This window comes from Streptomyces sp. NPDC015346 (genome assembly GCF_043078785.1).
Classification (GTDB): Bacteria; Actinomycetota; Actinomycetes; order Streptomycetales; family Streptomycetaceae; genus Streptomyces.
The window spans coordinates 54,516-222,039 of the sequence record NZ_JBIBTW010000003.1; the positions used below are offsets into that span (position 1 = coordinate 54,516).

Below are 167,524 nucleotides of genomic sequence, written 5' to 3' on the forward strand. Positions count from 1 at the left end.
GGCACTCTCACCCGGCAGCGCTTCCGCCTCGCCACCGTCACCGTCGACCACCAGCGCGCGGGCCGGCTGGAGAACGAGCTGCGGGCGACCGGCCGGGCCGTGCGTGACGTGCGGTACGGCGAAGCCGTCACCCTCGAGATCGGCCTGCCGGACGCCGACGTGGCGGAGTTCCGCGCCTGGCTCGCCGACGCGACGGCGGGCACCGCTGCCCTGGAGCTCGGCGGCGAGGCATACGGCGATGCCTGAGCCGTCTCCCGCACGGCCGGTTCCCGTAATCCACGAACCCCCGGCCGATGTCCGACCCCACCGATACGCTCCTCGATCATGAGATTCCTGCACACGTCGGACTGGCACCTGGGACGGTCGTTCCACCGGGTGAGCCTGCTCGACGCCCAGGCCGCGTTCCTCGACCACCTGGTGGCGACGGTGCGCGAGCGCGAGGTGGACGCGGTGCTGGTCGCCGGGGATGTCTACGACCGGGCCGTACCGCCGCTGGGCGCCGTCGAGCTCTTCGACACCGCCCTGCACCGGCTCGCCGAGGTGGGCGTGGAGACGGTGATGATCTCCGGGAACCATGACTCGGCACGGCGCCTCGGCGTCGGCGCCGGACTCATCGAACGCGCCGGAATCCACCTCCGTACCGACCCGGCGGGAGTCGGCAGCCCCGTCCTGCTCGCGGACGCCCACGGAGACGTGGCCCTGTACGGCCTGCCCTATCTGGAACCCGCCCTCGTCCGCGAGCGGTTCGGCGCCGAGAAGGCGGGGCACGAGGCCGTGCTCCGCGCCGCCATGGACCGCGTCCGCGCCGACCTCGCCGCACGGCCCGCCTCCACCCGGTCCGTCGTCCTCGCCCACGCCTTCGTCGCCGGCGGCGAGCCCAGCGACAGCGAGCGGGACATCACCGTCGGCGGCGTCGCCGCCGTCCCGGCCGGCGTCTTCGACGGCGTCGACTACGTCGCCCTCGGCCACCTCCACGGCTGCCAGGCCGTCACCCCGCGCGTGCGCTACTCCGGCTCCCCCCTCGCGTACTCCTTCTCCGAGGCCGACCACCGCAAGACGATGTGGCTGATCGACCTCGGCCCCGAGGGCGCGATCGAGGCCGCCGAGCGGATCGACTGCCCCGTGCCGAGACCGCTGGCCCGGATCAGGGGCCGGCTCGACGACCTGCTGGCCGACCCCGCCCTCGTACGGCACGAGCGGTCCTGGGTGGAGGCGACGCTCACCGACCCCGCACGGCCCGCCGAACCCATGGCCCGGCTCACCGAACGCTTCCCGCACACCCTCAGCCTGGTCTTCGAACCCGAGCGCGCCGAGAGCGACCCACTCGCCTCGTACGCGCAGCGGCTGCGGGACCGCAGCGACCAGCAGATCGCGGAGGACTTCGTGGCCCACGTACGCGGCGGCGCGGGACCCGACGGCGCCGAACGGACGGTGCTGTACGGCGCCTTCGACGACGTACGGGTGGACGCGGCGGAGCGCGAGGTGAGCGGCCGGTGAGACTGCACCGCCTCGCCGTCACCGCCTTCGGGCCGTTCGGCACCACGCAGGAGGTCGACTTCGACGCCCTCTCCTCCGCCGGGCTCTTCCTCCTCCACGGACCGACCGGCGCCGGCAAGACCTCCGTCCTGGACGCCGTCTGCTACGCCCTGTACGGCGCCGTGCCGGGCGCCCGGCAGAGCCCCGGCGCCTCACTGCGCAGCGACCACGCCGCGGCCGGCACGTACACCGAGGTCACGCTCGAACTGACCGTGGGGGAGCGGCGGTTGGAGATCACCCGGCGCCCCGCCCAGCCGCGCCCCAAGAAGCGCGGCGGCGGCTTCACCACCGAGAAGGCCCAGAGCTGGCTGCGTGAGTACGACCCGGGGACGGGCGAGTGGGCCGGGCTCAGCCGCTCCCACCAGGAGATCGGCGAGGAGATCACCCAGCTCCTCGGCATGAGCCGGGAGCAGTTCTGCCAGGTCGTGCTCCTGCCCCAGGGCGACTTCGCGCGCTTCCTGCGGGCCGACGCCGAGGCGCGCGGCAAGCTGCTCGGCCGGCTCTTCGACACCCGCCGGTTCGCGGCCGTCGAGGAGCGCCTCGCCGATCTGCGGCGCGCCGCCGAGCAGCAGGTCAGGGAAGGGGACGAGCGACTCCTCGCCCTGGCCCACCGGATGGCGCAGGTCGCGGGCGGCGCCGTCGTGGTCGAGCGACCCGGTGAGCCGGGACTCGCCGAAGCCGTCCAGACCTGGGCGGCCCTCGCCCGCTCCGAGGCGCGCGAGGCGCTCGACATCGCCGGGTCGGCCGTCACCGCCGCCGAGAGCCGACAGGCCGCCGCACGACGGGCGCTCGACGCCCAGCGCGACCTCGCGGCGCGGCAGGCACGGTACGCCGAGGCCCTGCGGCGGCAGGAGGAGCTGGAGGCCCGCAGTGCCGAGCGGGACGCCTGGGAGGCCACCCTGGACCGCGCGCTCAAGGCCGACCGGGTGGCGCCCGCGCTGGCGCTGCGCGCCGAAGCCGAGCGCGAGTACGCGGCGGCGAGCGGCGCCCGCGAGCGCACGCGCGGCCTGCTCCCGCCCGACCTGGCCGACGCGGGAGCGGAGCAGCTGTCCGCGCTGGAGCGGCGGCTGCGCGAGGAGCTGGGCGGGCTCGAGTCCGCCCGGCGGGCCGAGCGGCGCAGCGCCGAGATCGCCAGGGAACGTTCCACGCTGGAGCGGCAGGCGTGCGCCGACGAGGAGATCCTCCAGGAGGCGGGCGGCTGGCTCGACGGGTGGGAGCCCCGCCGGGCGGAGCTCATGGCGCGCATCGAATCCGCCCAGGAGGCCGCGGCCCGCGCCGAGCACCTCGCGGGCCGGCTCGAACCCGCCCGCCGCAGGCTCGCGGCGGCCCGCCGTCGCGACGGGCTGGCCGAGGACGCGAAGGCCGCCGAGGCCCGGCTGACGGCCGCCCGTGAGCACCGCAATGAGACGCACGAGGCCTGGCTCGACATCAAGTCCCGCCGCCTGCGGGGCATCGCCGCCGAACTGGCCGCCGCCCTCACCCCCGGCGACCCGTGCCAGGTCTGCGGCTCGGCCGACCACCCGGCGCCGGCCCGCACCGGCGCCGACCATGTGGACCGGGCCACGGAGGACACCGCCTACGCCGCCTTCACCCACGCGGAGGAGGCCAGGACCACGGCCGAACGCGAGCTCGCGGTCCTCAGGGAAGCCTGGTCCGCGGCCCGAGCGGAGGTCCTGGCGGGACCGGTGGACGGCGCGGACCGGCAGGCGCACGGCACTGTGGCTGGTGCGGCTCACGCGGCGCGTGCTTCCCGGGCGGGAGGCGGCGGCTTCCCGGCGGGAGGCGAGGGCGTCGTTGCCGTGCGAGGGCAGGACGCCGCGGGCGGAACGCCCCGTACCGGCCCCGCCTCGGGCGGACCGGCCGACGGAAGGCACGCGCCGGAGTCGGCGCCGGACCGGGGCGGGGCCGATACCCCGCGCCCCGACGCGGCGGACGGTCACAATCACAAGACCAGGCTCGACACCGTGCCCGCCCAGGCCACCGGGGCACGAACCGCGGAACCGACCGCCCGGGAGGAGCCCGGTGCGGGCGAGGGGTCCGGCCTGCACGCGGAGTTCGGTGCGGGCGAGGGGCCCGGCAAGGGCGAAGGGTCCGGCGCGGGCGACGGGTCCGGCGGACACGCGGGCTCCGGCCTGCCCGGTGAAACCGGCGGGCCCGAGCCGAGTGTTGAGGAGCTGGCCCGCGAGGTCGAGGAGTTGGCGCGGCAGCATGCCGAGGCGCAGGCGCTCGCCGGGCAGACGCACGGTGCGCGGGAGGCGCTCGCCCGTGCGGAGCGGGAGTACGAGCGGCGGGTCGCCGACCAGCGGGACGCCGAGCGGCGGGTCGCCGCGCGCACCTCTCAGCGGGAGGCGCTCGACCGGGAGCAGACCGCCCTGGACGCGGAACTGGCCCGGGGCCGCGGCGAGTCGGGCAGCGTCGCCGAGCACGCCTCGCGCCTGGAGCGGCGGATCGCCATCCTGGTCGACGCCGCCGAGACCGTACGGACCGTCGACACCGCCGCCCAGCGGCTGAAGGAGGCCGACGACCGGCTCGCCGACGCCGCCTTCCGCGCCGGGTTCGACACGCCCGCCGAGGCCGCCGCCGCGCTCCTGGAGGACGGCGAACGCCGCACCCTCCAGAGCCGCCTGGACGCCTGGCGGGCGGAAGCGGCCGCCGTCGCCGACCGGCTCGCGGAGCCGGAGACCCGGGCCGCCGCCGAGCGTCCCCCCGCCCACCCGGCCCACGCCGAGGCCGCCCACACCGCCGCCGAACGGGCCCTGCGGGACGCCGTGTCGGCCCTCGCCGCCGTACGCGACCGGTGCGGCGAACTGGTACGGCTCTCCCAGCAGGCCGACACCGAGGTACGCCGGCTCGGACCGCTCCGTGAGACGTACGAACGGGTCGCCCGGCTCGCCGGACTCACCGCCGGCACCTCGGCCGAGAACGAACGCAAGATGCGCCTGGAGTCGTACGTCCTGGCCGCCCGCCTCGAACAGGTGGCGGCCGCGGCCACGGCCCGGCTCCAGCGCATGTCCTCCGGGCGCTACACCCTCGTCCACTCCGACGCCCGCTCCGGCGGCCGACGCGCCGGCCTCGGTCTCCATGTCGTCGACGCCTGGACCGGCAACGAGCGCGACACCGCCACCCTCTCGGGCGGAGAGACGTTCTTCGCCTCCCTGGCGCTCGCGCTCGGGCTCGCCGACGTCGTCACCGACGAGGCCGGCGGTGTCCGGCTCGACACCCTCTTCATCGACGAGGGCTTCGGAAGCCTCGACGACCAGACCCTCGACGAGGTGCTCGACGTCCTCGACTCCCTGCGCGAGCGGGACCGCAGCGTCGGCATCGTCAGCCACGTCGGCGACCTGCGGCGCCGCATCCCGGCCCAGCTGGAGGTGGTCAAGGAGCGGCACGGCTCGGCCGTGCGGCTCCGTACGGCGGGCGGACTCGGCGACTGAGTCAGCGGCTGATGGAGCGCCGTGGGAGGGGGGAGGAGTAGACGACGCTCGTCGTCACGGAGCCCAGTGCGCCGATCTTGCCGGTGATCTCCTCCAGGTGCTTCATGGAGCGCGTGGCGACCTTGATGACGAAGCAGTCGTCGCCCGTCACATGGTGCGCCTCCAGGATCTCCGGAGTGGTGTCGATCAGGTCGTGGAACGGCTTGTAGTTGCCGTTCGGGTAGCGCAGTCGGACGAAGGCGAGGACCGGAAGCCCGAGCCTTTCCTGGTCCACCACGGCCGTGTACCCGGCGATCACGCCGGCCTCCTCCAGCCGGCGCACCCGCTCGGTGACGGCGGAGGCGGACATGGAGACGGCCCGGGCCAGCTCGGCGAAGCTGGCCCTTCCCTGGGACTGCAGGGCTTCGAGGATGCGCCAGTCGGTGGCGTCTGGTGTATATCCGGTCATCACCGAGAAATAGCAGGGGAATCCCCGGGCGATCAAGGGATGCCCGGGGAGTTCTCACCGTCCGGAACCAGGAAGGCGCCGGATTCCTCGGCGGGAGCCATGGAACCGGGAAGGGCCGGGTTCCTCGGCGGGAGCCATGGAACCGGGAAGGGCCGGGTTCCTCGGCGGGAGCCATGGAACCACGAAGGCGCTGGGTTCCTCGGCGGGAGCCGTGCCCTCAGAGGCGCGAGATCTCGTCCACCAGGTCGTCCAGGCCCAGCGGCCCCTGTGACAGCGCCGCCATGTGCCACGCCTTCGCGTCGAACGCGTCGCCGTGCGCCGCGCGCGCGTTGGCGCGCCCGAGCAGCCACGCCCGCTCGCCCAGCTTGTAGCCGATCGCCTGCCCCGGCATCGACAGATAGCGGGTCATCTCGCTCTCGACGAAGGACGGCGGCCGGCTGCTGTGCTGCTGGAAGAACTCCTGTGCCAGCTCCGGCGTCCACCGCTCGCCCGGGTGGAACGGCGAGTCCGCCGGGATCTCGAGGTGCAGGTGCATGCCGATGTCGACGATCACCCGGCAGGCGCGCATCATCTGCCCGTCCAGGTACCCGAGCCGGCGCTCGGCGTCCGGCAGGAAGCCCAGCTCGTCCATCAGCCGCTCCGCGTAGAGCGCCCAGCCCTCCGCGTTGGCGCTGACCCCGCCGATCGTCGCCTGGTAGCGGGAGAGCCGGTCGGCGACGTGCACCCACTGCGCGAGCTGGAGGTGGTGGCCCGGGACTCCCTCGTGGTACCAGGTCGACACCAGGTCGTACACCGGGAAGCGGGTCTCGCCGTCGACCGGCAGCCAGGTGCGGCCGGGACGCGAGAAGTCCTCGGAGGGGCCGGTGTAGTACGGGGCCGCGGCGCCGCCGGGCGGGGCGATGTGGGACTCCACCCGCCGTACCCGCTCGGCGAGTTCGAAGTGGGTGCCGTCCAGGGCCTCGATGGCCTCGTCCATCAACTCCTGCAGCCAGACCCTGACCTCCTCGACACCCTCGATGTGGGTGCCGTGGACGTCGAGGTGCGCGAGCGCCTCCCACGGGCCGGCCCCGGGGAGGATGCGCTCCGCCTCCGTCCGCATCTCACCGAGGATGCGGTGGTACTCGGACCAGCCGTACGCGTAGGCCTGGTCGAGGTCCAGGTCGGTGCCGTTGAAGTAGCGCGACCATCGCTGGTACCGCTCGCGGCCCACCGTGTCGGGCGCGTCGGCGACGGCCGGGGCGTAGACGTCGCGCATCCAGTCCCGCAGCTCCGCGACCGCCTCGGTCGCGCCCCGGGACGCCTCGGCGAGCTCCGTCCGCAGCTCCGGACGGAGGGAATCGGGCCCCGAGGCGGCGAAGTCCTCGAACCAGCCCCGGCCGCCGTTTCTCCCGCCCGACCACTCGGTCAGCTGGTCGACGAAGGTGGCGGTCGGTCGGGGCCCGCCCAGGAGCTTGCGCTCCAGGCCGAGCGCGAGGGAGGCGCGGTAGCCCTCGAGCGCCGCCGGGACCGCGCGCAGCCGCCGGCCCACGGCCTCCCAGTCCTCCTCGGTCTCCGTCGGCATCACCGTGAACACCATCCGCACGCTGTGCGCGGGGGAGCGCATGTTGCTGACCGCGCAGAGGCCTTCCTCGGCGTCGTGGACGGCGAGTTCGGCCGTCAGACGCTCGCGCAGCAGACGGCCGCAGCGCCGTTCGGCGTCGGTGTCCGCGCCGGGCCGCCGCTCGGCCTCGTCGAGGCGGGACAGGGTGTCGCGGGCGAGTTCGGCCACCGCCTCCTGTCCGGCCGGCGAGAAATCGGGGAGGAGCCCGGCGCTCTCCTTGACTCCCAGGTAGGTACCGGTGATCGGATCGAGGGCGATGAGTGCGTCGACGTAGGCGTCGGCGACCTGGCGGGGCAGCGGGCTGCTGGAAGTCTCTGGCATGAGGCTCATCCTGATGCCTCCATCGTGCCCGCGTCACCCTCGTTCGATCTCACTCGGCCGACAAATGAGCGCCCGGAACGGGGGGCAGAAGCGGTCCGCACTCCCACTGCTGGAAGATCAGCCGGGTCTCGACGCGGGCCACCTCGCGGCGCGAGGTGAACTCGTCCAGGACGAGTCGCTGCAGGTCGGCGGGGTCGGCCACGGCCACGTGGACGAGATAGTCGTCGGGGCCCGTGAGGTGGAACAGCGCGCGTGACTCCGGAAGCGCACGAATCCTGTCGACGAACGGACCGATCAGTTCACGCCGGTGCGGGCGGACCTGGACGAGGAGGAGCGCTTCAAGTCCACGGCCGAGTTTGGCCGGATCCAGTCGTAGCCGGTGCCCCAGGATCACTCCCGTGCGGCGCAGCCGCGCCACCCGGTCCAGGCAGGTGGAGGGCGCCACGCCCACCTCGGCGGCGAGCTCGCGGTAAGTGGTCCGGGCGTCGTTCTGCAAGAGGCGAAGAATGTGCAGATCGACCGCGTCCAGTACGACAGAATCGGCCATATGCCGAACGTAGCACGGTCATATCGCGCTACTTTCCGGTATTCGTTCACAGTGCGGTCATGTACATGGACTACGACGCCTCCACCCCCAGGGCTCTGGCCACCGAAGCCGTGCACGCGGGCCGCGAAGATCTCGCGGAGCTCGGTCTGCACGCCCCGCCGATCGATCTGTCGACGACCTATCCGTCGTACGACACCCGTGCCGAGGCCGCGCGGATCGACGAGTTCGCCACCACGGGAGCCCGGCTGGACGGCCCGCCCGTCTACGCGCGCCTGGACAACCCCACCACCGCCCGCTTCGAGGCGGCGCTCGCCCGCCTGGAGGGCGCCGACGACGCGGTGGCATTCGCCAGCGGCATGGCGGCGCTCACCGCCGTCCTGCTGACCCGGGCGAGCCTGGGCCTGCGCCATGTGGTCGCCGTCCGGCCGTTGTACGGCTGCAGCGACCATCTGCTGAACGCGGGCCTGCTCGGCACCGAGGTCACCTGGACCGACCCGGCGGGCGTCGCGGAGGCGATCCGGCCGGACACCGGCCTGGTGATGGTCGAGTCTCCGGCGAACCCGACCCTCGCCGAGGTCGACATCCGGGCGCTGGCGCACGCCTGCGGGTCGGTGCCGCTGCTGGTGGACAACACCTTCGCCACCCCGGTGCTCCAGCGGCCGGTCGAGCAGGGCGCCCGGATCGTGCTGCACAGCGCGACCAAGTACCTGGGCGGGCACGGCGACGTCATGGGCGGCGTCGTGGCCTGCGACGACGAGTTCGCCCGCGCGCTGCGCCAGGTGCGGTTCGCGACCGGCGGCGTACTCCACCCGCTGGCGGGCTATCTGCTGCTGCGCGGCCTCTCCACCCTGCCGGTACGGGTGCGGGCCGCGTCGGCGACGGCCGCCGAACTGGTCCGGCGGCTCGCCACCGACCCGCGTATCGCCCGGGTCCACTACCCCAGGGTGGGTGGCGCGATGGTCGCCTTCGAGGTGTACGGAGACCCGCACGACGTGATCGCCGGCGTACGGCTGATCACGCCGGCGGTCAGTCTCGGCAGCGTCGACACCCTGATCCAGCACCCGGCCTCCATCAGCCACCGGATCGTGGCCGAGGGAGACCGGCGCTCGGCGGGCGTCAGCGACCGGCTGCTGCGGATGTCGGTCGGTCTGGAGGACGTCGAGGACCTGTGGCGGGATCTCACCCAGGCACTCAGCGCCTCACCCGCTGAAACGGCGCGTGCTCTTCGTGCGGCGGACGGCTCGGCCGAGCCTTCTCCGGCAGCCGGGCGGTGATGACCAGCGTCCCCTCCTCGATCTGGTAGTCGAGGGGGAGGTTCAGCGCCCGCATCGCGGCGACCATCGCGGTGTTGGACGACTGGGTCACGGCGTAGACGCTCTCGCACCCCGCCTCCTCGGCCATCGCGACGAGCCGGCCGAGGAGCTCGGAGCCGATGCCCCGGCGCTGCCAGTCGTCCTCGACCATCAGGGCGACCTCCGTCTCGTCGCCGTCCCAGAGCAGATGGCCGAGGGCGACGAGACGGCCGGAGGCCGTCTGCACGGCGAGGGTCCGGCCGAAGCGCGGGCTGAGCAGATGGTTGAGATAGCGGTCCGCGTCGCTCACCGGTCCGTGGTAGCGCATGCCGAGGGTGCGAGCGGAGCAGCGGTCGTGCATGGCGCGCGCCGCGGCCACGTCGCGCTGGTCCGCGCGGCGGACGGTGATCTCGTTGCCCTCGGGGAGGGTGAGGACGTCCTGGCTGCGCGGGACGCGCGGGCCGAGCCGGGCGTCGAGCTCGACGAGGGCCCGGGCGCGGGCGAACTCGGTCGGAGTGAAGGGCAGATAGGGCCGCTCGATGGTGATGGCACCGCCGCTCGGGTCCCGCAGCCGCATCACCGTCTCCTCCAGGACGCCCTCGACCGGGGCGGTCTCGCCGGTGGGCCGGCCGCTCAGGGAGACGGCGGGCAGCGAGTGGATGGTGCAGCGGCCGAGAAGCTGGCGCAGGGCGAGGGGGAGTTCGGCCGCGTCGAGGGCGGTCCGGGTAGCGAGACCGAGCAGCCGGGTCGGGGTGTCCACCAGGTCGTGAGCGTCGGCCCGCTCGATCCAGGTGCTGCTGCCACCGGCCGCCGCGATCTCCCGGGTGAGCTGGTTGGCCTGGAGGGGGGCGGGGGCGCGCAACAGGAACTCGTCGACGGTTCCCTCGGCGAGCGGGTGCGTCTGCAGGGTCAGGATGTCGACGCCGTGCCGGGCCAGCGCCGTGCACAGCGCGGCCAGGCTGCCCGGCGCGTCACGGACGGTGGTCCGCATCCGCCAGAGCACCGTCTCGACGGGCTCCTGGGGGCCCGGTGTCGTGCCGGCGGGATCGGAGGGAGGCGGGGGCGCATGGCTGTGGCGCCGTGCCCACCAGGTGTGGAAGGTCGCCGTGGCGATCAGCGCGATCGCCGAGAACACCAGCATGTACGGACCCTCGGCGCCGCGGACGACGGTCTTGGCGATCGTGTCGGCCACCACCACCGCCGTGAACAGGGCGGCCAGTTCGATGAGGTCCCGCCGCCAGTGGTGGGGGCGGCGGGCACTCTTCGCGGAAGTCACATCAGTCATGACCTCACTGTGACCCAGCGGTGTTGCGTGATCACGAACGCCTTGTGACTGACGGGTTAAGCGCCGATCTGGGGCCTTAGTGGCTGATTTTTTCCGGTTGGGTCAGACACTGATCGGCCCCTTGCCGGAGTGCTGTCCGCAGGCGTCGGGCTCCGACCGCTCCCCCCGACCGCCCCCCGCCGCTCACTGGCCGACGCGCCCCGGCTGAAGCACCTTGCTGAACAGGACCGTTCCGCCCTCCGCGCGCAGCCGGACGGTCAGCTCGCCGCTGCCACCGTCGATGTCGACCTCGCCGAAGTACTGCGGACTCTCCATCGGCGAGAGGTTCGCCCGCTCCGGCGCGCGGACGAAGACCCGCTCGGGGCCGAAGGTGGCGTCCAGCCCGCTCGCCGGGAAGCCGCCCGCGGCCAGCGGCCCGGAGACGAACTCCCAGAACGGCGCGAAGTCCTGGAAGGCCGCCCGCTCCGGCGCGTAGTGCTGCGCCGAGGTGTGGTGCACATCGGCGGTCAGCCACACCGTGCCCGTGATCCGGCGGTGCTTGACGAACCGCAGCAGCTCGGCGATCTGGAGCTCCCGGCCGAGCGGGGCGCCCGGGTCGCCCTGCGCGATCGCCTCGAAGTCCGCCGCCCCGTCCGGGACGACCAGGCCGAGCGGCATGTCGGCGGCGAGCACCTTCCACACCGCCCGCGAGCGGCTCAGCTCCCGCTTGAGCCAGGCGAGCTGCTCCGCGCCCAGGATGCCGGTGGTGTCGTCGGCCTGCCGGCCGGGGGAGTTGGCGTTCCGGTACGAGCGCATGTCCAGGACGAAGACGTCCAGCAGGGGGCCGTAGCGCACCACCCGGTGCATCCGGCCCTCGACCGACCCACCGCGCGCGTGGAGCGTGGACACCGGCACGTACTCGGCGAACGCCCGCTTGGCGCGGGCCGCGAGCACGTCCACGTCCTTCTCGGTGTAGCGCGGGTCGTCCAGGATCTGCCCGGGGTACCAGTTGTTGCGGACCTCGTGGTCGTCCCACTGCACGATCGACGGCACCTGGGCGTTGAAGGCGCGCACATGGTGGTCCAGGAGGTTGTAGCGGAAGTTGCCGCGGTACTCGTCGAGCGTCTCGGCGACCTTCGACTTCTCCGGCGTCGTGACGTTCCGCCAGATCCGGCCGTCCGGCAGCGTCACGCTCGGCTGGATGACACCGTCCGCGTAGATCGCGTCACCACTGCACAGGAAGAAGTCCGGGTTCAGCCGGCGCATCTCCTCGTACGCCCGGAAGCCGCCGATGTCCGGGTTGATGCCCCAGCCCTGCCCGGCGATGTCCCCCGACCAGAGGAAGCGCACCCCGTCGCGGCGCCGCGCCGGAGCGGTACGGAAGGTGCCGACGACCGGTTCGCCGGTACGCCGGGGGTCGTCCGGGTCGGCGAGCGTGACCCGGTAGTGGATCTGCTCGCCCGGCGGGAGCCCGCGCAGCGCGGTCGTCCCGGTGAAGTCGCCGTCGGCGCCCAGCAGCGGGCCCTGGTGGCGGTGGACGCGGCGGAACGACTCGCTCGCCGAGGTCTCCACGATCATCCGCGCCGGCCGGTCCGAGCGGACCCACACCAGACCCGACGAGCCGGTGACGTCCCCCGTCTGCACGCCCCAGGCGGCCCTCGGCCGCCCCGACAGAGCCAGCGCCGGGGCCGCGGCCGCGCCGCCGCCCAGGGCGAGCGCCGCGGACGCGGCCATCGAGCCGCGCAGCACACTGCGGCGGGCGGGGGACGGGCCGGGGATGCGGTCGGACATCGAGGTGCCTCCTGGTGCCGGGGTCGGACGGGTCCTTCGTACCGCCCCATGCCTAACGGCAGAGGACGGCGCTCACACGAACCCCGCGTGAACACACCGGGGGCACCACACCCTCGGACCGTTCGGCTCCCGCCCCCTGCCGCTCTACCGCCCCACCGCCTCCGCGACCAGCCGCACGCCCCGCGCGATCTCGGACGGGGTCAGATGGGCGTACCCGATGACCAGCCGGACGACTCCGTCCGCAGGCCGCGCCGTCCCGTACTCCTCCAGCGGACGCAGGGCCACCCCGGCGGACGCGGCCCGCTCCACGAAGCGCGAGGTCGGGCCGTGACGCCGGGGCACGCGCGCGATGATGTGCAGCCCGGCCGCGATCCCGCTCACCCCGGTGCCCGGGAAGTGCTCCTCCAGGGCCGCCACCAGGGCGTCCCGCCGCTCCCGGTACGCGCGCTGACAGCGCCGCAGCTGCCGGTCGTAGCCGCCGCGTGTCACGAACTCCGCGAGTAGTGCCTGGTCCAGGGCCGGATTGCCCAGATCCATCGTCCGCTTGCGCTCCACGACCTCCGCCACCAAGGCCTCCGGCACCAGCATCCAGCCGAGCCGCAGCCCGGGGGCGAGCGACTTGCTCACCGAGCCGGTGTACGCGACCCGTTCCGGATCGAGTCCCTGCAGCGCGCCGACCGGCGCCCGGTCGTAGCGGAAGTCGCCGTCGTAGTCGTCCTCCAGGATGTAGCCGTCCACCGCCCGGGCCCAGTCCAGCAGCGCGGCCCGGCGGGCGGCGGAGTACGCGATCCCGGACGGGAACTGGTGCGAGGGGGTCGTCACCACCGCCCGTACGCCCGACGCGGTGAGCGGGCCCGGGAGCAGCCCCTCCTCGTCCATCGGCAGCCACCGGGTGTCCATGCCGGTGGACGCGAACAGGCGGCCGTGCTCCGGGCTGCCCGGATCCTCGATGCCGACCGTCCTCAGCCCCCGCGCCCGCAGGACGAAGCCGAGGAGCGTCGACGCCTGCGCCACCCCCGAGCACACCACGAGCCGTTCGGGATCGGCCACCACCCCGCGCCGCCGCGCCAGCATCCCCGCCAGCGCCGTCCGCAGCTCCGGCAGCCCGCGCGGATCGGGGTAGCCGAGCGCCCGGTGGGGCAGCCGGGCCAGGACCGACCGCTGGACGGCCGCCCAGGCCGCCCGGGGGAACAGCGCCAGGTCCGGCGTGCCGGGGTGGAAGTCGACCCGCACGCCGGGCGCGCGTGGCGCCAGATCCCGGGCGGGCTGCGAGGCGGCCGCCCGGACGGCGTCGCCCACCCACGTGCCCGAGCCCCGGTCGCTGCGCAGATAGCCCTCGGCGGTGAGCTGTTCGTACGCCTCCGTCACCAGGCCCCGTGAGACACCGAGGTCGGCGGCCAGCTCGCGGCTCGACGGCAGCCGGGTCCCGGCCGTCAGACGGCCCGTGCGCACCGCTTCGCGCAGCGCCTCCTGAAGCGCCCTCCCACGCCGCCGCGCCGGGGCCGCCGCGGCCGGGAGCAGCAGCTCCCAGGCCGGCTGCCCGCCCCACGGAACGCCGGAAGCCACGCCCGGGCCGTTCCCCGGAGCGCTCCCGCGCGCCTCCGGAGCCGTCGCCGAAGTCCCCTCGGCGGGCTGGGCGTTCCCCGGAGCGCTCCCGCGCATCCCCGGGGCCGTCGCCGAAGTCGCCTCCGCCGGCCCCGCGTTCCCCGAAGTGGTCCCCGAAGTCGTCATGGAAGTGGACCTTAAACCGGACCGCCCGCGTTCCTAGCGTCAGGAGCATGAACGCGAACTCCCTGCGCGGGGCGCTCCTCGTGACCCTCGCCTACGCCCTCGTCGGCGCCTCCTTCACCGCCAACAGCCTCCTCGGCGACTACCCGTACGCCGGTGGCCAGGCCCTGCGCTACGGCGCCGCCTGTCTGCTCCTGCTGCCTCTCCTCGGCCCGGCCGGGCTCGCTCCGCTCCGCGCGCTGACCGCCCGCCACTGGGTCCGCCTGACCCTGCTCGCCGCCGTCGGCATGGTCGGCTTCAACCTCGCGGTCCTCGCCGCCGAACAGACCGCCGAGCCCGCCGTCCCCGGTGTCCTGGTCGGCTGCGCCCCGGTCGTGGTCGCCGTCCTCGTCCCGCTCCTGGAGGGGCGCAGGCCCAGCCGCCCGGTGCTCTACGGCGCCCTCCTGGTCGCCGCCGGCGCGTTCACGGTGCAGGGATGGGGCCGTACCGACCAGGCCGGCCTCCTCTACTCCGTAGGAGCACTGGCGGGCGAAGTCGGCTTCACCGTCCTCGCCGTACCCGTGCTGCGCCCGCTCGGGCCGAAGCTGCTCACGGCCGTGGTCTGCGGCGTCGCCGCCGTCGAGTCGGCCCTGCTCGGTCTCGTCGTCGACGGCGGCGCGTTCCTGCGGCTGCCGACGGCCGTGGAGACGGGCGCGCTGGTCTGGCAGGCCGCCCTCGCGACGGTCGTCGGTTTCGTCCTCTTCTACATGGGGGTCCAGCGGATCGGCATGGAACGGGCGACTCTCTTCACCGGTGCGATCCCGGTCGCCGCCGCCCTGACCGCGGTGCTCGTCTCGACCGGGGGCTTCGGCCTGCCGCAGGCCGCGGGCAGTGTGCTGGTGGGGGCCGGGGCCGCCCTGGGCACCGGCCTGTTCACCCGCGCGGGCCGGTCAGCGGCTGCCGTCCAGGATGACCCGCGCGACAAGAGCCGGATCGTCGTTCATGGGGACATGGCCGCAGCCCGGCAGTCGCACCAGCCGGGCACCGGGGATGGTCCGCTTGGCCCGGATGCCCTGACGGCGCAGCAGCAGCCGGTCGCGGGTGCCCCAGGCGATGGTGACGGGCACGGCGGGCACGTCGTCGGCGAACAGCACGTTCCGGCCGGCCTCCAGGGTCTGACGGAAGCCGGTGGCGCCCCGCAGGGCGAGCGTCTCGGCGACCGCCGCCTCGGGTGAGCGGCGCGCGGGGCGGGCGTAGATCGTGCTGGTCAGCGCGGTCCGCCCGGCGGCGCTGCGGGACAGTCGCTCGATCAGCGGCACGGGCATCGACCGCGCGGCGGCCCGCATCGCGAGCAGGGTTCCGAAGGCGTACCGCCGCTCGCTCTCCGACCAGAACCCGGCGGGGGAGAGCGCGGTCACCGAGCGTACGAGCTTTTCCTTGCCGAGTTGGAGGGAGAGCAGCCCGCCCAGCGAGTTGCCGGCCACATGCGGCCGCTCGACGCCGAGGGCCGCGCAGAAGGCGCCGAGCACCGGCACGACGGTCGACAGGTCGTAGGCGCAGCCCTCCGGGAGGGCGGCCGAGGCGCCGAACCCCGGCAGGTCGACGGCTATGACATCGCGTTCGGCGGCGAGGATGTCGAGGACCGGCTCCCAGGCCTGCCAGTGGTGCCCGATGCCGTGGAGCAGCAGCAACGGTTCGCCCGCGCCCCGGCGTTCGTAGGCGACGGACACCGTGCGCGGCCCGCGTGGGGACGCGGTCGTGAACGAGATCTGTGCGGACATGCGCCGGCTCCCTGTTGTCGACCCCTGGCACCTCTTAGACGCCCTGTCAGCAAGAATTACCGTTCAGTAGCGACGAGTTCAAGGGCCGGGACAGAACTGGACAGCTCCCTCCCCGGTCGGCTGGGATGGGAGCGTGGCGACCGAAACAGCGACAGACCTCTTCGAAGAACACCGCCCGCTGCTCACCGGCGTGGCCTACCGCATGCTCGGCCGCGCCGCCGACGCCGAGGACGTGGTCCAGGACGCCTGGCTGCGCTGGTCGGCGGCCGACCGCGCGGACGTCCGCGAACCCCGCGCCTACCTCGTCCGCGTCACCACCCGGCTCGCCCTGGACCGGCTCCGCCAGGCCCAGGCGCGCCGCGAGTCCTACGTGGGCCCCTGGCTGCCCGAACCCGTCGTCACCGACTTCGGTCCCGCCGTCCCCGACACGGCCGAACGCGCCATGCTCGCCGACTCCGTCTCGCTCGCCGTCCTCGTCGTCCTCGAATCCCTCTCGCCGCTGGAACGTGCCGTCTTCGTCCTCCGCGAGGCCTTCGGCTTCCCCTACGGGGAGATCGCCACCGCCCTCGACCGCTCCGAGGCCGCCGTCCGCCAGCTCGCCGCCCGCGCCCGCCGCCATGTCGACGAGGGCAGGCCGCGCTACGACGTCGACCCGGCCGAGCGCCGCGCCCTCACCGAACGCTTCCTCGCCGCGGCGGCCGGCGGGGACCTGGAGCAGCTCCTGACCCTCCTCGCCCCGGACGTACGCCTCGTCGGCGACAGCGGCGGCAAGGCCAAGGCGCCGCTGCGGGTCATGCACTCCGCGGACAAGGTCGGCCGCTTCCTCGCCGCCGTCGCCCAGGGCACCGAGAGCGCGTACGAGCTCCGCTTCGTGGAGGTCAACGGAGCCCCCGCCGTGCTCACGCTCGCCGACGGCAGGCCGGACTCGCTCTTCCAGATCGAGGTACGGGACGGGCGCGTCCAGTGTGTCTACATCGTGCGCAACCCCGACAAGCTGCACGCGCTGAACCTCGGCTGACCCGCTCCGGCCACGCGGTGCCCCATCTCCGGCAGCGGAGGCGGGGCGCTCTGGCGCGCACGGCGTGCGTGCAGCCGCGCACGGCGCACGTACGGCTCACGGCGGCGCGAACGTCCTGTGAACGATCTCCGCCGGAGCCCCATGTCCACGGGCATCCGGCGGATGATTGGTCTTGACCAAGGGGGTGTGCCGACTTATGGTCGCAGAGTTAGTGCAGGAACCTTTAATAAACAAGGGCGCGGAACACCGCCGGGGACACGGCGATTGCGGAGGATCAGGGTGGGGACCACGCAGCTGGAATCGGTGCCGGAGCCGAAGTACTGGCACCTCAAGACCGTGATCGGCGAGGCGCTCGACTCCGACTTCGCGGTCGGCGAGATCCTCCCCAACGAGCGGGAGCTCGCCGCGCGCTTCGGCGTCGCCCGGGCGACGCTCCGTCAGGCCCTGGAGCAGCTGGAGCTGGAGGGCCGCCTGCAGCGCCGTCGCGGCGTCGGCACGACCGTCGCCCCGCCACGCGTGGGCGTCGACGTCTCCACCACCCAGCACACCTGGCCCGGCGTCGCCGAGGAGACCTGGCAGTCCATGGACGCCTCCCGCGCCGTGGCACCCCCCGCCGTGGCACGGCTCCTGGACATCGAGCCCGACGAGCAGGTCCACGTGGTGCGCCGGCTGCGCGTCACGCACGGGCAGCCGGTCGCGGCCGAGCTGCTCTACGTGCCGTCCGGCTCGGTTCCCGAGCTGACCCCCACCGACACCCCGACCGGCCCGGCCCGCGCCCGCGTCGTGCTGCGCGAACTCCAGCGCCTCGCCCTGGACGGCCAGGACCGCGCCGTCGAACTCGGCTCCGCCCGCGCCGACGACGCCAGGGAACTGGACCGCCTGCCCGGCGCCCCGGTCCTCGTCGTGACCACCCGCTACCTCTCGGAGGGCCGCACGGCGGCGGTCTCCGTGGCCACCTACCGCGCCGACACCTGCCGCCTGACCTTCGGCGACTCGGGCGACCTGGTGATGGCCTCCTGACGCCCTGACCGTCCGACCCCTCGGACGGCCGAGGTCTCAGCCTGTCGGACTCCGGGAGACCCCGGGCGACACGTAGGCCCGCAGACCGGTCCGATGGCCCAGGTCCGGGAGTGGATGGACGCGCCACTCGCGGGCGTACGCGGGGGGCCGTCCGTTGCCCGAGACGAGGACCGCGACGGGCTGCTCGAGGGCCGTGGCGGCGAGGGCCTGCGGCGTGATGCTTCCGTCGTGACCGCCCGGCTGACGGGAGGCGCAGCCGGTACGGAACGCGACCCGGATCGCCTCCTCGCCGCTGATCACGCACGGCGGGCGGACGCCCTGGGCGCGTAGTTCCGCCGCGATCCGGGTGAGGTCCACGGTGTCCCGCCGTACCCGGTTCGCCACCCCGACGACGAGGGCGTACTGGATCGCCAGGTGGGCGACGACGGCCACGACGACGAGGCCCACCGTGGTGCGCCGCCACCGGAGCGGGGAGAGACACAGCCAGAGCAGGCACTGGGCCACGGGCAGGGCCAGCAACGCGTAGGCCGGGAGCAGGAAACGGGGCGCCGCGTATCCGACGGTGAACAGGTACGGCGCCGCCAGCGCCGCCCCCACCGCCGTGGCCAGGAGGATCGGCGTGCGGCTCCGGGCGCGGACGGCGGACAGCACGCCGCCCGCCACGAACAGTGGCAGCGCGAGGAACCACAGGGCGGAGGCGGGGTACCGCCAGGGCACGTCGCAGGGCCGGCACAGCGCCCGGCCGCCCAGGGCCCGCACGTGGTCGTCGACGGAGAAGTACCAGCCGAGGTGGCCCTGGATCTCGCTGGCCCGCCGCAGCCGGGCGGCGAGGCCGCCGTAGTGGACGTATGCCTCGATCACCCACTCGGCGCATCCGACCGTCACGCCGGCGGCCGCCACCAGGACCAGCAGACCCCTGCGGCGCGTACGCGGCATCGCCAGGGCCGCCACGACGAGGGCCAGGGTCAGCCACACCGCGTCGGTCGGACGCATCAGCGCGGCGAACGCCACCCCCGCGCCCATGCCGATCAGCGCGCGGCCGTCGCCGGGGTCCCGGGCGGCCCGCAGGAAACAGCCGACCGCGGCGAGGGCCCCGTAGGCGACCCAGAGGTTGGGCATCGCCTGCGAGGCGTAGAACATCGTCACCCACAGGCTCGCGAACAGCGCCCCGGCGAGCGCGAGCACGGGAGCGGGCAGCAGCCGTCGCCACACCCACAGCGCCAGGAACAGGCCACAGCCGGCCAGCACGGCCATGTACACGCGCAGCGCCGCCACGGAGGTGGTCAGCGCCGCGACCGGTGCGACGAGGTAGGTGATGCCCCGGGCCCGGGGGGCGCTGAAGAACGCCGCCGGCGCCTGGGGGCTCACCTGACTGACGTACACGGTCTCGTCCCAGCCGAGCCCGAGACCGGGCGCGACCAGGACGAGGTGGACGAGAGCGAAGGCTGCGGCGACGCCCGCGAGGAGGGGCAGCGGACGCGCGGCCGCACCGTGCGGAGAGCCGCGCTCGGGCACCGCGCGCGGCGACCGCTCCGGTGGGCCGGAGACGAATTGCGTTTCCTGCATGGCCTGGCCTCGGTCGAAGGGACGGCGGGTGACGATTCCCCGGACTGACCTCTCCACGCTGCGGCGACCACCCCGGGTCCACCACGCGGGCGGGGCACTCGGCTGAACGGTTCTCCCGAACGAGCGAGCGGGCGCGTCCCGACGCCCGTGGTTAGCATCCGACCAGGGGGCGGCCCACAGACGGCACGGAGGCCTTCATGCAGCACGGACCCGCGTCACGCCCGTCACGCCTTTCGGTGAACCGTTCACGGCTCGGCCACAAGATGGGCTACGCGCTGCGGCATCCGGAGCGAGTCGTGCCCTACCTTCGCCGGGCGGGGCGGGACAGCTGGCTGCGGCTGCGGCACCGGGGCAGCCATGTCGCCTACTACCGGGCCGTGATGGCCTCCGACACGGCCCGCAGCCCCGAGGCGGCGGTCGGTGGCGGACCTTCGTACGACCGCTGGCTGGCCATCGGACAGATGCAGTACGACTACCTGGTGGGGCACGGGCTGACGCCGCAGGACCGGATGCTGGAGATCGGCTGCGGCAACCTGCGCGCCGGCTGGCGGTTCATCGAGTACCTGGAGCCGGGCCACTACTACGGGATCGACATCTCGCCCGACATCCTCATCGAGGCCAAGAAGACGCTGGTCCGCTACGGCCTGCAGGCCAGGGTCCCCTACCTGACCCCCGTCGACGACCTGAAGCTGGACTTCCTTCCCGACGCCTGGTTCACGGTGGTGCACGCCCACAGCGTCTTCTCGCACTCGCCGGCCGATGTCATCGACGAATGCCTGGCGCACGTCGGACGCGTGCTGGCGCCCGGCGGCTTCTTCGACTTCACCTTCGACCGCACGGAGGGAGCTGAACACGACGTGCTGGGGGAGGACTTCTACTACCGTACGGAGACGCTGACGCGGCTGGCCGCGAAGCACGGCCTCGTCGCCCGCTTCATGGCCGACTGGGAACAGCTGCCCCACGGCCAGTCGAAACTCCGCGTCTCCCACCCGGCCGCCGACCCGGACGGCGAAGGCGAGCGGCCGTCCGGTCCGGCCGTGGCCGCCGACGTGCCGACGGTGGAGTCCTGAGCGCAGTGCCCTCACGGCAGTGCCCTGACCGCAGTGCCTTCACCGCAGTCCGCAGTGCTTCTGAGCCGGGCTCCGGGGCCCGTGCCGCAACCGCCCGCTCAGCGGCGGGCCGTCACCGTGGCGTCCACGGCGAAGAGCTGCTCCTCCACATGGTCCAGCGCCAGACGCAGCGCGCCCGTGCCCACGGCCGCCTCGCCCAGCATCGACAGGACCACCCGCGGGGGCCGCAGACAGAAGCGGGCCAGTTCGTCGCGCAGCGGCGGCAGGACGCCGTCCAGGCCGGCGGCCCAGCCCCCGACCACCACCAGCTCCGGGTCGAGCGCGAGCACCAGGGCCGCCACGTCGTGCACCAGACGCTGGGTGAACCGCTCCACGGCCGCCCCGGCCCTGGCGTCACCCTCACGGGCCAGCGCGAACACCTTGGCCACCGCCTGCTCGTCCAGCGGATGAAGGGGCTCGTCCGTGGTCGACAGCAGATGCTCGGGGGTGACCCCCCGGCCGAGCAGGTGCAGCGCCCCGATCTCGCCGGCCGCCCCGCCGTACCCGCGGTGCAGACGCCCGCCGATCAGCGAACCCGCGCCCGGGCTCAGCCCCGCGAGTACGAAGACGATGTCGTCGGAGTCGGTCGCCGCACCCTTCCAGTGCTCGGCGACGGCCGCCGCGTTCGCGTCGTTCTCCACCAGCACCGGGCAGCGGAACGACCGCCTCAGCCGCTCCCCGAGCGCCAGACCGGTCCAGCCGGGCAACGCGGTGCCGAGCCGTACGGTGCCGTCCGCCTCCACGATCCCCGGCGTCCCGACCCCGACCGCCCGCAGACTGGCGCGCGGGACCCCGGCCCTGCGCAGCACGTCGGCGACCACCGTACGGACCCGGTCCAGGCGCTCGTCCGCCGGAGCCGTCTCGGAGACCTCGCGGGCCCCGGCGCCGATGATCCGCCCGTCGAGGCCGGAGAGCAGCGCGGCGACCCGGTGCGGGCCGATCTCGATCCCCAGCAGGTGCCCGGCCTCCGCCCGGAAGCGGAACCTCCGGGCCGGCCGCCCCTGCCGCCGGGCCTCGCCCTCCTCGGGCGCCGCCTCGACGACGAGCCCACCGACGATCAGCCCCTCGACCACGCCCTCGACCGTGGGGCGCGACAGACCCGTGATCCGGGTCAGGTCCGTGAGCGTGAGCGCGTCGGCGCCCCGCAGAGCATGGAGTACCACGGCGGAATTGATCCGCCGCAGCAGAGACGGATCCCCGCCGGTCAGCCGCCCCACCGTCTGTCCCTCCAGCTCGCGCACATGTGTGCCGGATGGTACTCAATGACCAGGGGCGCGGCGAGCGCCGCCCTCGGTGGGCGCGGCCGCCGGAGGACACGGGCGAAGCGGCCGGTCGTGCCGGGGCGGGCGCCGTGGATTCCTGACGGAACGCCAATTGTCAGTGGGCGGCGCTTTACTGGAGCCATGACCACGGCACGCCACCTGGCAGCGATCGACTTACTCCGCTCCCGCGCCTTCCCCGAGGCGCCGGGCCGGACGGAGCTGGGCGACAGCGGCCCGGGCTTCCACATCGCGGAGCTCGCCACCAGCGAGGACTTCTGGGAGGACGACGGCACCCGCCGTTCCGAGGTCGCCGACCAGTACGAAGCGGAACGGGACGCGCTGTCGGTGTTGCTGGCGGCCCGCTGGGGGCCGCCGCGGACCATGGAGCTCTGGTCCCTTCTGGAGCGCGGCATGGCGGGCGAGGACATACCGGAGCCCTGGTCCTCGCTGAGCGGCCACACGCCCGACCTGCATATGTGGCGGGTGGAGGGGCGGTGGACCGCCCTGGGCGTCTCGAACTGCGACAAGGAGCTGCCCTTCCAGCTCCTCGCCGTCGTCACGACGGTCGACCCACCCTGACCGGCCCGCCCGGCCCCCGTCGATCCTGCACCCCCGCCGCCTCCCGCAGCCGGGCGAACTCCTCCGCCATCGCGCCCACCGTCCAGTGCGCGTTGAGCCCGCTCGGATTGGGCAGGACCCAGATCCGGGTCTCCCCGATGGTCCGCTCCTGCGGGCCGACGACGGCACGGCGCTCCCCGAACGCCGTGCGGTACGCGGTGATGCCGACGACCGCCAGCCACCGCGGCCGAAGCCGCTCCACCCGCTCGGTCAGCAGCCTGCCGCCCTCGCGGAACTCCTCGTCGCTCACCTCGTCGGCCCGCGCGCTCGCCCGTGCCACCACGTTCGTGATGCCGAGACCGTACGAGAGCAACTCCTCCTGCTCCGACGGCTTCAGCCGGCGCGGCGTGAAGCCGGACAGCTCCAGCACCGGCCAGAACCGATTGCCCGGGCGCGCGAAGTGGTGGCCGGTGGCCGCCGACATCAGCCCCGGATTGATCCCGCAGAAGAGCACGGAAAGGCCGCCCGCGACCACGTCGGGGACGACACGGTCGCGAGCGGCCTCGAGCTCCCGGGGCGAGAACCCGGTCAGAGGATCGCCCCCGGGGTGTACGCGGCGGCCTCGGGGTGCCGCTTGACGATCTCCTCGATACGGGAGACCACCGCCGCGACCTGGTCGGCGGCGGCGCCGGTGAACGACAGCTTGTCCGCCATCAGCGCGTCGAGCTGCGCCCGGTCCAGCGGGATCCGCTCGTCGGCGGCCAGCTTGTCGAGGAGCTCGTTGCGCTCGGCGCCCTGCTCGCGCATGGCGAGGGCGGAGGCGACGGCGTTCTCCTTGATGGCCTCGTGGGCGAGCTCGCGGCCCACCCCGGCGCGGACCGCACCCATCAGGACCTTGGTGGTGGCCAGGAAGGGGAGGTAGCGGTCGAGCTCACGGGCCACGACGGCCGGGAAGGCGCCGAACTCGTCGAGCACGGTCAGGAAGGTCTCCAGGAGACCGTCGAGGGCGAAGAACGCGTCCGGCAGCGCCACCCGGCGGACCACCGAGCAGGAGACGTCACCCTCGTTCCACTGGTCGCCGGCCAGCTCGCCGGTCATCGACGCGTAGCCGCGCAGGATCACCATGAGGCCGTTCACGCGCTCGCAGGAGCGGGTGTTCATCTTGTGCGGCATCGCGGAGGAGCCGACCTGGCCGGGCTTGAAGCCCTCGGTGACCAGTTCGTGGCCGGCCATCAGACGGATCGTCTTGGCGACCGAGGAGGGAGCGGCGGCCAGCTGGACGAGCGCGGTGACGACGTCGTAGTCGAGCGAGCGGGGGTAGACCTGGCCCACCGAGGTGAAGGCGTGCGCGAAGCCGAGGTGACCGGCGATGCGCTGCTCGAGCTCCGCCAGCTTGGCCGCGTCGCCGCCGAGCAGGTCGAGCATGTCCTGCGCGGTGCCGACCGGGCCCTTGATGCCGCGCAGCGGGTAGCGCGCGAGCAGCTCCTCAAGGCGGCCGTAAGCGACGAGCAGCTCGTCGGCGGCCGTGGCGAAACGCTTGCCGAGCGTCGTGGCCTGGGCGGCGACGTTGTGGGAGCGGCCGGCCATGACCAGCTCGGCGTACTCCCCGGACAGCTTGCCGAGGCGGGCCAGGACCGCGACGGCGCGGTCGCGCATCAGCTCGAGGGAGAGCCGGATCTGCAGCTGCTCGACGTTCTCGGTGAGGTCGCGGGAGGTCATGCCCTTGTGGACGTGCTCGTGACCGGCGAGAGCGTTGAACTCCTCGATGCGGGCCTTCACGTCGTGCCGGGTGACCTTCTCGCGCTCGGCGATGGAGGCGAGGTCGACCTGGTCGAGCACGCGCTCGTAGTCGGCGAGGGCCGCGTCCGGAACCTCGATCCCGAGGTCCTTCTGGGCACGCAGGACGGCGAGCCACAGCCGGCGCTCCAGCTTCACCTTCTGCTCGGGGGACCAGAGGACGGCGAGCTCCGCGGAGGCGTAGCGGCCGGCCAGGACATTGGGGATACGGGGCTTCGCAGCAGCAGTCACGTGACCAGATTCTACTGGCGGTTTCTGCAGGCCAGCGCCACGGCCGGGTTCGTCTCTTGCTACGAGACGCCGGTCACGCCCGTCACGCCCCTCACCCGTCACGCCCCTCACACCGTCACGCCCCTCACCCCGTCACGCCTGCCCCTCCGGCTGCGCAGGCACGTACGGGAGCAGGTCCGGGCGTTTGGCCGGGCGGCCGTCGCCGGAGGAGCGGCCGGTGAGGCGGCGTCCGATCCACGGGCCGAGGTGCTCCCTGGCGAAGCGCGCGTCACCGACCCGCCGGGTCATCCAGCCCGGGGCCACGGCCGGCGGCAGCGGCGCCCGCCAGTCGTCCTCGGGGTCCATCCCCAGGGCCTGCCACACGGCCTCGGCCACCCGCCGGTGCCCCTCGCCGGTCAGGTGGAGCCGGTCGACGTCCCACATCCGCTGGTCGCCGAGGGCCGGGGCTCCGTACAGGTCGACCACCAGGGCGCCGTGCCGGGCGGCGAGCTCGTCGACGTACCCGAAGAGCTCCTCCATGCGGGGCCGGAAGCGCTCCATCACCGGGCCGTCGCGGCCGGGGCTGCGCATCAGCACGAGCCGCCCGCAGGACGGTGCCAGCTTCTCGACCGCCTCGGTGAGCAGCGCCCGGACCCGTCCCATGTCGCACTTCGGGCGCAGGGTGTCGTTCAGGCCGCCGACCAGGGTCACCACGTCCGCCTTCATGGCGGCGGCCACGTCCACCTGCTCCTCGACGATCTGTCCGATGAGTTTTCCCCGTACCGCGAGGTTGGCGTACCGGAAATCGGGCGTACGGGCGGCGAGCCGGGCCGCGAGGAGGTCAGCCCAGCCCCGGTAGGTCCCGTCGGGCAGTCGGTCCGACATGCCCTCGGTGAAGCTGTCGCCCACGGCGACAAGACTGGTGTAGGTGGCATTCATCTCCATGGCGGGAGAGATCATACCGCGCGGTATGCGAAGGGGGAGAACGCGGCGAAGGAGCACGCGCCGGAGCCCGGGGCGACAGTGCGCCCCGGGCTCCAGCACGTGCGGTGATGCGCGGTGATGTGCGGTGATGTGGTGACAGCCGGTGTCCTACGACGCCGCCGGGCGCCCCACCAGCTTGCGCAGCACGTCCTCCATCGTGACGAGCCCGGCCAGCTTGCCGTCCTCGTCCAGGACCGCCGCCAGGTGCGTACGGCTGCGGCGCATCGCCGTCAGCACGTCGTCCATCGGCGTGGCCGCCCGCACCCGGGCGATCGGCCGGAGCGCCGACACCGGGAAGGGCAGATCGCGCGCTGTCGCGTCCAGGGCGTCCTTCACATGGAGGTAGCCGAGGATCCGGCGCCCCGAGTCGACCACCGGGAAGCGGGAGAAACCCGACTCCGCGGCCAGCGCCTCCAGCTCCTCCGCCGTCGTGCCGACCGCCGCGTACACGACCCGCTCCACCGGCATGACCACGTCCCGCACCGGACGACGGCCCAGCTCCAGTGCGTCGCGCAGCCGCTCCGCCGCACGGTCGTCGAGCAGCCCGGCGACGCCGGCGTCGGTGACCATCCTGGCCAGCTCGTCGTCCGAGAACGTCGCCGAGACCTCGTCCCTCGTCTCCACCCGCAACAGCTTGAGCAGCGCGTTGGCGAAGGCGTTGATTGCGAAGATCACGGGCCGCAGCGCCCGCGCGACGGCCACCAGCGGCGGGCCGAGAAGCAGCGCGGTCCGCGTCGGCTCGGCCAGGGCGATGTTCTTCGGCACCATCTCGCCGAGCAGCATGTGCAGATACGTCGCCACCGCCAGCGCGATCACGAACGAGATCGGGTGCACCAGGCCGTGCGGCACGCCGACCGCGTCGAAGGCCGGCTCCAGCAGGTGCGCGATGGCCGGCTCGGCGACGATGCCGAGCACCAGGGTGCACAGCGTGATGCCGAGCTGCGCCGCGGCGAGCAGCGCGGAGACGTGCTCCAGACCCCAGATGACGCTGCGCGCCCGCCGGTTCCCGGCCTGCGCCTCGGGTTCGATCTGACTGCGGCGCACGGAGATCAGGGCGAACTCGGCGCCGACGAAGAAGGCGTTCACGACCAGGGTCAGGAAGCCGATCAGCAACTGGATCGCGGTCATCGGCCCTCCTCCCCGGCCTCGGAGTCCTGCGCGGGCGGCACGTGCATCAGCACGCGCGCGGCCCGGCGGCCCGAGGCGTCCACCACTTCGAGCCGCCAGCCGGCCAGCTCCACGCGGTCGCCGACGGCGGGGATCCGCCCCAGCTCCGTGGCGAGGACACCCGCCAGCGTCTCGTACGGGCCGTCCGGCACCCGCAGACCGATCGCCTCCAGCTGATCGGTGCGCGCCGCGCCGTCCGCGGACCAGACCTCACGGCCGTCCGCGTCGACGCCCGCCCGGGCCAGATCCGGCGTCTCGTGCGGGTCGTGCTCGTCGCGCACCTCGCCGACGACCTCCTCCACGATGTCCTCCAGCGTCACGACGCCGGCGGTGCCGCCGTACTCGTCGATCACGACGGCCATCGTCTGCTTGCCCGAAAGACGGTCGAGCAGCCGGTCCACTGTCAGCGTCTCCGGGACCAGCAGCGGCTCGCGCAGCATGTCCCCGATGCGCCGGAGCCGGCGCTGGTCGGCCGGTATGGCCAGGACGTCCTTGATGTGGGCGATGCCGACCACCGAGTCGAGGTTCCCGTGGTAGACGGGGAAGCGGGAGAGGCCGGTCGCGCGGGTCGCGTTCGCGACATCCTCGGCGGTGGCCTGCACCTCCAGCGCGGTGACCTGGACCCGCGGCGTCATCACGTTCTCCGCCGTCAGCTCGGACAGATTGAGCGTCCGCACGAAGAGCTCGGCGGTGTCCGCCTCCAGCGCGCCCTGCTTGGCGGAGTGGAGCGCCAGGGCGACCAGCTCCTGCGGGGAACGGGCCGAGGCCAGCTCCTCGGCCGGCTCCATGCCGATCCGGCGCAGGATCCGGTTCGCCGTGTTGTTGAGATGGCTGATCAGCGGCTTGAAAGCGGCCGTGAAGATCCGCTGCGGCGTGGCGACCCGCTTGGCGATCGCCAGCGGCGAGGAGATCGCCCAGTTCTTCGGGACCAGCTCGCCGACGACCATCAGGACGACGGTCGACAGGGCGGTGCCGAGGACGAGGCCCACCGAGGAGGCGACCGAGGGGGACAGGCCGAGGTCCTGGACCGGGCCGCGGATCAGCTTGGCGATCGAGGGTTCGGAGAGCATGCCGACGATCAGGTTGGTGACCGTGATGCCGAGCTGGGCGCCGGAGAGCTGGAAGGTCAGCGACCTGACGGCCTTCAGCGCACTCTCCGCGCCGCGCTCACCGCGCTCCACGGCGCGTTCGAGCTCGGACCGCTCGACCGTGGTGAGCGAGAACTCGGCCGCGACGAACGCGCCGCACGCGAGCGAGAGCGCCAGCGCCACCATGAGCAGAAGCACTTCAATCATCGGTTCACCTCCGTCCCATGATCAGTCAGGGGCACGGGGATCGCTCGATGTCGACTGGTACTGGGAGGCTCGCCCATGGGCGGACGCTCACACCTTTCGGTCGCAGGGAAATGAAACACCCATGGTAAAGGGTGGGCAAAGCAGGTCGGTGATCAGCCCTGATCAGCTCTGTGTGGCGGCCGGCAGCGGCTTGACCCAGCGGGTCCACTGCTCCTGGGGGCCGTACTCCGCCGCGCGCCAGGCGTGCTGCCCGAGGGTGTTGCGATCGAGCACCATGGCGTCCGCCCGACGTCCGCCGAGCCGTACGAAGCGCTCCTCGGCCGCCGCGAGCAGCGCCCCGCCGACGCCCCGCCGGCGATGGTCCGGATGGACGGCGAGCCGATACAGGTGACAGCGCCAGCCGTCGAACCCGGCGATCACCGTGCCGGCCAGCTCGCCGCCGCGCTCCGCGAGGATCAGGGCCTCGGGATCGCGGGCGACGAGCCGCTCGATCCCGGCACGGTCGTCGCTGATGCTGGCGCCCTCGGCGGCGACCTTCCAGAAGGCCAGCACGGCGTCGAGGTCGGCCGCCGCCGCGGCCCGGATGCGTACGTCGTTCATGGGCCGATCCCACCACCGCCCCCGGCGGCCCGTCGACCGCGTTTCGCCATGTGGGAGCGTACGTCCGTCGCCCGCCGCCCGCCGCCCGCCGCCCGCCGCCCGCCGCCTCCGGCGCCAGCCCCCTCCGCCGCTACCTTCGCCGTGCGGCTCCCAACACGCAGAAGGACGTGGGGAGTCGGGGCCCCTTCTCGGGGACGAGGAAGTCGCGGTGGGCGATCCGCTCGAACCCCGCCGCCTCGATCGCCGCGAGCGGGTCGCGGCCCGTGTGGCAGCCGCCGAACAGCAGTGGCCACACGGTCCGGTCGAGGGCCCGCTGGGTCCGGGCCATCCCGCGACCCGGCGCCACCCCGTGCTCGAAGAACCGCAGTTCGCCGCCCGGCCGCAGCACCCGGTGCAGCTCGGCGAGGGCACGCGGCACGTCCCGTACCGAGCACAGGACCAGAGAGACCACCGCCGCGTCGAAGGCCTCGCTCTTCACCGGCAGCGCCTCCGCGGCGCCCGGCACCACGTCCACCGGGACGTCCGCGCGCAGCGCGGCGTCGACCGCCAACCGCCGCAGATGCCGCTCCGGTTCGATGGCCACGACCTCGGAGACGGTACGGGGGTAGTGGGCGAAGTTCAGGCCGTTCCCCGCGCCGATCTCGATGACCCGGCCGGAGAGGCCGGACAGCAGCTCCGTACGGAGGGGGCCGATACCGCCCTTCTCGTCGGCGGAGACGCTGAACCGCGCGTAGAAGCGGGCGAAGAGGGGATGGTGGACGGCGTCCCGGGGGACCCGGGTGGAACGCGAGGGCATCGCGGACCTCCTCCGACGCTCGACGGCGCAGACGTGGACGGGGTGATTCTTCCCCGTCCCACGCCACTCACCACTCAGCCCGTCACGAAGCAGAACTCGTTGCCCTCCGGGTCGCGCATCACCTGGAAGTCACCGTGGTCGTCGGTGACGATCTCGGCGACCCGCTCCGCCCCCAGGCCGGTCGCCTCGTCGGCCGCCGCGTCAAGGCCGGGCACCTGCAGGTCCAGATGGAGCCGGTTCTTCACGGCCTTGCCCTCCGGCACCCGTTGGAACGCGATCCGGACGAACCCCGGTGGTTCGACGTACGACCAGTCGGGGCTCCGGTCGACCGGAGTCCCACCGAGGAGTCCGGCCCAGAACCGGACGAGACCCGCCGGATCGGCGCAGTCGAAGACGATCTCCTGAACCTGTGCACGCATCCGTCCACCCTACGGTTGGGGGCGCCGTTCCGCCGTTTCAGGCCCGCTCGCCGGGGGCGAACCGGGCGGTGAACCGGGTGGCGAACCCCGCCGCGTCCCACGCCCCGCCGAGCGCGGGAGCCAGCCACTCGCCCGCACGCGTCCGGAACTCCACCGGGTCCAGCGCGCCCGCACCCTCAGGGACGGCCCCGAGCAGCGGCGCCCCGGCCGCTTCCGGCAGATCCGCGAGGTTGCAGCGCGCGGCCAGATCGGGGGAGGCCGGCCAGCTGCCCACCACGACGCCCAATTGCGTGAGGCCGCGCGCCCGCAGCGCCTCGGCGGTGAGCGCGGTCGCGTTGAGCGTGCCGAGGCCGGCCGGGGCCACGACCAGGACGGGGGCGTCGAGCAGGCGGGCGGCGTCGGCGAGGGTGCCGCCGTCGTCGTCGAACCGGACCAGGAGGCCGCCCGCGCCCTCCACCAGGACCAGGTCGTGCTCGGCGGCCAGCTTCGCTGCCGCCTCGGCGACCTCCCGCGGCCCGACCGGCGCCGAACGCGCCCGCCGGGCGGCCGTGGCGGGCGCCAACGGCTCGGGGAACCGGCCCAGTTCGGCCGAGGCCGCGGCCCCGGAGAGGCGGACGACCTCGTCCGCGTCCCCTCGCTCGCCGGGCCCGAGCCCGGTCTGCGCGGGCTTGAGCACGGCGACGGACCGCCCCTGCGCGGTGGCCACGGCGGCCACGGCGGCCGTCACGATCGTCTTGCCGATCTCCGTGCCCGTACCGCTGACGACGATGACGGCCATGGTGTGTAGCGTCCTCTCTCCATGCCCACGCCTCGACGCGAGCGATCCCACCGTTCCGGTGGCCGAGCCCCGAAGGGCCCGGCCCCGGGACCGGCCTTACGTTCCCCGGCCGGATGACCCGGGGTGACCACCGGTCGCGTCGCAGTGGCCGACGGCCACCGGCGGCCGTGGCGACGCCGACCGGGTCGGTGCCCCGCTGCCGCGGCGACGCGGGCGCGGGTCGGTCACCGGCCTGCCCCGGCCGGCGGCCCGCTGCGCCGGCAGCGCGGAGCTGCCGGTGACCGGTTGCCGTGGCGGCACGGCCTGGTCGTTCACCGCTGCCGCGGCAGCGCCGACCTGTCGGTCACCCGCCGCTGCCAGCAGCGTGGTCGGGTCGGTCACCGCTGCCGCAGCGACCGCAGCAGCGTGGCCCGGTCGTTCACCGCTGTCGGAGCAGCGGCGATGGCCGTTCACCGTCACCGCTGTCGCAGTATCGGCGACGGCCGTTCACCGTCGCCGGAGCAGCGGCGACCGCAGCGACGTCTCCCGGTCCGTCAGCCCGCTGCCGCGGCCGCGCGGACCGCGGTGCAGATGCGGGACAGGTCCTCGTCTCCCGTCACGAACGGCGGCATCACGTAGATCAGGTCGCGGAACGGCCGCATCCAGACGCCCGCCCGTACCGCCGCCTCGGTCGCCGCCGTCATGTCGACCGGGTGGTCGAGCTGGACGACGCCGATCGCGCCGAGCACCCGGACGTCCCGCACACCCGGGAGTGAGGCCGCCTCCACGAGGCCCTCGCGGAGGCCCGCCTCGATGCGCTTGACCTCCACCGCCCAGTCCTGGGACAGCAGCAGGTCGATCGAGGCGCAGGCCACCGCCGAGGCCAGCGGGTTGCCCATGAACGTCGGCCCGTGCGCGAGGACCGGGACCTCGCCGCGCGAGATTCCCTCGGCCACCCGGGTCGTACACAGCGTCGCCGCCATCGACAGATAACCGCCGGTCAGCGCCTTGCCCACGCACATCACATCGGGCGAGACCCCGGCGTGGTCGGCGGCGAACAGCGCGCCGGTACGGCCGAACCCGGTCGCGATCTCGTCGAAGATCAGCAGGACGTCGTTCGCGTCGCACGCCTCCCGCAGCACCCGCAGGTACGCCGCCGAGTGGAACCGCATCCCGCCCGCGCCCTGGACCACCGGCTCCACGATCACCGCGGCCAGTTCGTCCGCGTGCGCCGCGATCCGCTCCCGCAGCAGTTCGGCGTACGACTCCTCGTACTCGACGGGCGGCGCGTCCACGAAGACCTGGCGCTGCAGGACGCCCGACCACAGCTCGTGCATCCCGCCCTCCGGGTCGCACACCGACATCGGCTGCCAGGTGTCCCCGTGGTAGCCGCCCCGCCAGGTGAGCAGCCGCTGCTTACCGGGGCGGCCCACCGAGCGCCAGTACTGCAGGCACATCTTGGCCGCGACCTCGACGGAGACCGAGCCCGAGTCGCTGAGGAAGACGTGCCGCAGCGGCTCGGGGGTGATCTCCACCAGGCGGGTGGCGAGCCGGACGGCCGGCTCATGGGTGAGCCCGCCGAACATCACGTGGCTCATCCGGTCCAGCTGGCCGCGCACCGCCTCGTTGAGCACGGGGTGGTTGTAGCCGTGGATGGCCGACCACCACGAGGACATGCCGTCGATCAACTCGTCCTGTCCGTGGACGGGTTCGGCGAGCCGGAGACGTACCCCGGACGCGGACGCGACGACCAGCGGATCCGTGCGGCCCGGCATGGGGCCGTACGGATGCCAGACGTGCGCCCGGTCCAGGGCGAGGAGCTCGCTGTTACGCATTGGGCGCGAGGTCCGTTCCGGCGCCCCGGCGGCGGACGGCCACCAGATCGGTACGGGCGTTCGGCACCTCGGCGACGGGCTCGGTCGTCGGGTCCCCGGCCTCCGGCGCGGGACCGCCGCACGGCCCACAGCCGCCGCCCGCGCCGCCCGCACCGGCCTCCGCGTGCGAGCCACAGCCACCGCCCGCACCGGCCTCCGCGTGCGAGCCACAGCCACCGCCCGCGCCCGCCTCCGTCTTCGCGTGCGAGCCACAGCCACCGCCCGCGCCCGCCTCCGTCTTCGCGTGCGAGCCGCAGCCACCGCCCGTCGCCGCGAGCGCGTCGGCCCGGTGCTCGGGCAGGGTCGTCGTGCCCGCGCCCTCCACCTCGAAGCCCGCGTCCGCGATCATGTCCAGGTCCGCCTTGCCCGCCTGGCCCTCACTCGTCAGGTAGTCGCCGAGGAAGATCGAGTTCGCCAGGTGCAGCGCCAGCGGCTGCATCGACCGCAGGTGCACCTCGCGCCCGCCCGCGATCCGCACCTCCACGTCCGGGCAGACGAACCGCACCATCGCCAGGATCCGCAGACACCGCTGCGGGGTCAGGTTCCACTCCTTGGCGAGCGGGGTGCCCTCGAACGGGATCAGGAAGTTGACCGGCACCGAGTCCGGGTCCAGCTCGCGCAGGGCGTAGACGACGTCGACCAGGTCCTCGTCGCTCTCGCCCATGCCCGCGATCAGACCCGAGCAGGCGGACAGACCGGCGGCGTGCGCCTTCTGCACCGTGTCGACCCGGTCCGCGTAGGTGTGGGTGGTGGTGATCTCCCCGTACGTCCCCTCGGACGTGTTGAGGTTGTGGTTGTACGCGTCGGCTCCGGCCTCCCGCAGCCGCTCCGCCTGGCCGTCCGAGAGCAGACCGAGGCAGGCGCAGACCTCCACGCCCTCGTTCTGTTCCTTGATCGCCTCGATGGTCTTGCCGACCCGGTCCACGTCACGGTCGGTCGGACCGCGGCCGCTCGCCACCAGGCAGACCCGCTTCGCGCCGCCCGCCACACCGGCGGCGGCCGCCTGGGACGCCTCATCCGGCTTCAGCCAGGTGTACTTGAGGATCCCGGCCGTGGAGCCGAGCCGCTGCGAACAGTAGGAGCAGTCCTCGGGGCACAGCCCCGACTTCAGATTGACCAGGTAGTTGAGCTTCACCCGCCGTCCGAACCACTGGCGGCGCACCTTGCCGGCCGCGGCCACCACATCGAGCAGTTCGTCGTCGGAGGTCGCCAGTACGGCGAGCGCTTCTTCACGGCTCGGCAGCTCGCGCCGCAGCCCCTTGTCCACCAGCGTGTTCAGCAGGTCCATAAGGGCTGATCCTGGCCTACGGCACGCCTCGGGGCCAAGGAGGATCCGAACAAACGACGCCGATTGAGGTGTGTGCATGGCCACACCCTGACCTCGGCCGCGGGCGGTTAGGGTCTGTGCGCTGCCTACAAAAGGATCTGCCGCATGTACCGGGACGAGCACCCGCGCGACGAGGCCGCCCAGGGCGGGGCCCCGCGCGACGAGGCTGTGCGCGACGAGGCCGTGCGCCAGGAGGTCACGCGCCGCACCGCGTTCGACTGGACCGACGCCGAGGCACGCCGCCGCGAGCGGGCCGGTCTCGTCCGCACCCTCAGGCCCCGCGCCGCCGAGTCCGAGCTGCTGGACCTCGCGGGCAACGACTACCTGGGCCTGACCCGCCGCCCCGAGGTCACCGAGGCGGCCGCCGAGGCGGCCCGGCGCTGGGGCGCCGGCTCCACCGGATCGCGGCTCGTCACCGGCACCACCCGGCTGCACACCCGCCTGGAGCGCGAACTCGCCGACTTCTGCGGATTCGAGGCGGCCCTCGTCTTCTCCTCCGGCTACACCGCCAACCTCGCCGCGCTGACCGCGCTGAGCAGCCGCGACGGGCTGATCGTGTCGGACGCCGGCAACCACGCCTCGATCGTGGACGGCTGCCGCCTCTCCCGCGCCGAGACGGCCGTGGTCCCGCACGCCGACCCGGAGGCGGTACGCAAGACCCTGCGGGCCCACGAGGGCCGCCGGGCCCTCGCCGTCTCCGACTCGGTCTTCTCCGTGGACGGCGACAGGGCCCCGCTGGCCGAGCTCGCCGAGGCCTGCCGCGCGCACGGCGCCGCGCTCGTCGTGGACGACGCCCACGGTCTGGGCGTGCTCGGCGACGGCGGCCGGGGAGCCCTGCACGAGGCCGGCCTCGCGGGCGACGAGGACGTCGTCGCCACCGTGACCCTCTCCAAGTCGCTGGGCAGCCAGGGCGGCGCGGTCCTCGGCCCGGCCCGGGTCATCGAGCACCTGGTCAACGCGGCCCGTACGTTCATCTTCGACACCGGGCTCGCCCCGGCCGCCGCCGGAGCCGCCCTCGCGAGCCTGCGGACGATCCACGGCGAACCCGGGCTCGCCCGCCGCGCCCGGACCGTCGCGACGACCCTGCACACGCTGCTCACCGAGGCCGGACTGACGGCCGTGCGTCCGGACGCGGCCGTCGTCTCGGTCCGCGCCCCGTCACCCGAGGCGGCGCTGCGGTGGGCGGCCGACTGCCGCGAGCAGGGGCTGGCCGTGGGCTGCTTCCGGCCCCCATCGGTGCCGGACGGCATCTCGCGGCTGCGCCTCACGGCCCGCGCGGATCTGACGGACGCGGAGATCGAGCGCGCGGTCGCCACGATCGTACGGACCGCACCGGCCGCCTGACGCTTTCACGCTCTGGCGCTCTGACGCTCTCGCGCGACCACCCGGCCCGGTCCCCAAATCCACTTTTCCGCAGCAGAGTTCACCGCTTCGAGCGACAGATATATGCATATCTGGGGGGATCGCCCCCCGGGGCGGCACGATCGGTGGCACTCTGACGCGAAGCGCAATCCGGAGCAGGGCTCCGGTGGGAAAGGGACAGCGTCGCCATGGCAGACCACCAGGAAGCATCCGTCACTCTGCCGAGCGATCCCGCCTCGGTGCCCGCCGCCCGGAGATACGTCGCCGACGTCCTGAGCGGGTGGGGCCTCGCCGGGGGCGGCGACACCGCCGAGACGGTCCGGCTGATCGTCTCGGAGCTGGCGACCAACGCCGTCCAGCACACCTTCGGACAGTCGCCCACCTTCACCGTTGACGTCCGTCTGGAGCGTGAGGAACAGCTCCACATCGGCGTCACCGACAGCCACCCACGCTGGCCCCAGCGGCTTCCCGCCGCGGTGCAGCAGGACAACGGCCGGGGCATGGTCATCATCCGCTTCCTGGCCGCCGAGGCGGGAGGCCGCCTCTCCGTCACCCCCACCGAGGAGGGCGGCAAGACCGTCTGGATCAAACTGCCGTGGCCGGCGACCCCGCCGGCAACCGCGGAGGGCCCGGCGCGAGAGGGTGCGGTGGCGCCCCCGCACCCCTCGGCACATCAGTCGTCAGTGCGTCAGCGGACCCGCCCGTAATAGACCTTGGACGACCAGATCTTGTCCAGCTTCACCCAGGAACCCCTCTTCGGCGAGTGCCAGATCTTGCCGCTGCCGGCGTAGATGCCCACGTGGTACACCCTCCCGCCGGAGTGGAAGAAGACGAGGTCCCCCTTCTGCCGGCTGGACGCGGAGATGTGCCGGGTCTTGTTGTACTGCTGTTGCGCGGTACGGGGCAGTGACTTGCCCGCCTTCTTGTACGAGTAGAGCGTGAGCCCCGAGCAGTCGAACCGGGACGGGCCGGCCGCTCCGTACTTGTAGGGCGATCCCTTCTTCGAGGCCGCCACGTCGAGGGCCTTGCCCGCGTACGAGGTGGCGGCCTGGGCCTCCGGTGCGGCGCCGGGCGCCAGCATCGTCCCGCCGACGGCGGCGAGGGTGAGAGCCGAGACGGCTCCGGCCCGGGACAACAGGGACGGGACATGAATCTGCGCAGTCATGCGCAACCCTTCGTCAGCCGCCTGTGAAGGATGACCTGTCGGGTTCGGACTGGCGAAGTTGCCCGGCCGCGACCGCGGCTTCACCCCGAGGAACGGCCCCACTGCTCGGTCGTCCCGTACTGCCTGGGTCCTCCACTCCTGCCGATCCACTCCTGTCGACCAGACATCCGGGACAGCGGCAGGACTCGGCGTCCGCCCGGACCGCCCCGCCGCGGTGGCGGGGGCTTGTCGTCGTCACGGATCTTGACCCACAACCTGGTCGAAAACCGAGTTGAAACGGCGATATGTGAGGCTCCTCACGACTGATCCATTCGGGTGGACAGACGGATTTCGTGACCTTCTGAAGGTGCGTCTACGAGCCCCGTACCAGGGCGGGAACAGCCGTTTCGGCCAGATGTGTACACCCGTTGCGCAACTCACCCCGTACATAAGTCGATTCGTCTACTACGCCGAACGAGGGAGGGTTTCTGCGGGTTCGCTGGTCCGACTGGACCTCGACACGACACGCGGGAATGTCAACTCGTCGACGTCCTCGGGAGAGTGACCCGGCCCGCCCGGCGCTCCCCGTCCAGAACGCGCAGCGCGCGGGCCAAGGTCTCCGCGTGTACCTCGCTCTCGCCGCGCGCGTGCATCACCGTCAGCGCGTCGCGCAGCGCCGTCGCCCGGCTCACCAGGGCCTGTGCCGCGCGCAGGGCCCCATAAGTATGTGACGTTCTGGATGGATTGATCCTCCCGAGGAGGTCGACCACTTCGAGATAGGCGTCGATGAACTCGCCCTCGGCGCGCGTCAGGGCCGGCAGTGGGGGCAGGTCGGGGACCATCTCCGGGTCACCGGGCCCCGCCGCCGACCGCCCCGCGGTTCTGGATCACGTGGTCCACCAGGCCGTAGGCGAGGGCGGCCGGGGCGTCGAGGACGGTGGTCCGGTCGAGGTCGGCGTCGACCCGCTCGGGGCTCCGGCCGGTGTGGGCGGCGAGCATGCCGGTCACCATCGCGCGCAGCCGCAGCAATTCCCGCGCCTGGATGTCGAGATCGCTCGGCTGCCCCCGCAACGGCTCGTCCATCGAGGGCTGCTGGAGCACCACGCGGGCGCCGGGCAGCGCGAGCCGTTTGCCGGGCGCGCCGGCCGCGAGCAGGACCGCGGCGGTGGAGGCCGCCTGGCCCAGGCAGGTGGTCTCCACGTCGCAGGTGACGACCTGCATCGTGTCGTAGATCGCGGACATGGCGCTGAGCGAACCGCCGGGGGAGTTGATGTAGAGCGAGATGTCCCGGTCCGGGTCGGCGTACTCCAGGTGGAGGAACTGCGCGATGACGTCGTTGGCCGAGGTCTCGTCGATGGGCGTCCCGAGGAAGACGATCCGCTCCTCCAGCAGCTTCGAGTAGGGGTCGAGGGTCCGGCTGCCGTAACCGGTGCGCTCCGTGAACTCGGGAAGGACATAGCGGGCGTGCATGGCGCATCACTCCTTGAGGCTCCGTAAAAAATGTACAGGACGTACAGGCCGTAAGATGAGGAGCATGGCCTACGAGATTCCGGTGACGCAAGCACGGGCAGAGCTCGCCGACCTGATCAACCGCGTGGTGTACGGCGACGAGCGGGTGGTGGTGACCCGGCACGGAAAGCCGCTCGTGGCGCTCGTCTCCGCCGCTGACCTGCAGCGACTCGAGGAGGCGGAGGCTCGGGAGCAGGAGGCGGCCGAGGAGCGGGTGATCAGTTCGGTCTCCCGTATCGGGGGTGCCGCGTCAGCTCCGGGCGAACAGAGCCGCTTCGGCATCGCCGCCCACCACCGCGAGCCCGGCGCCTAGCCGTATACGACTCCTCACAGGTCCCCGTACGGACCGCGGCCTCGCGGCCCGCGCCGGCCCGATGTCCATGGATACGCAAAGCCACAGTTAACGCGCCGGAAAAACTTGCGCCCTAACGTGCAATGTCTGGCCCAGCAGCCCGTCGCCACAGCTCAACAGGGTGTTGAAGATCGGTAACGTCCGCTGCTGTCCGGGAGACCCGCCCGGTGGACGACTGTGAGGTGGAAGCGTGCAACTGAGCCCGCACGAGCAGGAACGCCTGCTCATTCATGTGGCGGCGGACGTCGCCGAGAAGCGCAGAGCGCGCGGAGTGAGGCTCAACCACCCCGAGGCCGTCGCCCTGATCACCTCCCACATCCTGGAGGGCGCCCGGGACGGCCGTACGGTCGCCGAGCTCATGGCGTCCGGCCGCAAGGTGCTCTCCCGCGAGGACGTCATGGACGGCATCCCCGAGATGATCCACGACGTGCAGGTCGAGGCCACCTTCCCCGACGGCACCAAGCTCGTCACCGTCCACGACCCGATCGTGTGACGGGGGAGAAGCGCCGATGACTCCCGGAGAGATCCTGTACGGAGACGGCCCCGTCGCCCTCAACGAGGGCCGCCCCGTCACCCGCCTCACCGTCCTCAACGCCGCCGACCGGCCCGTCCAGGTCGGCTCCCACTACCACTTCGCCGAGGCCAACCCCGGCCTCGACTTCGACCGCGCCGCCGCGCGCGGACAGCGGCTGCACATCGCCGCCGGGACCGCCGTGCGCTTCGAACCCGGCATCCCCGTCGAGGTCGAACTCGTCCCCCTCAGAGGCCGGCGAGTCGTCCCCGGCCTGCGCGGCGAGACCGCGGGCCCTCTCGACGGAGCCTCCGCCACCCCTGACGCGAACGGAGGCGACCGTGCCTGACCTGCACCGCGCCGTCTACGGCGATCTGTTCGGCCCCACCACCGGCGACCGCATCCGGCTCGCCGACACCGACCTGCTCGTCGAGATCGAGGAGGACCGCTGCGGCGGTCCCGGCCGCGCCGGCGACGAAGCGGTCTTCGGCGGCGGCAAGGTCATCCGCGAGTCGATGGGCCAGGCCCGGACGACCCGCGCCGAGGGTGCGCCCGACACCGTCATCACGGGCGCCGTCGTCATCGACCACTGGGGTGTCGTCAAGGCCGACATCGGCATCCGGGACGGCCGGATCACCGCCCTCGGCAAGGCCGGCAACCCCGACACCATGGACGGCGTCCACCCCGACCTCGTGATCGGCCCCGAGACCGAGGTGATCGCCGGCAACGGGAAGATCGTCACGGCCGGCGCCGTCGACGCCCACGTTCACTTCATCTCGCCCACCCTCGTCGACCAGGCGCTCGCCACCGGCGTCACCACCCTCGTCGGCGGCGGCACGGGCCCGGCCGAGGGGACGAAGGCCACCACCATCACCCCCGGCCCCTGGCACATGGCCCGGATGTTCGAGGCGCTGGACACCTTCCCCGTCAACATCGGACTGCTCGGCAAGGGCAACACCATGTCCCGGGAGGCCATGCACTCCCAACTGCGCGGCGGCGCCCTCGGATTCAAGATCCACGAGGACTGGGGCGCGACGCCCGCCGTCATCGACGCCTGCCTGAGCGTCTGCGACGAGACCGGCGCCCAACTCGCCATCCACACCGACACCTTGAACGAAGCGGGCTTCGTCGGCGACACCCTCGCCGCCATCGCGGGACGTACCATCCACGCGTACCACACGGAGGGGGCGGGCGGCGGGCACGCGCCCGACATCATCACCGTCGTCTCCGAGCCGTACGTCCTGCCCAGCTCCACCAACCCGACCCGGCCGCACACCCTCAACACCGTCGAGGAACACCTCGACATGCTGATGGTCTGCCACCACCTCAATCCGGCCGTCCCCGAGGACCTCGCCTTCGCCGAGTCCCGCATCCGGCCCTCGACCATCGCCGCCGAGGACGTCCTCCACGACCTCGGCGCCATCTCGATCATCTCCTCCGACTCCCAGGCCATGGGCCGCATCGGCGAGGTGATCATGCGCACCTGGCAGACCGCGCACGTGATGAAGAAGCGGCGCGGCGCCCTGCCCGGCGACGGCCGGGCGGACAATCACCGGGCCCGCCGCTATGTCGCCAAGTACACGATCAACCCGGCCGTCGCCCAGGGCATGGACCACCTCATCGGCTCGGTCGAGCCGGGCAAGCTCGCCGACCTGGTGCTGTGGGATCCGGCGTTCTTCGGGGTGAAGCCGCAGACCGTCCTCAAGGGCGGCCAGATCGCGTACGCCCAGATGGGCGACGCGAACGCCTCCATCCCCACCCCGCAGCCCGTCATGCCCCGCCCGATGTTCGGCGCGCTCGGCAAGGCGGCGGCCGCCGGCTCCGTCAACTTCACGGCCCGGGCGGCGATCGAGGACGACCTGCCCGGACGGCTCGGGGTCGGCAAGGCGTTCGTGGCGATCGGCAGCACCCGCCGGGTCACCAAGGCGGACATGCGGGAGAACGACGCGCTGCCCCGGGTCGAGGTCGACGCCGACACCTTCACGGTGAGGATCGACGGCGAGCCGGTCGAGCCCGCACCGGCCGCCGAACTGCCCATGACCCAGCGCTACTTCCTCTTCTGATGATCACCGCAGAGACGATCCCGACGGCCACCGCCGGACCGGTTCGGACGGAGACCGCGCCGACGCCGGGGCCTGAGTCGGCGCCCGGCACCGCTCCGGCGCCCGGACCCGCGTCGGCGCCCGGCACCGCTCCGGCGCCCGGCACCGCTCCGGCGCCCGGACCCGCGCCGCGGGCCGGGGCCGGGGCCGGGGGTCGCGCCGCCCTGCTCGTGCTCGCCGACGGGCGCTTCCCCGCCGGCGGCCACGCCCACTCCGGCGGCGCCGAGGCCGCCGTCAAGGCGGGCCGGATCACGGACGCGGCGAGCCTCGCCGCGTTCTGCCGGGGCCGGCTGCACACCAGCGGTCTCACCGCGGCGGGCCTCGCCGCGGCGGCCGCGCTCGGCCTCGACCCGTACGCCCTCGACGAGGCCGCCGACGCCAGGACCCCGTCACCCGCCCTGCGCACCGCCGCCCGCAAGCTCGGTCGGCAGATGATGCGGGCGGCCCGGGCGGCCTGGCCCTGCCCCGAACTCGACGCGCTCGCCGCCGCGTTCCCGCGCGGCGCCCACCAGCCCGTCGTCCTCGGCGCCGCCGCCCGCGCCGCCGGCCTCGGGCCCGAGGACGCCGCCCACTGCGTCGCGTACGAGACGGTCGGCGGCCCCGCCACCGCGGTGGTACGCCTCCTCGGCCTGGACCCCTTCCAGGCCACCGCCGTCCTCGCCCGCCTCGCCCCCGACATGGACCGGGTCGCCGAGGAGGCCGCCGCAGCCGCCCGCCGGGGCATCGACGCCCTGCCCGCCGCCTCCGCGCCCCTCCTCGACATCACCGCCGAACAGCACGCGGCCTGGCCCGTCCGCCTCTTCGCGTCCTGAGCGCCAAGAACAGCCAGAACACCACCAGAACATCCCAGAACGTCCCAGAACATTCAGGAACATCCCAGGAGAGCCATGCACCTCGACCACGGACACCACCACACCGGCGCCGTCTCCGCCGACGCCCACCGCCCCGACGGAACCCGGCGCGCCCTGCGCATCGGACTCGGCGGCCCCGTCGGCTCCGGCAAGACCGCGACCGTCGCCGCGCTCTGCCGCGCCCTGCGCGACCAGCTGTCCATCGCCGTCGTCACCAACGACATCTACACGCGTGAGGACGCCGAGTTCCTGCTCCGCAACGCCGTCCTGCCCCCCGAGCGCATCCAGGCCGTCGAGACCGGCGCCTGCCCGCACACCGCGATCCGCGACGACATCTCCGCCAACCTCGAAGCCGTCGAGGAACTGGAGGACAGCGTGGGCCCGCTCGACCTGATCCTCGTCGAGTCCGGCGGCGACAACCTCACCGCCACCTTCTCCAAGGGCCTCGTCGACGCGCAGATCTTCGTCATCGACGTGGCCGGCGGCGACGACATCCCGCGCAAGGGCGGCCCCGGCGTCACCACCGCCGACCTGCTCGTCGTCAACAAGACCGACCTCGCGCCGTATGTGGGATCCGACCTGGAGCGGATGGCCCGCGACGCCGAGCGGCAGCGCGGCGACCTGCCCGTCGCCTTCACCTCCCTCACCGGACCCGACGGCGTCCGCCCCGTGGCCGACTGGGTGCGCGCCCAGCTCGCCTCCTGGGCCGCGACGCCCGCCCCCGCCGCATGAGCCTGCGCGCCACCGCCCGGATCGTCGCCGAGGCCGACGGCGGCCTGCCGCTCCTGGAGAGCGACGGCCCCCTCGCCGTCCGGCGCACCCGGACCACCGGGCCGTACACCCGGGTCACCGTCGTCGGCGCGATGAGCGCGCCGCTCGGCGGCGACCGGCTCGCCATCGAGACCGAGGTACGGGACGGGGCACGGCTCCTCGTCGACTCGGCCGCGGCGACGCTCGCCCTGCCCGGCCGCGACCGCGAACCCGCCGCGTACGATATCCGGCTCACCGTCGGCGACGGCGCCGCGCTGCGCTGGCTGCCCGAACAGCTCGTCTCCGCCCGTGGCTCCGACCTGCGGATGCGCACGACCGTCGAACTCGCCGCCACCGCACGGCTCGTGCTCCGCGAGGAACAGATCCTCGGCCGGCACGGCGAGGAGACCGGCACGCTCACCACCCGTCTCACCGTGCGCCGCGCCGGACGGCCCCTGCTCGACCAGGAACTGGCGTACGGACCTGGCGCACCCGGCGGCTGGGACGGCGGCGCGGTCCTCGGCGGCCATCGTGCCGTCGGTCAACTCCTCGTCGTGTACCCGGAGTTCGCGGCCAGGCCGGTGGAGCCGCGGCTACTCGCCGAGAACGCCGTCCTCACCCCGCTCGCCGGCCCGGCCGGCCTGGTCACGGCCGTCGCCCCCGACGCCCTCCAGCTGCGACGCGTCCTCGACGAGGCGCTCGAAGCGCTCGAAGCCCTCGAAACCGTCGAAGCCCTCGCTCCGGCCTGAGTTCGCCGTCCTCCCGGCGCACCGCTCAGCGGTACACCGCTCTCCGGTTATGGGTTCGGCAAAGAAACACCAGTACGACCTTTCGCCGCGCGCCCCACTGACGAAAGGATCCTCCGGACAGACCGACATCCATAGGGGGAGGAACCACGTGGGACGCACCGCGGTGCTCGGCTCGGCCGGCACGCTCATAGCGGGCACACTCATGGCCGGCGCGCTGGCGGCTCCGGTCGCCACCGCCGACAGCCGCCACCGGCCGGACGCGGAGGCGCGCGGCGCCGCCGTCGCCGCCGAGCGGGCGGCGAAGCAGGGCATCGACTGGCAGGACTGCCCGGCCGACTGGGGCCTGGAGAAGCCCATCCAGTGCGGCTGGGTCACCGTCCCGGTCGACTACAGCAGGCCGAACGGCAAGCAGATCAAGATCGCCGTCGACCGCGTCGGCGCCACCGGCACCCCCGCCGAGCGCCAGGGCGCGCTCCTCTACAACCCCGGCGGACCCGGCGGCTCCGGCCTGCGCTTCCCGCGCCGTGTCACGACCAAGAACGCCATCTGGGCGAACACCGCCAAGGCGTACGACTTCGTGGGCTTCGACCCGCGCGGCGTCGGCCGCTCGGCCCCCATCTCCTGCGTCGACCCGGCCGAGTTCGTCAAGGGACCCAAGCTCGACCCGGTGCCCGACAGCGAGGCCGACAAGCTCGCGCAGCGCAAGCTCGCCGCCGAGTACGCCGAAGGCTGCGCGGAGAAGAGCGGCGACATCCTGCCGTACATCAACACCCTCAACACCGCCCGCGACCTCGACGTCCTGCGGGCCGCGCTCGGCGAGAAGAAGCTCAACTTCGTCGGCGTCTCCTACGGCACCTACCTCGGCGCCGTCTACGGCACCCTCTTCCCCACCCACGTGCGGCGCATGGTGCTCGACAGCGTCGTCAACCCCTCGACGCGGAAGATCTGGTACGAGGTCAACCTCGACCAGGACATCGCCTTCGAGGGCCGGTTGAAGGACTGGATGACCTGGGTCGCCCAGCACGACGCCACCTTCCACCTCGGCGACACCTACGAGGAGGTCCGGCAGCAGTGGGAGACGCTGCGCGCCGCGGCCAAGAAGAACCCGCTGGGCGGGAAGGTCGGACCGGCCGAGCTGGTCGGCTTCTTCCAGAACGCGCCCTACTACGACTCGATGTGGGTCCCGGTCGCCAAGGCCTGGAGCGCCTACGCCGCCGGTGACCCGCAGCCGCTGATCGACTCGGCCGCCGCCGACCCGACCGACACGGCGGGCAACATCGCCTCGGAGAACGGCAACGCGGTCTACACCGCCGTCGAGTGCGCCGACGCCCCCTGGCCGACCAGCTGGAAGAAGTGGGACCGGGACAACAGCCGGCTCCACGAGAAGTATCCCTTCATGACCTGGTCCAACGCCTGGATGAACCTGCCCTGCGCCACCTGGTCCACCCCGCGCCAGCGGCCGACCGAGGTGCGGACCGGCAAGGGCCTGCCGCCCGTGCTCATCACCCAGGCCGAGCGCGACGCGGCCACGCCGTACGCCGGCGCGATCGAGCTGCACAAGCGGTTCAAGGGCTCGCGTCTGATCACCGAGAGGGACGCCGGCTCGCACGGCATCACCAACCTCGCCAACCCGTGCCTCAACACGCGGGTGGAGGCCTATCTGCTCTCCGGCGAGCTGGACGCCGCGGACGTGACCTGCGCCCCGCACGCCACGCCCAAGCCGTAGTCACGGGCGCTGACAGGCAGGGGAGGGGCGGCGGTCCCACGGCGGCCGCCCCTCCCTCCTGTCCCGCCTCTCAGCTACGGGCGGCGAGCCAGGCGTCCTCGGCCGCGTAATCGAAGAAGTCCACCTGGTACTTCGCCAGGTTGGGGAAGGCCTGCCGCCACTCCCGCCCGGCCAGCCGTTCCGCCAGCCACTCGACCGTCGCCGGCAGGGACTCCTCGTACGACACCACCGGCCGGTATCCCAGCTCCTTCTCCGCCGCCGTCATGCCGTAGACGATCGGGTGGCGGCCCCCCGTCCACGGCGTGAGCCCCACCGTGCCCACCGGGGGTCCGTCGATCAGGACGGTCTCGCTCCGCGCACCCATCACGGCGTCGATCGCTCGGCCGATCTCCGCGACCGTCGGCGCCGTCGGATCGGCGCCGTTGAGCACCCGGCTGCCGGGGTTCGCCGCGGCGAGCCGGATCAGCTCCGCCAGATTGTCCACATGGACGGGGTGGAACCGCGAGGTGCCGTCGTACGAGAGGACGCGCACCGGCCGCCCGTCGAGCGCCCGCTTGACGAACCACAGCTCGCGCGGGCCCGGGCAGTACGGCCCGTGGATCGCACCGGCCCGGAGTATCGTCGTCGCCAACCTCTCGCCCGCCGCGAGCAGTTCACTCTCCAGCGCCACCTTCCGTGTGCTGTACGAGCTGTCGCCCGGCGCGACCGTCCGCCAAGTCTCCGGAATCGGCGCCGGGTAGGCGGGGAAGCCGTCCGGCTGGTCCTGGGTGTCGAAGCTGCGGCCCCGGTCGTCCTCGTAGACGGCGCCGCTGGAGATCACCACGGCCGAGCCGATCCGGTCGGCGAGCGCGGTCAACTGCCGTCCGTGACCGGCGTGGTAGGCGACGATGTCCACCAGCACGTCGCAGCCGTCACCGAGCCCCGCCGCGAGCGCGCTCTCCTCGTCGCGGTCGAACGCCACCGACCGGACGTCCGCCGGCCACCTCTCGTCGCGGCCGCCGCCGCGCGAGGCCGCCGTCACCTCCCAGCCGTCCGCGACGAGTGCCCGCACGGCCGCCCGTCCCACCTGCCCTGTCGCTCCGAGTACGAGTGCGCTTCCCTTGGTCATGGGCGCGACGCTACGGCGGGGGTGATCCCCGCCCCAGTGGCTTTCGCCGTGCGCGGATCCGCTCTCAGCGTCCGAGGCGCGGGAACTTTCGCGCCGCCGCGGCCTTCTCGGCCTCCGCCGCCTTCACGTCGGCCGCGTAGGCGTCGACGTACTCCTGTCCGGACAGCGCCAGGATCTCGTACATGATCTCGTCCGTCACCGCACGGATCACCGCCTTCTCGCCCTCCAGGCCGGCGAAGCGCGAGAAGTCCAGGGGCGCCCCGAACCGGACGGTGACCCGCCTGACCTTCGGCACGACCTTTCCGGGCGGCTGGATCTCGAAGGTCCCCACCATCGCGCACGGGATCACCGGCACACCGGCCTTGATCGCCATGACCGCCACCCCGACCTTGCCCTTGTAGAGCCGCCCGTCGTGCGAGCGGGTGCCCTCCGGATAGATTCCGAGCAGTTCGCCCCTGCTCAGGACACCGAGCCCTTCCCGGATCGCCGCACGGCCGGCCTCCTTGCCGGAGCGGTCGACCGGGATCTGCCCGGCGCTGCGGAAGAAGGCGGCCGTGAGCCGGCCCTTGAGCCCCGGCCCGGTGAAGTACTCCTGCTTGGCGAGGAAGGTGATTCTCCGCTTGAGCACGACCGGCATCAGGAAGTGGTCGGAGAACGACAGATGGTTGCCGGCGACGATCGCCGGGCCGTCCTCCGGAATGTGCTCCAGACCCTCGGTCCGGGGGCGGAAGAGCAGCCTCAGAAGCGGCCCGAGCAGGACGTACTTCAGCAGGTGGTAGAACACCGGCGGCCCCCGTTCGTATCAGTGTGCTTCTGTCCGTGCTTCTGTCCCCGCGATGCACTTTCTCACCATCACCCTGCGCGCGACTCTGGTCCACACTGGAGACGGAGAGTGTGACCGATGGCCGCAGCACGCCGACCGACGCGGCCCGGCGCAGCCGTCACCGCCGTCCTGTGCGCGGTGATGACCGCCGGGCTCTACGGATGCTCCGACCCGGCCACGCCCAAACCGGCCCCGACGCCCGCACCGTCCAGCCCCGAGCCCGGCCAGGAGCGGCGCTCGCCCCTCACAGGCCTGCCGGCCCGCCCCGCCCCCGTGCTCGCCGTGAAGATCGACAACGTGCCCCCGGCGCGCCCCCACACCGGCCTGAACGCGGCCGACCTGGTGTACGTCGAGCAGGTGGAGGCCGGCCAGACCCGGCTGCTCGCCGTCTACTCCTCCGATCTGCCCGACCGGATCGGCCCGGTGCGCAGCGCCCGCGAGTCCGACATCGAGCTGCTCCGCCAGTTCGGCCGGCCGGCGCTCGCCTACTCCGGCTCCCACTCCGGCCTGAAATCGCCGCTCAAGCAGGCCCCGCTGTACGCGCTGCCACCGGAGGACGCCCCGCGCGCCTACGCGCGCGACCGCGGCCGGTCCGCTCCGCACAACCTGTACGTACTGCCCGAGCGCGCGCTCGCCGCCGCGCCGGAGGCCACCGACGCCAAGGACATCGGCTTCCGCTTCGGCCCGGCCCCGGCGGGCGGCGAGCCGGTCAACGAGCGCACCGTACGCTTCCCGGCCTCCCGCTACACCTTCACCTGGAACGCCGCCGAGAAGAGCTGGCGGGTGGCGATGGACGGCCGGGCGGCGGTCACCACCGACGGCGGCCCCGTGCGGGCGACGACCGTCGTCGTGCAGTACGTGAACATCCGGCCGTCGAAGTTCAGCGACTTCCTCGGCGCCGTCTCCCCGTACACCGAGACGGTCGGCAAGGGCACCGCCATCGTCCTGCGCGACGGCCGGGCCCACGACGCACGCTGGAGCCGCCCCGCGGCCGACCGGGGCACCGCCTTCACGACCCCGGCCGGCGCGCCGATGAACTTCGCACCCGGCCACACCTGGGTGGTTCTCGCCCCGCGCGGATAGCGGCGGGAGCGCCCGCGGAGGGCGGATGAACGCGCGGGACGCCGTTCAGGGGCCGGTCGGGCGCCTGCGCCGGCGTGCCCCGGCGGGAGCGGAGCTGTCCGCCGCCGCCATGCCGATCGTGACCATGCCGAGCACCACCCAGCTGAACCAGAGCCAGCCGCTGCTGCCGAGCGCCACGGTGTACGCCGTCGTCAGCACCAGGGCCGCGACGGTGATCACGCTCATCGCCTTCGTGGGACCGGACATCTGTCCGCCCTCCTCATGACGGGGGCCGTCAGAATCATCGTGACCCCTGCACCGGCGGGAGCGCTACTCCCTTGCGTGTCCCCGTCGCCCCGTCTTCCTCGCCTCAGCGCCCGCGGGCCTGCAGCGAGGCCAGGTACGCGTTGTACTCCTCCAGCTCCTTGTCCCCGTCGCGGTCCGCGGCGCGGTCCTTGCGGACGGCCTGCCGCTGCTCGGAGCGGTACCACTGGTAGACGAGCGCGATCAGCACGAGCACCGACGGGATCTCGCTGAACGCCCAGGCGATGCCGCCCGCCGCGTTCTGGTCGGCGAGCGCGTCGATGCCGAGCGAGGCCGGCGGATTCGCGTACGCCTTGATCATCGGCTCGCTGGCCATCATCAGCGCGATACCGAAGAACGCGTGGAACGGCATGCCCGCGAAGAGCTCCAGCATCCGCATCACATAGCCGGGGCGGTGCGGCCCCGGGTCGACGCCCATGATCGGCCAGAAGAAGACCAGACCGACCGCGAGGAAGTGCACCATCATCGCGATGTGCCCGACCTTCGACCCCATCAGGGTGTCGAAGAGCGGGGTGAAGTAGAAGCCGTACAGGCTGGCGATGAAGAGCGGGATCGTGAACGCCGGGTGGGTGATGATCCGCATGTACCGGCTGTGCAGCAGCATCAGCAGCCACTCGCGCGGACCCTTGCCGCCCCGGGCCGCCACCGGCAGCGCCCGCAGCGCCAGCGTCACCGGCGCGCCGAGCAGCAGCAGGATGGGCGAGAGCATCGAGACGACCATGTGCTGCACCATGTGCACGCTGAACATGACCATGCCGTAGTCGTTGAGCTTGGTGCACATCACCAGGGCCACCGACAGCACGCCGAGGGTGAAGAAGACCGTCCGGCTGACCGGCCAGCCGTCCCCCCGCGCGCGCAGGCGCGCCACGCCCCACCCGTACAGCGCGAGCCCCACGAGACAGCCGACGAGGAAGAACGGGTCCGCCGAGAATTCAAGGCCCCGCCCCAGCGTGAACGGCGGCAGATCCATGGTCATGCCGTGCCCGCTGTGATCCATCTGTGTACTCCTGGAGCCCGTTTCGCGCTTGTTGTCCGCACCAGACTAGAACCGCCCCCGTTCGCGGATGCGACCGGGGGCGGTTCGTGGGGCGGTGCCCGGGTTACGGAAGCGGCGTCAGAGCACGCACTCGGCCTCGGCGTACCGCTCGGCCGGGACGGTCTTGAGGGTCTCCACGGCCTGGGCCAGCGGCACCATCTGGATCTCCGTGCCGCGCAGCGCGGTCAGCATGCCGAACTCGCCGCGGTGCGCCGCCTCCACCGCGTGCCAGCCGAAGCGGGTGGCCAGGACTCGGTCGTACGCGGTCGGCGTGCCGCCCCGCTGGACGTGGCCGAGGATCACCGGGCGGGCCTCCTTGCCGAGCCGGCGCTCCAGCTCGACCGAGAGCTGGTTGGCGATGCCGGTGAAGCGCTCGTGGCCGTACTGGTCCTTGGCGCCGACCTCGAAGCTCATGGAGCCCTCGCGCGGCTTGGCGCCCTCGGCGACCACCACGATCGCGAAGCGCTTGCCGGCCTCGAAGCGCTCACCGACGCGGGCGGTCAGCTCGTCGATGTCGAAGGGGCGCTCGGGCACGACGATGGCGTGCGCGCCCGCCGCCATGCCGGAGTGCAGGGCGATCCAGCCGGTGTGCCGGCCCATGACCTCGACGATCAGGACCCGCTGGTGGGACTCGGCGGTGGTCTTCAGCCGGTCGAGGGCCTCGGTGGCCACGCCCACGGCGGTGTCGAAGCCGAAGGTGACGTCGGTCGAGGCGATGTCGTTGTCGATGGTCTTCGGCACGCCCACGATCGGCAGCCCGGCCTCGGAGAGGAGGTTGGCCGCCTTCAGCGTGCCCTCGCCGCCGATCGGGATGATCGCGTCGAGACCCAGCTCGGCCACATGGCCCCGGGCGCGCTCGACGCCGTCGACCAGGTGCGCGGGCTGGACCCTGGAGGAGCCGAGGATGGTGCCGCCCCGGGCCAGGATGCCGCCCACCGCGTCGAGGTCGAGCTTGCGGTAGTCGGCCTCCAGGAGGCCCTTCCACCCGTCGTGGAAGCCGATGACCTCGTCTCCGTGGTCGACGACGGCGCGGTGCACGACGGAACGGATGACGGCGTTCAGACCGGGGCAGTCGCCGCCGGAGGTGAGCACACCAATGCGCATAGCCCAAATACCTTTGCAACGTGGGCCGACTCCCGGACCACGTCGTCCGGTTGGATCCCCGCCACCCTATCGGTGCCGGGTGGCGGGGCCGAACCGGATGTCCGCGTATTGGACACGGTCTTGACTTACGGATCCGATGCGCGCATGCCTGCTCAGACGTGCACTCCGCCGGGCGGGCCGGGGCGCGGTCAGGCGGGCTGCGTCGCGGCGGCGATGCGCTCGGCGCGCAGCGCCTCGTACCACCGGTCGTCGGTCGGCGGCAGCGCGTTCACGTCGAGGGCCAGCTTCAGGAGCAGGTCCGCGATCTGCGGGTTGCGGGCCATGACCGGGCCGTGCATGTACGTACCGAAGACCGTCTCGTTGTACGCGCCCTCGGTGCCGTCGCCCGTGCCGTTGCCCTTGCCCAGGATGGTCCGGGCGAAGGGGCGGGCGGTCGGGCCGAGGTGGGTGATGCCCTGGTGGTTCTCGAACCCGGTGAGCTGGGGGAGACCGAGCCGGGGGTCGATGTCCGCGAGGACGTCGCCGACGCACCGCTCGCCCTCGCCGCGGGTGGAGATCACGTCGATCAGCCCGAGGCCCGGCTCGCGCTCGCCGAGGTCGTTGATGAACTCGTGGCCCAGGATCTGGTAGCCGGCGCAGACGGAGAAGATGATCGCGCCGTTGGACGCGGCACGCTCCAGGCCGCCGTCGCGGCGCAGCCGCTCGGCCGCGAGGCGCTGCGGGCGGTCCTCGCCGCCGCCGATCAGATAGATGTCGCCGGAGGTCGGCACCGGCTGGTCGCTGCGGACGTCGACGCGCTGGACGTCCAGGCCGCGCTGGCGGGCGCGGCGCTCGACGACGAGGGCGTTGCCCTGGTCGCCGTAGGTGCTGAGCAGGTCCGGGTAGACCCAGACCAGGCGCAGGCTGCTGTCACTCATGCTGCATGTCCTCTACGGGTCAGTTGCCGACGCGGCGGCGGACGTCCTGGAAGGCGGTGTAGTTGGCGATCAGCTCGATCTGCCCGGGCGGGGCCAGCTGGACCGCCTCGTCGATCGTCTCGCACACGCGGAAGTCCACGCCCGCGACCTCCAGGCGGACCGCCAGGTCCAGCTTCCGGTCACCGATCACCATGATCGGGTGGCCGGCGAGCCGTCCGTAGTCGACGTCCCACAGCCAGGAGGTGTCCGTGCCGTCGGCGCCGCGCGCGTTGACGGAGAGGATCACCGGGGTCGGCGGCTGGTCGATGAGGGAAAACGTTTCGAGCCACCCCGCCGGGTTCTTGGCGAGCAGCAGCCGCAGCTCACGGCCCTGGAAGGTGACCACGTCGTAGCGGCCGGCTACGGCCTGCACCTGGTACATGCGCTCCAGGGCGACCTGCGGCGGCACCCCGAAGACGGCGGCGACGGCGGCGGAGGTGGCGGCGTTGGCCTTGTTGGCGCGGCCGGGCAGCTGCAAGTGGATCGGCCAGGCCGAACCGTGCGGGTCGAGGACGTGGTCGCCGTTGAGCGCCCAACTCGGCGCGGGTCGGCGGAAACCGCACTCGCCGCAGAACCAGTCGTCGCCCGGACGCTGCATCACACCGCCGCAGGAGGGGCACGACCAGGCGTCGTCCTTCCACTCCTGGCCGGCGGCGACCCACACCACGTTGGGGGAGGAGGAGGCGGCCCACACGATCAGCGGGTCGTCGGCGTTCGCGATGACCACGGCCTTCGTACCGCTCAGGCCCTCGCGCCACTTCTCGGCGAGCATCCGGGTCTCGGCGGCGCGGTCGAGCTGGTCGCGGGAGAGGTTGAGCAGCGCGATCGCCTTGGGCGTGGTGTCCCGGGCGACGCCGGCGAGGTACTTCTCGTCGACCTCGATGACGCCGTACTTGGCGTCGGAGCCGCCGGCCAGCGCGGACGTGATGCCCGCGGGCATGTTGGCGCCCAGCGCGTTGGAGACGACCGGGCCGCTGGCCCGCAGCGCCTCGGCGATCAGCCGGGTGGTGGTGGTCTTGCCGTTGGTCGCCGACACCAGGACGACGTCCAGATGCTGCGCGAGCCGACCCAGCAGATCGGGGTCGAGCTTGAGCGCCACCCGGCCGCCGATCACCGATCCGCTGCCACGTCCCGCTGCGCGCGACACCGCGGCGGCGGCCTTGCCCGCCGTCACGGCCAGCTTGGCACGCGGCGACAGCGGCTCTGGATTACCGGGGTGTCCTGACATCGTTCTTGTTCCTCCTTGCGTCGGTCCGGGCTCAGCCTATCGAGATCCGGCCAGCGACCCGAACCGCGGCACCACCGGGACTCCTGCCGAAAGAGCGAGGTCACAGCGGACCGTACCCTTACGCCCATGCGAAACCGGCCGATCCCCGGCAGTTCCGGCCACGTCCGAGCCATGACCCTGCTCGGCGATCCGGTGCTGCACGCCCCCTGCGAACCCGTCACCGACTTCGGCCCCGGTCTGGGCCGGCTCGTCGAGGACATGTTCGCCACGATGTACGCGGCGAACGGCGTCGGCCTCGCGGCGAACCAGGTGGGTGTGGGGCTGCGGCTCTTCGTGTACGACTGCCCCGACGACGAGGAGGTCCGCCACCTCGGACACCTGGTCAACCCCCGTCTGGTGGAGGCGGACGGAGACGTCGTCCGCGGCCCGGAGGGCTGCCTCTCCCTGCCCGGGCTCGAGGCGCCGACCCCCCGCTTCGACCGCGCGGTGGTCGAGGGCCTCCGCCTGGACGGCACCCCGGTCCGCGTCGAGGGCACGGGCTTCTTCGCCCGCTGCCTCCAGCACGAGTGCGACCACCTGGACGGCGTCGTCTACGCGGACCGCGTGACGGGGTGGCGCAAGTCACGCCTCCTGCGGGCGATCAGGAAGGAGCCGTGGGGCGGCTAGGGGCGTCTTGCCCTGACCCGCCGGACAGCCCCTGGGCGGTGTTCCGTCAGAACCCCGGTGCGCCCTCGCGGTCGCCCGCCTCCGCGAGGCGGCCCCAGAGCAGGTCCGCCAGGCTCTTGACCAACTCGGCGCGCGAGCAGGGGCGTTCGCCGAGCCACCAGTCGCCCGCCGCGTGCATCATGCCGACGATGCCGTGGCCCCAGATCCGGGCCTGGGCGTCGCCGGCCGGGCCGAGGTCGATGCGCTCGGCGATGACCTGGCCCAGCTCCTCGCCCATCCGCCGCAGCAGGGGCGCCGAGTGGCGGCCCACGTCGAATCCGGCCTCCGCCTGCTGCGTCTCCTCCGCCGGGTGCATCAGGAAGCGGTAGACCTGCGGCATCGCCTCGATCGAGGCGAGGTAGGTGTCGAGCGTCGCCTCGACCCGCTCGCGCCGGTCGGCCGGCGCGTCGAGCGCCGCCCGGAGCGCGGCGAGCAGCGCGTCGGTGTGGCGCGTGGCGAGCGCCCGGTAGAGCCCGCCCTTGTCGCCGAAGTGCCGGTAGAGGATCGGCTTGGTGATCCCGGCCTCGGCCGCGATCGCGTTCATCGAGGCCTTGGGGCCGTCCCGGAGCACCACCCGGTCCGCCGCCTCCAGCAGTTCACGGCGCCGCTGATCGGCCGGCTTCTGCTGGTCGGTGGTCCGGTGTGTGGTCTCCATAGCGTGTCTCCCCGCCCGTGCGAATTCCGTGAGGCTGTCGCAACGTAACACCCGACGGGCCCTCGACGCCGGTCGGGTGCGAGCCGCTCCGCCGCAGGTTGACAGGGCCTACTTGCGAGTAACACACTGCTGTTACCGCAAGTAACGCAGTGCTGGGAGGGAACATGTCCGAGTTCACGCTCGAACTCAACGACGACCAGAAGCAGGTCCGTGACTGGCTGCACGGCTTCGCCGAGGACGTGATGCGCCCCGCCGCCGCCGAGTGGGACGAGCGTGAGGAGACTCCCTGGCCGATCATCCAGGAAGCCGCCAAGATCGGCATCTATTCGCTCGATTTCTACGCCCAGCAGTTCTTCGACCCCACCGGCCTCGGCATCCCGATGGCGATGGAGGAGCTGTTCTGGGGGGACGCGGGGCTGGCCCTCTCCATCGTCGGCACCGGACTCGCCGCCGTCGGCGTCCTCGCCAACGGCACCGAGGAGCAGATCGGCACCTGGATCCCGCAGATGTACGGCGACGTGAACGACGTGAAGGTCGCCGCCTTCTGCTCCTCCGAGCCCGACGCCGGCTCCGACGTCGCCTCCATGCGTACCCGCGCCGTCTACGACGAGGCCAAGGACGAGTGGGTGCTCAACGGCACCAAGACCTGGGCGACCAACGGCGGCATCGCCAACGTCCACGTCGTCGTGGCCGTCGTCGACACCGAGCTCGGCTCCAAGGGCCACGCCTCCTTCATCGTGCCGCCGAACACCCCCGGACTTTCCCAGGGCCAGAAGTTCCAGAAGCACGGCATCCGCGCCTCGCACACCGCCGAGGTCGTCCTGGAGAACGTCCGCGTCCCCGGCCACTGCCTCCTCGGCGGCAAGGAGAAGCTGGACGAGCGCCTCGCCCGGGCCCGCGAGAAGGCGAAGGCGGGTGGCGGCGAGCGCGTGAAGAACGCGGCCATGGCCACCTTCGAGGCATCCCGGCCCGCCGTCGGCGCCATGGCCGTCGGCACCGCCCGGGCCGCCTACGACTACGCCCTCGAATACGCCAAGACCCGCGAGCAGTTCGGCCGCCCGATCATCGACAACCAGGGCATCGCCTTCCAGCTCGCCGACATGCGGACCCAGATCGACGCCGCCCGCCTCCTGGTCTGGCGCGCCTCCTGGATGGCGACCGCCGGCAAGCCGTTCACCTCCGCCGAGGGCTCCATGTCCAAGCTGTTCGCCAGCGAGACGGCCAAGAAGGTCACCGCCCAGGCCATCCAGATCCTCGGCGGCAACGGCTACACCCGCGAGTACCCGGTGGAGCGCATGCACCGCGACGCCGCGATCTACACCATCTTCGAGGGCACCAGCGAGATCCAGCGCCTGGTGATCGCCCGCACCCTCTCCGGGATGCCGATCCGCTGACACCCGCACCACCTCCCCACCGCTCCAGGACCCGGCTCACACCACGCAGAACTCGTTGCCCTCCGGGTCCTGGAGCACCACCGCGTAATACTCCATCCCGTCCGGCCGGTCCATCACGTACAGGATCGACGCCCCGAGGGCGGTCAGCCGCGCCACCTCCCCGTCCACCCGCTCCCGCCGCACCGGCAGCGGTACGTCACTCCCGCCCCCGACCTTCAGGTCGAGATGGACCCGGTTCTTGACGGTCTTCGGCTCCGGGACCCGCTGGAACCAGACGCGCGGCCCGACGCCCTTCGGGTCCACGATCGACTCCGGCAGATCCCCGGCGCCCTCGCCGAGCTCCTCCTCGGGCACGCCGATCGAGGCCCAGTACGCCCGCCAGGTGGCGTGTCCCTCCGGCGGCGGCTGCGGCACATACCGCAGAGCCTCCGACCAGAACCTCACCATCCTCTCCGGTTCGGCGCAGTCGACGGTCAGTTGCAGAGTCATGTCGATCGGTTCCATGACGCGAGCGTCGCAGGTCCCACTGACAATCGAGCCAACGGCATGAAACCGGCCGCGAGTTCACCCCCACCTACCGGTGGGTCACCTCGTGCGGCAGAATCGCCCGGGCCGGTGACGATCGAGGGGGAAACGCACACATGGCAACGACCACCACCGAAGTACCGGGCCCCGCCGGCCTCCCTCTGCTGGGCTCGATGCTCGACCTCAAGAACGACTCGCTCGGCACCTTCCTGCGCTCCCAGCGCGAGCACGGCGACGTCGTCCGCATCACGGCCGGACCGCCCGGGATCCGCGCCACCGTCTACGGAGTCTTCTCCGCCGAGGGCGCCCAGCAGGTCCTGGCCACCGAGTCCGCCAACTTCCGCAAGGACAACTCCTTCTACCAGGAGGTCCGCGAGTCCTTCGGTAACGGCCTGCTGACCAGCCAGGACGAGGACTACCTGCGCCAGCGCCGGCTCGTCCAGCCGCTCTTCACCCGCCGCCGCGTCGACAGCTACGCCGAGGCGATCGCCGCCGAGGTCGCCACGGTCCTCCGTCCCTGGCGGACGGCGGAGAGCGCCACCGTCGACGTGCTCGACGAGATGACCACACTCGCCCTGCGCGCCGTCGCGCGCATCCTCTTCGGCACGGACGTCGACGCCGCCGTCGAGATCGTCGAGCGCGCCTTCCCCGTCATGGGCGACTACGTCCTGCGGCGCGGCTACTCGCCCCTCACCATCCCCCGCGACTGGCCCACCCCCGGCAACCGCCGCGCGGCAGCCGCCCACGAGGAGCTGTACGCCGTCTGCGACCGGATCATCGCCGAGCGGCGGGCGGCCGGCCTCACCGGTGGTGACGCCGAGGGCGGTCAGGACCTGCTGACCCTCCTCGCCGAGGCCGAGAGCGCCGAGGACGGCAGCTTCGACGCCTCCGAACTCCGCGAACAGGTCCTCGTCTTCCTCCTCGCGGGACACGAGACGACGGCCACCTCCCTCGGCTTCGCCCTCCACCTGCTCGCCCTCCACCCCGAGCAGCAGAAGCGGGCGCACGAGGAGGTCGACCGCGTCCTGTCCGGCCGCACCCCGGGCGCCGCCGACCTCGATGCGCTGCCCTACCTCACCCAGGTGCTGAAGGAGGCGATGCGGCTCTTCCCGGCCGCCCCCGTCGTCGGCCGCCGGGCCGTCGCCGCCACCGAGATCGGCGGCCACACCATCCCGGCGGGCGCCGACGTCATCGTCGCCCCCTGGGTCACCCACCGGCACCCCGCCTACTGGGAGGACCCGGACCGCTTCGACCCCGAGCGCTTCACGCCGGAGGCCGAGGCGGCCCGGCCCCGCTACGCCTGGTTCCCCTTCGGCGGCGGCCCGCGAGCCTGCATCGGCCAGCACTTCTCGATGCTGGAGTCGGTCATCGCGCTCGCGATGATCCTCCAGGCCCACGAGCTGGACGCGATCGACACCGAGGTCCCGGTCGGCGCCGCGATCACCCTCCAGCCCGCCGGCCCCGCCCGCGTCCGCCTGCGCCCCCACACCCTCTAAGAGGCGCCTCGTGGATCCTTCCGGGCTCGCGTCGAGACGAGGACCGTCGCGTACAGCTCCTCCGACGTGATGACGTGGGGCGTCAGTCCGCCCGCCGCGATCGCCTCCACCGCGGCGGCGGCCTGGCGCTCGCTCGTCTCGACCAGGAGACTTCCGCCCGGCGCCAGCCAGTCGGCGGCCTCCGCCGCCACCCGGCGCAGCACGTCGAGACCGTCCGCGCCGCCGTCGAGCGCGACCAGCGGCTCGTGGTCGCGGGCCTCGGGCGGCAGCAGCCCGACCTCCCCCGTCGGCACGTACGGCACGTTGGCGACGAGCACGTCGACGCGGCCCCGCAGCGAGCGCGGCAGCGGTGCGAAGAGGTCGCCCTCGTAGACCCGCCCGCCGAGCGGTTCGACGTTGCGCCGCGCACAGCGCACGGCGGCAGGCTCGATGTCGCAGGCGTACATCTCGATGCCCGCCACCGCGGAGAGCAGGACGGCCCCGGCCGCGCCCGAGCCGCAGCACAGGTCGACGCAGACGGCCCCCGGCCGGGCCAGGCGCACGGCCTGCCCGATGAGGAACTCCGTACGCCGCCGGGGCACGAACACCCCCGGATCGACGGCGATCCGCAGACCGGCGAAGTCGGCCCACCCCACGACATGCTCGATGGGAAGGCCGGCGGCGCGCCGCCCCACCATCGAGTCGAGTTCGTCGGGGGTGCGCGCCGCGGAGAAGAGAAGTTCCGCTTCGTCCTCGGCGAACACGCAGCCCGCGGCGCGCAGTCGGGAGACGGTGGCGGAACGAAGAGAGCAAGACAGGTCGAGCGACATGAAACCTTCCGGGAAGCCGAGGGGCGCTCCCGTGGTCATCCGAGTCGGCCGGACCACACGGTCGTCGAGGGGGAGCACCCGATTCGTCCTGCGTGAATGGGTCCCACCTCCTCGGTCGTGCCTGCTGGAGCCGCTCACATTACATGATCGACACCGTGGGGTCCGGCCTGCCGGCCGCCCGGGTCAGGCGGACAGATGCGCCTCGATCGCCTTGAGCACCTCGGGGGCGTCCGGCTCCGTGCGGGGACGGAAGCGGGTCACCGTGCCGTCCTTGCCGATCAGGAACTTCTCGAAGTTCCACTGGACGTCCCCGGCCTCACCGTCGGCGTCCGCGACCTTGGTCAGCTCGTTGTAGAGCGGGTGGCGGCCAGCCCCGTTCACGTCCGTCTTCTCGAGCAGCGGGAACGTCACGCCGTACGTCGCCGAGCAGAAGGTGTGGATCTCGTCCGGGCTGCCCGGCTCCTGGCCCGCGAACTGGTTGCAGGGCACGCCGAGCACCGTGAAGCCGCGCTCCCCGTACTCCTTCTGCAGCTTCTCGAGGCCCGCGTACTGGGGGGTCAGGCCGCACTTGGACGCCACGTTGACCACCAGGACGGTGTGGTCGCGGTAGTCGGCCAGCGAGATCGGCTCGCCGGTCAGGGTGCGCAGCGGAATGTCGTACAGACTCATGAAGACGTTCTCCTCGTCGATTGAAGACGCGTACATCGGCCGGCGTCGGCCGTGCGTCTCAGGACAGCTTCAGGACAGCTTGCGGAACAGGCCCTCCTGCACCACCGACACCAGCATCCGCCCCTCGCGGTCGTAGATCCTGCCCCGCGCCAGGCCGCGTCCGCCGGTCGCGATGGGGGACTCCTGGTCGTAGAGGAACCACTCGTCCGCCCGGAACGGCCGGTGGAACCACATCGCGTGGTCCAGCGACGCCATGTCGAAACCGCGCGGACCCCACAGCGGCTCCACCGGGATCCGGACCGCGTCCAGGAGCGTCATGTCGGAGGCGTAGGTCAGCGCGCAGGTGTGCACCAGCGGGTCGTCGCCGAGCGGACCGACCGCCCGCATCCACACCGCGCTGCGCGGGTCGGCGTCCTTGACCTCCTCCGGCGTCCACCGCAGCCGGTCCACGTAGCGGATGTCGAACGGCTGGCGCCGCGCCATCCGCTCCAGCGACTCCGGCAGCGTGCCCAGGTGGTCGCGGATCTCGTCCGCGAGCTTCGGCAGGGTCTCCGGGTCCATGATGTGCCGCGGCGGCAGCTGATGCTCGAACCCGCCCTCCTCCGGCAGATGGAAGGAGGCCGTGAGGTTGAAGATCGTCCGGCCCTGCTGGATCGCCGTGACCCGGCGGGTGGTGAACGACCGCCCGTCCCGCACCCGCTCCACCTGGTAGACGATCGGCACCCCCGGCCGTCCCGGCCGCAGGAAGTAGGAGTGCAGCGAGTGCACCGGGCGGTCGCCCTCCGTGGTGCGCCCGGCCGCCACCAGGGCCTGCCCGGCGACCTGCCCGCCGAAGACCCGTTGCAGCGACTCCTGCGGGCTCTGCCCGCGGAAGATGTTGACCTCGATCTGCTCCAGATCGAGCAGGTCGACGAGGCTCTCGGCGGGGTTGGTCACGACTGCGCTCCTTCTACAGCTGTCCGACGGACGTCACGCGGACGATCGCCCGGCCCTCCTCGTCGGAGGCCGCGAGATCCACCTCCGCGCTGATGCCCCAGTCATGGTCGCCGTTCGGGTCGGCGAACGTCTGCCGGACGCGCCACAGACCGTGGGCCGGGTCCTCCTCGATCGCGAGCAGCTTCGGACCGCGCGCGTCCGGCCCCGTACCGAGATCGTCGTACTCGTCCCAGTACGCGTCCATCGCCTCGCCCCACGCGTCCGCGTCCCAGCCGGACTCCGCGTCCAGCTCGCCCAGCGCGTCCACGTTGTCCAGGGCCGCCAGCTCCACCCGGCGGAACATCGCGTTGCGGACCAGGACCCGGAAGGCCCTTGTGTTCGCCGTGACCGGCTTGACCTGGTCGGCCTTCTCCTGGGCCTCCTCGGCCGTCTCCACCTCGGGGTTCGCCAGCTGCTCCCACTCGTCCAGCAGCGAGGAGTCGACCTGGCGGACCATCTCGCCCAGCCACTCGATCAGGTCGGTCAGGTCCTCGGTCTTCAGATCGTCCGGGATCGTGTGGTCCAGCGCCTTGTACGCGCTCGCGAGATAGCGCAGCACGATGCCCTCGGTCCGCGCCAGCTCGTACCAGGACGTGAACTCCGTGAACGACAGCGCCCGTTCGTACATGTCACGGATGACGGACTTCGGCGAGACCGGATGGTCGCCGACCCACGGGTGCGACTTCCGGTAGACGTCGTACGCGTGCCAGAGCAGCTCCTCCAGCGGCTTCGGGTACGAGATGTCCTGGAGCCGCTCCATGCGCTCCTCGTACTCGATGCCGTCCGCCTTCATCTGCCCGACCGCCTCGCCGCGTGCCTTGTTCTGCATGGCGGCGAGGATCTGGCGCGGGTCGTCGAGGGTCGACTCGACGACCGAGACCATGTCCAGCGCGTAGGACGGCGACTCCGGGTCCAGGAGGTCGAACGCGGCGAGCGCGAACGTCGACAGCGGCTGGTTGAGCGCGAAGTCCTGCTGGAGGTCGACGGTGAGCCGGATCGTGCGGCCCTCGGCGTCCGGCTTGTCCAGCCGCTCCACCACACCGCCGTCGAGCAGCGAGCGGTAGATCGCGATGGCCCGGCGGATGTGCCGCAGCTGCGCCTTGCGCGGCTCGTGGTTGTCCTCCAGGAGCTTGCGCATCGCCTGGAACGCGTCGCCCGGCCGGGCGATCACCGAGAGCAGCATGATGTTGGTGACCTTGAACCGGGAGGTCAGCGGCTCCGGCTCGGCGCCGATCAGCTTCTCGAAGGTGGTGTCGCTCCAGGCGACGAAGCCCTCCGGGGCCTTCTTGCGGACCACCTTGCGGCGCTTCTTCGGGTCGTCGCCCGCCTTGGCGAGCGCCTTCTCGTTCTCGATGACATGCTCGGGCGCCTGCGCGACCACGAGCCCCGCCGTGTCGAAGCCGGCCCGGCCGGCCCGCCCGGCGATCTGGTGGAACTCCCGCGCGCGCAGCGTGCGCACCCGGGTGCCGTCGTACTTCGTCAGGGCCGTGAAGAGCACCGTACGGATCGGCACGTTCACGCCGACACCGAGCGTGTCCGTACCGCAGATCACCTTCAGCAGACCCGCCTGGGCCAGCTTCTCGACGAGACGGCGGTACTTGGGCAGCATGCCCGCGTGGTGGACGCCGATGCCGTGGCGTACGTACCGCGAGAGGTTCTGGCCGAACTTGGTGGTGAAGCGGAAGTTGCCGATCAGCTCGGCGATCTTGTCCTTCTCCTCGCGCGAGCACATGTTGATGCTCATCAGCGACTGCGCCCGCTCGACGGCCTGCGCCTGGGTGAAGTGGACGATGTAGACCGGCGCCTGCTTCGTCTCCAGGAGCTCGGTCAGGGTGTCCGTGATGGGCGTCAGGCGGTATTCGTACGAGAGCGGCACCGGCCGGGTCGCCGAGCGGACCACCGAGGTCGGCCGGCCCGTGCGCCGGGTCAGGTCCTTCTCGAACATCGAGACGTCGCCGAGCGTCGCCGACATGAGGACGAACTGCGCCTGGGGGAGTTCCAGGAGCGGGATCTGCCACGCCCAGCCGCGGTCCGGCTCGGCGTAGAAGTGGAACTCGTCCATCACGACCTGGCCGATGTCGGCGTACTTCCCGTCCCGCAGCGCGATGGACGCCAGCACCTCGGCCGTGCAGCAGATGACGGGCGCGTCGGCGTTCACGGAGGCGTCGCCGGTCAGCATGCCGACGTTCTCGGTGCCGAAGAGCTTGCACAGATCGAAGAACTTCTCCGACACCAGCGCCTTGATCGGCGCCGTGTAGAAGGTCACCTGGTCGTTCGCCAGCGCCGTGAAGTGCGCCGCCGCCGCCACCAGCGACTTTCCCGAGCCGGTGGGGGTGGACAAGATCACGTTGGCACCGGAGACCACCTCGATCAGCGCCTCCTCCTGGGCCGGGTAGAGCGTGATGCCCCGGCCCTCCGCCCATGAGGAGAAAGCCTCGAAGAGAGCGTCGGGGTCGGCGTTCGGCGGGAGCTGATCGATAAGGGTCACGCCCCCCATCTTGCCTGGATTCCGCCCGGATGAGGGAACCGGCCGCCGGGTGCAAGATCACGGAGGATACGCTGCCTTGTCGACCGGTCGTCAACTGAGCGCCGGCGCCGGAGGAATGGGGCGGGAACGAGCATGATGGGACCGGCGCACTCGCTGTCCGGAGCGGCTGCCTGGCTGGGCGTCGGGGCGGCGACGGCCGCCGCGGGCCATCCGATGCCCTGGCCGGTCGTGGTCGTCGGTGCGCTCATCTGCGCGGGCGCGGCCCTCGCCCCGGACCTCGACCACAAGTCCGCGACCATCTCGCGCGCCTTCGGACCGATCTCCAAGGGGCTGTGCGAGATCGTCGACAAGCTCTCGTACGCCGTCTACAAGGCGACCCGCTCGCCCGCCGACCCCCGCCGGTCGGGCGGGCACCGCACGCTCACCCACACCTGGCTGTGGGCGGTCCTCACCGGCGCCGGAGCCTCGGCCGCCGCCGTCACCGGCGGCCGCTGGGCGGTCCTCGCGCTCCTCTTCGTCCACCTGGTCCTCGCCGTCGAGGGTCTGCTGTGGCGGGCGGCGCGGATGTCCAGCGACGTCCTGGTCTGGCTGCTCGGCGCCACCAGCGCCTGGATCCTCGCCGGCGTCCTGGACCAGCCCGGCAACGGCTCGGACTGGCTCTTCACCGGCGCGGGCCAGGAGTACCTCTGGCTGGGCCTGCCGATCGTCCTCGGCGCGCTCGTCCACGACATCGGCGACGCGCTGACCGTCTCCGGCTGCCCGATCCTCTGGCCGATCCCGGTCGGCCGCAAGCGGTGGTACCCGGTCGGCCCGCCGAAGGGCATGCGCTTCCGCGCGGGCAGCTGGGTCGAGCTGAAGGTCCTGATGCCCGCCTTCATGCTGCTCGGCGGCGTCGGCGGGGCGTCGGCCCTGGGCTTCCTCTAGGGAACCCCTCCGGCCGCGCGGCGGGAGGCGTGCGCCAATCCGGCGGAGACGGCGAGGGCCCGCCACTCCCGAAGGAGCGGCGGGCCACGTGTCCAGCAGGAGGGCCGGGCGGCCTCACCGGTCCGTCAGCCGTGCCAGGACCGCCACAGGGCCGCGTACGCCCCGTCCGCCGCCACCAGCTCGTCATGGCTGCCCAGCTCGCTGATCCGGCCCTCCTCGACCACCGCGATCACATCGGCGTCGTGCGCCGTGTGCAGCCGGTGGGCGATGGCCACGACCGTACGGCCGTCCAGGACCCGGGCCAGCGAGCGCTCCAGATGGCGGGCCGCCCGCGGGTCGAGGAGCGAGGTCGCCTCGTCCAGGACCAGCGTGTGCGGGTCGGCGAGGACGAGCCGGGCCAGGGCGATCTGCTGTGCCTGGGCCGGGGTGAGCGCCAGCCCGCCCGAGCCGACCTCAGTGTCCAGGCCCTCCGCCAGCGCGCGGGCCCAGCCGTCCGCGTCCACCGCGGCGAGCGCCGCCCACAGCTCGGAGTCCGCGGCGCCCGACCGCGCGAGGAGCAGGTTGTCCCGCAGCGAGCCGACGAAGACGTGGTGCTCCTGGTTGACCAGGGCCACATGCTCGCGGACCCGCTCGGCCGGCATCTTCGACAGCTCCGCGTCGCCGAGCGTGACCGATCCCGTGCGCGGGGCGTAGATGCCCGCCAGGAGCCGGCCGAGCGTCGACTTGCCCGCGCCCGAAGGCCCGACGAGAGCGAGCCGCGTCCCCGGGGCCACGTCCATGGACACCCGGTGCAGGACGTCGGCGCCCTCGCGGTACCCGAAGCGCACCTCGTCCGCCCGGACCGCCCGCCCCTCGGGCCGTACCTCGCGGTCACCCGCGTCCGGCTCGATGTCCCGGACGCCGACGAGCCGGGCCAGCGACACCTGGGCCACCTGCAGCTCGTCGTACCAGCGCAGGACGATGCCGATCGGATCCACCAGCATCTGCGCGAGCAGCGCGCCCGTGGTCAGCTGTCCGACGGTGATCCAGCCCCGCAGGACGAAGACCCCGCCGAGCATCAGCACACCCGCCAGGACCAGGGTGTGCGTGAGGTTGACGACAGGGAAGAGGACCGAGCGCAGGAAGAGGGTGTACCGCTCCCACGCCGTCCACTCGCTGATCCGCCGGTCCGAGAGGGCGATCCGGCGGGCACCGAGGCGGTGCGCCTCGACCGTGCGGCCGGCGTCGACCGTCTCGGCGAGGACGACGGCGACCGCCGCGTAGCCCGCCGCCTCCGAGCGGTACGCCGAAGGAGCCCGCCGGAAGTACCAGCGGCAGCCCACGAGCAGGAGCAGCGCGGCCGGTACGAGCGCGAGGGCGAGCGGCGGCGCGGTCGCGGCCAGACCGCCGATCAGCAGCCCGGCCCAGACCACTCCGATGGCGAGCTGCGGCACGGCCTCGCGCATCGCGTTGGCCAGCCGGTCGACGTCGGTGGTGATCCGGGACAGCAGGTCCCCGGTCCCGGCTCGCTCCAGGACGCCGGGCGGCAGGCCCACCGACCGGACGAGGAAGTCCTCGCGCAGATCGGCCAGCATCTCCTCGCCGAGCATCGCGCCGCGCAGCCGCACCAGACGTACGAAGTACGTCTGGACGGCCAGCGCGACCGCGAAGAGGGCGATGGTCCGGCCCATGTGCAGCTCACGCTCCCCGGTGGCGAGCCGCTCCACGAGCGAGCCGAGGAGGTAGGGACCGGCCATGGAGGCGATCACGGCGACCGCGTTCACGAGGACGAGCAGCACGAACGCCCTGCGGTGGCGGCTCAGCAGCTCACGTACGTAGGCGCGGACGGTCGCGGGCGTGCCGACGGGCAGGGTGGTCGCCGTCCGCGGGGCCGCCGGGTCGTACGCCGGTGGCGCCAGGCCGATCATGCCGACTCTCCTTCCAGCTCTTCGATTTCTTCGATTTCTTCGATCTCTTCGTGTTCTCCGGGCTTCTCGCGCGGGTGCGGGGCGCGTGCGGAGGCGTCGCCCGCGAGTTCGTCGTCCGTCTCGCGGGTGACGACGGCCCGGTAGCGCGGCTCGTCGCGGAGCAGGTCGCGGTGCGTGCCCACGGCCACCACCTCGTCGTCGTGGATCAGCACCACCCGGTCCGCGACGTCCAGCAGCAGCGGCGAGGAGGCCAGGACCACCGTCGTACCGCCCGCGCGCAGCCGTTTGACGCCGGCCGCGACCCGGGCCTCGGTGTGCGAGTCGACCGCCGAGGTCGGCTCGTCGAGGACGAGCACCTCCGGATCGGTGACCAGCGAGCGGGCCAGGGCCAGGCGCTGCCGCTGGCCGCCGGAGAGCGACCGGCCGCGTTCGGTGATCGGAGTCTCCATCGGGTCGCCGTCGCTGTGCACGGACGCCTGCGCGAGCGCGTCGAGGACGTCCCCGCACTGGGCGGCGGCCAGGGCGTCCTCCATCGGGACCGCGCCGGAGGACGGGACGCCGAGGAGTTCGCGGAGCGTGCCGGAGAGCAGCACCGGGTCCTTGTCCTGGACCAGGACGGCCGTACGGGCGGCGGCAAGCTCCAGCTCGTCGAGCGGCACGCCGTCCAGGAGCACCGAGGTGTGGCCCTCGCCCGGTTCGGTGGGGTGGCCGCCGAGCCGGTCCGCGAGCCGTCCGGCCGCGTCCGGGTCGCCGCAGACGACCGCGGTGAGGAGGCCGGCCGGGGCGAGCAGCCCGGTGGCCGGGTCGTACAGGTCGCCCGAGCCCCGGGACCGCTCGTCCGCCGCCGTGGCCGTCACCGTGGCCGTCGTCGTCGTTTTCGCGGTCGTCGTCGTTGTCGTCGTGGTGCGGCTGAGGGCGAGGACGCGGGCGGCGCGCTTGGCGGACGGCCGGGAGAAGGAGAAGGCCATGGCGATCTCCTCGAAGTTCCGCAGGGGATGGTGGGTGAGGGCCACCGCTCCGTAGACGGTTACCAGTTCACCGACCGCGATACGTCCGTCCAGGGCGAGCCGCGCTCCGTACGCCACCACGGCGATCAGCAGGATGCCCGGCAGGAGGACCTGGATCGCCGCGATCAGCGCCCACATGCGGGCGCTGCGGACGGCGGCCCTGCGGACCTCCTGCGAGGCGGTGCGGTAGCGGCCGAGGAAGAGCTCCTCGCCGCCGATGCCGCGCAGCACCCGCAGCCCCGCCACGGTGTCCGAGGCCAGTTCCGTGGCCTTGCCCGCCTTCTCGCGCTGGACGTCCGCCCGGCGCGTGGCGCGGGGCAGCAGCGGCAGCACGGCGAGCGCGAGCACCGGGATGCCGACCGCGACCACGGCGCCGAGCGCGGGCTGGTAGACCACCAGGCCCACGCAGACGAGGACCAGGGTGACGGCCGCGGCGGCGAACCGGGAGAGCGCCTCCACGAACCAGCCGATCTTCTCGACGTCGCCGGTGGAGACCGCCACCACCTCGCCGGCGGCGACCCGCCGGGTCAGGACGGAGCCCAGTTCGGCGGTCTTGCGGGAGAGCAGCTGCTGGACCCGCGCGGCGGCGGTGATCCAGTTGGTGACGGCGGTGCGGTGGACCATCACGTCGCCGACCGCGATGCCCGCGCCGAGCAGCGCGAGCAGACCGCCCGCGAGCGCGAGCCGTCCGCCGTCGCGGTCCACGACCGCCTGCACGGCGAGCCCGACGGCGAGGGGGAGTCCGGCGATGGACAGCTGGAGCAGGAGTCCCCAGAGCAGGGACCTGACCTGTCCGCCGAGTTGGTTGCGGCCGAGCCAGAGGAGGAACCGGGTGCCCGAGCGGACGTCGGGGACCCCTGGATCGGCGTACGGTAGATCGCGAATCTGCATGTCGTCCCAGGGTCTTCCGGTGGTTCGTCGCTGAGTGCCGGTCGGTTGGAGCCGTGCAAGGTTCGCGCTCCGGGACGGTGAACGGCAATCGATTTATTCGCAATCGGGCACAGAACGCGCCAAGATCTCACAATGCCCTCTGGACGCCCCGCGGTCCCCGCGCTTCACTCGCGACCCATGGGACATCAGAAGATCATGAGCATGATCGGCGGCCTCGCGCTGGTCGCCGGAGCGCTGCTCGGCGCGGGGCAGCCGGCGGTGGCCGCCGGGACCCCGGCCGATCCGCCCCCGGCCGAGTTCACCAGCGACTGGCACGACCCGGTGACCGCGGCGCCGCCTGTCTCCCGGCCCGCCACCCCCTCCTGCGACGTCACCCTCGCCGCCGCCCAGTTCCGCGACTTCACGCCGTACAAAGGCAGTTACGCGCCACCCGAGGAGTGCGGCACCCGCTGGAGCAAGGTCGTGCTCCGTCTCGACGGGTCGGTGAAGGGCCGTCAGTACGACCGGCTCGGCTACCTCACGGTCGGCGGTGTGGAGATCTTCCGCACCTCGACACCGCAGCCCTCGCCCGACGGCATCACCTGGTCGGTGGAGAAGGACGTCACCCGCTACCGCGACACCCTCAGCCGCCCTCAGCCCGTCGAGATGCTCATCGGCAATGTCGTGAACGAGACGTACACCGGTGTCCTCGACGTCCGCGTCACGCTCACCTTCTACACGGCCCAGGGGCGGGTGAAGCCCGCGGCGGACACGCCCGACCGGGTGATGCCGCTGGACTCGGCGAGCCTGACGACACCGCGCAACACCGAACGGATCCTCGCCGAGGTGTACGCCACCGGCTCCGGCGGCGGCTGCGAGGAGTACTGGTACCTGACCGTCCCCGACGCGGCCCCGTACTCCTGCAAGGCGGCCGACGGGCCGTACCGCGAGGTGCGGGTCTCCGTCGACGGACGGCTCGCGGGCATCGCGGCTCCCTTCCCCACGGTCTGGACGGGCGGCTGGTCCAACCCCTTCCTCTGGTACGTCACCCCCGCCCCGCGCGCCTTCGACGTCCAGCCGATCGTCTACGACCTCACCCCCTTCGCCGCCCTCCTCAACGACGGCCGCGCCCACCGGATCGACGTCTCGGTGCTCGGCGTCCCGGCCGGGCAGACCGGCTGGAGCACCCCGACCAACGTGCTCCTCTGGCAGGACGAGGGGAGCGAAGTCGTCACCGGCGCCCTCGACCGGCACGAGGAGGGCACGCCGCGCAACTCCTCGGTCCACACGGCCGGTACGGCCGGTTCCGCGCACCGCCTGGAGACCGACGCCGGTCACCGGCTCAGCGTCGCCGGCCACCTGAACACCTCGCACGGCCGGGTCGACACCACGGTCACCCGGACGCTCGCCCACTCCTCCGTCCACCGCTGGGGCGAGGGTGAGAACCCCGACGCGCTGACCGCGCGCTGGAGCGACGACGAGACCGTGACCAGCGGGCGCACCACCACCCGCACGCACCGTACGTACACCATGGACGGTGAGACCACGGTCGGCGCCGGCGACCGGCTGCGGACCGTGCTCGCGCTCGGCGACCGCGCCGACACCGTCGTCGTCCGCGGCGGCACGCGGGTGTCGTTCTCGCGCCTCGACGACAGCTACGCCGGAGACGCCACCTACACCACCGGCGTGCCCCGCGATCAGCGCCACGCGGTCGGGACCACGACCGAGCGCTACCGCCTGTACGGCTCCGAGGGCTGCTACGACCGGACCCTGAGGACGGTGCAGGGCACACTCACGGAGGACCGGCTGCGCTGCTGAGCGCACGCGGGGCCCGGCAGGTGCGAGCCGGGCCCCGCGCGCCCTCAGGTCTGGGCGGGCTTGACCGAGTCCACGCCGGAGCGGGCTTTGCGCCACTCGCCGCGCGTGAAGTCCGGGATCTGCTGCGGCGCGCCCTGCGCCTTGATCGAGGCGTGGCTGAGCGGCACCGGGGCCGTCCAGGTCGCCGCGTCGTACACGTCGAAGTCGGGAACGAGCCCGAGCCGCATGCACTGCATCAGCCGGAAGAGCATGATGTAGTCCATGCCGCCGTGCCCGCCGGGCGGATTGGCGTGCTCCTTCCAGAGCCAGTGGTCGAACTCCGCGGCGTACGCCGCGAAGTCGCCCCACTGGTGCCCCTTGTGGTCCGGCTCCACATAGATGCGGGCGGGGTAGTCCTCGAACACACCCCGGGTGCCGCCGAGGCTGTTGATCCGGCTGTAGGGGTGGGGGGTGGAGACATCGTGTTCGAGCCGGATCACGCGGCCCTTCGCCGTCTGGACCAGACTGATCGTCCGGTCGCTGCCGATGTACGTCTCCTTCCAGCTCGGGTCGCCCGGCGGCATCGTCTCGGACCGGTACTGGGCGAGCCCGAGCGCCGGCGTGCCGAAGCTGCTGATGCTCACCACCCGGTCGCCGCGGTTGACGTCCATGTAGTTGGCCACCGGGCCGAAGCCGTGGTTGGGGTAGAGGTCGCCCCGCAGCCGGGTGTGCCAGAGCCGGCGCCAGGGGCCCTCGTAGTACGTGGGCGAGAACATCAGCTCCCGCAGGTCGTGGTTGTACGCCCCCGCGCCGTGCAGCAGCTCGCCGAACTTGCCCGCGTGCGCCATCCGCAGGACCCGCATCTCATTGCGGCCGTAACAGCAGTTCTCCAGCTGCATGCAGTGGCGCCGGGTCTGCTCGGAGAGGTCGACGAGCTGCCACAGCTCGTCGAGACCCATCGCTATGGGGCATTCGACTCCGACGTGCTTGCCGTTCAGCATCGCCGCGCGCGCCATCGCGAAGTGGAGCTCCCAGGGGGTCGCCACGTAGACGAAGTCGAGGTCGGAGCGGGTGCAGAGGTTCTCGTAGTCGTTCTCGCCGTGGGTGTAGACGGCGGGGGAGGGCTGTCCGGCGGCGACGACCTTGGCGGCGGCCCGCTCCGTCTTCAGCTTCACCGGGTCGCAGAGCGCGACCACCCGCACGCCGGGGAGGGTGAGGAAGAGGTCGATCATGCTGCCGCCGCGGTTGCCGAGGCCGATGATCCCCACCCGGACGGTGGAGCGGCGCTCGAAGGGGACGCCGGCCATCGTCGCCCCTCTGCGCGGGGGTGTCCCGGCGGTCTCTCCGGGCGCGCCGACCGCGGCGACGTCGGTGACTTTCGCGGCCTCGGCGGCCTCGGCGGGTCCTGCGCCCAGGGCGCCGAGCCCGATGCCCGCTCCCGCGACTCCGGCCGTGGTCCGCAGCACGGAGCGGCGGCTCGGGGTCTGCGGTGCGTTGTCGTCCATGGAACCTCCAGTAGCGGTGTGCATGGCTGGTTCATGAATCCCGCACAGGACCCTGGCCGTTGGGGCCGACGGCGCGCAAGGGCGCGGATTGGACTCTTGTGACGGGTGGTTGGACTCTTCGATTCCGGTTCGTCGGCCGGGCCCACGCCACGGCCTCTCGAGAGCCGGGGGGACGGGCCGGCCGTCACGGACGCGTCGCGCGCTCCAGAGCTATGAGCACGGACTCGTAACTCCGTCCCGTCGCCCGGTCCATGCCGATCTCGCACATCCGGTTCGCCGACAGATGCGCGTCGAAGGAGCGCGCCGTCACCTCGGCCGCCTCCCGCGCGGTGGCGGACGCCGTGAGCTCCGGATGCAGCATGCCCCGGTCGCCGGCGAAGGCGCAGCACCCCGCGTCGTCCGGCACGACGACCTCCTCGGCGCACGCCCGGGCCAGGGCCGTCAGCTGCTCCTCGTCGCCCAGATGCCGCATCGAACAGGTCGGGTGCACCACCGCGGAGCCGACCCTGCGGCGCACCTCCAGACGCGGCAGCAGCTCGTCCGCCGCCCACACCAGGGAGTCCACCACGGTCAGCTCCGTGTGCAACTCCCGGTTGTCGGCGGTGAGATACGGCACCACCTCGTGCGCGATCCCGAGCGTGCAGGAGGACGCGTCCACGACGAGCGGCAGCCGCCCGCCCGCCGTCCAGCCCCAGGCCGCCTCGACGATCCGGTTGGCCATCAGCGCGTTCCCGCGCTCGTACCCCTTGGAGTGCCAGATCGTCGCGCAGCACGTACCGGCCACGTCGTCCGGGATCCACACCGGCTTTCCCGCGCGGGCGGCGAGGGCCACCACCGCCTCGGGCAGCGACGGCCCCGGACGCCCCCTCGGGCCGCCGAAGATCCGGTTCACGCAGGCCGGGTAGTAGACGGCGGTGGCCGCCGGACGGTCGGTGGCGGGCAGGCGACGGGCCGCCGCGCCCGGGATCTCGGGCAGCCACTCCGGTACGAGATCGGGCCGCACGGCCCTGCGCGCGAGACCGGTCACCGACTCCAGGACACGGCTCCCGATCCGGTCGGCGGCCCCCACGGCGAGCCGCGCCGAGGCCTCCACGGCTCGGAAATTGCGGGCCGCGAGCGCCGCGGCCCGCTCCTCGGACGGCGAGTGGCGCTCATGGCGGAACGCCTTCATCAGCGCCCCGGTGTCGATCCCGACCGGACAGGCCAGCGCGCAGGTGGAGTCTCCCGCGCAGGTGTCCACGGCGTCGTAGCCGTACGCCTCCAGGAGGCTCGTCTCCACCGGGGAACCGTCGCTCTGGCGCATCATCTCCCGGCGCAGCACGATGCGTTGGCGTGGGGTGGTCGTCAGATCGCCGCTCGGACAGGTCGGTTCGCAGAAGCCGCACTCGATGCAGGGATCGGCCATCGCCTCCACCCTCGGAATCGTCTTCAGACCCCGCAGATGGGCCTGCGGGTCGCGGTCGAGGACGATCCGCGGCGCGAGGACCCCGTCCGGGTCGATCAGCCGCTTGACCCGCCACATCAGCTCGGTCGCCCGCGGCCCCCACTCCAGCTCCAGGAAGGGGGCGATGTTGCGGCCGGTGGCGTGCTCGGCCTTCAGCGAGCCGTCGAACCGTTCCACGGTCAGCTTGCAGAACTCGTCCATGAAGGCCGCGTACCGCTCCACGTCGGCGGGGTCGGCGGCGTCGAAGGCCAGGAGGAAGTGGAGATTGCCGTGAGCGGCGTGACCGGCCACGGCGGTCTCGAAGCCGTGCCGGGTCTGCAGTTCGAGAAGCTCGGCGCACGCCTCGCCGAGCCGGGCGGGCGGCACCGCGAAGTCCTCGGTGATGAGAGTGGTGCCCGAGGGGCGTGAGCCGCCCACGGCGGCGACGAAGGCCCTGCGCGCCGTCCAGTAGCCGGCGATCACACCCGGGTCGCGGGTGAAGGCATTGCCCGTCGAGGCGACGGAGGCGACCGGGGCGACCAGATCCAGGTCCGCGAGCACCTCGCCGGCCGCCCGTTCGTACGCCTCCAGCGCGGCCGTGTCCGCCGCGCGGAACTCCACGAGCAGCGCCGCCGTCTCCCTCGGCAGCTCCGCCCAGTCGGCGGGCACCCCGCGCACGCTGACCGACGCGCGCAGCGTGTTGCCGTCCATCAGCTCCACCGCGAGCGCCCCGGCCTCGGTGAAGCGCGGCACGGCGGCCGCCGCGGCCGGCAGCGAGGGGAAGAAGAGCAGCGCCGTCGAGACCCGCCGGTCCAGGGGCAGGGTGTCGAAGACGACCTCCGAGATGAAGCCGAGCGTGCCCTGGGAGCCGACCATCAGGCCGCGCAGGATCCGCACGGGCGTGTCGCCGTCCAGGAAGGCGTCCAGGCGGTAGCCGTTGGTGTTCTTGATGGCGTACTTGGCGCGGATCCGGGCGGTGAGCTCCGGGTCGGCCTCGATCTCGGCCTTGAGCGCCAGCAGCCCCTCGCACAGGCGCGGCTCGGCCCGGGCGAGTGCCTCGTCGGCGGCCGGGTCGCCGGTGTCGACGACGGTGCCGCTCGGCAGGACGAAGGTCAGGGAGGCGACGGTCCGGTACGAGTTCCGTTCGGTGCCCGCGGTCATGCCGGAGGCGTTGTTCGCGACGACTCCGCCGATCGTGCAGGCGACGGCGCTCGCCGGGTCGGGGCCGAGGACCCGGCCGTACCGGGCGAGGGCGGCGTTGGCCCGTACGACGGTGGTGCCGGGGCGGACCCGGGCGCGGGCGCCGCCGTCCAGGACCTCGACGCCGGCCCAGTGCCTGCGCACGTCGACGAGGATGTCCTCGCCCTGCGCCTGGCCGTTGAGACTGGTCCCGGCCGCCCGGAACACCACCTCGCGGCCCTTGCCGTGCGCGTACGACAGGACGGCGGAGATGTCGTCGATGTCCTCCGCGACCACCACGATCCGCGGGACGAACCGGTAGGGGCTGGCGTCGGATGCGTACCGCACCAGGTCGGAGATCTTCCCGAGCACCTTCTCCGGGCCGAGGAGCGCGGAGAGCTCCTCCCGAAGGAGCCGGGGCGCGCCCTTGTGCTGGAGCTCGGGGACCCGGTCGGGGGCCGGTCTGCGCTCCGTACCGGGACGAAGGGCCCTCGGCTTCGGCTCCAGCAGTGGCATGGCACGGCTCCCCTCGGCGCGTCGCCGCGCCCGCGCGGTCAGCAGCGGCGCTCCGGCACGTGGTCGACCAGAGCGGACAGCAGACCTCCGAGCACCTCGCGCTGTTCGACGGTCAGTGGAGCAAGGATGTCCTCTGCGGCCGCCCGGCGCGCGCTTCGCAACTCGCGCAGCGTGTTGCGCCCCGGGTCGGTGAGCTCGATCCGGACCACTCTGCGGTTGGTCGGATCGGGGACGCGGCGCACCCGTCCGGCCGCCTCCAGACCGTCGACGAGGCTGGTCACGGCGCGCGGGACGACCTCAAGGCGCTCGGCGAGATCGGCCATCCGGGGCGGGTGGTCGTAGTGCGCGACGGTGCGCAGCAGCCGGGACTGCGCAGGGGTGATGCCGACCGGCTCCAGATGCTGCTTCTGGATGCGGTGCAGACGGCGGGTGAGGCGGAGGAGCTGCTCGGCGAGGAGACCGTCCGCGTCCCGCGTGCTCGTGCCGCCCGGGCTCGTTCGGGTGCTCGCACGGTCCGCCGAACTCGTACCGTCGGAAGTGTTCATGCCGGGAACAATATCAGGACCATGTTCATTGTGAGTATAGGTAACAATGAGCTAGGCTCAGTCCGTTCTTCGCTTTCCCACCTCTCGTAGGAGCCCATGCACCCCCACGAACAGTCCACCTGGACACCCCCCGCGCGCGATCCCGCGCAGCCGGAAGAACCGGCCCAGATGCGGCGCATGCTGCGGCTCTTCCGTCCCTACCGCGCCCGGCTCGCCGTCGTCGGCCTGCTCGTCGCCGCCTCGTCGCTCGTCGCGGTCGCCTCGCCCTTCCTCCTGAAGGAGATCCTGGACACCGCGATCCCGCAGGGGCGCACCGGGCTGCTCAGCCTGCTCGCCCTCGGCATGATCGCCACCGCCGTGATCACCGGCGTCTTCGGCGTCCTCCAGACCCTGATCTCCACGACCGTCGGCCAGCGCGTCATGCACGACCTGCGCACCGCGGTCTACGCCCAGCTCCAGCGGATGCCGCTCGCCTTCTTCACCCGCACGCGCACCGGCGAGGTCCAGTCCCGGATCGCCAACGACATCGGCGGCATGCAGGCGACGGTCACCTCGACCGCCACCTCCCTCGTCTCCAACCTCACCGCCGTCGTCGCGACCGTCGTCGCGATGCTCGCGCTGGACTGGCGGCTCACCCTCGTCTCCCTGCTCCTGCTGCCGGTCTTCGTCTGGATCAGCCGCCGCGTCGGACGCGAGCGCAAGAAGATCACCACCCAGCGCCAGAAGCAGATGGCCGTCATGGCCGCGACCGTCACCGAGTCCCTCTCGGTCAGCGGCATCCTGCTCGGCCGGACCATGGGCCGCGCCTCCTCGCTCACCACGTCCTTCGCCGAGGAGTCCGAGCGCCTCGTCGACCTCGAAGTGCGCTCCTCCATGGCCGGACGGTGGCGGATGTCGACCATAGGCATCGTCATGGCGGCCATGCCCGCGCTCCTCTACTGGGCCGCGGGTCTCACCCTCCAGGCGGGCGGACCGGCCATCTCGCTGGGCACCCTCGTCGCCTTCGTCTCGCTCCAGCAGGGCCTCTTCCGGCCGGCCGTGAGCCTGCTCTCCACCGGCGTGCAGATACAGACCTCCCTCGCCCTCTTCCAGCGGATCTTCGAGTACCTCGACCTTCCGGTCGACATCACCGAGTCCGAGGACCCCGTCCGGCTGGAGAAGATCAGCGGCGAGGTGGCGTTCGAGAACGTGGACTTCGCCTACGACCCCGAGGCGCCCGGCCGCGCCACGCTCGCCTCCATCGACGTGACCGTCCCGGCCGGCGGCAGCCTCGCCGTGGTCGGACCCACCGGTTCCGGCAAGTCGACGCTCAGCTATCTGGTGCCGCGGCTCTACGACGTCACCGGCGGCCGCGTGCTGCTCGACGGCGTCGACGTCCGCGACCTGGACTTCGACACCCTCGCCAGGGCCGTCGGCGTCGTCTCCCAGGAGACGTACCTCTTCCACGCCTCCGTCGCCGACAATCTGCGCTTCGCCAAGCCGGACGCCACCGACGAGGAGATCGAGGCCGCCGCCCGCGCCGCGCAGATCCACGACCACATCGCCTCCCTGCCCGACGGGTACGACACCCTCGTCGGCGAGCGCGGCTACCGCTTCTCCGGCGGCGAGAAGCAGCGTCTGGCGATCGCCCGCACCATCCTGCGGGACCCGCCCGTCCTCATCCTCGACGAGGCGACGAGCGCCCTCGACACCCGTACGGAACACGCCGTCCAGCAGGCCATCGACGCGCTCTCCGCCGGACGCACCACCATCACCATCGCCCACCGCCTCTCCACCGTCCGGGACGCGGACCAGATCGTGGTCCTCGAAGCCGGCCGGATCGCCGAGCGGGGCACCCACGACGAACTCCTCGCGCGAAACGGCCGGTACGCGGCCCTGGTGCGCCGGGACGCGCGCAGCGCGCGGCAGACCGCGAACGGTGAAGACGACCAAGGTGACGAACACACGAACGTGGGAGCGGTTGTTCCCCAGAACGTGTGATCGTGCCGTCTTTCGTTGCTCAACTCCCGTGTGACGGATGATGATTACGGTGCGCAAGCGACGGGCTGCAGACCGCGACCGCGTAGTCCCACACATTCATCCGTACGAGGAGAAGCACCACCATGAACGTCATCACCAACCTGCTCGCCGGCGTCGTCCACTTCCTGGGCTGGCTCGTCTGACGATCGCAGTGCCACGGCGCCGCCGGACCCCCGTCCCAGGGGACCGGCGGCGCCGCCGCGTGCGGGCTCCGCGGTTTCGCGCGTGGACCGGGTTAGCGTGCGCCCATGACGTACCGGATCTGGCAGCCCGAACACCGTCGCCGCCCCCGGATCACCCGCCGCCCCCGGATCACCCGCCGCGGCCGGACCACCCGCCGCCCCCGGATCACCCGCCGCGGCCGGATCGCCCTGCTCGTGGGCGCGGTCCTCGCGGTGGCCGCCGCCGCCGTCACGATCCCGCTGCTGCTGCGGAACGAGCCGGAGCCGGCCGTCGAGAAGCCACGGAGCCTCGTCATCCCGGAGGGCTGGCGGGCCGGTCAGGTGTACGCGGCCGTCGACCGCTCCCTCGGCCTCCCCGAAGGCACCACCCGCGCCGCGGCCGCCCAGGCCACCGCGCCGGCCCTGCCCGCCGAAGCGGCCGGCAACCCCGAGGGCTACCTCTTCCCCGCGACCTACCCGGTGCTCTCCTCGACGACCCCCGAGAGCCTGCTTCGCTACATGGTCGACACGGCGAGCAAACGATTCGGCGCCGGCCGCGTCGGCGCGGGCGCCCAGGGCAAGGGCCTGACCCCGCACCAGACGGTCGTCGTCGCCAGCATCGTCCAGGCCGAGGCCGACACCCCCGAGGACATGGGCAAGGTCGCCCGCGTCGTCCACAACCGGCTCGCGCGGGGCATGGCCCTCCAGATGGACTCGACCCTGAACTACGCCCTGGCGCGCTGGACCGTGGACACCACCCACGAGGACACCAGGCTCGACAGCCCGTACAACACCTACGAGCGCACCGGTCTGCCGCCCACGCCGATCGGCAACCCGGGGGAGGAGGCGATGAGGGCGGCCGTCGAGCCACCGGAGGGGGAGTGGCTGTACTTCGTGACCGTGCGGCCCGGTGACACCCGCTTCACCGCCGACTACGCCGAACATCTGGTGAACGTGTCCGAGTTCAACGCCGAGCGGCGCGCGGCGAAGGCGGGATGAGCGCGGGGCTCTTGTTCCGGAGGCTCAGGCGGTGACCGCCGGCTCGCGGGCGAGGAGGCGGCGGATCTCGGTGACCGCCGCCCGGCCGGCCCGGTTGGCGCCGATGGTCGAGGCCGAGGGGCCGTAACCGACCAGATGGACGCGCTCGTCCCGTACCGCGCGCGTCCCTTCCACCCGGATGCCGCCGCCCCGCTCGCGCAGCTTCAGCGGGGCCAGGTGGTCGATCGCGGCCCGGAAGCCCGTCGCCCACAGGATCACGTCCGCGTCCACGCTCCGGCCGTCGGCCCAGACCACACCCGTCGGGGTGATGCGCTCGAACATGGGCTCGCGATCCAGGACGCCGCGCGCCCGCGCGTCGCGGATCGCGTCGGTGAGCGGGAGGCCGGTGACCGAGACGACGCTCTGCGGCGGCAGCCCCCGCCGTACCCGCTCCTCGACCATCGCGACCGCGGCCCGGCCCTCCATCTCGCCGAAGGGACCCTCGCGGTAGACAGGCTCCCGCCGGGTCACCCACGTCGTCTCGGCGGCGACCTCGGCGATCTCCATCAGATGCTGCGTCCCGGACGCGCCGCCGCCCACCACGATCACGCGCCGACCGGCGAACTCCTGGGGGCCGGGGTAGTTCGCGGTGTGCAGCTGGCGGCCGCGGAACGTCTCCTGACCCGGGTAGCGGGGCCAGAAGGGCCGGTCCCAGGTGCCGGTCGCGTTGATCAGGGCACGGGTGGCGTAGCGTCCCTCCGACGTCTCGACGAGCAGCCGCCCGCCGTCGCCCTCGCGGACCGCGGAGACCTCGACGGGCCGGTGGACACGCAGGTCGAAGCGCTCTTCGTACGCCGTGAAGTACGCGCCGATCACCTCGGAGGACGGTCGGCGCCCGTCGGCGCCGGTCAGCTCCATCCCGGGCAGCGCGTGCATGCCGTGGACCTTGCCGTACGTCAGGGAGGGCCACCGGAACTGCCAGGCGCCGCCCGGGCGCGGGGCATGATCGAGGACGACGAAGTCCCGGTCCGGTACGAGACCGGTGCGGCGCAGATGGTGGGCGGCCGAGAGCCCCGCCTGCCCGGCGCCGATCACGACCACGTCGATGGTGCGTACCGTCTCCGTCTCAACCCCGAAATCGTTCACATTTCTACTAACGAGGACGGGGTGGCGGATCTTCCCGTACCGGATCTTCCCCGGGAGGCCGGTGTCATGGTGTGAGAGGACCGCTCGGTCGGCCACCATGGAGGCATGAGCCATGGATTCGAGACCCGCACGCTGGACGTCACCACGGGGGCATCAGAGACGGTCTACGACCTGACCCGGGAGTGCGCCTCCTTCCTGGAAGAGGTCGCGCAGGGCCGGGACGGACTCCTGAACGTCTTCGCGCCACACGCGACCATGGGAGTGGCGCTGATCGAAACCGGAGCGGGGAGCGACGACGACCTGCTGACGGCCCTTCACCACCTGCTCCCCGCCGACGAGCGCTGGCAGCACCGCCACGGAAGCCGCGGCCACGGCCGCGACCACGTGATGCCGGCCATCGTCCCGCCCCACGCGACGCTCCCCGTGATCGGCGGTGAACTGGCGCTCGGCACCTGGCAGTCGGTGTGCCTGGTGGACACCAACAAGGACAACCCGGAGCGTCAGGTGCGGCTGTCGTTCCTCGGATAGCGGTGCGTACCGCGGCATCCCAGGTCGTGTCCGGAAGGTCCCGCCGTCCGCCCGGAGGGCGCGGGGTGCGCGGCAGCGGCTCGGCTGTGCGGCGACTGGTCGTTCTGCGGCACGCCAAGAGCACATGGCCCGGGGGTGTGCCCGACCATGACCGCCCCTTTGGTCCACGAGGTCTTCGCGACGATGCCGGCGTTGCCGCGCCGTACCGCGTCATGGGTCAGTCGGGCGGCGGGACGAGGTCTCCGCGCAGCCGCCGGGTACGGAGCACCAGCTCCAGCTCGAAGCGGCGATCCGGGTCGTCCAGGTCGTCGCCCCACAACTCACGGAGCTGCCTCAGCCGGTAGCGCACGGTCTGCGGGTGGACCCCCAGCCGGGCGGCCACCTCCGGGGCACCCCCGCGCGTTTCCAGCCAGGCCAGCAGCGTCTCGGCGAGGCGGTGTGCGTGCGCCGGGCCACCGGACTCGTCCAGCTGCGCCAGCCTCCGCCGGGCGAGATCGTCGATCAACTCACTCGCGGGCAGCAGCACCAGGGCTTCGACGTGCTCACCGCAGTGCAGCAGCCGCCCTCGCGGCAGCAGGCCCTGCTCGATCATCCCGACGGCGGCCTCGGCCCACCGCAGCGACGTGACGGCCTCCGCCACGGGAACCGACGGGCCGATCGCGCCGGACCAGCCGGCGACCGCCCGGTCCAGCAATTCCGCGCGTCCGGGGGCGTCCGGCTCCGGTACGACGAGGCGCGGCCGCTCGCCCTCCATGTCGACCAGCACCTCCTCTCCCACGGCAGGGGCGACAGCCTCCGCGGCGGGGCGAAGCAGCACGGCCACCGCCACCTTCTCGGGCAGCTGCCAGCCCACGTCGGCCGCACGGTCGGCGAGGAAGGCGGACGGATCCGAGCGGTGCTCGGCGAGCAGGAGATCGACGAGAAGACGTTGCAGACGCAGCCGCTCCCCGGCCTGGCGGGCGATGGCTTCGGCGTAGCCGCGTACCGACTGGGCCACCATCACGTCGAGGTACTCGAAGGCGGACTCGGCGAGCTCGTACATGGCCGAGGACGGAATTTCGGCCTGCTGGCCGATCTCCGCCATGCGCCGCCAGGAAAGGCGTACGCCCAGCCGGTAGATCCCCTGCAGGGAGTCCAGACTGCGCCCGTGAGCGACCTCACCGCGCCCGAAGTCCCGGAACACCTCGGGAATTTCGCTCGGCCGGTCCGAGCCCCTGGTCATCTGCTCCACGAAGAGCTCCAGCGCGTGCCGGATCGCCACCAGGGCCTTCGGCTCTCCGGACTCGTCGACGGTGAACACGAGGCCCGGGTACTCCCGCCGGATCGCGGCGAGGATGTCCTGTGCCAGCTCCGGGACCTGCTCCAGGGCCCGGTCGGCGAACTGCTGAATCCGTTCTTGTGGCACGTCGCGCCACGCTGACGAGGCTTCCAAACCACCGCTCCTGGATGTCCGTCTTCATGAGCTCGGTCAGCCGGGCCTGCACAGGCACAAACTAGCCCGCGCCGGGGCCAGGTGTGCTGGAGGGCCCTTGGGTGGGCGGGTCGGGGAATGTGACGAGCGGCACATTCTGCTGCTCGGGTGTGGCGTCGAGAGCGGCGACGATGCCGAAGGCGGCGCCGGTGGCCAGAGCGGCGGCGGCGACGCAGGTCAGGAGGGCGGCGAGCAGTCTGGACATGAGGATGATCGGCCTCTCAGTCGATGAGGTCTGTCACCCAGCGCGCCGGCCCGGTCCGGCGCGGTCAGTATGCGAGGCGCATTGACAGGTGGTCAAGCTCCACCTAGCTTCGCCGTTCACAGCAGAGTTACTACCGGGTAAGTCGCTCATCGCTCCGGACAGGCTGTGATCCGTGCGCGCGCCCGTCCCGCACCGCCCCGAACTCCCGCATCTCGCGTCCGTATCGGAGTACCAGAATGCGTCGTTCAATATCACCTTTGTCCCTGATTCTGCTGGGTGCCGGTGTCTTTCTGCTGGTGTTCACCCAACTGCTCGCCTGGTACGTGGAGCCGCGCGCCAAACGCACGCCGACCGATACGGTCTCCACGACGGTCTTCGCAGGTCGGGGCAGCTACTTCGACACCGGGTCCGTTTCCACGGTGGACGACCAGACGATCACGATCACCCGCCGGGTGCTGGGGGACGTCGCCGCCGGTGAGCGCAGCGGAAACGCGATCTGGGACGTGTCCACCCAGATCGACACGCCGAAGACGCTGCCGCTGGCCGACCCGCGGAAATCCCTGCAGTGGACCACCGAACGCTGGGTGACCGACCGCCGGACGAACCTCCCGGTGCACTGCTGCGAGGAGAAGCCCGGATTCGAGGGTGAGGCGTACCTGAAGTTCCCGTTCGACGTCGAGAAGCGTACGTACACCTGGTGGGACAGCACTCTCGGTGCCACGGTGCCGCTGGCGTTCGACAAGGTCACCAGGGTCGACGGGCACGAGGGCTACCGCTTCGTCGGCGCCGTCGAGGCCACCGCGACGGGCGCCCGGCTGGTGCCCGGCAGGCTGGTGGGCAGTAAGGAGCCGGGGCAGGTGCTGGCCGAGGAGTGGTACTCCAACGCGGGGATCGAACTGACCGTGGACCCCCGAACGGGGCGGATCATGAACGCGGTGATCGCCCCGACGAAGACGCTGCGGGCCCCGGGTTCGAAGAAGGACGCGGTCACTCTGCTGTCCAGCGAGCGGCTGGAGTTCACCGAGGCGACCCGGCGTGAGCAGGTGAAGCTGGCTTCCGCGGACAGCGGCCGGCTGGAGCTGCTCGGCGAGACCGCGCCCCTGGCGGGCGGGATCGCGGGAGGTCTGCTGGTCGCCGCGGGCGCTGTGCTGCTGATGCGGGGCCGCCGACAGCCGCAACACTCAGATGAGTGATGAAACAGGGTCTGTCGAACGGCTCGAACTTGTCACCGGCGTGAGTAGCGGGACGAATCGCTTGAACGAACACTGACGTTACCCCTCAGTAAGACCAGTGTTTCCCGGTGGAACCGGCTCTGACCCCAGGGTCTCCCGCCGTACTGGTGCCGGACAGGACACCCTCACGTCCAGGTCCGGCACCGCAGCACCCGCAAACCGCTGTACCCGCAAACCGCTGTACCCGCGAAACCGCTGTACGCGCACACCGAGCTCGGCCCAGCGCTTCATCCCCGGAAGCCCGGCAGTCCCCCCACCCGCCTGCGTCACGCAGCCCCCGAGTTGGAGCACCTCTATGCCCCAGCGCGCGTCCGCCCTGGCCTCCGGCCAGAAGGACTCCCTTTCCCGTCCCGCTCAAGCCCTCACCGGTTCTCTCCCCTCCCCCCAGGCGCCTCTGCCGCGCCGGATCACCTTCCTCGCCCGCCGCGACGTGGCCAACCGTGCCGCCGGTGGCTCGGAACTGCTCATCGACCGGATCGCCGACGGTCTGACCGCCGGCGGCCACGAGGTCACGCTCGTGTGCGGCGGCCCTGCCGCGGCACGCGACTACCGGGTGGTCTCCGCGGGAGGTGACGCAGGTCACTTCCTGCGCGCCAGGGGGACCTTCGCCCGCGAGGTCGGCGACTGCGACCTGCTCATCGAGGTGTGCAACGGCATGCCGTACCTGGCGCCGCTGTGGCACCGCGGACCGACGTTGTGCCTGGTCAACCACGTGCACACGGATCTTTGGCAGATGCGCTACCCGGGCCCGGCGGCACGGCTCGGACGGAGGCTGGAGCACTGGGCACTGGCAGGCACGCACCGCGACAACCTGATGGTGGCCGTCTCCGAGTCCACCGCCTCCGGGCTGCGCGGCATCGGCGTGGCCGCGGACCGCATCCGGATCGTCCACAACGGTGTCGAGGACCCCGGCCCCCCGCTGCCCGAGGCGAAGGAGCCGCTGTTCCTGGCAGTCGGCCGACTGGTCGAGTACAAGCGCATCGACCTGCTCCTCAGGCTGTGGGAGCGGGTCCGCCCCGTCACCGGCGGCCGACTCGTCATCGTGGGCGACGGCCCCGAACGGGAGCGGCTCGAAGCCATGGCCGGCCCTGCCGTGACGTTCGCCGGACGGGTGTCGGAGGCCGAGAAGCACCGGCTGATGTGCGAGGCGTGGCTCCTGCTGCACCCCTCCCTCGTCGAGGGCTGGGGTCTGGTCGTCACCGAGGCGGCCGCCCGGGGCACCCCCGCGATCGGTTTCGACATACCCGGCCTGTGCGACTCCGTCGAGGACGGGGAGACGGGGGTGCTCGCCCGGGGCGAGAGCTCCTTCGCCGCCGCGTGGTGCGCCCTGTCCCTGAGTACCGAACGGCGCGCGGCCATGGGACGTGCCGCCGCGCAGCGCGCCAAACGCTTCCGCTGGAGCGCGACGGTCCGTCAGTTCCAGGAGGTCGCCGCCGAGGCCGTGGCCCGCGCCGCCCTCCGGGAACGTGGCAGGAGCGGCCGTGGCTGAGATCGCCGAACGTGGATTCAAGGACCCGTCGCTGAGACGGTCGGCCGCCCTCTTCCGGGCGTTCATGCGCGAACCCAGCGACCCCGAGCGGTGCTACACCCTGCTGGCCCGCGACTCGGTCGCACAGGTGGCACGCCATGTCGACCTGGCCGGCAAGATCGTCGTCGACGTCGGCGGCGGCAGCGGCCACTTCACCGAGGAGTTCCGCCGCCGTGGCGCGCAGAGTTACCTCTTCGAGCCCGACCTGCGGGAGCTGAGCGCCCGCGGCCCGGTCACCGAGGACGCGGTGCTCGCCGACGGGTATCTGCTGCCGCTCGCCGACGGGGTGGCGGACGTCTGTTTCTCGTCCAACGTCCTTGAGCACGTGTCGGACCCGCAGACCTTCATCAGCGAGATGGCACGGGTCACCCGCCCCGGCGGGCTGATCTACCTGTCGTTCACCAACTGGCTCTCCCCCTGGGGAGGTCACGAGACCGCGCCGTGGCACTACTTCGGGGCCGACCGGGCCCGCGAACGCTACGAACGGCGCACCGGCCGCCGGGCCAAGCACACGCTCGGCGAGAACCTTTTCCCCGTCCACATCGGCCCCACCCTTAAGCACGTCCGTGGCCGCGACGACGTGCAGATCGTCACGGCGCGCTCCCGTTACTGGCCGTTCCTCGCGAGCACGATCACCCGCGTGCCGGGACTCCGCGAGATCGCCACCTGGAATCTGCTGCTGATTCTCAGGCGAAGCCCATGAGCATGCGAAGCGAGGAACGGTCATGACCACCACGGTCCAGGCGCCCACCTGGGTGCCGCAGCCCGGCCCGACGCCGTCGCAGGCGTCCGGCGAACCGCGCGGACGACGCCTGCTGTTCGGCTTCTGGGCCGTCGTGCTGATGTCGTTCCTCGCGGTGTCACCGGGGAAGATGACGTTCGAGACCAAACTCGGCGTCGCCCTCGACCCCTGGCGCTTCATCGGCGACCTCGGTTCGCTGTGGAACGGCAACGTTGGCCTCGGCGGCATAGCCAACCAGTACGTCGGCTACGCCTTCCCGGCACTGCCCTACTACGCGCTCATGGACCTGCTCCAGGTGCCGGTGTGGCTCGCCGAACGGCTCTGGCTGTCGATCATCGTGACCGCCGCCTTCTGGGGCGCGCTCAGGCTCGCCGAACGGCTGAGCGTGGGGACGCCCGTGTCCCGTGTGCTCGGCGCCGTCGTCTACGCGCTGTGGCCCACCTTCACGATCGTCATCGGATCGACCTCCGCCGCCGCGCTGCCCGGTGCCCTGCTGCCCTGGGTGCTGCTGCCGCTGACATCCGCGAAGGCGAGCCCCCGGACGGCCGCCGCACGCTCGGCGCTGCTGATCCCCTTCATGGGCGGCGTGAACGCCGCGTCGACACTGGCGGCGCTGCTGCCCGTGGGTCTGTACCTGCTCAGCCGCCCGCCCGGCCGGCGCCGGCGGGCGCTGCTCGGCTGGTGGATACCGGGCGTCGTCCTGGCCACCGTGTGGTGGGTGGTGCCGCTGCTCCTGCTCGGCATGTACGGCGAGAACTTCATGCCGTACGTGGAGCAGGCCGACACCACCACCGCCACCATGTCCGCGACCGAGCTGCTGCGCGGCGCCGGCAACTGGGTGGCGTACCTGAACTTCGGTGAGGCTTGGCTGCCGGCCGGCTGGACCGTGGCGACCTCCGTCGTCACCGTTCTCGGTTCTGCGTTCGCCGCGGCGCTCGGGCTCGCGGGCCTGGCCCGGCGGGACCTGCCGGAGCGCCGCTGGCTGATGCTGACCGTCCTGGCCGTCGTCCTGGTCGCGCTCGCCGGGTACGGCGGTGCCTTCGGCGGTCCGATACACGGTGTCGTCCAGGACTGGCTGGACGGGCCGCTGAAGCCGTTCCGCAACATCTACAAGTTCCAGCCGGGCCTTGCCCTCGCGCTCGCCCTCGGACTGGCCCATCTGACAGCCGTGCTGTCCGAGAGCCGGGGATCTCGCGCGCGGCGCGGTCGCCGCTGGGTGCCCGCGACCGTGGCGGTGCTCGTCCTGCCGGGTCTGGCGCTGCCGTACGTCAACGGCTCGATCCTGCAGCCCGGGGCGTTCACCAAGCTTCCCACCCACTGGGACAAGGCAGCCGACTGGCTGAAGGACAACGCCCCGAACAGCCGGGCACTGGTCGTACCGGCGACGGCGCACGGCATCTACACCTGGGGATCCCCCATCGACCAGCCCTTCGACGTGCTGGCCGAGACCCCCTGGGCGCAGCGTGACTTCGTCCCCTTCGGTACTCCCGGCGCACGCCGTATGGCGGACGCCGTCGAGCGGGCGCTGCTGTCGGGCTCCGAGGTTCCGGGCCTTCAGGCGTACCTGGCACGGGCCGGCATGCACGAGGTGGTCGTCCGCAACGACCTCGACCCCGATCAGATCGGCTACGTCCCGCCGCAGACGGTGAAGCGCACCCTGGAGTCGTCCGGCTACCGCAAGGTCACCGGGTTCGGCCCGCTGGTGACCGGCGGACGCATCGCCGCCGACACCCCGCTCCAGGTGCAGGGGCTCTACCCGCGGCTCCAGGCCGTGGAGATCTACGAGCCGCGGGACCGCCACGCGCGGCCCGACAGGGTCGGTCTCTCCGCCGTGGCCGACACGGCCGTGGTCAGTGGCGGACCCGAGGCGCTGCTCCAGCTGTCCGCCGATCCCTCGATGACCGAGCGACCGGCCGTACTGGCCGGGGACGGTCTTCCCGAGGGCCTCGTCGCGCCGGTGAAGGCGGTCGCGGACGGGCTGCGTCGAGCCGACACCCGGTTCGGTCTGGTCAACAACAACACCTCGTACACGTACACCGCCAACGAGCGCAATCACTCCGGCAGCCTGCAGAACCCGGGCGAGAAGCCCAAGCAGATCCTGCCGGCGGAGGGCACCGATCATCAGACGACGGCGGTGCTGCGCGGCGCCGAGGCCGTGACGGCCTCCAGCAGCGGCAACTGGCTGTTCCACCTGCCGCAGTACGACCCGGTCAACGCCTTCGACGGCAACCCGGACACCGCGTGGGCCGAGGGCAGCCCGGGCGAGCCGGCCGGACAGTGGCTCAAGGTGGAGTTCTCCCGGCCGACCGCCGTCCCGGCCTCCCTCCAACTCACCCCACTGCCGGGCGACTCGATGCGCGCGGCGCCCACCCGGGTGCGGATCGAGACCGACCGTGGTTCGGCCGACAGTCCCCTCCAGACGAACGGCCTGCCGCAGACCGTCAAGGCTCCCGCCGGCGAGGCCTCCTGGATGAAGATCACCATCGTCGGCGCGCAACAGGCGCGCCCGGGCCTCTCCGGTGCCGGGTTCTCCGAGGTGTCGATCCCGGACGTGCAGGTGACGCGCATGCTGGCGCTGCCTGCCGACGCCGAGCGCACCGACGCGGCGGCGAGCGTGTACTCCCTGCACCGCGGCACCGACGCCGGCGGCCTGTCGCCCGTCTCCGCCGAGGTGGGACTGCACCGGCGGTTCAGCACCGGGGAACCGGGCGAGTACGAGGTGTCGGCGCGGGCCGTCGCCGTGCCCGGAGCGGCGCTGGACGAACTGCTCGACCGTTCCGCCCCCGGATCGAAGAACCGGGTGACGGCCAGGGTGGACTCCATCAGCCCCAACGGCGCACACCTCAGCGCCCGCAACCTGGTCGACGGTGATCTGACGACCGCGTGGATCGCGGGCGACCGGCCCGTCGTCCACTTGAGCTGGCCCAAGAAGAGGAAGATCGACGAGATCGTCCTCGCGCCGGCCGGTGGGGTGTCCACCCGGCCCGAGCAGGTGATGATCAGCTCCCCGCACGGCGCCGCGGTGGCCGACGTCGACGAGAACGGACGGGTCCGCTTCGCGGCGATCGAGACGAATCGGCTGGACATCACCATCAGCAGGGTCGCCCCGCTCACCGTCCACAACCCGGTGGCGAACGCGCAGTTGCAGTTGCCGGTCGGGCTGAGCGAGGTGCACGTTCCCGCACTCGCCGACCTGCGGGTGCCGCGGGCGAAGCCGTCCGCGCGCTTCTCGCTGCCGTGCGGTCAGGGCCCGGACCTCGCTGTGGGCGGTGTCCTGCACAAGACGAAGGCCTCCGGACTCGTCCGGGACCTCACCGAACGGCGCCCCGTCACCGTCGCCCTCTGCGCGGGGAAGGAGAAGGACGGCACCCTGGAACTTCCGTCCGGCGACCACGAGGTGGAGGCGGGTGACGCGGGCCCGCTGGCGATCACCGACGTCACGCTGACCCGGGGCACCCCAAGGGAACTGGCCGGAGCGGCGGGTCGCGAGGCCACCGTCACCCGGTGGACCGACGACAGCCGGACCGTCTCGGTGTCGGCCGGCTCCGGCGAGGCCACCTACCTGCGGACGTACGAGAACGCCAACGACGGCTGGAAGGCCACCCTGAACGGCACGGAGCTGAAGCCGGTACGCCTCGACGGCTGGCAGCAGGCCTGGGTGATCCCGGCCGGCGCGTCCGGCACGGTGACCATGGAGTTCGAGCCCTCAGGGCCGTACCGGACAGCCCTGATCGGCGGTGCGTTCGCGCTCCTCGCCCTGGTCGCCCTGGCCTTCGTGGGCCGTCGACGTCACGACGGTGGGACCGACGAGGCGCTGCCCGAGCCGTCGCCACCGGGGATGCTGCTCGGAGTGTTGGCGCTGACCGCGGTCGTCGCGGTGGCGGCGGGGCCCCTGGCCCTGGTCGTGCCCGTACTCGCCATGGCGGCACGGCTCCGGCCGGCCCTGTTGGTCCCGACCGCGGCGGCGGCGATGGCCGGAGCGGGCCTTGTCGCGGCCTTCGGTGCCGGAGAGCCGGTCGCCACCGGGGCGGGCTCGTTCAGCGGCTTGGCGCAGGTGCTCGCGTTGGTGGCCCTGTCCGCGGCGCTGGTGACGGCGGTCGGGCCGGCGTCCGTGGCCGCCGGGCGGGGGCATGGCGACCCATACGAAGACGACGATTCCGACGCGCCGGAAGCCGGACCAGTGGTCACGGCCAGGGCGAGTGGCACCGGCGACGGGCACCGGCCCCCGCCGCCCCTTCGGCCGGAAGGCGGTGGCCCCTCGTGATCGCGCTGTGGAATATCGTCGGGAGGGGGACCGCGACCCCTCCCGGCAGGGTCCGGATTCCCTTTCCGACCGTCGACGAGGTGTCGCGGCACTGCCTCAGCGACGACGAACCGGAGAGCGTGCACATCGAGGTCCACCTGCCCGGACGGGTGGACCAGGCACGGCTGCGGGCCGCGTTCCGGCGGGCGCTGCTGGCGCACCCCAGGGTGCTGATGCGGGAGGTACCCGGCCGTCGTCACCGGCGGTCCTTCGCGTGGGAGCTGACCGTCGAACCGGACCGCGACCCGGTGAGCTTCGCGGGGCGGGGCCCCGACGCGTTGGCCAGGGCCAGGGACCGCGCCCTGAGCGCATGTCCGCCGCTCACCCTGTCGCCGCCGATGCGCCTGGAAGTGGTGGACGCCGACAGCGGGACCGTGCTGCTGCTGACGATGCATCACACGGCCCTCGACGCCCCGTCGGGGCTGCGGGTGCTCGCCACGACCGCCGAACAGTACGGCGGCGTGGACGCACTTCCGGTCACCGGGCGGGTCCGGCCGACGCGCTCGGGTTCGGCCCCGAGCGGTACCGGCCGCGCCGTACGTGCGCGCCCCGTGCGCGTCGCGCCGGACTCCCGCCCCGAGCCCGTACGTGCCCGCGCCGTGGGCAACGGCATGCTGCAGGCGGAGCTGCCCGTTCCGCGGCGTGCGGCGCGGACCGGGGGCCTCCCGCCCTGGACCGTCAACGACCAACTCCTGGTCGCCGCAGCCCTGATGGTGGGCCGCTGGAACGTCTCGCAGGGTCGGCCGGCCGGTCCGGTACGGATCACGATGCCGGTCGACGACCGGCCGCGCGGCACGGAGATGCCGATGGGCAACGGAACCCGGCTCGTCGAGGTGGCCATGACCTCCGAGGACCCGCGCGACACGGACCTGCTGCTCGGTGAGCGGCCGGACCCGGCAGCCGTTGCCCGGTTGCTGCGCACCACTGCTCAGCGCACCCGCGCGCTGAAGTCGGCCCAGGGCGCCCCCATGGGCGCCGGGGCGAGTCTGCTGACCACACCGCTGCTCCCCGTCGGCATCCGGGGCGTGCTCACCCGTGGCGCACGGCGGGCGGCGGCGTCCTGGACGTCGACGGCACTGGTCACCAACATCGGACGCGTGCCGTACGCGCTGGACTTCGGCGACGCCGGCCGTGCGACGGCCGTGTGGTTCTCCGCACCGGCGCGGATGCCGCGCGGGCTGAGCGTGGCGGCGGCCTCCACCGGCGGGCGACTGCATGTGACGCTGCGCTGGTCGCGGGCGCTGCTCGGTGACGCGGCCGGTGCGGACCTGGTGGGCTTGTTCGAGGAGTCGCTCTCGACGACGTCTCTCACCCCGTCCGGAGCGCCTGTCCCTTCCACCCAGGACAACCCCACGAGGCCGTCATGACCCTTTCCACCAGCGGCTCCACAGAAACCGGCAAGTCGTCCGAGGCGGCGGTGACTTCCCCCGACCTGGCGCCGAGCCGGCCGGTCCCCGGGCTGCGGGACTTCTACGAGAACCCCACCGTTCCCGTCGCCTCCGGGGAAGCCCGTACGCTGCGCCAGGCCCGGATGCTGGCCGACGCGCTCGGCCCCGTCGGGCCCGGGCGCCCGGCCGCGACCGTGCTCGACGTCGGCTGCGGGGACGGCTCGGCCGGCGCGACCGCCGCCCGCGTCCTGGACGGGCACCGCATCGTGGGGATCGACTGGTCGCAGGACGCGCTGCGCCGGGCGGCGCCGCGCCTGAGTCAGGTCGTCCGTGGCGAACTGACCGGCAACGGGCTGCCGTTCGCCTCCGGCAGCGCCGACGCCGTGCTGTTCAGCGAGGTCGTCGAGCACCTCGTCGACCCCGACAGCGCGCTCGACGAACTGCGCAGGGTGCTGCGCCCCGGTGGGCATCTGATGCTCTCGACGCCGAACCTCGCCGCCTGGTACAACCGCGCCCTGCTGCTCGCCGGAGTCCAGCCCGTGTTCTCCGAGGTGAGTCTGCGCCGCATCCACGGCAGACCGGGCAGGGAGGTGGTGGGCCATCTGAGGCTGTACACGGCACGCGCGCTGCGCGAGTTCGTGGCGGCGTCCGGGTTCGAGGTGGTGGCGGTCGCCGGTGCGCCGTTCCACGGAGTGCCGCGCCCGCTCCGCCCGCTGGACCGCCTGGCCTGCGGGGTGCCCTCCCTCGCCTCCATCCTGCTCGTGCACGCGCGAAAGGTGTAGCCCGTGGTGTGGGGTGTGGCCGCCGCGCTGGTGGCGAACGTCCTGTACAGCACCGGCTTCGTGCTGGAGAAGCGTGCGCTGGCCGGCATGCCGCCGCTCAGTGCCGCCCAGCCGGGCCGGGCCCTGATCCTTCTGGCCGGCAGGCCCCTGTGGATCTGCGGGGCTCTGGCGCTGGCCCTGGGGTTCGCCGCGCAGCTCGCCGTCTACCGCACACTGCCGATCGCCGCCGCCCAAGGCCTCTTCCTGTCCGGCCTCGTCCTTCTGCTGGTGCTCTCGTCGGTGGTGCTCGGCGAGCGCCCCTCCGGCCGTGAGAGGCGCGCGGTGGCCGTCATCGGCCTGGCGCTGGTGATGGTGGTGGCCTCCCTCTACGGGACCAGCGAGGAGATCAGCCGCAGCGCGCCCACGGGGATCCTGCTGGCGCTGTGCGTGCCGACCCTCGCGGCCGGGCTGCTGCTCTACTCGGCCGCGGAGCGGCGCGCCCGCCGACGCCATCGGCAGCCGACCACAGGAGTGGCCTACGCGGTCGCGGTCGGCCTGATCTATGGCGTCAGCTCGCTCGCCATCAAGGGCGTCTCCGGCCGTCTGGACACCTCGGACCTGCTGGGCTCCGTGCCCGCCCTGCTCGCCTCCCCGTACCCGTACCTCCTCCTGCTGACAGGGGTCAGCGGACTGGTGCTCTCGCAGACCGCGCTCCAGCGGTGCCGGGCCTCACTGATCGTCCCGGTGTGCTCGACGGTGACCTGCGTCTTCACCATCGTGAGCGGCACGATCGCATTCGACGAGCCGCTGCCCGACGACTCGTTGCGGCTGTTACTGCGTCTCGGCGGCACCGTGCTCGCACTGATGGTCCTGCTCACCCTGCCGCGCCACGACGCGGACACCCCCACCTCCGAAGGAACCCGGCCATGAAGCCTGACAACCCGCTGCTGAAGATCCTCGCCTGCCCGCTCGACAAGGGTCCGCTGATCCTCGACGAGATCGGGGGCGCTCTCTACAACCCGCGCCTGCGCCGCCGCTATCCGATCGTCGACGGCATTCCGCAGCTGCTCCCTTCCTCCGGAGTGCCGGACGCCGAGGAGGAACCTGCCGCCGAGGAGGAACGGAACGCGTCCGCCGGCCGGGACCGCGCTTAGGCCCCAGCCGGCCGGTACGTGGGTGGCGGGGCAACAAGCCATGGCAGTAACGGAGTTGCTCAGCCGCTGCGCTACGTTGAAGCGGTGACCGACATCGAATCGCGCATCGACACGTCCCGGCCCCACACCGCCCGGATATGGAACTACTGGACCGGCGGGAAGGACAACTACCCAGTCGACCGGGAGGCCGGCGACCGGATCCGGGAGCTGCATCCCGGGATCGGGGAGTACGCGAAGGCGGACCGGCTGTTCCTGGGGCGGGCGGTCCGGTACCTGGCCGAGCAGGAGGGCATCCGGCAGTTCCTGGACATCGGGACGGGGCTGCCGAGCGCCGACAACACCCACGAGGTCGCCCAGCGCGTCGCCCCCGACGCCCGTGTCGTCTACGTCGACAACGACCCGCTCGTCCTGGCACACGCCCGGGCGCTGCTGGTCGGCACGCCCGAGGGCCGCACAGACTACCTGGACGCCGATCTGCGGGACGTCGACACGATCCTCGCCGCCGCGGCGAAGACGCTCGACCTTTCGCAGCCGGTCGCGCTCATCCTGCTCGGGGTCGTCATCTTCATCGAGGACGACGAGGAGTCGTACGGGATCGTGCGTCGGCTCATGGACGCGCTCGCGCCCGGCAGCCACCTCGTCCTGTCCCATACCGTGACTCACCCGGACATGCCGGATGTCGACGCTGCCGTGGCGTTCTGGAACGAGCACGGCACCCCGAAACTCACACAGCGGACCCCTGCCGCCGTCGCACGCTACTTCGACGGCCTGGAGCTGCTCGAGCCCGGCGTGGTCTCGTGCTCCGCGTGGCGACCGGAGACGCCCGCCGCCGATGTCGCGATGTACGCGGGCGTCGGCCGCAAGTGAGGGTGGGCACTGGCGGGACGGAGCCCGCCAGGGCGAGGCCGGCCCCGGACCCGCACGCGGCGGACCGGGCCGGGAACCGGCCGGCGGCAGGAGTACGGACCCATCGGCGCGGCCGCCCGTACTCACCGGCCGGACCGGGTGACGTGGCCGCCGCCCGGGTCGGCGAAGATGGGGGTGTCACCTGTTCCGAGTGCGTGAGGAGCGACGGAGATGGCCACTCCCGGGGCCGGCTCGAGACCACCGACGATCGCCGATGTCGCCACGGCCGCCGGCGTGTCGCGCACCACGGTCTCGCACGCGCTCAACGGGCTCGGCAAGGTCGACCCCCGGACCCGGGAGCGCATCAAGGTGATCGCCGCCGAGCTGGGGTACCGGCCCAACCTGCGGGCCCAGCGGCTGCGGCGAGGGGAGGCCAAGGCCATCGCGCTCGCCTCCTCCATGCCGTTCGCGGTGGCCGCGGGGCCTTCCCGGCTCGGGTTCTACATGGAGATCGCGGCCGCCGCCGCCGAGAGCGCGCTGCTGCACGGCTACGCGCTCGTGCTCGTACCCCCCGTGCAGTCCGGTTCGGGTCTGCACTCCGTCGACATCGACGGGGCCCTCGTCGTGGAGCCCGATGTGAACGACGTGGCGGTGGCCCATCTGAAGGAGCGCGGGCTGCCCTACGTGGCGCTCGGCAGGCCCGTCTCGCCCGACGAGGCGGCTCCGTACATCGATCTGCGCGGTGAGCTCGTCGCCGAGCTGCTCCTCGCCCACCTGCACGAGCAGGGCGCCCGACGGCCGGCCCTCATCATCGGATCCGGGGAGCGCCACGCGGCCGTCGACGCGCGCGCCGCGTACGAGCGGCTCGCCGCGGAGCACGGCTGGACGCCGATCGTCGCGACCGCCCCCGAGGCGGGCGGCGAAGAGGCGGGGTACGAGAGCTGCGCGGAACTGCTCGCCCGGCACCCCGGGATCGACGCCGTGTGCGCGTTGGTGGACGCCTTCGCCGTCGGAGCGGTCCGGGCGATCAAGGACAGCGGACGCGCCGTACCGGACGACATCATGGTCGTCACCCGGTACGACGGACTGCGCGCCCGTACGTGCGAGCCGCCGCTCACGGCCGTCGACCTCCATCTCGACCGGGCGGCGGCCGACGCGGTGGAGCTGCTCCTCGGACAGCTGCGCGGCGACGTGACCACCGGCGCGGTGGTCACGTCGCCCGCGCCCCGGGTGATCCCGCGCGCCTCGTCGCTGCGGGTCACACCCCGAGCATGAGGACGATCCCGGAGACCAGCGCGAACCCGAGCACGAACAGACGCATCCTGGACGCGTTCAGCCGGTGGCGCACCAGACGGCTCGACCACGCGCCGACCGCGATCGCCGGAAGCAGTGCCAACGCCCAGCCCAGGTCCGCCGGTTGCCCCTCGCCCGTGGCGAACAGCAGTGCCAGGGAGGCGATTTCGCCGACGAGGAAGCAGACGGCGACGGTGGAGCGCAGCTCGGCCGGTGGCCGGTGCTGGTAGACCAGCGCGAGCGGCGGACCGCCGACGCCGGTGGCCGTCTCCGTGAGACCGGTCACCAGGCCCGCGCCGAGGTAGGCGGCCCGGCCGGGGCTGAACGCCGGCGCGGCCAGACTCACGACCGCCGCCAGGACGGTGGCGATGCCCACGAAGAGGCCGAGGCTGCGGTCCGGGATCAGCCAGAGCAGCGCGAGACCGCCGGGGGTCGCGGCGAGCCGGGCGGCGGTGATCCATCCGGCCCCCCGCAGATCGAGCGAGGCCCGTTCGCGCCAGGCGACGTACATGTTGAGCGGGATCATCGCCGCCAGTACGAAGACGGGGAGCAGACCGGGGTCCAGGATCCCGGCCACGGGCGCGACGATCAGCGCGAAGCCGAGACCGCTGCTGCCCTGGACGAACGCGGCGACGGCCACGGTGAGGGCGAGGACGGCCAGCGTCTCGGTGCTCACGGCGCGGTGCTCCTCAGCCGTGCCGCCGTGGACGTCGGGTGGGTGCGCGTGATGGGGGCGCGGGCCACGGCGGCGCGGGCCAGTTCGGCCGCCCGGCGGACGAGCGCGGGGCCGTCCCAGTCGGTGGGCAGGCCGCGCCACAGGCGCATCCGGCCGCCGACGAACACGGCGGTGATCTGGTCCCGGTTGCCGCGTCGTACCAGCTCCCAGGGCACGTCCCAGGAGAGCGCCAGTTCGGGGGTGGTGACGTCGACGAGGAGGAAGTCGGCCGCCAGGCCCTCGGCGACGGCGCCGGTCCGGCCACGGAGGCCGACGGCGTCGGCGCCGCCGCGGGTGGCGTGCTCCAGCCAGGTCCAGCCGGCGCCGCACGACGAGTCGCCGGTGGCGAGGCCGTACGCGATCCGCTGGGCGAATTCGGCCGCCTCGGCGAGGCGGAATCCGTCGCCCCGGGTGCCGTCGGTGCCGAGGCCGAAGCGGATGCCGCGCTCGGCCATGGCCAGGGCGGGAGCGACGGCGTTGCCCTTCCACGCGCTGGCCACCGGGTTGTAGCTGACGGCGGTCCCGGTGTCGGCGAGCAGGGTCAGCTCGCGCGGTGTGAGGAGGGTGGCGTGAGCGGCGAGCAGCTGGAGGCCCAACGCCCCTATGTGGTGGAGGTGTTCGAGCGGGCGCAGGCCGTGCCGGAGCAGGGAGCGTTCGACACCGGCCAGGTGCTCGTTGACATGGATCTGCACGGTGGCTCCCGCCTCGGCGGCGAGCCGGGCGACGCGCCCCAGGGTCGAGGGCCTCGCCGCCTCGGGGATGGAGACGGCGAGGGAGGCGTGGACGAGCGGGTCGCCCTCGTAGCGTGCGAGGTGCTTCTCCGCGCGGTCGAGGACGGCGGGATCGCCGCCCTCGGCGTCGGCGCCGGTGGTCTCGGCGCCGTCGTCGGCGTCGTTGCAGACGAGTCCGAGAACGCAGCGGATTCCGGCGTCGCGGGCGGCGGAGGCGACGACCTCGACGTCCACGTCGGCGCGGGTGCCCGCGTCGGCGACCGTCGTGAAGCCGCCCCGCAGGGCTTCGAGGGACGCCAACTTGGCCGCCGTGTAAGCCGATTCCTCGTCCAGCGCGCCCTCGAGCGGTACCCACACCCGCCGGAAGATCTCCGACGGCTCCCCGAAGGCGAGGGCGGAGCCGAAGCTCTGTGTGAGGTGGTGGTGGGCGTCGACGAAGCCGGGCATCAGGAGGTGTCCCGCCAGCCGTACGCCTTCCAGGTGCGGGTGGGCGCGGCGGAGCTCCGCCGCGGGGCCCACGGCGCGGAACGAGCCGTCGGCGACGACGACCGCCCATCCGTCGGCGGGCCCTTCCGGCAGCAGGACGGCGTCCGGTTCGAGGAGGAACGGGCCTGGCCCGTCCAGGAGTTCGCGGGTGCGCTGGTTCATCGGTCGCTTTCCGTACGGCTGGTGGCCAGCCGGGCGGCGATGCCCGGCCTCATGTGGTTGAAGAGGATGTTCAGGACGGCGGCGACGAACGCGCCGACGGCGACGCCGCTTTCGAGGAGGATGCGGAGGTTCGGCGGGAAGCCCGCGTACACGCCCGGGATCAGGATGGGCAAAAGCCCGAGGGCGAGGGCGACGGCGCAGATGAACGTGTTGGTGTGGGTGTCGAGGTCGGAGCGGCCGAGCAGCTGCACTCCGAGCACGGTGATGACCGCGAAGACGACCATGGCGGTCCCTCCGATGACCGCCGACGGGATGACGCTGATCGCGCGGGTCACCGGGGCGAGGAAGCCGATGGCGATGAGGACCACGCCGGCCGCGGCGGTGACGTAACGGCTGCGTACACCGGTGACCCGGACGATGCCGATGTTCTCGCCGCTCGTCACCATCAGCGGCAGTCCGAAGAATCCGCCGAAGAGGGAGGTGAGCGCATCGCCGCGGATGGTCTTGGGGACGGTGGTGCGCCGGTCGATGTCCTTGCCCACGGCCTCGGCGTTGATGACCGTCTGACCGGTGGCCTCCGCCATGGAGGCGAGGCAGTAGAGCATCAGCGGCAGCGCGGCGAGGAGGTTGAACTGGGGCGAGCCGAACGGCAGCACCTCCGGCAGGCTGACCAGGCCGCCTTCGGCGGCGCGGCCGAAGTCCATGTGGCCGAGGAGAGCGGCGAGCGCGGTGCCTCCCAGGAGGCCGAGCATGACGGCGAGTTGGCGCAGGACGCCGGTGAACAGCAGGTAGAAGACGATGGTGAACCCGATCGTCGCCATGCCGAGCATGAGATTCGTGGGGTCGGCGAAGCCGGGCGAGCCGGGACGGCCGGTGACGAGGACGGCGCCGACCTTCACCAGGTTGACGCCGACGATGACGATCATCGTGCCGATGACGAGGGCGGGGAAGAAGGCGAGCAGCCGCGAGAAGACGGGCAGGACGAGGAAGTAGAAGAGGGCGGTGAGGATGACGGCGCCGGTGGCCGTGCGCAGGCCGTGCTGGTCGGCGATGGCGAGGAAGAGAATGAGCGGCGCGCCGCCCGGCAGCATCACGAACGGCAGCCGGGGCCCGAACTTCCAGGGGCCCAGCGACTGGATCAGGGAGCCGACGCCGGAGAGTACGAAGGCGGCGGAGAGCAGATTGACCGTCAGGCCGGCGTCGAGGCGCAGGGTGGCGCTCATCAGGAAGATCGCCGAGATCGGCGTGGCGGCCATGACGAGGACGTGCTGGATCCCGAAGAGGAGGATGCGGCCCCAGGGGCGGGACTCGTCCACGGGATGGACGGCTGCGGGTTCGGTGGGCTCCGGCGTTGGGGGCTGTTCCGTACCGGGAAGGGTCTGGCGGGGACTGGACACGTTCGAGCTCCGATCGGCGTTCGACACGTTCGGGTTCAGCCGCGATCCGGCCCTGGACGGGGAGCCAAATCGATTTGGCCATCGATTTGGCCGTCAGTATGTGAGGCGGCGCGACGGCCGTCAAGGGGTTGGGTCGGCGTCTTCCGTCGGCGCCGCCGCGTGCGGAGTCACGTGCGGAGGCATCTGACGCAGCCTCAGAAACGGCAACGAAATCCGCACCATGGGTGGCCCCACGCCATCGATTCGTAAGTTACTAAGGGGTTTTGCTTCAAGAAACATGGACCTACGCCTTGCGTGATGCCATGCGCGTCCGCAAGGATCTGTCTCCGGCCCGGGCCGTTCGCCCCGGCCCCCTTCGCGCCTCCATGTCTGGACGCCTGGCCGCGCACCGGTAACCCCGGTGCCGCCAGCCGGTGCGCCGCCTGATCCACGCGGCCGCCCGGATGCCCCCTTCGAGGCTCTCCGCGCGACCCGACGTACGGGCTTCGCCGACGTCCCGATGTCTCGATGTCCCGGCGTTCCGGCGTCGCGCGAATCCTCGCGTATCCCCCTCGTACCGCCTGTCCCTCTCGTACCCCCTCGTACCTCCTCGTTCCCCTTCGTTTCCTCTCATTCACCTACCCTCAAGGCAAGGCAGAGATGGCTCCACTGGCCTCGCGCAGACGACCCCCCACCGCCGTGCACCCGGTGGACGAGGTCCTGCCGCTCCCCACCCTCGCGCTGTACGGATTCCAGCACGTCCTGGCGTTCTACGCCGGTGCGGTGCTCGTCCCCGTGATCCTGGGCAGCAGCCTCGGCCTCTCGCAGCAGGAGCTCGTCTACCTGATCAACGCCGACCTGGTCACCGCGGGGATCGCCACCATCATCCAGGCGTGGGGCTTCTGGCGGATCGGCGCCCGGCTGCCGCTCGTCCAGGGCGCGACCTTCACGGCCGTCTCACCGATGATCGCCATCGGCCAGGGCGCGGGCGGCGGCACCGCCGGCCTGCTGGTGGTGTACGGCGCCGTCATCACCGGCGGTGTCGCGGTCTTCCTCCTCGCCCCGTTCGCCGGGCGCCTGGCCGCGTACTTCCCCCCGATCGTGACCGGCACCCTCCTCACGGTCATCGGCATCGTCCTCATCCCGGTGGCGCTCCAGGACGTCGGCGGCGGCGCGGCGCTCTTCGGCGGCTCCGGCTACGGCGACCCCGACCACCTCGCGTACGCGGGCGGGACCCTCCTCTTCATCCTGCTGGTGGTGCGGTTCGGCGGACCGTTCCTGCGCAGCATCGCGGTCCTGCTCGGCCTTGTCGGCGGAACCTTCGTCGCCTGGCTGCTCGGGGACGTCGACCTCGGTGCCGTCGACCAGGCCGACTGGGTCGGCGTCAGCACCCCGTTCCACTACGGTCTGCCGCAGTTCTCGATCTTCCCGATGATGGCGATGATCGTCGTCATGCTCATCACGATGGTGGAGACCACGGGCGACGTGTACGCCATGGGCGAGATCACCGGCCGGGAGGTCGACGGCGAGACGGTCGGCCGCGCGCTGCGGGCCGACGGCCTCGCCACCGTGCTCGGCGGCATCTTCAACTCCTTCCCGTACGTGGCGTTCGCCGAGAACATCGGTCTGGTCCGCATCTCCCGCGTCACCAGCCGGTTCGTCGTGGTCGCGGCCGGGATCCTGATGATCCTCCTCGGACTGGTGCCGAAGGCCGGCGCCGTGGTGGCCTCCGTCCCCCACCCGGTGCTCGGCGCCGCGGCCGTCGCGATGTTCGGCATGGTCGCCACCGTGGGCATCCAGATCCTGGCCAAGGTCGACCTGCGGGAGGAGCGCAACGCCATCATCCTGGCCGTCAGTCTGGGAGCCGCGATGCTCCCGACGGCCGTCGCGCCCTTCTTCGAGCGCCTGCCCACCGAGGTGCGGGCCGTCCTGGGTAGCGGAATCACCCTCGGCACGCTGACGGCCGTCCTGCTGAACCTGTTCTTCCACGTGCTGGAGGGCCGCCGCAAACGGGAGGACATCGACTGGGACGGCCTCGCCGCGTACGACGACGGGACGGGGCCGCAGACCACCACGGCCCGCTGACCCGTCCCCGCTCCGCGGAGCCCGTCGCTCCGCGGAGCCGCCCACCGAGGTGATCCGCACGTGTCCCACCCCCCGTTCTCTCCCGCCCAGGCGCGGGCCGCGCGTCTCCGTATCGGCCTGCCTCCCGAACAAGTCGTCGCCGCCATGGCCCAGTTGGGGCTGCACCGCCCGGTGGAGGCCCTCATGTCCTGGGAGTCGGGGGCGGTGGCGCCGTCGGAGCTCGAACTCTTCGCCCTGGCCAGCGCGCTGTGGTGTCCCGTACCGGTCCTCATGGATCTGCGGCCCCGATCCCTGCGCGAGCACCGCCTGGCCCGGCAGTTCACCGCCGAGCGGCTCGCCCAGCGCATCGGCATGGACGTGCGGGACTATGTCCGCGCCGAGAAGGAGCACCGCTGGAGCGGCACCGACCGCCAGACGCTGCTGCTGGCGGACGCCCTGGGCCTCGAACCGGAGGACCTGCGGGCCGTCATCGGCCGGGCCGGCGAGCTCGACGAGCTGCTCCGCCGGGCCGTCGAAGGCCGGTGGAAGCAGTACGTCGCCCCGCTCGCCCAGATGGTCGGCGCCCGCGAACGGACGGTGGGCCAGGCGCTGCGCACCCTGCACCAGGAGTACGCCCGTTTCAACGAGCGCTACATGGGCCACCTCGTCGCCCGCAGCGACCACGCCCGCCTGAAGGAGATCGCCACCGAACGCGCCGAGTGGCTGCACGGCCTGTCCGACCGCTTCCTCGACCTCACCGGTCACGACACCCCGCCCTCGCCATGAGGGTCACCGCTCCCGCAGGCCCGGTGGACGCTCGGGGTGCTGCCGCCCACCTGCTGGAAGGCGGTGCTCAGGGCGAACGTGTCAGAAGCCGACCAAGCCGGGGCCCGGCGGACCGGCCCGCGCCCGGATCGCCGGGGATCCCTGCCGGCACGGGACCGGCGCCGCGCCCGGATGCGGCAGTCTCGGATCACCCAACTCGTCTCGCGCTGAAGCGTGTTCCGTCGTCGTTCCGCCGACGGTGATCGTCCGCGTGCTCCCCCCACTGCCACCTCGTCCCACGGAAGCCCTGACCCGGTGAACTATCTTGGGCAGCAGTGGGACGAGAAGGAGGCACCCCGTGCCATCTGGCCAGCAGGCGCGCGCACAGGCGGCGGCGATCACACCGGGCAGGCGCTCGGCCGAGACGGAGGCGGCCTCCCCCGCCGAGCGGGTGCGTTCGCTGTTCGGCGGACACCGGCTGTCGCCCGCGCAGCGGCGCATCGCCCAGTTCCTGATCGACCACCTCACCGAGGCCGCGTTCCTGTCGATCACCGAGCTCGCGGAGCGGGTGGGCGTCAGCCAGCCGTCCGTGACGCGGTTCGCCTCGTCGCTGGGGTTCAGCGGCTACCCCGCCCTCCGGGAGGCCCTTCAGCCCATCGCGCTCAGCGCGGTCGCCGGCGCGCCGGCCGGGGGCGAGGAGAGGCTCCGTAACGAACTCCAGTCGGCGGTCGACGCCGAGATCGAGAACCTGACGTCCCTGCGGCGCGTGCTCGCCGACCCCGACCGGATCCTCGACATCGGCCGCGAACTGGCCCGCTCCGTTCCCCTGACGGTCCTCGGCCTGCGGATCTCGGTCTCCCTCGCCGAGTACTTCGCGTATGCCGCACGGCGCATCCACCCCGATGTACGGGTGGTGACGCGCGGCGGCAGCGTCGCCTACGACGCGCTGCTCCAGGCGCGCGAGGCGGGCGGGACATGGGTGCTGGCCTTCGCGATGCCCCGGCATGCCAACGAGACCCTCGCCGTCGTCCGCGCCGCTCGCGACGCCGGCCTGAGCGTCGCGCTGATCACCGACCTGGCGCTCGGGCCGCTCGTCGACGAGGCCGACGTGGTGTTCACCGCGGGCACGGGGTCACGGCTCGTCTTCGACTCGTACGCGGCCCCGGGCGTGCTGTCGGCGGCCATCCTCCAGGCCATGGCCGACGCGGATCCGGAGCGTACGCAGATCCGGCTGGAGAAGTACGAGCAGGCGGCGGAGCAGCACCACTTCTTCCTGGACGAGTGAGCCGTTTCACGGAGTCGAGGTGCATGAAAATTTTCATTCCCTTGCCTACTCGACGGTATGGATATTTACTGAGGGTGCCCTCCCCGGGCCCGGACAGAACACCGCAGGGTCGCCCCCTCCTCCTCAGACGGCCCTCGTGTTTGAACGGCGCAGCCGCGCGCTTCGCGCGGGTGCATTGTGGGCGGCTCCGGTCAACCCCTGGGCCGGAGCCGCCACACAGAACCAACGACCCCGCCTGCGGGGGCCACCGGCGCGTGGCACCTCCGGGGACGTGATCGCGCGCTCTACGGTGGGCCGATGCGATCCGTACCCAGATGGGCCTTGATCTCCTCAGGGAGTGCCCCTGTCCTGCTGGTCGCGGGCTGGACGGTCGCGGCGCGGCTCGAAGGCCCCGCCTACGACCCCGTCACACAGACGATCAGCGTTCTGGCGGCCTACGGCGCCGCCGGGTTCTGGGTGATGACCGGAGCGTTCTTCGCCCTTGGCGTCTGTCATCTGCTGACCGCCTGGGGGCTGCGCCCGGCCGCGCCCGCCGGGCGGGTGGCGCTGGCCGGCGGCGGAGTCGCGGCCTTCGTGGTGGCTCTGCTCCCGGCACCGAGCAGCGGGGGATCCCTGCGTCACGGGTCGGTCGCCGTGATCGGCTTCGCCCTCCTGGCGCTGTGGCCGGTACTGGCCGCCGCCGATCACGGCGCATCCGCACCTTGGGCACTCCGGCCCGTGCCCGCCCTCGGGGCGACCACGGCGATGAGCCTCGGTGCGGGCTGGTTCCTGATCGAGATGAACCGCCACGGTGCCGCGGGCGTCGCCGAGCGCCTCGTCACGTGCATGCAGTCCCTCTGGCCGCTGGTGGTCGTCGTCTCCTGCCTCTGGCATCCCGACCACGACGAACCCTCGACGTGACCCGTCGGCGGCCCGGGCCGAGGACGGCCGACGTCAGGGGTCACGTCAGGCGTGCGGCGTCCGCGGCTCGATCCGGAAGTCGAAGGCGAGCGTGCCCGGATCGAGCGCGGTCGCCCCGCCGTCGACGGTGAGTACCGCTCCGTTGACGAACGAGGAAGCGGGCGAGAGCAGCCAGGCCACGGCCTCGGCGACCTCGCGCGGCTCGCCCGGCCGCCCGGCGGGCAGCACACGCGTGACCTCCTCGTACGCCGCCTCCACACCGCCCTCCCCGAGCCCCGCCTCCTCGGCGAACCGGTCCATCCGGCGGTCCGCCATGTCGGTGCGCACCCAGCTGGGGCACACCGTATTGGCGCGCAGACCCCTCGGCCCGTAGTCGACCGCGAGCGAGCGGCAGAGCTGGAGCAGCGCCGCCTTGGAGGTGGCGTAGGCGGCGTTGCCCACGCCGTTGCGCAGCGCGGACACCGAGGCGACCGCGACCACCGCGCCACGGGCGTCGAGCAGATGCGGGAGCGCGGCACGCAGCAGATGGAACGGGCCGGTGAGATTGGTCCGCATGACGGTCTCCCAGTCCTCGGGCGTCACCTCGCCCACACCTCCGCCGCGCCCGATACCGGCGTTGAGGACGACCCCGTCGAGGCGGCCGTGCGCGGTGACGGCCGCGTCGACGAGCGCGCGTACCGCGTCGGGGTCGCCGATGTCGGACGGGAAGGCCAGGGCCCCGGTCTCCTCCGCGACGAGCCGCAGGGGTTCGGGCCGGCGCCCGGAGATCACCACATGGTGCCCCGCCTCGTGCAGCAGCCGGGCGGTCGCGGCGCCGATGCCCGTCCCGCCGCCGGTCACGAGGTACACGCGCTGGTCCGCCATGGTCGTCGAGCCTCCGCCGTCGTCGTTCGCCATCGTCGTCCGCCTCCTTGGTGATCATATGCAGGGGACGTACGGGGCGGGGCCCGGCGCCGGGGACGTACGCCGCCTCCCGAGCCGAGCCGAGCCGGGCCGGGCCGGGGGCCGGGGGTGCCCCGGCCGTCAGGCGAGCCGGACCACCGCCTTGTGCGTGGCGGCGAGCGTTCCCGGAGTGATCCGCAGCTGGAGCGCGGAGCCCGTGGCCGTCACCTGGACCGTGGGGTCCTTGGACAGCACCGCCGACACCGGCCGGTGCCAGGTGAGGTCGATCGTCGCCCCGTCCCGCAGGGGACGGGAGACACAGACCGTCGCGGTGGTCCCGGACTCGCGGATCAGCACGGAGGCGGGGGTGGTCGTCGTGACCTGCCCGACCGTGCCGGCGAGCCAGAAGTTGATCCCGGTGAGGCCCAGCGAGGCGACACGTACGCCCTGCTGCTCGTTGGTGTTGGCGAGGACGGTCAGCCAGCCCGTGTCGGCGGCGCGCGCGGCCGTCTGCGCCTGACCGGCACCCGGCATCACGACGTACGCGTACGTGGCCCAGGTCGGATCGGTGCCGTGGTCGAACCAGAGGGTGAGGTACCGGCGGGTGACCGGGTCCGTCACGGCACTCTTGTTGATGTCGGACCAGGCGCCCGTGCGCGCCTGGCGCAGTGCCTTCAGAGCGGTCGCGCCGCCGGGGAAGACGTACCCGGCGTGTCCGGCGAGGTGGGCCCAGCGCGCCCCGGTGAGGGTGGCGCTCCAGCCGAGTGTGGTGGGCTGGGCGGTGCCGTCGACGGTGAAGGCGTGGCCGCCGGTCGCACCGAGGTTGCGGTTCTCGACGACCGATTCGACGCCCGTGCCGTCGCGGCCGTGGATGCCGGCGCCGAGGCAGACGACGGCGTCGTCGAGGAAGAACCAGGACTTCTTGGCGAGGAGCGTGGAGGACAGGCCCTTGAGGTACTGGCCGACGGCCGCGTACGTGCCGTCGGTCGTTCCGCCGACCCAGCGTACGTCGGGCCGGGCCGCGCCCCAGGTGCCGCCCTCGCCGTCGGCGAGCAGCTTGCGGGAGGCGGTGGTGCCGGGCAGCCGATAGGGGTCGACCGTGGGCCAGAAGTCGTCGCTGTACTGCCCGTTGGCGAAGGTGTCGCCCCACCAGTAGAGCATTCCCGAGCCGCTGTGCCAGGCGCGCAGGTTCTCGCCGTTGCCGTTCTCGTAGTACGTGATCCGGTTCGACGCCATGGAGAGCGAGGCCGCCCAGCCGGCGCGGCGGTGCACGGCCCGGTCCATGCCGGAGAAGAGGCGGTGGCCGGACGGCTCGGGGCTCGCCGCCGTCGCACCGTCGTCGACGGCCTTGAGGCGGGCGAGCGCGGCGACGCCGAGCGCGGGACTGGCGAGCAGCGGGCTGTAGTAGTCGCGGGCGATCCAGCCCTTGACCAGGCCGTCCCAGCGGGTCTTCTCCGCGGCCGAGGCGCTCTGCGCGAGAAGCGCGACGCAGGCGATGATCAAGTGGCCGCGCAGGTGGTCGTCCTGGCGGACGCCCCTGGTGTCCGTCTTCTGTACGCCGCGGCTGATCGCCCGTCCGGAGACGGCGTCCATGGCGAGACCGTTGAAGAGGAAGGGCGCGTACGCCTTCTCCACGGAGTCGAACACGACCTGCCGGCCGCTGTCCGTGACCTCCCACGTCGAGCCCTTGAGCAGGGCGAAGAGGAGGGAGAGACCGCCGAGCATGACGGCGCCGTACGAGCCGGCGTAAGGGACGTAGGTGTGCTGGATGAAGCTGCCGTCGGCGTAGAGCCCGTCGCCGGCCGTGACGTACGGGAAGACCGGCGAGAGCGCGTCACGGGCGAGGGCCAGTTTCGCGGCGGACCTGCCGACGACACCGCGCAGCGCGAGGACCCGGCACAGGTCGACCCGGTTGGCTCCGGTGGAGGTGCCGGAGTAGTTCGCGACGGCGCTGTCGGGGACGAAGTGGTCGACGGCGGCGCAGTGTTCGGCGATCCGGGTCGCGCCGAGAAAGTCGTACAGGAGGACGTCGATGTCGAGCAGCGCCTGCGGGATGCCGATCTGCCAGCTGTACCAGTTGCCGTAGCGGGCCTGGCTCGCGTTGTACGCCTGGTCGTGGAGGTGGTCGAGGCCGGTGAGGATCTCGGCCCGCAGGGCCGTGTCGCCGGTGAGGCCCGTGCCGGGCTGGGCGTACGCCTCGGCGAGGGTGCGCAGCCGGTTGTAACTGATGTTGAGATTGCCGGAGTACGTGTACGACTCGGCGTCCGTGTCCGGTTCGGGGTCCGCGTAGGGCAGGTCCGGCCAGAGGGAGCCGTTCGCCGGGGCCATCGAGGAGCGCAGATCGCGGGCGCTTTCGCCGAGCGCGGCGAGCTTCGAGGCGAAGGGCTCCGCGGTCGGCGAGAAGTTCGCGCCGAGGAGGAGGTTCCGCCACTTCAGGCGCAGCGCGTCGAAGGCGTCGGCGCCGTACGCCGGTGTCGCGACGAGCGGCACCCCGAGCGGGGCGAGAGCGGCGGCGGCGAGGGCGGCGCGCAGCACGGCGCGGCGGGACAACAGGGAGGCGGGGACGGGGAAACGCGCGGCGACGGGGTGATCCGCGGGATCGGGGGAGTGGCTGGTAGCGCGCAGGGAGGGGTGCATTCGGGGGACCTCCTGGGGGCCGGCGCCTGGCGGTCGGCGCGTGGCCGACAGCATGCCGGGGGCAGAAAGCGATTGCTACCCCTGTGAACCGGCCTTTCGCCGGATCCGGTGGAGTCGCCTCCACTTCCGCTCGTCGACCGGAACTCGCCACAGCGGCACCCTGGCCCACCGCACCGGGCGGGCCCGGTTCATCCGCCAGCCGCCGCCCCGCGGGCCTCGTGCCGGGCCTCGCGCCGGGCCTCTCGCAGGGCCCGGTGGACCGCCCAGATCACCGAGACCAGGGGCACGGCCACCACGGCCCCCACGATGCCGGCCCCGATCGAGCCCGCGATCACCGAGATCGCCACCACCAGAGGGTGCAGCCGCACGGCCCAGCTCATCACGAGCGGATGCAGCACATGACCCTCGATCTGTCCGATGACCACGATCAGGCCGACCACGATCGCCGCCACCAGGGGGCCCTGCGAGGCGAGCGCCACGACGGCGGCGACCGCGAGGGCGATGGGGGAGCCGATCAGCGGGACGAAGGCGGCCATGAACTCCAGAAGCGCGAGGGGGACCGCCAGCGGCACCCCGAGGAGCCAGAGCGCGAGACCGACGAGGATCGCGTTGGTCGCCGCCACCAGCACGATGCCGTGCGTATAACCGGTGAAGGTGTGCCAGGCCGCGCGCCCGCCGATCTTCACGCGGCCGCGCACGGAGCGCGGCAACTGCTCCTGGAGCCAGGACCACTGACGGTCCCCCGAGTGGATGAAGAACACCGAGCAGAACAGCGCGAGGGCGAGCGTGGTCAGCACCGACACCAGCTCGCTCGCGCCGCTCAGCGCCCGGCTGACCAGGGTGGCGCGGTGGCTCGACAGCCACTGCCCGATCCTGGCCTGGACGTCGGAGAGCGCCTCCGGATTCAGCCGGAACGGCGGTCGCTCGAGCCGGCGCTCGATCCGGTCGACGCCGACCCCGAACTCGCGCACCAGCGTCGCCCGCTCACCCGCCACCGCCTCGCCGACCAGCGTGAGGACACCGAGGACGAGCGCGATGCAGCCGAGGAGGGTGAGGGCGACCGCCAGGGTGCGGGGCAGGCCGCGGGCGACCACATCGGCGACCGGGCGCAGCAGCGCCGTGATCACCAGACCGAGGAACACCGCCACGCCGATCTCGTGGAACCGCCCGAGGAGGGCGAACAGGCTGTAGACGAGCGCCCCGACGGCGAGCAGCCGCCACGCGTAGGCGGCGGCTGTACGAAGGAACGGGGCCACCGGCGGTGGTGTGCCAGGCTGCATGACCGACGACGTACCACCGTGAGGACGGCGGGCCACGGCTGAGCCTCGACATTCGCCCTTCCGGGAGACCGGACGGGCGAATGCGGCACAAAGCCCCGTCCGGGGGCGGTGTCGTCACGAGGCCCTTCGCCGACGACCGTGAGTATCAGGGGATGGGTGTCGTCCTGCCGGTCCTGTTCGCGCTGTTCGCCGCGTCGAGCAACGCGCTCGCCACGGTGCTGCAGCGCCGCGCCACACTGACCGTCCGTCAGTCCGACTCGTTCCGCCCGAGCCTGATCCTCGACCTGATGCGGCGCCCGATCTGGCTGGTCGGCATCCTCGCGCTGATCGCGGCCGGAATCGGGCAGGCGGCGGCCCTGGCGACCGGGCCGCTGGCGCTCGTACAACCCCTCTTCGTGCTCGAACTGCCGCTCGCCCTGCTGATCGCGTCGCTGTTCGCGCGCCGGCGGCTGCCCGCCCGGCTGTGGTACGCCGTGGCCGCGGTGGTCGCGGGGCTCGGGGTGGCCCTCATGGCCGCCTCGCCCGCCGGGAACCGTACGCAGGTGCCGCTGGACCACTGGATTCCGGCGCTCGTGGCGTGCGGCGTCGCGGTCGTGGCGCTGTCCACGGTCGGCCTGAGAAAATCGACGGGACGCGCCCGCGCCGGTTGCCTCGGAGCCGCGACGGCGATCTGTTACGCGCTCACCGCTGCCCTGATGAAGGTGTCGATGCACATCCTGGAGGAGCGCGGGGTCGGCGCCTTCCTGACGACCTGGCAGACGTACGCCTTCGGCGCGACCGGCATCGCGGCGATCCTCCTCCTCGAACACGCCATGCAGGGCGGGCCGCTGGTCGCCTCGCAGCCCGCGCTGACCCTGGGGGACGCGTCGGTGAGTCTGGTGCTCGGCGTCCTGCTGTACGACGAGCACGTACGGACGGAGTGGTGGCTGCTGCCGCAGCTGGCCGGAGTCGTCCTGATCGTCTTCGGGGTGTTCGCGCTGGCGCGCAGCGGGGTCAGCGCCACCTAGGGGGCCGCCGGCTGTGGGGTGTCTCGCCGAAAGGCCCGCCGGGCCCGCGGCGGCCACAATCGAAGACAGGGGCACCTGAAGCGTGAGGTACGGAGGTACGCCGTGGAAATCCTGGAACCCCAGCCGACCACGAAGGCGCCCGACGAGTGGTTCACCGGCGATGTCTGGTTCGACGTGCTCCACGCGGGCCGCGAACCCTCCCGGCTGCGCGCCAACCTGGTCCGTTTCGCACCCGCCGCCCGCAGCCACTGGCACTCCCACGCCCTCGGCCAGACCCTGCACATCGTCTCCGGCGTCGCCCTCATCGGCACCCGCGACGGCCGGATCATCGAGGCCCACCCCGGCGACACCATCCACACCCCGCCGGGGGAGGAGCACTGGCACGGCGCCGCTCCCGACCGCTTCATGGCGCACCTCGCCCTGTGGGAAGGCATCGGCGAGGGCGTGCCGGAGACCACGTGGCTGGAGGAGGTCGGCCACGACGTATACACCGGCCCGCGCATCAGCGCGAGCTGAACCGGCCGGGAATACGTCCTCGGTACGCGTCGTTGTCGCCGCTGAAGCGGCCACTGTCGACGCCCCCTGGGCCGACATTCCCCCAGGCGGTGGCCGAGAGCTCCGAGACCCTTCGGGAACGCCATGCACCGTGCCCGAGTTGTTCGCAGCGCCGTAGCCGCCGTGGCGGTCGGCCTGCTCGTCGGCTGTTCCGTGGTGAGCGGCAGCCGGAGTGCGGCCGACGTCTCGACCTCCGTGTCCGTGTCGATGTCCGTCTCCGAGGCGCCGAAGCAGACGCAGACGCAGACGCCGACGCCTACACCGCCGGGGACGGCGGTGCCCGCCGCCGCGCCGGCCGCCGAACCGGAACCCGACGAGAAGCCCCGGACCGCTGAGCTGGCCATACCCTCGATCGGCCTCAGCGACCTGCGCGTGGTGCCGTACGAGGGAACGACCGACGACCGGGCGGGCACCCGAATACAGGACCGGGGCGTGGCCGCGAGCCCCTACGGGAAGCGGGGCGGAGTCGGCCCGGGCGAGGTCGGCAACTACCTGGTGACCGCCCACCGGCTCTCCGCCGGCGGTCCCCTGCGCGACCTGCCCTCCGTCGACGTGGGCGACTCCGTCTTCGTCACGGCCGGGGACACCGTGTACGTGTACAAGATCGTCGAGACGCGGACGACGTCCTTCCGCTCCGCCCGTTCCCTCGCGGAGCAGCGGGCCGCGGTCCCGGGCGAGCCGGGCGAGAAGCCCACCCGGGCCATGATCACCCTCTCTACCTGCGCGACCCCCGAGGACGACGCCGCGGGAAACTTCTGGCGCGACGCCCTGGGCAACCCCGAGCACCGCATCGACAAGATCGGCGTCCTCGCCTCGACCCGGCCGGCGTAAGCGTTCAGCTCGCGAGGTGGAAGCCCGCGCCGACCCCGCCGTGGGCGTTCATCTCGTCGAGGATGCTCTGGATCGGCGAACTGTGCTGGGCGCCCCAGGCGTTGCCGACCAGGGTCCGGTCGAGGACCACGGGAGCGCCGGAGTCCCCGCCGTCGGTCCAGATCAGGTGGGTGAACCAGATGCCGTTGGTGCCCAGCTTCATGCCGCAGGTCAGGCCGGTGCGGTGGCCCTGCTTGCACATGCGGGTGCCGTTGGCCGGAGGGGCGCCGATCGAGGTGATGGTCACGCCGCCGACGGTGTCGGTCGGCACGACCCTCGTCGCGTCCAGCTTGATCACCGCGTAGTCCAGGCCCTTGGGACCGGTGTTGAGGAGGTTGTTCGGCGTGCCGACGTAGGTGACGGTGCCGATCGCGCCGGTCGCCAGGTCGGGGCGGCTGTCGGCGATCGGTGCGGGCGCGAAGGCGGTGCCCGCCGGGGAGACGTCCCGGTAGACCTGCGCCCCGACCAGCTTGTTGCCCTGCTCGTCGATGAAGCAGTGCGCGTTGGTCAGTGCCACCAGATTGCCAGCGGTGTCGCGGCCGACCGCGGTGAGGGTGCAGATGAAGTAGCCGGTGGGCGCTTCCGGGCTCGGGGTCATCCGGAAGATGATCCCGGTGCCGCCGCCGACGGCCGTGCGGGAGTCCGCCTGCGCGGAGGGGACCGCCACGACGGAGGTGGCAGCCAGGAGCACGGCGAGGCCGAGGGCGCGCAGAAGACGAAGCATGCGGTCACTTCCCGTGGGAGCCGGCGGGGCGAGAGCGAAGTCTCCTCGCGCCTGTCGCCAGCAAACTAGAATTGATCTCTAGTTTCTAGCAGTCCCACGGGGTGAGCGGCAGCCTGGAACCGGCCAATGCCGGGCCCGGCGTCGCGTGGCCCCCGTCACCCGCTTGCCGCTCCTCCGGTTGCGGCTAATGTCGATATATAGGCGACATGCGCATCCTCGCTCCCGCGCCCTCCCGCCGCAGGGAAGGGGCGGCACGAAAGGAGCCTCCCATGACCCGTATGTTGCGGGGCGCGATAGCCCTGGCCGGAGCCGTAGCGCTCTCCCTGGGAGCGGTCGCGACCGGCGGCGCGGCGCAGCCCGGCGCGGACAGCGCGGCGCAGGGCGAGGTGAAGATCGGTCTGCTGCTGCCGGAGAGCAAGACCACGCGGTACGAGAAATTCGACCGGCCCTACATCGAGGCCAAGATCAAGGAACTGGCACCGGACGCCCAGATCGACTACTACAACGCCGCCGAGAGCGCGACCACCCAGCAACAGCAGGTGAACACCGCCCTCGCCAAGGGCGACAAGGTGCTCATCCTGGACGCCGTCGACGCCAAGTCGATCCAGTCCTCCGTACAGAAGGCCCATGACGCCGGCGTGAAGGTCGTCGCGTACGACCGCCTCGCCCAGGGCCCCGTCGACGCCTACGTGAGTTACGACAACCGCAAGGTCGGCGAGTTGCAGGGCCAGGCGCTCCTCGCCGCGATCGGCGACAAGGCCAGGACCGGCCAGATCGTGATGCACAACGGCTCGCCGACCGACCCGAACGCCGCCGAGTTCAAGGCCGGCGCGCACTCCGTCCTCGACGGCAAGGTGAAGATCGGCAAGGAGTACGACACCCCGAACTGGGACCCCAACAACGCCAACCAGCAGATGTCCGGCGCCATCAGCGCGCTCGGCAAGGAGAACATCGTCGGCGTCTACTCGGCCAACGACGGCCTTGCCGCCGGTATCGCCACCGCCCTCAAGGCGGCCGGCATGAACGTGCCGCTCACCGGCCAGGACGCCCAGCTCGACGCGATCCAGCGACTGCTCCTCGGCACCCAGACGATCACGATCGAGAAGCCGTACAAGCCGGAGGCCGACGCGGCGGCGACGATGGCGGTCAACCTGGCCGAGGGCAAGGAGCTGCCCAAGTCGCTGACGCCCACCACCGTCACCAGCGGCAGCGGCCAGAAGGTCCCCGCCACCCTGCTGACACCGGTCGTGGTCACCAAGGACAACATCAAGGACACGGTCGTCAAGGACGGGCTGTACACCGTCGAGGAGATCTGCACCCCGACCTACGAGGCGGCCTGCAGGGAGGCCGGTCTCCAGTAGCCGCGAGGCGTGGCATTCCGACGGGGGCGAGGCGGCCCGTACGAGCGGACAAGCGGACAAGCGGACGAGCGGACAAGCGGGCCAGCGGAGGAGGCGGTTCCGTTGCCGGAGGCACCTGTGCTCACACTGCGGGGGATCTCCAAACGGTTCGGTGCGGTCCAGGCCCTGTCGGGGTTCGACCTGGAGGTCCACGCCGGCGAGGTCGTCGCGCTCGTCGGCGACAACGGCGCCGGCAAGTCCACCGCCGTCAAGGCGATCGCCGGAGTGAACCCGCCCGACGAGGGCGTCATCGAGTGGGAGGGCCGCCGGGTCGCCATCAACCGGCCGCACGACGCCCAGAACCTCGGCATCGCCACCGTCTACCAGGACCTGGCGCTGTGCGACAACCTGGACGTCGTCGGCAACCTCTTCCTCGGCCGCGAACTGCGCCGCTTCGGCATCCTCGACGAGGTCCGTATGGACCAGCGCTCCCGCGAACTGCTGGACACGCTGTCCATCCGCATCCCCAGCGTCCGCATCCCCGTCGCCTCCCTCTCCGGCGGCCAGCGCCAGACCGTGGCGATCGCCCGCTCGCTCATCGGCGAACCGAAGGTCGTCATCCTGGACGAGCCCACCGCCGCGCTCGGCGTGGAGCAGACCGCCCAGGTCCTCGACCTCGTCGAGCGGCTCCGCGACCGCGGCCTCGGCACCATTCTGATCAGCCACAACATGGTCGACGTGATGGCGGTCGCCGACCGGATCGCGGTCATGCGCCTAGGCCGGAACAACGGGTTCTTCGACAAGCGCTCCACCACCACCGAGGAGATCATCTCCGCCATCACCGGGGCCACCGACAGCGCCGTCACCCGCCGCCAGGCCCGCAAGCGGGAGGAGGAGGGAGAGCGATGAGCCGCGACCAAGGCCCCGGCAACGACCCCCGCGAAGACCCCGCCGGAGGCCTCGGCAGAGGCCCCGACGACGCTGCTGCCCAGGAGCCGGCGCGCGACGCCCTGCCCGCCGTCGACACCCGCCTGCTCGTCCGCGAGGAGGGCGTGCGGGGCTACCTCGGGGAGTTCCGGCGCAAGCTGCGCAGCGGTGAGCTGGGCTCTCTCCCCGTCGTCGTCGCCGTGATCATCATCTGGACCGTGTTCGGCAGCCTCAACAGCGCGTTCCTCTCGGCCCAGAACCTCTCCGACCTCAGTCAGCAGATCGTCGGCACCGGCATGATCGCCGTCGGGATCGTCTTCGTGCTGCTGCTCGGCGAGATCGACCTCTCCGTCGGCTCCGTCAGCGGCCTGTGCGCCGCGCTCTTCGCCGTGCTCAACGTCCTCAACGGCATGAACGAGTGGCTGGCGCTCCTGGTCGCCGTGGCCGGCGGCGCGGCCGTCGGCCTCATCCACGGCTTCTTCTTCGCCAAAGTGGGAGTACCGGCGTTCGTGGTCACCCTGGCCGGCAACCTCGCCTGGAACGGACTGATGCTGCAGGTGCTCGGCACCAGCGGCACCGTCAACATCCCCAGCGAGTCCATCGTCGCCAGGCTCTACTCCACGATCTTCCACAGCCCGGCCGCCGCCTATGTGACGGCGGCCGTGGGTGTCGGTCTCTTCCTGACGGCCTCGCTGCTGGACGCCGGACGCCGGAGGAAGGCCGGGGTGCCGTTCCGCCCGGTGGCGGAGATCGTGCTGCGTACGGTCGTCATCGCCGCGATCGCCTTCGCCGCCGCGTACATCCTCAACCAGTACCAAGGCCTTCCGCTGGCCCTCCTGATCTTCCTGATCCTGCTGGTGCTGTTGGACTTCGTGCTGCGCCGCACCACCTACGGCCGCCGGATCTTCGCCGTCGGCGGCAACATCGAGGGCGCCCGCCGGGCCGGCATCAGCGTGCCGTTCGTCCGGATGTCCGTCTTCACGATCGCCGGCACGATGGCCGCGATCGGAGGCATCTTCCTGGCCGGCCAGATCCAGTCCGCGAGCCAGACCTCCGGTGGCGGCAACCTGCTGATGAACGTCATCGCGGCGGCCGTCATCGGCGGTACGAGCCTGTTCGGCGGCCGCGGCTCCGTCTGGTCCGCGCTGCTCGGCGCCCTGGTGATCGGATCCATCCAGTCCGGGATGAACATCATGGGTGTCAGCAACGCCGTCCAGTTCATGATCACCGGGTCGGTCCTGCTCGCCGCGGTGGTCGTCGACTCCCTGTCCCGCAGGAGCCAGAAGGCCGCGGGCCGCGCCTGATCCCGGACCGTCCGGTCCACCGGGCCCGCGGTGTGTGAGGAGGTCACCGACGATGTCCAGTACCACCGTGAGGGACATGCTCGCCACGTACCCGGCCGGTCTCGGCGGGATCGACCCGGGAAAGCTGACCCGCTGCATCGAGGAATGCGGCGCGTGCGCCCAGGCGTGTACCGCCTGCGCGGACGCCTGTCTGTCCGAAGGCATGGTCGGCGATCTGACCAAGTGCATCCGTACCGACATGGACTGCGCCGACATCTGCACCGCCACGGCGGCCGTGCTCTCACGCCACACGGGGTACGACGCCGGTGTCACGGCCGCGATGCTGCACGCCTGCGCCACGGTGTGCAAGGCGTGCGCGGATGAGTGCGCCTCCCACGCCGACATGCACGACCACTGCCGTATCTGCGCCGAGGCCTGCCGCTCCTGCGAACAGGCCTGCAACGACCTGCTCGGCTCCCTGGGCCGCCGCTAGCCGTGAGCGGGTGGCTCAGCCGCACCCTCCGCAGCCACCGCAACCGCCGTCCCCGTCCCCGCCGCTCCCGCTCCCGCTGCCGCCGCAGCCGTGGGAGTTCTCCGACCGGCGCGGCTGCGACCAGGGGAGCGGCGGGTCCGCGCTGACCGCGGCGACACCCCAGGCCGATCGCGCCCGCGCGCGGTCGGCCTCCTCCCGCAGGGCGGCCTTGACCCGCTCCCGCCGGGCCTCCTCGCGCCGTACCGCCTCCCGGTGGGAGCCGTCGGCCGGTTCCCACCGGCCGAGACGGTGGCGCCGCCGGGGCAACAGAGGCGCGGCGGTGACCTGGGAGACGATCCGGGTGTCGCCGTCGTACACGGCGCACTCCAGGACGACTTCGGCGCCGTCCCCGGGAACTCCGTACAGAACGGCCTCGTACGGCTCCGCCGCGGCGTCGATGTCGTGGTGCTCCGCGCGCAGAGTGGGGGCGGAGGCGCTCCGCAGCAGACGGTCGCCGCCGCGGGTGGGGCGGAACCAGGAGGCGTACGCGATCAGGGGCCGCGCCGACGGGGTGCGCGCGTCGGCGTGGATCCAGTGGTGCCGGCTCGACGGGTCCGTCCGTACACCCACGATCAGCGCGGGCTGCGGCCCGTCCCGCAGGCGGCGGGCCGCCCGGCGGGCGGCGAGACCGTGACCGAGGAGCGAGGTGCCGAGCACGAGGAGCGGGAGGGCGGTGTTCTGCTGCCCGACGGCGTCGTACGGGACGGTGCTGTCGCGTGCCGACAGGTCACGGACGAGCCCGTCGACGAGGAGACCGGCCGCGGCGAGACAGAGGCCCGAGCCGATCAGGATCCAGCGGCGGCCGCGGTGCCGGTGCGTCGCGGGCAGGCCGTCCGGGAGGGGGAACCGGCCAGGACCGGCCGCGGCCAGCGCGAGCCCCCGCTGGCGGCGGCGCGCCGCGAGACGGGCGAGGACGCCGACGAACGCCCAGGCGCAGACGGCGAGGACGAGGGCGTGCCCGAGCCGGCCCGCCGGGCCGGCCGCGCGCTCGAGGGAGGTGAGCGTGCCCGCCGCGACGACGACCGTGGAGAACAGGGCCGGGACCGGCAGGTGGCGGAACCACAGCGGCAGCGAGAAGAGCAGCACCGTCTCGGAATAACCCGCCCACGCGGTGCCGCGCCGGACCGTCTCGGGCGCGTCCCAGAAGGTCAGCACGGACGCGACGACGACCACGACGGCGAGGACCCAACTGCCTGCCGCGGGCGCGAAGAGGGCGGGGATACGGGCCGCCAGCCAGCGCTCGGCGTCGGCGACGCTCCAGCGCGCGACGCCGTTCTCCGGAATCGCGGCGGGGGGAAGGTACTTGACGTGGTCGGTCATGGCGTCACCCCTGGGTAACGATCGACGTGAGGACCATGCCCAGTGTGGACGACGGAAGCTTCGTACCGATGGCCGTTTCTAGAAAGATCTTCTATTCGGCAGGAGGATCTGGACCACCCGGAAGGCCGGCCGGCCCGCGGCTAGTCGGGCCGCAGCGAACGCCAGATCCGGTCGGGCAGGATGCGCGCGGCCTGGTTCAGGTCGATGTCGTACGTGCTGGACAGCCAGCGACGCGCGGTCTCCTCGACCGGACCCATGACCAGCACCTCGAGCACGGGAGTGGGCAGCGGTGCGATCTCGCCCGCCTCGATGTGCGGGCGCAGCCACTCGGCGATGGAGGCGAACTTGACCGCCTTGAACGCCCTGATCTCCTCGGCGTGGGTGGCGAGATAGCCCGAGTAGGCGGAGGCGTGCAGGAAGAGCGCGGCGTCGCGGTGCTCCACCGTGAACCGCAGATAGGCCTTGACGAGGGCGCGGACTCCGGTACGGGGAGTGCGCGTGCGGTTGAGATCGGCGAAGACCTCGTCGCACAGCTGTCCCAGGCAGCGGATGTAGAGGCCCGCGGCCAGACCGTCGAAGCTGCCGAAGTGGTGATAGAGACTGCCCAGACTGACGCCGCTGGCCGCGGTGACCGCGTTCACCGTGAACCCCTGCCGGCCGCCCTCCGCGTACACCTGGAGCGCCGCGGTCAGGAGCCGGTCGACGGTGGCCTCGCCACGCTGTTGCTTAGGGGACATGGTGGATTCCCGCGCGGATTCCCGTCGACGTCATGGGCGTCAGCCTAGCGCAAGCGGATCCCCCGGAACCCAGTCGAAAAAGGTGGCATAAGGCCTGGTCGGCCGGGTGTTGAGGGGGCACGGGAGGCGTACATCCGGAGAGCGGTTCGGACACCCGCGGCACCCGTGCCGAGCCTCTTGATCGACAGGATGCGTGCTCCGCTCGCCGAGAGTGAGCGGGGTTCTCTTGGCGATGTTCCGGGCTCGTGCCGTCCGGCGTAATCTCCGTGTGAATCCGGCCACTTGGGCGGAGGGTGGCGCCATGGGCCCCGGGCGGGATCGCCCGGGCGGACATGGGGCGTGCGTTCGAGTCTGTGCTGTTGCTGTCCCTCGGGGCATACTGGTTACACGATGACGAACCGATCCGCGCCCCGGCGCCACCTGTCCACCAGCCCCTTCGCGGCTCCCGTCGATCCCGTGATCAAGGAGTTCGCCGTCGGTGACCGCGTCTCCCATGATCGTCACGGTCTCGGGAAGATCATTGGCATGGAGCCGACGGGTGCGCTTCTCGTCGACTTCGGAGCCAGCCAGATCCGCGTCCTGAGCCCCTACAAGGGCATGCACAAGCTCTGACGGCACCCTCCTGATCCGCCCCGGTCCCCTTCGCCCGGGGCGGTTCTCGCCCTGCGGGGTTCTCGTCCCGCGCGGTTCTCGTCCCCGTACCGCGCCTACGATGGCCTCATGTCCGGACGCGAGGGAATCTCAACGGCGAGTGATGTGCACGAGCGCACCCCGGGCGCACGGGAGCTCACCGCCGCGGCGGGGGTCTTCGCGCTGCTCGCGGACCCGACCCGACTCCATCTCGTGTGGCTCCTGACGCGCGGGGAAGCGGATGTCACCGCCCTCGCCGAGGCCTGCGGCGCCGCCAGGCCCGCGGTGAGCCAGCATCTGGCCAAGCTCCGGCTCGGAGGCCTCGTCCAGCACCGCAAGGACGGGCGCCGGGTGGTCTACACGCTGCCGGACGGGCACATGCGGCGTCTCGTCGTCGAGGCGATCAGCCACGCCGATCACCAGGTGACCGGCGAGCCGTGGCACGACTGACGGCGGCCACGCGCAAAGGTCCCGATCGACCCGGCCTGCAGCTGAAAAATTCAACATGTGCGCACCCGTGCACACGTCAGTTACGGTGGTGAGGCACCCCGTAGCCGAACGAGGGCGGACCTCATGCTGTCCGTGCTGCGCCACCCCACCTACCGCCGCCTCTTCACGGCCCAGGTCCTCGCCCTGGCGGGTACCGGGCTCGCGACGGTCGCGCTGAGCCTGCTCGCGTACGACCTCGCCGGCGCCGACGCCTCCGCCGTCCTCGGCACCGCCCTCGCGATCAAGATGGTCGCCTACGTGACCGTCGCCCCGCTGATCGGCGCGGTCGCCGACCGGATACCCCGGCGGGTGCTCCTCGTCGCCACCGACCTGATCCGCGCGAGCGCCGCCCTGGCGCTGCCCCTCGTCGACGAGGTGTGGCAGGTCTACGTCCTCATCCTGCTGCTCCAGGCCGCCTCGGCCGCCTTCACCCCGGCCTTCCAGGCCACCATTCCCGACGTCCTGCCCGACGAGCGCGACTACACACGCGCCCTCTCCCTCTCCCGCCTCGCCCACGACCTGGAGAACCTCCTCAGCCCGGCCCTGGCGGCGGCCCTGCTGGCGTTCCTCCCGTCCGGCGCCCTCTTCGCCGGTACCGCCGCCGGGTTCCTCGCCTCCGCGGCCCTGGTCGCCTCCGTCCTGCTGCCCGCCCCCTCCCCGGCCGAGCGGACCGGTGGCGTGCTCACCAGGGCCGCCTTCGGCACCCGGCTCTTCCTCGCCACCCCGCGCCTGCGCGCCCTCCTCGCGCTCGAACTCGTCGTCGCGGCCGCCGGCGCCATGGTCCTCGTCAACACCGTCGTCCTGGTACGGGACGTGCTCGCCCGCCCGGCCGGCGACGTCGCGCTCGCCTTCGGCGCGTACGGCGCGGGCTCGATGGCCGCGGCGCTCTCCCTGCCCCGGCTCCTCGACCGGGTCGGGGACCGGGCCCTGATGCTCCCCGCCGCCTTCCTGGCGACCGCCGTCCTCGCCCTCCTCCCGCCCGGCCTGAGCGCCGCCCCCGGCCCATGGTCCTGGCCGGCCCTGCTCGCCGCCTGGTGCGCCGTCGGCGCCGCCACCTCGGCGGTCCTGACGCCCGGCGGGCGGCTCCTGCGGCGCTCGGCGGCGACCGCCGACCTGCCGGCCGCCTTCGCGGCCCGCTTCTCCCTCGCCCACGCCTGCTGGCTGCTCACCTACCCCCTCGCGGGCTGGACGGCCGCGCGCGCCGGGCTCACGGTCTCGGCCGGCGCGCTGAGCGGCGTCGCGCTCCTCGCGGCCGTCGCCGCCGTGAGGCTGTGGCCGCGCACGGACCCCGACGAGCTGGAGCACGTCCATCCCGAGCTGGCGCCGGACCACCCGCACCTGCGCGGTGCGGCCCGGCGCCACGCTCATGACTTCCGGATCGACTCCCTCCACCCGCGGTGGCCCGGCCCCGACCTCACCGAGCGGCCCGAGCGGCCCGAGCGGCCCCGGAGCGGGCGAAGCGCAGCGTGAGGAGCTGGAAGGGGCGCAGTCGCAGCTCCAGCGCGCCGTCCGCCTCCCGCACGGCTCCGTCCGGTACGTCGGCGAGCGGGCGCTCCAGGAGGTCGCAGACCCGCACCCCCGCGAGGTCGAGGGCCGTGGTGAGCCGGGCGCGGGCGCGACCGCCCCGGGACTCGTAGAGGCGCACGACGACATCGCCGCCGCCGTCGTCGGCGAGCTTCACGGCGCTGACCACCACGGCGTCGTCGTCCACCGCCACCAGCGGGGCGACGTCGGCGTCCCCCGGAACCCGGCGCTCCGGCAGGTTGACTCGGTAGCCCTCGCGGACCGCGTCACCCACGGCGGCGCCCGGCACCAGGGCATGCCGGAAGCGGTGCACGCCCTGGTCGGTGTGCGGGTCGGGGAAGCGCGGGGCGCGCAGCAGTGACACCCGTACGGTCGTGGTCGTGCCGCCGTCGGGCCGGACGGTGCGGGTGACGTCGTGACCGTAGGTGGAGGCCGTGACCAGCGCGACGCCCCAGCCCGGCTCCTCCAGGTGGACGAAGCGGTGGTTGCACGCCTCGAACTTGGCCGCCTCCCAACTGGTGTTGGTGTGGGTCGGGCGGTACAGATGGCCGAACTGGGTCTCGGCGGCGTAGCGGTCGGTGTGGAGGTCGAGGGGGAAGGCGGCCTTGAGGAACTTCTCCGTCTCGTGCCAGTCGACCTCGGTGTCCAGGTCGAGCCGGGGCGATCCGGCGGTCAGGGTGAGCGTCTGGACCGCGCGGGAGGCGCCGAAGGAGCGGGTCACCCGCACCGACACCGCCTGCGGGGAGTCGGCCGCCACGGCCACCTCGTCGGCCTCCGTCAGGTCGGTGACCGTGTTGCGGTAGAACTGGTCGACGTCCCAGGCGTCCCACATGTTGGGGAAGTCCGGGTGGATCTGCAGCAGATTGGCGGCGGCGCCCGGCGCGAGCGCCTCCCGGCCCTCGGCGAGGTCGACCACCGACACCACCAGACCGCGTCCGTCCACGGCCACCCGCAGCAGCCCGTTGGAGAGCGTGAACCCGCCGCCCGGCCGCGGCTCCACGACGCAACCGCCCGCCGCCGCGGTGACCACCCGCCCGCCGCCCGCCGGGACGCCCGACCGCTCGTGCGGGGCCGCGTTGAAGACGACCTCCCCGCGCGGCTCCCCTCCCGCCGACTCGTCACCGGCGAGCACCCGCTGGGCACGGTCGACGATCCCGTTGAGCTCCTCGGCCACCTTCGCGTACGTCCGCTCCGCCTCCCGGTGCACCCACGCGATGGAGGAGCCCGGCAGGATGTCGTGGAACTGGTGCAGCAGCACCGTCTTCCAGATCCGGTCCAACTCCTCGTACGGATAAGGGAATCCGGTCCGGACGGCGGCCGTGGCCGACCACAGCTCCGCCTCGCGCAGCAGGTTCTCGCTCGCCCGGTTGCCCTGCTTCGTCCTCGCCTGACTCGTCAGCGTCGCCCGGTGCAGCTCCAGATACAGCTCGCCCACCCAGACCGGCGGGTCGGGATACTCGGCCTCGGCCTTGGCGAAGAACTCGGCGGGCCGCTCCCAGCGCACCCGCGCCGAGCCTTCGAGGTCCCGCAGCCGGGCCGCCTTCGCGATCATCTCGCGGGTGGTGCCGCCGCCCCCGTCACCCCAGCCGGTCGGCGCGATCGAGTGTCGCGCCCGCCCCTTGTCCTTGAAGTTGCGGACCGCGTGGGCGATCTCCTTGCCGCGCATCGAGCAGTTGTACGTGTCGACCGGCGGGAAGTGCGTGAAGATCCGGGTCCCGTCGATGCCCTCCCAGCGGAACGTGTGGTGCGGGAAGGAGTTGACCTGACTCCACGAGATCTTCTGCGTCAGCAGCCACTTGGACCCGGCGGCCTTGATGATCTGCGGAAGCCCGCCCGCGAAGCCGAAGGTGTCCGGCAGCCAGGCCTCCTCGTTCTCGACGCCGAACTCCTCAAGGAAGAACCGCTTGCCGTGCACGAACTGACGGGCCATCGCCTCCGAACCGGGCATGTTGGTGTCCGACTCCACCCACATGCCGCCCGCCGGCACGAACCGGCCCTCCGCGACCGCCTTCTTGACCCGCGCGTACACCTCCGGGCGGTGCTCCTTGATCCACGCGTACTGCTGCGCCTGCGACATCGTGTAGACGAAGTCCGGCTCGTCCTCCAGGAGCGCGGTCATGTTGGCCGTGGTCCGCGCCACCTTGCGGACCGTCTCGCGCAGCGGCCACAGCCACGCCGAGTCGATGTGGGCGTGGCCGACCGCGCTGATCCGGTGCGCCGACGGTTCGGCGGGCGAGGCGAGCACCCCGGCGAGGCGTTCCCGGGCGGCGGCGGCCGTCGCGTTCACGTCCTGGAGGTCGATGGCGTCCAGCGCCCGCTCGATCGCCCGCAGGATGTCCCAGCGGCGTGCCCCCTCCACGGGCAGTTCCGCCATCAGCTCGCCCAGCACCTCCAGGTCGATCACCAGCTGCCACACCGTCTCGTCGAAGACGGCCAGCTCCATCCGCTCCAGCCGGTACTGCGGTGTGTCGCCCGCCGTCTCCTTCTCGCCGAGCGCCGTCGGCAGGAAGGGGTGGTAGTCCAGGATCACCGGATTGGACGCGGCTTCCACATGGAGCAGCACCTCCTCGCCGCCGGTCGCGGGGGCGGCGATCCGCACCCACTGGTTGCGCGGGTTGAGCCCCTTCACCGGCGAGCCGTCCGGCCGGTAGACCAGGCCCTCGCACTGGAAGCCCGGCATGTTGGCGTCGAAGCCCAGGTCGATCAGCGCCTCGACGGTCCGGCCCGCCCAGGCCGCCGGCACCGTGCCGGAGACGGTGAGCCAGCTCGTACCCCAGGGCGCTCCCCAGGCGTCGCCGACGGCGATGGGGGTACGGGGGGCGGCCAGGCCCTCGGCCACCGGCACCGGTTCGTCGGGCGCCGTCCAGATCCCGACCTCCAGGGGCACCGACTCGGGGTGGATCGCCGGCCGGATCCGTTCGTCGAGGACCCGCTTGAGTCGGGATTCGATCAGCTCGCGGTCGTCATGCATGGCACTCGCTCCATCACGTGTGAGGCTGGCGCGTGGGTGGGGACGGGGTGGGCGCGGTCGGTCAGGACCGGGCGACGTCGTCGACGGTCACGGTCTCGGTGATCCCGCGGGCGGCCAGATGCGCCGGGTCCGAGGCCCGTCCGGCCAGCACGGTCGTCGGCCTTGCGCCGTCGGCGGCCAGCCGCGTGAACGCCTCGAAGAACGCCCCGCCGGGGGCGCAGACCGAGCGCTTCGCCGCGTCGTCCGGCAGGTCCAGGACCAGCGCGGTGGTGCGCGGCCGGGCCCGGTGCCCGCGCGCGCGGACCTCCTCGACGATCCGCGCGAGGGCCCGCCCGGCCGGTTTCACCTCGCGGTCGTTGGTCAGCAGGCCCAGGCTGTACTCCAGTTCGGGGAAGTCGGCGAGCGCACGGTCGACGTCGTGGGAACACCACCAGGTGATACCCCACAGATCCGGGCAGTCGAGCGCGGCGGCCACCGTTGTCCGGGTGAAGTCGGCGGCCCGGTCGGCGGCGATGTGCGGCGCTGGCGCCCCGACCTCCTGCAGCCACACCGGCCGTCCGGGATCCTCGGCCCAGGCCTTCGACAGCTCGATCATGTACGCCGCGTGGAGCCCGGTCGCCGGGGCCTCGGCGCCGTAGCGCTGCGCCGTGCCGTTGAAGACCCAGGAGTGGACGGCCGTCGCCGCGCCGAGCCGGGCCGCCTGGGCGGGCGTGAACGGGTGGTCGTCGAGGTACCAGGCGGCGTCGTACTCCGCGTGCAGGTGCAGCCTCCCGGGCGCGCCCCGCTCGCAGGCGTCGAGCATGCGGCGGAGCCAGGCCTCGGCCTCGCCGGGGGTGATCCGGTCCGGGTCGGGGTGCGGATCGCCGGAGAACTGGTTGATCTCGTTGCCGAGGGTCATGCCGATGAACCCCGGCCGGTCCGCGAGCGCGGCGGCGAGGGTGCGGAGATAGGCGGCCTGGCCGTCGAGCACCTCGGGGTCGCTGAACATGTTGCGCCGGTGCCAGGTGAGCGTCCAGGAGGGCCGGAAGTCGAAGCTGGACAGATGGCCCTGCAGGCCGTCGACGGCGACGTCGAGGCCGCGTTCGGCGGCCGCGTCGACGAGCTGGACCAGTTGCTCGACGGCGCGGGCCCGTATCAGGGTGCGGTTGGGCTGGAAGACGGGCCACAGCGGGAACACCCGGACGTGGTCGAGGCCCAGCGCGGCGATCGAGTCGAGGTCGGCCCGGACGGCGTCGAGATCGAAGTCGAGCCAATGGTGGAACCAGCCCTGCGACGGCGTGTAGTTGACGCCGAAGCGAGGGGTGCGACGGGGTTCGGTGGGGGAGGCCTGGGACGGGGTCATGCGCGGCATCGACTCCTTTGCGTCGGTCATCCCTTGGTGAGCCCTGCTGTCCCTCGGTCATCCCTTGAGGGCGCCTTCCTCGACGCCCTTGAAGAAGAACCGCTGGAGGGCGGCGAAGACGGCGACGATCGGCAGGAAGGCGATCATCGTGCCCGCGGCGATCAGCCGGGGGTTGGCGGCGAACGTGCCGTTCAGGTACTGGAGTCCGACGGTCAGGGTGTACCGCTGGGGGTCGCTCAGGACGATCAGCGGCCACAGGAAGTCGTCCCAGGCACCGATGAAGGTGAAGATCACGACCACGCTGAGCATGCCCCGTACGTTCGGCAGGCCGACATGGATCAGGCGCTGCCAGACGTTGGCTCCGTCGACGAGCGCGGCCGCGTCGAGCTCCGGCGGGACGGCCTGGAAGGCCGTGTACATCAGCAGGACGTTCAGCATGGCGATCGCCCCGGGAAGGGCCACGCCGATGAGGGTGTCCGTCAGTCCCATGCCGCGCACCGTGACGTACTGCGAGACGATGGTGACCTCGCCGGGCAGCACCAGCGTGGCCAGGAACAGGCCGAGCACCAGTCGTACGCCGCGGAATCTCAGCCGGGCGAGCGCGAATCCGGCGAGGGTGGCGCCCACCACGTTGCCGACGACCGCGATCCCGGCCACGGTCAGCGAGTTGACCGCGTAGGTCCACACCGGGATGGTGTCGGCGACCTGGGCGTAGTTGGCGAAGGTCGGGTCGTCGGGCAGGAAGTCCGGCGTACGGGAGTACACGTCCTCGCCGGGGCCCTTGAGAGAGGTGGACAGCTGCCACAGGAACGGGCCGATCGTGAGCAGCAGCACCACGGCCAGGAGCAGATAGCGTCCGGCCTTCCCGGCCGGCGTCACCGTGCCGAATCCCCGTGCGGGCATGGTCAGGCCGCCTTCCGGTTGAGCCGGGCGAGCAGCAGCATCGGGCCGACGGTGATCACGAAGAGGAGCAGGCTCAGGGCGGAGGCGTAGCCGATGTGCCCGGTGAAGCCGCGGCTGTACATCTGGATGAGCATCACCACCGACATGTCCCGGCCGCCGGGGCCGCCGGTGCCGTTGGACAGGACGTACAGCTCGGAGAAGACCCGCAGCGCGGAGACGGATATCAGGACCGAGACCAGCATCATCGCCGGCCGGACGCCGGGCAGGGTGACGTGCCAGAACCGGCGGACGGCGGACGCGCCGTCGACGGCGGCGGCCTCGTGCAGCTCGCGGCCCACGTTCCCGAGCGCGGACAGGTAGATGACCATGTAGTAGCCGAGGCCCTTCCACACCGTCAGTCCGATGGCGCTGAACAGCAGCAGCCAGCGGTCGGTGAGGAAGGAGACCGGCCGGTCCGCGAGGCCGAGCTGTCCCAGCATTCCGTTGACCAGGCCGCGGTCGTCGAGCACCCAGCCCCAGATCAGCGCCACCACGACGGCGGAGGCGACCACGGGGGTGTAGAACGCGGTACGGAAGAAGGTGATGCCGGGCAGCTTCTTCTCCACGAGGAGCGCGAGCAGCAGCGGCAGCAGGGTGAGCAGGGGCAGACAGACGAGGAGATAGACGATGCTGTTGACGAGCGCGTCGATCAACTGCTCGTCGCTCAGGGCCCGTTCGTAGTTGTCGAGGCCGGTGAAGTGTCCGCCGCCCAGCGGCTTGGCGTTGGTGAAGGACAGGATCACGGTGTTGACGGCGGGCCACAGGTTGAAGACGGCGAGCCAGACCACGGCCGGCCCGGCGAGCAGCCACGGAGTGAACCAGCGCCGGTGGGTGAGCCGGTGTGTCATGGGAGCCTTCCGCTCGGGCGTCAGTCCTTCAGTCCTTTCAGTCCTTTCAGTCCTTTCAGTCCTTTCAGTCCTTTCAGTCCTTCAACATCTGGTTGCAGCGGGCGACCGCCGTGTCCAGCGCCTCCTTGGAGCCGGCCCGGCCGCTGAGGGCGAGGGCGATCTGCTGGTTGATCACCGTCTTGATCGCGTCGTTGGCCTGGACGGGCTCCAGCATCCTGGCGCCGGCGAGCGAGGTGAAGGCCGTGACCTTGGCGTCGCCCGCGTTGGTGCCGTCGCTCCGGCTGAAGAAGGCGTCCGACGCCGAGGCCTTCGTCGAGGGGAAGATGCTGGTGAGGCGGGCGAAGGCGGCCTGGTTCCCGGCGTTGGTGACCCAGCGCGCGAGCGCCAGGGCGGTGGCCCGGTTCTTCGTCCCCTTGGAAACCGACAGGCCCTGGACGTACAGCGGCGGGGTGCCCATGGCGGGGGAGGAGACCACCTGGGGCGCGAGGCTCGGGTTGTCGGCGGCGAGCGAGGTGATGTAGTTGCCGCCGGCGGTGGTCCAGGCGACCGTGCCGGAGGTGAACAGCTTGGCGTTGCCGGCGTACTTCTCGGTCAGCACGTCCTTGGGGAGCAGGCCCTCCTCGAAGGCGTCCCGGTAGGTGTCGAGGAGCGCGGCGGCCTCGGGGGTGTTGAAGGTGAAGGTCCTGCCGTCGTCGGACATGAGCTTCACGCCCGCGTTGGCGAAGTCCATGAGGCCCGGCTTGCGGCTCATCAGGTAGACCGAGCCGTTCGACTTCTCCTTGACGGTCCTGGCCGCGGCGATCAGCTCGTCCAGGGAGGCCGGGGGCTTCTTCGGGTCGAGGCCGTAGCGGGTGAGGAGCGTCGCGTTCCAGTAGTTCACATCGGTGTTGAGATACCAGGGGTAGCCGTATGTGCCGTCCTGGCCGGCGAAGCGGTAGGCGGCGGTGGCGCCGTCGACGTAGTCGGCGTCCAGCTTCGGGTCGGCCTTCGCCACGTCGAGCAGCATGTGCTGCTTCACCAGCGGGAGGGCGAAGTCCGGCGGGAGGTTGACCACGTCGGGCAGGGTGCCGCCGGCCGCCTGGCTGAGCACCTTCTCGGAGTAGCCCTCGCCGGGCTGGTCGAGCCACTCGACCCGGACTCCGGGATGCTTCTTCTCGAAGGCGTCGATCACGCCCTCCATGTACGCGGTGAACTTCGGCTTCAGGGCCCAGGTCTGCAGCGAGACCGTGCCGGTCACCTCGCCCCCGGCGGCGGCGTCGCCCGCGCCGTCGGAGCCGTTCGGGTCGCCGAGGCCGCAGCCGGCGAGCGCCGCCGCGGCGACCGCGGCCACGGCCAGCCGTATCCAGTGGCTTGTACGCATGCCTGTACGCATGGGTGAGTCTCCCGGTCTGTTCTGACGGAGGCTGTCCGACGGAGGCGAGCAGGGCAACTAAACCGGTCTAGCGATGGGGGACTATGCTCCGGCTAGACTCCGCTGTCAAGGGAGTGCGCGGGCGCGTCCCGAGGACGCGAAGAGGACGGAAGGGGCGCCGCGTGGGCAGACCGACGATCGCCGACATCGCCCGGCGGGCAGGGGTGTCCAAAGGCGCGGTCTCCTTCGCGCTCAACGGCAGGCCCGGTGTCAGCGCGGCGACCCGGGAGCGCATCCTGCGGGTCGCCGAGGAGATGAACTGGCGCCCGCACAGCGCCGCGCGCGCCCTCGGCGGCGCCCGGGCCGGCGCGGTGGGCCTCGTCCTGGCCCGCCCGGCGCGGACCATCGGCCTCGAACCCTTCTTCAGCCAGCTGCTCAGCGGTCTGCAGGCCGGTCTCTCCGTGCGCGGCACCGCGCTCCACCTGCTCGTCGTCGAGGACACGGCGGCCGAGACCGAGGTCTACCGGCGCTGGACCTCCGAGCACCGGGTGGACGGCTTCGTCCTGGTCGACCTCCAGGTCCGCGACCCGCGGATCCCCGTCCTGGAAGAACTCGGCGTGCCCACGACGGTGATCGGCGGGCCGGGGCGCCACGGCCGGCTGCCCAGCGTCTGGGCGGACGACCGCGAGGCGATGGTGTCGATCGTCGACTACCTCGCCGCCCTCGGCCACCGCCGGATCGCCCACCTCGCGGGACTCCCGGCCTTCCAGCACACCCAGCGCCGCATCCGCGCCGTACGGGACAGCGCGAAGCGCCTCGGCCTGACCGAGGCCGTCTCGCTGCCGACCGACTTCAGCGACGCCGAGGGCGCGGCCGCCACCCGGGCGCTGCTCGCCCGCCCCCAGCGGCCGACCGCGATCATCTACGACAGCGACGTCATGGCGGTGGCCGGTCTCGGCGTGGCCGCCGAGATGGGCGTGGCGGTCCCGGGCGAGCTGTCCATCGTCTCCTTCGACGACTCCGCGCTCGCCCGGATCGTGCACCCCTCCCTCACCGCCCTCTCCCGCGACACCTTCGCCCTCGGCGAGCAGGTCGCGCGGGAGCTGCTCGCGGTCGTCGACGACCCGGCGGCGGCGCGCGACGTCAAGAACCCCACGCCCCGCCTGACGGTCCGTGAGTCCACCGCCCCACCCGGTCTTGACCCGGCCGACTAAAGCCGTTTAGCCTCCGGGGCGAGCCGGTCGCCCCGTCCGCCCACGGCCGGCCCGCCCGGCCAGGCCAGGCCAGGCCCCGCCCGGCCCGCGCACGACGGTCGGCGCGGCCCCCGTACGCCGCAGCCCTCTCCGTACCGCCGCACCTTCCCGTACCGGCGCACCTTCCCGTACCGCCGCACCTCCCGTACGCCCAGCACCCCCACCCTTCCGCTGGACCGGAGTATCGGATGAGACGACACCTGCCCGTTCTGCCGATAGCGGCGCTGATCGCCGCGCTGCTCGGCCTCACCCCGCTCGCCCCCGCGACCCCCGAGGCGCGCGCCGCCGACCGGGCGGCGGGCGACCAGCCCTACGCCTCGTACTGGCACCCGAACACCCTGCTGACCTGGGACCCGGCCACCGACCCCGACGCGCGGTTCAACCGCTCCCGGGTCCCCCTGCGGCCGCGCGTCTCCGACCCGGCGCTCAAGGCCAACGCCAACGCCCGCGCAGGCGAGGGGAAGATCGCCTCGCTGGTCTCCTTCGGCCCCACCTCGAACAACCCCTCGCAGGGCTCCACCAACCCGCACCACTACGCCTTCGGCCACTGGCAGTACATCGACAAGCTCGTCTTCTGGGGTGGCTCCGCGAGTGAGGGTCTGATCCTCGCCCCCAACGCGACCGTCATCGACGCCGCCCACCGCAACGGCGTCAAGGTCTACGGCACCGTCTTCTTCCCGCCCACCGCCTACGGCGGGCAGATCCAGTGGGTGCGCGACTTCGCCCAGAAGTCCGGGAACAGATACCCGGTCGCCGACAAGCTGGCCCAGGTGGCCCGGCACTACGGCTTCGACGGCTGGTTCATCAACCAGGAGACCGCGGGAGGCGACGCGGCCCTCGCCACCGAGCTGCGGAACGTGATGCGCTACGCCCGTACGCTCGGCCCCCTCGAGTTCATGTGGTACGACGCGATGACCGAGTCCGGCGCGGTGAGCTGGCAGGACGCCCTCACCCCCGCCAACGACTCCTTCCTCCAGGAGGGCGCACAGCGCACCTCCGACTCCATGTTCCTGGACTTCGGCTGGAGCGCCTCGGGACTCGACTCCTCCCGTACGCTCGCCCGGAGCCTGGGCCGCGGCGAGTACGAGCTGTACTCCGGCATCGACACCGAGGCGAACGGCTACCACACCTCCGTCCCCTGGGGATCGGTCTTCCCCGCCGGGCAGCCGCACGTCACCTCACTCGGCATCTACCGCCCCGAGTGGACCTTCACCTCCGCCGCGACCCGGGCCGACTTCCACACCCGCGAGGCGCGCTACTGGGACGGCGCCAACGGCGACCCGTCGAACACCACCACGACCTCCGCCTGGAAGGGCCTCGCGCACCACGTCGCCGAGTCCTCCGCCGTCACCGCCAAGCCGTTCGTCACCTCCTTCGGCGCCGGGCAGGGCGACTTCTACCACTCGGCGGGCGCACGGGTCTCGTCGGCCGGCTGGAACAATCTCTCGCTCCAGGACGTGCCGCCCACCTACCGCTGGCTGGTCACCTCCGCCGGGACGAAGCTGACGCCGTCGATCGACTTCACGGACGCGTACGAGGGCGGCTCCTCGCTGCGCCTGACCGGCACCCTCGACGCCGTCAACACCGTCCGGCTGTACCAGACGAAGCTGCCGGTGGCCGCCGACACCAAACTGTCCGTGGTCGTGAAGACCCCGGCCGCGGGACCCACCCGCCTGAAGGCGGCCGTCTCCTTCACCGACGCGCCGACCTCCTTCACCACCCTCGACCTGGGCTCGACCACCACCACCGGATGGGAGCGCAAGACCCTGGACCTGACCGCCTTCAGCGGCCGGACCATCGCCCAGATCGGCCTCCAGGCCGCCGGCTCGATGCCCTCCTACGACGTGCGGGTCGGACAGCTCGCCGTCTTCGACGGCGCGGTGGACGCGGCGGCCGCGCCGACCGGCGTCACCGTCCTCGGCGCCACCGACGTGAGCCCCACCCGCAAGTCGCTGCGCCTGGCCTGGACGGCGTCCGCCTCGGGATCGGTCCACCACTACGAGGTGTACCGCCGCAACGCCGACGGCACCCGGACCTTCCTCGGCGCCACCCCGAACGACGCCTACTTCGTCCCCCAGCTCGACCGCGTCGGTACGGAGACCTCGACGACGCTCGACGTCGAGGCCGTCTCCGCGGAGTACGGGCGCTCACCGGCCGCGACCACCACGGTCGCCTGGTCCACCGCGACCGAGTCGAACCTCGCCCTGAACCGCCCCGCGACCGCGTCCGGCCAGTGCAACGCCACCGAGACCGCCGCCAAGGCGGTCAACGGCTCGGTCTCCGGCGGCAACGGCGACAAGTGGTGCACCACGACCACCGCCAAGTGGCTGGAGGTCGACCTCGGTTCGGCCCGCTCGCTGAGCCGCTTCACGGTGCGGCACGCGGGCGCGGGCGGCGAGAGCGCGTCCTGGAACACCCGGGACTTCACCGTGAAGGTCCGCGGTTCCACCGCCGACCCCTGGACCACGGCCGTGACGGTCACGGGCAACACGGCGGCCACGACGACCCATCCGGTGACCTCCACCGCACGTTACGTACGCCTGGAGATCACCGCTCCCACGCAGACCACCGACCCGGCCGCCCGGATCTACGAGTTCGAGGCCTGGGGGTCCTGACGCGGCACGCTCCCCCGTGTCACCGCACCCGGGGGAGTCCCGTCACGGCCATCACCAGGGAGTAGAGCGAGGTCGTGGCCGTGATGAACAGGCGGTTGTTCTTGGGCCCGCCGAAGGTGAGGTTCGAGACGGGTTCCGGCACGAGAAGCCGGCCGATCAGCGTGCCGTCCGGGTCGTAGCAGTGCACGCCGTCGTGGAGCGCGGCCGCCCACAGCCGTCCCTCGTCGTCGAAGCGGATGTTGTCGAAGCCGCCGTCGGCGCGCTCGGCGAAGACCTTGCCGTCGGACAGGGTGCCGTCCTCGCGCACATCGAAGACGCGGATGTGGCGGGCGCGGGTGTCGGCGACGTACAACTGCCGCTCATCGGGGGAGAAGACGATGCCGTTCGGGCCGCCGAAGCCGTCGGCGACCCGGCGGACCTCCGCCGTCACCGGATCGATCCGGTAGACGTCGCAGCTGCCGATCTCGCTCTCGGCGCGGTGACCCTCGTAGTCGCTGGTGATGCCGAAGTCCGGGTCGGTGAACCAGACCGAGCCGTCGGACCGTACGACCGCGTCGTTCGGGCTGTTGAGCCGCCTGCCCTCGAAGCGGTCGGCCAGGACGGTGACACGGCCGTCGTGCTCGGTGCGGGTGACCCGGCGGTTGCCCTGTTCGCAGCTGACCAGCCGGCCCTCGCGGTCGAGCGTGTTGCCGTTGACGTGCCCGGCGGGGGAGCGGAAGACGCCGATCGTGCCGGTCGTCTCGTCCCAGCGCAGCAGGCGGTCGTTGGGGATGTCGCTCCAGATCAGCTGCCGCCAGGCGGGCAGATAGAGCGGGCCTTCGGCCCAGCGGCAGTCGGAGTGCAGCCGCTCCAGACGGACGTCGCCGTTGGCGCACCGTCCGGTGCGGAAGCGCTCGTCCAGAACCTCGTACAGGTCGTCGATGATTTCGCCGGGCATGAGCCACCCCTGTCCCTCGTTGCCTGAATGACATTCGGAATGATCTGAGTATGACAGGACCGTATATGGTTTTGGCATGGGAATGGTGGAGGGGATCGTGGACGATGTCGACCGGATGCTGATCGCGGAGCTCCAGCGCGACGCCACCCAGGCCTACGCGGCGCTGGGCAGGGCGGTCGGCCTGTCCGCGGGCGCCGCGCACGAGCGGGTGAGGAAGCTGCGTGAGCGCGGTGTCATCCGCCGCACGACCGTGGACGTCGATCCGGCCGCGCTCGGGCGGGGTGTGCTCGCCTACGTCATGGTCGACTCCTCGGCCTGGATGGGGGATTCGGCCGAGGCCTTCGCCGCCCTTCCCGAGATCCAGGAGGCGCACGTCATCGCGGGCAGCGCCTCCGTCCTCGTGAAGGTGCGCACCGCCACCACCGAGGGCCTCCAGGACGTGCTGCGGCGGCTGTACGCCATCGACGGGGTCAGCGGCACCCAGGCGACGGTGGTGCTGGAGACCTTCTTCGAGAGGCCGGTCTCGGCGGACGGGTCTTCCGTACCCTCTTGACTCGGGACGAATAAGGAGGAAAATCCCCAATACACCAGAAAACCAGAGCGAGCCACCCGTCGGTGAAGACGTTCACCGGCCCGCGTGACCCACTCGCTGGCTCTGGCCAGGCCCTCGGCGCATCCGCCCGGACTCCGCGTTCTCAGCGACGGCTGGGAACCCCGAGGACGGAGACGGAGTGCCGGGGACTGCATGTGTGGGGGTCTGTCGCGGCACAGGGGGCCGTCCCGGCACAGGGACTTGATACGGCCGGACGGGTGAGGGCTGATCGTTTCCGCAGGTCACCGGTGTATGCGCGTGATCGTTCCGGGGGAGGGCTGCTCGGTGGCCGGAGAGCACTCCGGCCGAACCGACCGACGATGGGACGACCCTCATGCGCCTGCGCACCCTCGCCACCGCCGCCGCCTGCGGTCTCGCCGTACTCTTCGCCGCCGCGCCCTCCGCCTCCGCCGCGGAGGGCGACTTCACGTACGTCTACAGCGATCCGAGCGGCACCCCGCGGCTCGGCCACTTCGTCGACCCGCCGAGCAGGGTGTGCATCACCCTCCCCGAGACCGCCGAGCCGTGGACGCCGCCCGCCCACTCGCCGCGGAACGGCACGGACGCCACGGCGACCGTCTTCACCGGCCCCGGCTGCGACGGCGAGTGGTTCACCCTCCGGCCGAACGGTGGCCACGCCTCCGAGCGGCTGAAGCTCCGCTCCGTCGTCTTCAGCTGATCCGAAGCTGCCGCCGCCGCCCTGGTGCCTGGGACCCCGCACGCCGGCGCGGGGTCCGGGTCCGTCAGACGCGGTGGACGGTGTGGAGGTTCTTCGCGTACGTCCCCGTTCCGTCCAGGGTCGAGGCACCCGCCACGTCCCCCATCGTGGGCCCGTCGCACGTCTTGCGGCTGGAGAGGAACCGGCGGGCGCCCCGGGAGTCCACGCCGAGGTAGATCCCGACGTGGTCGACGACGAGGAACCGCTCGTCCTCGGCGGTCGCCGGGTCGTCCTTCGTGTCGTCGTCGAGGTCGGCGTTGAAGAGCACGAGGTCACCGGGCTGGAGCAGCGGGGCGGCGGGCGGCGCGAAGGTCGCCGGGGGAAGCGTGGCCTGGGCGATCCGTACGCCGGGGCAGTGATCGACCATGTCCCGGGACGTGCGCGGCAGGCGGATGCCGGAGGTGTCGCCGTACGCCCCCATCGGTACGCCCAGGTGGAAGCCGTAGACCATCCGTACATAGCCTGAGCAGTCGAGGGTGCCGACCGGCTCTGTGGCCGAGACGGTCTTGGTCGGGAAGGTCCACGGAATGCCCAGGTAGTCGTGGAAGTCGGCCCCCTCCTTCAGATAGCCCCGCGCGTCGGCGCCTCCATAACCGGCCCTGCCCAGCGCCCGCTCGCCCGCCGCCGGGCCGGCCCCGCTCTGCACGTCGGACGCACCGGGCAGGAACATCGCGGCGTACGCGAGGACGTCCGGCTCCGTCGAGCCCGCCCAGGCGCGGATCCGCTGCTCGAGCTCGGGCGTCCAGGTCCCGTCGAACGGCTCCGGCAGGACCCGCACCCAGTCGCCGTGGGTCACGGTCGGCGGCTGCGCCCAGGTGGCGGCGCCCACCGAGAAGTTCTCCACGAGGAGCCGGACCGGCAGGTTGGTCGTACCGGTGGACGCGATGGCGCGGACGCCGACGCGGCCCGTGGCGAAGAGGGAGTCGGTGTCGGTGGCCTCGGCCGTCCACGCGGCCGGCTCCGCGGCGTCCGCGCGCCAGGCCTTGGCCTGCATGCGGCTTCCCTCACGGCGTACGCGGATCGTCCACGAGCTGCCGGCCGTGGCCGCGGTGGTGAGTGTGACGGACGGGACCAGGGAGGCGACGGCGTTGGCCTTCTCCTTCTCCAGACGCAGCTCGACGGCGCCCTGGGGGGTGAAGTGGAGCCGGGCCCGGTAGCTGTTGTCGCTGTCCTGGTAGCCGAAGGAGAGCGCGAAGGAGTACGCGGCGCCGGCCGGCGCCTTGTCGAAACGGGCCGTCGTTCGGACGTCGACGTCTCTGAGCTCGTCGTCCCGCACGGTCACATGACGGCTGACGTTCGAGCTGGTCAGGCTGATGATGCCGGTACCGGTGCCGTCGGCGGTCACTTCGTAGTCGGTCGCGGCGCCGTTGACCTCGCTCCACGAGCCCCCGCCGCGGGTCGAACCCCAGCCCCACTCCCACTGCTTCGGGTCGGCCACGGCGCGGTCCGGGAGGGTGCGCTTGAAGTCGTCGTGGAAAGTCCGCTTGTTCTCGCGGAAGGTGCGTATCGGGCCCGGCAGCAGGACCGTACGGGCGCCCTTGGTCAGCAGCGCGACGCGGCTGCCCGCACTGGTCACCTCGGTCCGCTCCGGGGTCCCGGGCAGCACGCCGACGGTCAGCGCGCCCAGCGACACCCGGCTGAAGAACGACCCGTCGAGAGGGGCCGTCGTCACCGAGGAGATCGCCCCGGGCACCCCCGGGGCAGGCGGGAACTGCGGCACCGGCACGGCGACGTCCGCCGCCGCGACGGCGGCCCGGGCGGGTATGGTGGTCAGCCCGGCGAGCGGGACGGCGGCGGCGGACGCCGCGATGGCGGCGAGGAGACCGCGCCGAGAGGTGATCGTCATGGACACATGATCCACGCGACCACCGGCGGGTCAGGTGGCGGTCCCCCCTTCCAGAATTCCCTTGAGGTTCCGTTCGTTCTGCGGCATCTCCTTCTTCACGAAGGGGCGGACGACGAGGGGCACGAGCACCTTGCCGATGCCGTGGCCCTCGAAGTCGACGGAGAGCGTCAGACGAGAGCGCTCGCCGTCCCCGAGCGGCTCGATCGTGCCCTGCACGTCACCGCGTACCGGACCGTCGATGCCGTGGATGTGCCAACTCCTCGGCGGATCCATGTCGATGACCTGCATCGTCGAGGTCATCTCCCGCCGCCCCATCCGCCGCGTGACGGCGACCTTCGATCCGACGGTCATGGGGGCGTCGCTCAACGGGCGGACCGAGACGGCGCTCTCCTGCCACTCCGGCAGGTGCGTGGGGTCGGTCACGTAGCTGAAGACCTCTGAGGGGCTGCGCGCGATGTCGATGGATTCTTTGATGGCGGACATGTCGCCTTCTCGATCTGTCTCAGACACGGCTTATGTCGCTTCATACAATGATCCCACGCCGTTCGGGGCGGCGCGAGGGCTCGACGCCCCCGAGGCCGCGCGTCACACGGACCGGTATCGGTAGAGGTCGCGGAGCAGGGCGATCTCCGCCCCGTGGTGCAGCAGTTCCTGGTTGACCCACCAGACGATGTCGAGGAAGACGTCCTCCGGATCGCTGCCGTGCGGGTACGTGCTGTGGCCCACGGTGTCGAGCGCCGTGTCGTCCGCCGCAAGGAGCGCCTCCCGCCAGGCGCTCGCACCCGCGTCGAAGGCCTTGATCGCCGAGGCCGCGTCCCCGCTGACGGTGTAGTCGTCACGGGTCAGGACGTGGCCGCCGTTCGTGTGCTCGGAGCGGAGCGCGAGCAGCTCGCTGAGGTGGCTCAGCCGCCAGGCGATGGTCGTGAACGGCGGCGGTACCGGATGCGGCGCGGGAGCGGAGTCGCGCCCCCACTCGCCGGCGCCCGTCAGGACGGTCGCCCCCGGGCCCGGCCCGTCCGCACGGCGACGCACCGACCAGCAGCCCGGGACCGGCTCCCACAGGTACTCCTCGTCCGTCAGCGGCACCACGGCGACGTCGGTGCCGTTGCCGCTGTCCACGAACGGCCCCGCCATCCGGTGCGTCAGCCGCTCCCGGGCGAAGTCGAACTGCTCGAGAAGGGGGACCAGGCGGGGCGGTACGGCCATCGGACACTCCGGGTCGGCGGGCGGAAACAGCGGTACTCTGACACACCCTCACCCGCCGCCGCGCCCGTTTTTCCGGCCGCGCGGGAGCCTCAGAGGGCCACCAGGGTCACTTCGGTCGCCTTGATGCCGGTCCAGACGGGGACGCCGTCCGCCAGGCCGAGTTCGGCCGCCGCCTGGGGCGTGATCTCGGCGACCAGGGACGGCACCCGCTCCGAGGTGATCAGCACCCGCAGCCGGCTGCCGCTCGCCGTGATCTCCCGTACGGTGCCGGGCCACACGTTGCGCGGGCTGCCCCCCGGCCTCTCGCGGTGTACGGACACGGCCTCGGGGGCGATGATCGCGAGGGCGTCCGTACCGGCCGGCAACGGGTCGGCGGCGACCAGGGTGCCGCCGTCGGCGAGGGCCAGGCCGTCCGGGGTGGCCGCCCCCGGCCAGGCGTTGCGGCCCAGCATGCGGGCGACCCAGGGCGAGCGGGGGTGGCGGGAGACCTCGGCGGGGGTGTCGTCCTGGAGGGTGCGCCCGTCCTCGAGGACCAGGACCCGGTCGGCGAGGGAGACGGCCTCCACGGGGTCGTGGGTGACGATCAGACAGACCCCGCCGAACCCCGCGAGATGGGAACGCAGGGTGTGGCGCACATGGGCGCGGGTGGTCTGGTCGAGGGCGGCGAGCGGCTCGTCGAGCAGGAGCAGCCGGGGCCGGGCGGCGAGCGCGCGGGCCAGGGCGACCCGCTGCGCCTGACCGCCGGAGAGCTGGGACGGCTTGCGGTCGGCGAGATGCCCGACGCCGAGCCGGTCGAGCCAGCGGCGCGCGCTCCGCCGGGCCTCCGCACGCGGGACGCCGTGCGCGCGCAGTCCGTACGCCGTGTTGGCGAGCGCGCTCAGGTGCGGGAAGAGCGCACCGTCCTGGGGGACCCAGGCGACCTGGCGGCGGTGCGGGGGAAGGGCGGTGACGTCGGTGTCGCCGAGGCGGAGCTGCGCATGGGCGCGGGGGGTCAGACCGAGCAGCGCGCGCAGCAGGGTGGTCTTCCCCGCGCCGTTGGGGCCGACGACGGCGATGGTGGTGCCGGGTTCCGCGTCCAGGGTGAGGCGGTTGAAGCCGGTGACCTCGGCGTGCAGCGCCCAGCCCTCCGGGGCCGGCACGGCGGCGTCGTCCCCTTCCCGATCCGCGTCCTCCTGCCGGTCCGTGTTCCCGTCCCGGTCCGCGTTCCCGTCCCGGACGATCGGTGTCGACTTCTCGACGTCCCCGACGGCGGGCACGGGATCCGGCGCGAGGTCGGGGCCGGGGACGGGAGCCGGCCGGGTCGAGGGCGCGCCTCCGGTCCAGCGGCCGCGCAGCGCGACGAGGACCGCCATCGCGATGGCGAGCAGGAGCAGGGAGACCGAGGTCGCCGCCTCCGGCTCCTCCTGCAGCAGCAGATAGACCTGGAGCGGCAGCGTCTGCGTGGTGCCCGGCAGGTTCCCGGCGAAGGTGATGGTGGCGCCGAACTCCCCGAGCGCCCGCGCCCAGGTGAGGGCCGCCCCGGCGATCAGACCGGGGGCGACCATCGGCAGGGTGACGGTGAAGAAGACCCGTACCGGCGAGGCGCCGAGCGACGCCGCCGTCTCCTCGTACCGGGGCCGCAGCCCGCCCAGCGCGCCCTCCAGGCTGATCACCAGAAACGGCATGGCGACGAAGGTCGCGGCGAGCACGGCGCCGGAGGTGTGGAACGGGAACGTGATCCCGAAGGTGTCCTCCAGCCAGGGCCCGAGCAGCCCGCGCCGGCCGAACGCGAGGAGCAGCGCCACGCCGCCGACCGTGGGCGGCAGCACCATCGGAAGCAGCACCAGCGACCGTACGAACGCCTTCCCGCGGAACGGCACCCGGGCCAGCAGCCAGGCGAGCGGGACGCCGAACAGCAGCGAGAGGCCGAGCGACCAGAACGACACGATCAGCGACAGCTCGAGCGCCCGCACGGGCCCCGCGCCCGTCAGATGGCCGCCGATCTCGCTCCATTCGGTACGGGCGAGGATGCCGACCAGCGGCAGCAGCAGCAACGCGACGGCGAGCAGCGCGGGGACCGCAAGCAGGGCCGGCGTACGGGGGCCGGGTGAACGGCCGGGTGAGCGGCCGGGGAGACGTCTCATCGCTCTGTTCCTACGGCTCTGTTCCTGGGGCTCTGTTTCTGTTCCTACGGCTGCTGGAAGCCGGCGCCCCGGAGGATCTTCTGCGCCTCGGGCGTGCTCAGCCAGGCCACGAAGGCGGCGGCGGCCTCGGCGTGCTTCGACGTCTTCAGCGTCGCGGCCGGGTACGAGGCGATGGCGTTCTGCGCGTCGGGGATCTCGACGGCGTCGACCTTGTCGGCGGCCCCTGCGGCGTCGGTCCGGTAGACGAGGCCCGCGTCGGCCTCGCCCATTTCGACCTTGCTCAGGACGGAGCGGACGTTCGGCTCCTGGGAGACCGGCTTCACGGAGATCTTCCGCGCGTCGAGGATCTTCTGGCTGTAGCGGCCGGCCGGGACCTCGGGGGCGGCGAGCACCACCTTCAGGCCGGGGGCGCCGAGGTCCCGCAGCTCGTCGACCTTCTTGGGATTGCCCTCGCCGACGGCGATGACCAGCCGGTTCTTCGCGATGACGGTGGGCGCGCCGGTCTCCGCCCGCAGCCCGTCCATGGTCTTGGTGTCGGCGGTGACCAGGACGTCGGCGGGCGCGCCCTGCCGGACCTGGGCGGCCAGCTCCTGCGAACCGGCGAAGGAGAAGGTCAGCCGGGTGCCCGGGTGGCTCTTCTCGTACGCCGTGCCCGCCGCCTTGAACACATCGGTGAGCGACGCGGCGGCCAGCACGGTCAGCTGCGCCGAGGGCGCGGCCGAGCCGGAACCGGTGGACCCGGTGGGCGTGGTGGACTTCGCGCCGCCGTCACCGGCGCAGGCGGCCAGCGGCGCGAGCAGACCGGCCGTCAGCAGGGCGACGGCGGTCCGGCGCCCGGGAATGGTGCGGAGCGGACGCGGGGTGCGAGGGGAGGGCATGAGCAGGGGCTCCTTGGCAGGTCAGACGCGTGATCGGTCAGGCGCGGTCGATGAAGACACTGGTCGACTTCACGCGGGCGGTCGCCCGCATGCCGACTTCCAGACCCAACTCCTCCACGGCCTCACGGGTGAGAAGCGAGACGAGCCGGTGCGGGCCCGCCTGGATCTCCACCTGCGCGGCGACATCGCCGAGCCTGACGGCGGTGACGATGCCGGGGAAGGAGTTGCGGGCCGAGGTGTACGAGACGTCCTCGTCGCCCTGGCCCGCCTGGCCGATCTCGATGGAGAACGCCGCCAGGTCCCGGCCGTCGATGACACGGCGGCCGCTCTCGTCGCGATGGGTCGCGACCCGGCCGGCGTCCGCCCAGCGGCGCGCGGTGTCGGGGCTGACGCCCAGCAGGCGCGCCGCCTGCCCGATGGTGTAGGACTGCATGTGCGCCACGCTAGGCCGAGGGGCCTCTCATCTGCAATCGACCAGGTGATTTCTCGTAGCATCTGCGGCCCTGCCTGGAGGAAGGTCCAGGACCTCGCTCGCGCCCCGCCGAGGGTTCAAGCGCCCCGGGACGAGGCGCGGCCCACCGACTCCACCAGGGGCAGCAGCCGGTGCGCGACCCTCTCGCGCAGCGCCATCTCCGTACGGGTGCGGACGACACCCGGGATCTGGATCAGACGCTGGATGACGTCCTCCAGATGACCGTTGTCGCGGGCCACCACCCGCGTCAGCAGATCCCCGCCGCCGGTGATCGAGAACGCCTCGACGATCTCCGGCACGGCGGCGAGCGCGTCGCCGACCTCGTCCAGATGTCCCTGCGTGACCTCGATGTGGACGAACGCGAGCACCGGATGCCCGAGGGCGGCGGGGGAGAGGACCGGACCGGTGGCGGTGATCACCCCGTCCCGTTCCAGCCGGTCGATACGGGCCTGCACGGTGCCGCGCGCCACCCCCAGGATCCGCGCGTACTCGCGCACGCTGGTGCGCGGCTGCTCGATCAGCAGTCGCAGGATGCGGGTGTCGAGCTCGTCCACCGCCATCAGGCCCCTCCGTCTCCTTCCGGCCGCGCGCACGCCCCACGGAATGCCACACCGAATGACTCGATGACTCGACAGTACCCAGTGCCCGCGGCACATCCCGCGGCGAATGAGCCGGGCTCGCAGGGGTAGTCGTGCAGAGCCCGAGCCCGAGCCCGTGGTGGATCGACGTCCGACCGGAAGGACGGCCCATGAACACGCCCGAGCCCACCGAATACCGCATCGAGCACTTCAGAGACCGGCTCGCGGGCGGCGAACTGGCCGAACTCGGCCTGCTCGTGGAGTTGCGAGGGGCCTCCGTACTGATCCGGGGCTCCGTCCCGAGCGCCGCCTACCGGGACCGGGTGCTCGATCTCGCGCGCACCGAACTCGCGGGGCTCGCCATCCACGCCGATGTCGTCGTGGCGGGCAACACACAACCCGACCGGGCGGAGGACCTGCCATGATCCGAGTCGCGGCCGTCGGCGACATCCATCTCGGCGAGGACAGCCGGGGCACCCTGAGGCCTGCCTTCGAGACGCTCGGCGAGTCCGCCGACGTCCTCCTTCTGGCGGGCGACCTCACCCGCCACGGCACCGTCGCGGAGGCCCGTGTGGTGGCGGAGGAGGTCGAGGGGCTGCCCGTCCCGGTCGTCGCCGTCCTCGGCAATCACGACTACCACGACGACGCCCAGCACGCCATCACGGAGGTCCTCGGCGACGCCGGGGTGGAGGTCCTGGAAGGCAGCGGTGTCGTCATCCCCGTACAGGGCACACGGCTCGGCATCGCCGGAACCAAGGGATTCGGCGGAGGATTCCCGGGGCGCAGCGCCGGCGAGTTCGGCGAACCCGTGATGAAGGCGTTCGTCCGGCACAGCCGGGACTGCGCGCAGGGCCTCCGGCGCGCGCTGCGGGAGCTCGCGGACAGGGAGTGCACGACGCGGATCGCACTGACCCACTTCTCGCCCGTCCCCGACACGCTCGCCGGGGAGCCGCTGGAGATCTTCCCCTTCCTGGGGAGTTACCTGCTGGCCGAGGCGGTGGACGAGGCCGGGGCGGACCTGGCGGTGCACGGCCACGCCCACCTCGGCGCCGAGCACGGCGTGACGCCCGGCGGCGTCCGCGTCCGGAACGTCGCCCAGCCGGTCATCGGCCGGGCCTTCGCCATCTACCACCTGCACCCCTCGGCCCAGGAGCCCGCACCGGCCGCTCAGCCCTCGCCGGCCGGCTCCGAGCGCGTCCGAACCTAAGGGCTCCCAGGCCCCCTCGGTGTCCGGCCGCCGCCGTGTTCGGTGGCGTACGCGGCCAGGACGACGGGAGTACGTCCCCCGGTGCGCAGAAAGCGCTCGTCGAGGATGACCGCCAGGTCGTCGAGGGCCGCGTTCAGGACGTCGGCGGCCGGCCCCACGTCACGGTGGCGGGCCTGCGCCGCCCGCTCGGCGAGCCCGGCGGCGAAACCGATCTGCTCGGCGAGCGACGCCCGGGCGTCCCCGTCGAAGAAGTAGTACGACTCCGGGTACTGCATGAAGTCGATGGAGACGACGCACACCTCGGCGGCCACGCTGTCCAGGAGGGCCGCGCCGGCGTCGGAGTCGAGCGCCTCGGTCGTCCCGTGCGTGCGGCGCAGATGCGAGAGCCGCAGCGCCAGCGTCCGCCGCCGCGCGAGGGCCGGGTAGATGCCGAGGATCCACGCCACGACCGCCGACAACAGGGCGAAACCCACCAGCGCCTCGAGCGGCGCGAGGAGGCGCAGCCACCCCGCCACGGGCGCGATGTCGCCCAGGCCCAGGGTCGCCAAGTTCACCAGGGAGACGTACAGCGCGTCCACCGGGCTCGCGTGGTCGGCCGGATCGAGCCCCGTGGAGTACGAGAAGGCGCCCGGCATGTGGGGCCAGTAGACCAGCGCCCAGCCGACGGCCACGCCCAGCGCCCAGAGGGAGAAGACGGTCACCATCCCCAGCGGCCCGGCGAGCCCGGCCGCCCCGCGACGGCGGCCGTTCAGGCGGCGGGAGAGGCGCCACAGCGCCGTCATCACCAGCCTGCTCAGACCGCCGTGCCGCGTCGGATGCCAGAGGGTGTGGAAGACATCACGCAGCACGAACAGCACCAGCGCCGCACCCAGCAGCGACAACGACCACTCCATGGCACTCCCGGTCGGGTCCTTCACGCGTCCGCGGTGACGGCGGCGAGGGAGTCGACGACGTCGCTCAGCCTGCCGTGACGTTCATGGACAGCGCGTTGCCGGACGGCGCCGTTGCCGCCCCGCCGCACGGCCCGCCACAGCTCCTCCACCAACGGCGCGTCGCCCGCGGCGTCAAGCCCGGGCCCGGCCCTGAGGAGCAGACGCTCCACCAGCTCGCGGGCCGGCCGTGGCTCACCGCTCTCCGGATCGAGGCCCTCACCCGACATGCCGTGTCTCGCGGCGTGTTCGTGGGCCGCGAGCAGACGCCGCGCGGGCAGGTCGGGCGGCGGGACGTCCGCGTCCGCCTCGGCGAGCATCGTCACCGCGAGCCCGCGGACGAGGGCGGCGAGCAGGACGACCATGTCGAGGTCGGCGTTGACGTCCGCGATCCGGATCTCCAGCGTCGGTACGTGTTCGGAGGGCCGGGCGTGCCAGTAGATCATCTTGCGGTCCATCAGCGTGCCACCGCCCACCAGGCCCGTGACGAGCGCCAGATACCGCTCCTCGTCGAGTACCGGGGCGGGTCCGGCGGTCGGCCAGCGGCCGAACTCGACCGAACGCCAGCTGGCGAAGCCGGTGTCCCGGTTGCGCGAGAACGGCGAATTGCCGGCGAGCGCCTGCAGGACCGGCAGCCAGGGCCGCAGATGGTTCGCCAGCCGCAGGGCACGCTCCCGGTCGAGTGTCCCGACGTGGACGTGGCACCCGCAGACGAGCCCGCTGTACCGGCTGAAGGAGGTGGCGTACGCGCGGGCCATGCGGCGGTACCGGGCCGTGTCGGTCACCGTCAACGGCTCCTCCGGGGCACCACCGGCGTGCCGGAGGCGACGAGAAGACAGTTGGCCGCGGCGGCGGCCGCGCCCACGGTCCCGCGCAACCGGGCGAGTTCGCCGCGCAGATCCCGGCAGGAGGCGGTGGGCCGCGTGCAGACCTCGACCTGGGCGTTGAAGAACTCCGACTGCACCTGACCGCCCAGCTCGGCCGCGGCCGAACCGATCACAGCGGGCGCCCGGTCGACCGGCGCCCTGCTCACCGGATCGACCAGCACGAACTCCTCCTCCACCCCCATCGTGAGGATCTCCATCTCGCACTCGTCCCTCTCCTCGGCCTCACGGCCTCCGGCCTCCCCGGCGCCCGTCACGGACCGCCGGCGCCCACGCCTAACGCCCGATGTCATCGGGGTCGTACGCCTCCAAGGGGTGCAGCGCCGGCCCCTGCAGAACATCGCCGTCGATGCCGAACCGGGAGCCGTGACAAGGGCACTCCCACGTCCGTTCGGCCGGGTTGAACGCGACGATGCAGCCGAGGTGCGTACAGACCGCGGACAGCGGGTGGAGCCGCCCGGAGTCGTCCCGGTGGACGGCGCACGGCCGGCCGCCGACCCGCAGGACCGCGCCCTCACCGGGCCCGATGTCCTCCACCGTGTCCGCCGGGCCCCGCCCGAGCGCCGTCTCCAGACGGTCCTTGACGAAGTGCTTGCCGACGTCCCACTGCGCCTTGGCGACGGAAGGCGCGGTCTTGAGCACGGATCCCAGGCGCCGGGGGTCGTACAGCTCGGCCCACTCCGGCGGCGCCTGGCCGGTGATGAGCCCGCTCAGCAACCGGCCCGCCAGGACGCCGCCCGCCATGCCCCAGCCGGCGAAGCCCGTCGCCACGAAGACCCGGGGGTCGTCGCCGTGGTGGAGCGGGCCGATGAGGGGGACGGTGTCGGTGGCGGCGTTGTCCTGGGCGGCCCATCGGTGCGTCGGGGTCACCCCGGGGAACCGCTCGACCATCCACTCGGTGAGCCGCCGATAGCGGCCCTCGGTGTCGCTCTCCGTCCCGGGCGTGAAGACCTCGCCGGTGACGATCAGCAGCCTGCCGTCGCCGTACGGGGCCGTGCGCACCGAGCGCTTGCCGCCCTCCCGGGTGATGTACATGCCCCGCGGGTCCCGGTCGGCGGGCAGCGGCCCGGCGACCACCAGGTCCCGGTGCTGGGTGAGGCGGGCGGCCAGCAGACCGCGGTCGAAGACGGGGTGGTGCGTCGCGACGACGACGGCGCGGGCCGTGACGGTGGCGCCCGACTCCGTGGTCAGGCGGCAGGGCTCGCCCTGGTCGAGCTCGGTCACCCGGGTCTGTTCGTGGATACGGCCGCCGCGCGCCACCAGATCGGCGGCCAGCGCCCGCAGGTACTTGCGCGGATGGAACTGCGCCTGCTCCTCGACGCGGACCGCCCCGGCGACGGGGTACGGCAGGTCCGTCTCCGTCACGAAGGAGGCGTCGAGACCGGCTTCCTTCGCGGCCTCCGCCTCGGCGCGCAGGGCGTCGATGCCCTCCGGATCCTCGCAGTACGTGAGGGCGGGCCGTCCCTCCAGCTCGCAGTCGACGCCCAGTTCGGCGGCCACCTCGCCGACGTGCCGCACAGCCGCCATCTGGGACTGGGCGTAGACATGCGCGGCGTCGGGGCCGTGGGAGGAGCGGAGGCTGTCGTAGACGGTGGTGTGCAGGGCGCTCAGTTTCCCGGTGGTATGACCGGTGACCCCGCCGGCCACCCGGCCGGCCTCCAGGAGGACCACTCTCCGGCCGGCCCGGGCCAGCTCCCAGGCGACACTGAGCCCGGCGATGCCGGCGCCGATGACGGCGACATCGGCATCCGCCGCGCCGCCGTCGGGGAGAGGCGGGTACGCCGGTATCGCCGCCGTGCGTATCCAGTGGGAACCGCTGGTGTCCGGAAGCCGATTCATGGGAGGCGGATGCCCGCAAAACGCCCCGCGATGCGTGGACCCCGCACGCATCCCTGCCCCGGCGCGGGTGGGCGGCCCTCCCGGCCTGGCCGGGCCCTTCTGACCAGGCATGGAAGCGCCGGGTCTCGGGCACTCGCTGCGTGGAGCGGCGGTCAGGGCCGCGGACCCACGGCCCGAGGAGTGGCAGGCGAGATGCGGCTGCGGACCAGCGACCCCAACAGGCCCGGCTTCGGCCGGGTCCGGCGTGGGCGGGGGTTCGGGTATCGGGACGCCTCGGGCGCTCCGCTGACCGATCCCGACCAGCTCGCCCGCGTCCGCGCCCTGGCCATCCCGCCGGCCTGGCGCGACGTCTGGATCTGCCCCTGGCCCAACGGCCACCTGCAGGCCGTCGGCACGGACGACGCCGGCCGCCGGCAGTACCTCTACCACGAGGAGTTCCGGGCGCGGCAGGAGCGGGCCAAGCACGAGCACGTACGCGAGATGGCCAGGGCGCTCCCCGACGTACGCGCCCAGGTCGCCGAGGACCTCCGCGGGCGAGGGCTCAACCGCGACCGCGTCACCGCCTGCGCCGTACGCCTCCTCGACCTCGGTTTCTTCCGCATCGGCTCCGAGTCGTACGCCCGCGACAACGGCACCTACGGCCTGACCACCATGGAGCGGGACCACGTGGAGTGCCGGTCCGGGGCGATGACCTTCAGCTACCCGGCCAAGGGAGGCAAGCGCCTCGTACGAGGTCTGGTGGACGCCCCGGCCGAGACGGTCGTACGGGCCCTGCTGCGCCGGCCCCCCGCGAGCCCCCGCCTCTTCGCGTACTGGCAGTCCCGCGCCTGGCACGACCTGACCGCGCAGGACCTCAACGAAACCCTGCGGAGGCTCGCCGGCACGGACGTCACCGCCAAGGACTTCCGCAACTGGCACGCCACGGTCCTGGCCGCCGTCGCCCTCGCCGTCACCACCGACGAGGCGCACGAGGCCCGGGCCGGCACCCGGCGCGCCGAGGCGCGGGCGGTGAAGGAGGTCAGCCGGTACCTGGGCAACACCCCCGCGGTGTGCCGCGCCTCGTACATCGATCCCCGCGTCTTCGAGCTCTTCGAGGAGGGCGTCACCATCGCCCCCGCCCTCGACCGGCTCGGGGAACACGGCACGTTCGGCCGCCCGGCGACGCAGGGCGCGGTGGAACGAGCGGTCCTCGACCTGCTGTCCTCCTGACACCGCCGACGGCCGGTGACACCTGGGGCGGCCGGTGGCACCTCGGCCGGCCGGGTGGGCGTGGAATCCGGGCGGCTGGGCATCCGCCGCTCATGAGAGTGATCAAGCCGCCGGGCGTGTACGCCCCGCAGGGGGACACAGAGCTGTTGATGGAGATCCTGGACGCGGAGGACGTGCGGCCGGGGGCGCGAGCGCTGGACCTGTGCACCGGTACGGGAGTCCTCGCCATCGCGGCCGCCCGCCGGGGCATGGACGCCACCGCCGTCGACGTCTCGCGGACCGCGGTCGCGACCGCGTGGCTCAACGCGCGCCTCAATGCCCGACGGGTGCGACTGCGCAGAGGCGACCTGAACGAACCGGTGGCCCGGGAGCGGTTCGACCTGGTCACCGCCAACCCTCCCTACGTACCGGCCGAGGATCCCGACCTGCCCGCGCGCGGTGCGCGCCGGGCGTGGGACGCCGGACTCGACGGGCGTCTGCTCCTCGACCGCATCTGCCGCCAGGCGCCGCGACTGCTCACCGCCGACGGTGTGCTGCTGCTCGTCCAGTCCTCCCTCTCCGGTACGGAGGCGAGCCTGGAAGCGCTCCGCGGGGCCGGGCTGAGCGCCGAGGTGGTCCGTCGGCGGAGCCAGCCCTTCGGGCCGGTGATGAGCGCACGGGCGCGGTGGTTCGAGCAGCGGGGCCTGGTTCCGTCGGGCCGGCGTACCGAAGAACTGGTCGTCATCCGTGCCACCCGCGGCGGCACGGAGACGAGCACGCGGGGCACCTGGAGCGGGGACGTCCGCATGCGGGAGGAGAGAGCGGGCACGAGCCGTGATGACGGAGCCGCGCGGATCGGGTGGTGAGCGATGTCTGTACAGCAGCCGGAGACAGAGGAGACGCAGGAGAGCGAGGCGGTGACGCGCGCGGGGGCGACCCGGATCACCCCCGTCCGGGGCGGCCCGCTGCTGGTCGAGGGCCCGGTGGAGATCGTCATGCCCGACGGCACGGTGGAATTCTGCGACCGCCCGACCGTGGCGCTCTGCATGTGCCGGCGCAGCCTGCGCTACCCCTTCTGCGACACGAGCCACCGTCCACGGATCCGGCGCGAGCGACGCGACGACCGACGCGACGAGCGACGCGACGACCGGCGCGACGGCCAGGAGGAGTGACCGGCCGAAACCGCCGCCGCTCCGCGGCACCCACCACAGAACCGAGAGGAAGCAGATCATGCCTCGTGGATCCAGCCCCAAGCGGGAACGCCAGTACGAGCACATCAAGGAGAGCGCGCTCGACCGCGGCGAGAGCAAGAAGCGGGCCGAGGAGATCGCCGGCCGGACCGTCAACAAGGAGCGCGCGCGTTCCGGTGAGTCCAAGACCGCGAGCAAGTCCTCCACGCAGGGCAAGTCCTCGTCCCAGCGAGGCGGAGAGCGCTCGCGCGGTGGCTCCAGCGGCGGCTCCCGTGGCGGCTCCGAGGGCCAGACGTACGACCAGCTGTACGCCGAGGCGAAGCGCCGCGACATCCACGGCCGTTCCTCCATGAACAAGGAGGAGCTGAAGCGCTCCCTCGACAAGTGAGCGACCGCAGCGTCCGGAGGGACCGGAGCGACCGGGCAGGCCGGGCGACGAAGACCGTCCGGATCGGTGGACGCACGATCGAGCTCAGGAGGCCGGACAAGCCGCTGTTCCCCGAGGACGGCATCACCAAGGCCGACCTCGCTGACTACTACCGGACGGTGGCGCCGCGCATGCTGCCGCATCTGCGGGGCCGCCCGCTGATGCTCGAACGGCACCCCGACGGCATCGGCGACAAGGGGTTCATGCAGAAGGACGTCCCGGATCACTTCCCGGACTGGGTGCACAGGGCCGAACTCCCCAAGGAGAACGGGCTGGTGACCTACGCGATCTGCGACAACACGGCCACGCTCGTCCACCTCGCCGACCAGGCCTGCGTCACCCCGCACCGCTTCCTGTCCAAGGCCGACCGCCCCGACCACCCGGACCGCCTCGTCGTCGACCTGGACCCGTCCACGGACGACTTCGCCGCCGTACGGGAGGCCGCGCGGCGCCTGCACGACCTGCTCGACGAACTCGGGCTGCCGTCCGCCGTCATGACCACCGGCTCGCGTGGACTGCACGTCCTCGTGCCCCTGGACCGCCGGGCCCCCTTCGACGACGTACGTGCCTTCGCCCGCGACCTCGCCGGACTTCTCGCGGCCCGCCACCCCGACACGCTCACCACCGAAGCCCGTAAACAGGCCCGCCGTGGCCGGCTCTACCTCGACATCCAGCGCAACGGCTACGCGCAGACCGCCGTGCCGCCCTACGCGGTACGCGCCCGCCCGGGCGCTCCCGTCGCCGCGCCCCTCGCCTGGGCCGACGTCGACGACCCGGAGCTGACCGCCCGGCGGTGGCGTCTGGCCACCGTCGAGGACCTGCTCAAGGACGACCCCTGGCAGGACTTCTCCTGGCGCGGCCGCTCCCTCGGCCCGGCGCGCCGGCGCCTCGCCGCGCTGCGCGCCTGAACACCCGACCGCCCGACAACCCCGAACGAACCCGAACGCCTCCGTACGAAAGTTCCACCCGCACGAAGGAGGAGGACGGCGTGACACCACACCCCACCCCCGCCACCCCCGCCACCCCCGATACCCCCGGCACCCCCGGCACCCCCGCCACGCCCGAGCCGGCGATCCGCCGGCCGCGCCCCGACTTTCCCGACCAGGAGCAGGAGCACCCGGGCTGGACCGGACCGATGGACCCCCGGCCCGACCACGGAGAGGAGAGTTACCACGGGCACGCACTGCTCCACGACCGCAAGGTGCTGCTGACCGGCGGCGACTCCGGCATCGGCAGGGCGGTGGCACTCGCCTGCGCCCGCGAGGGCGCCGACATCGTCTTCACGTACCTTCCCGAGGAGAAGGCCGACGCCGACGAGACGGCCCGGCTCGTCGAAGCCGCCGGGCGGCAGGCCGTCTCCGTCGCCTGCGACATCCGTGAGGAACGCCAGTGCGTCGAGCTGGTCGAGCGCACGGTGGCGACCTTCGGGCGCATCGACATCCTCATCAACAACGCCGCCTACCAGATGGCCCAGCCCGACGGCATCGAAGCGATCACCACCGAGCAGTTCGACCGCGTGATGCGGACCAATCTGTACGGGATGTTCTGGCTGACCAAGGCCGCGCTGCCGCACATCCCGCGGGGCGGCGTCATCATCAACTCGACTTCCGTACAGGCGTACAAGCCGAGTCCGCCGCTGCTCGACTACGCGATGACCAAGAGCGCCATCGTCACCTTCACCCAGGGCCTGGCGCAGATGGTGGCCTCGGACGGCATCCGGGTGAACGCGGTCGCGCCGGGCCCCGTCTGGACGCCGCTGATCCCCGCGACCATGCCGGACACCGCGGAGTTCGGCAAGCAGTCGCCCATGGGGCGCCCCGCGCAGCCGGCCGAGATGGCGCCCGCCTACATCTTCCTGGCCTCCCCCCAGGCCGGCTACATCACGGGCGAGATCGTCAACGCCACCGGGGGAGTTCCGCTGCCCTGAGGGGCCGCCGGGACTCCGGGGAATGAAGTCCCGTACGCCGGGCACGCGAGGGATGGGCCGGTTGGTCCCTCTTGACCGCGTAAGAGCTCGACCGAGCAAGGATTCGACCGATTGAGGAGGAATGCCGTGAGCATGGTGAAGGAATCCATCGACGTCGACGTACCGGTGCGCAGCGCCTACAACCAGTGGACGCAGTTCGAGGAGTTCCCGAGCTTCATGGAAGGCGTGGAGGAGGTCCGCCAGCTCGACGATCAGCACTGTCACTGGCGGACGAAGATCGCCGGCGTCGAGCGCGAGTTCGACACGGAGATCGTCGACCAGCTGCCCGACGAGCGGATCTCCTGGCGCACGACCGGCGGCGACGCCAAGCAGAAGGGCGTCGTCACCTTCCAGCCGCTGGACGAGAACCACACCCGCGTCAGCCTGGCCATGGACTTCGAGCCGGAGGGCATGGTCGAGAAGGCGGGCGACAAGTCGGGGCTCCTCGACCTCCGGATCAGGGGAGACCTGCGGAAGTTCAAGGGCTTCATCGAGGAGCGTGGCGCGGAGAGCGGCGCGTGGCGCGGTCGTATCACCCCCGGCCAGAGCGACGCCCAGTCGCAGCCGAGCGGCAAGTGGGAGCCGCCGGCGACCGGTTGACACCGGCTCGGCCGGGGCGCCGGGGCGGGGCGGCCGACGCCCGCCCCGGCGCCCCCTTTCACGAAGGAGAACTGTCATGGCCAGGACTCACGGTGCGGCTCCGGTCGCCCGGACCGCGGTGCAGCAGGCGGCCCTGCTCGTAGGCGCGGTCTTCCTGCTGGTGGGGGTCCTCGGATTCATCCCGGGGATCACGACCGACTACGACTCACTGAAGTTCGCCGAACACGACTCGCACGCGAAGCTCCTGGGGATCTTCCAGGTGTCGATCCTGCACAACCTCGTGCACGTGCTCTTCGGAGTCGTCGGCATGGCGATGGCGCGCACGCCCGGCGGCGCCCGTGCCTTCCTCATCGGTGGCGGTGTCGTGTACCTCGCGCTGTGGATCTACGGACTGGTCATCGACCTCGACAGCGACGCCAACTTCGTGCCGGTGAACAGCGCCGACAACTGGCTGCACCTCGCCCTGGGCGCGGTGATGGTCCTCCTCGGCGTCCTGCTCACCCGCCGCCGCGGCCTGGCCCGCTGACCCCCGGCCCGCATTCCTCGTGGCTGATCCGGCACCCCCGCCGGGTCGGCCACGACGGCCGTCTCCGGGAGGCCCTGCCCTCCGAAGGCGCCGCTGGTCCGTTGGCCAGCCATCTGGTCAGGACACCGGCTCATCACTGGGCCAATGGCCCAGCCGTGCGCACGTGTGTTGAGCCACTGTCCGCCCAGGTGGTTATCTATGGGTGTAACCCACACTTTCGGCGCCGCGCGGCGCCGGGCAGGCGACGAGGCCGGCCCGGAGCGCGGTGCCTTCGTCGTGTCCGCGCGCGCCCACCACCCCGGGCCGACCGCGGTCCGGCGAGAGACCCGAGGCAAGGGGGGCGGCCGACCGCCGTGAAGAGGATGTTCGTAGCTCCGGACCCGGGGCTTCTCCGGCTCAGGACCTCACTGCGCGCCGTCATCGGCGTCGGCCTCGCCGTCGCCCTCGCGGAGTCCGCCGGGCTCTCCCTGACCGCCTCCATCACCGGCGGCCTGGCGGCCCTGCTCGCGCTCTTCACCGTGACGGACGCGACGGTTCGCGCCCAGCGTGTCACCACCGCGCTCCTGCCCACCGCCGGTTTCCCGGTCCTCGCGCTGGCCACCACCCTCCACGGCGTCACCCCGGTGCGCGACGCGGCCTTCCTCCTCGTCGTCTTCTGCGGTGTCTACGCCCGCCGCTGGGGCCCGCGCGGGCACGCGCTCGGGATCTTCGCGTTCATGAACTTCTTCATCACCCAGTTCCTGCACGCGCGACCCGACCAGCTCCCCGAGATCTGCGTCGCCGTGGGGCTCGCGCTGCTGGCCGCGGGCGGCGTCCGCTTCGTGCTCTGGCCCATCGAACGGCGGAACCCGCCCCCACCCCTGCCGCCCCCGCTGCCCGGGACCGGCCTCGCCCGGGTGACCACCCGGCAGGCGATCCAGGCGACCGCCGCCTGCGCCGTGGCGCTCTCCCTCGGCCAGATCCTCTCCGAGGAACGCTGGTACTGGGCCGTCGGCACGACATGGTGGATCTTCGTCAACACGGCCTCGCGCGGCGAGACCCTGGTCCGCGGTTTCCGCCGCGTGCTCGGTACGGTCATCGGCATCGCCGTCGGCATGCTGATCGCCGTCCCGCTGCACGGCGCGCCCGCCCCGACGGCGGCCCTGGTCGCCCTCTGCGTCTTCGGGATCTTCTACACGGCAGCCGTCTCGTACAGCTGGATGATCCTGGCCGTCACCGTCATGGCCGGCCTCCTCTACGGCCTGCTCGGCGTCCTCGACCCCGGCCTGCTCGTGCTCCGGCTGGAGGAGACGGCCGTGGGCGCGGTCTGCGCGGCGCTCGCCGTGCTGCTCGTCCTCCCCGTCACCACCCACGCCACCAACGACGCGTGGATCCAGCGCGCCCTGCACTGCGTCCGCGCCGCCACCTCGGCCTCCCTGCGGCGGCTCGCCGGCGACCCGGAGGCCGATCCCTCTCCGCACGCCGCCGAGCTGGAGCTGCTGCTGGGGCGGGTACGGCTCTCCCTGGCGCCGCTGGTCCACCCGCTGAATCCGTACCGGGATCGCAAGGCGCGCGCCCGGCGCGTCATCGCCCTCCTCGACGAATGCGCCGGCGAGGTCCGCGGACTGGTCCGCGTGGCGGCGGACCCGGCCGCGAGCCACGACGCGCGGCTCGCGGCGGCCTGCTGGCGGGTCGAGGCGGCCGTCGAGGCGCTGACCTCACCGGCGGCCGGCCGGGCCCCGGAGGCGGGCGCCCCGGCGGGGGAGCAGGCCGCAACGGAGCCGGGTGGGCCGGTGCTCACCCACGTCAGCGGCCTGGAGAGGCTGCTCGCGGCCCTCGACGAGCCGCTGCGCACGCCTCCCACGTCACGCCTGGTCCGTTCCTGACCGGCCTCTTGGTCTAGACCGCCTGCTACCGTCGGCCCGGAGGCCGGAGCGGCGGCAGGAGGGGACAGCCATGGGCGCAGAGGCGGTACGGGCGGTACGGGCGGTACGGGCCTTCATCGGGTCGTTCACCTCGGCGGGGGGCCAGGGCGTCCTGGTCGCCGACGTGGACGAGGCCACCGGTGCCCTGACCGTCACCGGGGCGACGGACGCGGTCGCCGACCCCTCGTACCTCGCTCTCGCGGGCACGGTCCTCTACGCCGTCTCGGAGACCGAGGACGGCGCCGCGGCCGCCTTCGACGTCTCCGGAGCGGTGCCCCGGCCGCTCGGCGCGCCGGTGGCCGTCCGAGGCGCCGGACCGACCCACCTCACCGTTACCTCCGGCCACGTCCTCACCGCCAACTACGGCTCCGGCAGCGTCACCGCCCTGCCCGTCGCCGCCGACGGCTCCCTGGGGGCCACCACCGACGTCGCCCGGCACCAGGGCTCCGGCCCGGTGGCCGACCGCCAGAGCGGACCCCACGCCCACCAGATCCTCGCGGCCCCCGGCGGTCCGTGGGTGACCGCCGTGGACCTCGGCACCGACTCCGTACGGATCTACCGGCTCGACGCGGCCGCGGGCACGTTGCGACCGCACGGCGAGACGGCCCTCGGCGCGGGCACCGGGCCCCGCCACCTCGCCTTCCACCCGGCCGGGACGCACGCCTACGTCCTGAACGAGCTGGTGCCCACCGTCACGGTCTGCCGCTGGGACGCGACCGAGGGCACCCTGGAGCCGCTCGGCGAGACCCGCGTCGTACCGGACGGGGCCACCGCGCCGAGCTACCCCTCCGCGATCGTCGCGGCGCCGGACGGTCGCCATCTGTACGCCGCCGTGCGCGGCGACGACAGCATCGCCGTCCTCGCCCTCGACGCGAGCGGCGAGAACCCCACCCTCGTGACCACGGTCCCCTCCGGCGGCCACTGGCCCCGCGACCTCACCCTCGCCCCCACGGCCCGCCACCTCTACGCGGCCAACGAACGCTCCGGCGACATCACCTGGTTCGCCCTGTCCCCGGAGACCGGCATCCCCCACCCCACCGGCTCGATCCCGGCGCCGGCGGCGTCATGCGTGCTCCTGGGATGAACGGGCCGGTCCACACACGCGTGGCGCCCCCATGGGACGGCCGGAGCGGGGGCCGGGAACCCACCCGTGCGGCCGGTCGCCGTGCAGGCCCCGTGGCACCGAGCCTGCTGGTCGCCGACTCAGCCGCCCGGCTCACGCCTGCGGCGCGCGATCGCGCTTCCACCGCTCGTGAAAGCCTCCGCGCGGGACCCGTGGCGGAGCCCGTCCGGGCTCCTGCGGCGTGCCGCCCGATGGCGCGCCCCCCTCTTGCCGCCGTAGGCGGCGGTGCTCCAGGGCGCGCGGGGTGCCGTGCCCGGCGCCTCTTGCCACCGTGGCGGCAGCGCTCCAAGGCTGGCGGGGTGCGGTGCCGGCCCCTGGCCCGTCGCCGGGTGCCGTGCCGTGCCGGGCGCCTCTTGCCGCCGTAGCGGCGGCGCTCCAAGGCTGGCGGGGTGCCGTGCCAGGCGCCTGGCCCGGGCGGCCTCCCGCGCGCCGTAGCGGCGGCGCTCCAAGGCTGGCGGGGTGCCGTGCCGGGCGGCCTGGCCCGGGCGGGCTCCCGCGCGCCGTGGCGGCAGCGCTCCAAGGCGCGCCGGGTGCCGAGCCGGCCCCCTGCCCGTGCAGGCTCCCGCAGCATGCCGTGCCCCGTGGCGGCGGCGCCCCGAGGCCGTGCCGGTCCCCTCGCACGCGGAAGGGCCCGCACCGAGTGTCTTCGGTGCGGGCCCTCCTTCCGTACGTCCACTGAGCGGCCCGTGCGCGGTACGCGCCGTTCAGAGGGCCGGGGCGCCCTGAGGGTGCTGGGGGGCGATGCCCAGGGTGGCGGTGTACTGGGAGAGGACCAGCTTGCCGATCGCCGGGTATGCGCCCAGCGGCTCCGCCGCGGCGCAGCCGGCTTCCTTGGCGGCGGCGTCGAGCAGGCCCTCGGCCAGCTCCGGGCCGATCAGGTAGGGGGCGAGCGCCAGCTGCTCCGAGCCCGAGCCGCGCAGCTGCTCGGCGATCGCGGCGATCGAGCCCTCCTGGTCGACGGCGGCGGCCATCACCGGGACGGCCAGGCGCGCGGCCAGGAGCATGCCGGTGATCCCGGCGGCCTGGACGGCCTCCTCGCCACCGACCGTCGCCAGGACGATGCCGTCGGCGGCCGTGGCCACCGTGAAGAGCCGGGCGCGGTCGGCGCGGGCCAGACCGGCCTCCGACAGCCGCACGTGCAGGGCCTCGGCGAGCAGCGGGTGCGGCCCGAGGACGTCCGTCAGCTCGGCCACGTTGCCGCTGTCCATCACGGCCTGGCGGATCCGCCGCATCAGCGCGCTGTCCGGGCCCGCGAGCAGCGGAACCACGACGGCGGCCGGGCCCTCGGGGGCGCTGGCCTCGCGGCCGGCGGCCAGAGCCAGCTCGTACCGCTCGGTGCGCAGCGACTCGGCGCGCACCAGCACCGTCCCGAGCGTCGGGTACTCCGCGTCGTCACCGTCCAGGTAGCCGATCACGGCGTCCAGGCCGGGCAGCTCGGAGCGGGCGATGCTCACGACCTCCTCGGCCAGCGAGCGTATGGCGGCCGACGGCGCGCCGGGAACGGCGAGGACGAGTGCGGGAGCGCCCTCGGGCGCCGCCGCGGGTTCGGGGCGACGGTGCCGTCCGGGCTGGCGGGGTCGCGGCATTCGTACAGGCAGGCCGGAAGCGGGCCCAGTGGGGGAGCTCATGGCGCCGCATGCTACTGGTTTTGGCCGCCGCGCAGTGCGGTGAGGTGCAGTCGAGCGTTATCTGCCCCGCTTTGTCCGAACCGCTCTTTACGGCGTCAATTGCTCGGTTACGTACAGCAGTCGCGGGTCGGCCGGAAGCCGCAGCGCGTCCGTGGCCAGGGCGGAGGCCAGAGCGACGGATCCGGAAAGCGGATCGCCCGCCGCCGACGCGAGCCGCGCCTGCGGAAGTTGCTCCGCCAGTTCCGCCCGCAGGGGTACGAGGAGGGCGTCACCCAGCTTGAACAGGCCGCCGGTCAACGCGACTTCGCACGCGGCCTCGGCGGGGCACACGGCGGCCGCCGCCTCGGCGGTGTGCGCGGCGGCCCGGCGCAGGATCTCCCGCGAGACCGGGTCGCCGTCCGCCGCGCAGCCGCCCACCTCGGGCGCGAACGAGGCCAGCACGGCGGGCCGGTCGGTCCGCGGGTACAGCGCGCCGGGCAGCCCGGCCGCCGGACCGAACCGCTCCTCCGCCCGAGCGAGCAGCGCCGCCGAACCGCCCCGCCGCCCGTCGTACGCCCGCAGCGCCGCCTCCAGGCCGCACCGGCCGATCCACGCCCCGCTGCCGCAGTCGCCCAGCAGGTGCCCCCAGCCGTCGGCCCGCCGCCAGCCGGTCAGATCCGTACCGAGCGCGATCAGGCCCGTGCCACCGGCCACGACCGCCCCAGGCCGCTGCCCGAGCGCTCCCGCGTACGCGGTGACGGCGTCGGCGGCGAGCGCCAGGCTCCGTACGCCCAGCGCCTTCGCCAGGGCGCCGGGAAGCTCGGCCCGCAGCTCGTCGCCGAGCGTCGCCATCCCGGCCGCGCCGATCGCCGCGGCGGCCACCGGGCCGGAGCCGGCGCCGGTCAGCATCGCCTCGACGGCCGGCAGCAACTGCCCCAGGAGATGCGCCGCGTCGATGCCGCCGGGACCCGTCCGCACCGGCTCCCGGGAGGCGAACGTCTCCACCACGCGGCCGCTCTCGGCCTCCGCCAGCGCGACCCGCAGACCCGAGCCCCCCGAGTCGACGCCGAGCACGACCCGGCCGGACGCATACCCGCGCGAGGTCATGGAGCGGCTCCGGAGAGTAGGGCAAGAGAAGGCGACGCGGGCAGCCTATCCCCGACCGCCCGTCGAGGGCAGTCTGCCGAGGGGAGTTGGCCGTCCGGGGCGCTCCCGTAGGCCGGTAGGGTGACCTGCTGTGACTGCACGACCGTTGAACGAACTGGTGGAGCCCGGCTGGGCGGAGGCGTTGCGGCCCGTGGCCGGACGCATCGCGGCGATGGGCGACTTCCTGCGCGCCGAGATCGCGGCCGGCCGGACCTATCTGCCCGCCGGGCAGCACGTCCTGCGCGCCTTCCAGCAGCCCTTCGACGAGGTCCGCGTCCTCATCGTGGGCCAGGATCCGTACCCCACCCCCGGGATGGCCATCGGCCACAGCTTCGCCGTCGCGCCGGACGTGCGCTCGCTGCCGGGGAGCCTGGAGAACATCTTCCGCGAGCTGCACACGGACCTCGGCCTGCCCCGCCCCTCCAACGGCGACCTGACCCCGTGGACCCGTCAGGGCGTCCTGCTCCTCAACAGGGCGCTGACCACCGCACCCCGGAAGCCCGCCGCCCACCGCGGCAAGGGCTGGGAGGAGGTGACCGAGCAGGCGATCCGCGCGCTGGCCGCCCGCGGCAAGCCGCTGGTGTCCATCCTCTGGGGCCGCGACGCCCGCAACGCACGCCCCCTCCTCGGCGACCTGCCGGCGATCGAGTCCGCGCATCCGTCCCCGATGTCGGCCGACCGCGGCTTCTTCGGCTCCCGGCCGTTCAGCCGCGCCAACGACCTCCTGCTCCGCCAGGGCGCCCAGCCCGTGGACTGGCGGCTGCCGTAGGCAAGGGGCGCGTCAGCCCGCCACTCCTCCGCTCACGGCTTGAAGAGCACCTTCACCGCGCCGTCGCGCTTCTGCTGGAACATCTCGTACGCCGACGGCGCCTCGCCCAGCGGGACATGGTGGGTGGCGAAGTCGTCGACACCGAGCGGGTCGTCGTCGGTCAGCAGGGGCAGCAGGTCGTCCACCCAGCGGTGCACGTTGGCCTGTCCCATGCGCAGTTGGAGCTGCTTGTCGAACATGACGAGGAGCGGCATCGGATCGGCCGCGCCTCCGTACACGCCGCTGAGGGAGATGGTGCCGCCGCGCCGGACGAGTTCGACGGCGAGATGGAGAGCGGCGAGACGGTCGACGCCGAAGCGCCGCATGAGGCGTTGGGCGAGCGCGTCGGGCAGCAGGGACACCATGGTGTGCATACCGCGCGCGATGGGCGCCCCGTGCGCCTCCATGCCGACGGCGTCGATGACCGCGTCGGGTCCGCGCCCGTCGGTGAGGTCGCGGACCGCCTCCACGATGTCCTCGCCCTCCTCCCGCAGATCGAGCGTACGGACGCCGCGCGCCGCCGCCCGGGCGAGCCGTTCGGGCACGAGATCGATGCCGATGACGAGACCGGCGCCCTGGAACGCCGCGACCCGGGTGGCCATGTCGCCGATCGGCCCCAGACCGAGGACCGCGACGGAGCCGCCCGGGGGCACGTCCGCGTAGGCGACCGCCTGCCAGGCGGTCGGCAGCACGTCCGAGAGGTACACGAAGCGGTCGTCCGGCGGGCCGTCCGGCACCGGGATCGGGAGCGTGTCGCCGAACGGCACCCGCAGATACTCGGCCTGGCCGCCGGGCACCTGGCCGTAGAGCTTGGTGTACCCGAACAGCGCCGCTCCGGTGCCGTACTCCCGTACCTGCGTGGTCTCGCACTGGGAGTGCAGCCCCCGCTCGCACATCGGACAGCCGCCGCACGAGACGTTGAAAGGGATCACGACCCGCTGTCCCGGCCGGAGCGTACGCACCTCGGGGCCGACCTCCTCGACCACGCCCATGGGTTCGTGCCCGAGGATGTCGCCGGCGTCGAGGAAGGCGCCGAGCACCTCGTACAGGTGCAGATCCGATCCGCACAGCCCGGTCGTGGTGATCTTCACGATCACGTCGGTGGGCTCTTTCACCGTGGGGTCGGGCACCGACTCCACGGACACCTTCCGCCGGCCCTGCCATGTCACGGCCTTCATCGGGGGCCGTCCTCTCCCGTGTCGTCGGGCTTGTCCTCGCGGCCGCCCTCGGGCTCGATCACGTCGAGCAGTTCGAGCAGATAGAGAAAGCTCGCGGCCATGGGGGAGTCTCCGGTCTCCGCGCGGACCCGGCCCCAGTCGACCCGCTCGCGCAGGCCGCGCGCGACCGGGAGGAGGGCGCCGAAGTCGCAGTGGTGCTCCGAGAGCGCCGACAGCCGGCTGGTCAGCAGGTCGGTCGGGTCCAGGACCGGCATGTGCACCGAGTCCACGGGAAGCGTCGGGGCCCGGTCGAGCAGCTCGGTGGTGACCGGCCGCCCGGCGAGGGAGAAGATCAGGTCGATCTGCTCGCCGTGGGCCCGGGCCTTGATGAGCCAGTCCTCCGGAGGGTCGACGATCTGGACGCCCCGCTCCGCGAGCAGCCGCGTGATCTCCTCCGCGTCCTCGCGACGCACCGCGAAGTCGGTGTCATGCTGCAGCCGGACCGGGATGCCGTGCGCGTAGGCCGCCACACTGCCGACCAGGGCGAACGGGCATCCGGAGTTCTTCAGGATCGCGGCGACCTCTTTGGTCGCCTCCAGGATCGCCTGGGTGTGGTCCGGCGGCAGCGGCCGCGCATGAGCGCCGGCGCCGTGCGGCACACCCGCCTCGGTCGCGGCGGCCCGCACCCGGCGGGTGACGGCGAAGGGGCGTTCCTCGCGCCCTTCCGTGAGGTTCATGAGTGCCTCCTCCCGGAGGGTTCGACCGCACGCCGCTCCAGCGGGCGGGGAGACCTGCCTCTACCCACTGGAACGCGATGCATCCCCGTGCGGGCGGGCGTGGAGGGCGTCAGGACGACGGGGAGTGTCATCAGGCGGCGTCGTCTCGAAGATCGCCCTGGTCGGCGAGGACGCGTTCGTCGGCGAGGTCACTGTCACCGTCGAGGCCGTCGTCACCGCCGTCGAGGTCGCCCGCACCGTCGAGAGGAGCCCGGAGCGCCGTCCGGCCCTGCCGCCAGGCCGCCGTCACATGATCCGAGAGGGCGTCCTCCAGGAGCACCGTCGCCTCGACGCCGAAGGCCACGTCACCGGCGAGGCCCGGCTCGTCCTCCAGAAGGCCGCCGACGACCTCACGGCGTACCAGCTGTTCGTGGACGGCGTCGGCCTCCACGTGCTCGTCGTAGAACCGCACCGCGGCGTCGCCGGCCCCGATCCGTCGCATGGCCGCCGCGATCCTGGAGGCACCGGGCGGCGAGGTGATCTCCAGCGTGGCGAAATGCCCGACGAGCGCGCCGCGCCGCATGCGGTGGAGGCCCAGGAGCGACATCAGGTTCACCGTCGCCAGCGTCTCGGCGCCGGCCGACTCCAGATACCGGCCGTAGTCGGGATCGAGACCCAGATCGGCCATGAGATCGGCGAAGAGCCGCGCGTGCATGCGCTCGGCGCGGCCGCACCCGTACTCGTCGTACTCCACCGCCAGCATCGCAGCCTTGGCGCGGCCCCGCAGCCGCGGCACGACCCACAGATGGGGATCGGCCTCTCTGAGCTGGTACACCGACCGCAGGGCCGCGTACTCCCGCAGGTGCCACAACTCGCCCTTCTTGAGCAGGAAATGCGAGGCGCCGTCGCCGTCGGCGGGCTCCCAGAGGATCGAGTCGAACGCCTCGTCCAAGGACGTGAACCGTCCGCAGCGGCCGCGGAGGGCGTCTTCGAACCGCTCCTCCAGGAGTGCGCGCAGCCGCAGCAGATCGGGGTCCCACTCCTTGTCGTCGCTCACCCCGGCGAAGCCCCGGTAGTGGAGTTCGTAGCAGAGGTGGAGGGCGAGTTGGAGGTCCTCGCCGTACGGGTCGGCCTGCCGTACCTGCCGAGGGCCGGCGAGCCGTGGTGTGGAGCCCAGCAGGAAGGCGCGCACGGAGTCCGACAACTCGCCACGGGGCGTCGGCAGTTCGGGCGCACCGCCCTGGGCGCCCGTCCGCGTCCCGAGTTCCGGCTTCCGTGTCGTCACCATCGTGGTCATGACGGCTTGTCCCTTTCGTTCGACGCCTGTGGCGTTCCCCCATGTGCCCCCATCGGTCTTCCGCATGCGGTGATCACACGGCGAGCACGATGGCGTAGGCGAGGAAGAACAGCGCGACCAGCACAGCGATCACGCAGATGGCGATGACCGGGCCCTTGGCCCAGCCCCGCTTCGGCGGGCGGTAGGGGCCCGCGCCCGAGGAGGTGCTCGATTCGGCCGGCGGCGTCTCGCCCGGCTGCACATCGTCGAGGGGGCGCGGGTCCTCGCGAGGATCCGGATCGGGGTTGTAGGCGGCCATCTCGCGCTCCTTTCCCTACCCCCGCCTCGTGACGGAGTGCGGATGCCCGCAGCGGCGCGGATCATGCCGGAGGCCCCCGGCCTGCCCCCTGTCCGGGCCTGAGCGGCAGAGGACGGCAGAGGACGGGAGAGGTCGGGGCCGGCGTGTGGGGGAGGCGATCGGGGGTAGCCGCTCAGGCGCACGGAGCCGCCCTGGCTCGGTCACGCAGGAAGGACGCCGTCATGGGCAAGGCCAAGGCCAAGATGGAGCAGATGAAGGGCAAGGCCAAGCAGCGCGTCGGTGACTCCACCGACGACCGCTCGATGGAGGCCGAGGGCCGTAGGGAGAAGTCGGTCGGCAAGGTCAGGGAAGCCGCTCACGACATGGTGGAAGGCGTGAAGAAGGGTCGCAAGAAGTAATCGCGCCGCCCCGTTCCATTACGGTCCGTCACGGAGCCCCGCAGACGCACGGCGGTCACCGCCCGTGCGCGCGGGGCTTCGGCCGGGTCGTCGCCGAGAGGAGAGAGAGCCCGTGTCGATCAAGGTGTCCGACCACGTTCTGTCCCGGCTGCGCGAGTGGGGTGTGGAGCACGTCTTCGGCTACGCCGGGGACGGCATCAACGGCCTGCTCGCCGCCTGGGGGAGGGCCGACAACCGGCCCGTGTTCGTCCAGGCGAGGCATGAGGAGACGGCCGCGCTCGAAGCGGTGGGCTACGCCAAGTTCTCCGGCAGGACGGCCGTCTGCGCCGCGACCTCCGGGCCCGGCGCCATCCATCTGCTCAACGGCCTCTACGACGCCAAGCTCGATCACGTCCCCGTGGTGGCGATCGTCGGCCAGACCAACCGCAGCGCCATGGGCGGCTCCTACCAGCAGGAGGTCGACCTCCTGAGCCTCTTCAAGGACGTCGCCGGCGACTACTGCGAGATGGTCACCGTCCCCGAGCAGCTGCCCAACGTCATCGACCGGGCGATGCGCACGGCCGCCGCCAAGCGGACCGTCACCGCCGTGATCATCCCCGCCGACGTGCAGGAACTGGAGTACTCCCCGCCCGAGCACGCCTTCAAGATGGTGCCCTCCAGCCTGGGCGTCGCGCCCTCCACACCCGTCCCCGGCGACGCCGATCTGGCCCGCGCCGCCGAGGTGCTCAACGCCGGCAAGCGGGTCGCGATCCTGATCGGACAGGGGGCGCGCGGCGCCGAACCGGAGGTGGACCGGCTGGCGGAGGTCCTCGGGGCGGGCGTGGCCAAGGCGCTGCTCGGCAAGGACGTGCTGGCCGACGACCTGCCGTACGTGACCGGGGCGATCGGCCTCCTGGGAACCCGCCCGAGCTACGAGCTGATGCGCGACTGCGACACGCTTCTCGTGATCGGCTCCAGCTTCCCGTACACCCAGTTCCTGCCGGAGTTCGACCAGGCCCGGGCGGTACAGATCGACATCGATCCCTTCATGGTCGGCCTGCGCTACCCCTTCGAGGTCAACCTCGTCGGTGACGCGAAGACCACCCTGGCGCGGCTGCTGCCGCTCCTCGACCGGAAGAAGCACCGTGGCTGGCGCCAGACGGTCGAGAAGAACACCGCGCGCTGGTGGGAGGTCATGGAGCGGCGGGCCGCCGTGGAGGCCGACCCCATCAATCCCGAGTACGTCGTCCACGCCCTCGACCGGTTCCTGCCCGAGGACGTGATCCTCGCCGCCGACTCCGGCTCCGCGGCGAACTGGTACGCACGCCATCTGCGGATGCGCGGCCGGATGCGGGGCTCGGTCTCGGGCACCCTCGCCACCATGGGATGCGGTGTGCCGTACGTCATCGGGGCGAAGTTCGCGCACCCCGACCGGCCCGCCGTGGCCATCGTCGGCGACGGCGCCATGCAGATGAACGGCATGGCCGAACTCGTCACGGCCGCCAAGTACTGGAAGGAGTGGGAGGACCCCCGGCTGATCGTCGCGGTGCTCAACAACCGGGACCTCAACCAGGTCACCTGGGAGATGCGCGCCATGACCGGCGCCCCGCAGTTCCTGCCCTCGCAGGCGATTCCGGACGTGCCGTACGCCGACTTCGCGCGCTCCGTGGGGATGGCCGGCATCCGGGTGGAGCAGCCGGGCGACGTCGTCGGCGCATGGGAACGGGCCCTGGCCTCGGACCGGCCCTGCGTCCTCGACTTCCTCACCGACCCGGCGGTGCCGCCGATCCCGCCGCACGCGTCGCTCGACCAGATCGAGGCCGCGGCCGTATCCGTCCTGAAGGGCGACAGCGACCGGGCCGCCGTACTCCGCCAGGGGTTGAAGGCGAAGGTGCAGGAGCTGCTGGTCGGGCACAAGCGGCCCGCCGGACAGCGGCGTTGACACGCCGACGGCGCCCCGCGCGTCAGTGGGTGGGCGCCCCGCCCGTCAGTGGGCGGGGCGTCAGTGGGCGGGCGGGGTGGGCGGCGGCGTCAGGACCTGACCGGCCACCCGGGCGCGCAGGGCTTCGAGCGACTGGGACTGCCGCCGCGCGCGCTGGACGAGCTCCTCCAACTGGTCGGCGTCCAGACGGCCGTCCGTGCGGGCGAGCGCGTGCAGAGTGCGCCAGCAGGCCCCCTTGCCCTCCACACCCAGGCGCATCGCCTCCAGTTCGAGGACGTCGCTGAGCGGGGAGCGGGAGAGCACGCGGCCGTTGAGCTTCAGCCGCCCCACCCGCTCCGCCACCACGCCGAGGACCGTTCGGCCGCGCAGCCGGCGTACCCCGAGCGCCTCCATGCACGCGCGCAGGGTACGCCGGTCCTCGCGGATCTCCCTGGCCAGCTGGGCCAGTTGGGGTTCATAGTCCCTGCCGCGGTGCGCCCGGGTGACGCGCCGCATGAGCTCGACGCCGGCGGCGGCCCCGGCGAGGTGGTCGTTGAGGTAGATGGCCAGGAGGTTCGGGTCGGAGGAGCTCCTCGGCTTCGTCGGCGGACGGCTTCTCGTCTCCATGATCGACACCTCCCTGTCGTACATATGTGCCCTCAGGCCTGTCGTTCGCGGGAGGACTCGTCGCTCTCCTCCTCGCCCTCGATCCCGGTGTCCACGTGCATCGCGGCCTCCTCGGCCGACGCCGTGCCGTCGTCGACGCCGACGTCCCTGGCGAGGACGTCGTTGCGCGACTCCCGAGCCGGCCGGTCGATCGGGGTGAGGCGGCCGGCCCGCGTCGCTCCCGCCTCCGGGTCCACGGGCTCGCCCTGACCGTCCACGAGATCACCGATGCCGTCGCCTTGCGGCGGCTCCACGTCGGGAACCTCCTGAGCGAGGCGTTCGTCGAGGGACTCGCCCTCCCGCTGCTCGCTCTGGGTCGTCCCGTGGCGGGTGACGGCCCGAGGGCGGTCGGGCGGCGAATAGCCGGGCTCGCGCATGTCGTCGAGCGGGGTCGCCTCGATGGCGTTCTCCAGGTCGAGATCGTCGGTGGGGCGATTGGCCGCGTCCGCGTTCGTGGGCTGGTAGACGTCGTCGCCGCGGGCGCCCTCCTGCCCGGTCTCGTTCTGGGCCATGTCCGGCTCCCTTCGTGTCTCCTCGGTGGCTGCCGTACGCAGGGCGGGTTCCCGGGTGTCACCCGCCGACACCTGGAGCGGTCAGGGCCTTCGCCAGTCGTCGCTGTCGAGGTGCGAGCCCGCCATCGGTCCCATCCGCAGCATCCCGCCGTCCACGGCCCACGAGGCCCCCGTCACGTACGAGGACTCCGGGCCCGCGAGCAGCGCGACCACGGCCGCGACCTCCCGGGCGTCCCCCGGCCGCCCGAGCGGAATCCCCGGCCGTGAGGCGGTGAGGACGTTCTCGTCCTCCTGGCCGGTCATCGGCGTGGCGATCTCCCCGGGCGCGACCGAGTTGACCGTGATGCGGTGCTCCGCCAGCTCCAGCGCCATGACCTGCGTGAGCAGGCCCAGGCCGCCCTTGGCCGCGCAGTACGGGCCGGCGCCCACCCGGGGCTGATGCTCATGGACCGAGGTCACGTTCACGATGCGACCGCCGCCGCCCTGGTCGATCATGCGGCGGGCCGCCCGCTGCGAGCAGAGCAGGGGCCCGACGAGGTCGACGTCGAGGACCTGCCGGACGGTCGTGAGGTCCAGGTCGAGGAAGGAAGTGGCGGTCCCGGTTCCCGCGTTGTTCACCAGGACGTCGACCCGGCCTAGCTTCTCGGCGAGGTGGTCGATCACGTCCGCCGCCTCCGGCAGCCTCGTCAGGTCGAGCGGGGCGACGACGGCCCGGCGGCCCTGCGCGCGCACTTCCTCGGCCGTGGCCTCGGCGCCCTCCTCGTCGGTGTGCCAGGTGATCCCGATGTCCATGCCCACCTGGGCCAGCCGCACGGCCACCGCCCGGCCGATGCCGGAGTCGGAACCGGTCACGATCGCTGTCCTGGGGTCGAAGCCGAGCGTGTCGGCCATCACTTCTCCTCCTCGTCCTCGTCCTCGTCCTCGTCCTCGGGCTTCCGGGCGTCGGGCGTCGGGTGTCAGGGCCAGGAAGGCTCACGGCGCGGTACGACGACCAGTTCGGCCACCGCGCTTCCGGCCGGCACCGACAGGGCGTACATCACGGTGTCCGCCACGATCTCCGGGCTCTGCAGCAGCGACACGTCCGCGTCGGGGAAGCGGTCGAGGATGAACGCGGTCTCCATGCCCCCCGCGACGATCCCCGTGACGCCGATGCCGGGACAGTCGCGCTGGGCCTCCTTGAAGAGCGTGTGGGTGAAGGTCCGCAGGCCCGTCTTCCCCGCCGCGTAGGGGCCCGCCTCGGTCCAGGTGCGGATCGCCGCGGTCGAGAGGATGTTCACGATGTGACCGCCGCCACGCGCCACCATGCGCCCGTAGCTCTCGCGGCACAGATACATCGGCCCGAGCAGGTTGGTGGAGATCACCCGGGTCATCTCCTCGGCGGTGAGCTCCGCCACGGACTTCGTCACGTCGACGGCCGCGTTGTTGACCAGGATGTCGACCGCCTCCCCGTCCTCGTCCAGGTCACGGAAGACATCGGCCACGGCTTCCGGGTCCCGGACGTCGAGGCTGACGGGACGGGCCCGGCAGCCCTCCGCCAGCAGGGCCTCGCACATCTCCTTCGCCAGGTCCTGACGTACGTCCGCGACCAGGACGGACGCCCCGGCGCGCGCGAGCCGTCGGGCGATCGCGGCACCGAGACCCCGGGCGCCGCCGGTGACCAGCGCCTGCTTGCCGTCCAGCTCCACCTGTACTCCGCTGTTCATCGGTTTCCCTTCGATGCGGTGTCCTTGCCGGCGCCCCGGCGGGCGCCGTTCCTTCCCTTCCTCATCTGAAGACGTCCCGGCCCCGGGCGCGCGGCGGATTACGCCGCACGCCGCGGACCCGCCTGGTGTGAGCAAGCACACCAGAAGTGCGAAATCCTTACCCGGTAAGGCAGTTGGGGGTTTTCGGGGCCCTCGGCACGCGACGCGGCCGCATCGGGCCGTGGCTTCTCGAGAACCGTCTGCCACGATGGGTCGCCGGGACCTCCCGCCGCTCACCGAGCCCTCGTGCGACGCCGCTCAGGCGCACCGAGATGTGGGGCGGATCCCTGCCGCCTCTCCCGTCCGCGTCGCCGCGCACACCCCTGGTATCCCTGTGCCTTCCTCCACCATGCCCTCGTCCGCCCCCACCGCCTCGCCCACCACCTCGCCCGCCCCCGGCTCCGCCTCCGGATCGTCGCGGGACGACCGCTCCCCGTGGCGTTCGCTGCGGACCCGCAGCATGCGCTGGTGGGCCGTCGCCAACTTCGTCTCCAACGCGGGCACCTGGATGCAGCTCACGGTCCAGAACCTGCTGGTGCTCCAGATCACCGGCTCCGCCGCCGCGACCGGGCTCTCCATGTCCGTCCAGGCCGCGCCCGGACTCCTCCTGGGGACCCTGGGCGGCGCGGCCGTCGACCGTTGGCCCAGGAAGGTGACGGCCGCGGTCGGCCAGGCCCTGCTCGGCGGCGTCGCCGTGCTCACGGCCGTGCTCGTGGTGCTCGACCAGCTGAACCTGCCCCTGCTGATGGCGCTGGCCGCGCTCACCGGGCTCATCGCGACCGTCGACGGCCCCGCCTGCTCCCTGCTCGGCAACGACCTCGTCAAGACCGAGGACGTCCCCTCGGCCATCGGTGTGGGCTCGCTGGCCCACAGCGCCGGCCGGCTGGCCGGAGCCGCGCTCGCCGGCGTCACGGTCGGCTTCCTCGGCACGGCGGCGGCCTATGTCGCCAACGGCCTCTCCTTCGCCTTCGTGGCCTGCGTGATTCCCTTCCTCAAGCCCGTACGGCGCCAGGAGCGGGCTCCCAAGTCCGCGGCCGCGCGTCCGGCGCGGGGCGGTCGGGGCAAGCCGCGTGACACCGGTGTACGGGAGGGCCTGGCCTTCTTCGCCCGCCGTCCGCGCCTCGTGGCCCTCGCCGCCCTCAACGGCATCAGCGCCCTCTTCGGCCGCAACTACTCGCTGACCCTGGTCGTCCTGGTCACCGGCCCCCTCGCGGGCGACGCCGGCACCTTCAGCACCGTGGCCACCGTCCTCGCCGTGGGCGGAATCGTCGGCGCGGTGCTCGGAGCCAGGCTGCGCCGCCCCGGGGTGCGCCTCGTGGGCATGCTGACGGTCGCCGGAGCCCTGCTCCAGGTCCTCGCCGGTCTCTCGCCGTCGGTCGCCGTCCTGCTCGTCCTCGTCCTGCCCATGGCGATCGCGGAGTCCGTCGCGGACACCGCCCAGAGCACCGTGCTGCAGACCGACCCGCCGGCCCACATGCGCGGCCGGGTCCTGGGCGCCTGGAACAGCATCCGTACGCTCTGGGGCCTCGCCGCGCCCCCGACGCTCGGCCTCCTCATGGAGGTGCTCGGGGTACGGGGCGCGCTGGTGGCGGGCGGCCTGCTGGTCGCGTCCACCGTCGGCGCGGCGTTCCTGACGCGGGGCCGCCGCACCGCGACGGCCGCCAAGGCCCCGGCGGTCGAGGAGATCGTCGAGACCCCGCTCAGCGAGGCGCTGAAGCCCAGGACGGCCCAGCTGCCGTCGCCCCGCACGGAGCTGGAAACCGCGGTCTGACCCCCGCACGGCCGCGGTACGGGGACCCGGCCCGCACCCGGTCCCGGCTGCCCCGCGCACCGTCGCCACCCCGGCTGTCCCCCGCACCCGCACCAGCGCGGTGCGCGGCGCACCGGCCGGGACCGGACCGGCCAGGACCGTGCCGGTCAGGACTGGACCGGCCAGGACCGGACCGGCCGGGACCGGACCGGCCGGGACCGGACCGGCCGGGACCGCGCCTGTCAGAACCGGACCGGCCAGGACCGGGCCTGTCACGACCGCGTCGGACAGGTCCGCGTCGGTCAGGGTCGCGCCGGTCAGGTCCGCGCCGGTCAGGATCGCGCCGGTCAGGACCGTGCCGGTCACGACCCCGTCCTCACCGGGCCGCCGGCTCTGCCGCCCTCGCCCTCCGGGCTCGCATCGCCGCCGGCCCGCGGCTCGCCGCGGAGGCGGCCGGCGCGCCCGGGCCGACCCGAGTCACGCGGCCGAGTGGCGTCACCGGGCGGAACCGCCCCGGCGGTTCCGCCGTC

The 167,524-nt window shown here is 72.6% G+C and carries 151 protein-coding genes, 2 pseudogenes and 1 riboswitch (1 of these 154 running past the window's edge); of the genes and pseudogenes, 72 read left to right on the forward strand and 81 right to left on the reverse strand.

Annotated features, from left to right (window positions below):
- From ACF06X_RS11145 to ACF06X_RS11155, 3 genes are all read left to right on the forward strand, one after another.
- Positions 1 to 246, forward strand: partial view of a YigZ family protein gene (locus ACF06X_RS11145; protein ID WP_392286967.1) — the 3' portion only. The gene continues 381 nt to the left of window position 1, outside the view; only the last 246 of its 627 coding nucleotides appear in the window; the start codon falls outside the window, past its left edge; its stop codon occupies positions 244 to 246.
- Between the two features lie 78 nt (positions 247 to 324).
- A complete protein-coding gene (locus ACF06X_RS11150) occupies positions 325 to 1,497 on the forward strand; it encodes an exonuclease SbcCD subunit D (RefSeq protein ID WP_392286968.1) in 1,173 nt (390 codons plus the stop codon).
- Positions 1,494 to 4,970 carry an AAA family ATPase gene (locus tag ACF06X_RS11155; RefSeq protein WP_392286969.1) on the forward strand — a complete coding sequence of 1,159 codons (3,477 nt, stop codon included), beginning with the start codon at positions 1,494 to 1,496 and terminating at the stop codon, positions 4,968 to 4,970. The genes ACF06X_RS11150 and ACF06X_RS11155 overlap by 4 nt, the downstream gene beginning before the upstream one ends.
- A gap of 1 nt (position 4,971) precedes the next feature.
- Here the strand turns inward: ACF06X_RS11155 and ACF06X_RS11160 are convergent, their stop codons facing one another.
- The 3 genes from ACF06X_RS11160 to ACF06X_RS11170 all read right to left on the reverse strand — a co-directional run bounded on the left by ACF06X_RS11160 (position 4,972) and on the right by ACF06X_RS11170 (position 7,886).
- The gene (locus ACF06X_RS11160; RefSeq protein WP_392286970.1) at positions 4,972 to 5,418 is read right to left on the reverse strand and encodes an Lrp/AsnC family transcriptional regulator; all 447 of its coding nucleotides are present in this window, start codon (positions 5,416 to 5,418) and stop codon (positions 4,972 to 4,974) included.
- A gap of 217 nt (positions 5,419 to 5,635) precedes the next feature.
- Positions 5,636 to 7,339, reverse strand: coding sequence for a DUF885 domain-containing protein (locus tag ACF06X_RS11165; RefSeq protein ID WP_392286971.1), 1,704 nt, complete (start codon positions 7,337 to 7,339; stop codon positions 5,636 to 5,638).
- 49 nt (positions 7,340 to 7,388) lie between these two features.
- On the reverse strand, positions 7,389 to 7,886 hold the full coding sequence (locus ACF06X_RS11170) for an Lrp/AsnC family transcriptional regulator (protein WP_392286972.1): 498 nt from the start codon (positions 7,884 to 7,886) through the stop codon (positions 7,389 to 7,391).
- 59 nt (positions 7,887 to 7,945) lie between these two features.
- Here ACF06X_RS11170 and ACF06X_RS11175 point away from each other — a divergent pair, with 59 nt between their 5' ends.
- Positions 7,946 to 9,160, forward strand: a complete 1,215-nt coding sequence (locus ACF06X_RS11175) for a trans-sulfuration enzyme family protein (RefSeq protein ID WP_392286973.1) — start codon at positions 7,946 to 7,948, stop codon at positions 9,158 to 9,160.
- Here ACF06X_RS11175 and ACF06X_RS11180 read toward each other — a convergent pair.
- From ACF06X_RS11180 to ACF06X_RS11190, 3 genes are all read right to left on the reverse strand, one after another.
- Positions 9,078 to 10,463 (reverse strand): GNAT family N-acetyltransferase, encoded by a 1,386-nt coding sequence (locus ACF06X_RS11180; RefSeq protein WP_392286974.1) that lies wholly within the window; start codon positions 10,461 to 10,463, stop codon positions 9,078 to 9,080. The two genes, ACF06X_RS11175 and ACF06X_RS11180, sit on opposite strands and share 83 nt — an antisense overlap.
- Before the next feature lie 183 nt (positions 10,464 to 10,646).
- On the reverse strand, positions 10,647 to 12,233 hold the full coding sequence (locus ACF06X_RS11185) for an alkaline phosphatase D family protein (RefSeq protein WP_392286975.1): 1,587 nt from the start codon (positions 12,231 to 12,233) through the stop codon (positions 10,647 to 10,649).
- A 144-nt stretch (positions 12,234 to 12,377) separates the two neighbouring features.
- Positions 12,378 to 13,895, reverse strand: coding sequence for a PLP-dependent aminotransferase family protein (locus ACF06X_RS11190; RefSeq protein WP_392287670.1), 1,518 nt, complete (start codon positions 13,893 to 13,895; stop codon positions 12,378 to 12,380).
- Between the two features lie 116 nt (positions 13,896 to 14,011).
- On the opposite strand from ACF06X_RS11190, the pseudogene ACF06X_RS11195 reads away from it, so the two are divergent.
- Positions 14,012 to 14,848 (forward strand): annotated as a pseudogene (locus ACF06X_RS11195) (EamA family transporter); the annotation flags it as partial.
- A gap of 42 nt (positions 14,849 to 14,890) precedes the next feature.
- Here ACF06X_RS11195 and ACF06X_RS11200 read toward each other — a convergent pair.
- Positions 14,891 to 15,721 carry an alpha/beta fold hydrolase gene (locus tag ACF06X_RS11200; RefSeq protein WP_392286976.1) on the reverse strand — a complete coding sequence of 277 codons (831 nt, stop codon included), beginning with the start codon at positions 15,719 to 15,721 and terminating at the stop codon, positions 14,891 to 14,893.
- 133 nt (positions 15,722 to 15,854) lie between these two features.
- Between ACF06X_RS11200 and sigJ the strand changes: the two genes are divergently transcribed.
- On the forward strand, positions 15,855 to 16,739 hold the full coding sequence (sigJ, locus tag ACF06X_RS11205) for an RNA polymerase sigma factor SigJ (RefSeq protein WP_392286977.1): 885 nt from the start codon (positions 15,855 to 15,857) through the stop codon (positions 16,737 to 16,739).
- Positions 16,740 to 17,018: 279 nt separating this feature from the next.
- Positions 17,019 to 17,759, forward strand: a complete 741-nt coding sequence (locus ACF06X_RS11210; protein WP_392286978.1) for a GntR family transcriptional regulator — start codon at positions 17,019 to 17,021, stop codon at positions 17,757 to 17,759.
- A gap of 36 nt (positions 17,760 to 17,795) precedes the next feature.
- On the opposite strand, the gene ACF06X_RS11215 is transcribed toward ACF06X_RS11210, so the two are convergent.
- The gene (locus tag ACF06X_RS11215) at positions 17,796 to 19,325 is read right to left on the reverse strand and encodes an ArnT family glycosyltransferase (RefSeq protein ID WP_392286979.1); all 1,530 of its coding nucleotides are present in this window, start codon (positions 19,323 to 19,325) and stop codon (positions 17,796 to 17,798) included.
- 197 nt (positions 19,326 to 19,522) lie between these two features.
- On the opposite strand from ACF06X_RS11215, the gene ACF06X_RS11220 reads away from it, so the two are divergent.
- The gene (locus ACF06X_RS11220; RefSeq protein WP_392286980.1) at positions 19,523 to 20,395 is read left to right on the forward strand and encodes a class I SAM-dependent methyltransferase; all 873 of its coding nucleotides are present in this window, start codon (positions 19,523 to 19,525) and stop codon (positions 20,393 to 20,395) included.
- Between the two features lie 98 nt (positions 20,396 to 20,493).
- Here ACF06X_RS11220 and ACF06X_RS11225 read toward each other — a convergent pair whose 3' ends face one another.
- Complete coding sequence (locus ACF06X_RS11225) at positions 20,494 to 21,651, reverse strand: ROK family transcriptional regulator (protein WP_392287671.1); 1,158 nt, start codon at positions 21,649 to 21,651, stop codon at positions 20,494 to 20,496.
- A gap of 186 nt (positions 21,652 to 21,837) precedes the next feature.
- Between ACF06X_RS11225 and ACF06X_RS11230 the strand changes: the two genes are divergently transcribed.
- Complete coding sequence (locus ACF06X_RS11230; protein WP_392286981.1) at positions 21,838 to 22,275, forward strand: hypothetical protein; 438 nt, start codon at positions 21,838 to 21,840, stop codon at positions 22,273 to 22,275.
- Here ACF06X_RS11230 and mug read toward each other — a convergent pair.
- From mug to bioB, 11 genes are all read right to left on the reverse strand, one after another.
- Positions 22,253 to 22,846, reverse strand: coding sequence for a G/U mismatch-specific DNA glycosylase (mug, locus tag ACF06X_RS11235; RefSeq protein WP_392287672.1), 594 nt, complete (start codon positions 22,844 to 22,846; stop codon positions 22,253 to 22,255). The genes ACF06X_RS11230 and mug overlap by 23 nt on opposite strands.
- Positions 22,843 to 24,282, reverse strand: coding sequence for an adenylosuccinate lyase (purB, locus tag ACF06X_RS11240; protein ID WP_392286982.1), 1,440 nt, complete (start codon positions 24,280 to 24,282; stop codon positions 22,843 to 22,845). Before purB ends, mug begins: the two co-directional genes overlap by 4 nt.
- A 132-nt stretch (positions 24,283 to 24,414) precedes the next feature.
- Positions 24,415 to 25,206 (reverse strand): SGNH/GDSL hydrolase family protein, encoded by a 792-nt coding sequence (locus tag ACF06X_RS11245; RefSeq protein WP_392286983.1) that lies wholly within the window; start codon positions 25,204 to 25,206, stop codon positions 24,415 to 24,417.
- A gap of 147 nt (positions 25,207 to 25,353) precedes the next feature.
- Complete coding sequence (locus ACF06X_RS11250) at positions 25,354 to 26,373, reverse strand: hemolysin family protein (protein WP_392286984.1); 1,020 nt, start codon at positions 26,371 to 26,373, stop codon at positions 25,354 to 25,356.
- Positions 26,370 to 27,707, reverse strand: a complete 1,338-nt coding sequence (locus ACF06X_RS11255) for a hemolysin family protein (RefSeq protein ID WP_392286985.1) — start codon at positions 27,705 to 27,707, stop codon at positions 26,370 to 26,372. Before ACF06X_RS11255 ends, ACF06X_RS11250 begins: the two co-directional genes overlap by 4 nt.
- A 162-nt stretch (positions 27,708 to 27,869) precedes the next feature.
- The gene (locus ACF06X_RS11260) at positions 27,870 to 28,307 is read right to left on the reverse strand and encodes a GNAT family N-acetyltransferase (RefSeq protein ID WP_392286986.1); all 438 of its coding nucleotides are present in this window, start codon (positions 28,305 to 28,307) and stop codon (positions 27,870 to 27,872) included.
- A 130-nt stretch (positions 28,308 to 28,437) separates the two neighbouring features.
- A complete protein-coding gene (locus ACF06X_RS11265) occupies positions 28,438 to 29,103 on the reverse strand; it encodes a class I SAM-dependent methyltransferase (RefSeq protein WP_392286987.1) in 666 nt (221 codons plus the stop codon).
- Positions 29,104 to 29,177: 74 nt separating this feature from the next.
- Complete coding sequence (locus ACF06X_RS11270; protein ID WP_392286988.1) at positions 29,178 to 29,522, reverse strand: VOC family protein; 345 nt, start codon at positions 29,520 to 29,522, stop codon at positions 29,178 to 29,180.
- A gap of 37 nt (positions 29,523 to 29,559) precedes the next feature.
- On the reverse strand, positions 29,560 to 30,300 hold the full coding sequence (gene bioD, locus ACF06X_RS11275) for a dethiobiotin synthase (protein WP_392286989.1): 741 nt from the start codon (positions 30,298 to 30,300) through the stop codon (positions 29,560 to 29,562).
- A gap of 533 nt (positions 30,301 to 30,833) precedes the next feature.
- A complete protein-coding gene (locus tag ACF06X_RS11280) occupies positions 30,834 to 32,114 on the reverse strand; it encodes an adenosylmethionine--8-amino-7-oxononanoate transaminase (protein WP_392286990.1) in 1,281 nt (426 codons plus the stop codon).
- The gene (bioB, locus tag ACF06X_RS11285; protein ID WP_392286991.1) at positions 32,107 to 33,441 is read right to left on the reverse strand and encodes a biotin synthase BioB; all 1,335 of its coding nucleotides are present in this window, start codon (positions 33,439 to 33,441) and stop codon (positions 32,107 to 32,109) included. Before bioB ends, ACF06X_RS11280 begins: the two co-directional genes overlap by 8 nt.
- A 144-nt stretch (positions 33,442 to 33,585) precedes the next feature.
- Here bioB and ACF06X_RS11290 point away from each other — a divergent pair, with 144 nt between their 5' ends.
- Complete coding sequence (locus tag ACF06X_RS11290) at positions 33,586 to 34,824, forward strand: 8-amino-7-oxononanoate synthase (protein ID WP_392286992.1); 1,239 nt, start codon at positions 33,586 to 33,588, stop codon at positions 34,822 to 34,824.
- 206 nt (positions 34,825 to 35,030) lie between these two features.
- Positions 35,031 to 35,549 (forward strand): ATP-binding protein, encoded by a 519-nt coding sequence (locus ACF06X_RS11295; protein ID WP_392286993.1) that lies wholly within the window; start codon positions 35,031 to 35,033, stop codon positions 35,547 to 35,549.
- Here ACF06X_RS11295 and ACF06X_RS11300 read toward each other — a convergent pair.
- The 3 genes from ACF06X_RS11300 to ACF06X_RS11310 all read right to left on the reverse strand — a co-directional run bounded on the left by ACF06X_RS11300 (position 35,531) and on the right by ACF06X_RS11310 (position 37,456).
- A complete protein-coding gene (locus ACF06X_RS11300; RefSeq protein WP_392286994.1) occupies positions 35,531 to 36,007 on the reverse strand; it encodes a C40 family peptidase in 477 nt (158 codons plus the stop codon). The genes ACF06X_RS11295 and ACF06X_RS11300 overlap by 19 nt on opposite strands.
- A gap of 3 nt (positions 36,008 to 36,010) precedes the next feature.
- Positions 36,011 to 36,208: riboswitch (cyclic di-AMP (ydaO/yuaA leader) on the reverse strand.
- 314 nt (positions 36,209 to 36,522) lie between these two features.
- Complete coding sequence (locus ACF06X_RS11305; protein WP_392286995.1) at positions 36,523 to 36,828, reverse strand: hypothetical protein; 306 nt, start codon at positions 36,826 to 36,828, stop codon at positions 36,523 to 36,525.
- Between the two features lie 7 nt (positions 36,829 to 36,835).
- The gene (locus tag ACF06X_RS11310; RefSeq protein WP_392286996.1) at positions 36,836 to 37,456 is read right to left on the reverse strand and encodes a ClpP family protease; all 621 of its coding nucleotides are present in this window, start codon (positions 37,454 to 37,456) and stop codon (positions 36,836 to 36,838) included.
- 64 nt (positions 37,457 to 37,520) lie between these two features.
- On the opposite strand from ACF06X_RS11310, the gene ACF06X_RS11315 reads away from it, so the two are divergent.
- The 8 genes from ACF06X_RS11315 (at position 37,521) to ACF06X_RS11350 (ending at position 44,536) form a co-directional block, all read left to right on the forward strand.
- A complete protein-coding gene (locus ACF06X_RS11315) occupies positions 37,521 to 37,808 on the forward strand; it encodes a type II toxin-antitoxin system Phd/YefM family antitoxin (protein WP_392286997.1) in 288 nt (95 codons plus the stop codon).
- Between the two features lie 229 nt (positions 37,809 to 38,037).
- On the forward strand, positions 38,038 to 38,340 hold the full coding sequence (locus ACF06X_RS11320) for an urease subunit gamma (RefSeq protein ID WP_392286998.1): 303 nt from the start codon (positions 38,038 to 38,040) through the stop codon (positions 38,338 to 38,340).
- A 16-nt stretch (positions 38,341 to 38,356) separates the two neighbouring features.
- Complete coding sequence (locus ACF06X_RS11325) at positions 38,357 to 38,707, forward strand: urease subunit beta (RefSeq protein WP_392286999.1); 351 nt, start codon at positions 38,357 to 38,359, stop codon at positions 38,705 to 38,707.
- Positions 38,700 to 40,421 carry an urease subunit alpha gene (locus ACF06X_RS11330; RefSeq protein WP_392287000.1) on the forward strand — a complete coding sequence of 574 codons (1,722 nt, stop codon included), beginning with the start codon at positions 38,700 to 38,702 and terminating at the stop codon, positions 40,419 to 40,421. The genes ACF06X_RS11325 and ACF06X_RS11330 overlap by 8 nt, the downstream gene beginning before the upstream one ends.
- A gap of 203 nt (positions 40,422 to 40,624) precedes the next feature.
- Entirely contained in the window at positions 40,625 to 41,272 is a 648-nt protein-coding gene (locus ACF06X_RS11335) for an urease accessory protein UreF (protein ID WP_392287673.1), read from the forward strand.
- Positions 41,273 to 41,347: 75 nt separating this feature from the next.
- The gene (gene ureG / locus ACF06X_RS11340) at positions 41,348 to 42,043 is read left to right on the forward strand and encodes an urease accessory protein UreG (RefSeq protein ID WP_392287001.1); all 696 of its coding nucleotides are present in this window, start codon (positions 41,348 to 41,350) and stop codon (positions 42,041 to 42,043) included.
- Positions 42,040 to 42,810, forward strand: a complete 771-nt coding sequence (locus ACF06X_RS11345; RefSeq protein ID WP_392287002.1) for an urease accessory protein UreD — start codon at positions 42,040 to 42,042, stop codon at positions 42,808 to 42,810. The genes ureG and ACF06X_RS11345 overlap by 4 nt, the downstream gene beginning before the upstream one ends.
- A 202-nt stretch (positions 42,811 to 43,012) precedes the next feature.
- The gene (locus ACF06X_RS11350; protein WP_392287674.1) at positions 43,013 to 44,536 is read left to right on the forward strand and encodes an alpha/beta hydrolase; all 1,524 of its coding nucleotides are present in this window, start codon (positions 43,013 to 43,015) and stop codon (positions 44,534 to 44,536) included.
- A gap of 70 nt (positions 44,537 to 44,606) precedes the next feature.
- On the opposite strand, the gene ACF06X_RS11355 is transcribed toward ACF06X_RS11350, so the two are convergent.
- Complete coding sequence (locus ACF06X_RS11355) at positions 44,607 to 45,644, reverse strand: NAD-dependent epimerase/dehydratase family protein (protein WP_392287003.1); 1,038 nt, start codon at positions 45,642 to 45,644, stop codon at positions 44,607 to 44,609.
- Between the two features lie 64 nt (positions 45,645 to 45,708).
- Complete coding sequence (locus tag ACF06X_RS11360; RefSeq protein WP_392287004.1) at positions 45,709 to 46,428, reverse strand: lysophospholipid acyltransferase family protein; 720 nt, start codon at positions 46,426 to 46,428, stop codon at positions 45,709 to 45,711.
- Positions 46,429 to 46,545: 117 nt separating this feature from the next.
- Between ACF06X_RS11360 and ACF06X_RS11365 the strand changes: the two genes are divergently transcribed.
- Positions 46,546 to 47,550 (forward strand): DUF3048 domain-containing protein, encoded by a 1,005-nt coding sequence (locus ACF06X_RS11365; protein WP_392287005.1) that lies wholly within the window; start codon positions 46,546 to 46,548, stop codon positions 47,548 to 47,550.
- Positions 47,551 to 47,595: 45 nt separating this feature from the next.
- Here ACF06X_RS11365 and ACF06X_RS11370 read toward each other — a convergent pair whose 3' ends face one another.
- The 5 genes from ACF06X_RS11370 to ACF06X_RS11390 all read right to left on the reverse strand — a co-directional run bounded on the left by ACF06X_RS11370 (position 47,596) and on the right by ACF06X_RS11390 (position 52,177).
- Entirely contained in the window at positions 47,596 to 47,796 is a 201-nt protein-coding gene (locus ACF06X_RS11370; RefSeq protein WP_392287006.1) for a hypothetical protein, read from the reverse strand.
- 103 nt (positions 47,797 to 47,899) lie between these two features.
- A complete protein-coding gene (locus tag ACF06X_RS11375) occupies positions 47,900 to 48,850 on the reverse strand; it encodes a cytochrome c oxidase assembly protein (RefSeq protein ID WP_392287007.1) in 951 nt (316 codons plus the stop codon).
- Positions 48,851 to 48,967: 117 nt separating this feature from the next.
- The gene (locus ACF06X_RS11380; RefSeq protein ID WP_392287008.1) at positions 48,968 to 49,993 is read right to left on the reverse strand and encodes a 6-phosphofructokinase; all 1,026 of its coding nucleotides are present in this window, start codon (positions 49,991 to 49,993) and stop codon (positions 48,968 to 48,970) included.
- A gap of 188 nt (positions 49,994 to 50,181) precedes the next feature.
- Complete coding sequence (locus tag ACF06X_RS11385) at positions 50,182 to 50,910, reverse strand: type 1 glutamine amidotransferase (RefSeq protein WP_392287009.1); 729 nt, start codon at positions 50,908 to 50,910, stop codon at positions 50,182 to 50,184.
- Between the two features lie 19 nt (positions 50,911 to 50,929).
- A complete protein-coding gene (locus ACF06X_RS11390) occupies positions 50,930 to 52,177 on the reverse strand; it encodes a MurT ligase domain-containing protein (protein WP_392287010.1) in 1,248 nt (415 codons plus the stop codon).
- Positions 52,178 to 52,303: 126 nt separating this feature from the next.
- Between ACF06X_RS11390 and def the strand changes: the two genes are divergently transcribed.
- Complete coding sequence (def, locus tag ACF06X_RS11395) at positions 52,304 to 52,843, forward strand: peptide deformylase (RefSeq protein ID WP_392287011.1); 540 nt, start codon at positions 52,304 to 52,306, stop codon at positions 52,841 to 52,843.
- 46 nt (positions 52,844 to 52,889) lie between these two features.
- Here def and ACF06X_RS11400 read toward each other — a convergent pair whose 3' ends face one another.
- Positions 52,890 to 53,537, reverse strand: a complete 648-nt coding sequence (locus ACF06X_RS11400) for a TetR family transcriptional regulator (RefSeq protein ID WP_392287012.1) — start codon at positions 53,535 to 53,537, stop codon at positions 52,890 to 52,892.
- A gap of 164 nt (positions 53,538 to 53,701) precedes the next feature.
- Between ACF06X_RS11400 and ACF06X_RS11405 the strand changes: the two genes are divergently transcribed.
- Positions 53,702 to 54,931 (forward strand): acyl-CoA dehydrogenase family protein, encoded by a 1,230-nt coding sequence (locus tag ACF06X_RS11405; RefSeq protein ID WP_392287013.1) that lies wholly within the window; start codon positions 53,702 to 53,704, stop codon positions 54,929 to 54,931.
- 36 nt (positions 54,932 to 54,967) lie between these two features.
- On the opposite strand, the gene ACF06X_RS11410 is transcribed toward ACF06X_RS11405, so the two are convergent.
- Positions 54,968 to 55,435, reverse strand: a complete 468-nt coding sequence (locus ACF06X_RS11410; RefSeq protein ID WP_392287014.1) for a VOC family protein — start codon at positions 55,433 to 55,435, stop codon at positions 54,968 to 54,970.
- A 137-nt stretch (positions 55,436 to 55,572) separates the two neighbouring features.
- On the opposite strand from ACF06X_RS11410, the gene ACF06X_RS11415 reads away from it, so the two are divergent.
- The gene (locus ACF06X_RS11415) at positions 55,573 to 56,952 is read left to right on the forward strand and encodes a cytochrome P450 (RefSeq protein WP_392287015.1); all 1,380 of its coding nucleotides are present in this window, start codon (positions 55,573 to 55,575) and stop codon (positions 56,950 to 56,952) included.
- Here the strand turns inward: ACF06X_RS11415 and ACF06X_RS11420 are convergent.
- The 4 genes from ACF06X_RS11420 to ACF06X_RS11435 form a co-directional block, all read right to left on the reverse strand.
- Positions 56,949 to 57,761, reverse strand: coding sequence for a putative protein N(5)-glutamine methyltransferase (locus ACF06X_RS11420; RefSeq protein ID WP_392287016.1), 813 nt, complete (start codon positions 57,759 to 57,761; stop codon positions 56,949 to 56,951). The genes ACF06X_RS11415 and ACF06X_RS11420 overlap by 4 nt on opposite strands.
- Positions 57,762 to 57,944: 183 nt before the next feature.
- Positions 57,945 to 58,430 carry a glutathione peroxidase gene (locus ACF06X_RS11425; protein ID WP_392287017.1) on the reverse strand — a complete coding sequence of 162 codons (486 nt, stop codon included), beginning with the start codon at positions 58,428 to 58,430 and terminating at the stop codon, positions 57,945 to 57,947.
- 69 nt (positions 58,431 to 58,499) lie between these two features.
- Positions 58,500 to 59,366 (reverse strand): acyl-CoA thioesterase, encoded by an 867-nt coding sequence (locus tag ACF06X_RS11430; RefSeq protein WP_392287018.1) that lies wholly within the window; start codon positions 59,364 to 59,366, stop codon positions 58,500 to 58,502.
- A gap of 13 nt (positions 59,367 to 59,379) precedes the next feature.
- Positions 59,380 to 61,893 (reverse strand): DEAD/DEAH box helicase, encoded by a 2,514-nt coding sequence (locus ACF06X_RS11435; RefSeq protein ID WP_392287019.1) that lies wholly within the window; start codon positions 61,891 to 61,893, stop codon positions 59,380 to 59,382.
- Between the two features lie 132 nt (positions 61,894 to 62,025).
- On the opposite strand from ACF06X_RS11435, the gene ACF06X_RS11440 reads away from it, so the two are divergent.
- The gene (locus ACF06X_RS11440) at positions 62,026 to 62,817 is read left to right on the forward strand and encodes a metal-dependent hydrolase (protein WP_392287020.1); all 792 of its coding nucleotides are present in this window, start codon (positions 62,026 to 62,028) and stop codon (positions 62,815 to 62,817) included.
- A gap of 125 nt (positions 62,818 to 62,942) precedes the next feature.
- On the opposite strand, the gene ACF06X_RS11445 is transcribed toward ACF06X_RS11440, so the two are convergent.
- Both ACF06X_RS11445 and ACF06X_RS11450 read right to left on the reverse strand, forming a co-directional pair.
- Positions 62,943 to 64,724, reverse strand: coding sequence for an ABC transporter ATP-binding protein (locus ACF06X_RS11445; RefSeq protein ID WP_392287021.1), 1,782 nt, complete (start codon positions 64,722 to 64,724; stop codon positions 62,943 to 62,945).
- Positions 64,721 to 66,622, reverse strand: coding sequence for an ABC transporter transmembrane domain-containing protein (locus ACF06X_RS11450; protein WP_392287022.1), 1,902 nt, complete (start codon positions 66,620 to 66,622; stop codon positions 64,721 to 64,723). The genes ACF06X_RS11445 and ACF06X_RS11450 overlap by 4 nt, the downstream gene beginning before the upstream one ends.
- 177 nt (positions 66,623 to 66,799) lie before the next feature.
- Between ACF06X_RS11450 and ACF06X_RS11455 the strand changes: the two genes are divergently transcribed.
- On the forward strand, positions 66,800 to 68,419 hold the full coding sequence (locus ACF06X_RS11455) for a peptide-N4-asparagine amidase (protein WP_392287023.1): 1,620 nt from the start codon (positions 66,800 to 66,802) through the stop codon (positions 68,417 to 68,419).
- 44 nt (positions 68,420 to 68,463) lie between these two features.
- Here ACF06X_RS11455 and ACF06X_RS11460 read toward each other — a convergent pair whose 3' ends face one another.
- The 3 genes from ACF06X_RS11460 to ACF06X_RS11470 all read right to left on the reverse strand — a co-directional run bounded on the left by ACF06X_RS11460 (position 68,464) and on the right by ACF06X_RS11470 (position 73,566).
- Positions 68,464 to 69,903, reverse strand: coding sequence for a Gfo/Idh/MocA family protein (locus ACF06X_RS11460; RefSeq protein WP_392287024.1), 1,440 nt, complete (start codon positions 69,901 to 69,903; stop codon positions 68,464 to 68,466).
- Positions 69,904 to 70,087: 184 nt separating this feature from the next.
- On the reverse strand, positions 70,088 to 73,021 hold the full coding sequence (locus ACF06X_RS11465) for an FAD-binding and (Fe-S)-binding domain-containing protein (RefSeq protein WP_392287025.1): 2,934 nt from the start codon (positions 73,019 to 73,021) through the stop codon (positions 70,088 to 70,090).
- Between the two features lie 38 nt (positions 73,022 to 73,059).
- Positions 73,060 to 73,566 (reverse strand): MarR family winged helix-turn-helix transcriptional regulator, encoded by a 507-nt coding sequence (locus ACF06X_RS11470; RefSeq protein ID WP_392287026.1) that lies wholly within the window; start codon positions 73,564 to 73,566, stop codon positions 73,060 to 73,062.
- Between the two features lie 96 nt (positions 73,567 to 73,662).
- Between ACF06X_RS11470 and ACF06X_RS11475 the strand changes: the two genes are divergently transcribed.
- Both ACF06X_RS11475 and mltG read left to right on the forward strand, forming a co-directional pair.
- Complete coding sequence (locus tag ACF06X_RS11475; RefSeq protein WP_392287027.1) at positions 73,663 to 75,546, forward strand: ABC transporter ATP-binding protein; 1,884 nt, start codon at positions 73,663 to 73,665, stop codon at positions 75,544 to 75,546.
- A gap of 287 nt (positions 75,547 to 75,833) precedes the next feature.
- On the forward strand, positions 75,834 to 76,745 hold the full coding sequence (mltG, locus tag ACF06X_RS11480) for an endolytic transglycosylase MltG (protein ID WP_392287028.1): 912 nt from the start codon (positions 75,834 to 75,836) through the stop codon (positions 76,743 to 76,745).
- Positions 76,746 to 76,769: 24 nt separating this feature from the next.
- Here mltG and ACF06X_RS11485 read toward each other — a convergent pair whose 3' ends face one another.
- A complete protein-coding gene (locus ACF06X_RS11485) occupies positions 76,770 to 77,831 on the reverse strand; it encodes an NAD(P)-binding domain-containing protein (RefSeq protein WP_392287675.1) in 1,062 nt (353 codons plus the stop codon).
- A 144-nt stretch (positions 77,832 to 77,975) separates the two neighbouring features.
- Between ACF06X_RS11485 and ACF06X_RS11490 the strand changes: the two genes are divergently transcribed.
- A complete protein-coding gene (locus ACF06X_RS11490) occupies positions 77,976 to 78,398 on the forward strand; it encodes a YjbQ family protein (RefSeq protein WP_392287029.1) in 423 nt (140 codons plus the stop codon).
- Between the two features lie 217 nt (positions 78,399 to 78,615).
- On the opposite strand, the gene ACF06X_RS11495 is transcribed toward ACF06X_RS11490, so the two are convergent.
- On the reverse strand, positions 78,616 to 79,803 hold the full coding sequence (locus ACF06X_RS11495) for a helix-turn-helix domain-containing protein (RefSeq protein ID WP_356886610.1): 1,188 nt from the start codon (positions 79,801 to 79,803) through the stop codon (positions 78,616 to 78,618).
- A gap of 88 nt (positions 79,804 to 79,891) precedes the next feature.
- A complete protein-coding gene (locus ACF06X_RS11500) occupies positions 79,892 to 80,074 on the reverse strand; it encodes a hypothetical protein (protein WP_392287030.1) in 183 nt (60 codons plus the stop codon).
- 236 nt (positions 80,075 to 80,310) lie between these two features.
- On the opposite strand from ACF06X_RS11500, the gene ACF06X_RS11505 reads away from it, so the two are divergent.
- The 10 genes from ACF06X_RS11505 to ACF06X_RS11550 all read left to right on the forward strand — a co-directional run bounded on the left by ACF06X_RS11505 (position 80,311) and on the right by ACF06X_RS11550 (position 93,303).
- Positions 80,311 to 81,267, forward strand: a complete 957-nt coding sequence (locus ACF06X_RS11505) for a DUF3068 domain-containing protein (RefSeq protein ID WP_392287031.1) — start codon at positions 80,311 to 80,313, stop codon at positions 81,265 to 81,267.
- 334 nt (positions 81,268 to 81,601) lie between these two features.
- A complete protein-coding gene (locus ACF06X_RS11510; RefSeq protein WP_392287032.1) occupies positions 81,602 to 82,795 on the forward strand; it encodes a glycosyltransferase family 4 protein in 1,194 nt (397 codons plus the stop codon).
- 64 nt (positions 82,796 to 82,859) lie between these two features.
- Positions 82,860 to 83,537 carry a class I SAM-dependent methyltransferase gene (locus ACF06X_RS11515; protein ID WP_392287676.1) on the forward strand — a complete coding sequence of 226 codons (678 nt, stop codon included), beginning with the start codon at positions 82,860 to 82,862 and terminating at the stop codon, positions 83,535 to 83,537.
- A gap of 22 nt (positions 83,538 to 83,559) precedes the next feature.
- Complete coding sequence (locus tag ACF06X_RS11520) at positions 83,560 to 87,840, forward strand: alpha-(1->3)-arabinofuranosyltransferase family protein (RefSeq protein ID WP_392287033.1); 4,281 nt, start codon at positions 83,560 to 83,562, stop codon at positions 87,838 to 87,840.
- A gap of 80 nt (positions 87,841 to 87,920) precedes the next feature.
- A complete protein-coding gene (locus ACF06X_RS11525; protein ID WP_392287034.1) occupies positions 87,921 to 89,246 on the forward strand; it encodes a condensation protein in 1,326 nt (441 codons plus the stop codon).
- Complete coding sequence (locus ACF06X_RS11530) at positions 89,243 to 90,049, forward strand: class I SAM-dependent methyltransferase (protein WP_392287035.1); 807 nt, start codon at positions 89,243 to 89,245, stop codon at positions 90,047 to 90,049. Before ACF06X_RS11525 ends, ACF06X_RS11530 begins: the two co-directional genes overlap by 4 nt.
- A 3-nt stretch (positions 90,050 to 90,052) precedes the next feature.
- Positions 90,053 to 90,958, forward strand: coding sequence for a DMT family transporter (locus tag ACF06X_RS11535; RefSeq protein WP_392287036.1), 906 nt, complete (start codon positions 90,053 to 90,055; stop codon positions 90,956 to 90,958).
- Positions 90,955 to 91,182, forward strand: coding sequence for a Trm112 family protein (locus ACF06X_RS11540; RefSeq protein ID WP_392287037.1), 228 nt, complete (start codon positions 90,955 to 90,957; stop codon positions 91,180 to 91,182). Before ACF06X_RS11535 ends, ACF06X_RS11540 begins: the two co-directional genes overlap by 4 nt.
- Before the next feature lie 84 nt (positions 91,183 to 91,266).
- Positions 91,267 to 92,049: an SAM-dependent methyltransferase gene (locus tag ACF06X_RS11545; RefSeq protein ID WP_392287038.1), complete on the forward strand. Its 783-nt coding sequence runs from the start codon at positions 91,267 to 91,269 to the stop codon at positions 92,047 to 92,049.
- Positions 92,050 to 92,259: 210 nt separating this feature from the next.
- Positions 92,260 to 93,303: a substrate-binding domain-containing protein gene (locus tag ACF06X_RS11550; protein WP_392287039.1), complete on the forward strand. Its 1,044-nt coding sequence runs from the start codon at positions 92,260 to 92,262 to the stop codon at positions 93,301 to 93,303.
- On the opposite strand, the gene ACF06X_RS11555 is transcribed toward ACF06X_RS11550, so the two are convergent.
- From ACF06X_RS11555 to ACF06X_RS11565, 3 genes are read right to left on the reverse strand one after another with little or no spacing between them, the layout of a single operon-like run.
- Positions 93,287 to 93,997 (reverse strand): TSUP family transporter, encoded by a 711-nt coding sequence (locus tag ACF06X_RS11555; protein ID WP_392287040.1) that lies wholly within the window; start codon positions 93,995 to 93,997, stop codon positions 93,287 to 93,289. The genes ACF06X_RS11550 and ACF06X_RS11555 overlap by 17 nt on opposite strands.
- Positions 93,994 to 95,415, reverse strand: a complete 1,422-nt coding sequence (locus tag ACF06X_RS11560) for an amidohydrolase family protein (protein WP_392287041.1) — start codon at positions 95,413 to 95,415, stop codon at positions 93,994 to 93,996. The genes ACF06X_RS11555 and ACF06X_RS11560 overlap by 4 nt, the downstream gene beginning before the upstream one ends.
- On the reverse strand, positions 95,412 to 96,812 hold the full coding sequence (locus tag ACF06X_RS11565) for a uracil-xanthine permease family protein (protein ID WP_392287042.1): 1,401 nt from the start codon (positions 96,810 to 96,812) through the stop codon (positions 95,412 to 95,414). Before ACF06X_RS11565 ends, ACF06X_RS11560 begins: the two co-directional genes overlap by 4 nt.
- Before the next feature lie 639 nt (positions 96,813 to 97,451).
- On the opposite strand from ACF06X_RS11565, the gene ACF06X_RS11570 reads away from it, so the two are divergent.
- The 4 genes from ACF06X_RS11570 (at position 97,452) to ACF06X_RS11585 (ending at position 101,805) form a co-directional block, all read left to right on the forward strand.
- Positions 97,452 to 98,876 (forward strand): nucleobase:cation symporter-2 family protein, encoded by a 1,425-nt coding sequence (locus ACF06X_RS11570; RefSeq protein ID WP_392287043.1) that lies wholly within the window; start codon positions 97,452 to 97,454, stop codon positions 98,874 to 98,876.
- Between the two features lie 60 nt (positions 98,877 to 98,936).
- Complete coding sequence (locus tag ACF06X_RS11575) at positions 98,937 to 99,641, forward strand: transcriptional regulator (protein ID WP_392287044.1); 705 nt, start codon at positions 98,937 to 98,939, stop codon at positions 99,639 to 99,641.
- 337 nt (positions 99,642 to 99,978) lie between these two features.
- Positions 99,979 to 100,905 carry a MurR/RpiR family transcriptional regulator gene (locus ACF06X_RS11580; RefSeq protein ID WP_392287045.1) on the forward strand — a complete coding sequence of 309 codons (927 nt, stop codon included), beginning with the start codon at positions 99,979 to 99,981 and terminating at the stop codon, positions 100,903 to 100,905.
- A 297-nt stretch (positions 100,906 to 101,202) separates the two neighbouring features.
- Positions 101,203 to 101,805 carry a DUF998 domain-containing protein gene (locus ACF06X_RS11585; RefSeq protein WP_392287046.1) on the forward strand — a complete coding sequence of 201 codons (603 nt, stop codon included), beginning with the start codon at positions 101,203 to 101,205 and terminating at the stop codon, positions 101,803 to 101,805.
- A 45-nt stretch (positions 101,806 to 101,850) separates the two neighbouring features.
- On the opposite strand, the gene ACF06X_RS11590 is transcribed toward ACF06X_RS11585, so the two are convergent.
- From ACF06X_RS11590 to ACF06X_RS11600, 3 genes are all read right to left on the reverse strand, one after another.
- Positions 101,851 to 102,669, reverse strand: coding sequence for an SDR family NAD(P)-dependent oxidoreductase (locus tag ACF06X_RS11590; RefSeq protein WP_392287677.1), 819 nt, complete (start codon positions 102,667 to 102,669; stop codon positions 101,851 to 101,853).
- A gap of 159 nt (positions 102,670 to 102,828) precedes the next feature.
- The gene (locus ACF06X_RS11595) at positions 102,829 to 105,324 is read right to left on the reverse strand and encodes a polysaccharide lyase 8 family protein (RefSeq protein ID WP_392287047.1); all 2,496 of its coding nucleotides are present in this window, start codon (positions 105,322 to 105,324) and stop codon (positions 102,829 to 102,831) included.
- 188 nt (positions 105,325 to 105,512) lie between these two features.
- Entirely contained in the window at positions 105,513 to 106,604 is a 1,092-nt protein-coding gene (locus ACF06X_RS11600; RefSeq protein ID WP_392287048.1) for an AI-2E family transporter, read from the reverse strand.
- A 152-nt stretch (positions 106,605 to 106,756) separates the two neighbouring features.
- On the opposite strand from ACF06X_RS11600, the gene ACF06X_RS11605 reads away from it, so the two are divergent.
- The 3 genes from ACF06X_RS11605 (at position 106,757) to ACF06X_RS11615 (ending at position 108,997) form a co-directional block, all read left to right on the forward strand.
- Complete coding sequence (locus ACF06X_RS11605) at positions 106,757 to 107,611, forward strand: DMT family transporter (protein WP_392287049.1); 855 nt, start codon at positions 106,757 to 106,759, stop codon at positions 107,609 to 107,611.
- Between the two features lie 102 nt (positions 107,612 to 107,713).
- Positions 107,714 to 108,127 carry a cupin domain-containing protein gene (locus tag ACF06X_RS11610; RefSeq protein ID WP_392287050.1) on the forward strand — a complete coding sequence of 138 codons (414 nt, stop codon included), beginning with the start codon at positions 107,714 to 107,716 and terminating at the stop codon, positions 108,125 to 108,127.
- Positions 108,128 to 108,250: 123 nt separating this feature from the next.
- Positions 108,251 to 108,997 (forward strand): class E sortase, encoded by a 747-nt coding sequence (locus ACF06X_RS11615; RefSeq protein WP_392287051.1) that lies wholly within the window; start codon positions 108,251 to 108,253, stop codon positions 108,995 to 108,997.
- Between the two features lie 4 nt (positions 108,998 to 109,001).
- Here ACF06X_RS11615 and ACF06X_RS11620 read toward each other — a convergent pair whose 3' ends face one another.
- A complete protein-coding gene (locus ACF06X_RS11620; RefSeq protein WP_392287052.1) occupies positions 109,002 to 109,760 on the reverse strand; it encodes a trypsin-like peptidase domain-containing protein in 759 nt (252 codons plus the stop codon).
- A 269-nt stretch (positions 109,761 to 110,029) separates the two neighbouring features.
- On the opposite strand from ACF06X_RS11620, the gene ACF06X_RS11625 reads away from it, so the two are divergent.
- The 4 genes from ACF06X_RS11625 (at position 110,030) to ACF06X_RS11640 (ending at position 113,803) form a co-directional block, all read left to right on the forward strand.
- On the forward strand, positions 110,030 to 111,121 hold the full coding sequence (locus ACF06X_RS11625) for a sugar ABC transporter substrate-binding protein (RefSeq protein ID WP_392287053.1): 1,092 nt from the start codon (positions 110,030 to 110,032) through the stop codon (positions 111,119 to 111,121).
- A gap of 102 nt (positions 111,122 to 111,223) precedes the next feature.
- Positions 111,224 to 112,009, forward strand: coding sequence for an ATP-binding cassette domain-containing protein (locus tag ACF06X_RS11630; protein WP_392287054.1), 786 nt, complete (start codon positions 111,224 to 111,226; stop codon positions 112,007 to 112,009).
- Positions 112,006 to 113,331, forward strand: a complete 1,326-nt coding sequence (locus ACF06X_RS11635; protein ID WP_392287055.1) for a sugar ABC transporter permease — start codon at positions 112,006 to 112,008, stop codon at positions 113,329 to 113,331. Before ACF06X_RS11630 ends, ACF06X_RS11635 begins: the two co-directional genes overlap by 4 nt.
- A 52-nt stretch (positions 113,332 to 113,383) precedes the next feature.
- Positions 113,384 to 113,803: a four-helix bundle copper-binding protein gene (locus ACF06X_RS11640; RefSeq protein WP_392287056.1), complete on the forward strand. Its 420-nt coding sequence runs from the start codon at positions 113,384 to 113,386 to the stop codon at positions 113,801 to 113,803.
- 15 nt (positions 113,804 to 113,818) lie between these two features.
- Here ACF06X_RS11640 and ACF06X_RS11645 read toward each other — a convergent pair whose 3' ends face one another.
- Positions 113,819 to 115,162 carry a hypothetical protein gene (locus tag ACF06X_RS11645; RefSeq protein WP_392287057.1) on the reverse strand — a complete coding sequence of 448 codons (1,344 nt, stop codon included), beginning with the start codon at positions 115,160 to 115,162 and terminating at the stop codon, positions 113,819 to 113,821.
- A gap of 140 nt (positions 115,163 to 115,302) precedes the next feature.
- Entirely contained in the window at positions 115,303 to 115,899 is a 597-nt protein-coding gene (locus tag ACF06X_RS11650) for a TetR/AcrR family transcriptional regulator (RefSeq protein WP_392287058.1), read from the reverse strand.
- A 390-nt stretch (positions 115,900 to 116,289) separates the two neighbouring features.
- Here ACF06X_RS11650 and ACF06X_RS11655 point away from each other — a divergent pair, with 390 nt between their 5' ends.
- The 3 genes from ACF06X_RS11655 to ACF06X_RS11665 all read left to right on the forward strand — a co-directional run bounded on the left by ACF06X_RS11655 (position 116,290) and on the right by ACF06X_RS11665 (position 118,488).
- Positions 116,290 to 116,511: a hypothetical protein gene (locus ACF06X_RS11655; RefSeq protein WP_158984957.1), complete on the forward strand. Its 222-nt coding sequence runs from the start codon at positions 116,290 to 116,292 to the stop codon at positions 116,509 to 116,511.
- Positions 116,512 to 116,619: 108 nt separating this feature from the next.
- Complete coding sequence (locus tag ACF06X_RS11660; protein ID WP_392287059.1) at positions 116,620 to 116,979, forward strand: ArsR/SmtB family transcription factor; 360 nt, start codon at positions 116,620 to 116,622, stop codon at positions 116,977 to 116,979.
- A 123-nt stretch (positions 116,980 to 117,102) separates the two neighbouring features.
- A complete protein-coding gene (locus ACF06X_RS11665) occupies positions 117,103 to 118,488 on the forward strand; it encodes an MFS transporter (protein WP_392287060.1) in 1,386 nt (461 codons plus the stop codon).
- On the opposite strand, the gene ACF06X_RS11670 is transcribed toward ACF06X_RS11665, so the two are convergent.
- The 5 genes from ACF06X_RS11670 to ACF06X_RS11690 all read right to left on the reverse strand — a co-directional run bounded on the left by ACF06X_RS11670 (position 118,433) and on the right by ACF06X_RS11690 (position 126,005).
- On the reverse strand, positions 118,433 to 121,513 hold the full coding sequence (locus ACF06X_RS11670) for an alpha-mannosidase (RefSeq protein ID WP_392287061.1): 3,081 nt from the start codon (positions 121,511 to 121,513) through the stop codon (positions 118,433 to 118,435). The genes ACF06X_RS11665 and ACF06X_RS11670 overlap by 56 nt on opposite strands.
- Before the next feature lie 61 nt (positions 121,514 to 121,574).
- Complete coding sequence (locus ACF06X_RS11675) at positions 121,575 to 122,855, reverse strand: glycosyl hydrolase (RefSeq protein ID WP_392287062.1); 1,281 nt, start codon at positions 122,853 to 122,855, stop codon at positions 121,575 to 121,577.
- 57 nt (positions 122,856 to 122,912) lie between these two features.
- Positions 122,913 to 123,758 carry a carbohydrate ABC transporter permease gene (locus ACF06X_RS11680; RefSeq protein WP_392287063.1) on the reverse strand — a complete coding sequence of 282 codons (846 nt, stop codon included), beginning with the start codon at positions 123,756 to 123,758 and terminating at the stop codon, positions 122,913 to 122,915.
- Positions 123,759 to 123,760: 2 nt separating this feature from the next.
- Complete coding sequence (locus tag ACF06X_RS11685; RefSeq protein ID WP_392287064.1) at positions 123,761 to 124,645, reverse strand: carbohydrate ABC transporter permease; 885 nt, start codon at positions 124,643 to 124,645, stop codon at positions 123,761 to 123,763.
- A gap of 73 nt (positions 124,646 to 124,718) precedes the next feature.
- Positions 124,719 to 126,005, reverse strand: coding sequence for an ABC transporter substrate-binding protein (locus ACF06X_RS11690; protein WP_392287065.1), 1,287 nt, complete (start codon positions 126,003 to 126,005; stop codon positions 124,719 to 124,721).
- 173 nt (positions 126,006 to 126,178) lie between these two features.
- Here ACF06X_RS11690 and ACF06X_RS11695 point away from each other — a divergent pair, with 173 nt between their 5' ends.
- Both ACF06X_RS11695 and ACF06X_RS11700 read left to right on the forward strand, forming a co-directional pair.
- The gene (locus ACF06X_RS11695) at positions 126,179 to 127,210 is read left to right on the forward strand and encodes a LacI family DNA-binding transcriptional regulator (RefSeq protein ID WP_392287066.1); all 1,032 of its coding nucleotides are present in this window, start codon (positions 126,179 to 126,181) and stop codon (positions 127,208 to 127,210) included.
- Between the two features lie 227 nt (positions 127,211 to 127,437).
- Positions 127,438 to 129,864, forward strand: a complete 2,427-nt coding sequence (locus ACF06X_RS11700) for a discoidin domain-containing protein (RefSeq protein WP_392287067.1) — start codon at positions 127,438 to 127,440, stop codon at positions 129,862 to 129,864.
- 19 nt (positions 129,865 to 129,883) lie between these two features.
- On the opposite strand, the gene ACF06X_RS11705 is transcribed toward ACF06X_RS11700, so the two are convergent.
- Positions 129,884 to 130,801, reverse strand: coding sequence for an SMP-30/gluconolactonase/LRE family protein (locus tag ACF06X_RS11705; RefSeq protein ID WP_392287068.1), 918 nt, complete (start codon positions 130,799 to 130,801; stop codon positions 129,884 to 129,886).
- Positions 130,802 to 130,898: 97 nt separating this feature from the next.
- Here ACF06X_RS11705 and ACF06X_RS11710 point away from each other — a divergent pair, with 97 nt between their 5' ends.
- Together ACF06X_RS11710 and ACF06X_RS11715 are read left to right on the forward strand one after the other, a co-directional pair.
- Positions 130,899 to 131,354, forward strand: coding sequence for an Lrp/AsnC family transcriptional regulator (locus tag ACF06X_RS11710; RefSeq protein ID WP_392287678.1), 456 nt, complete (start codon positions 130,899 to 130,901; stop codon positions 131,352 to 131,354).
- A gap of 373 nt (positions 131,355 to 131,727) precedes the next feature.
- The gene (locus ACF06X_RS11715) at positions 131,728 to 132,072 is read left to right on the forward strand and encodes a hypothetical protein (RefSeq protein WP_392287069.1); all 345 of its coding nucleotides are present in this window, start codon (positions 131,728 to 131,730) and stop codon (positions 132,070 to 132,072) included.
- A 64-nt stretch (positions 132,073 to 132,136) separates the two neighbouring features.
- On the opposite strand, the gene ACF06X_RS11720 is transcribed toward ACF06X_RS11715, so the two are convergent.
- From ACF06X_RS11720 to ACF06X_RS11750, 7 genes are all read right to left on the reverse strand, one after another.
- Entirely contained in the window at positions 132,137 to 133,957 is a 1,821-nt protein-coding gene (locus ACF06X_RS11720) for a hypothetical protein (protein WP_392287070.1), read from the reverse strand.
- A gap of 30 nt (positions 133,958 to 133,987) precedes the next feature.
- Positions 133,988 to 134,440 (reverse strand): SRPBCC family protein, encoded by a 453-nt coding sequence (locus ACF06X_RS11725; RefSeq protein WP_392287071.1) that lies wholly within the window; start codon positions 134,438 to 134,440, stop codon positions 133,988 to 133,990.
- Between the two features lie 102 nt (positions 134,441 to 134,542).
- Positions 134,543 to 135,163, reverse strand: a complete 621-nt coding sequence (locus ACF06X_RS11730) for a DinB family protein (protein WP_392287072.1) — start codon at positions 135,161 to 135,163, stop codon at positions 134,543 to 134,545.
- Positions 135,164 to 135,252: 89 nt separating this feature from the next.
- A complete protein-coding gene (locus ACF06X_RS11735; protein WP_392287073.1) occupies positions 135,253 to 137,286 on the reverse strand; it encodes an ABC transporter permease in 2,034 nt (677 codons plus the stop codon).
- Positions 137,287 to 137,330: 44 nt separating this feature from the next.
- Positions 137,331 to 138,164 (reverse strand): molybdate ABC transporter substrate-binding protein, encoded by an 834-nt coding sequence (gene modA / locus ACF06X_RS11740; protein ID WP_392287074.1) that lies wholly within the window; start codon positions 138,162 to 138,164, stop codon positions 137,331 to 137,333.
- A 37-nt stretch (positions 138,165 to 138,201) separates the two neighbouring features.
- Entirely contained in the window at positions 138,202 to 138,597 is a 396-nt protein-coding gene (locus tag ACF06X_RS11745; RefSeq protein ID WP_392287075.1) for a molybdopterin-binding protein, read from the reverse strand.
- A gap of 116 nt (positions 138,598 to 138,713) precedes the next feature.
- The gene (locus ACF06X_RS11750; RefSeq protein ID WP_392287076.1) at positions 138,714 to 139,196 is read right to left on the reverse strand and encodes an Lrp/AsnC family transcriptional regulator; all 483 of its coding nucleotides are present in this window, start codon (positions 139,194 to 139,196) and stop codon (positions 138,714 to 138,716) included.
- 188 nt (positions 139,197 to 139,384) lie between these two features.
- On the opposite strand from ACF06X_RS11750, the gene ACF06X_RS11755 reads away from it, so the two are divergent.
- Both ACF06X_RS11755 and ACF06X_RS11760 read left to right on the forward strand, forming a co-directional pair.
- Positions 139,385 to 139,639 carry a hypothetical protein gene (locus ACF06X_RS11755; protein WP_392287077.1) on the forward strand — a complete coding sequence of 85 codons (255 nt, stop codon included), beginning with the start codon at positions 139,385 to 139,387 and terminating at the stop codon, positions 139,637 to 139,639.
- Positions 139,636 to 140,421 (forward strand): metallophosphoesterase, encoded by a 786-nt coding sequence (locus ACF06X_RS11760; RefSeq protein ID WP_392287078.1) that lies wholly within the window; start codon positions 139,636 to 139,638, stop codon positions 140,419 to 140,421. The genes ACF06X_RS11755 and ACF06X_RS11760 overlap by 4 nt, the downstream gene beginning before the upstream one ends.
- On the opposite strand, the gene ACF06X_RS11765 is transcribed toward ACF06X_RS11760, so the two are convergent.
- The 4 genes from ACF06X_RS11765 to ACF06X_RS11780 are packed head-to-tail and all read right to left on the reverse strand — an operon-like array spanning position 140,418 to position 144,073.
- On the reverse strand, positions 140,418 to 141,314 hold the full coding sequence (locus ACF06X_RS11765) for a potassium channel family protein (protein ID WP_392287079.1): 897 nt from the start codon (positions 141,312 to 141,314) through the stop codon (positions 140,418 to 140,420). The two genes, ACF06X_RS11760 and ACF06X_RS11765, sit on opposite strands and share 4 nt — an antisense overlap.
- A 20-nt stretch (positions 141,315 to 141,334) precedes the next feature.
- On the reverse strand, positions 141,335 to 142,135 hold the full coding sequence (locus ACF06X_RS11770; RefSeq protein ID WP_392287080.1) for a glutamate-cysteine ligase family protein: 801 nt from the start codon (positions 142,133 to 142,135) through the stop codon (positions 141,335 to 141,337).
- A gap of 2 nt (positions 142,136 to 142,137) precedes the next feature.
- Positions 142,138 to 142,491 carry a glutamate-cysteine ligase family protein gene (locus ACF06X_RS11775; protein ID WP_392287081.1) on the reverse strand — a complete coding sequence of 118 codons (354 nt, stop codon included), beginning with the start codon at positions 142,489 to 142,491 and terminating at the stop codon, positions 142,138 to 142,140.
- A 19-nt stretch (positions 142,492 to 142,510) separates the two neighbouring features.
- A complete protein-coding gene (locus tag ACF06X_RS11780) occupies positions 142,511 to 144,073 on the reverse strand; it encodes an FAD-dependent oxidoreductase (RefSeq protein ID WP_392287082.1) in 1,563 nt (520 codons plus the stop codon).
- Between the two features lie 192 nt (positions 144,074 to 144,265).
- Here ACF06X_RS11780 and ACF06X_RS11785 point away from each other — a divergent pair, with 192 nt between their 5' ends.
- The 10 genes from ACF06X_RS11785 to ACF06X_RS11830 all read left to right on the forward strand — a co-directional run bounded on the left by ACF06X_RS11785 (position 144,266) and on the right by ACF06X_RS11830 (position 152,958).
- Complete coding sequence (locus tag ACF06X_RS11785; RefSeq protein ID WP_392287083.1) at positions 144,266 to 145,282, forward strand: DNA topoisomerase IB; 1,017 nt, start codon at positions 144,266 to 144,268, stop codon at positions 145,280 to 145,282.
- A gap of 92 nt (positions 145,283 to 145,374) precedes the next feature.
- Positions 145,375 to 146,127, forward strand: coding sequence for a HemK2/MTQ2 family protein methyltransferase (locus ACF06X_RS11790; RefSeq protein WP_392287084.1), 753 nt, complete (start codon positions 145,375 to 145,377; stop codon positions 146,125 to 146,127).
- A gap of 3 nt (positions 146,128 to 146,130) precedes the next feature.
- Positions 146,131 to 146,433, forward strand: a complete 303-nt coding sequence (locus tag ACF06X_RS11795) for a CDGSH iron-sulfur domain-containing protein (protein WP_392287085.1) — start codon at positions 146,131 to 146,133, stop codon at positions 146,431 to 146,433.
- Positions 146,434 to 146,491: 58 nt separating this feature from the next.
- Entirely contained in the window at positions 146,492 to 146,839 is a 348-nt protein-coding gene (locus tag ACF06X_RS11800) for a plasmid stabilization protein (protein ID WP_392287086.1), read from the forward strand.
- Positions 146,836 to 147,786 (forward strand): non-homologous end-joining DNA ligase, encoded by a 951-nt coding sequence (gene ligD / locus ACF06X_RS11805; protein WP_392287087.1) that lies wholly within the window; start codon positions 146,836 to 146,838, stop codon positions 147,784 to 147,786. The genes ACF06X_RS11800 and ligD overlap by 4 nt, the downstream gene beginning before the upstream one ends.
- A 164-nt stretch (positions 147,787 to 147,950) precedes the next feature.
- Positions 147,951 to 148,805, forward strand: a complete 855-nt coding sequence (locus tag ACF06X_RS11810; protein ID WP_392287679.1) for an SDR family oxidoreductase — start codon at positions 147,951 to 147,953, stop codon at positions 148,803 to 148,805.
- 126 nt (positions 148,806 to 148,931) lie between these two features.
- Entirely contained in the window at positions 148,932 to 149,444 is a 513-nt protein-coding gene (locus ACF06X_RS11815) for an SRPBCC family protein (protein ID WP_392287088.1), read from the forward strand.
- A 76-nt stretch (positions 149,445 to 149,520) separates the two neighbouring features.
- A complete protein-coding gene (locus ACF06X_RS11820) occupies positions 149,521 to 149,970 on the forward strand; it encodes a DUF4383 domain-containing protein (protein ID WP_392287089.1) in 450 nt (149 codons plus the stop codon).
- A 362-nt stretch (positions 149,971 to 150,332) separates the two neighbouring features.
- The gene (locus tag ACF06X_RS11825; RefSeq protein ID WP_392287090.1) at positions 150,333 to 151,835 is read left to right on the forward strand and encodes an FUSC family protein; all 1,503 of its coding nucleotides are present in this window, start codon (positions 150,333 to 150,335) and stop codon (positions 151,833 to 151,835) included.
- A gap of 70 nt (positions 151,836 to 151,905) precedes the next feature.
- A complete protein-coding gene (locus ACF06X_RS11830; protein ID WP_392287091.1) occupies positions 151,906 to 152,958 on the forward strand; it encodes a lactonase family protein in 1,053 nt (350 codons plus the stop codon).
- 743 nt (positions 152,959 to 153,701) lie between these two features.
- On the opposite strand, the gene ACF06X_RS11835 is transcribed toward ACF06X_RS11830, so the two are convergent.
- Entirely contained in the window at positions 153,702 to 154,625 is a 924-nt protein-coding gene (locus tag ACF06X_RS11835) for a sirohydrochlorin chelatase (RefSeq protein WP_392287092.1), read from the reverse strand.
- Positions 154,626 to 154,712: 87 nt separating this feature from the next.
- Entirely contained in the window at positions 154,713 to 155,711 is a 999-nt protein-coding gene (locus tag ACF06X_RS11840; protein WP_392287093.1) for an N-acetylglucosamine kinase, read from the reverse strand.
- A 130-nt stretch (positions 155,712 to 155,841) separates the two neighbouring features.
- On the opposite strand from ACF06X_RS11840, the gene ACF06X_RS11845 reads away from it, so the two are divergent.
- Positions 155,842 to 156,519: a uracil-DNA glycosylase gene (locus ACF06X_RS11845; RefSeq protein WP_392287094.1), complete on the forward strand. Its 678-nt coding sequence runs from the start codon at positions 155,842 to 155,844 to the stop codon at positions 156,517 to 156,519.
- Between the two features lie 32 nt (positions 156,520 to 156,551).
- Here the strand turns inward: ACF06X_RS11845 and ACF06X_RS11850 are convergent, their stop codons facing one another.
- From ACF06X_RS11850 to ACF06X_RS11865, 4 genes are all read right to left on the reverse strand, one after another.
- Positions 156,552 to 157,736 carry an alcohol dehydrogenase catalytic domain-containing protein gene (locus tag ACF06X_RS11850; protein ID WP_392287095.1) on the reverse strand — a complete coding sequence of 395 codons (1,185 nt, stop codon included), beginning with the start codon at positions 157,734 to 157,736 and terminating at the stop codon, positions 156,552 to 156,554.
- Positions 157,733 to 158,452: a nucleotidyltransferase family protein gene (locus ACF06X_RS11855; RefSeq protein WP_392287096.1), complete on the reverse strand. Its 720-nt coding sequence runs from the start codon at positions 158,450 to 158,452 to the stop codon at positions 157,733 to 157,735. Before ACF06X_RS11855 ends, ACF06X_RS11850 begins: the two co-directional genes overlap by 4 nt.
- 130 nt (positions 158,453 to 158,582) lie before the next feature.
- Entirely contained in the window at positions 158,583 to 159,719 is a 1,137-nt protein-coding gene (locus ACF06X_RS11860; protein ID WP_392287680.1) for an iron-containing redox enzyme family protein, read from the reverse strand.
- 82 nt (positions 159,720 to 159,801) lie between these two features.
- Entirely contained in the window at positions 159,802 to 160,026 is a 225-nt protein-coding gene (locus ACF06X_RS11865) for a DUF6480 family protein (protein ID WP_392287097.1), read from the reverse strand.
- A 221-nt stretch (positions 160,027 to 160,247) separates the two neighbouring features.
- Between ACF06X_RS11865 and ACF06X_RS11870 the strand changes: the two genes are divergently transcribed.
- Together ACF06X_RS11870 and ACF06X_RS11875 are read left to right on the forward strand one after the other, a co-directional pair.
- Positions 160,248 to 160,424 (forward strand): CsbD family protein, encoded by a 177-nt coding sequence (locus ACF06X_RS11870; RefSeq protein WP_392287098.1) that lies wholly within the window; start codon positions 160,248 to 160,250, stop codon positions 160,422 to 160,424.
- A gap of 112 nt (positions 160,425 to 160,536) precedes the next feature.
- Positions 160,537 to 162,345, forward strand: coding sequence for a thiamine pyrophosphate-requiring protein (locus ACF06X_RS11875; RefSeq protein WP_392287099.1), 1,809 nt, complete (start codon positions 160,537 to 160,539; stop codon positions 162,343 to 162,345).
- A gap of 60 nt (positions 162,346 to 162,405) precedes the next feature.
- On the opposite strand, the gene ACF06X_RS11880 is transcribed toward ACF06X_RS11875, so the two are convergent.
- From ACF06X_RS11880 to ACF06X_RS11895, 4 genes are all read right to left on the reverse strand, one after another.
- Entirely contained in the window at positions 162,406 to 162,951 is a 546-nt protein-coding gene (locus tag ACF06X_RS11880) for a hypothetical protein (protein WP_392287100.1), read from the reverse strand.
- A 32-nt stretch (positions 162,952 to 162,983) separates the two neighbouring features.
- Positions 162,984 to 163,502, reverse strand: coding sequence for a DUF5709 domain-containing protein (locus ACF06X_RS11885; protein WP_392287101.1), 519 nt, complete (start codon positions 163,500 to 163,502; stop codon positions 162,984 to 162,986).
- Between the two features lie 81 nt (positions 163,503 to 163,583).
- Positions 163,584 to 164,393 (reverse strand): SDR family oxidoreductase, encoded by an 810-nt coding sequence (locus tag ACF06X_RS11890; RefSeq protein ID WP_392287102.1) that lies wholly within the window; start codon positions 164,391 to 164,393, stop codon positions 163,584 to 163,586.
- 65 nt (positions 164,394 to 164,458) lie between these two features.
- On the reverse strand, positions 164,459 to 165,205 hold the full coding sequence (locus ACF06X_RS11895) for an SDR family oxidoreductase (protein ID WP_392287103.1): 747 nt from the start codon (positions 165,203 to 165,205) through the stop codon (positions 164,459 to 164,461).
- Positions 165,206 to 165,704: 499 nt separating this feature from the next.
- Between ACF06X_RS11895 and ACF06X_RS11900 the strand changes: the two genes are divergently transcribed.
- Positions 165,705 to 167,015 carry an MFS transporter gene (locus ACF06X_RS11900; RefSeq protein ID WP_392287681.1) on the forward strand — a complete coding sequence of 437 codons (1,311 nt, stop codon included), beginning with the start codon at positions 165,705 to 165,707 and terminating at the stop codon, positions 167,013 to 167,015.
- Positions 167,016 to 167,285: 270 nt separating this feature from the next.
- Here ACF06X_RS11900 and ACF06X_RS11905 read toward each other — a convergent pair.
- Positions 167,286 to 167,360, reverse strand: a pseudogene (locus ACF06X_RS11905) (pentapeptide repeat-containing protein); the annotation flags it as partial.
- Positions 167,361 to 167,524: the final 164 nt, after the last annotated feature.

Coding starts and splice junctions, on each gene's coding strand:
- ACF06X_RS11150 (WP_392286968.1), top strand. CDS start 325: ATGAGATTCCTGCACACGTCGGACTGGCACCTGGGACGGTCGTTCCAC.
- ACF06X_RS11160 (WP_392286970.1), bottom strand. CDS start 5,418: ATGACCGGATATACACCAGACGCCACCGACTGGCGCATCCTCGAAGCC.
- ACF06X_RS11165 (WP_392286971.1), bottom strand. CDS start 7,339: ATGCCAGAGACTTCCAGCAGCCCGCTGCCCCGCCAGGTCGCCGACGCC.
- ACF06X_RS11170 (WP_392286972.1), bottom strand. CDS start 7,886: ATGGCCGATTCTGTCGTACTGGACGCGGTCGATCTGCACATTCTTCGC.
- ACF06X_RS11175 (WP_392286973.1), top strand. CDS start 7,946: ATGTACATGGACTACGACGCCTCCACCCCCAGGGCTCTGGCCACCGAA.
- ACF06X_RS11180 (WP_392286974.1), bottom strand. CDS start 10,463: ATGACTGATGTGACTTCCGCGAAGAGTGCCCGCCGCCCCCACCACTGG.
- ACF06X_RS11185 (WP_392286975.1), bottom strand. CDS start 12,233: ATGTCCGACCGCATCCCCGGCCCGTCCCCCGCCCGCCGCAGTGTGCTG.
- ACF06X_RS11190 (WP_392287670.1), bottom strand. CDS start 13,895: ATGCGCGGGAGCGCTCCGGGGAACGCCCAGCCCGCCGAGGGGACTTCG.
- ACF06X_RS11200 (WP_392286976.1), bottom strand. CDS start 15,721: ATGTCCGCACAGATCTCGTTCACGACCGCGTCCCCACGCGGGCCGCGC.
- ACF06X_RS11215 (WP_392286979.1), bottom strand. CDS start 19,325: ATGCAGGAAACGCAATTCGTCTCCGGCCCACCGGAGCGGTCGCCGCGC.
- ACF06X_RS11220 (WP_392286980.1), top strand. CDS start 19,523: ATGCAGCACGGACCCGCGTCACGCCCGTCACGCCTTTCGGTGAACCGT.
- ACF06X_RS11230 (WP_392286981.1), top strand. CDS start 21,838: ATGACCACGGCACGCCACCTGGCAGCGATCGACTTACTCCGCTCCCGC.
- ACF06X_RS11245 (WP_392286983.1), bottom strand. CDS start 25,206: ATGGAGATGAATGCCACCTACACCAGTCTTGTCGCCGTGGGCGACAGC.
- ACF06X_RS11250 (WP_392286984.1), bottom strand. CDS start 26,373: ATGACCGCGATCCAGTTGCTGATCGGCTTCCTGACCCTGGTCGTGAAC.
- ACF06X_RS11255 (WP_392286985.1), bottom strand. CDS start 27,707: ATGATTGAAGTGCTTCTGCTCATGGTGGCGCTGGCGCTCTCGCTCGCG.
- ACF06X_RS11260 (WP_392286986.1), bottom strand. CDS start 28,307: ATGAACGACGTACGCATCCGGGCCGCGGCGGCGGCCGACCTCGACGCC.
- ACF06X_RS11265 (WP_392286987.1), bottom strand. CDS start 29,103: ATGCCCTCGCGTTCCACCCGGGTCCCCCGGGACGCCGTCCACCATCCC.
- ACF06X_RS11270 (WP_392286988.1), bottom strand. CDS start 29,522: ATGCGTGCACAGGTTCAGGAGATCGTCTTCGACTGCGCCGATCCGGCG.
- bioD (WP_392286989.1), bottom strand. CDS start 30,300: ATGGCCGTCATCGTCGTCAGCGGTACGGGCACGGAGATCGGCAAGACG.
- ACF06X_RS11280 (WP_392286990.1), bottom strand. CDS start 32,114: ATGCGTAACAGCGAGCTCCTCGCCCTGGACCGGGCGCACGTCTGGCAT.
- bioB (WP_392286991.1), bottom strand. CDS start 33,441: ATGGACCTGCTGAACACGCTGGTGGACAAGGGGCTGCGGCGCGAGCTG.
- ACF06X_RS11290 (WP_392286992.1), top strand. CDS start 33,586: ATGTACCGGGACGAGCACCCGCGCGACGAGGCCGCCCAGGGCGGGGCC.
- ACF06X_RS11295 (WP_392286993.1), top strand. CDS start 35,031: ATGGCAGACCACCAGGAAGCATCCGTCACTCTGCCGAGCGATCCCGCC.
- ACF06X_RS11300 (WP_392286994.1), bottom strand. CDS start 36,007: ATGACTGCGCAGATTCATGTCCCGTCCCTGTTGTCCCGGGCCGGAGCC.
- ACF06X_RS11305 (WP_392286995.1), bottom strand. CDS start 36,828: ATGGTCCCCGACCTGCCCCCACTGCCGGCCCTGACGCGCGCCGAGGGC.
- ACF06X_RS11310 (WP_392286996.1), bottom strand. CDS start 37,456: ATGCACGCCCGCTATGTCCTTCCCGAGTTCACGGAGCGCACCGGTTAC.
- ACF06X_RS11315 (WP_392286997.1), top strand. CDS start 37,521: ATGGCCTACGAGATTCCGGTGACGCAAGCACGGGCAGAGCTCGCCGAC.
- ACF06X_RS11325 (WP_392286999.1), top strand. CDS start 38,357: ATGACTCCCGGAGAGATCCTGTACGGAGACGGCCCCGTCGCCCTCAAC.
- ureG (WP_392287001.1), top strand. CDS start 41,348: ATGCACCTCGACCACGGACACCACCACACCGGCGCCGTCTCCGCCGAC.
- ACF06X_RS11345 (WP_392287002.1), top strand. CDS start 42,040: ATGAGCCTGCGCGCCACCGCCCGGATCGTCGCCGAGGCCGACGGCGGC.
- ACF06X_RS11350 (WP_392287674.1), top strand. CDS start 43,013: ATGGCCGGCGCGCTGGCGGCTCCGGTCGCCACCGCCGACAGCCGCCAC.
- ACF06X_RS11355 (WP_392287003.1), bottom strand. CDS start 45,644: ATGACCAAGGGAAGCGCACTCGTACTCGGAGCGACAGGGCAGGTGGGA.
- ACF06X_RS11365 (WP_392287005.1), top strand. CDS start 46,546: ATGGCCGCAGCACGCCGACCGACGCGGCCCGGCGCAGCCGTCACCGCC.
- ACF06X_RS11370 (WP_392287006.1), bottom strand. CDS start 47,796: ATGTCCGGTCCCACGAAGGCGATGAGCGTGATCACCGTCGCGGCCCTG.
- ACF06X_RS11375 (WP_392287007.1), bottom strand. CDS start 48,850: ATGGATCACAGCGGGCACGGCATGACCATGGATCTGCCGCCGTTCACG.
- ACF06X_RS11380 (WP_392287008.1), bottom strand. CDS start 49,993: ATGCGCATTGGTGTGCTCACCTCCGGCGGCGACTGCCCCGGTCTGAAC.
- ACF06X_RS11385 (WP_392287009.1), bottom strand. CDS start 50,910: ATGAGTGACAGCAGCCTGCGCCTGGTCTGGGTCTACCCGGACCTGCTC.
- ACF06X_RS11390 (WP_392287010.1), bottom strand. CDS start 52,177: ATGTCAGGACACCCCGGTAATCCAGAGCCGCTGTCGCCGCGTGCCAAG.
- def (WP_392287011.1), top strand. CDS start 52,304: ATGCGAAACCGGCCGATCCCCGGCAGTTCCGGCCACGTCCGAGCCATG.
- ACF06X_RS11400 (WP_392287012.1), bottom strand. CDS start 53,537: ATGGAGACCACACACCGGACCACCGACCAGCAGAAGCCGGCCGATCAG.
- ACF06X_RS11405 (WP_392287013.1), top strand. CDS start 53,702: ATGTCCGAGTTCACGCTCGAACTCAACGACGACCAGAAGCAGGTCCGT.
- ACF06X_RS11410 (WP_392287014.1), bottom strand. CDS start 55,435: ATGGAACCGATCGACATGACTCTGCAACTGACCGTCGACTGCGCCGAA.
- ACF06X_RS11415 (WP_392287015.1), top strand. CDS start 55,573: ATGGCAACGACCACCACCGAAGTACCGGGCCCCGCCGGCCTCCCTCTG.
- ACF06X_RS11420 (WP_392287016.1), bottom strand. CDS start 57,761: ATGTCGCTCGACCTGTCTTGCTCTCTTCGTTCCGCCACCGTCTCCCGA.
- ACF06X_RS11425 (WP_392287017.1), bottom strand. CDS start 58,430: ATGAGTCTGTACGACATTCCGCTGCGCACCCTGACCGGCGAGCCGATC.
- ACF06X_RS11440 (WP_392287020.1), top strand. CDS start 62,026: ATGATGGGACCGGCGCACTCGCTGTCCGGAGCGGCTGCCTGGCTGGGC.
- ACF06X_RS11445 (WP_392287021.1), bottom strand. CDS start 64,724: ATGATCGGCCTGGCGCCACCGGCGTACGACCCGGCGGCCCCGCGGACG.
- ACF06X_RS11450 (WP_392287022.1), bottom strand. CDS start 66,622: ATGCAGATTCGCGATCTACCGTACGCCGATCCAGGGGTCCCCGACGTC.
- ACF06X_RS11455 (WP_392287023.1), top strand. CDS start 66,800: ATGGGACATCAGAAGATCATGAGCATGATCGGCGGCCTCGCGCTGGTC.
- ACF06X_RS11460 (WP_392287024.1), bottom strand. CDS start 69,903: ATGGACGACAACGCACCGCAGACCCCGAGCCGCCGCTCCGTGCTGCGG.
- ACF06X_RS11465 (WP_392287025.1), bottom strand. CDS start 73,021: ATGCCACTGCTGGAGCCGAAGCCGAGGGCCCTTCGTCCCGGTACGGAG.
- ACF06X_RS11470 (WP_392287026.1), bottom strand. CDS start 73,566: ATGAACACTTCCGACGGTACGAGTTCGGCGGACCGTGCGAGCACCCGA.
- ACF06X_RS11475 (WP_392287027.1), top strand. CDS start 73,663: ATGCACCCCCACGAACAGTCCACCTGGACACCCCCCGCGCGCGATCCC.
- mltG (WP_392287028.1), top strand. CDS start 75,834: ATGACGTACCGGATCTGGCAGCCCGAACACCGTCGCCGCCCCCGGATC.
- ACF06X_RS11490 (WP_392287029.1), top strand. CDS start 77,976: ATGAGCCATGGATTCGAGACCCGCACGCTGGACGTCACCACGGGGGCA.
- ACF06X_RS11500 (WP_392287030.1), bottom strand. CDS start 80,074: ATGTCCAGACTGCTCGCCGCCCTCCTGACCTGCGTCGCCGCCGCCGCT.
- ACF06X_RS11505 (WP_392287031.1), top strand. CDS start 80,311: ATGCGTCGTTCAATATCACCTTTGTCCCTGATTCTGCTGGGTGCCGGT.
- ACF06X_RS11510 (WP_392287032.1), top strand. CDS start 81,602: ATGCCCCAGCGCGCGTCCGCCCTGGCCTCCGGCCAGAAGGACTCCCTT.
- ACF06X_RS11515 (WP_392287676.1), top strand. CDS start 82,860: ATGCGCGAACCCAGCGACCCCGAGCGGTGCTACACCCTGCTGGCCCGC.
- ACF06X_RS11520 (WP_392287033.1), top strand. CDS start 83,560: ATGACCACCACGGTCCAGGCGCCCACCTGGGTGCCGCAGCCCGGCCCG.
- ACF06X_RS11530 (WP_392287035.1), top strand. CDS start 89,243: ATGACCCTTTCCACCAGCGGCTCCACAGAAACCGGCAAGTCGTCCGAG.
- ACF06X_RS11540 (WP_392287037.1), top strand. CDS start 90,955: ATGAAGCCTGACAACCCGCTGCTGAAGATCCTCGCCTGCCCGCTCGAC.
- ACF06X_RS11550 (WP_392287039.1), top strand. CDS start 92,260: ATGGCCACTCCCGGGGCCGGCTCGAGACCACCGACGATCGCCGATGTC.
- ACF06X_RS11560 (WP_392287041.1), bottom strand. CDS start 95,415: ATGAACCAGCGCACCCGCGAACTCCTGGACGGGCCAGGCCCGTTCCTC.
- ACF06X_RS11570 (WP_392287043.1), top strand. CDS start 97,452: ATGGCTCCACTGGCCTCGCGCAGACGACCCCCCACCGCCGTGCACCCG.
- ACF06X_RS11585 (WP_392287046.1), top strand. CDS start 101,203: ATGCGATCCGTACCCAGATGGGCCTTGATCTCCTCAGGGAGTGCCCCT.
- ACF06X_RS11590 (WP_392287677.1), bottom strand. CDS start 102,669: ATGGCGGACCAGCGCGTGTACCTCGTGACCGGCGGCGGGACGGGCATC.
- ACF06X_RS11595 (WP_392287047.1), bottom strand. CDS start 105,324: ATGCACCCCTCCCTGCGCGCTACCAGCCACTCCCCCGATCCCGCGGAT.
- ACF06X_RS11600 (WP_392287048.1), bottom strand. CDS start 106,604: ATGCAGCCTGGCACACCACCGCCGGTGGCCCCGTTCCTTCGTACAGCC.
- ACF06X_RS11605 (WP_392287049.1), top strand. CDS start 106,757: ATGGGTGTCGTCCTGCCGGTCCTGTTCGCGCTGTTCGCCGCGTCGAGC.
- ACF06X_RS11615 (WP_392287051.1), top strand. CDS start 108,251: ATGCACCGTGCCCGAGTTGTTCGCAGCGCCGTAGCCGCCGTGGCGGTC.
- ACF06X_RS11620 (WP_392287052.1), bottom strand. CDS start 109,760: ATGCTTCGTCTTCTGCGCGCCCTCGGCCTCGCCGTGCTCCTGGCTGCC.
- ACF06X_RS11625 (WP_392287053.1), top strand. CDS start 110,030: ATGACCCGTATGTTGCGGGGCGCGATAGCCCTGGCCGGAGCCGTAGCG.
- ACF06X_RS11635 (WP_392287055.1), top strand. CDS start 112,006: ATGAGCCGCGACCAAGGCCCCGGCAACGACCCCCGCGAAGACCCCGCC.
- ACF06X_RS11640 (WP_392287056.1), top strand. CDS start 113,384: ATGTCCAGTACCACCGTGAGGGACATGCTCGCCACGTACCCGGCCGGT.
- ACF06X_RS11645 (WP_392287057.1), bottom strand. CDS start 115,162: ATGACCGACCACGTCAAGTACCTTCCCCCCGCCGCGATTCCGGAGAAC.
- ACF06X_RS11650 (WP_392287058.1), bottom strand. CDS start 115,899: ATGTCCCCTAAGCAACAGCGTGGCGAGGCCACCGTCGACCGGCTCCTG.
- ACF06X_RS11655 (WP_158984957.1), top strand. CDS start 116,290: ATGACGAACCGATCCGCGCCCCGGCGCCACCTGTCCACCAGCCCCTTC.
- ACF06X_RS11660 (WP_392287059.1), top strand. CDS start 116,620: ATGTCCGGACGCGAGGGAATCTCAACGGCGAGTGATGTGCACGAGCGC.
- ACF06X_RS11665 (WP_392287060.1), top strand. CDS start 117,103: ATGCTGTCCGTGCTGCGCCACCCCACCTACCGCCGCCTCTTCACGGCC.
- ACF06X_RS11670 (WP_392287061.1), bottom strand. CDS start 121,513: ATGCATGACGACCGCGAGCTGATCGAATCCCGACTCAAGCGGGTCCTC.
- ACF06X_RS11675 (WP_392287062.1), bottom strand. CDS start 122,855: ATGACCCCGTCCCAGGCCTCCCCCACCGAACCCCGTCGCACCCCTCGC.
- ACF06X_RS11680 (WP_392287063.1), bottom strand. CDS start 123,758: ATGCCCGCACGGGGATTCGGCACGGTGACGCCGGCCGGGAAGGCCGGA.
- ACF06X_RS11685 (WP_392287064.1), bottom strand. CDS start 124,645: ATGACACACCGGCTCACCCACCGGCGCTGGTTCACTCCGTGGCTGCTC.
- ACF06X_RS11690 (WP_392287065.1), bottom strand. CDS start 126,005: ATGCGTACAAGCCACTGGATACGGCTGGCCGTGGCCGCGGTCGCCGCG.
- ACF06X_RS11700 (WP_392287067.1), top strand. CDS start 127,438: ATGAGACGACACCTGCCCGTTCTGCCGATAGCGGCGCTGATCGCCGCG.
- ACF06X_RS11705 (WP_392287068.1), bottom strand. CDS start 130,801: ATGCCCGGCGAAATCATCGACGACCTGTACGAGGTTCTGGACGAGCGC.
- ACF06X_RS11715 (WP_392287069.1), top strand. CDS start 131,728: ATGCGCCTGCGCACCCTCGCCACCGCCGCCGCCTGCGGTCTCGCCGTA.
- ACF06X_RS11720 (WP_392287070.1), bottom strand. CDS start 133,957: ATGACGATCACCTCTCGGCGCGGTCTCCTCGCCGCCATCGCGGCGTCC.
- ACF06X_RS11725 (WP_392287071.1), bottom strand. CDS start 134,440: ATGTCCGCCATCAAAGAATCCATCGACATCGCGCGCAGCCCCTCAGAG.
- ACF06X_RS11730 (WP_392287072.1), bottom strand. CDS start 135,163: ATGGCCGTACCGCCCCGCCTGGTCCCCCTTCTCGAGCAGTTCGACTTC.
- ACF06X_RS11735 (WP_392287073.1), bottom strand. CDS start 137,286: ATGAGACGTCTCCCCGGCCGCTCACCCGGCCGTTCACCCGGCCCCCGT.
- modA (WP_392287074.1), bottom strand. CDS start 138,164: ATGCCCTCCCCTCGCACCCCGCGTCCGCTCCGCACCATTCCCGGGCGC.
- ACF06X_RS11745 (WP_392287075.1), bottom strand. CDS start 138,597: ATGCAGTCCTACACCATCGGGCAGGCGGCGCGCCTGCTGGGCGTCAGC.
- ACF06X_RS11750 (WP_392287076.1), bottom strand. CDS start 139,196: ATGGCGGTGGACGAGCTCGACACCCGCATCCTGCGACTGCTGATCGAG.
- ACF06X_RS11755 (WP_392287077.1), top strand. CDS start 139,385: ATGAACACGCCCGAGCCCACCGAATACCGCATCGAGCACTTCAGAGAC.
- ACF06X_RS11760 (WP_392287078.1), top strand. CDS start 139,636: ATGATCCGAGTCGCGGCCGTCGGCGACATCCATCTCGGCGAGGACAGC.
- ACF06X_RS11765 (WP_392287079.1), bottom strand. CDS start 141,314: ATGGAGTGGTCGTTGTCGCTGCTGGGTGCGGCGCTGGTGCTGTTCGTG.
- ACF06X_RS11780 (WP_392287082.1), bottom strand. CDS start 144,073: ATGAATCGGCTTCCGGACACCAGCGGTTCCCACTGGATACGCACGGCG.
- ACF06X_RS11785 (WP_392287083.1), top strand. CDS start 144,266: ATGCGGCTGCGGACCAGCGACCCCAACAGGCCCGGCTTCGGCCGGGTC.
- ACF06X_RS11790 (WP_392287084.1), top strand. CDS start 145,375: ATGAGAGTGATCAAGCCGCCGGGCGTGTACGCCCCGCAGGGGGACACA.
- ACF06X_RS11795 (WP_392287085.1), top strand. CDS start 146,131: ATGTCTGTACAGCAGCCGGAGACAGAGGAGACGCAGGAGAGCGAGGCG.
- ACF06X_RS11800 (WP_392287086.1), top strand. CDS start 146,492: ATGCCTCGTGGATCCAGCCCCAAGCGGGAACGCCAGTACGAGCACATC.
- ACF06X_RS11820 (WP_392287089.1), top strand. CDS start 149,521: ATGGCCAGGACTCACGGTGCGGCTCCGGTCGCCCGGACCGCGGTGCAG.
- ACF06X_RS11825 (WP_392287090.1), top strand. CDS start 150,333: ATGTTCGTAGCTCCGGACCCGGGGCTTCTCCGGCTCAGGACCTCACTG.
- ACF06X_RS11830 (WP_392287091.1), top strand. CDS start 151,906: ATGGGCGCAGAGGCGGTACGGGCGGTACGGGCGGTACGGGCCTTCATC.
- ACF06X_RS11835 (WP_392287092.1), bottom strand. CDS start 154,625: ATGAGCTCCCCCACTGGGCCCGCTTCCGGCCTGCCTGTACGAATGCCG.
- ACF06X_RS11840 (WP_392287093.1), bottom strand. CDS start 155,711: ATGACCTCGCGCGGGTATGCGTCCGGCCGGGTCGTGCTCGGCGTCGAC.
- ACF06X_RS11850 (WP_392287095.1), bottom strand. CDS start 157,736: ATGAAGGCCGTGACATGGCAGGGCCGGCGGAAGGTGTCCGTGGAGTCG.
- ACF06X_RS11855 (WP_392287096.1), bottom strand. CDS start 158,452: ATGAACCTCACGGAAGGGCGCGAGGAACGCCCCTTCGCCGTCACCCGC.
- ACF06X_RS11860 (WP_392287680.1), bottom strand. CDS start 159,719: ATGGTGACGACACGGAAGCCGGAACTCGGGACGCGGACGGGCGCCCAG.
- ACF06X_RS11865 (WP_392287097.1), bottom strand. CDS start 160,026: ATGGCCGCCTACAACCCCGATCCGGATCCTCGCGAGGACCCGCGCCCC.
- ACF06X_RS11870 (WP_392287098.1), top strand. CDS start 160,248: ATGGGCAAGGCCAAGGCCAAGATGGAGCAGATGAAGGGCAAGGCCAAG.
- ACF06X_RS11880 (WP_392287100.1), bottom strand. CDS start 162,951: ATGGAGACGAGAAGCCGTCCGCCGACGAAGCCGAGGAGCTCCTCCGAC.
- ACF06X_RS11885 (WP_392287101.1), bottom strand. CDS start 163,502: ATGGCCCAGAACGAGACCGGGCAGGAGGGCGCCCGCGGCGACGACGTC.
- ACF06X_RS11890 (WP_392287102.1), bottom strand. CDS start 164,393: ATGGCCGACACGCTCGGCTTCGACCCCAGGACAGCGATCGTGACCGGT.
- ACF06X_RS11895 (WP_392287103.1), bottom strand. CDS start 165,205: ATGAACAGCGGAGTACAGGTGGAGCTGGACGGCAAGCAGGCGCTGGTC.
- ACF06X_RS11900 (WP_392287681.1), top strand. CDS start 165,705: ATGCGCTGGTGGGCCGTCGCCAACTTCGTCTCCAACGCGGGCACCTGG.